The sequence below is a fragment of the Paenibacillus oryzisoli genome, from assembly GCF_050467285.1.
Lineage (GTDB): Bacteria > Bacillota > Bacilli > Paenibacillales > NBRC-103111 > Paenibacillus_E > Paenibacillus_E oryzisoli_A.
Genome location: NZ_JBCMUN010000001.1, coordinates 1 through 230,686, shown reverse-complemented (window position 1 = coordinate 230,686; position 230,686 = coordinate 1). Strand labels below are relative to the sequence as shown.

The 230,686-nt window shown below is 53.1% G+C and carries 155 protein-coding genes, 1 pseudogene and 1 riboswitch (1 of these 157 cut by a window edge); of the genes and pseudogenes, 22 read left to right on the top strand and 134 right to left on the bottom strand.

Going from position 1 to position 230,686, the window contains the following annotated elements; all coding sequences use genetic code 11:
- The 3 genes and pseudogenes from ABE504_RS00780 to ABE504_RS00770 all read right to left on the bottom strand — a co-directional run.
- Positions 1–7,565, bottom strand: the 5' portion of a protein-coding gene (locus ABE504_RS00780; RefSeq protein ID WP_430083113.1) for an S-layer homology domain-containing protein. Its footprint begins 1,957 nt before the window's first position; only the first 7,565 of its 9,522 coding nucleotides appear in the window; it begins with the start codon at positions 7,563–7,565; its stop codon lies beyond the left edge, outside the window.
- A gap of 185 nt (positions 7,566–7,750) precedes the next feature.
- Positions 7,751–8,068: a discoidin domain-containing protein gene (locus ABE504_RS00775; RefSeq protein WP_430084707.1), complete on the bottom strand. Its 318-nt coding sequence runs from the start codon at positions 8,066–8,068 to the stop codon at positions 7,751–7,753.
- Positions 8,054–10,894 (bottom strand): annotated as a pseudogene (locus tag ABE504_RS00770) (DUF5695 domain-containing protein); the annotation flags it as partial. The gene ABE504_RS00775 and the pseudogene ABE504_RS00770, both read right to left, overlap by 15 nt.
- Positions 10,895–11,155: 261 nt before the next feature.
- On the opposite strand from ABE504_RS00770, the gene ABE504_RS00765 reads away from it, so the two are divergent.
- Positions 11,156–12,046: a helix-turn-helix transcriptional regulator gene (locus ABE504_RS00765; RefSeq protein WP_430083110.1), complete on the top strand. Its 891-nt coding sequence runs from the start codon at positions 11,156–11,158 to the stop codon at positions 12,044–12,046.
- A gap of 745 nt (positions 12,047–12,791) precedes the next feature.
- On the opposite strand, the gene ABE504_RS00760 is transcribed toward ABE504_RS00765, so the two are convergent.
- From ABE504_RS00760 to ABE504_RS00675, 18 genes are all read right to left on the bottom strand, one after another.
- Positions 12,792–13,142, bottom strand: coding sequence for a type II toxin-antitoxin system PemK/MazF family toxin (locus ABE504_RS00760; protein WP_430083108.1), 351 nt, complete (start codon positions 13,140–13,142; stop codon positions 12,792–12,794).
- Positions 13,132–13,329 (bottom strand): DUF2281 domain-containing protein, encoded by a 198-nt coding sequence (locus tag ABE504_RS00755; RefSeq protein ID WP_430083105.1) that lies wholly within the window; start codon positions 13,327–13,329, stop codon positions 13,132–13,134. Before ABE504_RS00755 ends, ABE504_RS00760 begins: the two co-directional genes overlap by 11 nt.
- Before the next feature lie 130 nt (positions 13,330–13,459).
- Positions 13,460–15,424, bottom strand: coding sequence for a glycoside hydrolase family 127 protein (locus tag ABE504_RS00750; RefSeq protein ID WP_430083102.1), 1,965 nt, complete (start codon positions 15,422–15,424; stop codon positions 13,460–13,462).
- A gap of 52 nt (positions 15,425–15,476) precedes the next feature.
- Positions 15,477–16,346, bottom strand: a complete 870-nt coding sequence (locus tag ABE504_RS00745) for a carbohydrate ABC transporter permease (RefSeq protein ID WP_430083099.1) — start codon at positions 16,344–16,346, stop codon at positions 15,477–15,479.
- On the bottom strand, positions 16,343–17,266 hold the full coding sequence (locus tag ABE504_RS00740; protein ID WP_430083096.1) for a carbohydrate ABC transporter permease: 924 nt from the start codon (positions 17,264–17,266) through the stop codon (positions 16,343–16,345). The genes ABE504_RS00745 and ABE504_RS00740 overlap by 4 nt, the downstream gene beginning before the upstream one ends.
- A 78-nt stretch (positions 17,267–17,344) precedes the next feature.
- Positions 17,345–18,748, bottom strand: coding sequence for an ABC transporter substrate-binding protein (locus ABE504_RS00735; RefSeq protein ID WP_430084704.1), 1,404 nt, complete (start codon positions 18,746–18,748; stop codon positions 17,345–17,347).
- A gap of 307 nt (positions 18,749–19,055) precedes the next feature.
- Positions 19,056–21,122: a glycosyl hydrolase 115 family protein gene (locus ABE504_RS00730; RefSeq protein WP_430083093.1), complete on the bottom strand. Its 2,067-nt coding sequence runs from the start codon at positions 21,120–21,122 to the stop codon at positions 19,056–19,058.
- Between the two features lie 9 nt (positions 21,123–21,131).
- Positions 21,132–22,010: a carbohydrate ABC transporter permease gene (locus tag ABE504_RS00725; protein WP_430083090.1), complete on the bottom strand. Its 879-nt coding sequence runs from the start codon at positions 22,008–22,010 to the stop codon at positions 21,132–21,134.
- Positions 22,010–22,960 carry an ABC transporter permease gene (locus ABE504_RS00720; RefSeq protein ID WP_430083087.1) on the bottom strand — a complete coding sequence of 317 codons (951 nt, stop codon included), beginning with the start codon at positions 22,958–22,960 and terminating at the stop codon, positions 22,010–22,012. Before ABE504_RS00720 ends, ABE504_RS00725 begins: the two co-directional genes overlap by 1 nt.
- 64 nt (positions 22,961–23,024) lie before the next feature.
- Complete coding sequence (locus ABE504_RS00715; RefSeq protein ID WP_430083084.1) at positions 23,025–24,569, bottom strand: extracellular solute-binding protein; 1,545 nt, start codon at positions 24,567–24,569, stop codon at positions 23,025–23,027.
- Positions 24,570–24,638: 69 nt separating this feature from the next.
- Positions 24,639–26,480 carry a sensor histidine kinase gene (locus tag ABE504_RS00710; RefSeq protein ID WP_430083081.1) on the bottom strand — a complete coding sequence of 614 codons (1,842 nt, stop codon included), beginning with the start codon at positions 26,478–26,480 and terminating at the stop codon, positions 24,639–24,641.
- The gene (locus tag ABE504_RS00705; protein WP_430083079.1) at positions 26,477–27,493 is read right to left on the bottom strand and encodes a response regulator transcription factor; all 1,017 of its coding nucleotides are present in this window, start codon (positions 27,491–27,493) and stop codon (positions 26,477–26,479) included. Before ABE504_RS00705 ends, ABE504_RS00710 begins: the two co-directional genes overlap by 4 nt.
- Before the next feature lie 168 nt (positions 27,494–27,661).
- The gene (locus tag ABE504_RS00700) at positions 27,662–29,836 is read right to left on the bottom strand and encodes a family 78 glycoside hydrolase catalytic domain (protein ID WP_430083076.1); all 2,175 of its coding nucleotides are present in this window, start codon (positions 29,834–29,836) and stop codon (positions 27,662–27,664) included.
- Between the two features lie 32 nt (positions 29,837–29,868).
- Positions 29,869–32,085: a helix-turn-helix domain-containing protein gene (locus ABE504_RS00695; RefSeq protein WP_430083073.1), complete on the bottom strand. Its 2,217-nt coding sequence runs from the start codon at positions 32,083–32,085 to the stop codon at positions 29,869–29,871.
- Positions 32,086–32,155: 70 nt separating this feature from the next.
- Positions 32,156–33,817, bottom strand: coding sequence for an extracellular solute-binding protein (locus ABE504_RS00690; protein WP_430083070.1), 1,662 nt, complete (start codon positions 33,815–33,817; stop codon positions 32,156–32,158).
- 73 nt (positions 33,818–33,890) lie between these two features.
- Entirely contained in the window at positions 33,891–34,766 is an 876-nt protein-coding gene (locus ABE504_RS00685) for a carbohydrate ABC transporter permease (RefSeq protein ID WP_430083067.1), read from the bottom strand.
- 15 nt (positions 34,767–34,781) lie between these two features.
- Positions 34,782–35,732, bottom strand: coding sequence for an ABC transporter permease (locus ABE504_RS00680; RefSeq protein ID WP_430083064.1), 951 nt, complete (start codon positions 35,730–35,732; stop codon positions 34,782–34,784).
- Positions 35,733–35,945: 213 nt separating this feature from the next.
- Positions 35,946–36,365, bottom strand: a complete 420-nt coding sequence (locus tag ABE504_RS00675) for a GTP pyrophosphokinase (RefSeq protein ID WP_430083061.1) — start codon at positions 36,363–36,365, stop codon at positions 35,946–35,948.
- Between the two features lie 205 nt (positions 36,366–36,570).
- Here ABE504_RS00675 and ABE504_RS00670 point away from each other — a divergent pair, with 205 nt between their 5' ends.
- Together ABE504_RS00670 and ABE504_RS00665 are read left to right on the top strand one after the other, a co-directional pair.
- On the top strand, positions 36,571–37,302 hold the full coding sequence (locus ABE504_RS00670) for a hypothetical protein (protein ID WP_430083059.1): 732 nt from the start codon (positions 36,571–36,573) through the stop codon (positions 37,300–37,302).
- 258 nt (positions 37,303–37,560) lie between these two features.
- Positions 37,561–38,331 (top strand): NAD-dependent protein deacylase, encoded by a 771-nt coding sequence (locus tag ABE504_RS00665; protein WP_430083056.1) that lies wholly within the window; start codon positions 37,561–37,563, stop codon positions 38,329–38,331.
- A 29-nt stretch (positions 38,332–38,360) separates the two neighbouring features.
- Here the strand turns inward: ABE504_RS00665 and ABE504_RS00660 are convergent, their stop codons facing one another.
- The 12 genes from ABE504_RS00660 to ABE504_RS00605 form a co-directional block, all read right to left on the bottom strand.
- Entirely contained in the window at positions 38,361–38,588 is a 228-nt protein-coding gene (locus tag ABE504_RS00660) for a hypothetical protein (RefSeq protein ID WP_430083053.1), read from the bottom strand.
- Entirely contained in the window at positions 38,575–39,117 is a 543-nt protein-coding gene (locus tag ABE504_RS00655; protein WP_430083051.1) for a GNAT family N-acetyltransferase, read from the bottom strand. Before ABE504_RS00655 ends, ABE504_RS00660 begins: the two co-directional genes overlap by 14 nt.
- 367 nt (positions 39,118–39,484) lie before the next feature.
- A complete protein-coding gene (locus ABE504_RS00650) occupies positions 39,485–40,009 on the bottom strand; it encodes a YbjN domain-containing protein (RefSeq protein ID WP_430083049.1) in 525 nt (174 codons plus the stop codon).
- Positions 40,010–40,021: 12 nt separating this feature from the next.
- Complete coding sequence (locus ABE504_RS00645; RefSeq protein WP_430083046.1) at positions 40,022–41,596, bottom strand: hypothetical protein; 1,575 nt, start codon at positions 41,594–41,596, stop codon at positions 40,022–40,024.
- Positions 41,597–41,636: 40 nt separating this feature from the next.
- Complete coding sequence (locus tag ABE504_RS00640) at positions 41,637–42,413, bottom strand: DUF4157 domain-containing protein (protein WP_430083044.1); 777 nt, start codon at positions 42,411–42,413, stop codon at positions 41,637–41,639.
- A gap of 86 nt (positions 42,414–42,499) precedes the next feature.
- Entirely contained in the window at positions 42,500–43,993 is a 1,494-nt protein-coding gene (locus tag ABE504_RS00635) for a PP2C family protein-serine/threonine phosphatase (RefSeq protein WP_430083042.1), read from the bottom strand.
- A 38-nt stretch (positions 43,994–44,031) separates the two neighbouring features.
- Positions 44,032–44,367 (bottom strand): STAS domain-containing protein, encoded by a 336-nt coding sequence (locus tag ABE504_RS00630; protein ID WP_430083039.1) that lies wholly within the window; start codon positions 44,365–44,367, stop codon positions 44,032–44,034.
- Positions 44,364–44,801 carry an ATP-binding protein gene (locus ABE504_RS00625; RefSeq protein WP_430083037.1) on the bottom strand — a complete coding sequence of 146 codons (438 nt, stop codon included), beginning with the start codon at positions 44,799–44,801 and terminating at the stop codon, positions 44,364–44,366. The genes ABE504_RS00630 and ABE504_RS00625 overlap by 4 nt, the downstream gene beginning before the upstream one ends.
- A gap of 41 nt (positions 44,802–44,842) precedes the next feature.
- The gene (locus tag ABE504_RS00620; protein WP_430083034.1) at positions 44,843–47,893 is read right to left on the bottom strand and encodes a HEAT repeat domain-containing protein; all 3,051 of its coding nucleotides are present in this window, start codon (positions 47,891–47,893) and stop codon (positions 44,843–44,845) included.
- A 29-nt stretch (positions 47,894–47,922) separates the two neighbouring features.
- Positions 47,923–48,426 carry a GNAT family N-acetyltransferase gene (locus tag ABE504_RS00615; RefSeq protein WP_430083032.1) on the bottom strand — a complete coding sequence of 168 codons (504 nt, stop codon included), beginning with the start codon at positions 48,424–48,426 and terminating at the stop codon, positions 47,923–47,925.
- A 52-nt stretch (positions 48,427–48,478) separates the two neighbouring features.
- The gene (locus ABE504_RS00610; protein WP_430083029.1) at positions 48,479–51,247 is read right to left on the bottom strand and encodes an adenylate/guanylate cyclase domain-containing protein; all 2,769 of its coding nucleotides are present in this window, start codon (positions 51,245–51,247) and stop codon (positions 48,479–48,481) included.
- A 15-nt stretch (positions 51,248–51,262) separates the two neighbouring features.
- Positions 51,263–54,790: a stalk domain-containing protein gene (locus tag ABE504_RS00605; protein WP_430083026.1), complete on the bottom strand. Its 3,528-nt coding sequence runs from the start codon at positions 54,788–54,790 to the stop codon at positions 51,263–51,265.
- Between the two features lie 521 nt (positions 54,791–55,311).
- Between ABE504_RS00605 and ABE504_RS00600 the strand changes: the two genes are divergently transcribed.
- Positions 55,312–55,698, top strand: a complete 387-nt coding sequence (locus tag ABE504_RS00600; RefSeq protein WP_430083023.1) for a DUF4280 domain-containing protein — start codon at positions 55,312–55,314, stop codon at positions 55,696–55,698.
- Positions 55,699–55,728: 30 nt separating this feature from the next.
- Positions 55,729–57,429: a hypothetical protein gene (locus ABE504_RS00595; RefSeq protein ID WP_430083021.1), complete on the top strand. Its 1,701-nt coding sequence runs from the start codon at positions 55,729–55,731 to the stop codon at positions 57,427–57,429.
- Positions 57,430–57,554: 125 nt separating this feature from the next.
- Here ABE504_RS00595 and ABE504_RS00590 read toward each other — a convergent pair whose 3' ends face one another.
- The 19 genes from ABE504_RS00590 to ABE504_RS00500 form a co-directional block, all read right to left on the bottom strand.
- A complete protein-coding gene (locus ABE504_RS00590; protein ID WP_430083018.1) occupies positions 57,555–57,974 on the bottom strand; it encodes a cupin domain-containing protein in 420 nt (139 codons plus the stop codon).
- A 47-nt stretch (positions 57,975–58,021) separates the two neighbouring features.
- On the bottom strand, positions 58,022–58,447 hold the full coding sequence (locus tag ABE504_RS00585) for an SRPBCC family protein (RefSeq protein ID WP_430083015.1): 426 nt from the start codon (positions 58,445–58,447) through the stop codon (positions 58,022–58,024).
- Positions 58,428–58,763, bottom strand: coding sequence for an ArsR/SmtB family transcription factor (locus ABE504_RS00580; protein ID WP_430083012.1), 336 nt, complete (start codon positions 58,761–58,763; stop codon positions 58,428–58,430). The genes ABE504_RS00585 and ABE504_RS00580 overlap by 20 nt, the downstream gene beginning before the upstream one ends.
- A 347-nt stretch (positions 58,764–59,110) precedes the next feature.
- Entirely contained in the window at positions 59,111–62,278 is a 3,168-nt protein-coding gene (locus tag ABE504_RS00575; protein WP_430083009.1) for a glycosyl hydrolase family 95 catalytic domain-containing protein, read from the bottom strand.
- Between the two features lie 13 nt (positions 62,279–62,291).
- On the bottom strand, positions 62,292–63,167 hold the full coding sequence (locus ABE504_RS00570; RefSeq protein ID WP_430083006.1) for a carbohydrate ABC transporter permease: 876 nt from the start codon (positions 63,165–63,167) through the stop codon (positions 62,292–62,294).
- Between the two features lie 43 nt (positions 63,168–63,210).
- Positions 63,211–64,185, bottom strand: a complete 975-nt coding sequence (locus ABE504_RS00565; protein WP_430083003.1) for an ABC transporter permease — start codon at positions 64,183–64,185, stop codon at positions 63,211–63,213.
- Positions 64,186–64,264: 79 nt separating this feature from the next.
- A complete protein-coding gene (locus ABE504_RS00560; protein ID WP_430083000.1) occupies positions 64,265–65,920 on the bottom strand; it encodes an extracellular solute-binding protein in 1,656 nt (551 codons plus the stop codon).
- Positions 65,917–66,177 (bottom strand): hypothetical protein, encoded by a 261-nt coding sequence (locus ABE504_RS00555; protein ID WP_430082998.1) that lies wholly within the window; start codon positions 66,175–66,177, stop codon positions 65,917–65,919. Before ABE504_RS00555 ends, ABE504_RS00560 begins: the two co-directional genes overlap by 4 nt.
- Positions 66,164–68,533, bottom strand: a complete 2,370-nt coding sequence (locus tag ABE504_RS00550) for a helix-turn-helix domain-containing protein (RefSeq protein ID WP_430082996.1) — start codon at positions 68,531–68,533, stop codon at positions 66,164–66,166. Before ABE504_RS00550 ends, ABE504_RS00555 begins: the two co-directional genes overlap by 14 nt.
- 597 nt (positions 68,534–69,130) lie before the next feature.
- Positions 69,131–70,015, bottom strand: coding sequence for an EamA family transporter RarD (gene rarD, locus ABE504_RS00545; RefSeq protein ID WP_430082993.1), 885 nt, complete (start codon positions 70,013–70,015; stop codon positions 69,131–69,133).
- A 725-nt stretch (positions 70,016–70,740) separates the two neighbouring features.
- Positions 70,741–73,473 (bottom strand): discoidin domain-containing protein, encoded by a 2,733-nt coding sequence (locus tag ABE504_RS00540; RefSeq protein WP_430082990.1) that lies wholly within the window; start codon positions 73,471–73,473, stop codon positions 70,741–70,743.
- A 78-nt stretch (positions 73,474–73,551) separates the two neighbouring features.
- Positions 73,552–79,002 carry an S-layer homology domain-containing protein gene (locus tag ABE504_RS00535; protein ID WP_430082987.1) on the bottom strand — a complete coding sequence of 1,817 codons (5,451 nt, stop codon included), beginning with the start codon at positions 79,000–79,002 and terminating at the stop codon, positions 73,552–73,554.
- Positions 79,003–79,090: 88 nt separating this feature from the next.
- Positions 79,091–80,677: an extracellular solute-binding protein gene (locus tag ABE504_RS00530; protein WP_430084701.1), complete on the bottom strand. Its 1,587-nt coding sequence runs from the start codon at positions 80,675–80,677 to the stop codon at positions 79,091–79,093.
- Between the two features lie 66 nt (positions 80,678–80,743).
- Entirely contained in the window at positions 80,744–81,640 is an 897-nt protein-coding gene (locus ABE504_RS00525) for a carbohydrate ABC transporter permease (protein ID WP_430082984.1), read from the bottom strand.
- Positions 81,641–81,643: 3 nt separating this feature from the next.
- Positions 81,644–82,618: an ABC transporter permease gene (locus ABE504_RS00520; RefSeq protein ID WP_430082981.1), complete on the bottom strand. Its 975-nt coding sequence runs from the start codon at positions 82,616–82,618 to the stop codon at positions 81,644–81,646.
- Between the two features lie 171 nt (positions 82,619–82,789).
- The gene (locus ABE504_RS00515; RefSeq protein WP_430082978.1) at positions 82,790–85,498 is read right to left on the bottom strand and encodes a discoidin domain-containing protein; all 2,709 of its coding nucleotides are present in this window, start codon (positions 85,496–85,498) and stop codon (positions 82,790–82,792) included.
- Between the two features lie 346 nt (positions 85,499–85,844).
- Positions 85,845–88,151: a helix-turn-helix domain-containing protein gene (locus ABE504_RS00510; RefSeq protein ID WP_430082975.1), complete on the bottom strand. Its 2,307-nt coding sequence runs from the start codon at positions 88,149–88,151 to the stop codon at positions 85,845–85,847.
- 399 nt (positions 88,152–88,550) lie between these two features.
- The gene (locus tag ABE504_RS00505) at positions 88,551–90,302 is read right to left on the bottom strand and encodes a cache domain-containing sensor histidine kinase (RefSeq protein ID WP_430082972.1); all 1,752 of its coding nucleotides are present in this window, start codon (positions 90,300–90,302) and stop codon (positions 88,551–88,553) included.
- Positions 90,299–91,060 carry a response regulator transcription factor gene (locus ABE504_RS00500; protein ID WP_430082969.1) on the bottom strand — a complete coding sequence of 254 codons (762 nt, stop codon included), beginning with the start codon at positions 91,058–91,060 and terminating at the stop codon, positions 90,299–90,301. Before ABE504_RS00500 ends, ABE504_RS00505 begins: the two co-directional genes overlap by 4 nt.
- A 323-nt stretch (positions 91,061–91,383) precedes the next feature.
- Between ABE504_RS00500 and ABE504_RS00495 the strand changes: the two genes are divergently transcribed.
- Positions 91,384–93,579 carry a glycoside hydrolase family 88/105 protein gene (locus ABE504_RS00495; RefSeq protein ID WP_430082966.1) on the top strand — a complete coding sequence of 732 codons (2,196 nt, stop codon included), beginning with the start codon at positions 91,384–91,386 and terminating at the stop codon, positions 93,577–93,579.
- A 113-nt stretch (positions 93,580–93,692) separates the two neighbouring features.
- Here the strand turns inward: ABE504_RS00495 and ABE504_RS00490 are convergent, their stop codons facing one another.
- The 9 genes from ABE504_RS00490 to ABE504_RS00450 form a co-directional block, all read right to left on the bottom strand.
- The gene (locus ABE504_RS00490) at positions 93,693–94,544 is read right to left on the bottom strand and encodes a carbohydrate ABC transporter permease (protein ID WP_430082963.1); all 852 of its coding nucleotides are present in this window, start codon (positions 94,542–94,544) and stop codon (positions 93,693–93,695) included.
- Positions 94,541–95,443: a carbohydrate ABC transporter permease gene (locus ABE504_RS00485; protein ID WP_430082960.1), complete on the bottom strand. Its 903-nt coding sequence runs from the start codon at positions 95,441–95,443 to the stop codon at positions 94,541–94,543. Before ABE504_RS00485 ends, ABE504_RS00490 begins: the two co-directional genes overlap by 4 nt.
- Before the next feature lie 14 nt (positions 95,444–95,457).
- A complete protein-coding gene (locus ABE504_RS00480) occupies positions 95,458–96,825 on the bottom strand; it encodes an ABC transporter substrate-binding protein (RefSeq protein ID WP_430082957.1) in 1,368 nt (455 codons plus the stop codon).
- A gap of 232 nt (positions 96,826–97,057) precedes the next feature.
- Positions 97,058–106,576 (bottom strand): polysaccharide lyase family 8 super-sandwich domain-containing protein, encoded by a 9,519-nt coding sequence (locus tag ABE504_RS00475; protein ID WP_430082954.1) that lies wholly within the window; start codon positions 106,574–106,576, stop codon positions 97,058–97,060.
- A gap of 362 nt (positions 106,577–106,938) precedes the next feature.
- Positions 106,939–107,820 (bottom strand): carbohydrate ABC transporter permease, encoded by an 882-nt coding sequence (locus ABE504_RS00470; RefSeq protein WP_430082951.1) that lies wholly within the window; start codon positions 107,818–107,820, stop codon positions 106,939–106,941.
- Positions 107,821–107,841: 21 nt separating this feature from the next.
- Positions 107,842–108,723 (bottom strand): carbohydrate ABC transporter permease, encoded by an 882-nt coding sequence (locus ABE504_RS00465; protein WP_430082948.1) that lies wholly within the window; start codon positions 108,721–108,723, stop codon positions 107,842–107,844.
- A 108-nt stretch (positions 108,724–108,831) separates the two neighbouring features.
- On the bottom strand, positions 108,832–110,202 hold the full coding sequence (locus tag ABE504_RS00460; protein WP_430082945.1) for an extracellular solute-binding protein: 1,371 nt from the start codon (positions 110,200–110,202) through the stop codon (positions 108,832–108,834).
- Positions 110,203–110,296: 94 nt separating this feature from the next.
- Entirely contained in the window at positions 110,297–111,121 is an 825-nt protein-coding gene (locus ABE504_RS00455; RefSeq protein ID WP_430082942.1) for a response regulator, read from the bottom strand.
- A complete protein-coding gene (locus ABE504_RS00450; protein WP_430082939.1) occupies positions 111,105–112,892 on the bottom strand; it encodes a sensor histidine kinase in 1,788 nt (595 codons plus the stop codon). The genes ABE504_RS00455 and ABE504_RS00450 overlap by 17 nt, the downstream gene beginning before the upstream one ends.
- Before the next feature lie 227 nt (positions 112,893–113,119).
- On the opposite strand from ABE504_RS00450, the gene argC reads away from it, so the two are divergent.
- Entirely contained in the window at positions 113,120–114,064 is a 945-nt protein-coding gene (gene argC / locus ABE504_RS00445; protein WP_430082936.1) for an N-acetyl-gamma-glutamyl-phosphate reductase, read from the top strand.
- 343 nt (positions 114,065–114,407) lie between these two features.
- On the opposite strand, the gene ABE504_RS00440 is transcribed toward argC, so the two are convergent.
- Together ABE504_RS00440 and ABE504_RS00435 are read right to left on the bottom strand one after the other, a co-directional pair.
- A complete protein-coding gene (locus ABE504_RS00440) occupies positions 114,408–114,635 on the bottom strand; it encodes a hypothetical protein (protein WP_430082933.1) in 228 nt (75 codons plus the stop codon).
- Positions 114,632–115,642 (bottom strand): TIR domain-containing protein, encoded by a 1,011-nt coding sequence (locus ABE504_RS00435; protein WP_430082930.1) that lies wholly within the window; start codon positions 115,640–115,642, stop codon positions 114,632–114,634. The genes ABE504_RS00440 and ABE504_RS00435 overlap by 4 nt, the downstream gene beginning before the upstream one ends.
- A 160-nt stretch (positions 115,643–115,802) precedes the next feature.
- Between ABE504_RS00435 and ABE504_RS00430 the strand changes: the two genes are divergently transcribed.
- Positions 115,803–116,210 carry a hypothetical protein gene (locus ABE504_RS00430; protein ID WP_430082927.1) on the top strand — a complete coding sequence of 136 codons (408 nt, stop codon included), beginning with the start codon at positions 115,803–115,805 and terminating at the stop codon, positions 116,208–116,210.
- Between the two features lie 496 nt (positions 116,211–116,706).
- On the opposite strand, the gene ABE504_RS00425 is transcribed toward ABE504_RS00430, so the two are convergent.
- The 8 genes from ABE504_RS00425 to ABE504_RS00390 all read right to left on the bottom strand — a co-directional run bounded on the left by ABE504_RS00425 (position 116,707) and on the right by ABE504_RS00390 (position 126,820).
- Positions 116,707–117,798 carry a nitric oxide synthase oxygenase gene (locus ABE504_RS00425; protein ID WP_430082925.1) on the bottom strand — a complete coding sequence of 364 codons (1,092 nt, stop codon included), beginning with the start codon at positions 117,796–117,798 and terminating at the stop codon, positions 116,707–116,709.
- Positions 117,799–117,814: 16 nt separating this feature from the next.
- Positions 117,815–118,141 (bottom strand): hypothetical protein, encoded by a 327-nt coding sequence (locus tag ABE504_RS00420; protein WP_430082922.1) that lies wholly within the window; start codon positions 118,139–118,141, stop codon positions 117,815–117,817.
- Positions 118,142–118,157: 16 nt separating this feature from the next.
- The gene (locus ABE504_RS00415; protein WP_430082919.1) at positions 118,158–118,856 is read right to left on the bottom strand and encodes a pirin family protein; all 699 of its coding nucleotides are present in this window, start codon (positions 118,854–118,856) and stop codon (positions 118,158–118,160) included.
- A 443-nt stretch (positions 118,857–119,299) separates the two neighbouring features.
- Entirely contained in the window at positions 119,300–120,730 is a 1,431-nt protein-coding gene (locus ABE504_RS00410) for an alpha-L-fucosidase (RefSeq protein ID WP_430082916.1), read from the bottom strand.
- 69 nt (positions 120,731–120,799) lie between these two features.
- A complete protein-coding gene (locus ABE504_RS00405) occupies positions 120,800–122,338 on the bottom strand; it encodes an extracellular solute-binding protein (RefSeq protein WP_430082914.1) in 1,539 nt (512 codons plus the stop codon).
- A gap of 111 nt (positions 122,339–122,449) precedes the next feature.
- Positions 122,450–123,328 (bottom strand): carbohydrate ABC transporter permease, encoded by an 879-nt coding sequence (locus ABE504_RS00400; RefSeq protein WP_430082911.1) that lies wholly within the window; start codon positions 123,326–123,328, stop codon positions 122,450–122,452.
- 1 nt (position 123,329) lies between these two features.
- Positions 123,330–124,316 carry an ABC transporter permease gene (locus ABE504_RS00395; protein ID WP_430082908.1) on the bottom strand — a complete coding sequence of 329 codons (987 nt, stop codon included), beginning with the start codon at positions 124,314–124,316 and terminating at the stop codon, positions 123,330–123,332.
- A 185-nt stretch (positions 124,317–124,501) separates the two neighbouring features.
- Positions 124,502–126,820: an AraC family transcriptional regulator gene (locus ABE504_RS00390; RefSeq protein ID WP_430082905.1), complete on the bottom strand. Its 2,319-nt coding sequence runs from the start codon at positions 126,818–126,820 to the stop codon at positions 124,502–124,504.
- Between the two features lie 682 nt (positions 126,821–127,502).
- Between ABE504_RS00390 and ABE504_RS00385 the strand changes: the two genes are divergently transcribed.
- Positions 127,503–127,823, top strand: a complete 321-nt coding sequence (locus ABE504_RS00385) for a hypothetical protein (RefSeq protein ID WP_430082902.1) — start codon at positions 127,503–127,505, stop codon at positions 127,821–127,823.
- A gap of 126 nt (positions 127,824–127,949) precedes the next feature.
- On the opposite strand, the gene ABE504_RS00380 is transcribed toward ABE504_RS00385, so the two are convergent.
- The 3 genes from ABE504_RS00380 to ABE504_RS00370 all read right to left on the bottom strand — a co-directional run bounded on the left by ABE504_RS00380 (position 127,950) and on the right by ABE504_RS00370 (position 130,440).
- Positions 127,950–128,711, bottom strand: a complete 762-nt coding sequence (locus ABE504_RS00380) for a TSUP family transporter (RefSeq protein ID WP_430082899.1) — start codon at positions 128,709–128,711, stop codon at positions 127,950–127,952.
- 106 nt (positions 128,712–128,817) lie between these two features.
- Positions 128,818–129,639, bottom strand: a complete 822-nt coding sequence (locus tag ABE504_RS00375; protein ID WP_430082896.1) for an alkaline phosphatase family protein — start codon at positions 129,637–129,639, stop codon at positions 128,818–128,820.
- Positions 129,640–129,669: 30 nt separating this feature from the next.
- Entirely contained in the window at positions 129,670–130,440 is a 771-nt protein-coding gene (locus tag ABE504_RS00370; protein WP_430082893.1) for a DeoR/GlpR family DNA-binding transcription regulator, read from the bottom strand.
- Between the two features lie 108 nt (positions 130,441–130,548).
- Here ABE504_RS00370 and ABE504_RS00365 point away from each other — a divergent pair, with 108 nt between their 5' ends.
- On the top strand, positions 130,549–131,502 hold the full coding sequence (locus ABE504_RS00365) for a metallophosphoesterase family protein (protein WP_430082890.1): 954 nt from the start codon (positions 130,549–130,551) through the stop codon (positions 131,500–131,502).
- A gap of 12 nt (positions 131,503–131,514) precedes the next feature.
- Complete coding sequence (locus ABE504_RS00360) at positions 131,515–132,375, top strand: EamA family transporter (protein WP_430082887.1); 861 nt, start codon at positions 131,515–131,517, stop codon at positions 132,373–132,375.
- 357 nt (positions 132,376–132,732) lie between these two features.
- Here ABE504_RS00360 and ABE504_RS00355 read toward each other — a convergent pair whose 3' ends face one another.
- From ABE504_RS00355 to ABE504_RS00300, 12 genes are all read right to left on the bottom strand, one after another.
- Positions 132,733–133,518 (bottom strand): sugar phosphate nucleotidyltransferase, encoded by a 786-nt coding sequence (locus tag ABE504_RS00355; protein ID WP_430082884.1) that lies wholly within the window; start codon positions 133,516–133,518, stop codon positions 132,733–132,735.
- Between the two features lie 51 nt (positions 133,519–133,569).
- Positions 133,570–133,896 (bottom strand): hypothetical protein, encoded by a 327-nt coding sequence (locus ABE504_RS00350; RefSeq protein WP_430082881.1) that lies wholly within the window; start codon positions 133,894–133,896, stop codon positions 133,570–133,572.
- Positions 133,893–134,150 (bottom strand): hypothetical protein, encoded by a 258-nt coding sequence (locus ABE504_RS00345; RefSeq protein WP_430082878.1) that lies wholly within the window; start codon positions 134,148–134,150, stop codon positions 133,893–133,895. The genes ABE504_RS00350 and ABE504_RS00345 overlap by 4 nt, the downstream gene beginning before the upstream one ends.
- Before the next feature lie 96 nt (positions 134,151–134,246).
- Positions 134,247–134,900 (bottom strand): FusB/FusC family EF-G-binding protein, encoded by a 654-nt coding sequence (locus ABE504_RS00340; protein ID WP_430082875.1) that lies wholly within the window; start codon positions 134,898–134,900, stop codon positions 134,247–134,249.
- A gap of 668 nt (positions 134,901–135,568) precedes the next feature.
- Positions 135,569–138,517, bottom strand: a complete 2,949-nt coding sequence (locus ABE504_RS00335; RefSeq protein ID WP_430082873.1) for a LamG-like jellyroll fold domain-containing protein — start codon at positions 138,515–138,517, stop codon at positions 135,569–135,571.
- A 38-nt stretch (positions 138,518–138,555) separates the two neighbouring features.
- Complete coding sequence (locus ABE504_RS00330) at positions 138,556–139,590, bottom strand: sialidase family protein (RefSeq protein ID WP_430082870.1); 1,035 nt, start codon at positions 139,588–139,590, stop codon at positions 138,556–138,558.
- Between the two features lie 94 nt (positions 139,591–139,684).
- Positions 139,685–141,322, bottom strand: a complete 1,638-nt coding sequence (locus tag ABE504_RS00325; RefSeq protein ID WP_430082867.1) for an extracellular solute-binding protein — start codon at positions 141,320–141,322, stop codon at positions 139,685–139,687.
- 74 nt (positions 141,323–141,396) lie between these two features.
- Complete coding sequence (locus ABE504_RS00320; protein WP_430082864.1) at positions 141,397–142,263, bottom strand: carbohydrate ABC transporter permease; 867 nt, start codon at positions 142,261–142,263, stop codon at positions 141,397–141,399.
- Positions 142,264–142,283: 20 nt separating this feature from the next.
- Entirely contained in the window at positions 142,284–143,240 is a 957-nt protein-coding gene (locus ABE504_RS00315) for an ABC transporter permease (protein ID WP_430082861.1), read from the bottom strand.
- Positions 143,241–143,384: 144 nt separating this feature from the next.
- Entirely contained in the window at positions 143,385–146,126 is a 2,742-nt protein-coding gene (locus ABE504_RS00310; RefSeq protein ID WP_430082858.1) for a sensor histidine kinase, read from the bottom strand.
- A gap of 18 nt (positions 146,127–146,144) precedes the next feature.
- The gene (locus ABE504_RS00305; RefSeq protein ID WP_430082855.1) at positions 146,145–147,770 is read right to left on the bottom strand and encodes a response regulator transcription factor; all 1,626 of its coding nucleotides are present in this window, start codon (positions 147,768–147,770) and stop codon (positions 146,145–146,147) included.
- A gap of 122 nt (positions 147,771–147,892) precedes the next feature.
- The gene (locus ABE504_RS00300) at positions 147,893–148,822 is read right to left on the bottom strand and encodes an N-acetylneuraminate lyase (protein WP_430082852.1); all 930 of its coding nucleotides are present in this window, start codon (positions 148,820–148,822) and stop codon (positions 147,893–147,895) included.
- A gap of 149 nt (positions 148,823–148,971) precedes the next feature.
- Here ABE504_RS00300 and ABE504_RS00295 point away from each other — a divergent pair, with 149 nt between their 5' ends.
- Positions 148,972–149,871: a helix-turn-helix domain-containing protein gene (locus ABE504_RS00295; RefSeq protein WP_430082849.1), complete on the top strand. Its 900-nt coding sequence runs from the start codon at positions 148,972–148,974 to the stop codon at positions 149,869–149,871.
- On the opposite strand, the gene ABE504_RS00290 is transcribed toward ABE504_RS00295, so the two are convergent.
- Genes ABE504_RS00290 through ABE504_RS00280 form a run of 3 tightly spaced genes read right to left on the bottom strand, consistent with a single transcriptional unit; the run spans position 149,864 to position 153,464 of the window.
- Positions 149,864–150,976 carry a Ger(x)C family spore germination protein gene (locus ABE504_RS00290; RefSeq protein WP_430082846.1) on the bottom strand — a complete coding sequence of 371 codons (1,113 nt, stop codon included), beginning with the start codon at positions 150,974–150,976 and terminating at the stop codon, positions 149,864–149,866. The genes ABE504_RS00295 and ABE504_RS00290 overlap by 8 nt on opposite strands.
- A complete protein-coding gene (locus tag ABE504_RS00285) occupies positions 150,973–152,043 on the bottom strand; it encodes a GerAB/ArcD/ProY family transporter (protein ID WP_430082843.1) in 1,071 nt (356 codons plus the stop codon). The genes ABE504_RS00290 and ABE504_RS00285 overlap by 4 nt, the downstream gene beginning before the upstream one ends.
- A complete protein-coding gene (locus ABE504_RS00280) occupies positions 152,040–153,464 on the bottom strand; it encodes a spore germination protein (protein ID WP_430082841.1) in 1,425 nt (474 codons plus the stop codon). The genes ABE504_RS00285 and ABE504_RS00280 overlap by 4 nt, the downstream gene beginning before the upstream one ends.
- A 170-nt stretch (positions 153,465–153,634) precedes the next feature.
- Between ABE504_RS00280 and ABE504_RS00275 the strand changes: the two genes are divergently transcribed.
- Complete coding sequence (locus tag ABE504_RS00275) at positions 153,635–154,225, top strand: TetR/AcrR family transcriptional regulator (protein WP_430082838.1); 591 nt, start codon at positions 153,635–153,637, stop codon at positions 154,223–154,225.
- A gap of 32 nt (positions 154,226–154,257) precedes the next feature.
- Positions 154,258–154,596 (top strand): DUF1801 domain-containing protein, encoded by a 339-nt coding sequence (locus ABE504_RS00270; RefSeq protein WP_430084699.1) that lies wholly within the window; start codon positions 154,258–154,260, stop codon positions 154,594–154,596.
- Between the two features lie 140 nt (positions 154,597–154,736).
- Here the strand turns inward: ABE504_RS00270 and ABE504_RS00265 are convergent, their stop codons facing one another.
- The 20 genes from ABE504_RS00265 to ABE504_RS00170 all read right to left on the bottom strand — a co-directional run bounded on the left by ABE504_RS00265 (position 154,737) and on the right by ABE504_RS00170 (position 183,649).
- Positions 154,737–156,506, bottom strand: a complete 1,770-nt coding sequence (locus tag ABE504_RS00265; protein WP_430082835.1) for a methyl-accepting chemotaxis protein — start codon at positions 156,504–156,506, stop codon at positions 154,737–154,739.
- 216 nt (positions 156,507–156,722) lie between these two features.
- Entirely contained in the window at positions 156,723–158,414 is a 1,692-nt protein-coding gene (locus ABE504_RS00260; RefSeq protein WP_430082832.1) for a hypothetical protein, read from the bottom strand.
- A 30-nt stretch (positions 158,415–158,444) separates the two neighbouring features.
- Positions 158,445–160,559 carry a phage tail protein gene (locus ABE504_RS00255; protein WP_430082830.1) on the bottom strand — a complete coding sequence of 705 codons (2,115 nt, stop codon included), beginning with the start codon at positions 160,557–160,559 and terminating at the stop codon, positions 158,445–158,447.
- A 563-nt stretch (positions 160,560–161,122) separates the two neighbouring features.
- Complete coding sequence (locus ABE504_RS00250; protein ID WP_430082827.1) at positions 161,123–163,369, bottom strand: putative baseplate assembly protein; 2,247 nt, start codon at positions 163,367–163,369, stop codon at positions 161,123–161,125.
- Between the two features lie 33 nt (positions 163,370–163,402).
- Positions 163,403–166,477, bottom strand: a complete 3,075-nt coding sequence (locus ABE504_RS00245) for a putative baseplate assembly protein (protein ID WP_430082824.1) — start codon at positions 166,475–166,477, stop codon at positions 163,403–163,405.
- 50 nt (positions 166,478–166,527) lie between these two features.
- Positions 166,528–166,929: a GPW/gp25 family protein gene (locus ABE504_RS00240; RefSeq protein WP_430082821.1), complete on the bottom strand. Its 402-nt coding sequence runs from the start codon at positions 166,927–166,929 to the stop codon at positions 166,528–166,530.
- A gap of 18 nt (positions 166,930–166,947) precedes the next feature.
- On the bottom strand, positions 166,948–167,673 hold the full coding sequence (locus tag ABE504_RS00235; protein ID WP_430082818.1) for a phage baseplate assembly protein V: 726 nt from the start codon (positions 167,671–167,673) through the stop codon (positions 166,948–166,950).
- Positions 167,673–168,761, bottom strand: coding sequence for a phage late control D family protein (locus ABE504_RS00230; protein ID WP_430082815.1), 1,089 nt, complete (start codon positions 168,759–168,761; stop codon positions 167,673–167,675). The genes ABE504_RS00235 and ABE504_RS00230 overlap by 1 nt, the downstream gene beginning before the upstream one ends.
- A 3-nt stretch (positions 168,762–168,764) precedes the next feature.
- Positions 168,765–169,391: a CIS tube protein gene (locus ABE504_RS00225; RefSeq protein WP_430082812.1), complete on the bottom strand. Its 627-nt coding sequence runs from the start codon at positions 169,389–169,391 to the stop codon at positions 168,765–168,767.
- 241 nt (positions 169,392–169,632) lie between these two features.
- Entirely contained in the window at positions 169,633–170,151 is a 519-nt protein-coding gene (locus ABE504_RS00220; RefSeq protein WP_430082809.1) for a hypothetical protein, read from the bottom strand.
- Positions 170,148–174,836 carry a hypothetical protein gene (locus tag ABE504_RS00215; RefSeq protein WP_430082806.1) on the bottom strand — a complete coding sequence of 1,563 codons (4,689 nt, stop codon included), beginning with the start codon at positions 174,834–174,836 and terminating at the stop codon, positions 170,148–170,150. The genes ABE504_RS00220 and ABE504_RS00215 overlap by 4 nt, the downstream gene beginning before the upstream one ends.
- Before the next feature lie 35 nt (positions 174,837–174,871).
- A complete protein-coding gene (locus tag ABE504_RS00210) occupies positions 174,872–175,321 on the bottom strand; it encodes a phage tail protein (RefSeq protein WP_430082803.1) in 450 nt (149 codons plus the stop codon).
- 15 nt (positions 175,322–175,336) lie between these two features.
- Positions 175,337–175,510 (bottom strand): DUF6760 family protein, encoded by a 174-nt coding sequence (locus ABE504_RS00205; RefSeq protein ID WP_338143330.1) that lies wholly within the window; start codon positions 175,508–175,510, stop codon positions 175,337–175,339.
- 20 nt (positions 175,511–175,530) lie between these two features.
- A complete protein-coding gene (locus ABE504_RS00200; RefSeq protein ID WP_126141507.1) occupies positions 175,531–175,902 on the bottom strand; it encodes a phage tail assembly protein in 372 nt (123 codons plus the stop codon).
- Positions 175,903–175,987: 85 nt separating this feature from the next.
- Complete coding sequence (locus ABE504_RS00195; protein ID WP_430082800.1) at positions 175,988–176,422, bottom strand: phage tail protein; 435 nt, start codon at positions 176,420–176,422, stop codon at positions 175,988–175,990.
- Positions 176,423–176,465: 43 nt separating this feature from the next.
- On the bottom strand, positions 176,466–178,199 hold the full coding sequence (locus tag ABE504_RS00190; protein WP_430082797.1) for a phage tail sheath family protein: 1,734 nt from the start codon (positions 178,197–178,199) through the stop codon (positions 176,466–176,468).
- Between the two features lie 124 nt (positions 178,200–178,323).
- Entirely contained in the window at positions 178,324–179,142 is an 819-nt protein-coding gene (locus tag ABE504_RS00185) for a hypothetical protein (protein WP_430082794.1), read from the bottom strand.
- An 11-nt stretch (positions 179,143–179,153) separates the two neighbouring features.
- Entirely contained in the window at positions 179,154–179,732 is a 579-nt protein-coding gene (locus ABE504_RS00180; RefSeq protein ID WP_430082791.1) for a DUF4255 domain-containing protein, read from the bottom strand.
- 175 nt (positions 179,733–179,907) lie between these two features.
- Positions 179,908–182,109, bottom strand: a complete 2,202-nt coding sequence (locus tag ABE504_RS00175; protein WP_430082788.1) for an ATP-binding protein — start codon at positions 182,107–182,109, stop codon at positions 179,908–179,910.
- Between the two features lie 175 nt (positions 182,110–182,284).
- A complete protein-coding gene (locus ABE504_RS00170; protein WP_430082786.1) occupies positions 182,285–183,649 on the bottom strand; it encodes an RNA-guided endonuclease InsQ/TnpB family protein in 1,365 nt (454 codons plus the stop codon).
- A gap of 140 nt (positions 183,650–183,789) precedes the next feature.
- Here ABE504_RS00170 and ABE504_RS00165 point away from each other — a divergent pair, with 140 nt between their 5' ends.
- On the top strand, positions 183,790–184,890 hold the full coding sequence (locus ABE504_RS00165; protein WP_430082783.1) for a GGDEF domain-containing protein: 1,101 nt from the start codon (positions 183,790–183,792) through the stop codon (positions 184,888–184,890).
- A gap of 68 nt (positions 184,891–184,958) precedes the next feature.
- Here ABE504_RS00165 and ABE504_RS00160 read toward each other — a convergent pair whose 3' ends face one another.
- Positions 184,959–186,149 carry a Gfo/Idh/MocA family protein gene (locus tag ABE504_RS00160; protein WP_430082780.1) on the bottom strand — a complete coding sequence of 397 codons (1,191 nt, stop codon included), beginning with the start codon at positions 186,147–186,149 and terminating at the stop codon, positions 184,959–184,961.
- A gap of 247 nt (positions 186,150–186,396) precedes the next feature.
- Here ABE504_RS00160 and ABE504_RS00155 point away from each other — a divergent pair, with 247 nt between their 5' ends.
- The 3 genes from ABE504_RS00155 to ABE504_RS00145 all read left to right on the top strand — a co-directional run bounded on the left by ABE504_RS00155 (position 186,397) and on the right by ABE504_RS00145 (position 189,050).
- Positions 186,397–187,200 carry a sugar phosphate isomerase/epimerase family protein gene (locus tag ABE504_RS00155; protein WP_430082777.1) on the top strand — a complete coding sequence of 268 codons (804 nt, stop codon included), beginning with the start codon at positions 186,397–186,399 and terminating at the stop codon, positions 187,198–187,200.
- Between the two features lie 186 nt (positions 187,201–187,386).
- Positions 187,387–188,295: an AraC family transcriptional regulator gene (locus tag ABE504_RS00150; RefSeq protein WP_430082774.1), complete on the top strand. Its 909-nt coding sequence runs from the start codon at positions 187,387–187,389 to the stop codon at positions 188,293–188,295.
- A gap of 107 nt (positions 188,296–188,402) precedes the next feature.
- Positions 188,403–189,050, top strand: a complete 648-nt coding sequence (locus ABE504_RS00145) for an SOS response-associated peptidase (protein ID WP_430082771.1) — start codon at positions 188,403–188,405, stop codon at positions 189,048–189,050.
- Positions 189,051–189,125: 75 nt separating this feature from the next.
- Here ABE504_RS00145 and ABE504_RS00140 read toward each other — a convergent pair whose 3' ends face one another.
- The 10 genes from ABE504_RS00140 to ABE504_RS00095 form a co-directional block, all read right to left on the bottom strand.
- On the bottom strand, positions 189,126–189,584 hold the full coding sequence (locus ABE504_RS00140) for a DUF1284 domain-containing protein (RefSeq protein WP_430082769.1): 459 nt from the start codon (positions 189,582–189,584) through the stop codon (positions 189,126–189,128).
- An 89-nt stretch (positions 189,585–189,673) separates the two neighbouring features.
- Positions 189,674–190,249 (bottom strand): NUDIX domain-containing protein, encoded by a 576-nt coding sequence (locus tag ABE504_RS00135; protein ID WP_430082766.1) that lies wholly within the window; start codon positions 190,247–190,249, stop codon positions 189,674–189,676.
- Positions 190,250–190,670: 421 nt separating this feature from the next.
- Positions 190,671–192,083, bottom strand: a complete 1,413-nt coding sequence (locus ABE504_RS00130) for a hypothetical protein (protein ID WP_430082763.1) — start codon at positions 192,081–192,083, stop codon at positions 190,671–190,673.
- Positions 192,084–192,665: 582 nt separating this feature from the next.
- The gene (locus ABE504_RS00125) at positions 192,666–194,159 is read right to left on the bottom strand and encodes a hypothetical protein (protein WP_430082760.1); all 1,494 of its coding nucleotides are present in this window, start codon (positions 194,157–194,159) and stop codon (positions 192,666–192,668) included.
- 13 nt (positions 194,160–194,172) lie between these two features.
- Positions 194,173–195,393 carry a DegT/DnrJ/EryC1/StrS family aminotransferase gene (locus tag ABE504_RS00120; RefSeq protein WP_430082757.1) on the bottom strand — a complete coding sequence of 407 codons (1,221 nt, stop codon included), beginning with the start codon at positions 195,391–195,393 and terminating at the stop codon, positions 194,173–194,175.
- A gap of 4 nt (positions 195,394–195,397) precedes the next feature.
- Complete coding sequence (locus ABE504_RS00115) at positions 195,398–197,137, bottom strand: hypothetical protein (protein ID WP_430082754.1); 1,740 nt, start codon at positions 197,135–197,137, stop codon at positions 195,398–195,400.
- 25 nt (positions 197,138–197,162) lie between these two features.
- Positions 197,163–198,446 (bottom strand): DegT/DnrJ/EryC1/StrS family aminotransferase, encoded by a 1,284-nt coding sequence (locus ABE504_RS00110; protein ID WP_430082751.1) that lies wholly within the window; start codon positions 198,444–198,446, stop codon positions 197,163–197,165.
- A gap of 84 nt (positions 198,447–198,530) precedes the next feature.
- Positions 198,531–200,150, bottom strand: a complete 1,620-nt coding sequence (locus tag ABE504_RS00105; protein ID WP_430082749.1) for a hypothetical protein — start codon at positions 200,148–200,150, stop codon at positions 198,531–198,533.
- Positions 200,151–200,315: 165 nt separating this feature from the next.
- Positions 200,316–201,203 (bottom strand): carbohydrate ABC transporter permease, encoded by an 888-nt coding sequence (locus ABE504_RS00100; protein ID WP_430082746.1) that lies wholly within the window; start codon positions 201,201–201,203, stop codon positions 200,316–200,318.
- A gap of 18 nt (positions 201,204–201,221) precedes the next feature.
- The gene (locus tag ABE504_RS00095; protein ID WP_430082743.1) at positions 201,222–202,118 is read right to left on the bottom strand and encodes an ABC transporter permease; all 897 of its coding nucleotides are present in this window, start codon (positions 202,116–202,118) and stop codon (positions 201,222–201,224) included.
- Between the two features lie 217 nt (positions 202,119–202,335).
- Between ABE504_RS00095 and ABE504_RS00090 the strand changes: the two genes are divergently transcribed.
- Together ABE504_RS00090 and ABE504_RS00085 are read left to right on the top strand one after the other, a co-directional pair.
- The gene (locus ABE504_RS00090) at positions 202,336–203,784 is read left to right on the top strand and encodes an extracellular solute-binding protein (RefSeq protein ID WP_430082740.1); all 1,449 of its coding nucleotides are present in this window, start codon (positions 202,336–202,338) and stop codon (positions 203,782–203,784) included.
- Positions 203,785–203,900: 116 nt separating this feature from the next.
- Positions 203,901–204,116 (top strand): hypothetical protein, encoded by a 216-nt coding sequence (locus ABE504_RS00085; protein ID WP_430082737.1) that lies wholly within the window; start codon positions 203,901–203,903, stop codon positions 204,114–204,116.
- Positions 204,117–204,782: 666 nt separating this feature from the next.
- Here ABE504_RS00085 and ABE504_RS00080 read toward each other — a convergent pair.
- The 3 genes from ABE504_RS00080 to ABE504_RS00070 all read right to left on the bottom strand — a co-directional run bounded on the left by ABE504_RS00080 (position 204,783) and on the right by ABE504_RS00070 (position 207,651).
- A complete protein-coding gene (locus ABE504_RS00080) occupies positions 204,783–205,187 on the bottom strand; it encodes an NUDIX hydrolase (RefSeq protein ID WP_430082734.1) in 405 nt (134 codons plus the stop codon).
- A 135-nt stretch (positions 205,188–205,322) separates the two neighbouring features.
- Positions 205,323–205,583 carry a YqkE family protein gene (locus tag ABE504_RS00075; protein WP_430082731.1) on the bottom strand — a complete coding sequence of 87 codons (261 nt, stop codon included), beginning with the start codon at positions 205,581–205,583 and terminating at the stop codon, positions 205,323–205,325.
- A gap of 232 nt (positions 205,584–205,815) precedes the next feature.
- A complete protein-coding gene (locus ABE504_RS00070) occupies positions 205,816–207,651 on the bottom strand; it encodes an APC family permease (RefSeq protein WP_430082728.1) in 1,836 nt (611 codons plus the stop codon).
- Between the two features lie 98 nt (positions 207,652–207,749).
- A riboswitch (cyclic di-AMP (ydaO/yuaA leader) is annotated at positions 207,750–207,901 on the bottom strand.
- Positions 207,902–208,148: 247 nt separating this feature from the next.
- Between ABE504_RS00070 and ABE504_RS00065 the strand changes: the two genes are divergently transcribed.
- Together ABE504_RS00065 and ABE504_RS00060 are read left to right on the top strand one after the other, a co-directional pair.
- Complete coding sequence (locus ABE504_RS00065) at positions 208,149–209,552, top strand: MFS transporter (RefSeq protein WP_430082725.1); 1,404 nt, start codon at positions 208,149–208,151, stop codon at positions 209,550–209,552.
- 215 nt (positions 209,553–209,767) lie between these two features.
- Positions 209,768–211,117 carry a glycosyl hydrolase family 28-related protein gene (locus ABE504_RS00060; protein WP_430082722.1) on the top strand — a complete coding sequence of 450 codons (1,350 nt, stop codon included), beginning with the start codon at positions 209,768–209,770 and terminating at the stop codon, positions 211,115–211,117.
- Positions 211,118–211,189: 72 nt separating this feature from the next.
- On the opposite strand, the gene ABE504_RS00055 is transcribed toward ABE504_RS00060, so the two are convergent.
- From ABE504_RS00055 to ABE504_RS00005, 11 genes are all read right to left on the bottom strand, one after another.
- On the bottom strand, positions 211,190–212,374 hold the full coding sequence (locus ABE504_RS00055; RefSeq protein WP_430082719.1) for a helix-turn-helix domain-containing protein: 1,185 nt from the start codon (positions 212,372–212,374) through the stop codon (positions 211,190–211,192).
- Positions 212,375–212,403: 29 nt separating this feature from the next.
- Positions 212,404–213,582: an S-layer homology domain-containing protein gene (locus tag ABE504_RS00050; protein WP_430082716.1), complete on the bottom strand. Its 1,179-nt coding sequence runs from the start codon at positions 213,580–213,582 to the stop codon at positions 212,404–212,406.
- A gap of 82 nt (positions 213,583–213,664) precedes the next feature.
- The gene (locus ABE504_RS00045) at positions 213,665–218,293 is read right to left on the bottom strand and encodes an OmpL47-type beta-barrel domain-containing protein (RefSeq protein WP_430082713.1); all 4,629 of its coding nucleotides are present in this window, start codon (positions 218,291–218,293) and stop codon (positions 213,665–213,667) included.
- A 104-nt stretch (positions 218,294–218,397) separates the two neighbouring features.
- The gene (locus ABE504_RS00040) at positions 218,398–219,273 is read right to left on the bottom strand and encodes a carbohydrate ABC transporter permease (RefSeq protein ID WP_430082711.1); all 876 of its coding nucleotides are present in this window, start codon (positions 219,271–219,273) and stop codon (positions 218,398–218,400) included.
- Positions 219,274–219,287: 14 nt separating this feature from the next.
- Complete coding sequence (locus tag ABE504_RS00035; RefSeq protein ID WP_430082708.1) at positions 219,288–220,208, bottom strand: ABC transporter permease; 921 nt, start codon at positions 220,206–220,208, stop codon at positions 219,288–219,290.
- 195 nt (positions 220,209–220,403) lie between these two features.
- The gene (locus ABE504_RS00030; RefSeq protein ID WP_430082705.1) at positions 220,404–221,918 is read right to left on the bottom strand and encodes an extracellular solute-binding protein; all 1,515 of its coding nucleotides are present in this window, start codon (positions 221,916–221,918) and stop codon (positions 220,404–220,406) included.
- A gap of 199 nt (positions 221,919–222,117) precedes the next feature.
- The gene (locus ABE504_RS00025) at positions 222,118–224,370 is read right to left on the bottom strand and encodes an AraC family transcriptional regulator (RefSeq protein ID WP_430084696.1); all 2,253 of its coding nucleotides are present in this window, start codon (positions 224,368–224,370) and stop codon (positions 222,118–222,120) included.
- Between the two features lie 218 nt (positions 224,371–224,588).
- Positions 224,589–225,818 (bottom strand): NAD(P)/FAD-dependent oxidoreductase, encoded by a 1,230-nt coding sequence (locus tag ABE504_RS00020; RefSeq protein WP_430082702.1) that lies wholly within the window; start codon positions 225,816–225,818, stop codon positions 224,589–224,591.
- Between the two features lie 326 nt (positions 225,819–226,144).
- Complete coding sequence (locus ABE504_RS00015; RefSeq protein WP_430082699.1) at positions 226,145–226,921, bottom strand: EcsC family protein; 777 nt, start codon at positions 226,919–226,921, stop codon at positions 226,145–226,147.
- Positions 226,922–227,067: 146 nt separating this feature from the next.
- Complete coding sequence (locus ABE504_RS00010; protein ID WP_430082696.1) at positions 227,068–228,339, bottom strand: methyl-accepting chemotaxis protein; 1,272 nt, start codon at positions 228,337–228,339, stop codon at positions 227,068–227,070.
- A gap of 153 nt (positions 228,340–228,492) precedes the next feature.
- Positions 228,493–230,686, bottom strand: a 2,194-nt coding sequence (locus tag ABE504_RS00005) for an InlB B-repeat-containing protein (RefSeq protein ID WP_430082693.1), incomplete at its 5' end; no start/stop codon positions are given.

The following is a 230,686-nucleotide window of genomic DNA, read 5'->3' as shown; positions in this document are numbered from 1 at the left end:
ATGTACACATCGTAATCGCCCTTGGCGACGTCAAATTTATAAGTCAGATTTCTGTCCGTAGTGCCTGTCACATAACGCAGGCTTTGGAAAATATCCGTCGTGCTCGCTCGGACCGCGCTGTTCGAACCCACATATCCCCACGTGTTTCCGATTTCAGGATTGTACACCTGATCGGTCACGTCATGTTGAAGAGACTTGCCTGTAGCAGCCGTGTAAGCATTAACCAACTCGGTATATTGCGCCACCGCACTCGTCTCCGGATTCATGAAGTAAAGCACATTGTCCGGCAGCGTGACTGTAACCTGATAATCAACTGTGCTGCCTGCCACAGCCGAACTTCCACCAAGCGTGCCTTTGACCGTCGCAATTCCCAAAGACAATCTCGCCGCCTCAAGACTCGCCGAATCCCAGCTTACCGGCACGTTGGAGTACGTTATCGAACCTTTCTTCACATCTAACGTATCCGGCAGTTGGAGCGTCTCGCCCAATTTGAATGTGTGGTCGCTAGTCGTCAACACCTGCAGAGGAGCTAAGTTATCCAGCACATCAAGCGTCCAGTCGCTCAAGGTCTGACCTTCAATGTGCGTTCCGTTTGCCGAGATTTGAACCGGAATCCACACATAGCCGGATGTATCCAGCGCTTTTTGAATCCAGCGGTCTCCCATGTAGATGAAGAGGCCGTTCTCCGGATCGTAAGGAATCACCGCTGTCGATTGTGTACGATACGAAGTATTCGTGGTGTCATTCGGGAACGGATTGCCGAGCTTCGTATATGGCGTAAAGGTTTGGCCGCCGTCCGTCGTGTTGCCAAAGATGTTATTGGCGCGGTAAACAATCGACGGATTCGGATCCCAGCCGGTCGTACCGGATGTGATTAAGTAATAATATCCGTTATATTTGAAAATCGCCGGCGCTTCTCTGCTCGTATCCGGAAGTACGCGAGCTGTGAATGTCTCGCCGCGCCCTTCGGTTCCGTTTGTGGCAGGTGCGGTATACGAATCGTTCAGCAGGGAAATGTACATATACTTGTTCTCTTCGCTGGAATAGATCGCATACGCCTTGCCGTCGTCATCCTTAAACACGGTCATATCGCGCGCCATACCCTTGCTTGTATCGTAGTAGCCGTCGACATCATTCATTCTCTGCGCATTGACAAGCTTGAACGGGCCGAATGGCGAATCCGCTACAGCAAAGCCCATTTGCGCACGGCTATACCGGCTTACACCAGTATCCGCTGCTGGCGTATTTTTTAAGGTATCGAAATTTTCCACGATCCGCGTATCCGCCGGTCCATCCACGTGATACACGAGCACATATTTCTTCGTTTGATCGTTGTAGAGCAATTTCGGACGCTCCATTATCGTGTAATACGCATAGGTGCGATCAAACGCGAGCTTAAGACTGTCATTATCGTAGCTTGCCGTCTTGTAGTTGAAGCTTGCATCGTTAGCCCGGCTGTAATCCGGATGCACGCCTCGATCTACGTAAGCCTGCAGGAAGTCACGGGCATAATCGATGTCGGACTGCGTCAAAGGCTGACCCAGCTCGTTTGTTCCCGAACCGGCTGTCCCCATAGCGCGTTCTTTCAGCGCCGCAAGCTGCGTTTCGCTCACTTGAACGCCTTGCCCGTCAGCCGTTTTCTCTACAGGGAACACACGATGAGGATACAGCGCTACGCCCATGTCCACCCAATTATACATGTCCTTGGACGCATACGTGTGAATGCCCCCAATCGGCCGGCCGCCATACGTCTTGTCTTCACCGACCCATACCCATGCCCCGTCGCCATTAGCCGGAGAGGCTGTATACGTCGGCACATTGCCGTTCCAGGCGACATTGTCAACCCAAGTGACTTGACCGCCATGCGCCTGAATTGGTGCACCGTTCGTATCGAACCAGACATCGCTGTTCTCGCCGGCTACACCGCCTAAGGACGTGTAGGTTACAGGCGCTGCCGGAGCGCTCAGCTCCTCGACGGCAAGCCAACTGATCGCTGGATTTTTGTTCGTCTTACCCGCTCCCGGACCGGACGTATAGGACCCTGCATCGGTCAGTACATATTTAACATCGGTTGCGCCTTGCGGCAGGTTTAGCGTATAGGTCACCTGCTGAGAGTGCCCGGTATGATCCAGATGGAGACGATTGACAATCTGGGTAACCGTTTCACCATTCAGCGTATACGTTATTGTTATCTTGATCGGCATTTCATTGCTCCACCACAGACGGTGATAGGAGGTAAAGCGGTAGCTCTTTCCGCCTTCCAGCCCATCAAGCTGATAGGACAGCGTGGATAAAGGATCGCCGCCGTCAATCATAATGCCTGTCGCATTTTTATCCAGATCGGACTGAGCGGACTTGTTGATAATCGGTTTGGTCACTCCGTTGCTGCCGAGTGCGATATAGCCCCACCCGGAATCGGAGTTGTAAACCTGATTGGTCGAGCCGTTCAATAATGCACTGCCCGTCAGCTTTCGAACGGCATCGTAGACATAGGAATTTGCAGCGCCGGCGTCAATAAAGTATTTCACATTAGACGGCACAACTTCCACATAGGCGGTAAATTGCTTCTCGACACCATCCATATATTTGCCGTACACCGTAACGGTTGCATAAGGCGTGGCAAAATCGGCTGCCGTCATCCCGTTATTGCCATCTGTCGTCCATGCTGTTATGTCATACTCGGGTCCTCCGTCAACAAGGCGAATCCGAGTCGGCAACTGCGGAACGGCATTCACATAAGTCGCATATAGTTCTGTCGTGCGAACTGTAGCTGAATTTTGTACAAGCCCCCCCACCGCGTTGGTCAAGGCCTGCAAAGCCGTGTCAACTTGCTGCTGCGTCGCATCCGCATTGCCAAGCACGCTCAGCGCTCCGGCAAGCGCATCCTGGAAGCTGCTCCAGCTTTGCTGCGTATAGTTGTCGTTCACTTTATTTTTATTGCTGTCATAAAGCGCCTGCAAGGCCGATTTGTCAGCCGGCTGCGCCTGGATGACCTCCGACAAGCCCACAAAGGATAGAAGCGGCGACTGGTTGTTCGTTTTGGCAACCAGTTTCAATTTGAGTGTGCCGGCCTGTTCCTTGGTCACGGTGTAACTTTTCACCGCATCGATTGTCGGGCTGGTCAATGTAAAAGTATCCATCAGCACACTTTTACTGTCATACTCCAGATAAACATCGGCCGTTCGCGTGACCGACCACCAGTCATGGGTGCCAAATGTCAGCGCGTATTTCCCGGCAGGCAAATTGTCGAACGAATACGTAAGGTAGGCGCCGTTTGCATTCGCCGTATAAATCCCTGTCGTCGTTTGCTTGCTGTAAGGACCGGTGACGATACCTTTAAAGCTGACGGACGCCGCTCCGCTGGCATTGAATCCGGCGTAGCCCCAGCCCGTAGAAGCGTTATACGCTTGGTCCGGCGTATTGTTCAGCAGCGCTTTGCCAGAAGCTGTCGCAAGTGCCGCAACCGCCGTATAGGCAGGCGAGTTATAGCCTAATGCACTGGCTGCCGTCGCGTTCAGATCGGCAAAATACAACAGGTGCTCAGGAACTACTTCCACGTAGCACACCGTCGTCAAATTACCGTAAGTGCCGGTTACCGCCACAGTTGCGTAGGCCGTATCGAAGCTCAGACCCGTCAAATTCCAATTCACGGTCACAAGCTGCTTCGAGCCGTCCTGCAGGGTCGCTTCAACCTTCTGAGGGAGGGTTGGGAGCTGGCCGACGTAAGTCGCCGCATAGAGCGGTGTGGCGAGCGATTGCATATTGCCCGTGAACAGCTGATTCTGAGCGGCAGTCAAACGTGCCGCCAGCTGGCTTGCGCCTTCCTGATCAAGCCGGAAGGAAACCGGGTTGGCGAGCGCCGCTTGCGCAGCTGAACGTGCTGTCTCGAAGAGCGTCCAGTTGTTGTCAGTAAACTCATCCTGACGACTGACCGTTTGAGCTGTCGTCACTGCATTCTGGAGTGTCGTCACATCCGGCGCAGCCTGCACGCCGCCCGACACAACGGCAACCGCATCTACGGCGAGCGTGCCGCTCACGACTTTGACCTGCACCGTGTGCTGGCCATTGCTCAATCCGCGAAGCGCATAGGTCTGATACAATTCCTTCGAGGCAACCGTTGCTGCCGAAACCGCTACAGTTTGCCCGTCAACAGTCACATCCAGCTTGGCGGACCCGTCATTCAATCCGAGAATATCCAGCCCTGTTCCTGTAAATGTGTAGGATAGCGCTGCGTTTGCAGCCTGGCTTGTCGAGATGGATCGTTGGTACACATACATACCTTGCCCATTCTGGTGGCTCCATGATCCGCTGTACACCAGTTTGGTTGCCGGCGGGGAAGCCAGATCGTTCATTTCCAGACCGTCGAGCAGCTCCGAGTAGTACGGCGCATAGCCATCTACCGTCTCCACGCGCAAATTATCAAAACGAACATTATAGTATCCGCTTGCGAGATCGACCCGACCGGACAATTTCGGTGCGCTATCTGTGTAATCCGCAAGCTTCACATTATCCACATAAGCGCTGATTGTAGCGCCGGCAACCTGGACTGCAATGTTATGCACAGCATCATAAGCCGTGTTGAATCCATCAATCTTCACGCCGCCGGTTCCAGTGGCCGCATTGCCGCTCGCAACGGCGCTATTGTTGACTAATAACTGCCAACCCCCGTCGAACCAGAACTTGAGCACATAAGGTGTACCCGTAATCGAGTGCGAGCTGCCGCCCCCTTGCGAGCGCGCGCCGATTGCCGCATAGTTCGCACCGCTTTGTGTGCTGTTGTTTTCAAAAGAAACATCGATACTGGCCTTGTAGTTCATCCATCGATTGTCACCGATGCCAGTGACGGGATCGCCGCTATTCCAGCTGCCGCCGAGGCCCATGCTGACCTTATCCACTTGCTGACGCAGCACGTAGTTCGTCGATCCGTCCGGCAAATACGCTTCGAACGCGCCATTGCGGTCGGAGGTGTAGCGCGGAATAACGCTCTTACTGCCGCCACGAGAATCAATATAGCTTTCGCTGCCCGCGATTTGGCCGTCTGCGCCAAGGACAGGAACGGTTTGGCCGGTGTAATCGAAACTATCGGCATACAGAATTTTATCCGTCGTGTTTTGAACCGCTCCAGTCGCATCCGTATCGAGTACGGTACGCTCGCCTTCCACAGGCAGCGGTTTCGCAAATTCCGCATCGCCATGCTTCGGCAGCGTGGTCACGGTCACGATCGAGTACGGCTTCACATGAACGGTGTAAACGCCGCCGCTATCTGCGTTCGCATTACCCAAATATTTTAAATAATTGCTGTTAAAAGCTGCTCCCTGATCCGCTGCGCGGGTCTCCCATACTTCCATCGCCGGGTTGCCCGTATAGCTCATATTCAGTGCCTGGAGCTTGTAGGTTTTCTCATATTCGCTGTCATTCACGATCACTGTCGAGAAGTTGCTCTTGTCGGGTGCGGCCAGCGTCATGTAGCTTGGCGTTCCGTTGCGCCCGCTGACAGGGTTCGTTCCCGATGCGCCGGTGTAGCTCGCTTGCGGAACGGCCCGCCAAATGCCCGCCGTATTGTTGGCGTTTTCCCAGCCTGTATTCGCAAAGTCGCTGAAATGCCTCAGAATGACAAGTCCTGCGTCATAATGCATCCAGCCTGACCAAGGGTCGCGTGCGCTAAGCAATTCTTTAAAAGAATACTGGCCGCCTTCGTAGAAGGAGCCGATCGCCGGCTGGTAAATAAAGTGGGTCCGACGGGAGTTTACGAAGCCCTTGATAATCGTGTTGCCCATTTCCAGCGGGCCGCCGGTTCCGCCGATGCCTGTGCCGGCTACGGAAGGGTCCTTCATGTTGTTGTTCGGACGGAAGGCCGAGTTGCTGAAAGTCGCCTGCGCCTCGCTGTTCCATACTTCTTTATCAAGCTGATCGGCAAGCTTTTTGAAATTGCCTGCGCTGTCGTCATCGGTATTGTAGTGATAACCCGCGACGGCCACGGCATCCCGCAGGGTCACGTCGCTCACCATGGTGCCGCCGAACGAGCCAATGCCCACTTCGTCGGAAATGACGACTTTGATGCTATTGTAGAGCGATTTTTCCGTATCGTTATCGAACCCTGTACTGTCTGACTTCACCTGACTGGCGTATTGCTTGGTCCAAGTCAGATCTGGCGCGCTCTCGTTCACGCCCGGGTTCACGTAATCGACCATATAGCCATACTGGCGATAGGCCGTCAGAATCGTATTTTTGTACCAGGTATAGATTTTATCGTTCGAATTCGCCCACCCCGGCGCGTTCCAGCGCAGGATGCTCACCTTGAGGTTCGGATTCACCTTCTTCGCGTCGGCCGCGAGCTGGAAGCCGGGATGTCTGGCGACATTGGCTGCTTCATCGGCCGTCCGCATCGTCGCAGGATCCGGGCCCGTCGAGTTGTTGCGGTCGTTGCCCATCTCAATCTTCACATGGTCGATGAGCGGATGATCGCCGCCGAACAAAGTGCGGATCATTTCCACGTAAGCCTCGGGATTCTCGGATTTGTAATCCATCAGGAGCGCGCTGGAGCTGTTGCCGCTGAGTACGCCAAAGCCTTTGAACGTGAGACCATTGAGATTGTCGGCCTTCACATCATTGCCGTCCAGCGTAACTCTCACCGTCGAAGACGCTGCTAGTTGGGCATCGACAATCGATTGCTTGATGGCCCCCTTGGCAATTGCGAACCAGCTCAAGATCGGCTTCTCGTTATCGACGTAGGCATAAGTCAATGTGACCGGAGCCGTACCGTCCATATCCGCAGGAAGCGTAAACTCACTGGACATGGATTTGGTTGCATTGGTATTCAGCTTATCCAGCGTAATCGTTTTGGTCGTGCCCGCTGTATCCTTGTACTCGATTTTGGGCCCTATCCCACGAGAGCGAGAGCCATACCAGTCGTAAAAGCCGCTGGTAATCGTATAGGTACCGGCCTCGGGCGCTTGCAGCTTATAGACAATGTCATTGTTCGCAGAGCGAAGTCCAACAACCCAAATGGACGGATCTGTCGCAGGATTCGTTAGATTCCCATTTTGCGAATTTTTTACTTTTTGTGTGGTATCGTCAAAGCCCCAATTTGTCGTACCGCCGACATACTTCTGATCGGGAACCTGATTCAGCAAACCGATACCGCTCAGTTGCTTTACCGCTTCGTACACCGGCGACGAAGTAGCCGGCATGCTGTAGGAATCGCCGCCCCGGCCGCTGTCCACAAAATAAACCAACGGATTGCTTGCCGGCGGAATGACTTCCACGCTGGCCGAAACCGACTGGCCCCCGGCCGTACCGGTAACCGTCACCGTGTCGTAAGGCACGGCAAATGCGTCATCGCTGATGCTCCAGGTGACAGGCGTACTCTGGCCGTCAATCTGAACTGTCGACGGCAGCGTAGTACCTGTCGTGGAACTTGACCCCATATAGGCAGCTGCATAAACGGGAGTCACCGTGGCCGCTGAAACCGTCGGCAAACTGAATGCCGGGATTAATTCAAGCACGAGCAATGTACTCATAGCAATTGCGCCGATCTTGTTCCTGACCAAATGCTTCATGCTCATTCACATATCCTCCTTGTACGACTTTAATTGCATATTGCACATTGTAGCGGGATACGGAGACTCTGGCATGCAACTATCTTTACTGATCGTGTGGTTATTTTTACTTAATGAACATAGGCCGATGACGCGAATACGAAAAGCGAGCCAACGCCATTTCCGGCATTGACTCGCTTTATTCGTCCAGCTTAAGTACCGAAAACTCTCCATGACTCAATACCTGTTGAGAACGTGGATTTAGCTGTCACATTGACGCGAATCTTGGTCGTCGATACCGGCGTGAAGGTCGTTGTATTGTACTGATTCGGCAGCAAACCTAAGCCGGATGGACTCGCAACATTGACCCATGCCGTGCCGTTCCAATATTGAATGGTATAAGAAGCAGGGAGATCGATACCTTGGTCATCATCAAACCAGTAAATCGCAGTACTGGAGAGCGTCTTCGCAGAGGAGAAATCGTATTGCACCCACTGCGTCGTACCTGGGTTATCCCAGTTGCCGTACACTGCGTGTCCTCTGTCATTTGAACTCGTTGGCGCATACCCGTCATTCAGGCCAGCAAGACTTTCCCATGCCGATACGAAGGATGTCGTGGCTGTGCCTTGCGGGGCTACATCAACAGGTCCTGATGATGTGCCGGCTTGCAGCTTAACATCATAAGTAGCACCCGTTCCGATATTAAGACTTACAACCGTTTTGGCACCATTGGTCGCAGTGACCGTCCCCGTGATGGCATTGTTCACCAACACATTGTACGTACCCGCAGCAAGCCCGGTAAACGTTACTTTGGTCACATGGGCGGAAGATGGCGTTGCATTTTTCAATGTAAAATTCACATCGTTTTTAGCTGTCGCCACAATGGCCGAAGTGTACTGATCTCGCTCAAGCTCCATCGAGAACTTTTCGGTAATCAGATTTAGACGTTTGTTTAAACCGTCTTTGGGGGTAATCGTGTATTTCCCGCTGTTCAGCGTAACATCGGCCCCGTAGCCATACAAACCAAAAATCGGGTCCACGGAAACATCGGCACTTAATACTTTTAAAGCACCGAACAAGCCCAAGTCGGCTTCCCCGCTCATTCCCCGCCAGCCATTGAATAAAGGCCCTCCGTCAAGTCCAAGTGCGCCGTAGTTGCCTTTGTTCGCCTGATACGTCCAGGACACCGCGCCGATATTGGCCGGGTCGCTGCTGATCTGGCCGGAGTTGATCGCGCTCACGTTGGCGATTTTCGCCGCATAGGACAAGCGCTGCTCGACTTCCGGCTTCGTGGAGCTCGTTCGGATCCAATCATCCATCGCATAGCCGGCCAAGGATGTGCTGTACTGGAAGTTCCACCAGTTATCGCCGGTAATGGTCACGGGATCCGCATAGTAGTACCAGACTGGCATATGCCCGCGCGAGGCGCGTGTTTTGGCATTGATTTTTCCTCTGATGGTGTTGTTATTATTCATCTTGGCCAGCATATATACCGACTCTTCGCCGGTATTGTCGTAGCTGTACTCCGAGCCGTAAGGATAAGCGCTTGCGGAGAAATTGGCATATTTCGTCGCCATTTTGCTGATGATATCGTTGGCCTGCGTGGTATAGCCCTCCGCTTGCAGCGCTTTAATAATGTCCGGCGTCGTCAGCTCACCCATGAGCCCCGTCGACCAGTTGTACGCCACAGGACCATCATAGAGAGCTTTGAAAATATTATAAGCCCGCAGCAAATAGGTCGTCGCCGGGTATTTGTACGTGATCAGGTTCGGATACAGCTTCGCGATTTTATACATGCTGAAATAGGTGTTATAAATATGCGGGTAGGCATAGCCCCGATACGTCGGCGTCGTATTCGGCTGCGGCATCAGGAAGTCCGGCACCAGATAGTCGGTGTGATGGCCTGCCATCAGGTTCGTCCACACCGCGGTCTCCAAATAATTATCGACCGCCGTAACCTCGGAAGCGACCGGATTCAGCGCGTTCTTTTCCGCCAAAAATTGACCGTGCGTCAAGCCCCAATCGTCGCCCCAGCCCCAATAACCGGCAAAGCTGTTACGTTTGGCTTTATTTTGCATCATCCAGTCGTCAAACACTTTATCCCGGAGGTCGCCGGGAAGATTCCACTGTTGATTGTTCACCATGAAGGTGGCATGGCGCTGCAGCGCCGTATCGATCGGTTCGATGGCGTAGAACTGGAGCACCGTTTTTTCACCTGAACCGTATTGCACCGTGATGTTGTTCTGTCCGAGATGCGACATGCTGAGTTGATAGAGCTTATGATTCGTGCCCGTTGTGCCGAGTGAGGTAACCGTGGTCTCGGATGGGTATTGCGGCGTGATGGCTGTAATCGTTTTGGAGGTGTGCAGGTCGAATTTGGCCGTTTGGTTCGTCGGTACGATCATGCCCGGCACCACATTAAAATCAATCATGCCCTCGCTGTAAAGCCGATCCTGAACCGCGTACTCGTCAGCCACCTTGAAAAACTTAAACGCATACGTTTTACTCGCGCCCGGCGCAAGCGTTAAGCTTGTGTTCGGCAGGTAGCCCCGGTTGTTGCTTTTGATGACATTCGAGTGGATATAATAAACGTTAAGCCCCTTGGCATAACCGCCTTGATCTGCCGCCCACTTGCTGCCCGGGTGCTCCTCCACCCGCCAGTTATCTTGATATTCAAGTCCTGCCCCCGTTGTTGCATCTGGTACCATCATCAGGAAGGGCCCGATGCCGCTAGGTCGCTGGGCAATCAAGTACGAGCTGTTATTCCCTATAAACGCATGAGAGATTGTGCGCGTTTCGTAAATTTCATCATTATTGCCAGCCGTGAAAAACTCGTTAAAAGGCAGCGGAAGCCCAAAATCGCCGATTTCCAGCGTCTGCGCGCTCGTGTTCGTCACCGTGATCTGCCATTTCAAATAATCGCTGGCGAGCGAGTAGCTTTCATCCACTTTGAAGTTCTTGATGCCGGAAGCGTTCGTGGAGTTCTGGTAGCTGACGGTAATGGTCGAGCCGCTTTGCGTGACGGTGCGGGCGTCGCTCGACTTGCTCGTGAGCGCTTCCGTCCAAGCGCCTGTGCCGAGGCGATACTTGAACATCAGTTCACCGGCCCATTGGTGATCGGCCGTATTTTGATTCGGCGCGTTCGTCGCATTCATCACATAATTCGTTGGGTACGTGTCGCCCGTAAGCTTTAAAGACGTAATTTCACCGTTCGTTCCCGTCTCGACGTTGAAGTAGCTGTTCGAGATCGTGTTCGCCGACACTAACTGCGGAATTAAAATGAGAGCGCTTGCAGTAATGGCCGAGGCGAAGAGCGTTTGTACGGATTTGGATGTTGCAATGTGTTTCCACCACATGTTCCAGGGTTGTCTCAAGCTTAAACCTCCTTAAAAGAAATGTTAGATTTCTTCCGTCACATCATGCTGTCGCGATGCACTTCAGATTGGCTGTGCGATCCCCTCCTCCCGATAGATTCATCATACCGATTCGGCCGAGGCGCGGCATTAATTTTCCCAACACCTTTTTTCGAAATCTCAACATCACTCTCCATTTATCAATCAAATATGGTACTATGATCGTATTATCCGCTATCAAAAAACGAACCTTTCGAGGTGACTATGCATCCACAAATCCTGCACTTTATTGCCCCGCCCATCCCTTATTTCCTGGATTTCGGAAGCGCTTTCTATCAAGCTGGCGATCTCCATATTTCGCGGAATCAAATCGGTACCTTCGACTTAATCATTGTGACCAAGGGCACGATTTACATCGGAGAAGGCAAGCATAACTGGACGGTGAAGCAGCATGAAGCCATCATTCTCCGTCCGGATCTCAACCATTACGGAACAGCCCCCTGCACACAGGAGACTGAAATTATATGGATTCATTTTCACACCCACGGGGCCTGGGGCGAATATGCCGATATGAATGCCTGCCTGGAAAATCAAGCCGAACTGATCAACAATCATCGAACAACCGCATTCCTGAACCATGCCGAGGTCAACTCCATTTTCATCCCCAAATATATGAAGCTGACGCCAAAAGCGTTTGAGCTTGCAGCCTATTTTTTCCAACTCGAAGATGAGTCCCGTTCCGTGCGCAACTGGCGCAAGCAAAACGCGTTCCAGCTCTTCCTGCAGCACATTAGCCGGGAGCTGATCGCGACGACGGATATGACGGCTTTTCACCTGGCGGAGAAGGTTGAGCTGTTCATTCGCCAGAACTATATGAAAAAAATCTCAAACGCGACCTTCCAGGAGCAGCTGAACTATCATCCGAATTACTTGGCGAAATGCATGCTGAAAGTGTTCGGCATGACGCCGATCGACTTTCTCCTGCAGTACCGCATCGAGCAGGCGAAAAAGCTGCTGATCCAGACCAATTGGTCCATGACGAAAATCGCAGAGGAGTGCGGCTTTCAGCATGCGTCGTATTTCTCTTATTGTTTTTCGAATAAAGAGGGGATTTCACCGCTTAATTTTCGGAAGAATTTTACGGGGCAAGGGTAGAGGGGGCAGGGCTGTTCGGGGGTGTTGTCAGGTTAGCATAACCTGATGACAAGAAGAGCCAGACGACGTCAAGCTACTAGAGCGGCTTGGCGTGTCCATGAACTGGAAAACCTCCAGTTCGTTTCGTCTGGAAGCGGCTCTGGTGTTAGCTGAACTGGAAAATCTCCAGTTCATTTCAGCAGTTTGAAGTGAATTGCCCCTGCAAGGGCAAATGAACTGGAAGGATTCCAGTTCAGCACCCCGATTGAGGCGAAAACGCAAAAATGAACGGGAGAAATTCCAGTTCATTGGAGGAGCAGCGCGCAGGTGGGCGGCGGCGAGTACGGCGACGGCGGCGCGGTGGACGGTGGGCGGCATGCATGCCTCATATGTCAGGTTAAGACAGCTGCATGTTGGCTTCATTTGCTTAACCTGACACCATTGGGGTGTTCCGGGGTGCCGCGGTTGTCTAACGGTTGCCCTGGCGCCTATTTGGCGCTAAATGCCACGTTTCCAGGGCTAACGGTTGCAGCAGCGGCTATTGGGGCGAAATCGGCCTGGTTTCGCTGGTTTTTTAGCAAATTAGCGCTGTCACAACCGTTACAAGTTGGAATGACGTATTTTCAGCGAAATAGGAGCTGTGGCAACCGCTACACATAAAAATCGAATGGGAGGTCATAGCGACGCTTCGAGGGTATGCGCTGCGGATATGCGAAAACAGACCGTTCGATGAACGGTCTGCATGGTTTCATTGAGCGAAGCGTCGTTAACTCCCTGCTTCAGTCAGCAATTCATTTATTTTGTCCTTAACCTGACTGATGATCGTTTCATTGACTCGACCAAATTTTTTCACTACGATCTGCTTGGATAACGTATACACCTTATCGGCCCTTATTCCCGAATCAGTCTTTAGTTGCCCTTGCTCTAAATCGTTCGTGGTTAAATGAATAAGATAAGTACGATCGGACAAATTGGAAGTGATACCAGCTACCACGATATCCTGTTGAGATCCATTAAATACGGAATTGGACAAAACGAGCACAGGCCTTTGCTTCTTAGACGACAAATCGCTGAATGGGAACGGAATTAACAAAATATCTCCTTGTTTATACATCATTCCATACCTCATCATCAATAGGGTTGTTCCAGAAATCAGTACTAGTTGCGCTAGCTTTTTCAAGATCATGGAAAGACTCGCGCTCCCGTTTCATCTTTAAATAGCCGATAAAATCAATAACTTCAACTGCATCTTGCTCAGGGATTTCATCAATTAATTTTTTTAGTTCCTCTCTGTTCACGCTCATCCTGGATCAACCACCCTTCCTTCGTGATACCGAATTCTCCATATATCTTATTATACCATGCCAAGCAATGTTCAGACACGCCAAAAAGGCTGCCTCCAGAGTTCACCCCCTCCGAAGACAGCCCCTTCACCTACGTGCGGGCGGCTTTCACCCACACCATCATTTCGCCCGATCCGCGGTTGCCCCACGCGTAATACGGAATAAACGTGGACATGACTCGGCTTTGCGCCCATGCTTTATGCGGCGCATACAAGTGCGCGCCCTCAGCCGGCACCTCCGTGCGCAGCGCCTCCACGCGGATCGTCGATAGGCCGTCCAGCAGATACGGATCGTACTCGACCGTAAACGCGGCCTCTCTGTCAATCTCCAGCAAGTGGAGATGACTCCCGTTATCCGCCTCCTCGAGGCAATAGAGAAACGGACCGCGCTGCAGCGCGACTTTCCCTGCGTTTTGGCGGACGAGCGGATGGCTCTGGATCAACTGCACCTGCATGTTGAACAGCAGTTCGAGCCGATCGCCCGACTGCCACGCCCGCGTTAGGTACGCGTAGCCGTCCCGCACATCATCTGGCAAGTATATCGTGCCGTTCAGCCGATACACCACGTCTTCACACCATGCAGGAACTCGGAAAGCCAAAGTAAAAGGCCCCGCAGCTCCGATATCTTGTATGCTTAAACTTACAACCCCGTCAGACGTGTACCCGGAATCCTGCTGAATCCTCACCGGCTGGCCGTCGATACGCAACTCCGCTTCACCCCCGATATACAGGTGAACATACAGCGTATCCCCCCTGGCCGTATACACATAATGGTTCAGCGAAGCTAACAGACGTGCGATATTCGGCGGGCAGCAGGAGCAGCCGAACCACGGCTGGCGCTGGATTTTGACGTGCCCATAAATCGGATTGACCTCATTCGCCTTCGGATGCACCTCCAGCGGATTCACATAGAAGAAATGTTTGCCGTCCATCGCCATGCCGCCGAGCACCGTATTGTACAGCGCCCGCTCCAGCACGTCGGCGTACTCACCCTTAGGCTCATTCTCCAGCATCCTCCGGGCAAAAAAGATCAGGCCGATCGACGCGCACGTCTCGCCATACACTGTATCGTTCGGCAGATCATAGTCGATCGTGAACGACTCTCCATACGCCATCGCCCCGATCGCTCCGGTAATGTACATCTGCTTGTGCACGATGTTCGCCCACAGCTTGCGGCACGCCTCCAACAGGCTCGCATCTCCCGTCACCCCAGCCACGTGCGCCATGCCTGTACACATGTACACCAACCGAACTGCATGACCGACGGCCGTGTCCTGTTCCCGAACCGGCAGGTGCGACTGACTGTATTTTAAGTCGAACGCCATGTTCAGCTCCTTGAAATGCACCTTGTTCTCGCGCTTCTCGTACTCTTGCGCATAGAAGCTCGGCTGCCGCCCCCGCTCATCGAGGAAAAACTGGCTCAGTTTCACATACTGCTCGTTGCCGGTCACTTCGTACAGCTTCATCAGCGCCAGCTCGATCTCCTGATGCCCGTCATAGCCCTGCAGCTTCTCCGGCTCGCTGCCGAACACCGAATCCACGTAGTCTGCATACCGGCAGCATACATCGAGCAGCTTGCGCTTCCCCGTCGCCTGAAAGTAAGCGACACCCGCTTCGATCAAGTGGCCCGCACAGTACAACTCGTGGCATTCCGCCAGGTTCGACCAGCGGTGCTCCGGTTCCTTGAGCGTAAAGTACGTATTCAAATACCCGTCCGGCTGTTGAGCTTGGGCCAGCAGCTCGACGACATCGTCCGCAATGGCTTCCAACCCCGGATCCGGCTGCACGCTGAGCATATAACTGGCGGCCTCCAACCATTTGTATACGTCACTGTCCTGGAACACCATGCCGCCGAACATACCCGCTTCCTGCCCTGCCGCAATGCGGAAGTTCCGAATCGCATGGCTCGGCTCAGCGTCCTCGATCCCATCGTTAAGCGCCTCCCATTGATAGGGCAGCACAACCTCCTTCACCAACCGGATATAAGGTGACCAAAAGCTGTCCTCAATCCGAACCTTCCCTGTTTCCAGCCGTATATCCTTCATTTGCTTCGACATCGCACAGCACCGCTTTCATTTACGTTTATTTCGTCGGCATAGATCCGCGGAATCAATTTTTTAATCCAGTTAACGTAATTCCCTCTACAAAATATTTCTGACCAATCAGGTAAAAAATGACACCTGGCGCAAAGGACAGGCATGTGGCTGCCATCGTTAACGCCCAATCTTGCTTTAATTGACCTTTAAAATTGGTAAGGCCGAGTGCGATCGTGTATTTATCGCTCGAATTAATGTAAATCATCTGTTGGAGCAAATCGTTCCACAAGCCGATGAAAATAAACAAGGCGACAACGATCATTGCAGGCTTGATGGCCGGCATAATAATGCTGAACAAAATGCGGAAGTACCCGGCGCCGTCAATCGTTGCCGCTTGATCGAGCTCTCTCGGGATCGAGACAATGAACTGCCGAATCAGAAAGATATTAAACGCGCCGCCGCCGCAAAAATAGGGCAAAATCAACGGCAGATAGCTGTCATTGAGCCCCAGTCCCCGCGTCCAGCCGATATACAGGGGAATGAGCGTAACCATGGCCGGCAAGAGCATAGAACCGATGCAAAGGGCCCAGAGGAACTGTTTGCCCTTGAACCGCAGCCTCGCAAACGCATAGCCGCACAAGGTAGCTGTGAACGTCCCTCCCAAACAGGAAGGCACGATAATGATCATCGTATTCCATAAATACTTCCAAAATTTAAAAATCTTCAATGTCTTTTCATAATTGGAAAACAGCCAATTGTTCGGCATGAGTGACGGCGGATATTGATAGATCTCGGGATTCGTCATCAAAGACGTACGGAATATCCACCAGATCGGGAAAAGCACGATAAGGGCAAAGATGATGACGACGATAAGCGCAAGCGCGTTCATCGTGCGTTCACTGCGTTTCTTGCTTTTAAAAGTGGCATATGCGACTTCGCTCATTGATCGTCGTCTCCTTCGGAAAAGATCCACCGTTTCGACGTTTTGAATAAAACGGCAGTAAACGCAGCCAGGATGGCAAAAATAATAAAGGTCGTCGCACAGGCATAGCCCAGCTTGTAATTGACGAAAGCCTGATCATACATCAGATATGTCATGAATCGGGAAGAGTTGCCCGGTCCCCCATTGGTCAGCGCAAGGGCCGGCGTCACGACTTGGAGATTTGCGATCAGGCTCAGCAACAGGTTGTAAAAGATGATCGGCGTCATACAAGGCAAGGTGATATGCCGGAAGCGGTTCCACCCGTTCGCACCATCCATTTCGGCCGCTTCATGATAGACGCTTGGCACGTTTTGCAGCCCCGCCAGAAAAATGACAATCAAGTTCCCCGACAACCAGACCGCAATCAAGGAAAGAGAAGGAACGACGTAGTTGGAGTCCGCGATAAAGAGAATTTTGTTCAATCCGATTTCAGAGAGAAGGTAGTTGAAGAAACCAAAATTCGCCTCGTAAAGCCACGACCAGCCTACATAGATCGCAGCGGCAGGCAAAACGAAAGGCACATAGAATACAGCTCTGAAAAAGCCTCTTGCCGGAATTTTACGGTTCAACAGCATCGCGATGAAAAGGGAATAGATCATACTGCCGGCTACGGATAAAAACGCGAAGTAGAGCGTCGCTATAATGGAATCCTTAATATAAGGATCCGTGGTAAACAGCGCGATATAATTGCTGAAGCCGATAAATTCAGGGCTTTTTAACCCCGTCCAATTCGTCATACTAATACCTAGCACGCCAAGAAGAGGCAGATAGGTAAGAAAGATCAATCCGACTATTGCCGGAATCAAGCATATATAAGCAACGCGTGCCTCGCCGGCAAAAAAGCGGGAACGGCGCCGCAGAGGTTTATTCAAGGTTTCCATATGTTGCTCCCCACCTCATTGTTGAAGGATAACCGCCGCTTACTCGTTCTGGGCAGTCGGCGGTATCCGTCCTATCCGTTATTTTTTGCCTTTATTGGCTGCTTTCAAAGCTTCGAGATTTTTGGAAATGGCGTCCTTGGCGGAAGTTTTTCCGGTCCAGACATCCCCCAGAACCGATCCCAGCAAGGTATTAAAGTCCGTCGTATGATTCGTATAGAACCAGGAAGCAGGTCTCGCGGCCGAAGATTGCGCATAATCGACGACAGCCGACTTGTATTCGTTATACGGAGGGAAGTTCGGATTATCGACCCATTTATGCGTCAGTGTTTCATCCGTATACCACTTTTTCAGCGTTGGCATCCAAATGCCCGACGAGATGAGTCCCCAGTTATTTTCCTCGGCATTGTACCATTTTAGCCATTCCATCGCCTCTTTCGGATGCTTGGTCTGGGAGAAGACGACATTGGCACCGCCCGTGTTGAGCGTCACCTTTTCCTTCATGTAAGGCAGCACGGCTACGCCATATTTCAGTCCTGCCTCCTTGGCCGCATTCAAGCTCGTTCCTACGTTCCACGCGCCGTTCGTCGCCATGGCAACCGTTCCTGCAATGAGGGTACGCTGTACGCCATCATCCGTCTGTCCAACGGACAACGGCGCAACATGGTCTTTCAAGTACAGATCCGCGACTTTCTGAATCGCTTCCATGCTGGCGTCTTCCCCGATTCTCACCGCTGTCCCGTCACCCGAGTAGAAACCGCCGCCATTGCTAAGCGCCCAGGTTTCCAACTGCCATGGCAAATTTTCGACGGATGCGCCATACTGCTTAATGCTCTGCGGATTAAAGCCAGCCTCGTCAGGATGCTTGCCATTCTTGTCGACCGTCAGTTTCTTCGCCGTGGCTACGAATTCGTCCCATGTCCATGCTTTATCCAAGGCAGATGGCGGATAAGGGACCTTCGCTTTGTCAAACATGTCTTTGTTGTAATAAAGAAGGAGGATTTCATTGGCAGCGGCATAGGCTACGGTTTTGCCTTGATATTTGTAGGCCAGGCTGTCGAGCGGTTTGCTATCGCTTCCCTCGTACATACTGCTGACATCATTCAGCATGCCATCGGAGGACCACTGGATGACGCCATCCTCTTTTAAAATCCCCGTGTCCGGCAATTGGCCTGCCGTTGCCTGTGTATTCAGTTTGGCCATGTAATTTTCCCAAGGAATCGCCTGCACTTTGACTTCGATTCTGTTTTGGGAAGCATTAAACTTGTCGGCCGCTTCTTGGGTCTTGTTTCCTTCCGCCTCGCTCCCCCACATCGCATAGGTAATTTTAACCTTCTCCGTGGAAGATGACGTCGTCGCCGCAGGCGATTTGGAAGCCGCTTCTCCCGTCGGCGATGTGGTTGGATTGTCGTTATTCGTGGAGCATCCGGCCATCACGCCTAAGAGCAAGACCATCGATACGTTAACCAAGAATCCTTTTTTCATTGTCTTCACATGAACCCCTCCATCATTTATCATTCATCGATATGCCGCGATTCCTCCCGCGTTGGCGGGGCATATTTCATCTGTCCATTTTTTAGAGTTTTTTCAAAAATGATTCTTTTATGTAAGCGCTACAATTGAATTATAGCTTAACATTTGCTGTTTGACGACAAAGGATCTCAACCTCTTTTTTAGAAATCTCAACCTCTATATCTGAGCAATTGCACCAACAATCGTAAAAAGAAAACGAGCCAACACCATTTAGGCATTGACTCGATGTGGTTCCTGATTTCTTTACTTATTCAATCGCTTATTCGAACAGCTTCTTGAGCAGACACTCAGCCAACGCATCGTCTGTCAGCGGCTCCCTGTGGGTATTCTCCAGATAGATATGCTTCTCCGTCTCAGGCATCAAATATTGCTTGTACCACAAGAAGAAATCTGGACTATCTCCATGCACTCGGAGGAATCGGCGAAGTGTGTCCACATTCCACGCGGTGCTTTCCAGGTTGGTTAGCCAATCCGCCCGATAAAAGTCCGCCCATTTGCCCCGTTCCGAGTTGCGCAGAGCTGCAACCCCGCGCTGATAAGCCCAAAGGGAGCGTGAGACCAGAACGAAAGCTTGTGGAAGCTGCCGCATGTTGTAGGCTTCAAAGGCTTTCCCCAGCCACATCAGCCCCTCACTGCCCGCATGATGCAGCTCGCCGTGGAACCTGAGCTGGTCTATTACCTGCTGTCGCTGGTTCTCCTCGCTTAACTTGGCCAACAGCTCATCGCATTGCGCCAGCCAGTGTCCCCAGCTTTCTAAGCCATAGGCACCGCGCTCGCCGAAATAGCGAACCTGTTCAGCAAAAGGGACGTCGCCTGCCGCCCATTGAAGTCTTCGATCCGCCTGATCTCCGTCACCACGCAGCCAATGGCCGATAATGATGCGAGCGGGATGATGATAGAACTCATCCCCGGCCAGATCATCTTCAAAGGGGCCATAGGGAATGGACGCCTCCGCATAGATCCGGTACAAATCAGCGATCTCGCTTTGGTAAGCCGGGAAATAGCGTTGTACGAAGGCAGCGCGATGCGCTTCCACATCCACGGTTCCCTGCTGCCACAGCTCCCGCAGCACATCCAGGGTGTACACATGCGGACGAATATTGCCGCTGTTGACCAATACGTATTCTGTGGCCCTAGCGTTAAACGCCTTCTCAACTTCCTCTTTCACGTACTCGGCGGAGCCCGGATACAAGGTCAAGTGATTAGATGCTTGCAGATCGTGAAACGTCACATGATAATAAATCCCGTGCTTGCCTGGCGCGCCCTCTTCAGGCAGCGCAGGGATGCGCAAATTTTCGTTCCCATTTCGGCGGCTGACCATGGTGCCATAGCCATTGTCCGCCCATATTTGAATCACCCCTTCGGGCACTGAGATATGACCGCCTTTATACAGCTCTGATATTTCACCATACAAAGCCACGCAGCAAATAGGATCCGCAACTTCGCTCTTGATCATTTCATGCTGCCTCTGGATGACCTTGCTGATCATGGCTCCCCGCTTTTCCGGCGTATCAAAAGAAGGGTCATGCTTCCAGAACGGACTGTCCCCTTGACCACGGAAGGAAAGCACCCACACGATCTTTTTATCCTTCTGCTTCTGGATCGCCTCCGCCCAAAGGGCTTCGAATAGCTCCGGTTCCTGTTGGTAGCTGGCTTGCCTATCCGGATGCGCCCGCGAGAACATCTCCGCTCCCAATGGCTCTGCGTGATGGTGCGTTACCCACAGTCCCATTTCCGCCGCCAATTCGTTATGAATGCCATGCTTGGGAAGATCCGTACCGGGAATAACCATATTCCCGCCGCATCGGAGCAATGTCTCAAAGACCGGCTGCCATACTTCACGGGTTGGCGGATATTCCTCCTTCCAACCAATTAAACATACCTCATCGTTGACAAACCAGCCCCTAAACCGGACGAAAGCCGCCGGCGATACATAATCCTCAGTAGATACGTCAATACGGCTCTTCCGCTCCGGCAGTGCATCTGTCCAGAACCAGAAGGGATGTACACCGAGATATTGCTCGCTGTATGCGAGCATGCCGTAGACAAGCCCCAGCTCATCTCCTGCCACGATGTGAAGCTCCACGGAATCCCTGTTCTCCACGAACCGGAAGCAGAACGCCTCCGGCCGTTCAGGACAGCGGTCTTCAAGCTCCGCATAACGAATCACAACGTCAGCCGCTTCTCCCTCCTTCGTTACAACTGCCGGATGTCCTCCCAGTACCCGCTCATGGTCTCGTTTCACCATTTCCCACGCATAGCGAACAGCGGATGGCGGATCTTCCACAATGCGATAGGTTGTATGCTGATCAATCGTAAATTTCATTGTACAAGCTCACCCTTTCAACGATCCCAGCAGCATGCCTTTGTTAAAATGCTTTTGAAGAAACGGATAAATGATCATCATCGGCAGAGCCGAGACAACAATTGCCGCCATCCGGACACCCGGCGTGTAAGTGATCACTTGATCCATTAGCGTGGCGCTGCCGTCCAGCGAATCGTTTAATACAAGCATTTGACGCAAGAACACCTGCAAGGGCCATTTGTCCGAATTGTTCAAATAAATGACAGCAGAGAAATACGTATTCCAATACCCCACCATATAAAACAATACAAAAGTAGCTATGGAAGCCATCGACAGCGGCAGCATAACTCGGAAAAACATTCGCCACTCTCCGCAGCCATCCACACGCGCGGACTCCTCCAGTTCGTAGGGCAGCGAGGAAAAGAAGCTGCGCATGACGATCGCGTAGAAGGGGGAAATCGCCCCCGGAAGCCACATGGACCAGTACGTATCAATCATGCCGAACTGTTTGATTACCAGGTAGGTCGGGATCAGACCTCCTGAGAACAGCATTGTGAATACAATCATGAAATTAATGATGTTTCTTCCTTTAATCCACTTCTTCGATAACCCATAGGCCATGAACGTGGTTGCTGTTATGCTGATTGCGGTACCCACGACGGTAACGACAATGGCGTTGACAAAGCTCCTGGCGAAGTCGTCGTTAGCTAACAGATACAAATAGGCATCCATCGTCCATTCTCTTGGAATAATGAAGAAACCTCTTGTTAAATACTCCTTCTCCGTAGCGAAAGAAGTCATCAAAACATAAAGCAGGGGGAACAAGATAAATGCTCCCCAGACGACGAGTACAGCATAGATGAGGATATCGAAATACCGCTCATTCCCGGATAGACGCCGAATGTTCATTAATATACGCCCTCCTTGCCGGCACGCTTGGCAATCATATTGGCCGAAAGCACCATCACAAGTCCTACAACCGATTTGAACAAACCGACAGCCGTTGTATAACTGAATTCGCCTTGCTGAACGCCAATCCGGTAGATATAGGTGTCAAACACGTCAGAAACCGATAGATTCAGCGGATTTTGCAGCAAGAAGATATGCTCAAAGCCAATATCGATAAAGCTGCCTAGACGGAGGATGAAAAGCGTGAGAATCACACCGCCAAGTGACGGCAGCGTAATGTGCCATATTTGTCTCCAGCGATTGGCGCCATCCATGACTGCAGCTTCATAGAGCGTGGGATCAATCGCGGAAAGAGCCGCCAAATAGATGATTGCGCTCCAGCCAACTTCTTTCCATATGTTCTGGAGCAGCCAGATAAAGCGAAAATGATCAGGATCATTTAACCCTTGATAACGAGGAAGACCAATAGAATCCAGAAAAAGATTAACCCCGCCGGATTCCCCTGCAAACAGAACAATCGTAAGTCCTACGACTACAATCATCGAAACGAAGTGAGGCAGATACACGACGGTTTGCATGGTCGACTTGAACCATTTCATCCGAACTTCGTTAAGAATCAGCGCAAACACGATTGGCGCCGGAAAATAAAAGCAGATATCAATGAGATTGAGAAGGAGCGTATTCTTTAGAAGCGTCACAAACTGTTGTTCAGTAAATAAACGAACGAAATGATCGAACCCCACCCACTGGCTTCCCCAAATGCCCTTAAACGGACTGTACTTTTGAAAAGAGATGACGATTCCGAACATCGGCAAATATTTAAAAAGAACGATTGCCAAAAATCCCGGCAGTATCATTAAATAAATGGGAAAAGCTCGCTTCATATACTGAGCGGCGGAGGAAGAAGCCCTCGGTACGCTGGCCGCTTCCAATTCGCTAACGGACTTCATAACAGTTCCGCCTTTCTTGTTAAAAAGTGGTCGGCCGCAGCAGATGCGGCCGACATATCCTTCCTTATTTCACGCCGTATTTGGCGTAAGCGTCGTTCATTTCCTGGATGATCTTATCACCGCCGTTCGCTTTCCATGCCGCGATGGCTTTGTCGATGCTGTCAACAGGCTCTTCACCGATCACGATTTTAAGCTGCGTTTCCTTAAACTTCGTATCAAGATCATTCCATTTTTGATTATAAGTCTCGGAATAAATCTCCAAACCGCCCGAATCGTTTCGATAAGGATATTTGGCATTGTTATTGTTATAAGTTTCATCAAACTTGGCAATCGCAGGATCGGTCCATCTGAAATTCCCAAGATTCGCATCCGCTCTTTTGAAGAACCAGTTATTTAAGATACGCGGAAGATCCGTATCAACTAGCGGTGTCGCTGCAAATTTCCCATCTGCCGATTTCGTATAATGGACACCTTCTATCCCACTTTTCATGATGTCCGTGCCTTCATCGGTCACCCACCAATCAAACATCTCCAAAATACGTTGCTGCTTCTTGGCATCAATTTTGCCATTGATGACCACTTTGCTCGTGCCAATCAGATTACTCGGATTCCCTCTGAGACCCGATGGCCCGACCGGCGGCGAAAGCTGGATAAGCTCGGCATTCGGATCGATTTTCTTCAACTTCTCGTTATCTGTCCGCAGTCCAAGAGGGTGGGACGTGTATATGCCTGCTTTACCGCCTTGGAACATTTCGTAAACGTTATTGTATTTTTTGCTCAGGAAGTCTTTGTCCATAATGCCTTCCTGATACATTTTTCTTAAATACCCCAGGAAGTCTTTCTGCTCTTTCGACTGCACATATTGCGGAATCAACTTGCCGTCTACGAGCTTCCAACCATTGGCAAGTCCAAACGCAGTACGCAATTGAAACGTGTTCATGCCCAAATCATTGTCGGTCGCGAAGCCAACGGTGTCTTTCTTCCCATTTTTATCAGGATCATTCAGTGCAAATGCCTTCATAATCTGATAGAATTCGTCCACATTAAACGTGTCTTCCTTCGGCATCGGCAATCCGACATTGCGAATCCAATCCGCCCGAATTTGATAGCTGTCCCGATTTTCAATCTCCCAGAGCGGAATTCCGAACTCTTTATCTTTCGGGTTCAGCAGTTTCCACTGGTTCTCCGGGAACGCCTTGGCCAAATTCGGATATTTGGACAATTGAGGAGCCAAATCCATAAAGATCCCTTCATTTTGCCACTTGGTGAAATTATCCGGCGATACTCGATATACGTCTGGCAAGCTGCCCGACGCAGCCAGCACATTCAACTTATCTTTATACGTAGGACCGTCCGTCCACATGAGCTTCAAATCAATATTGAACTTTTCGTTCAAATACTTGATTGTTGCGTGGTCCTCCTTCCATTTCCCTCCACTCCAGGATTCCGGCATGAAGGTGATGGTCAGCTTTTCTTTTTTGTCGTCTGCCACGCTGGCTTTGTTTGTACTCTGCGCCGTCTGTCCTGCTTGATCGCTGCTGCTTGAGCAACCTGCCAATGCGGACACAATCATCATGCCTGAAAGTAGAAGTGCTGCTTGTTTTCTCAACTCGACCCCTCCTATAAGTAACTTCGATTTCATTGTAGCGGACAAATAGCGCTTTGATTTTTCACATTTTTATGCTTTGTTATCTAATCTTACTCTTTTGAATGGAACACGGATCGATACGACAGTTCCTCTCTCTGGAAAAGAATCCAGGCTGATTCCATACCCCACACCATACTGCAGGACCAGGCGTGCATGCACGTTGGCTAAGCCAAGCGAATCTCTTGCCGCATAATAACCGGCTGTTTGCTGTTCGGCAACATCGGACAGCGAAGCGCGAAGACCTTCAAGTTTATCGCTCTGGATGCCTGGGCCGTTATCCGCCACCTCGATGATCAAGTCATTGCCCTCATCAAAGGCATTGACCAGAATGTTGGCATTGCCATTCAGCGGCTCCACCGCGTATTTCACAGCGTTCTCCACGATCGGCTGGAGGGATAGCTTGACTACACGGGCTTCCATAAACTTTTCATTTACGTAAATTTTACTAAGAAAATTTTGTTTGAAACGGATATCAATAATTTCCAAGTATTTGCTTAAATGATCGATTTCCTCGCGAAGTGTCACTTCCAGCGGCTCCAGCTTGGCCGTATATCGAAAGAACGAGGCCAAATTCACGGCAATCTTTTCAATTCTAGGTACTTCCTCAAGAAAAGCGATGCTCCGAATAATATCGAGTGTGTTGTAGAGAAAATGAGGATTGATCTGCCCTTGGAGCGCTTTAATCATGGCGTCTTTCTGTCTGACCTCCAGCTGCATTTCCCGTAATTGATAACGGTACACGTCATCAATCAGCTCCCGCAGTCGGCTAATCATCTGACTAAAACTGCGATTCAGACTCTGTAATTCATCTCTTCCGGGATGAAATTCAACCTGAACGTCCAGGTTGCCCCGTTCAACTTCATTCATGACCCTCTTGAGCCGAACTACAGGCTCCATGAGCCGCCTTGTCAACATTGGCACAACCAGAATTACGATGACAAAAAGGAATAGAAGTACGATCAGTACTGACTCGGTAGCTGCCTTCAACCCCGTTGCCATTTCTTGCAGGGGAACAATGGCGATGATCCGCCAACTTGTAAACGCCGATTCGGTAAAAGTAATCAAGAAATCCATCTTGCCAACCGTTTGCAGCGAATCTCGTTCAGTTAACTGGACATTATTTAACGGCGTTTGGGAGACCGGTTTTCCAAGCAGGTTGGTGTCTGGGTGATACACGATCGTATCGGCTGCTGACACAATAATGAAGGTGCCGGTTTGGCCAATTTTCGTCTTGGCCATAATTTCGTTGACTTCGTCCAAAGACAAATTAATGACCAATCTTCCGATCATCCTCGTGTTCTCTGTGCTGAAAACGGGAACGACTAAAGAAATAATGGGGACCTGGTAGGGGAAGGACTCGTACGTGGGAATGACCACCATTTTATCCGTTACTGGCAGTTGCAACCAAGGTTCATCTTTCCGAAACTCCAATTGCCCATTAGAAGAAATGATCTCTCCGTCTGTCTTCATCAGCACAAGACTTTCAATTTCAGAATAATTAATAGCAATATGCCTTCTCAAAATATCTTCAATTAACAAACGATTGGTTGAGGTCAACTCTGACTTGCCTGACATCCAATTTTGGATCAGACCGGCTTCCTGATTCGTATTAATGTTCGCCGAAGGAAGCGGTCCAGCGACCGTTACGGAGGTAGATCGAATTAATTGCTTAAAATATCGATCAATTTGATTGTTAAGACTTGCTGATGAGTTGCTTGCAATGTTATAGAAATCTTGGGTGGTGGCCCTTGTATAATAATGCCGAGCTGATGTTGCAACCGTAATTACGCAAAGCAAGCTGAGTGTCAGAAAGACAGTAATCATCTTCTGTTTAATCGAATAGCGATACATTAACGATCGAATAAAATTCATAGCCCCATCCTCTTCCGGAATTCATTGGGGGAAACGCCTACTGCGTTTTTAAACACCCGGATAAAATAAGGCTGGGTTGCAAATCCGACTTGTTCGGCGATTTCATAATTTTTCAGCTGCGTCTCCAAGAGAAGTTCCTTCGCCTTATCGACGCGCACCTCCTGAATGTACTGGACTAAAGTTCGTCCTGTGCTTCTTTTAAACCAGGAGCTGAAGTGAGAGATGCTCATATTGGCAAATCGGGCCATTTCAGTTAAGGAAATGTCCTTCTTGTAGTGAGCATGGATATATTCGCAGACTTTCTTCGAAAGCTGGTTAGTAGTCACAGCGTTCTGCTGGGAAGCGTTCATCATGAACATCAGCGTCAACTGATTAAAGTAACGGAGAATTTCAGTATCTACGGCATCTTCCTGCAAGGAAGGGACGACGACTTCGGGAGACAGTTCTTTAACGAATGAGGTCAATTTCCATTCGAACAGGCGAAGCAGATTCACCTTCGCAGCCGGATTGAGATAGCGCAGATTCAAGACGGAATCAATCAGATCGGACATTTTTCTGGCAGTCGTTTGAGGAGCTATCTCGGCATAGCTGTTAACCAGCTGCTGGAAGCGAGACATATATTGGTTAATTTCTCTCAGATTGAGCATATCCTGCTCCGATCTGCGCAGCGCTTCCTTGAGTTGGTCCATATCCACCGGCTTGAGTAAATATTGGGAAACCCCATAATCAATGGCTTTCTGGGCGTATTGGAAGTTATCGTACCCGCTAATGATGATATAAGTCATGGGAATGCCGTGTTCCTGAATTTTTTTGATTAACGAGAGCCCGTCCATCTGCGGCATCATAATATCCGTGATCAGCACAGTCGGCCATTGCTCTTGCACAAGCGCCCATGCTTCTTCCCCGTTCGTCGCTTCCGACACCGTGAACTGTTCTTCGCCAAGTCTATTCAGCATTTCAACAATCGAGCCGCGAATCCATGGCTCATCTTCCGCCACAAGAATATGGTACATTACGTATCACCTCAAATATCTTTATTTCATAATTGTAGCAGATAAAAATTATCTTATTTTACAAATTGTTATCCGATTTTCCACAGAGAATGCAGAAAGGCTGGTCCGCATTGGGACCAGCCGGGATTAGGACAGTGCCGCTTTCGCGGCCTGCAGATTGAACCTGCGTTACTGCAGCACATACGTCAATTCGCTGCCGTCGTACTCGAGCTTGATCCGTCCGGACGGTACGGTCATTTCCAGCGTAAACGGCTGCAGATCCGAAGGGAGCTTGGCCTTGCATACGGACTTTTCCCAACCGGCAATCAGCGGCTTGAGCCCAAAAACATCCTCGATCAGCACTGGAATCGGCGAACTGGCCCACGCGTGGCACAGGCTCGTATTCCATTTCTGATCTTTGCCCCAGGCCTCATACGCAGTGGTTGCCCCCTCGCGCAGCATGTTTTGCCAGGAATGCTCGTCGTCCGACATGATCAGCTCGTAGATCATACCGTACTCGCCGGCTTTGGCCAAGCTTTTCAGCACAAAATAAGACATATACACGCCGCAGCTGAATCGCTTGCGACGAATCAAAGCAACAATCGCTGGAACGGCCTCCTCCGGTGCCAGACCGAAGAAGAGCGACAGCACGTTCGCATGCAAGGAGGCATGATCCGTGAACTCGGCATCCGCAAACAAGGCGGCCGCCGGGCGGTAAAAAGCTTGACAGAAAGCCTGCTTTAACGCTGGACGGGCATCGTCATACGCAATCCCTAGAATGTCCTTGATCTCCTGAACGGAGCTGATACAACCGATATAAAAAGCGTTCATCACCGCATGGCAGCCGTCGCTGACAGGCCGAGTGAGCGGAAAGTCGTAGCCGTCCCGCAAATTATCGGGCCAATCTACCAGGTTCCATTTTTCCTTCACATGCTCAAGCAAACCGTCCTCCCGTTGATAGCGGCTGAAATAAGCCACCACTCCTTCCGCATATGGCAGCATCTCCTCCAGAAACGCCCGATCGCCGGTCAGCTTGTAATACGTCAGCAGTTGCATCGGCCATTGGCAGGAGAAATCGGCGATTTCCTGCATCAGATTCCCCGGCACGACCGCCATTAAACCAGGGCAGACAGCGGAACTCAAAGCGAACTCATGAAGCGCCTTCTTCCACATGCGCGGATCGCCGCTCACATACAAGTGGGCATGCCCGATCACCGAGTTGTCGCCGAGGTACTGCCCCTTCTCCCTGCTCGGGCAATCGAGATACGATTCCTGCGTACAGTTACGCACGGCCCGCTCGCAAATATCCCAGATGCCTTGCAGGATAGGATCTTCACTTTTAAAAACGGCATAACGCCCGTCCAACTGCGGGTAATGCCGAACGACCGCCGAAACTGTCCCCGGATCGATCGCTGCCGTGGATGAGATCACTTCGGCATAGCGAAACGTTTTGTATTCATAGTTTTCCAGAACTTGCTCGCCGTCCGACAACGTCCATATTTCTCGATAGTCGCAATTGCACCGCATCTGATACCGTACTGTTCCGTCGGCATTCAATTCTTCGCCACATCTGACTTCGATCTGATCGCCTGCAGCGCCGGAAGCCGTCAGGGAAAGCTGGCCGGTAATCTCCTCTCCGAAGTCGATCAGCAGATGCCCCGCGACAAGCTGTATGACTTGCGCAGGCGAAATGCGATACGTGTCCACCACCGGCGTAGGCTGACAATACAGCGCATAGTCGTGCTGCGCCAAAGGAATAGCATGGTCCCAGCCAGCTTCGTCGTACTCAGGCAAATTCCACCCTGGAACATCGAGCCGGTTATCGATATGTTCTAGATACTGCGTCTCATACCCGACCGTCTCCGCCTGCCCGTCGCCATATTTCCACAGCCGCTTGCATGTCCAGCTGCCATCGCTCTGACATACTACCTCGTCTCCAGCCCTCAGCTCGGCGATGAGTCCCTGCCTCAGATCCCCGCTGCTGTAAGCTCGGTTCACAAGCCCCTGATAGTACACGTGAACTGCAATGACGTTGACCCCTTCGGTCACAAAAGGTGAAATATCCAGCCGATTGTAATAGTAATGGAACCTGTAGTTTTGAGCGGGGCCTTGCGCAACATAGCGGCCGTTCACATACAGCTTGTAATAATCGTCGGCGCTCAGATCCAGCAGGAGCGGAACGTCGCTGCCCGCCGCCCGCTCCAGCTTGAACGCCTTGCGAAACAAGGCGTGATGGTGCTTCAGTTGCACTGGGTGCTCGAACGGCTCCTCGGGAGGAATCGTTTCTTTATACAAAAGGTCAACAGGCTCCATATCCGCAAAATCAGGATGCTGAATCCAGGTCGCAGCCCAAGTTTTATCCATTTTACCAATCTCCTTTACGAATTGTCTGTCAGCTAGAGCCCCTTTCGGTAATCACTTGGCGGGAAGCCAGTCAGCTTCTTGAACGCCCGATTAAACGAAAAGTAATGTTCATACCCCACTTGAGCCGCGATCTCTTGAATGGAGAGATTCGTTTCCTCGAGCAGCCTTTTGGCATGCTGCATACGAAGTTCGGTCAGGTAATCGATAAAATTGGCCCCAGTCTCATCTTTGAACAGTCTGGAAATATAGTTTTTGCTAATGTTGAATTTGTCGCTCAGCAGTTGCAGGGAAAGCTCTGGATTGTTGTAATTCGCCTCAATAAAGTCTTTAACGTCATGAATAATTTGCCGCTGGCTGCGCGTTTCCCTAAGCTGCTTCCAACGCTCAGACAGCCGGCGCAGGCTGTCTTCGATCGACTGGCGCAGCTCGTCTACCGTTTCAAACGTATCGATCGCCCTGGCAATCGGGGCCATGCCTTCCACGCGCCATGCCTCGGAGTATTCCTGAGGGAATTCCGACAGTTCTCTCGTGAACGTGTACAGTAAATAGTTGAACAAATTTTTTAGCTCATCATGAGCATACAGACCTTTGCCGATCGCTGTAAACAGGAAGTGATACTGCCTCTCCCAATCGTCGCTACCGCTCTTGAACGAAGCCACCAGGTGGCGGATGAGCTGCAGCATATCGAATAGTTCCGTTTCGGCGCGAAGAGCTGTTTCTGTAAAATCGATGACGCGGTTTCGGCCGAGCGCCGAACGGAATTGCAGCGCCTGATCCGCTTGCTCGCATGACAGGCGAATGCCGCTCGCGTAATCCGTGCAGCCCCCGATGCCAATCGTAATCGTAAACGACAGATTCGCTTCCACCCAGGCCCGGATACGTTCGCTTACGTCTCGCACCGCCTCAGGGCTCACCTGCGTCGAAGCGCCGAACAGAATACCGAGCCGGTCATTGTTCAGCCACTCACTCCAGCAGTGCAGCCCCGCTTCTCCGGCCGTCTCCGACAGCACGTTCGTCAATACGAACTTTAGCAAATATTGATCCCGCTGCGAATAGCCCCCTGCAAAATCCGTCATCCGGTCAATCTCCAGCAGTGCTACAGCATAGGCTTGCCAGTCGCCTTCGATGCCAAACAGCCTGCACTCCTCAGCAAGCTCCTCGTTGTCGATCGCGCGCTCACCAATCAGCAGTTCATGAAAGAAATGCTTTTGCCGGTAGGGCAGGTTGGATTTGCTTTCCGACTGATACCGATTCGCAAAATCAATAATGCGATCCACCGCCGCATCGACATACGGAATCAACTCCGGACTCGCCGCCCCCGCCTGCTTGCCTTGCAAAAACTCCAGAATCCTGGCCATGCTGGCATCGACCGGCCTTGCGTTGCGTTTGGATAAATAAATAATGCCGATCGACGCCGCCAGCACCATAACAATGCCAAGGATAATCCAGCTGTAGTACATATCGGAGAAAATCGCATAATGATACGTTTCTTTAATTCCGCTTTCAATCGTCCATCCTGTCACAGGGGAAGTCACCGTCATGATGCCATGACGCAGCGGATCCTTGCTCTCGGCAATCTGATCCCCGTTCTGATCTGCGAGACGAATCGAGCTAATCGCCCCGTCCGCCGTCGTCTTGAGCCATCTGTCCAGCATCGCCGCATCGAGATTAACGACCAGGATGCCTTGCGGGTCGGAGAGAAGCGGCACTTTTTTAACCAGGGACACCACACTCGTTTCATACGAAGTCGCGAAATCCTTGTAACTTCTAAGTCCCGTCCATTCCGAAATGATGGACTTATTGATTTCTTCACCAATGAAAGAGCTGTCGCCAAAGGAGCTAAAAGGCAAAAACAAATCGAGCCCCAACACGCTCATGTCCGAGTTTTTGTAAAAATTGATCGAATGGACCAGCGGGAAGTTCGCCTTCACCTGACGAAAGCGCTCCGATACTTCACTTCGCTGCAAATACGGATTGATGTCGTCCTCATACATATTGAATAAATATTGATTGAATACTTTACTGTCCAGTACCTGTGTCATGATGGTTTGGTCAATATTGGACATGAGCGCATCAAGCTGCATCTGGGTGTACCTCGTAAATGCTTCATTCGCTCGCAGCGTCTGCTTCTGCGAAAGCTGGCTAATGATCATAAAGAAAATAAAAAACAATACAAACGCCAGCAAATAGACAATGGGCAAATACGTCGTTACCAGACGGTAAAACCAGGTACGTCCCTTCCGCTTCATGCTCTCTTCGGCCCCTTTATATCACAAGACTGCCGACGGAACTACCGCCGACAGTCTCGCTTTCCGACTCCTACTTGAAATTCATGCTGACCAAATCTTGTTGACTGATCATCGTATCTTTGTTTTTAGTATACCAATCCGCATACCAGGATTCCAACTTGTCTCCGTCCGATTTTTTCCAAATATTCTGCGCATCTTGTTTCGCTTGGGCAATGCTGTAGGAGCTGCCGCTTACAATCGCTTTGCTCCATACGTCTTTAATCGGGTTGCCGGCAGCATCCAGCAGGTTTTTCTGAACCAGGTTCATGTCCGCAGGCAGCGTCGGGAAGAAGCCAGGCAGCGTAATCCGGGCAAGCGGCCGGTCTTTCGTAATGTATAAGCTGTACATTTGCTTGCCAAGATCATAGACCTCTTTGTCGAACGGCTTGCTTTGATCGAAGCTGGCCATCGTCGTGTCAAACTCGTTGTACACGTACTGACCGCCCAGCATCCGGTAGTCGCCCAGCCAATCGAGCTCCTTCTTGTTTTTCTCGGGATCAATCGCAACAGCCTTGCCATCAACCGTTTTGTAATGCGTACCCTCAATGCCGGTATACGTCGTTTTAACCCAATCCTGCGAACTCAAAAAGTCAACCATTTTCACAGCCGCTTCCGGATCCTTCGCTTTGGCGTACATAACCCCCGTCAACTGTACTGGAGGGTTAAAGTCAGGCGTAAACTGACCGAATTGGCTGGCCGGCAGGGCAATCGGGACGAGCTTCGCGTCCGGTACATTTTTGCGGAGCGTCTGATACAGCGTGTACAGCGCCTTCAAGTTGCCTCCAGCGCCGTAGACACCGGTTTTGCCGGTCACAAAATCCTGCTCCGCCTTCTTCCCGTTCTTGTCCGTCAGGAAGTCCTTATCCACAAGGCCTTCGTCGAACAACTTCTTCTTGAACGCCGCTGCGGCTTCCGCGCGATCCCAGTCTTTTGTCCATTTGCCGTTAGCCAATACCCAGTCTACGTTCTGGAACATATAATTGACCCAGCCGTCGTCACTCGGCGCTGTTGTGCTCAAGTTGAGGCCATATGTATCGTTCTTGCCGTTGCCATCCGGATCCTGCGTTGCAAACGCTTTGGCTACTTGATACAACTCGTCCGTCGTTTTCGGGTTCTGCAGGTGCAGCTTATCGAGCCAATCTTGGCGAACAAGCACGTAATGGAAAGGCACGTAGCCGAGCACGCGGCCGAAATCGTACATTTTGCCGTCTTCGCGAGTGGCGAGCTTCTTCAGCAGCGGGAATTTGGCGAGCAGCTCCTTATACGTCGTACTATATTTATCGATCGCATCGTCAATGGGCATGAGCATTTTTTGCGTGTAGAGCTGCGTACGGAAAGTCCCGTCATACTCCATCATTAAGTCTGGCGGAGAGCCGGACGCAACCAGCGTATTGAGCTTCTGAACCGATTCGTTGCGCGGAACAGGCACGATGGAGAGCTTGACGCCTGTCTTCTCGGCGAGATACTTCGTCCACAAGTTTTCCTCAGGCTTGCCAACCTCCGGCGGAATGTTGCCCCGGTCATAGAACGACATGCTAAGGCTCAGGGGCTTTTTAGCTGTATTCGCTGCCGCTGCGTCCTTGCTTCCGTTCGCTCCGGATTTACCGGTGTCGTCGCTGTTAGAGCAGCCTGCCGCCATCGTGGTTACGAGCGCAACCGCTACCGCTGTGGATGTAAAGGTTTTCTTTTTCATCTAATTCGACCTCCATTAATTTAGTATAATCTATCAGCAGCCTTTTTAGAGGCATACCTGCACAAAAACGGGACTAGCCTTTCACGGAACCGATCATGACGCCTTTGACGAAATACTTTTGCAGAAACGGGTAAACGACCAGCATTGGCAGTACGAGGACGAACACGCCTGCGGCTTTAATCGACTCCGGCGTAATTGCGTTCAAATCCTCGGACGACGTATTGGAAATTTGCTGCAGCAGCTGCTGGCTCTGGACCATCTGTTGAATGAGCACGGCCAGATTGGCTTTCGCCGAATCGTTCATGTAGATCATCATACTGAAGAAGACGTTCCAATAAGCGACAGCATAAAAGAGGGTAATGGCGGCGATCACCGGCAGCGACAGCGGTAAAATAATTTGCACCAACAACCTCAGCTCGCTGCTGCCGTCGATACGGGCTGCCTCCTCAATTTCCTCGGGAATGCCGGAGAAGAACGTTCGCATGACGAGCATGTTGTACACGTTGACAATGCCGGGGAGCCAGATCGCCCAGTAGGTGTTGATGAGGCCGAGCGACTTCACGACCAGATACGTCGGGATCAGACCGCCGTTGAAAATCATCGTAAACACGATCATTACGGAGAAAAATCGGCGTGCGTACATATATTTGCGTGAGAGCGGATATGCGCAGAGTACAGTGACAATCATACTGCCCAAGGTGCCGACCACGGTCAGGATCACGCTATTTTGGAAGGCCTCGACGATCCGCGTGCCGGTGAACAGCTTGTGATACGTTTCGAAATTCCAGCCAATCGGCCAAAATTTCACGAAACCTGACGTAATCGCATCGTTCGAGCTCAGCGACAGCGCAAACAGATGAAACATCGGCAAAATGCATGTCAGCGAGATCAAACTGAGCAGGATATAGTTAATGGCATAAAAGATTTTTTCAGAAGTTGATGCCCGCATGTCTTTCCCTCCTCGCTACCACAGGCTCTGACCAAAACGCTTCGCGCCGAAATTGGCGCCAAGCACCAGCACAAGCGCAACAAACGATTCAAACAATCCCATTGCCGCAGCTAAACTAAATTGTCCGCCATTGATCCCCACTTTAAAATTCCAGGTGGAAATGACCTCGGCAATATCAGATACAGCTGGGTTTTGCAGCATGTAGACCTGATCGAAGCCAACCTCCATCACGTGGCCGACCGACAGGATGAACATAATCGCCACCGTCGGCATAATGGCCGGCAGCGTAATGCTCCAAATCTGTCTGAGCTTGCCCGCGCCATCCATACTGGCTGCTTCATATAAGGAGGGATCGACTGATGCCAGCGCCGCCAAGTAAATGATGGCGTTCCACCCCATTTCCTTCCACACGGAGCTTCCGATAAAAATGCCGATCCAGGAATGCTCCTTGTATAGGAACGGAAACGGATTGCCGAACAGCTTTTCAATGTAGTGATTCAAGAGGCCGTTCTGCTGAGCGAAAATAATAAGCACAAAACTGCCGACGATGACCCAGTTCAGAAAATGCGGCAAGTACACGACGGTCTGCACGAACCGTTTAAACCACATTTTACGCGCCTCGTTCATAAGGATCGCCAGCAGAATCGGAAATGGAAATCCGATCACGACCTGCAGGAAGCTCAGTACGAAGGTGTTGCGAAGAATACGCAGCATTTGCGGCTGGGTGAACAGCACATCGAAGTTTTTGAGTCCGACCCATGGGCTGGCAAGGACACCGTCCATAAAGTTGTAATTTTTAAACGCAATGATGAGCCCCCCGATGGGCAAATATTTGAAAATAATAAAGAAAACAAGTGCTGGCAAAAACATCAGCATAATGGGGACGTTTTGCCTGAATCGTTTGCGATCCCATTTTCTTCGAGTGACATTCGCACTCGCCGGTGCACTCGCTGTTTGTTCGATCATTGGTTGCTTCCTCCCTCTCGTTTGCTGATGCCATCATAGCCCGCCGCCTCTTCTGCGCACAATTCACACATCTAGCAAACCTCACGTTTTTCCGCATTGCGGCGCGGTTCACGTTTTTTGCGCACCTCAACTTTTTCACACAGGCCGCTGCAACGCCAAAAAGACCACGACATTCCGCTTGGAATGCATGGTCTTCTTCAATCGTTTACTCCGTTAAAAACGCAAAGCCGCGATCGCCTTCTTATATTTGTCGATGCGTTCATAATCCTGTTTCGTCGGATTCGGAATGCGGTTCACATCGCTGTTGTCCTCCAAATCGAGCAGCTTCACGCGTGTCGCCAGCGGATTAAGCTTAATGCGCTGAATGAAATCTTCATAACTTTCGTCTGCGCGACGGGTCAAGCAATCGAGCGCGTTGATGACGGAAGGGCTAAAGCCCTCTTTTTGCAAATCGAACAAGGTGATCTCCGAATCCTCCACAACGTCATGCAGGACGGCGACGATCGCATCTTCTTCCGCTTTCGCCCGGCTCGCCAAACGGATCGGATGCAGAATGTACGGCTGCCCGCCTTTGTCCACTTGACTATCGTGGGCTTTGGCCGCAAGTAAAATCGCTTTGGTCAGCAGGCTCATTGCCGCTCCCCCTTCCCGGAAAATCCGACAATCGGCCCTGGATGATGAATAACGTTAATCATTCTGAACTCCATGCTGTCTCCCTCCATACGCTCAGGCAACTTTCAGGAAAGATTAATGTGCTTTTCAGCTTCTATTCGCCTAATTTTCATATTCTTATTTTACAATAAAAAACAAGTTCATGGATAGGAGTGTGCATCTACATATGAAAATAGCAAAACTTGCAGGTATAGCCATTTTAATTCCCGTGCTGCTGGCCGGGTGCGGAGCGAAGAACGATACGAAAAGCGCGGCAGCGGCTAGCACAGCTCAGCCGACACAGCAGAGCGGACAGGCTGCCGGGGGCAACGGCAGCAGCGGCGGCCAAGGCGGGAACGCCCAGAATCGGCCGCAAATGAGTGCCGCGCAAAGAACGATGTTCACCACGTTCCAGACGCTCGAGATGATGGATCGCCAGGACGGCCTGACGATTACCAAAGAGCAGGCGCAGGCAATGCTGCCTGTCGCTCAGGACATCGTCGACAAGAAAGAGCTTAGCGACGAGAATAAAACAAAACTGCTCGAGAAATTGACCGACGAGCAGAAGAAGTACATCACCGACGCCGAGTCGCGTATGGCCAGCCGCGGCCAAGGCGGCGGGCAGGGTGGACAAGGCGCCGGCAGCGAGGGCCGCCCGAATCGCGGCGGCCAGGGCAGCGCAGCGCCGAACGCGTCCGCGGCGCCGCCGGCGGGCGATGCTGCCGCCAGCGGTAACGCCGCGGCAGACGGCAAGAGCAGCGCCGGTGCGGGCGGCAATGCCGCCGGGGGCAACGGCGGCGGAGGTGGCCGCAGCTTTGGCGGTGGGCAAGGCCAGGGCGGCAACCGGCCGAATGGCGGTGGGCAGTTCGCCGACCCGGGCCAGCAGTTGATCGAGCTGCTGCAGAGCAAGACGAAGTAGGGGCTCGACGGAATGTGACTTCTGTGCGCAAATGGAGCTTAGGTGATCTGGAATGCTTCCAGTTCATTTAAGCTTTTTTTGCTGTTCTCGCTTGACTAGAGCGTTCTTCGACATTAAGCACCGCGAATATTAATATGTCTATATCGCCGCCTCGATACATATAAGTATTTCTTGATATTAGGAGTGAATTTTAAGACAATATCCTTACATAGGGAAGACACCATTATGTTTTCAAGTGAAATTTCAGGAGGGACTACGATGTATACTGATTTATCTCGCATACTTCATTCTGCAAGCAAAATAACTGTACTGACCGGCGCAGGAATGAGTACTGCTAGCGGTATACCTGATTTTCGATCGCAAAACGGAATATATACCAAACAGTTGATCAATGAAATCTCCGATTCCCTTATCCCCTCTCATCTTCCTGTCGAACGTATACTTTCAGAATCTTTTTTTCATAAGCATCCAGAGCTTTTTTGGAAGTGCTATAAACAAATATTTAATATGGCTAATATTGATCTATACCAACCTAATTTCGGACATTTGTATTTAAAACAGCTTGAAGACCTCGGGAAGCGTATAACGATTATTACTCAAAATATCGATGGTTTGCACCAAAAGGCAGGCTCTACAGATGTCATCGAAGTGCATGGAAACTTGCATCAAGCCTTTTGTCCGATATGCAAACAAGCATACGCCCTTCTCTACATGATTAAAGAAAGTGTACCTAGATGTTCCTGCTCTCATCACGCAATTTTGAAACCAAACGTTGTACTCTTCGAAGGAGCTGTTAAACATTTGGAAGAAGCATACAGGGCTACTACGGAGACAGAAGTGTTTATGGTTTTAGGGTCATCCTTAAGCGTATATCCGATTCGATCTCTCCCTACCTACATTGAGAACGCAAAAAACATTATTAAAATAATCATAAATAGAGAACCTACTGGCTTGGATTATTTATTCGATATTATCATTCATCAAGATATTATAGAGACCTTTGAAGCTTTAAATAACTTCAAGCAATAAACAAAAAAAGTGCCCAACAGCGGGCACTTTTAACGTTTCTTTACTTTTTTGGACACTTCAATAGCTTCTATTAAGTATCGTTTTTTTTCTATCGCAGATTTTTTAGGTTCTTTTAAATGACCGCCAATTTTCTTGAGCACTTTATCGCTCAACTTTTTCCCGCCAATCTCCATCATCTTCACACCCAAATTAAGAGATTTAGAAATTACTTCTATATTCTCTTTATTCTCAGAATGTGTGGCTTTAATACTCTTCAACCTCTATATCCTCGGGTAATTGAAACATCAGTAAGTGACACCCTTCATGATTAACCGTTCCTGTATCCTCAAACAAATTTCGCTTGTAAAAGTTTAGAGCCTTCTCCGTGTCAACAGACCACAGAAAAATATAACGGCAAGCGAATCTTTCAGATGTTTGATAGGCATTCGCTAGCAAAATTTGAAGGGCAATTGTACCGATTCCTTGATTTTGTAAATCCTCTCGAACTGCAAAATATTTGACTTCAATGGCCGGAACAGAAATTTCTCGATCCGCTTGTAGCCCCAGCATGCGCGCTTCTTCTTCAGGTATCGAAATACGCGTACACAGCGCTGTAAAAAAAGCAACGATGTCATCCATGTATATAAATACTGTTGTTGATGCAAGACCCAGCGTATGATCCAATCTCGCACGAAAGGCTGTTTTTAAATAGTCATCTATGAGGGAATTTCCGCATGAAAAACCCTGAATAAGGTTATCTGAAACTTTATCCAGGGTTGTAATTGATAGATCTGTTGGAAGAATCATACTAGAACCTGACCTGAGGATATGTAGATGCTTTATTAGATAGCAATATCGCATTTGTCTGCAAACAATTTCGGATCAATTCTTTTTTCTTAACGGAAGCCTCTCTTTTCAGCATACTTTGAACGATAATGCTTGCCGTTTGCTGCGATACATGCAATGACGATTCATTAGAAGCCATGACAATCAACTCCTTGTACCATTCTATCAGAAAGATAGTATGTCTCTATTATTCAGGTAATTCTAGTAGATGTCAATCATAACCCTATGATTTTTGGTGACATCTCAAAGCGGTACCACTATGCTAAAAAGACGCCTGCGAACGAGTACCCTCCCATTCACAAACGCCTTCATCTGCCGCTGCGCAACCCTATCCCCGCAGCGCCGACACCACGTGCTCAGCCGTTGCTTCGCCGCTGGCGACCTTATCGATATACTCCACGAACATATCGCACATGTACACGAACAAGCTGAGAATCTCGAGCACTTGCTCGCTTTCGAACGTGCTGGACGCCGGGATGCTGTAGACATACCGGTAATGCAGCTCGCCCTGCTCGTTGATCCCGAAGTGGCCGACAGGCAGCCGCGTGTTGATTTCCAGCAGCACCTCGCCGACTTCCCCGCGAAGACCTTCGCCCAAGTGAAACGGCAGTGTGCTGTAAATTTGCAGCAATTGTACCGACGTAATTTCCTCGTCATTCAGCGGTAAAAAGCTGAAATGCAAGAACCGCTCGCGTCCCTTCGCATCCTCTTGAAAGCCGGCCATCAGGACATGCAGCGGGATCGCTTCCGATTTTTCCAGCAAATTCGTGACAAGTCCTGTCTCTTCCAAAATCTCTTGCAAATATCCCAACTGCGCCAAGTGGCGCGCATGTACGACCTCTGGCAGATTCACAATGCCGCCCTCCTACTCTCGTTTGCCCATTGCTTCCACTAACGTTTCTTTCAATTTCACCGGATCATTCTTTACAGTCTCCAATAGGTACAAACTTACTCCGGAAGCTTCCACGAAATTCTGCATCTGGGTGTACCGCTTCACAACGTCCGCGTCCGTTTCATCGAACGCCGGCAGCTTCGAGACCATATCGATAATCAGATCGGAATCCTGACTGCGCTTCGCGAGCTTCTTTTCCGTTGATTTATCGGCATTAAATACCATCTTCGTAATGCCCCAGGCGCCGGCCTTGGCCGCGCGATCACGGCCCGCTTGCTTCAGCGAGCGAACAACCGGCATCGCCGCACCTACACCGGCGGCTACGATCTTAAGCGGCGTCCCCACTTGCGCGCCGACGCCGGTCAGCGTCGCGATGTCCCCGGCGATTTTGGTCAGCTCGAGTCCGATCTGCACCGCGCCGCGATCCGTCCGCTTGACGTTGATTTTCTTCATTTCCTTCGCAAGCTCGTATTGCTTGACTTCTTCCAGCTCCGCCGCCGCGGCTGCATCGCCCTGCGCAGCTTTCGTTTCCAGCTCCACCTTATGCGCAGCCAGCTTCGTCTTGTCGACACCGGCGTTGCCGCCGAACCACCGCTTCGCTTTGATAAAGCCAGCGCCCGCGTGCTTCGTCTTGAAATCCCGCTTAAGCGTCGTCATCGCCGACCGGTTCAGACCGGCCTTGATGACATCGACGGTTTTCAGCGCGATTTTCACACCGCTCACCGCGATGCTGACGCCAGGAATGACAGCCGTCAAGCTCGCTGTGCTTGACTGCATAATTTCCATAATACCTTTAGCCACTTTTAGTCCAGAGGAGGCCCCTTGAATCGCATTGCTCACAACCTCGATGACGCCTCTGGCCGTCTCCGCCTTATTCAGACCGCCATTCTCCGAATGTTTACTGTATAAATCATAAATGGCCTTAACGGCCATGATCGTGCTTTTGACCGCCGAGATCGCTTCCGCTACGGTGCCGGTGTAATCGCTGACGGCCGAAGACGCCCCGACGCCGTCCTTATGCCCCGACGCTTTGGACGCCTTGTCCACCAATCCGGCGGATCCGCTCACCATTTTGCCCGTCGTCTCAATCATCGAGGAGCCGGTTCCCGCATAGTTCCAACGCTTATTGTGTTCTGTGCGGCTTGTATCTCCGGAGACCGACATCGTTTCTCGAATCGCGCTCAAAATCTGGAAAGGCCCCCCAACCACATCCGCGGTCGAAGAGACGGCGCCGTATTGATTGGATTGCCGATCCTCAATCGTATAATTCGTTTGCTTAAAGGAGTCCTTCAGATCGTCCGATCGCTTCCCGAAGCCCTCGCCGAACGCCCCAACGATGCCCGCTCCGAGATCTGCATGATCTTTCACCGAATCCGTTTCACGCTGAATCAACTGCTGCGTAGCCCGATTACCGATCGTGCGCTGCAATTGAAGATAGAAATTCGCGGGCGCCTGCGTCCCCTCCGCAGATGCCCTGCCCGATTGCGCCAGCTTTCGCTGTATCGCAAGACGCGAGGGCTTGGCGAGGAATTGCTGCTGATTGGCCATCCGAGGTCGCTCCTTTACCCCTTAAATAACTGCCTGCGCTTTATTTACCGCCCCGCTGCTGAATGACGTGCGTCAGTTCGTGCCCTAACAGTTCCTGTCCGTCGCGCGTATCCGGATTATACCGGCCTTCCCGGAAAAAGACATCGTTCCCCGTCGCAAACGCCTCCGCACCAAGCGAGCGATTCAACATGGAAGAATTCGAATCAGTATGAATATTAACCCCGCTAAAATCAGCATTGAACGCAGATTCCATCTTGGCTTGAACATCCGGTGCCATGGGGCTGCCGGAGCCCTGCTTCGCCTTAATCTGCTCCTCAATCCCGGCATCCGCCTCGAACCCTTCCCCCGCTTCGCCTTTCATTTGCAGCTCCTCGCCTTCCATCTCATCGCCTTCACTGCGTTGGATGCTCTCCGAGGACGCCTTCATCTGCAGCTCCTCGCCTTCCATCTCGTCGCCTTCGCTGCGCTGAATGCTGTCCATCGACGGCTTCATTTGCAGTTCCTCGCCTTCCATCTCCGCCTCTTCCTCGCTGCGCTGCACGTCCGGCCCTGCCGAAGCGCTTTCCGCCGCCTGGATATGATCGGCAGCCGCCTTACCCATTTGATCCGCTTCCTGCTCGTAAGCATCGCCGGCCGGGCCGACCGTCAACTTCGTTTGAATGCCCAACATGCTGCCGAAAGCGCGATTGCCGATCGTCCGCTGAATGTTCGAAAGCTCGGATGTGGCGGCTGACTGCGCTTGCGGTTGAGATTTATGATTGTGCTGCTGATGCTGAAGAGAAGAATCTGGCTGCCTGTTGATACGCAAGTGTTCCATTGGCACTGAACCCCCTATAACGGCTATAAAATAATATCGCTGTTTCCTGTCTCCCGTGTCGAAACCCGCTGCTCATCTTACATTAACTATAACATAACCAAAGGCGCTGTAGAGGGGCGATTTGCAGGTTTTCGATCCACAATCAGCACCGCCATATCGTCGGACTGCACCGCGCCATTCGTGAAGCGATCAACATCCTCAACCAAACGTTTCAGCAGCTCCTGCTGGTCTGCGGCAGCCTCTCGGGTCAACAGCTCGCCCAGTCGGACAAACCCATACTGATCCTGCTGACCGTCCTCCGCTTCCGTAATGCCATCCGTGTACAAAATCAGGCGATCCCCAAGCTCTAGCGTAATCGTGTTGTCCGCGTACACCATGTCGTCCATGACGCCGAGCGGCAGCCCCTTTCGGCCTTTGAGCGGCATCACCTCGCCGCCGGCCCGAATCACATACGGCGGACAGTGTCCGCCATCGCTGTACGTGAGCTCGCCGGTCGCGATGTCCAGCACCCCGCACCAGATCGTCGCAAACATCGTCGAGTCATCCTTGTACAGCTCCTGATTCACGGCGGTCAATAAAGTTCCTGGCGTGCTGTCCGCGGTCATTTTCCCTTTCAGCAGCGTCATCGTGACGGCCATAAACAGTGCCGCCGGAATCCCTTTGTCGGACACATCGCCGAGCACGAAGAACAGCCGATCCTTGCCGATTTCAAAATAATCGTAAAAATCGCCGCCCACTTCACGTGCCGGACGGATATACGCTCTGGAATCGGCTGTGATGTCCGTGCCGGCTGCTTCAACTGCCGAAGCATCCGAAACCGAAGCCGCGTCCGATTCCGCTCCTGCCCTGCGGGCTGCCATCACATGGAGGCTCTTCCGGGGCAGGAAGCCCATCTGAATGTCCGTCGCGATGCGCAGCTCGCTTTCCATCCGTTCCTTGGCCGCCGTCGTCACTTTCAAGGCGTGGATCGACTTCTCCAGCGCGTCGTACAGCATCGCGTTTTCCAGCGCCGCAGCCGTCGGCGAGGCGATCGATTCCAGCAGCTGCAGATCGCGATCGGAAAACGGCTCGCCGCCCCGCTTATTCAGCACCTGCAGCACGCCGATAATCTTGCCCTTGGAGATCAAGGGCACGCAGAGCATATTGCGCGTCGGATAGTCGACGCGCTTCGCCACTTTCGACGACCAGCGTTCGTCCGATGCGGCGTCGTCGATTTTGACCGGCTGGCCGGTTTGCGCCACCCAGCCTGCGATGCCTTCGCCGATTTTCAGGCGAATTTCGCGGACCTCGTCGCCTTTTTCCCCCAGCGCCAGGTCAAAAAACAGCTCGCCCCGCGCCTCATCGACGAGAATAACCGAAGAGGCCTCCGCATTCACGACGCGCGAGGAGGTTTCCATGATTTTAACCAGCAAATCCTGCTTGCGGATCGTGGAATTGACTTCGAGGCTGACGTCAAACAGCTGCATCGTGCGCTGAAGCTCCGTCTCGGCGGCACGACGCTTGCTTTCGCTCCTGAGCCACAAGCCGACAGCGATGACACATACCGCCAGCAGCACGCCTGCGACAATCCCCATACCCATCTCGCGCATCTCCTCTCCGATACCTTACGGATTAACCTTTACGCCATCGCCTGCACAGCTTCCGCCTCTGTCCCCATTACCGTGAAAATCGCACTAAACCCCGACATGTCAAACACTTCCCGCACATGCTCGTTCATATGGGCCAGGATCAGCCTGCCGCGAATCACCTTCACCGTTTTGGCGGCGGACAGCAAGCTGCGCAGACCCGCAGAGCTCACATACTCCAGCCCTGCCAAATTAAACACAAACTTCCCCTTGCCTTGCTCCACCAGCTTGGCAAACGCCGATTCCAAAGAGCCGGACGTATTCGCATCCAGCCTGCCCTGCAGACTGAGCACCATCGTCTCGCCCTGCTCGTTTTCGTTAATGATCATGATGCACCTTCCTCGCTTCCTCGTACTTTCCGCATAATCAGCACATTCTCATCCTGCCGTCGTTCATACCGCAAATCGTCCATCACCTGGCGGACAAAATGAATGCCCAAACCGCCGATGCCCCGCTCTTCCACCTCGAGATCGATCCGCGGGCTGGCCCTGAGCAGCGGGTTAAAAGGGACACCGCGATCCGTGAGCCGCAGCTCCCAGCCGTGCGCATCCGCTGCGACCTCTAGCTCAATCGTATGCCTTCCCCGCTCCTCGGACGGATACCCATACAAAATAATGTTCGTCACCAGCTCATCACAAACCAGGTTGATCTGAAAAACCACCTGATCATCCATCCCCATCGAGCCCGACAACCCCCGCAAAAAATGGCTCAATCGCTCCAACTCGCTTAAATCGTTGCTTAACCTGATGGTTGCCGTCGTCACCGCGCTCACCCTCTCACACCGATTTGCTCATCTTGCCGGTTTTACGACATCGTTAACAGCATGTTCTCCAAAAGCCGTACGCGTGCGCTCGACGCATGCAGCAAACCGATACCGATTTCCGGATACAGCCGCACCAGTCGTGACAAGCTCTCCCCTTGCAGCGTCAGCACCCGTACCTCATCGAAAATGACCTGCGCCGTAATCGCCGACGGCGAACCGTCCAGCGCGGTCGTCTCGCCGACCGCCTGCTTGGGACCGAGCACGCCGATCGTTGCCGTCTCGCCCTGGCCCGTCGCATTGCTCAGTTCCACATGACCTTCAATGATCAGATACATGGCGCTGTTGGGCTCGCCGCGACGCACCAGATACGTCAAGTCCTCATGAATTTCCTCCGTCGCGATGCCGGCAATCAGGCCAAGCTCATCGACGGATAAATCCGCGAACAGGGACACCTGTTTTAAAAAGATGACCTTATCCAGCATCGTCAGAAACTTCCGATCTTCTCTCATATCCCCACGCTCCCGTTCACTTCGTGCATACATCGCGATCTCCCGCAGCCAGCTGTCCGACCAGCCCTCCGCTTCCTGCACAAGCAAGTGCGGCTCCTGATTCGTCTCGCCCCCGGCCGACGTCCCCTGCTTAAGCTGATCCAGCAGCGCATAAGCGAGGCGGCGATCGCCGAGCCCTTCCGCCAGCACCTCCAGACCGTTCTCGCGAATTTCTTCGCTCTCGTCCTGAATCGCTTCGCGCAGCGTCTGCACGATCCGTTCGTCGACCAGCTTCGCCATCACGGCCCACGCACCGCCGATCAGCGCCTCATGCAGCTCCTGCGAGCGCTCCTTCGCCAGATCTGCGAGCGCATCCAGCCCCAGTGCACGCAGCGCGCCGGGCAGCGCACGCTCCTTCGACGAAGCTTGAAGGCGCTCCACACAGCCGTCGATCAGCACCGTGCGCAGACGCCCTTCATCCAGCAGCTCCGCCAGCGCCGTCACCACGACGTTCCAGCGATACGGATTCTCTTGCTGCATGTGGGCAAATAAGCCCGGCAGCGCCTTGTCGCCCATATCGACCAACGCGCCCAGGATGACGCGTTTCAGCTCCTGATCGGCCATCGGCACAATCTCCAAAAGCTGCGGCAGCGCTTCGATATGTTGCAGCTTGCCGATACAATGCGCAGCCGCAACCTTGACGGCCGGACGCTGCTCATCGAGCAGGGATAATACCCAAGCGGCATACTGCGTCAGCTTAAGGTCCGCGACCGTATGGCAGCCGTAGACCGCCCATTCGCCGCCGGAATCGAGCATTTTAATAATCGCTTCGTCGCATGCTTGATAACTCTCTTCGCTTTCGAGCGCATGCAGCGCTTTGACGACCTCATGCACCACTTTCGGGTGGTTGTCGAGCAGCTTGACGCGAATGAAGAAGTGCGATTGGCTTTTGAGATGCGCCGCTCTTGAGATCAGCTTTACACATTCTGCCCGCACATCCGGGTCTTCGTCCTCCAGGAAAGAGGCGACCTGCACGAGATCCTGAATCGTCGCGCCTTGCAGATTCATCGCGCGAAGCACCGCAATGCGGATGCGTGAGCTTTCCTCCGCGATCATGGAGATGAGATGCGGCAGGAAAGCGGAATCCTTCGCCTGCCCAATGACCTCAAGCGCCAGCTCGCGCACGTAATCGTTCGGATGCTTCAAGTAGCCGAGCATCCCCGACAGCGCCTTCGAGCTGCGCATCCCCCCGATGAAGGAGCTTGCCACTTCAGATAAATCCGCGTGAAGGCCCTGAACGCTTTTGACCAGTTCTTTAATGTACAGATGCCGCCCGAACCAGGCCACAATGACCAGCACGCCGCCAACGACGACGCCCACCCAAGCGAGCGGCGACAACGCGACCAGCCCGGAGGAATGCAGCAGGGAGAGCAGCGAACCGATCAGAATGCCGCCTGACGCCGCGACCCCTTGCGCAAAATAACGGTAGCCGTCCCGTTTGGACATCGGCATCATTTTGAAGAACAACTGATAGCACGGCTCCGCAATGTAGTAGAGCAGAATGTAAAACATCGCATAGGAGCCCGAAACGACAGGCAGCCCCATCGATTGGTTCATAAAAAGCGCAGTTAACGTAAATCCACCAAGGAAGATAATCCCGATCCCCAGCAAAATATTGCTCGCTCCCAGCCAATTCATCAGCCGCGTAGACACGGTTTGCAGCAGCAGACACACGCTGAACTGAATCGCCGTAATGAGACCGTAGAACGACGTCAAATCGCCCTCCCTGGGAAAACGCGCCTCCGCCGCGGTAAAGTACTGATACTCCATCATGAAATAGATGGCCGGCATGAGCGTCATCAAAGCCACTGCGCAGAGAAGAAACGGGCTTTGTAGAATGTTTCGCAAATAGTAGCCGGAAGACTCTTCGACCTCAGATGCCGATGAAGCGCCGGCCTGCAGCCGCCCCTCCTCTTTCAGCGTCAGCGGTACGAGATACCGGGCAATCGCTTTACGAAAAAAAAGAAAGCCCGCCGCCATCAGCACCGGCGCCAGCGCGTAGACCGCCTCCGTGCCGAGCCATTTCCCCAGCAGACTCGCCAGCAAGCCGGCGGTGATCCCGCCGGTTGTCGTCGATGCGATGAATGTCGGCATCAGCCGCTTCGCCTGCTGTGTAGGGCACAAATCGAAGGCCGTGCTCCAGAGTAGCAGCGTCAGCTGGCGAATCACAAAATTCGAGGAGATGAACAGAATCGGATAATAGAAGCGGAAGTCGACGCCTCCGGCCTTGAAGCCGAGCAGCACAGCGCCGTTCACAGCCAGCAAGCCGATCATGATGAGGTACAGCGTCGTCATCATCCTGGCTTTGGGCAGTCGGCTTGCGAGCTTGGCGAGCAGCCAGCCTTCGAGCGGCATAATCGCCGCCTCGACGATATAAATATAAGGCAAATACTGCACGCCGAAACGTTGGTTAAAAAGCGCCATGAACGCCGTGTAGTTCAAGGATTCCGCAATACCGCTGAAATAGAAAATTGGCAGCATTCGCCACAGCTTGCGGATGTCCTCCGTGCGCAGCCCCATCCAACCGCGTAAAGTTCCTTGCATATCATCAGGTCCAATCTATGAGTTATCTGTCAAGGAGACAGTGGTTTATAAAAGGCTAACCGTGCTTCACCTTCATAATAATAATTCGGATAAGTGCCAATTAAGGTAAAGCCATTCTTGCGGAACATATTCTGAATTGGCTGGTATTCCAGCAAGTCACACGTATACGTCAAAATATAACGCCCCTGCGCGGAACGGACAAACGCTTCCAGCGCCGCAAACAGCACTTTGGCGAAGCCGTAACGCCGATAATCCCGGTGAACGACCAAGTAATCCCACAGAAATCCTCCGGATTGATGCTCGTTTTCCTTGCAGCTCGTGACCGCCACGATGTCGCCGGCTTCATTTTCGATAAACCAGTGCTTATGATTGCGCTGCAACAAGCTCAGCAAAGGCGCCGTGCGAAAATGCTCCAATTCTCCAGGTGTATGCCGCTGATCGTCAAAAGAGTTCTCCGACAAGTAAAATTCCGTAATGCGGAGCGCATCCGCTTCGTTCGTTAACTCACGTACCGCCACTTCATGTGCTTGCATGGGATATTCGCCTCTTTCTTTGGGGACTGATTGGGCTTTTTGAACTTCCTCTTTAGGAAACGGACAAGGTTCCGTTCCATTCTGTCGTTGTGCCCTGCTGGAAGTATTCGTCGCAGACGTAGAAATACAACTGAGCGGCTTTATCCTGACGATTTTGCTTCAAAACCATGAGAAACGCTTCTCTTGCATCATAGAATCGGCCAACCTGATAATACGTCACCGCCTGCTCGAACAACGCCTTCGTCCGTTCCTTCAGCATGCGAACCGTCTCTGTATCGCCTTGGTACACGTCAAACAGATGAAGCGGCTCTCTAACGCCTTCCACTTGAATCAAGCCAAGATTCCGGTATTGGAACTGACCGGCCTGCTCAAGCGACTGCACAACATCATTCGTGATCAAGATGGAAGCGCCAAGGGGGTCCGTCATCTTCTCCAGCATGTTGGAAATATTCACGCCATCGGAAATGACGTTGTTTTCCAGACGATGCTCCTCCCCGATGATACCCAGGCGAAGCGGCCCTTTGTGCAGCCCGATGCCGATTTCGATGGCAACATAGCCTACTTTGGCCCGGTGCATGTTATACACGTCGAGCTCTTTGCGCATTTCGACACAAGCCATCAATGCGTCGTCCGTGCGGTTCGGGAACAGCGCCATAAAGCCTGCACCCAAATATTTGTTCATAAACCCTTCATGCTTGCGCACATAAGGCCCGAAGCGCTTAAGGAAGGAGTTAACGAAATTGAAGTTCTCTTCCGGCGTCAGCCTTTTCGACAGATGGAAAAACCCGCGAATGTTAAAGCTCAGAATGGCCATATGCTGCTCCACCTGATCCCCTAACTCAACATCCAGAATCGAATCTTTATTCAGGAACTTCAAAAACTGCTGCGGCACGAATCGGTAATACGCCTGACTGAAGTTTTCAACCTTCGTAATGTAATCCCGAATGCGGGCGGCCATCGTATTGACGCTGTCCCCAAGATCAGAGACCTCATCCCTTGTACGGATGTCCACAACCGTATCCCAGTTGCCCTTCGCAATCTCGCCTACGCTGTTGCGCAGCTTGCGGATCGACGACAGCATCACATACGTCATCACAACCAACACGATCAGCAAGCCAATGGAAATAAGCACAATGTTGCGAATAATCGATTGCAGGACAGCTTGACGATGTTTAAGCAGACCGTCGAGGTTTTTACTCGTTTCGAAGATCCCGACGATGGTGCCCGAAGAGTTGTAAATCGGCGCGATCGCATACCGCCATTCGCCGGAGAAGTCCTCCCATTGGCCTGTCATCGTCTTGCCTTCCTTCGCGACCTGCTGGTTCTCCTCCGTCGGTTGGAACGGATTGAACATATGCATGCCGTCGTCATCTTCCAGAATTCTGTAAATCGTACCATTTTCCAATTTGTATACCGCTTTATAAAAGCCTTGATTGTCGTCACGCGGATTGTTGTCGAAGACTGCGTTAATTCGCTTGCGGAACGATTGAAACACCGTGTTGCGGTAATCCAGCGGAGACGTAATGCTCTCCAGCTTATCGCCGTCGATCAGGTTCTGGCCGTTCTTCGCCAGCAGCACAAGCTCGCTGAACGTCTCTTCTTCCATTTTTTTCGAGAAGCTGTTGTAGATCACCGTGGACAGCAAAATCATGGACAGCGCAATGACGGGAATCAGAATCGTAATCTGCTTTATCATCAGTGGCACCCGGCGATCCAGCAGGTCAAAGTAGACAATTTTGATCAGCCATAGCAGGAGCAGCAATCCTGCCACCCCGACAGCCCACACCACAATCATGTGCGTCCGATCCTTGTGGTTGTACAGCGCCTCTTCCATGGACGACGTCAGTGTGCCGTCCACATGCCGAATATTGATTTGCGCCGATTCCACAATGATCAAGCTGCCGTCCGGCCCGATACTGCTCGTTGTCGCATCGAAAGCAAGCTCCACGCCGCTCGCTTTGGCTTTGTCCACGTCGACCAACGACTCGATGACATAAGGCTGCTGCGGGTCGAGACGGGCGATCATCCGGTTGTTGAAATCGATGAAAATCAGGCGACCCTCATTGTCGAGATGGAAGCTCTCCGGGAAATTGCGCCGCGTCCGGTCGAGCCCCGGAAGTGGATACACCAACTCCGTGCCGCCGCTTGCCAGCGCGCGATAGATTTCCCCGCTGCGCGTACTAAAGTAAATGCCGCCCGGCTTATAGCCGTCCGCTTCGGAGACATACTTGTTCTCCGGCATATTGACGCTGTACACGGCTTGCGGCTCCGCAATATCGCTATTGCCCGTCGGCGTCTGGTACAGCGTCAGCTTTTTGACTTCATCGTTGAAAAAGTACAGCTTGCCGTCATGCACTTGCACGTTGCGCAGCGAACCGAGCCGGTATCTTCGGGATTGCGTATCGCTGTAATCCTGCGTGAAGAGGATGCGGTCAAATTGGCCGTCCGGCTTATAACGCACAATTTGCTCCGATTTTACGTTAATGCCGTAGGGATCCAGCAACGTTCGAATTGTGTACAGGTAGCCCGTCTCATCGGCAACCATGTCGTTAAAGCGGTAAATTTCCCCGTTCTTGCCAACGTCGCTTGTAATCGTATACTGGAGCACTCCCTCTGCATCCAGCTTGTGAATCGTCTTCTTGGCGTTGTCAATCACATATAAATGATGGTTGGAATCCGAGACCGCCTTCGATAAGCCGTCGAAAGGCATGCTTTTTTGAAATGGCCATAGCTGGATGTCAGCCCGATTAGAGATCAGGTAAGTTCCGGCTGCACCCAGAAGCAGCAGGACAAGCAGCAATGCCGCAATCGATTTCTTCATCGTACGTATCTCCTCTTATTTCGCAATCTGAATCATCTTCATGGCCTCGTTCCAGTCGACTTGCAGCCCCAAGGACTCCGCGATAAAACGCATCGGCACATACGTGCGCCCTTCCAGCAGCAGCGACGGACCGTCATTCTGAGTAGGTATGCCATCGATGTAGGCCGTATCTTGATTAATCGTGCTCGTTACCGTCGTATATTCCGTACTGACTGTAACGGTATAGGTATCAGGATCCCAGTCCACGGCTGCGCCGAAAGACTCAGACACCGATCGAATCGGTAAGTATGCCTGCCCATTTATTATAACAGGCGGCGCGGTAAATTTGATAAAAATATTGGGAGATATCACGCTTTCTGGCGGAAGCGGCCGAATCGTGGCAGGTTCTTCACTCGTGTCGATTGCTGTCGTCTGCGCAAGCGCATAAGCCGTGGCGGCGAGCTCTTGCAGTTCCTCCGGCGCGTACTTCGCCTTCTCCTGCTCCTTCAGCTTCGCCAGGAGCTCATCCGTTTGCTGTTCCAGCTTCTGCTGCACGCCGGGCGACGGCGGGAGCTCCGCCGTCAGCGACGTAACGGCGTCCAGCTGCGCGAACAGCGCATCCTTCTGCATCGACTGCTTCGCCTCGTCGACGGCAGCGAGGGAAGCGGCGAGCTCCGCCGCCCGCTCGGTTTCGCGCTGCGCCTGCGCTGCGCTCAGCGCAGCCTGCAGCTTTTGCTTCGCTGCATCCAGCGAAGCCGTGCCTTCCGACGCGCCCGATTGCGCGTCGGCCAGCTGCGCCTGCGTCGCGAGAAGCTGCTGCAGCAGGGCTGCAGCGGCTTCGGGCTCGCCGGCGGCGAGGGCTTGCTCCAGCTTCGCTTGCTGGAGCTCGGCTTGGGCGGCCAGCTGGTCTTCGCTGGCCGGACTGCCGGCGGCGCCGCTGCCGCCCGGTGTGGTGCCGGTACCTGAGCCTGGGCTCGTGCCAGGCTCAGTCGTGCCATTGCCCGTTCCCGTCCCGCTACCGGGGTCGGTTGTGCCGTTACCCGTCCCCGTTCCGCTGCCGGGGTTCGTGCCGTTACCCGTCCCCGTTCCGCTGCCGGGGTCGGTCGTGCCAGTGCCAGTGCCCGTCCCACTTCCAGGCTCCGTCGGCTCGGACGCTTCCTCCGCCATGGCGGCCACCAACGCGTCGGGATTGTTTACCAGCGCCATCTGCGCGAGCGCCGCTTGGCTGTCGCCTTTTTGCAGCGCCTCCATCATGCCGAGCTTCGCCTGCGCTTCCTTAAGCTGCGCTGACAGGCTGGCAATGTCCATCAGCTTCATCGCCGTGACCGCGGCTTCTTTGTCCGCTTCCAGCTTCTCTACGTCTTTCTTAAGCGTCTCGATCTGCTTCGCCAGCTCCTCGGGAGTCTGCGTCGAAGCGATCTCGCCGGGCTTGTCGATGGCAACCGTCAGCTTGATCGCTGCTACCGCTGCCTGCGATAGCACCGCCGAGCTAGGCGGATTCGCAAGCGCGTCGCTGTCCGTTATATTATCCATGCCGATCCAGGAAGCGCCTGGCGCATCCGGCTTGTACAGCATGCCCTGACCAGATTCCGTCATCGTCGCCGAAGCGGCATTGAACGCCTCCGGCGTCAGCGCATCGAGATTTACTTTGTACGTGCCGATAATGACTGTGCCGAGTCCTGCTTCGGTGCCGGAGGCGTCACCTTCGCTGTCACCTGTGCCGCTATCATCGGAACCTGCACCCTGACCGGCACTAGAGCCGCCGTTGCCAGAGCCTCCATCTGCCGCACCGCCAGTTCCTGTCCCACTGCCAGTCCCACCAGCGCCAGCAGCTCCGTCAGCGCTTCCGTTCGAGCCGCCGTTGCCTGCTCCTGCCGCTGCGTCACCGTCCTGTGCAGGATCAATCAATTGCCCGGCACTGCCTTTCCCTTCCAGCGGAAGCTCTGTTATTTTTTTCCCCTTGGCGTACAGTACAACCTTGAGCGCATCCGGCTCACTAAATTTCAGCGTTAAATTGCGCAGAGGCTTGTTCACCTTCGTCTTTTTGCCGATCGGTTTCCCGTCCTTCGTGAACACAGCATACTCCGTCGCGCCAAGCTTCTTGCTTACCGTTAGGCTGAAATCGCTCAGCAGCGGCCCCACGGCCTGTTTGATTTTCCAAGTGCCCAGCGGTGCTTTCGGCTTCTGCGTCTTCACCGCCGACAACCCATCATCCAAATCGTGGTACGGAATAATGCCGTCCCGATATGATCGGCTTACTGCGCCGCCCGTCGCCGTGTCCAGCTTGCCGATTGCCAGCATATACCCGATCTGCGCGAGCTGGATGCCTTGCTCCGCCTGCGAGACCGCGTCCTTGAACAACTGGAGCTCGTCCTGCTTCAGCAGACTCAGCTTCGCCTTCTGATTCGCTTTCGCCAGCTCATCGACCGCCCGATCCCGATCGCGCAAAGTCTGCGCGTACGTCTCCTCTGTGCCTTTTGCCTCGAGGAACGCTCCCCGAATGTCCGCGATGACGGCGGTGCGGCTGTCTTTTTCCTGCTGCGTTGCCTTGCCCTGCTCAATTGTGGCGATTGGCAGCGCATTGTGGAGGTCATCCAAATACCGTAGACCGTCAAACTCCCCTTGCAGCAGCGATTTCGGGATGGGAATGAAGCCGAGCAGCCAAAAATACCCCTGCCAGTCCTGCTTCACCTGCTCCAGCGTTGCGTCATAGCTGCTTTGGAACAAGTCCATGTCGATATCCGTGCTTTTGTACATAGCCTCCATGACGCGCATCCGGGCAGCGCCGAATTTGGCGCTAAGCAGATCCTTCGTCACATTCAGCTTCTCGTCCGCTAATCGGCGCGATTCCGTATCCTTGAGCAACGACAGCGTCGTCTTCTGGCCCCGATCGATCAAAGCCGGCAGCACCGCCTGATTCAAATCCGCCCAAAACGGCCGAAACTCCAGCGCCACCGGATTCTCCATATCGAGCTGCAGCAGCTTACCCAGTGCGAGCCGACTCGCTTTAGCTGTCAACTGCGCTTGCTTGTAATTAGAGGTCGCCTCTTCCAGCGCCTTCTCCGCTTTATCCTGATCCTCGGGGCTCGCCAGGTTGTACTTGCGTTTCGTGCGAACGGCGTCCAGCGCCGCTTTCGCCTGATCCAGCTTCGTGCGGGAACGCCCCTCCGCCGACAAATCCTGATAAGCGGTCATGTACGCTTTCTCCACTTCGTAGCCGACATTTGTCGCAGTTTGCCGAAACGTTTCCCGGGAAATAAATAGCTGTGATCGCGCGTCCGGCACCTTCAGCTTGACGCTCATGTCCTGATTCAAATTATGCGCTTTGGCGAACAGCCCCTGCGCCTTGGCTTCTTCGCTCTTGACGGCTTGCTGCGCCTGTTCCAGCTCCAGCTGCTTCTTAAGAATGTCGTTTTTCGCGTCGCGCATCTGCGCGCTGACTTTGACGCCGCGGTCCATGGCTTCTTTCAGCGTCAGCGACTTGACCGAAGCGGCCTCCGCCCGCAGGCCGGCAGGCAGAAGCGAAGCCGTCCCCAGGACGAGCGCCAGCCCTATTTTTAACACATGCAATCTCTTCAGACCGAACCCCTCCGCTCACATCAAACCTTCCTCTTAATAGTACAATATCTTACACACTCTCGCATCCATTCTTTGGAGAAAAATATCGAATAGAATCGAATGCAGGTTTGGATTGCCGCTCTACCTCTTTTCTAGTAGTATAAAAGTAATAGTAGACGCGAAATCTGGCGGAAAATGTGTGCGACGAGAAAGTAGGGGGCATTCCGGGCTAACGGATGTCAGAGAGCTCATTGAAGCTTATCTCACCCCAAGTGCGAATGGAACGGTTGCCACAGCCGTTATTTGACGCAGAACCTCCCGAAATCGCATTTCCGAGCTAATAGCCGCTCTGGCAACCGTTAGCCGCCATTTCTGACCGTTCTCCATGAAATAGACGCTGCTGCAACCGTTAGCCTTTGATCATGAGATACTTTCCTCCAACCGACACATTCCGCAAAATAGAGACTCATCTTCACGATATTTCACCTTACGCCAAACTATTTGTATTTGAAGGGAGAAGTTCTGCCATGGGAAATCTAGTCTGCGGCGGCGCCATGCTGCAATGCACGTTCGGGGCCGCACCCAGCTCGCTGATGGTGCTTCCGGCCAACAAAGTGCTGACCTCTATGCCGATCGCCAACATCATGGATAACAAGCCGATGGCGAACATTTTGCCGTTCGGCATGTGCAACTCGCCGGCCAATCCAACTGTCGCCGCAGCGACCGCTGCCGCCTTTGGCGTATTGACACCGATGCCCTGCATTCCGGTCACAGCTGCGCCTTGGGTTCCCGGCTCGCCGACCGTGCTGGTTGCCAACATGCCGGCGCTCAACAACACGTCCAAGTGCATGTGCAACTGGGGCGGCGTCATTCAAATTCAACAGCCCGGACAGATGACCATTCAGGTGCCTTAGCGTATTTACCATATTTTAGGAGTGAACATTGTGGAGATCCAGCCGATCAAAACCCTTGAAAAAGTGCTCAAGCCCGTCGTAGCGCCTTTCATCGGACAAGTCATGAAGGCCATATTGACCGTCGGCAGGCTGCCGAAGATGGCCATTCAGAAATTCCAGCAGGTGCTGCGCAAAATTCTCGTTACCCGCGAAACGTCCCTGAAAAACTACGTACTGATTGGCTCTTACTACATCTCCAAACGTCTTCTGCTCGGGATCGTGCTGCTGATTCTTGTGCTGTTGTTCTTTATTTTTGTGCGACCGCCGGCCATCGTGAACAAGTGGCTGCACCGCGTCACGGTTTTGCAGGAGGATACAACGAAGCTGGCCAGCTTCTCGGGTACAGGCAAGGTCGTCGATACCCAAAAAGCCTCGCGCTATGTCGGGGATTTAGTCGACGGCGTCTACGCGGGCAAAGGCAAGCTGTATTATCCGAACGGCAAGTTGGCGTATGAGGGCGATTTTGATAAGGGGCAGCGGGCGGGCCAAGGCTCAGCCTACGATGAACAGGGCCATCTGCTCTATACAGGCGCTTTCGCCAGCGATCAGTATAACGGCGCGGGCACGGCGTACGACACGAATCAGAAGGTCTTGTACATCGGCGAGTTCCAAAACGGCAAGTACGGCGGCGCCGGCAAGCTGTTCGCGGCCGGTGGCGACGTCGTCTATGACGGCGCATGGAGCGGCGGCCTGTACAACGGGGCCGGGAAGCTTTTCTCCGCGGGCGGCATCGTCAAGTACGAGGGCGAATTTGCGGCGGGGCAGTATAACGGGGCCGGCAAATTGTTTGATGCGAAAGGCCTGCCGGTATATGAAGGCGGTTTTAAAAGCGGCGTCTATTCCGGCGAAGGCACGGAATTTGGTGCGACTGGCCTGATGAAGTACAAAGGCCAGTTCCTGATTGGCACGTACAACGGCGAAGGCACGTTGTTCGATGACAAAGGCGTGCCCCGCTTCAAGGGCACGTTCGTCAGCGGCACCTTGACCGGTGCCGGGGAAGCGTATGACGAGCTCGGCAAGCTCGTCTACAAAGGCGATTTCAAGGCCGGCGTCTATGACGGCCTCGGCACGTTGTTCGACGCAGACGGCGCGCCGCTGCTGCGGAGCTTCTGGGCAGGCGGGCTGGCCAGCCTGCAGGGGTTCCTCGGTTTGTCCAGCAAGAAAGTCGAAGACTTGCTGGGCAAACCGGAAGAAGTGACGCTGCAGCCAGACAGCGTCACGCTCGCGGGCCAGGAGGCGCCTGCGGACGCCTCCGGCGGGTTGCCGTCAGCGGACGCAGGCGCTGACGGTGGTTCGCCCGCCTCAGCGGAGGCGGGCGGTGCGGGTGATGCCGCCGCTGAGGGGGCGGCGGCGGGGGTTCCAGCAGCAGGCAGCGTGAAGCTGCTGCTGAACTACCCGGCCTACCAGATGTCCTTGCTGGTAGAGCCGTCGAAGACGAACCCCAAAGAGGCCGTCGTTACGTCCCTGGCCCTTTGGGGCTCGAAGCCGCTCGCGCTGCTGCAGCCGGCGATGGAGACGTTCAAAAAAGTAACCGAACCGAACGAGGCCGGTTACAACGTGCTCGAGCTCGAGGTCGGCGCCGGATCGGGCGCGTACACGAACTCGTATTACAAAGGTGATTACGTGTTCACCTTGACGCATTTTGATTCCGTGAAAGAAGCCCACCTGCTGCAGGTGAGCTCGACGAAATAAAGTGAGCCGCCCCCTTTCGGATGCGAAGGGGAGGCGGCTTTTTTAATCTTCTGCAAATTCACTTATACGCGGCAATCAATGCGAAAAAGTTGCTGCAACTCGATGTGATACCAGTCACCATTTTTTTAAGCAACCGGCCAATCCACCTGCTTATCCGGAATGACAGCATCCGACTTTTCCCACTTGCGAAGACTGTTGGTTTGGACTTGAACAACTATAAAAAATAAATCCTCGTTACCGATGTTGCGGAGCGTACGTTCTCCTTCAGGGCCAACACGAACCGCAGTTCCTTCCTCAACTTCAAAAATATGCCCATCTACCTGAAACTGGCCCCGGCCGCCTGTGAAAAGGTACAGTTCCTCATTTTCACGATGTTTGTGATAGAAAGGAACTCCTCCTCCCTTCGGCAATTGGTTAAGTGAAACCTCCATGCCGGTCAGTCCAAGCCTGTCCTTTAAATAATACTTTCCAGGTGGCCCTTCCGTTACATTGAGAAGATCAGCAAACGGTCCTGCATTCATAACCGTAAAATTAGTTTCATTCATCGGTCGAATTCACCTCTCTGAAATTAGAAATCATTTGAATCTTGGACCTACTGCGAGTCGGGATTTCCAGCAGAGGCTAGCAACCGTTTCATAAAGTGAGTCCAGCCTTTCACATGTGGTTCAATCTCTTCTATAGGTAAATCGTAATGCGTCAACATCAAAAGTGTGCCTTGATCCTGAGCCTGCAACCGGAATTCAACCTTACTAGATCCTGGAGGAACGAGCTTCGACTTCTCCCAGCCCCATGACAATACAACTTTCTCATTGGGGACGATCTCCATGTATTCCCCCAATGCGACGTCATTACCATTGAGATCAATGCGGAACTTGCCACCTAGTTTAGGCTCCAGTAAAACATGTTGGCCCATCCAGCGCTTCATTTTCTCTGCATCAATAAAAAAAGAAAACAATGTTTCCGGTCGGCATTCAATAAATATTTCCTTTATGAGTTTATCATTGGCCTGTTGATTCATCGGATATACGATTTCTCCTCTCTTCATCTTCCGCCGCTTGCTTTAAGAGCAGCAGACTGTCATCCCAATAACGGTCGATATACTGCTTCAATTCAGAAAAGCCCTCCCTCCTGATTCGATAGTACCGTTTTGTTCCCTCTTTCCGGATAACGACGAGTCCAGATTCTTCAAGAACTTTGAGATGCTGAGAAACTGCTGGGGCGGTAATGTTAAAATGGGATGCGATGTCGCTCGATGGAAGCTCCCCGTTCTGAATGAGAGACAGTATGTCTCTGCGACGAGGTTCAGCCAGAGCGTGGAGTATTTTTCCAATCATACTTATAATGTAGCATATACTTAATTAAGTGTAAACTAATATTTAAAAGAGGTATATCATGAAGGAGATCGCAGGGGAACGGTAACCCTAAAAGTGATTTAACCCGTATACAACGCGACCTGGGCCACGGGATATAGGCGATATACGGAATACCGACCGATCTGGATACCCCATGATCGGGATAAGCGCTACCAAACGGAGACCGATCCTTACCACATTTTGTTGAAGGCATCATTATTTTCGCAGTTATCCCATCCCGCCCTTCTTTGAATTACGTTAATGTTCCATACAAAAAGACACCTCAAGGGTGTCTTTTTCATATTGGCGGCATAGGATCTACGTACTCCCTACAAATATACATACCCCTTATTCACAATCATCACATTAATCCGCCACACCATCCCCGGCTTGGTACTAAACTGAATGCGCGCATACCCATCCCTCTTCATCACAATTGGCAAAATATCGCAGGCGAACTCGCCCGCTTGCAGCGCGCGCTCCGGCTTCCAGGCCGATTGCCCTTCCACGGCAATCTCGGTGTACGACGGCGCTTCACTGTCGCCGATGATGAACAGCACGTCGTACCGGCCGCGCGGCAGTTCGATGACGAACGTCGCCTCCGCCTCGCCGCCGATGAAATCCCGGCGCAGCTCGTCGGGCTCACCGCGGTCCAGCGCGACAAGTGCAGCGCTGCCGGGCACCCAGCCGATGCCACCGCGCGCGGTGAAGTGCATGTCCGGCGAGATCGGCCGGAATGTCTGCCCGAGCACGCCGTCGGCGTGCATCTGCCTCGGCAGTGCTAGCTCGTAGCGCTTCCACAGCGTCTCCGCACCGACGCCAAAATCGAGCCGATACGCCGCCAAGCGCGATTCCCGGTGATTCCCGGCGTAGTAGTCGAATGTGAAGTGATCGAGCTTGCGAAGCAGATCAGTTTCTTGGTCTTTGCCGAGGAAGACGCGCCGGCCGGTATGGGCTTGGTGAACGAGCGGCTTAGCGACTCGTGGTCTCGCTGACCCTACGCTCGGCGGCTCTGGATTCTTCAAAAGGGAAGATTCCAAACACAACCCCTCAATCTCCTCCGGCAGCAGCCCCACCTCCTGCGGATAAATCGCATAAGCCCACCCTGCCTGCGTATCCCAGGCGAGGCAATCGCCTTCCACTGTCACCTGCACGGTCGACCAGCCAGTGCCGTTCCGACCCCACACCTGCACCCGCGCACCATCCGCGAAAGGCTGACGCAGCACCAAGCGGCTCCCCGCTTGGCTTACGACGTACACCCACACAGTACGTCCTGCTTTACGCCGGGCGCTGACCTCAAAAGCGCCCACCGCCAGCAGTCCACGAAAAGCACACTCCTCCCATACCGAACGAGAACGTATATTCCTATTAATAAGATGTGCATACTTCCCCGCTGGAGCCTCCATCTCCGATACCCCATCAGGCATCGCCGGAAACACCTCGATCACCCCGCTGTAGCTTTGCAGCAGCATCTCATTCACGGAGGCGACCAGCTCCCCGGAGGCTTCCATCATAAACGGATGGTAGAGCGGCTCGTTGGTGATGTTGCAGTAGTTCATCCAGCGCTCGGTTTCTTCGGCGAACAGCCCGTTCACGCGCAGGGACAAGTCGATGCCCTGCTCATACAGCAGCCGGAGCGCGGTGTCACCCAGCCCCAACCGGGAGGCCACGCAAGACAGCCAACCGAACTGAAACATCCCATATTCCGTGTTTTTGTCGGCATAGCGTAGCGTGTTCTCAGCCCGTAGCCGGACATCCGGCTCGCTGTACCAATCGATTTCTCCGATCGGATATATCGGCATGAGCAGCGACGGATGGCGAAGATGCACCGTGGCCGGCGCCCACTCCGAGTCGAGGAACACGCCGCCATATCCGGGCGCTTCGCCCGTTGGATACGGCGCTAATCGTTCGGCGAGCGCCCGCCATTTGAAGGCGTCGCTCTCCGCCGCCCCGACCAGATCTCCCGCTTCGCTTGCGATCAGGAGCAGGTATTTCACCGCCGACAGCGAACACGTCGAATTGCGGGTGAGCGGCCCCTGCTCCGGCGAAATGTCCGGAAAAATATCCAGCCATCCGGTCTCCGGATTTTCCATCAGGAAGTCCTCGAAGAAACGGGCGATCTTTTTGAAAAGCGGATAGGCTTGCTCCCGCAGGAACGCAAGATCTCCGCTGTACCGATAGTAATTCCACAGGAACTGAGCGCACCACGGCCAGATGCTGAAATACAGCGCATGCGGATAATCCCCAGCGACGCCTTCCATCCCGTAAAACTGCTCTGCCATACGCTCGGCTTCCGCCACGTATGCGAGCAGACCGTCGTTGAACACCTGCGCCACTTCCAAATGGTTCGCTGTGTACAGCGGCCAGAACGCGGCCTGGATGTTCACGTCCCAGTACCACATGCTGCCCCATTTGGTCGGCTGCTTGATGTCCCACAGGCCGTTGAGCCCGCAGGCCTGCTCAGCCATTCGACCTCCTCGACCGCTGCTGCAAGCGATGGCATACAAATTGATGTGCCACAAATTTTCGAGCATCGGATCTGGCAGCGTGACCGACGAACGCCGCCAGAACTGCGCCCAATGCTGTCGATGCGCTTCCCGCAGCGCAGCCACGCCCGAAAGATCAATCCCCGCCGCACGTACCAACGCCAAACGAAGCGGATCGCTCGTCTCCTCCTCCGTCACGACGGTTGTAAGGAGCGTCACTTCCCTCCCCGCCTCGCAAAGCTCAATCCGCAGGCCATCCCCATCCTCGCTGTTCAGCAAACGACCGGCAGCGCCAATCATTTTCATCACCACAACAAAAGAAAAAGGAGCATGCCGCTCCCGATCCTCCCCATCCGGGAAGAACGATCCCCGGTAGTAAAACGTCGTCTCATCCGCCTGGTGATACGTCACCTGCATATCCACATACCGTCTCATCGGAACCACCAGCTCCACGGCTGGCAGCAGTCCTGGGGCAGATTGCCGGATCTCCGTCACCAGCCAATCCTCGCCCTGCGCCACGAAAAAGGAGGCCTCCAGCCTTTCTCCGTCCCCCACCTCAACACCCAACCGAACCTCCGCCCGCTCCACATCCAGCGACAGCGACGACCTCGCCGCGTCCCGCAGACCCTCCGCCACCAGCAGCCTTAGCTCTCCCGTCGGATAATGCGACGTGCCTCCATGCGCCTTGCCATACTTACGGTACATGCTCTCCGGCGACAGCGCATCCCCGTACAGAAAAATCGGTTCCTGCTGCGGATTCCGGTACATATCCAGCGCCCGCTGCCGGAGCTCTTCGAACGTATAACCATACTGGCGCTCGAAGTCTCGCCCTTCTCCTTCCCGAAACGTCTTACTGTACCGATGCAGCTTCTGGTAATACACTTCGTAATGGTTCATCGCCATCGTCAGGCAGTTGTCCTCGTAGAACACCATGCCGCCAAAATGCCCGTTCCCCAGCGGCAGTGCTTCGTTCCAACCACTGGGAGCGTTCTCGTATGTTACGCCTCGCATGCTGTCACTCCTCTTATTCCTTGATGGCTCCGATTAAGACGCCGTGAACGAAATATTTTTGCAGGAACGGATACAAACAGAGAATCGGCACCGTCGACACGATGATCGCCGCATATTTGATTGTCTCGCCGATGGCATATTTATCGTCACCGCCCGTGCCGGCCGAGTACGCGTCTGTGCTGTTCTCAATGAGCAGCTCGCGCAGCACCAGTTGGAGCGGATAATCTTCACGATTTCTCAAATAGAGCAGTGCGCTGAAATAGGAGTTCCAGTGCCCGACCGCATACCAGAGCACCATGACCGCCATGACCGGCAGCGAGAGCGGAATCACGATCCGGAACAAAATCGTCCAATCGTTCGCCCCGTCCATCCGAGCCGACTCCTCCAAGCTGACCGGAATGCCCTGAAACGAAGTTCGCATAATAATCATGTTGAAGGTATTGATCGCACCTGGAATAATGAGCGCCCACATCGTGTTCATCATGCCCAGGTTGTTCACGAGAAGGAAGGACGGCACCAGACCGCCGTGAAACACCATCGTAATGACGATGAAGAACATCAGTGTATTTTTCCAATATAAACCTGGTCTCGACAGCACGTACGCGCCAATGGCCGTCATGATCAGGTTAATCGCTGTGCCCAGAAAAACGTAGATCAGTGTATTTTTGTAGCCTTCCGCAATCATCGGATTGCTGAATACGGCTTTATAAGCGCTTAAATCCCAACCCGCAGGCCGCCACATCAGCCCTCTATTCTGCAGCAAATCCGTCGCATTGCTAAACGATGCCATCAGTACGTACAGAAACGGGTACAAGGTTACTGCACAGAGCGCGAGCATCAGTACGACGTTGAAATAGCCGAAGGTTCGTTCTCCACGCGATAGTCTCATCTTTTCAATCTCCTTTGCCTAGCCCTGCCTGCACTGCCTTCGGCTACCATAGTTTATTCTCGCTGATCCGCTTCACGACGGTGTTGGCCGTTACGATCAGAATGAAGCTGATCACCGAATTGAACAATCCGACGGCCGCCGTAAAGCCGTAACTGGCTTCCAGCACCCCTTTGCGGTACACATAAGTCGAAATAACGTCAGCTGTATCATACGTGAGCGGGTTGTACAAGAGAAGCACCTTCTCGCTGCCTACCGTGAGCATATTTCCCATTTGCAAAATAAACAAAATCACAATCGTCGGCATAATGCCCGGAATCGTAATATGCAGCGTCTGCTTCCAACGGTTTGCTCCGTCCATCCGTCCAGCCTCGTATAAGGTAGGATCAATGGTCGAGATCGCCGCCAGGTACACAATCGAACCCCAGCCGATGCCCTGCCAAATGCCGGAAGATACGAACAGGAATCGGAACCAGCCTGCCTCTTTCAAGAAATCGATCGGTTCAATCCCGAAAATGCCGATAATTTGGTTAACAAGACCGCTTCGGCTCAGGAAATCGACCATCAACCCCGCCACGACGACGATGGAGACGAAGTGCGGCAGGTACGAAATCGACTGCACGACGCGTTTGAACCGCGCCTGACGAATCTCGTTGAGCAGGAGCGCCAGCACGATGGCTGCCGGGAACCCGAACACTAAATCGTAGATATTGAGCAGGATCGTATTTTTAATTAACCGCCAAAAGTAAATGCCATTAAAGAAACTCTCAAAATGCTTAAAACCGATCCACGGACTTCCCAAAATGCCTTTCGCCGGGGAATACTCTTTGAACGCAATCTGGAGGCCATACATCGGCCCGTAATGAAAAATTAGATAATAGGCAATCACCGGAATCGCCATGAGATAAATGGCCCAGTGACGCTTCCAGTCCTTGCGGATCGTTTGCAGCCAGGACGTCTTCTCTACGCTGTGGGTTGGCTCCGCTCTTCGCACCCCAAGATCGCTCGCGTGCTGTGTCATAGTCAGGCCCTGCCTTTCTTGCATCAATCGCGCCGGAGGAGGAGACGATCGCTCATCTCCCACCCCCACCGCCTTATGCTTAGCGTTTGTTGTAGCGCTCCAGCGCCGCTTGTTGAATTTTGATCGCATCCTGGATGCCCATGCTTTCGATCTTCTTCACGTATTTATCGAAGTTGTCAAGCGGCTCTACGCCCATGATGAACTTGAGCAGCATTTCGTCTTGGTATGTTTGAATGTCCGTCACGAGGGAAGCGAACTTGCTGCTTTCATCCTGCGTTGGCGTGACGAGCGGCATTTTGCGTTCTACCGTCGGCGCCGACCAGATTTCCAGCGCTTTCTTCTGCTGCGGATACGCCATGTACTGCGTTTGGAAGTTGTCGCTGAGGACAAACGGCGCGCTCCATGTTGCACGGGTATACTTCGCATCGGCTTGCTGCACGGAAGTGCCGGCAGGCGGATTCAGGACTTCAGGAAGGAGCACCGCTTTCCCGTTTTCCATTTTGTAGCTTTGGCCTTCGATGCCGTAGTTGAAGAGCAGGTCGCCTTTTTCGCCGTACGCGTAATCCAACCATTTGACCGTTTCGATAGGATTCTTGTTCGCCGCCGAAATCGCAGCCCCAACGCCGTTATAGGCAAAATCCTTCTGCCCCCAGATCGGCTTATCGCCCGCCTTCAGCACCGGATACGGAGCTGCGACGAGGTTGAAGCTTGGCTCTTTATCCTTCATCAGACCGGCATACTTCCCGATGCCGCCGCCGTTGAAGGAAACTGTCGCACCGAGCAGGTCCGTCGTCATTTTGTTATCGAACAGCTTGTCGTTCGGCGCCGCAAAGTCTTTATCCAGCAGCCCTTCCTTATACCATTTGTTCATTGTAGCGAGGAAGTCCTTATATTCCGGTTGAATCGGGCCGTACTTCACGACACCCTTATCTTGGTAGAAGCTGTAGTTGATGCCCCAAGCGCCCATGAACGGAGCGTCGGTGGCGAACAGGTTTTTATCCAGGTAAATCGGAATTTCATCCGCTTTCCCGTTGCCGTTCGGGTCTTTTTCTTTAAAAGCCTTCAGCACCGTATACCACTCGTCAATCGTGGTTGGCATTTTCAGTCCCAGCTTATCGAGCCAATCCTGGCGAACCGAAGGCCCGAAGAACACACGCACTTTGTCGTCCCCGCGCAGGAATGGGAAGGCATAAATGCTTCCTTCATCGGTGGAGATTTGCTTCTTCCAATCCGGGTGCGCGTCCAGCAGCTTTTTCAGGTTCGGCGCGTACTTGTCGATGAGGTCGTTGAGCTTGACGATTTTCTTATCGGAAATCGCTTTCTCCGGCCCGCCCGGGTAGCGGACGACCGCACCGCTTGTTGCGCCCCAGCTCGCTTCAATCACGTCCGGCAAATCATTCGTCGCGATCATCAAGTTGAACTGCTCTTGCGCTTGCGGCACTTCTAATGGCGGATGCTGGAATGAGACTTTCACGCCGGTGATTTTCTCCAGCTCTTTGTACATGCCCATGTCAGCATAAGTTTTCATTTGTGAGGAAGCGGCCGAATGGTTCGGTACCCAGTACGTGAGCTGCGACAATTTCGGCGGCTGTGATTCTTTCGCTGCGGCTGTTGAAGCGGCCGAGGAGCCGGACGGTGTAGCCGTACTTCCGTTATCGCTGCTGCATGCGGCAACCGAAATCGCGAGTAGTGAAACGACAAGAACAGAACCTGTTTGTTTAAGATGCTTCTTCATTGGTTTGTTTGCCTCCCTTTAGTTTGCGTGCTGCGGAACTGATTGCTGCGGTAATCGTTGCTGCCGTGTCTGGTTCCCAGTGTAGCTCCCCGAAACGAGCCTGAATACTCTCTAGTTTTCACATCCGCCGACGATTCGTAAGAAATGCCGCCCAGCAGAAAACGAATCAGTTCCACATTAAAAATCGTCAGTTGCTTTCTTCGCTTCCTACCAAAAAAGACAAGCAGCCCCGAAGGGCTGCCTCTATACGTCCACACTGGCTCTGTCCGCCAGCATCGTTTCCCTGTATTTGCCTGGCGTAATGCCCTCCAGCTTCTTGAAAGCGCGAATGAACACGACGTCGTTATTGTAGCCGACCTTCTGAGAAATCTGCACAATCGTCAGCTCCTTGTTCTCCATGAGGTCTTTCGCCTTCTGAATGCGGTTGGCGGTAATATAGTCGAGCAGGTTTTGTCCCTGGTTCTTTTTGAAAAAGGTGGAGATGTACTGCGGTGTCATCCCGAACTTCTCCGCGATTTGGGCAAGCCCCAGATTCGGATTATCCAGCTCCTCGTGCACGGCGCGCACAATGTCCTGCAGCAGCTGCGTACTATGATCCGTCCGCTCGACGATAAACAGGCGGGTCAGCCGCCCGTACAGCTCCTTCGTTTTCTCCTGCATGCCCTGCGCGGTCGAATTGCCGAATACTTCCTTGATCGGGTCGAAATCGGCGCCGAGCACATCGCCTTGTGCCACGTGGGTGGCGTTCACGATTTTGAGGAACGTGGAGATGACGTTAAAAAACAAACATTTTCCCAGCTCCGGGGTCATATGACTCGCTTCAAAGTTCATCGCATAAATGTTGTCGAGCGTCTTCCCGACGTTCACGGTATCGCCGCTCCGCACAAAATTGATAAGCTGCGTCTCGACTTCCAGTGGATAGTAGTAGTGCTGCTTCGAATCGTTCATATCGCTGAAATGAATGATTGCATTTTGCCCGAGAATGAGTCGATACTCCAGCGCTGCCAGTGCCTCGGGATACGCGCTGCGAATCGCCTTCGGCCCTTGATGGATGCCCCCGGCGGCCACGGTGATGCCGATATGGAACCGTTCCGAAATCAGGGTGAACAGCCACTGGGCGATTTCCCTGAGATCGGCCTCGGCTTCCTCGCGGTTCTCCGCCAGGTTTACGAGGAACGCGACGCGATCCCGGTCGAGCTCCAGCGAGAAGCCCATGTGATGCACGCCGATCATATCGACACCGACGTTGGCGATGATGAACCGGGCATGCGCCCAGCGCTGCTCCTCATCCTCGGCGCCCGGATACACCTCTTCGATTTTGACCAAAATCACCGCAAAGCGGTCGCTGACAAAATCAAGCTCCATAAACTGGAGGCTGCCCTCGCCCGGCGTGGATACGTCCACATCCATATGTCCATTGAGCAGCCGGGACAAATAATTCGCGCGAATAAACGGCACTTGCTGTTTGAGCGTGCTGCGCAAGCTTTTTTCCTCGTGCATGGAGCCTTCGATCGTCTGCTGGATGAACTCGTACTCGTCCGAGAAGGGACGCTTGCTCATTTCTTTTCCGCGCATAATTGCGCTCACCGTTCGCTGCAGCGGTCTGTAGTTGCGGTAAGCGCCGATGCTGACAGCGAGCAGCCCCATGATGACGCAGAGGCCGAACAGCAGAATCGCCCAGCTCTGAATTTGATTCACTTGCTTCATAAAAATATCGTCCGGCGTGATCGAGACGTATTTCCAGCCCGCTTTCTGGGAGGAAGCGACCGAAACCATCTGGTCGACGCCTTGCAGTTTGAAAGGAAACGGCCCGGCTCCCTGTTCGACCCGCTCATGAAGTTCTTGTGGGAAGCGATTCAGGCTGTTGCTGATGATCGTATTGCCGCTCGCATCCAGGATGTAGATCGCGCTGTGGCTGGCCGACTCCATCTGTGCGAACAACTGCTTCACCTGATCGACGTTGATCAGCGCCACGAAGCTGCCAAGATTGGCCGACTGCGTCAGAATGGGCAGCGATTGCACGTACGTGATGACTTCCTTCGGCAGCGCATCGTCATTGGACGGCGCACCGATCAGCGGCGTTGCCGGCAAGTAGGACATGCTGTGCTCGTTTTGGAGTATGCTTTTCCACTGACCGTAGGACAGGTCCTTATAGGTGTAGTGGGTGCTGTAAAAACTCCGCGAGTCCGTCAGCAGATCGGATTTCACAATCGTATCGCTGGTCGCGAAGTACACGTAGTAGTCAAAAATAAAGTTGCTCGTCATGCTGCGATACTTGGCCATCTTGTCCCGCATGAACTCGACGAACAAATATTGGCTGGCAGGATCGGAATCTGCCGGGATTTTGAGCATGTAATCGAGCTTCGGGTCGAACACGACCTGTTTCATCAGCGTATCGATCTCCGCAAATTTATTATCAAGCGAAAGCTTGAGCTGCTCCAGCATCGCGGCATTGGAACGGTTCGAGCTGTTCTCCAGGCTCTTCTCAACCGCGGTGTAGAGAAAGACCCCCATCGCCAGCGGGATCAGCAAAATGAACAAATTCGTTGCAATCATCGTAGAGAGCGCGCTTCTGCGATTGCCAAAAAGCCGTAGTCTCGGTGGAAATTTCAAGTCGGCACGCTCCTTCCTGATTCGTATTCCTACCTATTGTACTTCGGTATGATTGCGCTTGCATAGGGGGAAATGGAAAACGCTACGGTGAACCGCGATCGTACCGCGCGCGATTCGTGCAAAACCGCGGGTATTTTTTGACCGCGGAATGCAAAAAATGCCTGCGGCATCGCAGGCATTTGGGTGAGTTCGCGTGGGGTGACAACACAAGACGCGTAAACATGGTCAGCTCGATATGAAGAGCCGTTCCCATGGAGCCGCTTGCTCGTGCGTGCGTTGCTGAAATGGAATTCCTCCAGTTCATTCACGCCTTTTTCGTGAAAATGGGGACATGAACTGGAATTTCTCCAGCTTATTCGTACCCAATCAAGTAAAATTCATCTAATTCCCTTATATGTACTGGAGGTTTTCCAGTTCAGTGGGGTGAACCGCGTCATTTTGCTCTAATGAGATGGAGAAATTCCAGTTGAGCGGGCGGGGACTACGCGGAAGACAACAGATCCATCCGGCGAGCTAGGTCAGCCTCGGGTGAGCTAAGCCAGGGCGGGCCGTACAAACGGCCGCTTCGCCAGGCGCAAAGCTCCCCGTCCGGCGCAACTACCGCTGAACGGCCGCAGCCCGCGCCGTGCGGATCGAAGCCAGCGCATAGACGACGAGCGCGCTCCAGATAAAAGCGAAGCTCGCCAGCAGCGCCGGCGAGAACTTCTCTTTGAACACGAACACACTCAGCAGCAGCGTGATCGATGGCCCGATGTACTGGATGAAGCCCAGCATCGAGAGGGGAAGCCGCACCGCTGCTTTGGCGAACCAGAGCAGCGGCATGGCCGTTGCTGCGCCCGCCAGGAGCAGCAGGATGAGCTTGTAGGCCGGCAGCGTGCCGACGGTAGCCTGATGCGTCGCGTACAAGTAGCCGACGTAGATCAGCGCGAGCGGCAGCACGACCGCGGTTTCCCCGGCCAGGCCGATGGAAGCGCCGTAGGCGACGCGCTTCTTCACGAGGCTGTAGAGGCCGAAGGAAGCCGCCAGCGAAACGGACACCCACGGGAAGTGGCCGTAGTCGACCGTCGCGATCGCAACGCCGATCGCGGCCAGTCCCACGGCGACCCACTGGGCGCCGGTCGGTTTCTCGCGGAGGAACAGCACCGCGAGCATGATGTTGAACAGCGGCGTAATGTAGTAGCCGATGCTGGTTTCGATAACGTGGCCGTTGTTCACGGCCCAGATGAAGATCAGCCAGTTCGCGCTGATGAGCAGCGAACTGGTCGCGACGACGAGCAGCGTGCGCGGCACGGCCAGCAGTTGGATAAACGCCTTCCACTGCCCCTTGCCGACCAGCAGCAGGATCGTCATAAACACGAACGACCACATCACGCGATGCGCCAGAATTTCCCCCGGCAGCATGCTGCCGAACAGCTTCCAGTACACCGGAAGCAGCCCCCAGGCGATGTAGGCCAGAATGGCATAGATTAAACCTTTTTTCATGCAAATAATCCTCGTTTCATTAATAGCGTAACCGTATGGAAGGGCTGTCCGCGTGATCATAAACGTTTCAGAAATGGTGTCTCATGCCCCGTCCTCAAGTCACATCTTCCAAAGCAGGGTCGCTCCCTGTTTTTCATCCACCGGTTAATTCATTAGCCCATTGTATCATAGCCCCCGCCCTCCCGTCCGATCCTTCTTCCCCCAAGAACGGCAAAAAATCCCCGACAATCGGGGATTTTCTGCTGGATTAGCTTGTTTTCGCACGATCCTTGCGTGATTCACTGATACTACGCAGGGGCTTCGCGCGGGAGAGCGAGTAGGTTGTTGGCGCTAACGGGTACCACAGCGGCTATTTGGCCCAAAACATTTCATTTCAAACTGTAACGGTTAACACAAAGCCTATTTACATGTAATTGGCCCAATTTCACCAGATTTCATCTAAATAAGCACTGTGGCAACCGCTAGAATCCATATTGCCCACTTTTCGGGACAATAAGTGCTGTGGCAACCGTTACAGCTTTCTCCCCTCCCCCTTTCAAAATTGTGGAGAGCAGCGTCGGTCCGCCTTCGTCAATAAGGTCGTCGGCAGCCCGCAGCACAGCCCATAATTCGAGCTCCGGCTTATCCAGTATGTGAAAAACCCCTGTCCTACATTAACCATTACGGTTTTGGAGGGACAGGGGCATACTGCTTATCTTGGCTGTTCATCTTTTATTTCGTCGACATCAGTTTATCGAGTTCACGTTAACGCCTGCCGCGGAGTAAATGAAAGCAGGCGCTCCCGTAAGCGGCACATCGACAACTCCCGCTACCGCCGGGATGTATTTGTAGCTTCCATCAATGCCGACCACATTTATCCCCGGGTCGGTCGTTGCGATATGCGCCTTTCGAGTGGGGCTGCTTGCCGATTGCCAGCTCGCGTCCCACAACGCAGTGATATACCGATTCTTATTTTCATCCCAGAATTGATACCCGTAATAAGGATTCGCAACTCCCGCCACAGGCCCCAAATACTTGGCATCTTTAAGCACCCTAATCATTGTATAGTAGCCGTAATAGCTCTCCTTCGGCTTACCGTTCCAGTCAATCAGGCCCAGGTTGTGCTCCAAATTATTAGTTTCCGTACCGTCATCTGCAAAATCATACCAATGCACCGTTCGAATTCCGTTCGCGATGGCATGCATATAGGCCCGTGCCAAATAGTTTCTTTGGGTCGCCCGGTCTACCGTTTTCAAGTAGCTTCCGCCCGTATACGTGCTCCAGCCGATCTCGGTTATAATAATCGGCTTGTCTCCGTCCCCATGGCTGGCCATCGTATCCTTCAGGGCTGGCAGCATTTCGAGCAGCTTCTCCGGCGTGCCCTGGATCAGTCCCGGCACCGCCGGATATTCGTATTTTACATAGGGATGAACGTCCATCACGTCAAAATAATTTTTCACTAGGGCGCCGTTCTGGCCGTCGGAATTATAAAGGTTATCCAGCCAATTCAAGCCCTTGCCTGCCGCTAACCGGTCAACCCCGCCCAGCGCGGGTTCTACTAAGAGACTCTTGCTGCTGACCGCCTTTAGACTGTCATGATTGGCTTTCAGCGCCGCCGCTACATCAGACGGATTTCGATTGGCAAGATCCGGTTCGTTGTACGTGGAGAAGGTGTAGGCGCCCCCGTCGTTATCGGACTGCACGTAGCCGGGACCATGATAGAAGTAATGAAAGTTCAATCCGCTCTTGCCATACAGCGTCTTCATCGCGCTGCTGTGATCCCACCATCTGTTTTTGTTGATCCCTCCGAGGTCCCTGAGCAGCCTCAGCTTCGTCATCAGGAACACATCCTCATTCTCGCCGTGATGAACATAATTGCCCCCGCCGTAAGGGGAATCGTTGATGGCGAATATATCGCCGACCCGCTCCCCGCCGAGCACGGACGGCGTCGTAATCTTCAGCGCTTCAACATCCTTCCGCTCCCCGCCGGTCGAATGAAATGGCGTCACTGCCACATAATAAGTTGTCTCCGGCTTCAAAGCGAAATAGGTTGCATACTTGCCGACCTGTTCAATGGATTTGGCTTCCGCCGTGAATTTCGGTGTCAATCCTTCCGTACTGGTGAAAGGGGCTGTCTCGATATAAATGCCATATTTGTTAACGTTGTTAACCACACTGTTATAGCCGGACCAATCCAGATAGAGCGTGCTGTAATTTTTGAGCTCTGTTGTAAACTCTACTTGATCTGGCGTTGCTTTCTTCGGCAGCTCCGGGTCGTACAGCTTCCAGCCCCAGATCGCCACTTCCCCGATCCTCAGCATCTGCGAGTCATTCGCATTATGCATAATGATTTTGACATACTTCGCATGTTTGCCGGGAACGCCGTAACTGGGCGAATTCACAATCGCGTTCAGAGAACGGTCATTGGCATTAGCTGTATAACCGAGAGAGGAATAATTCACGCCATCGTTGCTGACGAGCACTTCATAACCGTCCATGGATAAAGGTCCGCTAGTGGCTACTCCGGTCCATACGTCGATTTTCCCGATCTGGTAGACATCGTTCAGATTGAAAACGACAGCCGCGTAGTTCCCTTTTCGACCCCAGACCGAGTTCATAATATAGTCCGCATTCGTTTGCGTGGTGGAACCGTCGATTAAATCCGGCACCCCTCCGGCGCCGTCATTCTTGGAGTCGTTATCTGTTTTAATAATATCGCTGTCGGTAACGAACGGAGCCTCGGTCAACCACGCATAGGATGCGCCTGTCGCAATTTTAGGGATAGATGTGTTATATTCGCCGGTAGCTTTCAACACATTATTGCTTAATAGCGCCATGGGCTCCAGCGCATCGCCGAATACAGCCGTTTCTCCCAGCCTCACGACCGGCATTAGCGGGTCCTTATGCATAATGATCTTGATATACCGGGCATAAACAACGGGCTGAACGGCATAGGTGACGGGAGCGAACCCCGCCCCCGCTGCACTCGTATTTTCCTGAGTGCCGACCCGGTTATAAGTCAGACCGTCCAAGCTGGCGTAGACGTCAAATTGACTCATTCGGCTGCCATTGTCCGTATCCGCCCATACCTTCACCGAAGACACCTTGTAGGCCGCTTGAAGGTCGTAGATCAGCGTTCCGTATGCAGCGGTCCCCGCCGCATCCCCCGTCGAACTGCTGAACTCCTCCTCCGGACCGCTGCCGCCGTCTGTCATATCCGGCGTCCCGTCACTGTCCGACGCAATCAATTGCGCATCGGTGGCATACGTGCCTTCCGTCAGCCAGGAATAGGACGCTCCTGTAGCAATTGCAGCCGTTCCTGCCGGAATCAGCTCCCCTCCGACTGCATTCCCGCTTAACAACTTCTCGTCCGCTACCGCCGCCATAGCGTGTTGTCCGGCAGGCACCGCGACGGAAGCGGTCCCCAGCATCATGCCTAGGACACATAGCAGCGCACAGCTCTTTTTGGTAATACTCATGGCAAAGCTCCTTTCCGAATGTTGGGGACAGAGCCGGCAAGCCGGATCTCGCAAAAGGCTGCCGGCCCTGCTCCCTGATTACATAGATAACAGACTGTATATAATCTTAGCCGCTTGCGCACGCGTGGCAAACGATTCCGGCGCGAACCGGTTCTCCTCAAGTCCGTTAATAATGCCCGCCTGTTGCATCGCTTCGACGGCTTCCCTCGCATAGGCGCCAATGCTCGCCCCATCCGTGAAGCTTTCCGGCTTCGCTGATTGCCGCAAGCTGATCTGTGCAGCCGCCATAGCCCTATACGTCATGACCGCCATGTCCTGTCTCGAAATTTCGCGGTCAATGCCGAAGGAGCCGTCTTCGTAGCCTTGCACGATGCCCAGCTTTTGTGCGCTTGCCACTGCCTGGTAGAACCAATCGCCGTTCCTTACATCGCTGAAGCTCGCCGCTGCATTCAAGTCGGTAAGGTCGAAAGCGCTCATCAGCATCTGGATAAATTGCGCTCTGGTCACCCGGTCATTGGGTGCGAATCGCTCGCCCCCTACACCGTTAACAATCTCTCTGGCTGCCAGTGCCTCAATGCTGCTTCTGGCCCAAGCTGCATCTTCCAGATCGCCAAAGGTGATCGGCGTATACAAGACGGAATACAAGCTGAAATGATCGGTTGTAAACGTAACCTTGCCCTGGGCAGCATCATACCTTCCGTTCTTTACCACTTCAAGCGTCCTGCCCTCTGGAATATGGTAGACGATGACCTGATCTGCGTTCTCGCCAGCTGTCAGCGTATAGTCCATGGAGACGCGAACAGCATCTCTGCCGAAAAACCGTTCAATCTTCACGCCGTCCAGCATAACGCTAAAGTCGTAGATCGCCGAAGTCCCTGTCCGCTCAGCCGCCGCGCCCGCAAGCTCACTAGAGCTAACCATTGCCACTGAAATCTCCACATTTGCCGAATCCGGCTTCACATAACCGGCCAAAGCTTCCGGAGTCAGAGCGATTGTAGCTAGGTCGGATCGAATTTCCACCCTTTCGATGTTTGCGGCTTGAGCCGCTTTCAGTACGGCCACAGGGAGCTTGATCTGAGTCTTCACGGCTCCTGGCCCACCCGGAATCTCTATCGCGAGGATGCCTCTAGAAGCAGAATCCGCACTCTGGATCGCTTTCTCCAAGATGTCCATAGCTACCTCAACGGACACAACGCCATCCGGATTCGCCTCCTGCATCGGCATCACAATCGTGCCGTTTCGAATGACCGGAGGCTCAGGCTTCGGTTCTGGAGCCGAGCCCCCGCCGCCGCCACCCGTACCGCCGGATGGAACGTCGTCTTCAACCGGCGGCTTGACCGTCACCGTACTGCTCGCCGTAAAGCCGCCGTCCTCGGTCGCCACCGTAATTGTCGCCGTGCCCGCCGACACGCCCGTGACAGTCGCCGTCAGCCCGTAGACCTCTTGGGTAACGCTTACGACGGAAGGATTGCTGGAAGTGAAGCTCACCTTCTTGTTGGTCGCTTCACCAGGCGACACTGTTGCTTTCAGAACGAACGGTTGCCCGATGTCGAGCGTCGCCGCCCTATGATCAAGCGCAACTCCCGTGACGCTCACCTCAGGTGCACCGACTTGAGCCAGAATCAAATCTTCATATAATTGGGTGTTCTTGCTGGAGCCGATCCCGCTCATATATTCCAGCCAACCGCGTCGGGTCGTGCCGTCATTCTCATTCATCAGCATGGAAAAACCAAGAACGTCGCCTTCCGATGGCGCACTCCCTTCCGGCAATATTTCCGACCAAGGAAGAGCCAGCTCGTAGGTTGTGGCGGTTTCACTTCGGTACACCGCTGCCTGCACGCTGGTCATTTCTCCTACCGCTTTGCCGTTGGCGGCCAACCATCTCCAGACGATAGGGCCCTGTGCCCCCAACGCGATGCCGAATTCATTGTTCTCCGCACTGCCGGCCCCGTCGGCTCTGCCAGTATCAATGGCGAATTGCACGCTGTCCCCCTGCCACATGTCGCCGCCTGTTCCTTGTTGAACATGAATATCGTCTTGAACTTCCATGCCGAAATAGAGATAACTGCGGTCCCATTTCAGAAAGCCCTTGCCGCTGAGATCGGGTTCCCCGCCCCAGTTCGCGATATTTTTATTTTGATCCAGCCGGTTGATGACGATTGGCATGCCGGTATGCCAGCTTGGCTCAGATAGCTTGCCGTCGATAACCGGCGCCGTCTGGTCATTCACAGCGGCAAGGAAGTTAAACGGCCTTTCTACCAGCTTCGTAAACCCGCTGTCCAATTCAACAGCTAGCTTCAGCCTGGCTCTAGCTTGCTCCGGAAGCCCCGTGATCGGAATCGTCAGCTTCTTGACTTCTCCCGGACGCAGTCCCTCGAAGGCAATCGGCCCGGATTCTCCCAGTGCCACATACACCGCCTCGGCAACGCTGATCGAACCGCTTAACTCCTTGTCCGGAGTCGCATTCTCAACATAAAGCGCTGCATGCCATTGATTCCATTGCCCTGGCTCTACGACCTCGGGAACGACACGGACCTTGATCGTCTCCAGTACATTCGCCGTCAATTTCATGGATGCAATCAGCGAGGTGCCCGAGATCACCTGGAGGGTAAGCTCCTGTGCTTTCTCCTCCGCATTTAACGGAATGGGAATGCTGATCGGAATAGCTGCCGTTCCCGGCGCAAAGTTCACTTCGCCGTCCAGCTTCCAGTCGGCGGAAGGGCCGATCAATTCCAGCCTGCCGCTCATCTCCGCCCCCATGCCGGAGCGTTTAATGTCCGTCTGAAGAATATCTCCGCGTCGTACATCAACCGCGCTGTTCGTCAGCACGAAGGAATCGTCGATGGACGAAACGTCTAGACTGGATTTGGAATAAATAAAAACAGGAGCACCGCTAATGGTCAGGCTTGCCGTTCCGCCGCTGACCGGTAAATACGCATAGCTTCCGTCGATACCCACAACGGTAAGTCCTGTATCTTGCGTTTGAAAGGTTGCCGTTTTGGTCGATTCATCTGCCGCCCAGAGTGACGTAATATACTGATTTTTCCCTTCGTCCCAGTATTCATAGCCATAATACGGGTGGTCGACATTGGCTTTAACTCCCACATACCGGGCGTCCTTTAACACCTTCGCCATCGTATAGTAAGCGTAATAACTCGGCTTCGGAACACCGTACCAGTCGATCATGCCGAGATTATGCTCCAGATTGGCCGGATCGGTCCCGTCATCCTGAAAATCGTACCAGTGCATTCTTTTGATGCCCCCGGCAATCGCATGCATATAGGCTCTAGCCAAATAGTTGCGCTGCGTAACGCGATCTACCTGACGAAGATACCCGCTTCCGGTGTAGGTGCTCCACCCAAGCTCCGTAAAAATAACCGGCTTATCCTGATCGCCATACTTGGCTTTCAACGCCTGTATTTCCTTGATTTTCCCAATTAGCATTTCCGGCGCGCCCGGGATGAGTCCAGGCAGGCTGCCTTCATGATTTTTGACATAGGGATGAACATCCAGCACGTCAAAATAATTTTTGACTTGCGCCCCAGTTTGTCCGTCGGATTTATAAAAATTTTCCAACCATGTCATACTTGCCGGTTCCGTCCCGCCCAGTGCGGGCTCAACCAGCAGATTGCGGCTGTCTATCCCCTTCAGGCTTTCGTGATTCGACTTAATGGTCAAAGCCAGCGTAGCAGGATTCGTCCCCTTCAGATCCGGTTCGTTGACTGTGGAGAAGGTCCAGGTGCCTTGCTTATTTTCCAGAGGAACGTCCTGGGGCCCGTGATAGAACTCATGGAATCCGATCCCGTATTTATTGGAAAAAGACTTCACCCAGGAATCGTGAACCCACCAACGGTTCATATTAATGCCTTCGATGTTCCTCATCAGGATCAGCTTGCGGATGATGTTCTCATCCTCTTTGGCCCCGTGATTCACATAGTTGCCTCCGCCATAAGGCGTGTCGTTAATCGCAAAAATATCGCCGATCTTCTCCCCGCCGAGCACGCTTGGCGTCTTCACCTTGAGCGTCTTGACATCCTTGCGCTCGCCTGAAGCCGTACTCGTCGGTGTGATCGCGATGTAATACGTCGTCTCCGGCTCCAGGGAAGAAATGAGCGTAAATTTTCCCTTTTGTTCAAGCGTTCCGTTATCTGCAGTGACATAAGGTGTCTTTCCGCTCGTGTCCGTAAAATCGCTCTTTTGAATGTAGATGCTATATTTGTTGACTTTATTGACGACAGCATTGTAGGCCGACCAGTCCAGGTACAGAGTGTTGTAATTCTTCACGTAGGTGGAGAATTCAACTTGATCCGGCGTATCCTTTTTAGCCAACGTCGCGTCGTACAGCTTCCAGCCCCAGATGGCAACCTCACCCGCAATGAGCCGGTCGGAGTCGTTAGCATTGTGCATGACGATCCGCACATACTTGGCATGCTTGCCCGGGATGCCATAGGAAGGCGAATTCACCATCCCATTGACGTAATGACTGTTCGGATTAGCCGTATAGCCGGCTGAGAAATAGTTGACATTATCCGTGCTCAGCAGTACCTCGTACCCGTCCATGAAACTGCCTCCGCCCGCTTTGGACCATACGTCGATCTTCCCGATCTGGTACATATCATTCAGCGTAAACGTTACGGAGGCGTACTGGCCCTTTGAGCCCGCGTCCATACTGGCCGTCGTACTGGCCGTCTCTTCCAGGCTTGAGCCGTCGGTCAGGTCGGGCAAGCCGGCGGCGCTGCCATCATCCTTTGCACCGGCTTCATTATCGCTTGCAATCATGCCGGCTTGTGTCACAAAGGGTTGATCCGTATTCCATTTATAGGTGGCCTTCGTATCCACCTTGGGCGTGCCGACAGGGTAATAGCCTCCGGCTTTTAACTGATTATTACTTAGCAGCGACTGCGGCTCCGCCGGCTCCCCCCACACAGCTACCTCACCGATGCTCAGCTTCAGCTTGGCCGGGTCTTTATGCACAATCATTTTCACATACCTGGCATAAGGAGACGGTTTCATATCGCTGACCACAGGTGCGATGCCTGCCGTATCCGCAAGCGTCGGTTCCGTAACCGCAACGCGATTATAATTCGTGCCGTCCATACTGGCGTAGATCTCGATCTGCTTCACGCCGCTCGTTGCCGAATATTCGGCCCAAGTCTGCACGGATGATACCCGGTATACATCTTGCAAGTCATAGACCAGCGTTCCGTAAGCCTCTCCGGTTTGAGCTTCACTCGAGATGACAGCGCTTACATTACCATCAGTCATACTCGGTCCAACCCCCGCATCGCCCGAGATAAGCCCGGGATCCGTTGCGAAGAGTCCCTCCCGCTGCCAGACATAGGCGGCCCCGGTTGCAATTGACTGGCCAGGTTCCGTGAACAATGACCCTTGCGCATTGCCGCTAAGCAGCTTGGGTGAATCTGCCTCAGCCGCATGCGCGATGGCATCCCTGCCACCTGCAATGCTTATCGTCTGAACAAACAACAGCACAGCGAGAACGGCTGCGCTTAGCTTTATGAACTGTTTCATTCCAGAGCTCTCCCTTCCTTTCCTTGAATTCACGCAAAGAGATCAGGAGGCTGCTTCCGATTACGCGCAAGCAGCCTTCCCTGTCATGTTAGTTCAAAAACGCTTTGTTTTTCTCGTACCATTCCTGCGCAAGCTTCTCCACATTGTCGCCGCCCAGACGCTTCCATTCCTTGCGAACCTCTTCCATAGCCGTTTCCGGGGTCATTGCGCTCCCGCCGGTTACAGCTTTCACTTCAATTTGCGTGGCAATCGGATGGAAAGTAGCGATCAGTTGGCTTGCTTCCGCAAAATCGGGATTAAACGCAATGTCTCTGCGGTATTTGTTCTTAAGCGCCGTATTCAGCGATTGTGTTTTAAGTTTGGCATATTCCTGCGATTCCGCATCTTGCGCAGCCATCGCAGGGAACCATTCAGCCTTCAGGCTGAAATCCGATACGATCGCATACTCGTTGGCATAGGATACTTCCTTGCGGAACTTATCCGCGTCCAGCTTTTGAGGAATTACGCCGTCTACCAGCTTATAATGAACGTTCTCCTCGCCGTACTTCATCACCATGTCGCCTTTTTCGATCATCCAGTCCAGGAATTTAATGGCCGCCTCAATCTTATCCTCCTTCATCTGGGCGTTAAAGGCGACCAAGATGTTTGCTGGAAGCTCTTGATACAAGCCGCTTTTCCCGTACTTACTAGCCACGGGCTCCAGTGGGACCATCTTGGCATCCGGCACATTCTTTTTCAGATCCTTGAATTCGTTCTCCATATTCCAGCTGCTGAAGTAAATGCCAGCTTTGCCTGTCGTCCACATTTGACGTGCGCGTTGGAAATTGCTATCCGTAATGTACTCTTTATCGAGCAAGCCTTGATCGAATAGGGACTTCTGATAGGCAATGGAATCTTTATACCGGTCCAGCGTTCTGCCGAATTTCATTTTGCCATCTTCCAGATACCACTGATTCTCATTTACAAAGAAGAGGGATCTCATGATTTGAACGGCATTGCCATTAAATACGATAGGCACGGTATCCGCTTTGCCGTTGCCGTCAGGGTCGGCATCCTTGAACTTTTTGGCCACCTCAACCAGTTCTTCCGTCGTTGTCGGCGTTTTCAAGCCCAGCTTATCCAGCCAGTCCTGGCGAATCCACATGCCGTGGTTAGCAATCCCGTCTACGCTTCTGCTGGTCGTAATTGCGTAAGTTTTGCCATTGATTGTCATCGCCGATTTGAGCTCGGGATGCTCCGATAAATACTTTTTCAACGTCGTGCTGTACTTCTCAATGTACCCGTCAATTGGCTGGATCGCGCCTTGATTGGCCAATTGCGCAATGTAGTTTCGGTCATATTCCCAGATCAGATCGGGCGCGCTGCCGGAAGCGATCAGCGTACTCAGCTTCTGCTGAGCTTGCCCCCGCGGGACAGGGACCCACGTAACTTTAGCCGGGGCGTTTTCATTGATCCACTTGGTCCAGCGGTTGTTCTCGTAGCTTCCCTCCTCCGCAGGTACAGTTCCGCGGTCAAAGACGGAAACACTGATTTCTTTCTTTGGTCCCGCCGACGCAGCTGTACTGCCTTGCGGCGACGCGGAGCTTCCTACATCTGCAGAGTTCGAGCTGCAAGCCCCCAGAACTGCGAGTGACAGACTTGCGGCAAGAACCGGTTTCCACACATTTTTGGACATTTTCAACCATTTCATCCCCTTAACATATAGTTTTCATCTATATCAAGGACTGCTCGCCCCATGATATCAACCTTTCACCGAACCAATCAAGACGCCTTTGACAAAATGCTTTTGCAGGAACGGATACACGATCAGAATCGGCGTAACCGCAATAACAATTGCAGCCGCTTTAATGCCTTCCGGCGTCAGCACCACCTGTGCGACCCCTTCGCTGCCGGAGCCGCTGTCAAGCAGGCTTTGATCCACTTGCAGAATCATCTGGTAAAGCTTAAGCGTCAGTGTATGCATCGTCGATTTGGTCACATACAACAGAACGTTAAAGTAGGAGTTCCACCATCCGACTGCATAAAAGAGAGAGAGCGCGGCAATGATCGGCTTGCATAGCGGTATCATAATTTGCGCCAGAACTCGCCAATCACCTGCCCCGTCAATCGCCGCCGACTCCTCCACTTCTTCCGGCAAGCCTTCCATGAATGTTTTCATAACAAACATGTTGTACGTACTAATCAAAGATGGAAGCCATAATGCCCAGTACGAATTCATAAGTCCCAATGACTTCACGAGAATAAAATTCGGGATTACGCCCGAGATGAACAGCATGGTGAAGGTAATGAACATGAGCAGCGCCTTGCGCCCCATCAGTCTTCGTCTGGATAACGGATAAGCCGCCAGTACGGTCAGGATCATATTGAGCGCTGTGCCTACAAGGGTGACCAGCACGGTATTGCGCAAGGCCACAATGAGCTGTCCGTCCAGGAAAAGTCGCTTGTAAGCCTCCGTATTGAAATCAACCGGCCACAGCGCGACCTCACCCGCCGTAATGGCCCTGCTGCTGCTGAAAGAAGCCGCAATTTCATACCAAAGCGGATATAAAGCGATTAGCGCGCAGATAGCCAGTACCGCATAGATAGTTCCCTTTCCCAAACGCGCAAAGAAAGAATCGCCTGCCTTATACGTATTCATGGCTTACCATAACCCCCTTTCCCCGAACACCCGGGTCAATCTGTTCACGCCTACGACCAGAATCAGGCCGATTGCGGATTGGAATAAACCGAGAGCCGTCGTGTAGCTGTAGTTCATATTTTGCAGCCCGACCCGATATACATAAGTGCTGATCACATCCGCCACATCCAGAACGGACATGTTTTGCAGCACCAGCGTTTGCTCAAGCCCGACATCCATCATTTGTCCCATGCGGAGCACGAGCAGAATGGCAATGGTGCTGCGGATGCCCGGCAGTGTAATATGCCAAATCTGGCGCAGCTTGGAGGCGCCGTCCATCTTGGCCGCCTCATAGAGTTGAGGGTCGATCGACGCCATTGCGGCGAGATAAAGAATCGTGCCCCATCCTGCCTCCCGCCAGATGCCGGATAAGGTGTAAGCAAACGGCCACCAGGCAGAGCTGGCCATGAAGTAAATCGGTTCGATACCAAACACCTTCGTGAGTACCATGTTGACAACGCCCGTACTTGGGGAAAGCATGGCAATAAAGATTCCCCCTAGCACCGCCCACGAAATAAAGTGAGGCAAGTACAGCAAATTCTGAACAATCCGCTTATACCATTCCTTGCGGACTTCATTCAGCAGAAGCGCCAAGCCTATGGGCACCGGAAATCCGAATACGAGGCTGTACACGTTAAGAAGCAACGTATTCCGGAGAACTCTCCAAAAATCAATGCTTTGGAACAAGCTTTCGAAATGCTTAAACCCCACCCACTTGCTGCCGAATAGGCCATCGGCAAACCGATAATCCTTAAAGGCGATCACTTCGCCTGCCATTGGCGCGTATTTAAACAATAAGTAGAATCCAATGACGGGCAGCAGCATCAAATATAAATGTCGGTCCCTGATCAAGCGGCTGCGGAATGCGGACGGGGCCGGCTTAATGGATACCTGCTTCCGCCGTGTCACCGTATTGAAGTGCGCCTGTTTTTCCTCCATGTGGTGTTCACCCTTTCGCAATGTAGGCCGGTTGGTATGCCGGCGATTTGATCGTACTCCGCAGCCGCTGTGTTGGAAAAGAGACACGTCTTAAGCTTCATGTATTTTTTTAGCCTGCCGCCTTGTCACCTTTTTTGTGCAAGGTTCACTTCTTTAAGGTGACACGTGTCTCTAACTGACCGAAGTCACGCTTATGCTGTGAGTGGAGTAAATGAACAAAGGTGCTCCCGTAAGCGGGATCGACACGCTTCCCGCCACCGCAGGTAGATAGGCATGGCTCCCGTCAATGCCGACGACCGTAACCCCGGCATCGCTTGTTGCCAGCACGGCCGTTGCATTCGCGGTGCTTGTTGTCTGCCAACTGGCATCCCACAAGGAGGTCACGTACCGGTTTTTATTTTCGTCCCAAAACCTGTAACCATAATAAGGATTGCCAACGCCGGTTACGGCTCCCAGATACTCCGCGTCTTTCAGCACCCTTACTAGCGTGTAATAACCGTAATAGCTAGGCTTCGGTACGGCGTTCCAGTCGATGAGCCCCAGGTTATGCTCCAAATCGCTTGCGGTCGTCCCGTCATCCTGGAAGTTGTACCAATGCACTGTGCTGACACCGCCGGCGATAGCGTGCATATAGGCCCTTGCCAAATAGTTCCTCTGCGTCGCGCGGTCAACCTTTTTCAAGAATCCCCCGCCCGTATACGTGCTCCAGCCTAGCTCGGTAAACACAATAGGCTTGCTGGCGTCTCCGTGGCTTGACATCAACGTTTTTAGATCATCGATTTTGGATATCAGCTTCTCCGGCGTTCCTTGATCCAGACCAGGCACTGCCGCATCCGCATACTTTACATAAGGATGAACATCCATAACGTCAAAATACGTTTTGACCAACGCACCATTCTGCCCGTCGGAATTGTAGAAGTCATCCAACCAAGCAAGACTGGTAGCGTCCACTCCGGCAAGCGCGGGCTCAACCAGCAGATTCCTGCTGTCAACCGCCTTCATGCTGCTATGATTATTCATGACGGTCGTTGCTGCCGCAGAAGGAGCGGTCCCCGCCAAGTCAGGCTCATTAAAGGAGGAAAATGTCCATACGCCTTGATTGTTATCCCCAGCCACGTAGCTGCTGCCGTGGTAAAACAGATGAAAGTTTACTCCGTAGCTGCCGTATTTCGTTTTCATTGAACTGCTGTGATCCCACCATCTGCTCTTGTTCATGCCGCCGATTTCCCTCAGCAGCTTCAATTTACTCGTCAGATTCGCCTCTTCATCGGCCCCATGACTCACGTAGTTCCCTCCACCATAGGGTGCATCGTTCACTGCAAAGATGTCCCCCGCTTTTGCGCCACCGAGGACGGTAGGCGTCGTTACCCGAAGCGTTGTCACATCGGTTCGTTCTGTGCCGCCCGTGCGGAACGGCGTTATCGCTATATAGTAGGTCGTCTCCGGTTTAAGCGCAAAATAAGGTGTGTATTTGCCCAATTGCCCGACTACGCCCGAATTTAACGTCATTTTAGCCGTCAGGCCGGAGACGTCAGCAAAGTCAGAGGTCTCGATATACACCGCGTATTTATTTACGTTGTTAACTACATGGTTATAGCTGGACCAGTCGAGATAGAGCGTGCTGTAATTTTTCAAATCCGCTCTCACTTCCACCTGCTCGGGCGTTGCGGTCTGCGAAAGTGACGTATCATACAGCTTCCAGCCCCAGATCGCGATCTCGCCGACCGTCAGTTGCTGGGAATCGTTCGCATTATGCATTATTATCTTGACGTACTTGGCATTTCTCCCCGGCACACCGGAGGATACCGTGTTCACAATCGCACTGGATGTACGAGCGTTCGGATTGGCTGTGTAGCCAAGCGACGTATAGTTCACCCCATCCGTGCTCACCTGGACCTCATAACCATCCATATACTTGGTGCTGTCCGCTCGGGTCCATACATCGATGTTGCCAATCTGATACATCTCGTTCAAGTTAAAAATGACGGTTCCGTACTTCCCCTGTGATGACCATGCGGAGTTTACGGTCGTATCCGCCGATGTTTCGGTACTGGAGCCGTCGATCAGGTCGGCTACGCCTCCTGCCCCGTCATTCTTGGCATCGTTGTCGGTTGTAATTAAATCGCCTTGCGTCACAAATGGCTGGTCTGTTGCCCATTGATACGTAGCATTCGTCGGCAGCTTAGACGTGTTCGTATTGTAGGGACCTGCGGACCTCAAGAAATTGTTGCTAAGCAGGGCCTGCGGCTCCAGAGAATCCCCAAACACAGCGACCTCGCCAAGTCTCATGTTAGATTTAGGCGTATCCTTATGCATAATCACTTTAATGTACCTGGCGTATACAGCCGGCTTGATCGATACCGCAACAGGGGCGAAGCCGGAATTCGCCGCATTCGTATTTTCAACAATTCCAGCCTGGGAATAGGTCAGACCGTCGATGCTGGCCAACACCTCGAAGCGCTTCATTCCGCTATTCGTCGCCGTGTCCGCCCACACCTTGACGGTCGTTACCTTGTAGACTGCTTTCAAGTCATAGATCATCGTTCCGAAAGCAACCGTATTGCTAGCCCACGTCGAATTGTTGCTGTAATTGCCGTCTGGGCCGTTGATTCCATCGGACATGTCCGGCGCCCCGTTGTTGTCCGTCGAGACGATGAGGGAATCTGTCGCATGCGTGCCTTCCGTCAACCATGAATAGGTGGCTCCGGTTGCGATTGTCTCGGTGGATACAGGAAATAAGGAGCCTAAGGAATTGTCGCTCAACAACTTCTCCGTCCCACTCGCCCGGACGATATCCGTGCCCGTGGGTGCCATGAGCGCCGAACTGAATAACATCGTAACTGCGCATAGATACAAGCCTGTTTTTCTAAATATCCTCATCAAATAAAATCCTCCCTGCCTATCTTTTTTTGAAGCGCTTTCAATAGTTGCTCTTGCCCAACTTTCCTCCTCCCTTTGGCATTATCCGCAGGATAGCGAATGGTATGATCGTAAGCCGGCAGGCTTCACTTGAGAATAGACGAAATCTGCACTAGATGACCTTTTTTAATCCTTCTCGCGTGACACTTTTAAACACGGTTTCATTTTTTGCGGATATGTGATCAGTAAGCGCGAATTCGAATTCGCACACCGGAACGATAACGGGGGCGCTTTATAAAACGGCAAACGCCGCCCACTGTTAAGTGCGCGGCGTAACGTACGTGCCTTATTTTCGATTAGCAGGAAATTAGGACTTGACCTTCGCCGATTCCCGATATTCCGTCGGCGTCATGCCCGTATACTTTTTGAACGTCCGCAGGAAGCTTCTTGTATTCGTATAGCCTACCGCTTCGGATACTTCATTCACCTTGCGCTCCTTATCCAGCAGCAGCGACTTGGAGGCGTCAATTCGAATCGCGATGAGATGATCGATAAAATTGCTTTCTGTATATTCTTTAAACAGCTTGCTGATATAGGTCGGACTGAGATGAAATTGCTCAGCCAGCCGATCCAGCGACAGGTCGCTTTCGTGGTAATGCTCCTGGATATAGGTCAGCATTCTTTCAATGGCCTCATTTCGGCCCCGGTGGCTGCGCTTCTCCTCGATCTTCGCCGCGAGTTCCTCAAGCACCGACAGAACGAGTTTCTCGGCTTCTCTCCAATTCTCGCAGCGACTGATTTTCTCGTAAATGCTGTCCAGCGCCCCCATTGACTCTTCAGGCTCTACCCCGATGGCGCCCGCCGCTTGCAGCGATTTCATAATCATATCAAAGGAGAGCTGACGCAGCAGGTCTGGAGGCAGGTTGCTCTCAACCGCCACCTGATACAGTTCCCCCAAACTGCGCCGCAGCTTCTCCGGATCGGCGCTCTTCAGCGCGTCCACAATCGGCTCCGCCATCCGGTTCAGACGGTAATAGTCCTGACTGTCTGCCGACTGAAGGTCTTCAATGGAGATCACGGAGTGTTGGCCGAACACCATTTTATAATGAAGCGCTTTGCGGGACTCGTCATAGGAGGTGGCAATGTGCTTCATTTCTTTGCAGCTTCGCCCGACGCCGACCGTAACGTTCAGATGGAACTGCTTTTTCATGACATCGAGAATCATCTCCAGGATAGCAAGGGCCCGCAGGTGATTCTGCTCGGCATCCCCCTCCGCAAAGCTGAAAATCACGGCGGCCCGGCCGCCTCCCAGATCGATGGCAGAGCCGGCGCATTCGCTGTTGATCAGCTCTTCGGCCACATTGCAGAAAGCAAACGTATACAGCGTTTCGTCCCGAGGGGCTACAGCTTCCCCATCTTTGCTTATTTCCGCGGTGCAGACCAGATACCTTTCTGGATATAACCGGACCCCTACGAATTCCAGGTGATGACGAACGGACGAATATTCGGTTCTGTAGCCAGCCAGCAGATCCATCATAATTTTCCATTTCAGCACCGGTTTGGAATCGCGCACATGCTTCTCCAGATGCTCCTGGTCCAGCACCATCTGATCGAACACCTGCTCCAGATCCTGCAGACCAAGCGCTTTAGTGCCGTTCTTGTACTGACGTCCTGAACGGTACGAGCCCGATACTTTCCCGACCAAACGATCCAGTGGTTTGTACGTCCACCTGTTCACATAGATTAACACGATCAGTGCAAGAGCAATCATCCCGGCGGCAAATGCAAACAGCAGATTGCGCGTCACCTGAAGCGGCTTATAGATTTGCGCCTCCGGCACGATGCTGATCATCGTCCAACCCGTATAATCGGAATAGCGGTGAAACACGGTTTGATCGATACCGTCCATCTTCATTGTAAACGAACCCGCACGCTTGTCGGATAATGCCTGCTTGATATAGGGCAGCTCCTGCATATTCCGGTAAATTAGCGTTTTGTCATCGTGGGTTACGACATTGCCGTCCTTATCGATAACGAAGAGATGCCCGACCTTGCTGTCCTCATACACGGCTTTTACCATTGTATAAAGGACATCTTCTTTTATGTTGACCGCGACCACCCCTTTGCGATAGCCAGGACTGCTGATGGTCGGATAAGAGCGCACAAGTGTAACCACATCTTGATTCCCGAACCCGTCCCACACCTGGTGCGTCGTCAGCCATTTGACATATTCCGGCATATCGATATACGCATCCAACCAGTTTTCCTCGCTCGAAGCTGCCTTCATAAGAGTTTTATCCGTGAAGATGTCCCCGCTGACCGAGGAATAAAGGAAAATCGACGAATAATTGGGATTGGAATTAATGAAGTTTTTCAGCTTCTCATTGAGACCAAAAAAGTTCGTGTAGCGCAGCGAGTCCTCCATATAACTGCCATACATGAAATAAACGAATTCAAGCTGGTCGGTCAGACTCAGCACATCCTTTTCCGTCTGCCGAAAAGCCGCCTCCATCTTCTGATCTACCTGCTTGAGCAGCGCCAGATTCGTATCTGTGAGATCCCGCTTCAGCCTGCCAACCGTGCCAAAGTAGGAAAGGCAGAAGGTGAACGATATGATCACCATGAAAACAATCCCATAGATGAGCATCACTTTGCTCGAAACGCTTGACTTCATAGACAACCTCCCGCAATAGCTCTCTCCTGTACAGACACTTCGCCCACTGTATTCCGATTATCGTGCCATTGCGCATATAAGGTCAAGGTGGCTATTTTTGTTAGGTGACATGATCTGTTCCTCCCCTCATCGGAAAGTGACGGGAAACGGATTTATAAGTTCGATTTTCGATAAGTACAGCCAATAAGAAAAAGAGGTTGTCCCAAAAGTAACTTTTGGAACAACCTTGAGTAACACCGCGGATCTAAGCGGTTTGTTCTCACTCATGGCAAGCCGAATCAGCAAATAAACAAATTCGTCGCAATCATCGTCGAGCGCGCGCTTCTGAGATTGCCAAACAGCCGTAGTCTCGGTGGGAACCTCATATCGGCACGCTCCGTCCTGTTTTCGTATGTCTACCTATTGAATCGGAATTTCGATTCGGATGACCGTCCCCCAGCCGTACTTGCTGAAGATCGCGAAGCTGAACAAGTCGCCGTGATTCAATTGCAGCCGTTTATGGGTATTGTAAATGCCGATATGTCTGCCGGAATCTTCGCGGAGCAACCCATTTCGCACCTGCTGCAGACGTTCTTTGCGCATGCCTATTCCCGTATCAATAATCGCGATTTGAAGCATATCCCCTTTTTGCTGCAGCCTTACTTTGATATAGCCAAATCGATTGCTTTCTTTAATTCCGTGGTAGATGGCGTTCTCGATCATAGGCTGAAAGAGCAGCTTCATCACTCTGAACGCCATAAGGCTTTCCTCATACGCCCAGCTAAAATGGAACTTCCCCCGATACCTCGCATTCAAAATATGTATGTAATGATTCGTGTGATAAATTTCCTCTTTCAGTGAAACAGTCTTGTCAGCGTCACTAATCGAGTACTGAACGACCTCTGACAAATGGTCAATCATGCCGCTAACTTCATTATGGCCGCCCGTTAAATCCATGGACTTCCAAAAAATTGTCCGCAGTGTATTTGCCAAAAAGTGCGGGTTAATATTCGACTGCAGCGCCATCATTTCCATAGTCTTCAATTTATATTTTTTCTCTGACAACTGTACCTGCAAGTAACGCTGCTCCATGAATCGTTTGACGGTACGCTGCAAGATATAACTGTACTCGTCTGTTACCCGTCCCGGCAATTCCGGTACGGGCATGCCCTTCTCCCCATTCTCAATTGTACGAACAATGGTGAGAAGACTATTGTAATTCCTTTTCGATAAGTAATAAACAAGAAGTAAAGCCAGAACAATCGAAATCGTTAGCAGAACAACCGTCAAATAAACGAGCCTAATCGGCAATTGGTAAAAATACGATTTCGGCGTTGCCGATACGTAAGTGATCCCATAATTTTCGGAGCGTTGATACGATACCTTATAGGAGCTATCCGCTGCCGCCACTTCAAACCGTTCGGCCAAATCGGGTCTCTCCTTCACTGTAATCCACGCATCGCTCTCCGCATCCGGATCGGATCTAGCCACTTTATGACCATTCTGCTGCAACAGGAACAAGGATTGGTGCGGATAATAGAGAAGCCCATTGAGCATGTTCGCCAGCCCCTCCGTTTTGAGGTTCATAATGATATAGCCCTCAGGCTTGCTTGAACCCGGAGATGAAAATTTCCGAAAAACGGTAACAAGAGGCGTATCCTGGTTCTCAAACCGCCGAACCGTCCGACTCTCCACAAACACATTCGTATCATCAGGAATACGAGCCAGGAAATTGTACCATGAAGTATCATAGTATGTTTCCAATGATGTCAACCCTTCATTTGAAGCTAGAAATTTGCCGCCATCATTATTCAGATAAATATAAATGGAATGAACAACAGGCTTAATATTGGCAGCAGGGTTCAGCAAATTCATGAAGGTTACGAAGTTTTCGGTATCCACGGGTTGCAAATTGGAACTTCGCACAATCAACTTCAGACTGGAGATCAACCGCGAATTTAGGTTCAGCGTGTAGTAGATCGGATCACTTACCTGAAAAATCGACTCCACCGAGTTTTTTGCCTGCTCCATCATGCGCTCATTGCTGTTGTTAATCTCCTTCTTAATGTAATTCTGTGAAATCAAGATCGCAAAGCTGCCCAATAGAAACAGCGGGACAAGCAGCGGGAGCATCAAGCGAACCAAGTATTTGGTGAAAAATGTTTTTCTCATTCTAACGAGTTCTCCAATTGCTCATTGTCGGCATACTTCTGGTTCCGGAAATCGCGGGGGGTCATGCCAAAATAATTCTTGAAGGCTCGCGTAAAGTTAAATGAGTTGCTATAACCAACCATATCACTGATCTCATACGTTTTATACTGAATATCGTTCAAATAATTCGCAGCATGCTCCATCCGAACCTGCGTCAAATATTCGGAGAACAGCACCCCTGCATTCTTCTTAAAAAATTTACTCAAATAATCCGGATTCATATGAACCAGCTTCGCCAAATCCTCCAGCGTTGCGTCCCGGTAATGTGTGGCAACATACGCTTTAATGGTCGAAATGATTTTCCCTGACATATCCTGACCCTGCTTTGCGGCCGAGTGCTGCTGTTGATCCAATTCCTCTTTGATATGGGTAAAGGCTTGAATAAGCTCCTGATAGTTCGTTGACTTCAGAATGTAGCGTCGCACACCGGTTTCCAGCGCCTTCTGTGCGAAGAGAAAGTCCTTGTAGGCGCTAAAAAAAATAATGTTCACCTTCGAATTCAAGCTGCTTAGCTCGGAAGCGAGATCAATGCCGGACATGATCGGCATCTTGATATCGCAAAGGATCACATCGACATCGTGCCGCTTAATAAATTCCAAAGCTTCTTTCCCGTTTTCAACACTTCCGACCACATGAAAGCCGACCACATCCCATGGAAAATACTTGCACAACCCATTCCGAATCTCATAATCATCATCTGCAATCAGCAATTTGTACATGCTCATTCACCTTCCATTCTTTCAGCAACCCTAACATTGCAAACGCTTCCATTTTAGAGGGATTTTGTTAGTCCATCGTGATGTTCGGTACGAAAGTCGTACACAAACTATACTGTTATTTTCAAGATATCGTCAAGCCAAATCCCCCGCATTCCTATCTTCAATTGACACTTTCCTATCATTAATTGACCTGTCCGTTAAACCGCCAAATAAATGATAGTTTATCTCAAGCCGTCCGCCTTACGCCCCCCCTTAGGGGCTGTTACGATTATGAAATCCGGACGACTTTTACTTATAAACTGAAAGGAAAGGATTGAACAAGATTGACAGCTTATTTCGCTCGCGAAGAGAGCATTTTCTTTATGCAGGGCCACCAACCGGCTCATGCAATTGCAACGATCGCCAATTCCTATCTCGGATCTAATCCGGCTCATGGCTTTACCTTTAGAAGCATTCATCAAGACAGCTTTAAACAGCTGGAAGACGGCCGATACGATATGAATCTCAATGCCAAATTCCCGAATGCGGCTCTTGGGAGTTACGGCTATGCTTTCGCCGGCCTCTACAGCGATCAGGAGGAAACGATTGAGTTATCCTTAAGCTGTTACGGGCCTGTTCGCATTTACTTGAACGAGGGTCATCTATATAAATCGACAATGGATGACGATGTCAATGTGCAGCGGCGGAAGACGTTTACAGCATCGCTTCGCAAAGGCTGGAATGCCTTTTTCATTAAGCTGCTGAAAACCGCCTCCGGCTTCGGATGTCAATTCGGATCAAGCAATGGCAAATGGTTCCCTCTGCACTACCTTTCGCCCTTTGTAGAGCGCAGCGGAATGGGCGGATGGGCATACACCTCACCGGTTGCGGAAGACCGTTTCCCTGACGACCGGCTGCCTGACTTCAACAGCCAGCAGGAGGAGATCGAAAATTTGCATAACGTAATCTGGCAGCCTTCGCTTCAGCCGCCAATCGCTGCCGAACAAGGCACCGATCTGCAGGAGCTGTTCAACACGGAGTCCGGCGACGTTGCCTACGCTTGGACCTCATTTATCATCGACAGTCCCGTCAATGAGGCCTGCCAAATCCACCTCTCCTCCGCCGGCAAGCTGCGATTGTGGCTAGATCAAACTTTGTCTGCCGATCTGAATGCCAGCTCATGCTCGACAACGTACACGTTAACTCGCGGACGCCATGATTGCTTAGTTGAAATCATCCGACAGGGGCAGTCATGGAACTTCACGCTCGACATCACGCAAGGGGGGCGCCCCGTTGCTTTACAATTGCCTGCGCATGTTCATGGTACTTCCTCAAACTGGTTGTACGTGGGACCGTTCACTGGGGCAATGGATAATCCCGAGCATATGGGCACCTTACACCGACTTTTCACCCACACATCGGCGCAAGGCAGTCATCTTTCCACCGCGCAATATTGGCGAACGGGAGAACAGCATTGCTTTGTACGCCCCTATCTTGAAAATGAACGCTATGCCAAATGGAATTATCCCTTGGGTGTGACCCTTTACGGCTTATTACAGACAGGAAGGGAGCTGCAGCGCCCTGATCTTATTCAGTATGTGATCGGGCACGTCCAGTCCTGCACGAATTTATATGACTACTCCCTGTGGGACCAAGCGCGCTATGGCAGCCCTGCGATCAATCATCAGCTGGTTGAGCTGAATATGCTCGACGATTGCGGCTCCTTCGGCTCCGCTATGCTGGAAGCGAACCGGGAAGCTGACGATCCGACGATTCGCCGCCTGGCGCATACCATAGGGCATTACATACTGCATAGCCAAGAGCGTAAGGAGGATGGCGCCTTCTATCGGCAGCGTCCAGGTGAGTATCAGGAGAATACGCTCTGGGCCGATGATTTGTATATGAGCACGCCATTCTTATGCCGGTATTATGAAATGACGGGAGATCTAGGCTGCATCACCGATGCTGCCAGACAGTTCTTGCTATTTAAAAACTACCTCTTTATCCCGGATCACCATATCATGTCCCATGTCTATGATTTCAAGTACGAGACACCCACCTACGTCCCCTGGGGCCGAGGGAATGGATGGGTACTGTTCTCCTTGTCCGAGCTGCTTGCCGTACTGCCCGAAAACCACGAACTCCGCAGCGAGCTCATCGATTTCTTCCGTACGCTGGCAGCCGGTTATCTGAAGCTGCAAGGCGCAAACGGCCTATGGCACCAAGTCCTGACCGATAGTGCCTCTTATGAGGAAGCCTCCTGCACGGCGATGTTTACCTATGCATTCTGCCGTGGCATCCGGTACGGCTGGCTTGATCAGCCTGTGCCTTATGCAGAAGCAGCCCACCGGGCCTGGGAAGGCTTGACCAAGCTGGCCATCGATAAATCCGGCAACGTGTACGGCGTCTGCAGAGGCTCAGGGTACTCGTTTACACCGCTGTACTACAAGGAAGAATTGAATTGGATCCTCAATGACACACACGGGATCGGCATCGTACTGCTCTGCGGCATTGAGTATATGAAGCTGCAAGCCTTGTAAGGGAGACGAGAAGCTGTTGAAAGTACGTGTTCGCTGCGTACATTCAGCAGCTTTTTCCATGTAGAAAAGCGCCAGTAAGCAGATCCTCCTGCTTGCTGACGCTTTTTCATTACCTATCCCTTTAACCCGGTCGTAGCGATCCCCTCGACGAAATACTTCTGTGAAAAGAAGAAGATCAGTACGCAAGGAATAATCGCGACCATTGACATTGCCATCACTTCATTCCATTTGGCTGCCGAACTCACATCGAGCGACATCCGAAGGCCGAGGGCAAGCGTAAACTTTTTAACGCTATTAATGTAAATCAAGGAGTTAAAGAAATCATTCCATGTCCAAATAAACTGGAAAATGGCGGAGGAAAATATGGCTGGCTTGCACAATGGCATCAAAATCTTCGTTAAAATCCCAAAGGAATTGCAGCCGTCAATCGTTGCAGATTCATCCAGCTCTCTCGGCAATCCTCGAAAGAATTGAACCATCATGAAGATAAAAAACGGATAGCAAGCGAACAGCGCCGGCATGGTAAATGGCAAATAACTATTTAACCAGCCAAATTCTTTGAACAGGATAAATCGCGGAATAATGATCACCGCATTCGGCAGCATGAGCGTTGAAATCATAATGGCGAAGAATACATTTTTCAAAACAAACTGAAATCTGGCGAAGCCGTACGCAACAACTGTGCTGGACAAAACGGTGAACAATACGACGGGCACGACCATTTTAATTGTATTCCATAAGAACACACCGAACGTAAACTGCCCGCTTCCCTTCCATCCATTCGCATAAGAATCCCACACGATATGCTTCGGCAGCAGCTGAAGCGACCCAAAAATCTCATTATTCGGCTTAAAGGAAGCGAAGAACAACCAAATCAAGGGATAAATCATGATGAGCGCTGAAATCGATAAGAATACGATCGTAATACCGGTGCGCAGTTGATTTCGGGTTATGACCGACGTCATTTAGCCCCACCTCCGTCTTCGTAGTACGTCCAATATTTCGATGTTTTGAAAATAATGGCCGTAACCACCAGGATGAGCACGAACAACACCCAGGATAAGGCGGAAGCATACCCCATTTTATAAAATTTAAAGCCTTCATCGTACAGCTTGAGCGCAAACAGGTACGTTGAGTTCATCGGTCCGCCATTAGTGACAACGAACGCGCCTGTGAAGTCCTGGAACGCATTCACCAATTGCATAATGATATTAAAAAATACAATAGGCGTAATCAGCGGCAGCGTGATGGTGAAAAACATCCGGAACTTGGAGGCGCCGTCTACCCGGCCTGCTTCATATAATTCCGTGGGCACCTGCTTTAACCCGGCAAGGAACAAAACCATGGAAGAACCAAACTGCCAGACGGAGAGCAGGCTCAGCGTGAACAGTGCAATCTTGGGACTGCCGAGCCAATTAATAGCCGGCAGATGTACGGTGTCCAGCAACCGGTTCACCATCCCCTCCTTCATGAACAGAAACCTCCACAAAATCGATACGGCTACACTGCCTCCCAGAATGGAAGGTAGATAGAATAGCGTGCGATACAGGTTGACCAGCTTGAGCTTTACATTTAAAAGTAAGGCAACCAGCAACGCGAAGATCAGTTTCATCGGTACCGAGATGAAGACGTATGCGATCGTGGTCGAGAGCGATTTGTAAAAGTTGTTATCTTTCGTCAGCATCGCCGTATAATTGTCCAGACCGATGAACTTAGGGACATTCGTGATACTGTAATTTGTAAACGAGTACATCAAGGATGCACCGAAGGGATACAGCTGAAGCACGAGAAATCCGATTAACCAAGGTGCAATATACAGCAGCCCTACATTGCGCTTGGCGATTTTGCTTAGGCTGACGTTCATTGTTTCACCTTACCTTACTTAATGTCTTTAAACTTTTCCTGTACACGCTGCATGAGCTGCTCAGCGCCCTTATCCGGCGTCAGATTTCCGTAGACCACTTTTTCACAAACATCGCGGATAATATCCGCAACTTCCGGATTATTCTGAACCGTTGGAGGCGAGGAAGCCGGGTTCTTCAGGGCGCTATCCACCATTTTCGCAATATCCGGATCGATTTTATTTGCTTCAACAAGTGCCTGTTTCGCACTTTCCGAGGTTGGAACCGAGCGAGTATCGAGCAAAATCAGGGAGGCATCCTTACTGTTCAGCAGCCAGTTGACAAACTTTACAGCTTCCTGTGCGTTTGCCGATTTTTTATTCACTGACACAATCATCGACGGCTTCGTCTTCACTGCCTGCGCTTTACCATCCTTGGCAAAGATCGGCATGCCGACCGCAAATTTACCGTCTCCGGCTGCCGCCTTGTACTTGCCTACCGTCGAAGACCAGTCCAGCGTCATGCCCATTTCGGCATTGACCCATTTCGGATTCTGCTCCATCTTGCCGCTGAACAGCGCTGCATCACCCAATGGCTGCGCAGCCCCGCTATCGAACAGCTTTTTCATCACGGTCAAGCCTTGGGCAATATCCTCTTTGGAGGCTTTGATCGCAGGGTCATTGGACACCCAGTAAGTGCCGTTCTTCGAGTACAAATACTCGTTCAATACGAATTCCCCTAAGCCGCCTGTTGTAGTTCCCGGTTCGATTGCAAACAAAAATTGATTTTTGCTCTTCTGATTGAGCTTCTCGCCCTCTTCGATCAGTTTTTCCCAGGTCCACTGTGTCTTGGTATCGAGACCATTTTTATCAAAAAATGCTTTATTGATCATCGTTCCGAAACCGTTCGTGCCCATCGGCAGGGAAACCAGTTTGCCGTTAACGGAATCATACTCATCTAAAATCTTCTTCGGGAATTGCGTCAGGTCAATCGCAGACTCCTTGCTTAAATCCATGAAAATATCCCCTTGCGCCGCCAAATCCGACAACCAAGGATAATCGAGCTGCATAATATCCGGAGCGGAGCCGCCGGCAATCTGTGTCATAATCTTTTGCTGATAACCATCGTAGCCTTGATATTCCCCTTCAATTTTCACATTTGGATTCAGCTTGGTATATGCGTCGATCGCTGCCAAAGTCGCTTTATGCCTTACATCGGAGCCCCACCAGGAAAACCGAAGTGTAACCGGCTTACCGGAATCGGCTGGCTTCGCCGTCTGGTTCTCCGCCGCAGCTGGAGCTGTCGTAGCTGGTGAAGTTGTACCGCTATCTCCACAGCCGGCAAGTGTTGCGCTTAAGGCCACCAGGCAGGCCATTCCTAGCATTTTTCCTGACATCATTTTCATTGTGTTTGCCTCCAGTTATCATTTATAAAGCGTTTTCTTTCCCTGTAAACAGGGTAACATTCCCGAAAACAGATGAATACGATTCCCACTTGATAAAAACTATCTTCAATCAACTACCTTCAGCCTATTGTCAATTATTGATATATTCGCTCTCATTCCACGATATTTGTTTAAAAAGAGCCGCTGTCCGCCAGGCATTCGCCAGGCAAAAGCGACAGCAGCTCTTAAACCTTTACTCGCTCTTCTGTAAGAGTCGCGCCATAATAACAGCTGCCTGCGCCCTTGTAGCTGCGTCAAGCGGCATGAAACTGCCTCCGCTGCCCTCAATGATACCTGCAGCTTGCATGGCGGCAACCGCATCTTGCGCATATGCAGCAATCTGCGTATGATCCTGGAAGGCTTGCGGCTCACTGTCAGTGCTCACGTTCAGCTCCAGCGCCTGCAGTGTACGATAGGCCATAACCGCCATATCCTGCCTGGAGATCTCTCCGTGCGCATCGAAGCTGCCGTCCTCGCGTCCGGTAATAATCCCCAATTGCTGTGCTGCGGCAACTGCGCTGTAGTACCAGTCGCTCGTGGCTACATCGCGGAAGCTGGATTGGGCATCCCCATCGTCGAGTCCATATGTGCGCATCAGCAGCGCCAGAAACTCAGCCCTTGTTACCGGGCTGCCGGGGTCAAATGTCCCCTCATCAACGCCCTGGACAATTTGCCGGGCAGCCAGCGCCAGAATACTTGATTCCGCCCAAGCGACATCCTTCAGATCCTGGAAGCTTACGCCATGGTAGCCGACGAGATAATCGCCGGGCTCGTTTGCCGTAAACACGACTTCACCGGTTGCCGGACGATACGTGCCATGAACGAGAACTTCCTTGTGGCCATTGCTTGTCAACTTGCTGACAACGACCTGCTCCGGCTTCTCGCCTTGCTTTAATTTATAAGCAAGCACAATGTTCACCTTTTGTCCATTCAGCGTCTGAACTGACGCGTCATCCATTTGCATAGCCAGTCGATACACGATTCCACTGCCAACCGCTTGGCGCTGTTGCACAGAAAGATCCTTCATTTCCACAGCACCGAAGTTAATATGCAAATGCATCGCATCCGTTTCCTCACGAATGACTTGGACAGGAACCGTGATTTGGCTGGTGCCTGAAGCAAATGTAACTTGCTTAATCTGACCTGCAACTGCCTGCTTCAAGAAGGCAACCGGAAGATTGACTTTGATGTTGTCAGTTCCCTCTGCCTGCGGCAGTTCAAAGTGCAGCGTTGAGTCCGCCGATTGCTCCAGCGCTTGTTGGAATTGTTCCTCTGTGATTTCCACTCCTGTACTTGTCGTGGATGGCGTCGGAGTCACTGGGGCAGATGGCGTCGAAGGTTCCCCCTGATCACCGCCGCCAGGCTGTTGGATCGCAGCCACGGTGACATTGGCACTCGCACGCAGTTCTGTACCCGCTACTTCGCCGGATACCGTGAACACGCCTGCTTGCGCATACTGAGCCGCCTGAATGGCATCCCAGACAACCGGCACGTTTGTCGACGTATGGTCGCTGTAGCGTGCCTCAACAGTCACTGGCAGCTGCGGTGCTGTGCCGGCCTGTGTCCGCGCCTCCACCGGTGTCAATGAGATAATTGTCACCTGTGGCGCATCCGCCTCGCTCACTGTAATTTGAACATAGCCAACCGCATTCGCATGAATCGTACTCATCAGCTTCAAACGTGCCGTACCCGGTTGAACGCCTGTTACCGTCGTCTCCAAGCCATTGGACTGGAGAGTCACGACCTTATTGCTGCCATTCGCAGCAACCTGACTATCGATGCTCCATTTCACATAATCGCCGGTTGCATAGAACGGCTGCAGGCCTTGAACCTGACCGCTAACCGTAATTGAATGACCTTGCTGAACGGTTGTATCCCCCACAAATGTAATGCTTGGCGCTTTATTCATGAGTTTAATGGCGTCAAGTGACATATTGTAGTTAACTGCAGCATTATTTTTACCTGTGACGACAAATGTAAATGTATACTCGCCCTGCGTAAACGCATAGCTGCCATAATTGTGATCCACATACTTCGCATTCGTCGTATTCTCATATTGATCAAACGGTTCGCCGAAAGGAACATCATTGATGAGCAGTTGCACAATCCCTCTTTGCTCATGGACCTTATGGGCAACCACCACATCATAAGTGCCGGTACGGTCCACATCGAAGGTTAACGCTACACGCTCCCCGATGCCGCCGGTCATCGTGCCCGATACATACTTGCTGCCGCTCGCTGCAGCATCTGTGCCGATTGACACGCTTGCACCATTCGAGGGTGTTGTTAATTTGGCACTCTCTGCTTCAAGGGTGCTTCCCGTTAACACATCAACAGGCGTAAGAACGAAACGGTCCGTATTAATCGTTTTATTCGCGCCGCCTTGGAAGACAAAGCGGAAGCTCTTCTCGCCAGCTGTGTTAAACGTAATCGTGCCTAAATCGAAGAACTTAATTTTTTCGGCCTCATTTTGATTCCAGACGGCGCCTGCCGCTGCGCCTTCAACGAACCATTGGCCGCTTCCTCTCGTCGTCGATACTTTCGCAGCCGCTTGCACATTGTAGACGCCAGCCTTCGGCACACTGATTTTATATTCGATGTAGCTGCCGGCTGACGCGTCCGTTGAAGTGAAGTTCATCCCGCTCGGAGAAGCGTTGGACGTTGCTCCGCTGTTAACTTTGGTTGCCGTCCCGCCGCTAACCGTTGTCAGATTCGCACTGAACAGATCAGCCGCTATGAATGTGCTGGCCGCAGGCAGTTTAGGAATGAATACATCTTCTGTCTGCTCAAACTGCTCGATCGTCAACTGTCCGGCACCGCTCGTACCAAGACTCAGATCTACGATCATAACAGCATTCTCGTTCTTCCCGTAGATAATCACTTTACCGGAGCTTCCTGCCGTTCCTGTGCCTTGAATGACCAGCTTGCCGCCGGACATCGAAAGCGTCGCATTTGTGATCTGCTCATCAGCGTAAAGCAACTGATAATCGTCTCCGTGGTACTCCTGGATCCAGTAGGCTTTGCCCTTGGAAGAATTCTCATCCAGATCAATGCTGAACGTCTTGAGCTGCTCTCCGGTCTGCAGCCCCTTGAATCGATACGTAAAGATGCCTGTATCGTCAAGTGACACATCTTCAATCAAATACTGTTTAGCCGGATCCAGCCAGCGCAGATTAACATTCACAACGGATGCGCCTGCTTTGTCGCCGCCAGTTGCGATCAACAGCGCCTGATCTTTCTGTTCCGACACCTGCATCATCGCATACGGCCCGCTGTTCTGATTCCAATTCGCAGCGACATTGCTGTCCCAGCCAGGACCGTTATACACAGGGCGCATGATCGAATCCGTCAAGGTCCGAATGCGATCAGATTTCCGCCAAGCATTAAATTTAGCCATGAGATCGATATCCTTTTGACTCCATGTCCCGGGATCGATACCATGCTTGACATTACGGGCAAACAAGTATTTGTAGTACAAGGACATATCTCCGCTTGTCATATTCCCGATATTAAAGTAAACGGAATTAAGCGGCATATGACCGAACAGCCCGGCAGTAATCGGAATATCTAAACTCTCGCCATACTCCGTTGTGGACGTTGTCCAACCGTTATCGATGACGTGCAGCAGCTCATTCGTACGGTCACCCTGCGTCGGCCAAATATCCACTTCTGTTGTATATTTCGCTTTAAAGTCCGGATACGCATCTACGAGATCATTGAGCACCTGATTCGTCAGCACATTTTTACGATACACATTATCCGTCGGATGCGAGTAGGATGTAACAGCCTGATTCGGCCAAAATTCTGTTAAATCGACCATCTGATGCGATAAATGGTAATTCTGAATCATCGTCTCAATACTATTTTTCTTAGCAGCAATTACTGCCGGATCCGCCAAATCATTCCCGCGGTTATGATAACCGCCGGTCATGGAATACCATAATCCGAACATAAGCCCTTGCTCATGATAATAGTTCGTCAGCCTGTTCATATCGTCCGTGTACGAAGGGAGCGGCTGGATGCCGTCTCTTGACGTACCTGCATCGCCCACGTTATTCCAGCCGTCATCGAACATTACCATATCGAATCCTGCTGCTTTCAAGGTCGGTACAACGGTCGATCGATAGTAAGCCTCATTCCGTTTTCCAATTCCCCACTCCCAATCGTTCGAGTTGAGAAGGGTCGAGGTGTTGTTATATTTGAAACGTTCTCGCAAATGCGTCTCAACCGCCATTTTCCCATCGACGATATCACCCTTGAACACGCTCATATTCACCGCAATATACGGGAATTGCTCATTGGGGAACAATACGAGCTGCAGTGCCTCGGGATTCGTCGCAACCTTCACCTTATCGCCTTTAAAGGCGCTGATCCCGGCAAAAGAACGCGTCATATACGGCTCCCCTGTATCCGTAGAGCTCGGATCTCTCTTCAAAATTTCCGTTTTCGAATTGACCTCAGGTCCGACATAGAACCCATCCCCAGTGTCATAGCGATTAATAATGACTTTAATATCTTCACTGTCTTTCTTCGTGTCTGTCTTATCCACGCCACCGGTCGTACTATACCACTTTGACAGGTAGACATAATGCAGATCATGCGCGAGATCCGGGAAATCAAGCTTGATCACATCGGACGATGTAATCTGAAGTCTTGAATCTGCACGATTATTTCGAATATACGCTTGATATTTCAAGCCGGCGCTTCCTTTATACAGTTCAAAAGAAAGGGTAACGGTAATGCCGTCTTTGGTAACCGGAATTTCCAGACGTGTGCCCACTTCAGAGGTCTGCCCCGTTGCCGTTGTCATCGTAATGGCATGCTCCGTCGGCGTACCCAGCACATACCCGCCATCGTTGGCATCCAGCGCTTGAGTTGTCGTAATCGCTTCTTTCCCTGTATCTCCGGCGGCCAGATAACGGTAATTGTAATGGAACAATGTCGATAAATTCGCTGCCGGAGGCTGCGGCATATAGTCCACATTGGCCGCTTTGTTATAAAAGCTGGTCATGCGAATACTGCCATTATCCATGTATTCGATCTTGGTGCGCAGCGCCTCATTTTCCAGGGTCCATGTTAAATGGTCATTCACGGTAACATGCGCTTGAATAGCTGTCCCTGCAACATCGCCATCGACCTCAAACGTGCCTGCGGTCGCATACTGCGACGGATTGATCGGGCTCCAGCTCACTGGAACCAGAGCTGTAATATTATCGCTGTACGTCACCAGCACTTGTGCTGGCAAGCTCGGCGCAGTTCCTTTGGAAGTTGCTACCTCGACCGGCGCTATGGATACGATCGCAGCCTGCGTGTCCAGGACTGTAACATTCGCTTGCGCAAGCAATGGCGTACCGCCCTGGACTTGCCCATAGACGGTAAACGTGCCCTGCTGCGCCACATTTGCAGGATCGATCGCATCCCAGCTGACGGGCACGTCAGCCGTTGTCGCATCATCCAGTTGTGCAGCAACTTGCGCCGGCAGCACAGGCGTAGCCCCTACGCGTGTTGTCACGGGAACAGGCGGAATAGAACTGACGGCAGCCGTTCCTGGCTGCATTTCACCGTTCCCCATTTTAACGTGATCCAATACAAGGTTGGCATGGGAAGCCGAATCCCCGCCTATTTTCAGAATATCCGAGCCTGTGCCCAAACTCGCCGCCCCGCTCCAGGCCAAATTGCCATCGACGTACAAGTCATACGTGTAATTGGCATGAACGACGACTCGGTAGGCATGATAAACCGTCGTATCCAAAGTAGTCGTCTTATCCGAAGAGGCCGCTTTATTCTGTGCAGTTCCCGAGGTGCCGTAAGTTAGATAGAAGCTGATCAAATAATTCGAGCTGCGAATTGAAAATTCATTCATGGTATCGGCTTCCGCCACCTTCGCCCGCACTTCAAACGTGAAGGCCCCTGATGGTGCTGCAAAACCGTTCTTCAACAAATAGACAGCTGTATTGGTTTTATCAACCACATTCACTTCGCCGATATTTTGGGTGATCGTACCGGCTCCCTGTGTCGCCCATCCCGCAGTATATGCGCTCATATCATCGTCGATCAGGTCCCATTGCTCACCGGCTGGAACAACGCTGCGCTCATTCGCATTGGCGCTCTCCCCCAGCTGATTCAGTGCCGTGACGGTAAAATAAACCGGAGTTCCATTCGCAAGACCGTTAATGGTCAATTCAGTAGCAAGACCCACTGAAACAGTTTTCGTGTAGTTTCCGCTGACAGTCCCGTATTTCACTTGGTAGCCAGTGGCAGAAGACACATTGCTCCAGGTTAAACTTACGGCATGGTTGCCTGCTGTCGCACTTGTCAGATCAGGTGCTTGCGGCACTGCGGAATTCGCCGTCATGTTAAACTTCGCATGGAAGGTCGCGCCTCTTGCGCCCGCAGTCTGCACAGTCAATTGAATCGTCGGTGTCAAGCGTTTCACCGTTACGCCAGCATCGGCGGAAATGACACCCGAAGCCGAGGCGTTAATCTCAACGTCAATGCTATCCGTATTATCATGCGTCGGATCAGATACAGAGACGTCCAGATCCTGCGCCGTCTGATGTGTCATCACAGAGGACTTTTTATTACTCGTTATCCAACTGTTTCCGTCCACATTGACCGATTTTACTTTATCATTCCAAAAATTCGCTCCGATAACGTTTAAGCTGTTCTCTTTGACAGCCTGCACATCCTCAGTATTCGCTAGAATCGTGATATCCGGATGACTGGCATAGGTCGCTGTCTGTCCGGATGTCGCATTCGGAAGTGTAACATATTGATACTTGCTATTCGTCGGGTTTGTCCCGTGGTCCAGCCATAGTGTCAAATAATTGCTTGTAAACGGCGTTTGAAGCGCCCCCGTTCGGTTATCGATATCGCTCCAAGCGCCTGTTCTTGCTTCCCGAAGCCCTTTTACCGTTGCCCCCTCCGGGAAATAGTAGCCGATATCCGAACCCGGAGTATCCCCGGCAAGCTGTGCCCAAGTAACGCCGTTCATCGTTTCGTTCCAGCCCAGAGCGCTCGGTTTCGCAGTCCCGTTCACCGTAAACGCATTCGAGCCTGCGCTGTTGATCTTCCGATTCTCAACAATGGTCTCAATTGTACGATTATCCGGGCTCGTGATGCCTGAGCCTAAGGCAACGATTTCATTATCAAACGAAAACCACGACTTTCTTGCTGTCAAATTGCTGTACAGTGCATCGAGCTCCATTCCGGTCGTGCCGTATAAGCCCAGCATTTCCGTACCACCCGTCCAGTCATTTCCACTGACCTTATTGCCGCCGCCTGTTCGGATTTGGCGATCGACTGTTGTACCTGGCATTCTGTACGGATCGACCGTTTGCCAAAAATCATCCGAAAATTGACCAAGATCGTTATTGTACAGATAAGTCATCCCGTCACCGGTAAACCAGCCCTTCACATTCTCGCCGTTGCCTTCCTCATAGTTGGCAATTCGACTTGAATGCATGCGAATGGCAAACGTAAAGTCCGGACGCCGCAGGATCGACTGATCCATATTGGCGAACTGTTTAAACCACACTCCTTGCGGGTAGGGGACAACGGAAGCATCTTGCACGATCGTTTTCCCTAACCTGATGTAATTAATGGGATTATTGACGAAAAAGTTTGCATACGTGTCCGACTGTATCCACGCTTTCACCATTCTTCGGAAATCGGCTGCTTGTTGGAACGGTGCAATTTGCGCCAGACGAATAACCGCTCTGGTTATGCGCTGCCCCGCGATATGGTCGGACACATACGAACGGGAAATTTCTCTGCCGCGCGACATATCCATCACAAGCCCTTTATACATAAACGGCTCGAAATTATCGTAAATCCACTGGAATACATTGCTGGCTTTCGGATCCGTGACTGCCCAAGTCGATCCTCCGAGCACATACATGACATCAGCCATATTGCCTAGCATCGTTGCCCCATATCCGCCATTGTAAGGCGTGATATCATGCTGAATAAAGGAACCATCCTTGTAAAAGCCATCGCTTTGCGTCACATATGGAAATACTGGACTTAAACCGTCTCTCGCCATCGCCAGCTTAGCTGCATCCTTCACGATAATGCCCCGATACGCCACAACCTGGCTTTTCCAGACCCGGTTAGCCGCTGTCATATCGACAATCGGCGTAAAATGATCAATCGCCGTCATATAGTTTGAAATTTGCTGGAACGATAAATCGTCATAGAGCAGGACCGCAATATCATTAATGATAAGCGGTGTTCCAATCCACCAATCCCACCAGTTATCGTATAAAATTTTGTTTTCGTTGTAACGATTCGTATACATCCAATCGAGCGCGCTGCTGATATCACTCAGCAGTGCCGTGCTGCGATATAAGGAAGAGCCTGTCGTTGCATAAGCCAGTACCATTTCTTTCAATCGGGTATACGTTGAAGTAATTTGAGCAGAGATCGACGTGCTATCCAGATCGCTCCACAAATAAGTACGGTTCCCCGCTTTATTCATCGTATCCCAATTGGATTGCGCTTTCTCCGTGATCGCTGTCACCTGATTCGCAATATCCGGATCGGCGGCATTGTAGGCCGTACCGCCAGTTAACATATCCTTCAGCTTACTTCGCAGCTGGTCAAACTCATCCGCTGCCGCCGCAAGCACGGTCACGTGTGCGATAGCTGGAATCGCTGTACCGGCGACAACTCCATTGACATCAAAGCTGCCGGCTGCGCCGTAAGCATTAGCAGGAATCGAAGCCCAGCTTACGGGAACCTGGTCCGTAGAATTATCCTCATAGGTTACGTTGACCACGGTCGGTAATACCGGTTGAATCTTCGCCTGTGTCGTGACATTCACCGGCTCGATAGCGGTAATTACCGCTGAACTGACATTTACAGTCACATGGGCCAAAGCCGGAACCGCAGCGCCTTGCACACTGCCGCTAACCACAAAATCACCTTGCTGCGCATACTGAGAAGGTGTGATCGCTTCCCATACCACCGGTACCCCAGCTGTGGATTCATCTTCGTATACCGCCGTCACAACCGTCGGCATCACGGGCGCCTGTCCGACTGTTGTCATGACTTCTGACATCTGAATGGAGCTAAGCGGGTAACCGCCCGGCAAGATCTCACCGGATCCTAGCCGGACATGATCCAACGTAACATTTGCATAGCTCGCCGAATCCCCACCCAGCTTGATCAGGTTCGTCCCACCTGTCGCATTGGTTGCTCCACTCCAGGCCAAATTCCCATCTACATATAAATCGTAGATGTAGTTGGCATGAACCACCATCCGATACGTGTGATAGATGGTCGTGTCCAACGTAAACGTCTTCGTAGAACCTGATGCTTTATTCTGAACCACACCTGCTTGCCCGTAGGTGAGGTAAAAGCTGGACAAATAGCTCGTGTTCCTCACCGTAAATTCGTTCAGAGTACCCGTACCGTTCACCTTTGCTCTTACTTCAAAGGTAAATGGGCCCGTTGCAGGCAGCACATTGCTTTTCGTCAGGTACGCGGAAAACGATGTCGTGTCGACAATTGTGACGTTATCCGCATTTTGCGTAATCGTGTTATGTGTGTTATCGGTATTCTGTGTGCCCCACCCCGTCGTAGCATAATCGCTTAAATTATCATTTAAGATATTCCAAGGCGAAGCTGCATAAGATATCGATGGCTGCATAGAGATACAAAAGCTAACCACCATCACCATGATCATCCCAATGGATACTAATCTTTTCACAATATGAACCTCCTCGACCCTGTTACTAGGTCATTTCATCCAGATTGAACTCATCCTGCTCCTTGCAAAGTTGTCTGTGTCCCCCCCTGCCCCTATATAAAGCGCTTACTTCACTCTATCACGCTGGTTTCTTTGTTCATACACATTCGATTTGACAAAACATATCTTCAATTTACTATCTGATCGCATAGCTCAATTATTGATATATTTTTTTCCACACCTTTATAAAGAATTATAGAGGGACGTCGCTAACCGGATCTAAGTTCCAAGGCTCACACGGACAAAAAAAAAATACCCATGCCAACGATGGGTATACAAACACGATATTGAAGGCCCTCTGTCTTGCAGTAACGATTATGGCTCTACCCCTTCACCGACCCCGCCGCAATCCCCTCCACGATCCGGTTGCTGAGCAGAATGAACGCAACCAAGATCGGCAAAATCGAGATCATCAGCGTCGCGCCGATCGCGCCCCAGTCCGTCGTGTACTGGCCGACGAAGTTTTGGACGCCGACGGTGAGGGTTTTGTATTTTTCGGAGGAGATGAAGGTATTCACGAAAATAAATTCGTTCCAATTATAAATCATGTTAATAATAAACGCCGTTGACAGCACGGACGCGGTCATCGGCAGCGTGATGCTGAAGAACATGCGGTTGACGGAGCAGCCATCCATCACCGCAGCCTCCTCGACCTCGCGCGGCAGCGTGCTGTAGAAGCCAAGCATGATCATAATGGTGATCGGCAGGTTGAACGCGATATAGGACAGCAGGATCGACAGCGGGTGATTCGTCAAATGCAGCTTTTGAAATAAGCTGAACAGCGGGATGAGCGTGGAATGCACGGGAATCATGAGCCCCAGCATGAACAGTCCCAGCACAAGCGACTGCAGCTTCCACTTCATCCTGGTGAGGGCGAACGTCACGAGGCTGGCCAGCAGCACCGTAGCGCCGACAGAGACGACCGTCATCCAGACGCTGTTCCAGAAGTAGCTGTCGATATGCCCCAGCGTCCACACCTTCTGGTAATTTTCCCAATGAAATTTCTCCGGGAAGGCAAAAGGCGCCAAGTTGAAAATTTCCTCATTATTTTTCAAAGAGAACAGCAGCAGCCACAAGAGCGGCACGAGCTGGATGAATGCGACAATCGTCAGGACGGCGTACAAGAGGCCGTAGCCGATTCTTCCCAACAATCTGCTGGGTGAAGCGAGCGCTTGCGGTTTGGATTGAACCGTTTCCATGTGCATTGGGTCGGCAGCCCCTTTCTTTTAGGAATATTGGATGTCGTCTTTGGACGCCGTCGCTTTGCGAATGAGCCAGGTCACGACGAGGCAAATCAGAAGCAGGAAGAAGCCGATCGCGCTGGCGTAGCCGAAGTCGTAGCCTTTGAACGCTTTGCGGTACATATAGGAAGCCATCACTTCGCTCGAACCGTTCGGTCCGCCGCCTGTCATCACATAGATCAGGTCAAAATATTTCAAAGACCCGACGACCGCCAGCACGACGGTCACTTTCATGACCTCCGCGATCAGCGGGAGGCGAACCGATACTGCGATGCGCCACGGGCTCGCGCCGTCAATGCGCGCGGCTTCGATGAGCGAAGACGGCACATTTTTCAACGCCGCGTAGTAGATCAAAATATAAAACCCGGCATACTGCCACAGAATCGGCAGAAAAATCGCGTAAAGCACAATGGACGGATCGGACAGCCATTCCGGTGTATGCGTAACCCCCAAGAACGACAGGAAATGGTTCAGGACCCCGTTCGTCGGGTGGAATATTTTCAACCATAATTGGGCGATAGCGACGGAGGAAAGCAGCATAGGAATCAAGTAGATTTTGCGGAACACGTTCGCTCCGCGCAGATTGGCCGACAGGACGAGGGCCACCAGCAAGTACACGAGCAAAGCCAGCGTCGAAAACAAAGCCAGCAAAAACGAATGTTTGGCACTGCTCCAAAACAGCGGATCGCGGAGCAGCTCAATATAGTTGTGCAAACCGATGAAGCTCATTTTGCCGACGCCGTCCCATTTCATCAGCCCGTAGTAGCCCGTCATGACGATCGGCATGTAGATCAGGGCCAGCAGCAGGAACAAGGACGGGATGACATAGAGCGCAATCATGGACTTATTGGACATCACTTTATCCATCGCAGGCACTTTCCTTTCTTTCACCGATATAGCAAAAGGACATACCGCTCGCAAGGGATATGTCCTTTCGCGTATCGTTTGTATTCGGCAGGCGGCTTGGCTGCTTAGCTATTTTGCTTCTTTCGCCAGCGCGTCCTCATGATTTTTCGCAAAAACTTCCGGTGTCACAGCTTTGCCGAACAGCGCCTGAATCATGTTCAGGTGAACTTCCGCGGAAGCCGGCTTCATTTGCACGTCCGCGAACAGCGTGATGTTGCTCGCTTTGTTCAACTCGTTGAGCAGGTCGATGTACATTTTCGGCAGGTTTACTTTGGACGTATCGACCTTGGTCGCTGGGATGACACCCGCTTCGGTGATCGCATGCTCGCCCCATTTCTGTACGAAGAAGCTCACGAATTTCTTGGACTCTTCTTTCACTTTGGAGTTGTTGGCCACGAACAAACCGACGCCCGGACCGCCAACCCAGCTGTCCATGTTGCCTTTACCGCCTTCTACCGTCGGGAATTTGAAGAAGCCGATCTGATCCTTGAATGCCTGTGGCACATCTTTGTTCGTCGTGTAGTTCGGCAGTTCCCATGTGCCCATCATGTACATCGCGGCTTTGCTGTTCATGAATTCGGCTTTGCCTTCGTCGTTGCCAAGGCCGTTGAAGCCTTTGTTGAACGCGTTCATGTCAACGAGCTGCGAAATTTCCGAAGCGGCGCGAACGAGGCTCGGATCGTTAAAAGTTCCTGTGCGATCGATCGCCTTCTTCAGCGTTTCCGGCCCGCCAATGCGGTCGGCGAGGTACATGTACCAGAGCGACCCTGTCCAGCGGTCCTTATTGCCGAGGGCAATCGGAGCGACGCCGCCTGCGCTCAGCGTTTTCACGATATTTTTAAACTCGTCGTACGTCTTCGGTGGATTCAAATTATACTTGGCAAAAATCGCCTTGTTATAGTAAACCGGTACGATGTTCAGCTCCACCGGCAAACCGTAGGTTTTGCCACCGAACGCGTAAGCGTCTGTGGTGCCTTTGACGAACTTGTCTTTGAGGTCGCCTTGCAGGAGGTCGTCGAGCGGCGCGAACATATCGCCTTTTACATACGGATCCATGTAGCCGGCAGCCCATGTGAAGCCGACATCCGGCAGCGCGTTCGAGGTGGACAGCACCTTCATTTTATTTTTATACTGCTCGTTCTCCAGCACTTCTTGCTCAATAGTGACGTTCGGATTCAGAGCGGTATACTCTTTGATGATATCGTTTACAATTTTGTTTTGCGTTGCGGCGTTGCCGGTCGGCCAGAGGTGCATCATCTTGATGGTGACTTTTTTGGCGGGCTGTGCACTTGCGGCGTCGGTTGCTTTGGCAGCCTCCGTAGGAGTTGTCGTTGCGCCTGCGCTATTTGTGGAACTGGAGCTCGAGCTGGAGCACCCCGTGAGCGTCATCGATAGGCCAAGCGCCGCCGTCAGCGACCATGTAAGCGTTTTTCTAACCATGCCTTGTTCCCCCTCAATCATTTGTATGCTACGTGATTTATTGTAGCGCTTTCATTGGGAGCATAGGGAGTAACAGCCATCGGGAAATGTTCCACTATTTTGAGGTTTCGGCCGGATCCTCGATTGGCGCATCCCCGTCCTGCGCGGTCAGCTTCCGATACTGATTGGGGCTTGTGCCCTCATATTCTTTGAACAGTTTGATAAAATATTTCGATGTCTGATACCCGACCTGCTCGGAAATGTCCGCAATGGTCAGCCGCGTTTGCAGGAGAAGCTCCTTGGCCTTCTGAATGCGGCTCCGTGTGACGTACTCGCTGAACGTAATGCCGGTCTGCTCTTTGAACAGCGCGCTAAAATAGCTCGGATTAAGGTGGATATGGCTCGCAGCCTCGCTCATGCCGAGCGGCTCCTGCAAATGCTCCTCCACGTACTGCATCGCCTGCCGAACCGGAGCGCTGTAGTTCTTCTCCTCCGTCTTCGCTTGCATAAGCCGGGGATCGACCATCTTCTCCATCGCTTCCACGCGGCCGCGCTCTTCTTCAATGCGGAGCGCCTGTTCCACGGCCTCCAGCAGCCGTTTTTTCTGCACAGGTTTGAGCAGATAGTTGACCACCCCCAGCTCAATCGCGGTCTGGGCATATTGAAAATCGGGATGACCCGATATGATGATCGTGACGGGCTTGTGCGCGAAGCTTCGCGCGCCTTCGACGAGCTGCAAGCCGGTCATCTCGGGCATACGAATGTCGGTGATGAGCAGATGAACAGGCCTCGTGCGCAGTACCTCCAACGCTTCCGTGCCATTGCAACTGGTGATAATGGCGTGTCGTCCGATCGACCAGGCTTCCAGGCTTTTGCGGATGCCTTCTCGGGTCAGCGGTTCGTCATCTACAATGAGTATAGTTTTACTGGATGGAATCATCGTCATCCTCCTTATACATCGGTATGTCAAAGCTTACGCTCGTCCCTTGCTGCAGGGCGCTCGCAATCGTTAATCCCCGGTATGCGCCGTCAGGGGCAGCCGGGTAGTAAAGCTTGAGGCGCCGCTGGACGTTCGCCATCGCCATGCCTTTTCCCTTGCCTTTGCCTGACGGCGCTTCGGCCCCTCCTCGATCCATCGCCGCTTTCAGCGCATGCAGCGTCTCTTCGCTCATGCCGGGCCCGTCGTCGCGGACCGTAATGCGAAGCTCGTCCGGGCGTTCGGGGGCCAGCTCCACGCAAATCGCAATCAGTCCCTCGTCGCTTTTCCCTTCCAACCCGTGCAAAATCGCATTCTCCACGAGCGGCTGAATGAGCAGCTTCGGAATGTGAACATGGCTGTAGGCGTCGTCGCAGTCGATTGCCCAGACGAGGCGCGAGCCAAAGCGCACGCTCATGATACTGAGGTATCTTTTGATATGCTCCAGTTCTTCGTTCATTGTGACCCATTCGTCCTTGTTCGGATTCCCGATCACATACCGGAACAAATCGGACATTGCAACTACAAGGTCGGCCAGCTCTTCCTCATCTTTATCCTGCAGGGACCAGTACAGCGCTTCCAGCGTGTTATACAAAAAATGCGGATCAATCTGCGCCTGCAGCGCTTGCAATTCTGTCCGGCTTTGGATGACTTCCTTCTCATACACAAGCTTGATGAGCCTATTCATGTTGTCCACCATCTGATTGTACGTGATGTTCAGATCGTTCAGCTCCGCCGTATACGACTTCGCCAAATTCGGCGTCAGCACGCCTTGCCGCGTGTTCCGCATCGCCCGCATCAGCCGAAGAATCGGCCGCGTAATCATCATGGACAGTGCAAAGGAGAGCACAATAAACAGCACAAATCCGATCGCCCCGGAGACAATGATCGCCCAGCGCAGCACGGAAATTCCGTCGGAAATATCACTTACGGGATACAGAATCATCAGCGTCCAACCGGTCTGCTCCGACGGCTGCTTGACGAGCATGTATCGCTTCTCGGCAAAGGTGACTTGTTGAGCGTCGCTGAGAAGCAACTCTTTCGTATCGATGTCCTCCGGACCGACAGGAACAATCGAATTGCCCGCGCTGTCCGCGAGCAGCATCAGCTCCTGGTAGCCGGTGTCCGATAGCTTACTCTGCAGGTCCAAATAGCTGCGGTTCATCCGCACCATCAGGTACCCGCCGTTCGAGAACCATCGGTCAATTAAATTGATGCGGCGAATCGCCAGCACCGAACCAGGGTCCGCTGGATCGCTGCCGATCCAGACCAATCGGCCTTTTTCTTTGTCGGCCTGGGCAATCCACTGCGGCGCAATGCGGTCCGTCAGCTTCGTCTCGTCCAGCGGGAACATCCGCGCGTAGCCCGTCGAGTACAACTCGACGCTGGTGACGCCGCTGTACGCCTGGATGTGGTTCGCAATTTTCATCAGGGCCTGGCGCTCGCTGAAGCTCACCGGGTTCCCCTGCACCGAAGCTAGAAAAAGCTGTTGCAAATATGCATCATTCACCGCCTGCAGCGTGAGTGTATCGATCTGGGTGATAAGCGCTTCCAATCGGCCGTTCGCTTGAGAAGCGATCTGCTTCATCTGCGCCTCCGCCTTCGTATTGAGCAGCGTCGACACGGAATTATACGTGATGATCCCCGCGCAGACGAGGACGATCATCATGACGAACACAAATCCGGCCAACATCTGATTGCGCAGCGTGTTGAATTGGGCGACCTTTTGCCACATGCGGCGTTCCCCTTTTCATCTCTATGATAGGTATGTCTCTATGGTCTTTTATGCCACATCATACTATAAGGGGGAGGGATCTGGCTATGCGACTTTTTCGGGAAATGATGGGGGAAACTTCGGGAGTTTGTGAGGGAGGGGGTGAAGAGCACAGGAAACCATCCATTTACGAATGTATAAATATACTTTATTATGTATTATTATAAATTCCTAATTGAGGTGGACACATGGCTTATAAAATTTTTGTGGATGGCCAAGAAGGTACGACGGGTTTAAAAATCCATGATTACCTATCCCGGATTCCGAACATCGACATCCTGACCATAGAACCCCAGATGCGTAAAGATACCGACGCGCGCAAGGCTTTGCTGAATGAAGCCGATCTCGTCTTCCTCTGTCTGCCCGACGCCGCTTCGAGGGAAGCCGTGTCCCTGGTCAGCAATCCTCGGACCAAAATCATCGATGCCAGCACAGCATTTCGCACCGATCCCGATTGGGTGTATGGATTGCCAGAACTGCATCCCGGGCAAAGGAGCCTCATCCGGGATGCGGCCAGAGTAGCCGTTCCCGGCTGTCATGCCACCGGGTTTATTTTGGCTATGCGTCCCTTGATCGCTGGAGGCATTGTACCGCGGGATTATCCCGCGGTTTGCTACTCCCTCACCGGCTACAGCGGCGGCGGCAAAAAACTGATTGCTGAGTACCAGCATAATGGCAGAGAGGAGCTGTACGCGCCAAGACATTACGCGCTAGGGCTTACGCACAAGCATCTTCCGGAAATGAAATGGCATGCCGGGTTGGCGGCCCCTCCGCTTTTCGCGCCAATCGTGGGCAACTATTATCAGGGTGATGCTGTCAGCATTCCGCTTCTGCCACGGCTGTTTGCCAAGAAGGTTACGGCACAGGACGTGCAAGAACAACTCGCCTCGTACTACCAGGATGAACGCTTCGTCCGCGTCATGCCTTATGACGCCGAGGCTTGTCTCGAAGACGGCTCCTTCAACCTATTGGCGCGCAACCATACGAATGAACTGGATATTTGTGTTTTCGGTCATGATGAGCAAGTGCTGATTATCACCAGATTTGACAATTTAGGAAAAGGTGCCGCGGGCGCCGCCATTCAAAATATGAACATCATGCTCGGATGGGAGGAAGCGGCGGGGCTTTTGTAGCGGCGGTGATCTCGATAGTATCAAGGGAGAGGGAAGATTCCTGCGAAAAAGCAGGAATTTTTCGTACAAATGGCATTTTTCGCAAAATGCCTGCGATAAAGCAGTTTTTTAGTCCAGACTCGCTCAAAAGGGATGTTCACACCGAAAATCCCTGCTTTTTTGCAGGCGTTTCATCAAATCAGGAAAGGAACGAGGGGAGTTCCTGCTGTTTTGCAGGCTTGCTGCTTCAGCCGAAGGCTTCTCGCTTTTTCGATTCTCCCTTCCCATGCGCAGTGCCAGCGCCGCTTCGAGGGATACGCTTGGACAATAAAAAAACGCAAGGCCCTAAGGCCTTGCGTCCATCCTATCGCGCGAATGAAGGCTGATGCTGCGACACCTTTCCGCTGACGATTTCTATATATTCGACGTCGATCCCTTCCAGTGAAGGACCCACAAAAATCTTCGTATGTTGGGCTGCAGCCAATGCAAATCCGCCATTGTCCACCTCGTGAGCAGGCCATCCGCCTGTATGCCCGATATCTTTGCCCGATCCGATAGTACGGGTCTTTGAGCCTTTTGCACGTTTGATCATGTCGAATCCCCTCCAACTAAACTGCGAATCGTTGCCAGCAGATCGTCGTTGATTGCAACAATCTCTTGCAGCCGGACTGCATCCAAAACCTGATTGCCGGAGAAATGAACCGAAAGCACATGCTCCTTACTTAGAGGATAACATAAGACGTACACATGAGCAATCTCCCTGCGGCTGAAAAAACTCCAATTCCCCGTATTAAAAACCTTCAGGACAATGATGTGATCTTCATGCCTTTTGCCGTCATTGGCATTGAGCGGAAACTTCTTGCCCCGGCCAACATTGCCCCCGACATGCGCCAAATACTTCTCGTCGACTTTCTTCCAAAGAGCCGCGCCCGTAGAGCGAAAGCCCTGCGGTGCCAAGATGGAATTGCGGATAGCCTCCGCATAGGCCGTATAGCGCTGGTTCGCATCGGGGATCGCCACGTTCTTCAAGAATTCCCAGAAGAAGTACAGCACACTATCCTTGCGCTGAATGATTCTATCGCGATCGGCGAGGATGTCATTTCTCTGGGAGAACAGCCCTTCCCTGGCGATCGCATCCAGCATTTTGCCGCAAGCCACGTCGACCGCGGAAACGAGCCGCTCATTGTCCGTATAGCGAAGCAGATTCAGCCCTTCCAGATCGGAGGGAAGATGAAACGAAGACGGCCCCTCCTCGTCCGAGCCAGCCGGAATGGTACGCGGAATCAGGCAGAACACACGGCGCTTGCCAAGCCTGCCCCAGAACAGTCCCATCTCAAACAGTGTATTGTCCCGGGTAATAAACACGAGTTCACCGCGAATCCGGGCCACATCCTCCGCAGCAAAGATAAACACGCCGAAGTCGTTGTTATCCAGTTCCCGATCCAGAGCATCCATCGTATAGTCATTGGCTCCGAACGTACCGGCATACCAAGGATTCACATGAGCGGCAACCTCAAGCTGCTCAGCAACAGCCCGGGCATACTTGATCGCTTCGCGGGAACTTCCGATAAAAACGCGCGGCTTTCTATTCACGGTCATCAATTCGCCCCTCAACACATAGAAAATGACTGCTTTTCTATTAGTATACAGGCCATTTCCATACATTGGAAAGTATTTTTCGTTGCAGTCATTCATAAAGGGAAGAGCGCTCATGCCGTTGAATAAAGTATATTCAAGGAGTGCCAAAAGGAGATAACCTATGTTTGATTTTTTATTCGGCCTTGTTGTATTGCTTTTCCTTGCGGTTCTACTTTCGACTCATCTCGTAATTTCCAAGTTAAAGGGGCATGTCTCCATTCATTTTGCAGTCATTTTCACTGGATTTCTGCTGATGATTCTATTAGCAAGCTATTATGTGTTTTATAAAAAGCACAACCTAACATTTTTTGAATACTCAAACTATAAAAAGCAAGCAATAGATTACGCTGAAGAATATGATCCGGCTCACCGATATGAGTTTATCCGCATAGAAAATCAAGAGTGTCTGCTAATGGAGGGTTGTAGTTATATTGTAAAATTAGAATCAATATCTAGCGGAGATAAGTTAGATATCTTGTTTAGAAAAGGGCGCTTGGTTCCCATTGCCCGTCCTGGTACGGGCTCATGATCCAACAAAAAAACGATTGCCCCACGGATACAGATCTTAGGCCGCTAACGGTTGTCACAGCGCCTATTTGACTAAAAATGGCTCCTTTCAAACGCTAACGGTTGCCAGCGCGCCTATTTGCCATAAATCCAGCAATATCACGCCAAATTCGTAGAAATAGCCACCGCTGTAACCGTTATGTGCTGGAATGACGTCTTTTGGGCGAAATAAGCGCTGTCACAACCGTTACAGTTACTTGTTACTTGTTACTTGTTACTTGTTACTTGTTACTTGTTACTTGTTACTTGTTACTTGTTACTTGTTACTTGTCACTTGTCACTGATCACTGATCACTCATCACTCATCACTCATCACTCATTACCCGTCACTCTTCAATCGCCACCCGCTCCCGCCCCATCCCGATACGCTGGTTCTCTTTATTCTATTCCGAGAACTACCGATCCGAGCGCTGCTCAACAAAAAATCCCCCTGCCTCTAGGCAAGGGGATCGCCGTCTCTACTCATGCCGATAAAAAAAGTTCGGCAGCTTCACGTCATTCGCATATTGCCCGTGGAAAATATGCGTCGTCGCCGGCGACAGCGGCGGAATGAGCCACGTCCAGTCGCCGGTCACGGCGCGGCCGTTCTTCGCTTCGTTGTCCTCGAAGCGCCCGAACTGCTTGGCCGCGGTGTGGTGGTCAACGATGGCGACGCCCGCCGCCTGGAACGAATGCAGCACGGCGACGTTCAGCTCGACGAGCGCGCGGTCCTTCCACAGCGTCGCATCGCGCCGCGTGTCGAGGCCCATCGCTTCTGCCAGGCGCGGCAGCACGTTGTACCGCGCCTCATCGGCGAAGTTGCGCGCGCCGATCTCCGTGCCCATGTACCAGCCGTTGAACGGCGCGGCGGTATAGGACAAGCCGCCGATCTCGAGGCGCATGCTCGACACGATCGGCACGGCGTACCACCGCAGATCGAGCGCGCCCACCGCCGCGAGATCCGGGTGCGTGATCGGCACCTCGAGCACGAGCTCCGGCGGAATCTCGAACAGCCGCGGCGTCCGGTCGCCGATCTGCACGAGCAGCGGCAGCACGTCGAACGGCGTGCCCGCGCCCTGCCAGCCAAGTGCCTGGCACTGGCGCGTCAACGCCACCGATGCCGGATCGCCGACGACGGTGCCGTCTTCCATCGCGTAGCCGGCGTAGCGCAGCAGCTGCTCGTTCAAGATGCGGAACGATCCATCCGCACCTTCAGCCCCAGCCGCCGGAAACACCGTGATGACCGGGCGGATTTTGCCCCCGTTGGAGGCCGTTTCGATATGGCGCAGCAGCGCCTCCGCCACGGCTTCCTCTGTCCTCACATCACGAGCGTCATGCACCTTGAGCGCGTCCCAGAACAGCCGGCCAATGCAGCGGTTGCTGTTGCGCCAGGCCATTTTGGCCCCGTGCACGAGTTCCTCCGTGGTGTGGGTATACGTACCACTATGCGCAATGTCCTTCGTAATCTCGGCAATCCGGACTTCCGCCTCAGCCTGACTGCGGCCCAATTCACCGTAGCACTCCCGAATAAACGGGATCGCTAACTCTAGTTGTCGATCCTGCACTTTCATTTTCGTCAAACTCCAATCATCGCACGCTAAACTGGTCGGGAATGTAAGTGATAGTGGAGATCGCCACAATGGTCAGCTCCTGCTTCGCCTCGTCATACGTCACCGCGTCATCGACCACGTAGAACCACAATTTCCGGGTAGGCGCATCCGCAAACTCCTGAAAAACAAACACATTCAGCTCGTCCTTCCACTTCAAAAGCTCCGTCACCGCCGAAGGCTCGACCTGCACCGTAAACGTCCAGCGATCCCCCTCCTGCTGCCACGCATAAGGAACCGGCTGCTTGCCGGTATCGATAAACGCCCTGCCGCCGACCGCATGCTTCACCAAAAACGTTTCTTTCATCTCAGCCGTCCCCTCCTTATGGCAAATCGATCAGCATCAAATGCGTATCTTCCTCAGTGCGAATCGTCAGCACCGACTCATTCTGCATCCGCGCGCTGTCTTTCGCCCGCAGTTCCGCACCGTTTGCCGTACAGGCGCCGCTCACCAGCATCAAGAAAATCCGGCGGTTCTCCCCCTGCTCAAACACGAGCTCCTTCCCCGCGTCCAGCTTGCTGAGGTAAATCCGCATATCCTGATGAACCTTCGCGACATGCTCGCCGCCCTCCGGCGTCACCACCGGCAGCAAGGCGTTGTGCATCGCTTCCGGCAAATATTTCACATTTTCAAAAGATGGCGTCATCCCGCGCTTCTCAGGCATGAACCACAGCTGAAACAGGCTCAGCGGCTCCGTCTCCGACGCGTTGTACTCCGCATGAATGACGCCGGTGCCTGCCGACATGCGCTGCACGCCGTCCGTCCCCGTGATTGCCACGTGGCCGAGGCTGTCTTCGTGCTTAATCGCTCCCTGGAGCACGATGCTGACAATTTCCATATCGCTGTGGGGATGTGGGCCAAAACCGCGTCCTGGTGCAATATCATCGTCATTGCAGACGCGCATGACCCCGAAGCTCACATTATTCTCATCGAAATAATCACCGAACGAAAAGCTTTTGTGGCTCCGCAGCCACCCCAAATCGCTTGCACTGCGCGTATCCGCAGGGAAAACTTGAATCACAGCCATCGCCTCCTTCTATTGTAGATCTAGCTTATCATAACCGATGGAGGGACTTCCATGTCTCCCCAAGCACATCCATGACGGAAAGGTGGCAGACTCGCGCCAAAACTGTGAAAACACAAGATAAACGGTGCAGCCGTCCTTCTGAGGACGGCTGCATGTACGGATGATATAGAGCTGCTTCAAGGACATACTTCCTCAATTATGAAAACTTTGTCTGCCCAGCGATCGTTGCCCAGTCCTCCGAACCCGCCAGCTACCAGTACCTGAACTGGAAAACCTCCAGCTCATTTCGCCCAAAAACCGCATTTTGCCCAAAATCGGTCTTATAGACTGGAGGAATTCCAGTTGGCATGCTCTTTTCGGCGCAAAAACCAGAACTGAACTGGAGAAATTCCAGTTCAGTTGCTCACAACGCCACGCCACGCCACACCACGCCCCACCTATTCGCTATAAAAGACCCCAAACCGGCTCAGCGTCGGCTGAATCCGGGAGCCGGTAATGCGCAGCTTCAGCACCTGCGCAGCAGTCCGGTCAATTCGACATATTTTCTTATACCCGACAACCGTCCCCTCGTCCAAAAGCACCCAATCGCCGCCAGCCTGCGCTTGCCCCCAAAGCTCGAAGCTCTCAATCCGCTGCCCTGCGCCTTGAATAAATTCCTGCAGCACGACCCGGTCGAACACCACAGGTTCGCCAAGATCAACCACCAGCTCCGCCTGCTCCACACCCGCAGGCGGAGCCCAGTACGTGCCGCTGCGCCCGTCCGTCACATGCGCCGCCTCTGCGTCCCGCTCCGCATGGGACGCCCACACCCGCGCGCCTGCGGCGAGGTCGCGCCCGTACGTACGGCGCAACCGCACCCCCAGCTCGCGCAGCGCCGCCGCGTCGCGCTCGTGAATCTTCCCGCGCGTATCCGGCGGGACGTTCAACAAAAGCGCGCTGTTCCCGCCAACGGCTCGCTCGAACAGCTCCACCAATGCCTCGGCCGACTTCACCTGATCGTCGTCGGCCGGATCATAAAACCACTGCGGCCGAATCGACACGTCGACCTCGGAAGGATACCAGATCGCGCGCTCCGCCTGCGCGAGCACGGCCCGGCTCCCGAGGTCTTCGTCCTCCGCCGTGAGCCGCCGGGCAAAGGCCGGATCGTCCGCCTGCTGCGAGTCGGCCTGCACCTTCTCCGTGTCCCGCATCGCCGCGGGCACGACGCTCCACTCCGAGCGGCGCGTATGCCCCGCCTCGTTGCCGCACCAGCGCACGTCCGGTCCGCATACCGCGATAACCGCGCCGGGCTGAAGCTCACGGACGAGGCGGTACGTGCCGTCCCAGTCGTAGACCTGCTTCTTGCCGTTACGGCCCTCGCCGCAGGCGCCGTCCAGCCAGACGCAGAAAATATCCCCATACTGCGTCAGCAGCTCCCTCAGTTGCTGCTGGAAATATACGTTGTACGCCGGAGAATCCCCGTACGTCGGCGCATTGCGATCCCACGGCGACAGGTAGACGCCGAACTTCAAGCCCTGCGCGCGGCACGCCTCCGCCACCTCGCGCACCACATCCCCTTGCCCGCCGCGCCAAGGGCTCGCCTTCACCGAATGCGCCGTATACGCGCTCGGCCACAAGCAAAACCCGTCATGATGCTTGCACGTCAGAATGACGCCGGTCATCCCCGCATCCTTGCACACCGCCACCCACTGCGCGGCATCCAGTTCCGTCGGCTGAAACAGCTGCGGATCTTCCTCGCCGGTCCCCCACTGCCTTCCGGTGAATGTATTCATCCCAAAATGAATAAACGCATAAAATTCCATCTCCTGCCAAGCCAACTGGCGCGGGGATGGCACGATCCTTACCGCTTCTTCGATTGAAACTCCCATTGCTGCGGTCACTCCTCTCCCATGAGAAAACCCGACCCCGCCAGCTCCTGGCGAGATCGGGCCTCTTCCTTACTTCGATTTTTCCTTATAAAAATCGTTCGTTTCCTTAATATGCTGCTGGAAGCTCGCGTCATCTTTAAACTGCTTCACGAGTTTGTCCCAGTCGTCGAGCGTGTTTTTGCCGATGATGACGTTGACGATCATGTCGTTCAGCTTTTTATCCCAATCCGCACCTTTCTCCTTGAACGGCGCCGATTTCATGAGGCCGTACGTTGGATCCGGGATGGAGGAGATCGAATCGATCACTTTTTTGTTCGCTTCGTACACATCGTTCGGAATGCCGGACACTTTGGCACGCGAGTACTTGTCAAAATAGCCCGTTACCCATTGGCCCGTCGTATCGCCGGAGTAGCCTTTTTTCTTGCCTTCTTCCGTCTGCTCCACGCTGCCGTCCGGCTTTACTTTATAGTCGACATCTTGAATACCGTACGTCGCCAGGTTGTAGCCTTCCACAGACGCTGTGTAGTCGTACAGTTCCAGAATCTTCTTCAGTTTGGCTTCGTTTACGGTCTTTTTGTTGATCAAGAACTGGCCATAGTAGCCGCTCGCTTGCTCATAGTATGCCTTGCCGTCCGCCGTCTTCGGCAGCTCGACCGCGATCAGGTTCGCTTGCGGATTCACCTTTTGCAGCTCCACATTGTACTTGTACGCATCGACGACGTTCGCGATCGCTGCGCCCGCTTTGCTCTGCACGAGCATGTCTTTGATCTGCGCGGTCTTCAGGATCGGCATATCCGGCAGAATGCCGCCGGCTTTAAACGTTTTGCTCCAGAAGGCGAGCGCTTCTTTCGCCTGCGGTGTCCACCAATACGGCGTCAGCGTGCCGTTCTCGTCCTTCCATTTTGTACCTGCGCCGAACATGGAGAGCAAGTAGCTCGCAGGTCCCGGCGAGCCTGGCAGCACGGCACCGTACGTATCCGCTTTGCCGTTGCCGTCAGGATCTTTTTGCGCAAACGCTTCCAATACCGTGGCCAGTTCGTCCATCGTTTTTGGCTGCTGAAGGCCGAGTTTGTCTAACCAGTCCTTGCGGATCAACAAAGCTTCATGGCCGTCCAGCGGTCTGACACGCGGCAGGGAATACAGCTTGCCTTTGAGCGAAGCGTTTTTATACACATTTTCCGGATACTTCGCGAGGTTGGGATAGTTCTTGATATAGGAGCTGAGCTCCCAGAAAGCGCCTTGATCCACAGCATTCAGGAACGCAGGCGTCAGGTTAAAATCCTCCACAAACAGCACATCCGGCAGATCATTCGAAGCGAGCAGCGCGTTCAGCTTCTCGGAAATTTGCGCGGACGGAATCCAGTTTAGCTTGAGATTGATGTTCAGCTTTTCGTTCAGTTTTTTGACCGCTTCAAGCTCGCCTGTCGGCGCCGCTGCGAAAGCCAGCGTTGTCACGGAAATATCTGTCGGCTTCGCGCTTGCGGTGCTGGCCGCCGTACCTGCCGGAGCCGCCCCTTCAGTTTCTTTCTCTTTGCCGCAAGCCGCCAAGGAAGCGACCAATCCTGCTGCCGTAAGGAGCACGGCCCATTTTTTCACCATCGGTTTCATGTACAAAGACCTCCCAGTATATGATTATTATACACCTACATGAATCGTCTTGCTTCATCCTGCCGTGGCGCGCAGGCCCGCATTCCCCCTCTCACTGGAATCAGAAGTTCACTACCCTTTCACAGAACCAACCATCATGCCCTTCACAAAATATTTCTGCAAGAACGGATACACCATCACGATCGGCAGGGATGACAGCACGACGGCTGCCATTTTGATCACCTGCGGAGGCACCGTCCGTTCGCTTTCCAGTGCAGCGGCGAGAGACGGATCCGCCATCTGCGTGGCGGAAATGAGCAGCATTTGCAGCAGCACCTGCAAGGGGCGCAGCGAGTCGCTGTTAATGTACAGGACACCGGCAAAGTAAGTGTTCCAGTATGCGACAGCGTAGAATAAACCGAAAGCGGCGAGCGCCGAAACGGACACCGGCAGCATGATGCGGAAGAAGACGCCGACGTCGGAGCAGCCGTCCATTTTAGCCGCTTCCTCCAGCTCATCCGGGATTTCTTGATAGAAGTTGCGCATCAGGAAGACGTACCAAGCACTTGTCAGCGCCGGGAGAATAAGCGCCCAGATCGTATCCATCAGCCCGAGGCTGTCAATGAGCAGGTAGTTCGGGATCATGCCCGGATTGAACAGCATCGTCATCAGAATGGCTACGAGGAAAAACTTTTTGCCTTTGAGACGCTTCCTCGACAGCACGTAGGCGAGGGCACTCGTTACGATCAAGCTCAGCACCGTGCCGAAAACCGCAAGAATCCCGCTAATCCCCATCGCATGCACGAACGCATTTGTCGAGAAAATATAGTCGTAAGCGGCAAGGCTCCAATGCTCGGGAATGAGCACCAGCGGCTTCGTCAAATACTCGGTCGGATCTGTAAAAGAGATGATCACCACATAGATGAACGGCAGTAAAGTAATCAGCCCGAACAGTGAAAGCAATGTATAGTTAATGGCATTAAACATACGCGACCCTAAACTTTTACCCATCTTAATACAAGCCCTCCTCTCCGAACTTCTTCGCGACGCGGTTCGCGGACACGACCAGGATCAGCCCGACCACCGATTTGAAAAGCCCCGCCACCGTCGCATAGCTGAAGCGTCCTTGCTGAATGCCGACGCGGTACACGTACGTATCGAACACATCCGCCACCTGCGCAACCGGTCCGCTCATCATCAGGTAAATTTGCTCGAAGCCGACGTCCATCACTTGGCCCAAGCGCAGGATCAGCAGCACGATAATCGTGCTTCGTATGCCCGGCAGGGTGACGTTCGTCATCTGCTGCCATCTCGTTGCGCCATCGATTTGCGCCGCCTCGTACAGCTCCGAGTTGATACCCGCCAGTGCAGCGAGGAAAATGATCGTGCCCCAGCCCGCTTCCTTCCACACGCTTTGCGCGGTGAGCATCACCCAGAACAGGTTCGGCGACGTCATGAACTCGATTTTGTGCCCGCCGAATTCCACGAGCAACTGGTTAATGACGCCGGTACCCTGTCCGAAGATCAGGAAGCAGATCCCGACGATGATGACCCACGACAGAAAGTGCGGCAGGTAGATGACCGTTTGCACGAACTTTTTGAACGCCAGCTTCCGCACCTCGTTCAGCATCAGCGCCACGACAATCGGAACCGGGAAAAAGAACACAATGTTCAGCAGCGAAATCGCCATCGTATTGCGGAACAGCAGCATAAAGTCGGGATTCGTGAAAAACTCGTGAAAATACTTGAAGCCCACCCATTCGCTGTGCCAGAAGCCCATATAAGGGGAGTAATTTTGGAAAGCCAGCAGCAAGCCCCAGAGCGGTACGTATTTAAAAATAAGAAAAAATAACAATCCCGGCGCAGCCATGAGATATAAATATTTGTCGCGTCTGAGCGCGATCCGCCACGCCTCCGTCCACGATTGCTTCGTGCGCGTCTCCTTCTGCGTGACGCCGGGCAGCGCGTTTGAAAGCTGTTCCACTTGGCCTTGCGACATCGTCTTCACCTCTCGTTGTTTAGCATGGGATGATCGTACATGACGGTGAGTCCCAGCGACAATGACCAATTCTTAACCGCGAATTTCGCCAGGACAAAAAAAGAGAAACCCCGTCGTGACGGGGTTTCTCGGGTGTGTATTCACTTTTTTTGCCTAGTGTGAAGGGGTGGCAAATATTGCGCATCTCAGCTTTCGTCGTCCGCTCCGCCGCGATACTGCCCCGGCGTCACGCCCATATGCTTCTTGAAGACGCGGATCAAATTCTTCGTCTGGTAGCCGACGCGCTCCGCGATTTCGGAGACCGACAGCTCGGTCGTGCGGAGCAGCTCCACAGACTTGTCGATACGGATCTTGGTCAGGTATTCGATGAAGGAGACGTCCTTTTTCTTTTTGAACAGCTTGCTCAAATAGTGCGGACTGAGGCCGCAGATCTGCGCGCATTGATCAAGGGACAGGTCAAAATGGTAATTCTCTTCCATATATCGCACAACCTTGTCGATCAGTTGATCATGCTCCTGCGTCTGTTTTCCTTGCACATAGGCCACGATTGGCTCGACAAGCTGCTCCTCGAACCATTGATTCAGCTCCAGCGTCGTGCTGAGCTGCCGAATTTGCAGGTATGGATCGGCGCTTGCGGCACCGAACAATTGAGCCGTATCCAGCCCCAGCACATACGCCGTGCGAATCGCCGCCGTGAGCAGCCGGTAGTACGACATCTGGATGAGCTCCGGCTTTTGAATCGCCGCCTCCATCCCTTTGGCGAACTCTTGCAGCATCCGCACGGCTTCATCCCGATCTCCGAGCTGCAGCGAGTTCTCAAAATGCGTCTCGATCTCCAGCGGATACCGGTAATGCAGATCCGCGTGGCTGCCGCCTGCAGCGCTGACGATCACCTGATTGCCGCCGACGATCATGCGGGAGCGGACGGCCAGATTCGCTTCCTCGTACAGCTCGGGCAGCTCTTCGATACGCTCGCTCTGCCCGCTCAGCCCGATCGTGACCGGCAGGCGCAGGTAGTCGGACACCTGGGTGCGCAGCTTTTCGGCGAACGCTTTGATGTCAGTCGCTTCACCATGCGCAAGGTCCTGGAACAGCCAGATCGCCACCTGATCGTTCAGCAGGTTAATCACGATCCCTTCCATCGCATGAGCGTCCAGCAGCTCGCTGCCGATATTTTTGACCGCAAAAACAATGAGGTCGCGGTCATTCTCCTGAAACCGCTTCGTCCCATCTGCTTCGTCCGGCGGCAGATCGAACGCAATCACGAGCACGCTGCTCTCCTTGTCCGTCGGCACGCTGTACCGGCGCAGCACGCCCGCGAGCTGATCGGCGGAGTAGTGCAGGAAGCGCCCCTGCAGCAGCTGCAGGGCAAAAATCTCGCGGATCATCGGCAGCTGATCGCTGAGCTGCTGCTGCATTTCGCTGGCGGTGCTCGTCAGCTCGGCCCACCTGCGATGCATGAAGCCGACTTCGTCCGTGTCCGCATCCTGCGCCTGCTCGCCCCGCACCAGCGTGACGAGATTCTGGATCGGTCGGTACACGCGTCGAGTGCCCCACAACGTAACAACCGCACCGATGACCAGACACACCAGCACGATGACAAGCGTAATCAGCTTGATGCCATTGGATTTGGCGTTGAGCTGCTCGATCGGCACCATGTTGATGTACTGCCAGTTGTTATAAGAGGACGTAATCGGCGTCACCATGTAGTCCGTGCCCCGGGAAGTGAACTGGAAGCGCGGCTCGGCGCCTTTTTGCGCAACTTGCTGAAGGAGTCCCTCCGGCACCGTATCGCCGCCGACTGAGGTGACGAGATTGCCCTTCGCGTCTAAAATAAACATTTCCTCTCCCTTGTAGGAGATGAAACGGTTCATGATGTTCTGGAACAACGTCTCCTCAATCCGGATAAAAAGAAGCCCTATCGGCTGCTTGGCCAAAATCGGCGCCTTTGCGATAAGTGTCACACCCTTCGTGCTGTAGCCCGGCACGTTCGGGTACGGGCCGATCGCCCAGCGGAACTGGTCGGGCGCTGAGAGCTCTTTCAGCAGGGCTTCGCGCTCTCCGCTGCCTTCAATCCGCCTCCCGCCGTACACCGGCGAGATGAGGTAGCCCTCATCCGGCACGTACATCGCAATGTCGGCCGCCTCTTTGTTGCCGCCGATCATCGACGACAACTCGCGGGAAATGCCGGAGTACAGGCCGGCGTAGTTGGTGCTTTTCAGCTCGGCGAGATTGGACGAGAAGAACGTGCCCAGCAGCATTTGAATCGCGTTGTTCTGAATCCGATCCAGCGTCGAATCGATCGTCGAAGACACGTTATTCAGAATACGCACGTTCGACTGATTTACTTCGCTTTGCACCGCAGACGCGGAATATAAGTAACTCCCGATGCCCACAAGGGCCACCGGCAGGATCGCAGCGAACAGGGACAAGGTCACCATGTTGCGAAAAATCGTTTTGCGCTGAAAAAAACGCTTCCAAAACTTCGTTAACACGTTCCGCACAGCACCATCACCTCGAAAACAGATTACTGAGCATTTTAATCGGTTATTTGAGGAAAAGCAATCGTTTTGGGCAAAAACGATTGCTCGCCAGCTACTCAAGACACGATTACTCGCCACCTTCGCACCGTCCACCCAAGCCACGTTCAGGCGTATATCTCCATCCAGCTACTTTAGACACGATTACTCACCAGTTTCCCGCTATCCACCCAAGCCGCGTCCCCCACGTTTACCTCCATCCAGCTACTCAAGCTCCCCCTTCCTGCCACTCGAGCGCTCTCCACCCCGCACCTGCAGAAAGTGCATCAAATTCGCCCGAAAACGAAAAAAATGAGCGAGATCCTGCAAAAACTACATTAACTTTCCGCGTCCCCCGCACATTTAGCCTGTTTTCTAGGTCAATCAGCAAATTTACCTGTACTTTCTGCTGGTTGAACCTCCAATTCAGCTTCAAACCCGCAAATTACATGTACGAAATGCAGGGAACCTTATGCCCCAGGCCTGCTACCTGCCCGAGATGACTAACAGACAACCGTCTACCACCTGACTCGAATTACCTCCACTCGAGCGCAAGGCCCTATCCCGTCGCCCCCCATCCATCTGAGCACTCGTTAAGAGGAACAAGCCACTGAGCCAAGAATACTAATAAGTAGCATATAGCCCAGAAGGAGGTCTGAACCCGCCTATGAAATTCTCCCTGCCCGCCATGCTCGCCTCGCTTGTCAGCCTTTCGCTATCCATTACCTTTCTGTTCTGGAATCCGTATACAAGCACTGCAGCCGACAAGGACACCATGCTTATCGTGACGGTGATGCTCATTTTACCGGCATGCTTAGGCGTCCTCGCTGTATTTAGACAATCACGCCTGCTCATGGCGATCACGTTCATCTGGTCCCTACCGTACAGTCTTTATCTAGCCCTAGCAGCAATCCCTAGCATCTTCAACGGCTTCGCCGTCGTGCTGCTTCTGTACCTGACAGCTCTCCTCTCCATCAACCAAAGATAAACGGCTCCAACGTCCTTTCAAGGACGGTAGCGTTTACTGATGGCATAGAGCCACTTCGAGGAGATACTTTCTGATATGCAAAAAAGACCGTTCCCCTCCAAACAAGGTTAAACGATCTCTCATCCTCTACACCAAGCCCCAAATCTGCTTGCCCACGAGCAGCAGACATACGACGATAAACAGCGGCCGCACGTACGCCCCACCCCGCCGAATCGCCATGCGCGAACCGACCAGCGCGCCGCACACCATGGCCAGTCCCATCGGAATGCCAACCTCGTATTGAATTGACCCAAGGGCAATAAATGTCGCAAGACTGGCGATGTTGCTGCCGAAGTTCAGCATTTTGGAATTGCCCGCTGCCTTCACGAAATCAAATCCGACCATCAGAAACGCAAAAATCAAAAACGATCCCGTCCCCGGCCCGAAGAAACCGTCATAAAAGCCGAGTCCAAAAGCCGCAACCCCCATCAGCATCGCCGTCTTCGGCGTATAACGATCGAACGTGGAGCTGGAGCCCCAATTTTTGCGAAAAATCGTGTAAATCGTAATCAGGATAAGCATTACGATAACAAGCGGTTTGAGAAAATCAGACGGTATCTGCTGAAGCGTCAACGTTCCACATACCGCGCCAAGCAGCGCCAGCACAAAAAGCCCACGCACCGCCTTCACGTCCACCTGCCCCGACCGCATGAATGAAATCGTGCTCGTCATCGACGACATCGTTCCCGCGAGTTTGTTCGTCCCGAGCGCAAGCGCCGGATGCATGCCCGTTGCCAGGAGCACCGGTACCGAAATCAAACCCCCGCCGCCTACGACGGAGTCTACAAATGCGGCCGCAAAACCGCCGATGATGATGAACATCAACATTTCCCAAGAGATGTGAATCATGTTGCCCAAGTTCCTTCTTTCCTAGTAACGTTCCAAGTTGTCCATAGGCTATTGTCGCACGACCGCGCCTCGGGGGCAAGCAGGATAACGTTGGAAAAGAAGGCCGCTACAGGAACAAGCCCTCAGGCAGCTTCGCCTCCCCGCCTTCGGGCAGCGGCAGCCCGAGCGCATGCAGCGCCACGGCGGCCGTGTCCCTGATGCTGACGCCGTCCAGCTCAGCGCCCGCAGCAACGCCAGGCCCGCGGCAGCCCCAGAAGATCGTCATATCCTTCGGATGATCGCTGCCGTGGTCGTGCGTGCGCGCGCCTCCGCCGCCATGATCCGTCGTGACGACGATCAGGCTGTCGTCCAGCATCGCCGCCGCGGCCAGCGCCCGGACGATCTCGCCGATCTGCGCGTCGGCGCGCGTAATGGCCTGCAACTGCCCGGCGGTGCCAAAGCCATGCTTGTGGCCGGCGGCATCCACATCGTCCAGCTGCACGAACAGCAGCCTGAAAGCCGGCTGCTCCCTTATAAATGCGCCGATCACGGGAACGAGATCGGCATCCGGCGCGGCGTGCTTGACCACGCCGTCCAGCTCTTCGATCGCCCCGGTTAGAATCGGCGCCCAACACACGAACGCACCCATGGGGCTGTTCGGGTACGCCGCCTTGACGCGGCGGAACAGCGAGGCCGAGGCCGGATCGGCCGGCATTTGCGCGTTATTTTGAATATACGCTTGAGCCTTGTGCTTCTCCGGCCCCACGCCATGCAGCAGCGAACCCCAGCACTCGCCACTGTTGGATGGATATACGGTCTGCGCCCCGTATGTAGAAGATCCGCCTTGAAGCAAGGCGTCGATATGAGGCGTATCCGCCTCTTTCATATAAGCTCCGGCGCCGTCAATGCCTAGAATGATGACGCGTTGGATCGCTTGTGCTGTGTTCATCCGCTATTCCCTCTCCCTTGGCTGCTTCATTTACTCGCTAATGCGCACTTCAATCCCAAGCCCCTCGAACGTCTCAATCCATTCCTTGGAGCAGCCTGGATCCGTGACTAGCATGGAAATATCCTTCAGCCTCGCCACCCGCGCAAACGTCGACATCCCGAACTTCGAATGATCGACCACCAGAATCGTCTCTTCGGCGCGCTGCATCATTTTGCGGGCAACCATCGCTTCTTCCATATGAAAATCCGTAATGCCGTCCGTCACCGAGACGCCGCCTCCGGAGATGAACGCCTTATTCACTTTGAACTGATCCAGCATTTGATCGGCCAGCGGCCCCATCGTCGCCCGGCATTCACGGTTCACTTCCCCGCCGGTAAACAGGATGCGCCCTTGAAACGTTTCCATCGCCAGCATCAGCATCGGCACCGAATTGATAATGAGCGTCACATTCGGCTTATCACTTAGAAATGGAATGATTTCAATGGTCGTCGTCCCATTGTCCAGCATAATCGTCTCGCCGTCTTCCACCAGCGATGCCGCCAGCTTGCCGATTGCCCGCTTCTCCGGCCTCATCATCTCCACACGCTTCTGAAAAGGAGGTTCAACCCGATCCATGCGCATTTTGACCGCGCCTCCGTATACTTTGCGCAGCATGCCTTCCTTCTCCAGGCGATCCAGATCACGCCGCACCGTTTCGGTTGAAACGGACAACAGCTCCGCCATGTGGGGCACTTGAACCTTGCCTTCCAGCTCCAAATGATTCAGAATCGTCAGCCTGCGTTCCTCATACGTGAGTGACATGGTAACCTCCTAAACTTGTGTTATGTTATTGACAGTTTAGCAAGGCAGCGATACAATTGTCAACAAACAACAAGAAAACAACATAAATCCACAACAGGAGGCACACCTATGCCACAACCTCTCTTCTTTAGGGAAGACGGAACATTTACCATTGTCCAATTCACCGATGTACACTGGAAAGATCACGGCGAGCGCGATCAGCTCTCCCGTCGGCTGATGGAAGACGTGCTGGATCACGAAAAGCCCGATCTTGTTGTTTTTACCGGCGACGTGATTTACACCGGTCCTGTCTCCGAAGGCAACCCTGCCTGCACCGATGCCATCGCCGCGTTCCAGGCGGCTGTCCATGCTGCCGTGACGCGCGGCATCCCTTGGGCCGCTGTTTTTGGTAATCATGACACGGAGTCGCTGCTCTCCCGTGAGGAGCTGCTTGAAGCGGTGCTGAGCTTCCCTCACACCGTCACGCAGCGCGGACCTGTCGGCGTCCACGGCGCCGGCAACTACAGCCTCACCGTTCAGGATCAAGCGGGGCAGGCAGGGTATCAGTTGTTCTTCTTCGATTCCGGCGCCTACTCCCCGCTGCCGCAGGTGAACGGCTACGACTGGCTGCGGCACGATCAAATCGCGTGGTACCGCGAGGAATCGCACCGGCTGCAGGAAGCCGACGGCGCGCTGCCCGCGCTGGCCTTCTTTCATATCCCGCTGCCGGAGTATCAGGAAGTATGGGAGACCCGCACGTGCTATGGGCATATGTACGAGACGAAATGTTTTGCGCCAGAAGTGAACTCGGGGATGTTCACGGCCATGCTCGAGAGAGGCGATGTCGTCGGCACGTTTGTCGGGCATGACCACGTCAACGATTTTTGGGGCGATCTGCATGGCATTCGGTTGATCTATGGGCGCGCTACCGGTTATAACACGTACGGCAAAGAGGGGTTTCCGCGCGGCGCGCGGGTCATTCGCCTTCGGGCGGGTGAGCGCGAGTTTGAGACGTGGCTGCGGCTGGCCGACGGCACGACCGTGCATGAGCAGCCGGAGCATCTTCCGGGCGCCGCTGTTTAAGGAGTTGATGAGGTGATACTCCTGGCCACCACCCTTGTCATCGCATCCGGGTTGACGCATGCGATTTGGAGCCTTTTTACCAAACGCAGTCACGATAAAGGCGTCTTTCTCTGGTGCATTATGGCCGTTACGACCGTGCTGCTGTTGCCCAAACTGATTATTGAGCTCTGGACTCATCCGTTATCCTTATCCGCTTATGGGCTGCTGCTGCTGTCCGCGGCTTTGCAGGCCGTTTACGCTCTGCTGCTTGCCAAAACGTACAGCATGGGTGACCTCTCCCAGGTCTACCCGATCATGCGGGGCACGAGCACGTTGCTTGTTCCGGTTCTGGGCGTCTTGTTTTTTCATGAAACCCTGTCCCCCTGGGGCTGGTTCGGGCTGCTCTGCATGGTTAGCGGCTTCGTCTTGCTCAGCGGCCTCTTGACGAACATGCGAAAAGGAGCGGCTTCCGCCGCTCCTCTCAAACCTTTTCTTATGGCACTCTGCGTTGGGTTGTGTACCACGAGCTACGTGCTCGTCGACAAGCTCAACCTCGCGCATATTTCGGCGATCTCGCTGCTCGAGGTCACCAATATCGGTTTCGTTGCGGGACTCACCCCGCACCTCCTGCGTTCAAGTCAGCTTCGCATGGAGTGGCGGCTGAACCGGAACATCATCATGCTCGGGTCGATTCTCAACCCCGGCTCGTACCTGCTGTTCCTGTTCGCGATGTCCTACGCGCCGCTCGCCCATATTTCGCCGCTGCGCGAAATCGGCACCTTTTTTGCCACGATCCTGGGCATCGTCGTGCTTAAAGAGAAGCAGGGCACCGTGCGTATCGTCTGCTCCATGCTGATCGTGTTGGGCATTATCTCTATCGGCGTGCTGGGGTAGGGCGTGGGCGGGAGCTGCGCCTGCCGATGGCAACGCCGTCGCCGTTGCCGCCGTAAAGCCTGCAAACAAGCAGGCTTTTGCGCGCTCCGCCGCCTGATCTGGGATAATGCCTGCAATTAGGCAGGCTTTTCCTGCGAATCAGCCTAATTTCAAGGAAACAAGAGAAAAAAGATGCCTAATTGCAGGAATTCCGCTTAAATCATCCGATTTACGGGAAATTCCTGCATTTTTGCATCTTTCACTCCCCACTGGCCGCGGCAGCAAGCTTTTCGCACCACGCCACAACTCCAAGCGCGCCGTATTTCCCTTCATGACGTGACGGAGGTCGGTCGAGCACACATCGTCTGTCATCATCAGCTACAGCTTCGCATCCGGCCATAATCGGGTCTGATGATCTCGCATGGCGATGTTCGTATCCAACCAACCTTCCTTCGTCCCCGTATCCCAACGCTTCCCTGCATATTTAACACCATAAATATTTCCCCGCCCCATCAATTCCCGCAAAACATCCGTCACATACACTTCGGTCCCTTCACCGCGCTCATCCCAATTCATAGCATCCATATGCTCCATGACCCGATAGCTGCACACATACCGGCCGATCGCCGTATACGTCGACGGATACGGCCCTTGCGGCTTTTCCTGAATATCCGTTAATTGCACGATTTCTTCCCCAAACTCATGAAAAGCAACTGAATTGTACATGCGAATTTTTGCTTCGCTCACCGCTTCAATTCCCGTGACGACATCCGCCGTTCCCAGACGATTAAACACGTCAATCAATTGCCGCGTACACGGCGGGTCGCCCGCCATCACCTCGTCCGAGTAGCAAAGGGCAAAAGGCCCGCGCTGAAGAAGTTCCTTGGCCAAATAAAGCGCAGGAGCCGTTCCGTTCATCTTTTCCTGGACAACGAATTGGATAAAAGGATGGTCTTGATAGTATGTTTGGATAATTTCCTTCCGATGTCCGACCACAATGATCACGCTCTTGATGCCGGACTCCAGCAGTTCCGCAATCACATAATCCAGCGTCGGCCGATTCCCGATCGGCAGCATCGGCTTCGGGATTACGCTCGTGATCGGCGCGAAACGACTTCCTAAGCCCGCCGCGAGGATGACGGCTTGTTGTATAATAGCAGCCACTTGTAAAAGTGTACCTCCTTAAACGAAAAGACCCGCTGTCGGGTCTTTTTCTTAATCATCCATGGGATCATACTCACCATAGAACTTTTTTAAAGCTAATCCTGTAAGTGCCGAGAAGACAGCATGAATGGATACTATTTTATGAGCTTCATTTATCTTATAGACAACAATAACATTTCCGATTTCAGTCCAATGAAAGCCATTAAATTTAAAGTCAGGGTAATTGGCAACGCCCTTCGAATTTGAATAAGGCCTCGATAACATGACAATGGCCGTGTCGTAGACCCTTTCAGGGTTAATGTTATAAAGGGTTGCTAAACGCTCAATCGCTGTTCTTTTCCAACCTACGCGGTAGTCCCTATCGTCGCTCCCAGTCATTGCACCTCTTTAATAACACGCATGAAATCTTTTTTGCTCATTATCAAACTCTCATCAGATTCCATTTCAGAGCCCTGCAATTGGGATAAAATATCGTCGTTAGTAAAAATAGCATCGGTCATTTCTTTATTGCGATTATGGTGTTCTTCAACGAAGACATGTTGCTTATATGCATTTATGATCGTTTCGAGTTTCACTTCAACTCCGTCAATCATGACAAAGGCTTCATTATTTTTCAATTTCAGCTCGTACATAGGCGGGTAACCTCCTTTGTTCAAGTATATCACAATATATGGCGATTCTTATGAGAAAAAAACTCCCGCCCAAAGGCGAGAGTCTTTCCTTCCTATTCAGCCGATCACCGAATCAATAAACCTCTCCAACGGAGCGGTATCCGTGATGTTCTTATTGCATTCCTGACCGTTCATACACAGATAGTTGCCAACCGCTTTGTAATAATCAGGCGACGTATGCGCCGGACGTTTCTTGGTGACCGCGGTGAACAGCGCTAGCTCTTCATACCGATTGCATACAAAGCAGAAGCTTTTCTTGTTCGTCGGCGTAAACTTGCCTTCTACACCAACAAATTCCCCGCCAGCAGGATAGACGATGTACAGCTTGTTCGTCGCAATATCGACCCAGCTCAGGTACGTGACATGCCGGAAGTCGATCGTCTCCAAATCAGGCAGCTTCAGCTTCTTATTCTTGGGAAAAAGCTTCTGAATCTGCTTCGCCGTAATCGGCGGAAACACCGTCCGATCCGGCTCCAGCGCCTTGAGCTGCTTGGCAATGTCGTCGGCTGACTGCAGTTTGAAAATCGCCTCCAGCTTCTGCAACTGCTGAGCTGCTGCGTCTGGAAACAATTCTGTGATTCTCGTTGCCGCGCTATATCTGACAGATTCCACGACCTTCGGATCCGCGTTCGTTCGGAGCGCTTGCTCCAAAGCCCCGGCTTGTTTCTTAATATAGTTAAATAGATGGTTGCTAATGAATGGTTCACACATGAGGTCCAGCTCCTTATTTTTTCGTTGGATACTTCCATAAGGGGCAAAACCAATCATGGAACCGATCTAGGCACATTTAGGCGACACGGGTACTGCTCCAAGTCCGCCCATGCAAAGGATCGCCTCCATAACCGGCTTTGCATGAGGCTGGGCCAATCTGGCAATCGCACATTGCCATGGCTATCAACTCCTTTTTACCGAGCTGTCTTCTATTATAAGAAAAAGACCCCCGTCTATTCAACGGAAAGTCTTGTTATAAGGAAAAAAGGCGCAAAACGCCACTTTTCCAAGGCTAACGGTTACTGCGAGACTGTCGATTAATTGTGGACAGCTTTATCCGTGAACGGACACACGCAGAGAATGTATATGATTTTTCGAATACATATTCAAAATCAGGCCTCAAATCACGAAATGTGTATGATATTTCGAATAGAATTGATTGATTTTATGTGAATGCAGCACATTATATATGACTATTCGTATACACTTTGTGTTCTCTCGCAGAATCCCAAAGTATAAACAATTAATCGACAGTCTCACACCAGCGGCTATTGCGGCCAAATCGGCCAAATTTCGCTAGTTTTCTAGCAAATAATCGCTGCTGCAGCCGTTATAAGTTGAAATGACGTATTGGAAGCTAAATAAGCACCGTGGCAACCGCTATACACTCACTGCCCCCACAACGCCTGTACTTCCGTTGAACTCAAAGACCGGTCGTAGACGCGGACCTCATCGATCATACCGTCCCAGTACCGCGTCGTTCCGTTCTTATCCTTCCCGATCACGAGTCCGTTCGAGGCGCTCGTCACGTCCGGGATCGAACTGGTATAGATCCCCTTCGTCTCCACGCCGTTCACATAAATGCGAATGATGGACGCTTCCCGCGTGACGGCGATATGCGTCCAGACGCCAAGCGGCAGGACCGCCGTGTCCGTCGAAACAAAGTTGCCGGTAGGCGCCGATGTACCATCGACCTGGAACGCGAGTTTGCCCGCCTGCATTTGAACCCACCAGGACGGAACATCCGTGCCGACATCCCCGTACCAGAAAATAAACCGGTTACCAGACACGGTATCCGTCTTAACCCAAGCCGCTGCGGTAAAGTCTCCTTTGCCGAACTGCAGGCTCACCTTATTGCCAACGTCGACATAGTCGTTCGTACCGTCAAAGTTCAGTCCGCCCCCGGCCTTGCCCGCCGCCCATACCGCACCGTTATACACGGTGCCAGCGTGGCCGTTGCCGGAGGAATCTGATGCTGCCGTACCGCTCGTTTCATTGAATTTCCAGTAGCCGACAGGCGCCGAGCTCGGCAAATTCGTGTACAAACGCGTGGACTCGATATGCGCGTTCACCGCATCTGCGCTGGAGCCCAGCACCCAGTGCTGCAGGACGTCGCTGTAGCTGCCCGCCTGCATGGCGAATGCGGCCTGGTACACGCCGTCCATGTACACTTCCGCGGTTCCGCTAGTCACGCGGACTTTCCATTGATGCCAAGCGCTGTCAAGCGTCACAGCCTTAATCTGCGTCCAGACGTCGTAACTGGTCATCGCATAAATGCCATTCGGCCGAAAATCCAGCATCAGCCTGTATTGACCGTCGCCTACTTTCGTCGCGAGCGACGCCGGGAACGGACTGACGCCGATGGTTTCATTGCTGAAATCATCGATTTTCGCCCTGAATTCCAGCGTATACGCTTGTGGAATGGCCAGATCCGTTCGGCTGACCGATGAAATCGTCCCCGTATTGCTGCTTAGATTCAGCTGTCCCGCCGGGCTCACGGCTGCGCTGCCTGCGATCGTCCAGGCCGATACATTCTTCCAGGACTCATCGAGATTCACAGCGCTAGTCTCTGCTGCAACTGGCGGCTCGGTGTACAGCTTGGAGTACTCCAGATGCGCACTCGCCGCATCACTGCTTGTGCCCAGCACCCAGTGCTGCACAACATCGCCGTAGTTGCCGGACTGCATCGCGAACCTGCCCTGCGAGACGCCGTCCATGTACACTTCGGCAACGCCATGCTGAGCGGCGACTTTCCATACGTGCCAACTGCTGTTTAACGCGACGGCTTTTAGCTGCCTCCACTCGCCGTAATTATCGATGACGTAGATGCCGTCCGTCCGAAAATCCAGCATCAGCCGATATTTCCCGTCCCCAATCTTGGTGGCGAGCGAAGCCGGATACGGACTGACGCCGATCGCGCCGTTGGTAAAATCATCGATTTTCGCCTTGAATTCCAGTGTATACGTCTGCGGTATGCTTAGATCCGTCCGATTCACCGATGAAATCGTCCCCGTATTGCTGCTAAGACTGAGCTGCCCCGCCGGGCTAATCGTCGCGCCACCGGAAACCGACCAAGCCGACGCATTGTTCCACGGCTCATCCATATTGACCGTCGGGATCGCCGGAAAGCTCGGAGCGGGACCGGACAACGGATCCAGGCTCTGTTCGCCGTCCGTCAGCCATTCCAAATTAAATCTGGCTAACACCAGATAGTGATATTTCAGCGTACCGTTCCATTTCTCATAGTAGCAGTAGATCGTCTTCTTATCGTTGCTCACGGCAAGGTCGGAATAGGCGGCCCCGGTTGCGGCCAGCACCTTCGAATAGGTCCACGAGCTGCCCTCGTCCATGGACATTTTCACCGTCAGGTTGGAGCGGTCGCCAGGGTTGTTCGTATTGCTGAACAAGAGCCGATTACTGTAAAAGCCGCTCTGATCGGTAAACCGCACAATGCTGCCGTAATCGTTCGGATCTGGCAAAGACGGCTCCAGTTTTGGCGTCGTCCACTCGCTGCTGCCGTTCAAGCTGACGGCTGATGAGCGTGACGGAGATACGGTGGTGCTGTTGCGCATATTCAGCATCACGGAGCCGTTCGTCAATTGGACAGATGTCGTTTCGTTCGGACTCGGAATGTCCGGCGTATCCCACAGGATTTCACCCCGGTTCCAGGTCGCACCGCCGTCATCGCTATAAATGGTGGAAACGACGCCAGGCGCGTGGGACGTATTTAACGTCAGCCAGACCGGCACGAGCAGTCTGCCGTTGTTCAGCTGGATGCCATGCCCAGGTCCCGTGGCGAAGGCAGCCCAGTTAAATTCCGTCTTAAACTGATTGAAGACGGAGGTGATTTCAACGGGAGCCGACCAGGTCGCGCCGTTGTCCGTGCTTTTGCGGTAGAAGGCTTGGTTGTACTCCTTGCAATACAGGAAATGTACCGTACCGCTGTTCTTCTCCGCAATCATCACCGGATTGTTGATCGTATTCGCCGTCGTGACGCCGTCCACCAGCTTCACCCGGGGCTCCCACGTCGCGCCGCCGTCCGTGCTTCTGCGCATATAGATGTCGATATCCGCCCAATCGGATGTCGTTTTTCTTGCTTCCGCGTATGTGATGACCGTTCCGTTGCCAGTGACGACGACGCCGGGGATGCGATACTGCGCATAACCGTCCACTGTGGATTCGAAGAGAACCGTTTCATTATAAAATGGCGCTTCCGCCGCCTGCGCCGGTTGCCCCGGCGCCACCAGGCTGCCGGCCAAGATCAGCGCGGCCGCCCCTGTGATCGTAAGTAGTTTCGTGATGTTACGCATCGATGCTTTCAGCTTTTGTTGCCACATCGTGATCACGCTCCTCTATATAACCGCTCCGCAATGGGCTAGCGATTCAACAAAAAATCCGCTTCATAGAAGCTATAGCCTCGAATCTGCGCGTTAGGCGCATCGTCGACAATGTAATGCACGACGTAAATTTCCCCGTCCTCGAATTGAACCCAGCCGGAGTATCCCAAGTCGGAATGCGCGCTTCGATCAAAGTCGATCGGCATAATCCGCGTCGTCTGCTCGTTGCGCTCTGTGGCGGCCGCTGAAGCGACATCGGTCAGCGCTGCGAAAAAGTTTTGCGTCCAGGCGCCCAGCCAGCCCTTCCCGCCTTGGTGGAAGCGGTACGTAAGGAGAATATGCCCGCTCCGGAGCATCCCCGCTACTGGCCGGTGGCAGCCCGGCAGCGGCACACGGTAAGGGCCTTCCCAGCTTTCTCCCCGATCGTGGGAGATCGCTTTGAAGCAGTCCCAGCCTTGCCCGGAGTTCTCGCGCAAGAAAGCTACGAGCGTACCATCCGGCAGGGGCACAATGCTCGTTTCACACAGGTTCAGCCCCGCCTGACTGGCGACGGTGACGGGCCCCGTCCACGTCTGTCCCTGATTGTCGGAGTACCACAGCCGCTGCTCGCCGCATTGATGGACGGGGCTCCGGTCATGCGCCGACAGCAACCAGCGCCCGTCCGGCAGCTCGCACAGCTTGTCGGGGACGATTCCCGCCACAGGCGTCTCGATCGGCCCCTCCCAAGCCGTGCCCTCGGGATCGCCGAACCAGAGATAGGTGATGCCTTTGGACTCGCGTTCCCCGTAGATTTTATCCACCGCGATGACAAGCCGGTTGTCCTTCAGCCGGGAGATACGCGGGCAGTTCCAGCTCGGCCGGCCCTTCGTCCCCTCGGTCAGCGAGATTTTCGGCCCCCAGGTACGCCCCCGGTCGGCGCTTTCTTTGTACACGATCCGCGTGTAGGAACGATCGTTATGGTGCGTGCATTCGGCAAACACGCAGATCAGCTTGCCCTGCGCCGTCAGCGCCACATCCGGCCACGCTTCATAGATCGTGTCGTCCCGGCTGATCGTAAATTTCTGAATAGGCATCAATTCCACTCCTTCTTGAGGACGTTCAAGCCTTGAACATCCCTGTTTTCAAAGGAAGAAGCCAGACAGACATCCGGCTTCTCCTCTACTCAATCTATTTGTTTTTCTTGTAGTACTCCTGACCGTTCGTAATGACTTCCTGACCGCCGGCAGCAAGCCATTTCTTCTGAAGCTCCGACCAAGCGCCTTCGAAGTCGTCGCCGACGACGGCTTTCAACCAGCCCTCACCGAACGTGGAGCGCAGCTTCGTCTGGTCGCCAAGCACTTTGTCGTCGAACACGTTCATGAGCGGCGGCGCGATCGTATACTTGGCGTTCGTCGCGAACCAATCCGGGAACGCGCCTGCGGCCATTTCCGTCGTGATCCACGGCTCCAGATTTTTAAAGGCCTCGTCATAGTTGTAATTTTTTTCTTTAATCGGAATGTAGGCGTATTCAAAATAGTTCATCGCGCCCCAAGCCAGCGGGTACAGATAGCCGTTCTTCTTCGTATCCCAATCCTTATCGGCCTCGGCCTTATTGATGTTGTACACGCGACGACCGTTCTCTTCCTTCACATCCGTGAAGTGAATACCGGAGATACCAAATTCAGTCAGTTCCCGGCCTTCTTTGGTCAACGTGTATTCCATCAGCTCAAGCACCTTCTCCGGATGCTTCGAAGTCTTCGGAATGACATTGCCTCTCCAGAAGCCGCCAGAATGACCCAGGTTCGCAGGCACGCCGTTTACGCCCTTCAGCGGCGGCAGATACGCGATTTTCGCATTCGGATTGACCGCCTTCGCCTTCTCCAAGAACAGATCGGGCTTCGTCGTAGACGCAATACCGTACTTGCCTGCGCCGAAATCATCCGACTCCGGCCCTTGCGCGCCGTCTGGCTTCAAGCTCATCCAATCCTTGTTAATCAGCTCGTCTTTGACCATCTTCCGGAAGAAAGCAGCTGCATCTTTCGCAGCAGACGACACTTCATAGCGCGTTATGCTGCCGTCCGGCAAGGTAACCCAGTTATCGGTTCTGCCCGCGACCGCATACGCTCTCGAAATGTACTGCCCAAGCTGCGTGATCGAAGGGTCGGACATGCCGCTTGCCCGGGTATAGACGCCATACGTGTCCGCTTTGCCGTTCTTGTCGGGATCTTTCTCTTTAAACGCCTTCGCCACGTTATAAAATTCTTCCAGCGTAGTCGGCATGCTCAGCCCCAGATTCTCCAACCAGTCCGTGCGGATGACCCAGCCCCACTGCATCGGCGCCAAACCGAGCGGCTTGAAGTACGATTTGCCGTCGATTTTGAAGCCCTTATACACGTCCGAGTTCACAATCGCGTTGATGTTCGGGTATTTGCCGCTTTTTAAATAATCGTCGTAAGGCAGAATCAGGTCATTCTTCGCCCACTCGTTCAGCGTTTTGCCGGGGTCTACGGTGGCTAGATCGAAGCTTTCGCCGGACGCCATCATGAGGTTCAGCTTATTTGCAAATTGGTCGCTTGGAATGCTGACGATTTCAATCTTGGTGTTCGTCCGCTTCTGGAGTTCCAGCAAAATGCGGTCCTTCGTCGGGTCCTGCTCGTTGGCCGCCCGCACCCAGCGGATGGGCACCGGCTCGCTTGCTTTCTGATCCGCCTTGGCGGACGGGCTGCTTCCCGCATCTTTGGCCGGCTCTTGAGAGCAACCGCTAAGTACGGAAGCCGCCAAGAGCACTGCCAGAGACACAGGTACGATCGTGCTGCGCTTTTTCATTTTAAACCTCTCCCTTTTTATCGTTTAAATGAAGTCAAGCTGATTTATGTCATCCGCCGTTAAGCGGGTAGCCATCATTCCTTCACGGCGCCCATCATGATGCCTTTGGTGAAGTATTTCTGAACGAACGGGTAAATCGCCAGCACCGGAATCATGCCGATGACGATGCACGCCATTTTAAACTGCTCCATATTGGAGCCCGACGTCATGACGCCGACTTCCGCCGTCACCATATCCTGAATGATCATTTGCCGCAGCAGCACCTGCAGAGGGAACATTTTGTTGGTGTTGATAAAGAGTGTGGCCAGGAAATAATCATTCCACAACGCAACCCCATAGAACAAGCTGACGGCTGCAAAGACAGGCAGTGAGATCGGAATAATGATTTTAAACAAAATTTGAATATCGTTATAGCCGTCGATGCGGGCGGCTTCTTCCAGGCTTGGCGGAATGCTGGCGTAGTAATTTTTCATGATGATCAAGTTGTAGGTGGAAATCGCCGTCGGCAGGACCAGCGCCCAGATCGTGTCGATCAGATGCAGGTTTCGCACGAGCACATAGAACGGAACCAAGCCTCCGCTGAAAAACATCGTGAACACGATGAACCGGAAAATGATCGCCCGGCCCGGCAAATCCCGCTTGGATAGCGCATAGGCACCGAAGCTCGTCAGTATCATGGAGATGAACGTGCCGAGCACGGTGATCTGAACGGACCGCAGCAGCGCCGTCACGATGCCGCCAAGACTGCCGAAAGCCCGCTTATACTCTGTAAGGCTGAAGCTTTTGGGAATGAGATGGTAGGTGTCGGTTAAGTATACCTCTTGGGAGGAAAAGGAAATGACGAGAATCCGCCACAAGGGAATGAGCACAAGCAGCGCCAGAGCGGCCAGCATGGCATAGATGAGCGTATCCGCTGCCGAAAATCGCTTTTGGATGTACATGATGGAACCTCTTCTCCGAGTTAGTAGACGCCTTCTTGCCCGAACGCTTTCACGATCCGGTTTGAGATGATCAATAAGGCGGCGCAAATGACTGACTTCAGCAGCCCGGCCGCTGCGGCAAAGCTGAATTTATTATCGCCGAGGGCGGTCCTGAAGATGTACGTATCCAGAATATCTCCCGTGGAATAAACCATCGGATTGTAGAAGTTATACACCTGATCGAAGCCCCACGTCAGCACCTTGCCGATAATCAGAATGAACATGATGAAGATGACATTGCGGATGCCAGGAATCGTTACGTTCCAGACCAGCGACCATCTGCCTGCGCCATCCATGACAGCGGCTTCATAATGCTCCGTGTTGATGCTGGCCATGGCCGCCACATAAATGACGGTAGCGAAGCCCGCTTCCTTCCAGAGATCCGTCAGCACCAGCACCGACCGGAACGCCTCGGGCTTGGTCAGCACATCCTGGGCCTGATCCTTGAAGAGAGCGGCGATGATGCCCGTTTCCGGGCTGAAGAACGTGATGAAAATCGACGCCACGATAACCCACGAAATAAAGTGCGGCAAGTAAATGATCGTCTGCACCGACTTGCGGAACTTCAGATGCCGGACCTCGTTCAGCAGCAGCGCAATGAGAATCGGCATCGGGAATTGGGTCAACAAGCGGTAGATTGCGATAATGACCGTATTCCAGAACGCCCGCCAGAAATCTTCCTCAGCGAACAGCTCTTTAAAATGCTTCAGACCGACGAAAGGACTATGAAAGAAGCCTTTGCTCATCGTAAAATCCTGGAAAGCCATCGTGATGCCGTACATCGGCACGTAGCAGAAGATGGCATACCAGATCAGCACAGGGATCAGCATAAAATAAAAATATTTATATTTGGCGATCCGGCCTAATCTCCGTTTTAATCCCGGCTTTGCTTGCGTCTGGCCAAGCACGGTGGGCGACTGTAAAGCTTCCGTATCCATAGATCTTCTCCTTACCTGTTCGTATTGGGTTGCCTTCGTGCTGCTTATGGGTTAATTATAAAGCGTTTACAGTACCGGACTGTAGGACTCTAACATAACATTTGATCCGCTTTTTTAACCTCTTTGCGCAGAAAAACAGCAGGGCTACTTAGACAAGTAACCCTGCTGCTCCAGTAGAGGGAAATGAATGTTGACCGTCGTCCCGCCGCCTAACTGACTCTCGACGGTAATGCCGTAGTCGGGGCCGAAATGCAGCCGTATGCGCTCGTGCACGTTAATGATGCCGATGCTGTCTCCCTGCTTGTTGCCATCCAGCCTCGCCTTGATCTCCGCCAGCTTCACCTCGGACATGCCGACGCCGTTGTCGCGAATCGTCACCAGCAGCAGCCCCTCCGCCTTCCGCACCTCAATCGCGATGGTGCCTCCGTGATCGGTCACCTCCAGGCCGTGATAGATCGCATTCTCGACGATCGGCTGCAGCGTCAGCTTCAGCACCGGAATGTCCAGCAGCTCGTCGCCGACATCGAAGACTGCATGGATTTTGCTGCCGAACCGCATCTGCTGGATCTCAATGTACGTCTTCACATGCGAGATTTCCTCGCTCAGCTTCACGACCTTCTCTCCCCGGGTAATACTCGTTTTGAAAAGCGCGATCAGCAGCTTGATCATTTTCTCCGTGCGCGGATCCTTGGCAAACGCCATGTACTGCGCGGTTTTCAGCGTGTTATACAGGAAGTGCGGATTAATCTGGGATTGCAGCAGATTGAGCTCGTATTCCTTGGCTTTCAGCTCGGCATCCTTCATTTTGACTTCGGACATATACTTCTCTTCAATCAGCCGGTCGATGCGCTCCAGCATTTCGTTGAAGCTGTTGCCCAGCTCGTAGATTTCATCCTGCGCATTGCTTTTGAACCGGGCCTGAAGATGGCCCCTTTTCACATTCCGAACGGTTTTCACCAAAGCGGAGATGTTGAAAGACACAATCGACGAGAAGCCATACGAGAAGCCGAAACTGAGCAGAATCAGGCCGATCAGGACGATAATGCTGTAAAACAAAATATACTCGCTCTCGTTAAAATCCTTTAACAGAAAGACGAGGCTCCACCCGTTCTCCTCAAAAAATTTGGAGATCAGCAAGTAGTTATTGCCGCCCTCGCGGAAGCTGAGCCTTTCATTCTTGTCCAGGGCAGGCTTATTCTCCTTCAACTGCTCGAGCAGGCTCGTCTTCTGATTACGGCCAATATCGGTAAAAATATCCTGGCCCGCGCTGTCCACGAGATACAAATCCAAATAGCTGTATTTGAAAAATACGTTCAGCATCTTCTCAATGTCCTCGCCGTTGAAGTCCACCAGAATGAAGCCGAGCAGCTTCCCGGCCTCGATGCCGTCCGCCACGCCCCGGATCTGCATGCCGATTCGAATCCCTTTTTTATTAAAAGGAGAGTCCGTATAGCTGCGCCACAGAAACGTGCTGAAATGCGTTTTGACGTAATCGATGTCCGTCTTGGCATCCGGGCGCATCATGAACGGCCTGCCGTACGTGGATGAGTAGACGAGCCGTTCGTCCGCATTGTACATCGTGATGTTCGAGATCCCTTTATCGAATAAATTTCTGGATAAAATAATGTTGTTCATCTCATCCCGAATCTCTTGATCGTTGTTGACGGCAACGCTGGCATCCAGCAGCTTCTGGACCTTCTCGTTAAAAGAAGACGTCTCGATCGTCATGCGCCGATAATTGTTGTAGACGAAGTCCATCTGCTGATACAGAATTTGCGCACTGTACTCGAAGACAGATCCTACCTTGCTCTCCACCGTCGTTTTAGCGGAGAAATACGAAGAACCCGTAATCAGCACGGCCGGAACGGCAACCACCGAGGAGTACAAAATAAGCAGCGTCAGCTTGAAGCTCATCTTCCGCTTGGACAGCGCGAGCGGCTTGTTCTCGATGTCACTGTGATGAAGCGAACCGATCTGCTCCTCCATTTGTTTAATGGGCTTAACAATTTTTCTGCCGGTAATGGCCAGAATGACGAAGGAAATCAGGAGGCACAGCGCCCCGATGCCGATATTCAAGCGCAGATTGCTGTTGATCGACCTCTGCAGCTTGTCGAACGTAAACGTATTCGTAATCGTCCAGCCTGCATAGTTGAGGCTGTTTTTGAACGAATACTTCAGCTCCGCGAGCTCGCCCGCCTGCGCAGGGTTCGCTACTTCCGCAGAATTGCCGGCGTGGTCGGTCATAAAGATGCCGTTCCCGGCGAACTGCATCTCCTCGATTAATTTGGAGCTTAGCACGACCACCATATACGCTTTAATCGTATTGGAATAAGGCTCAAAAATCGGGGAAATAATCGCCAGCCGCTCATACGTGCCCTCTTGATAACGGTCCAGGAAAAACTGGCTTTCCGGGGATTCCAGCGCCGGCTTTTTCAGGTTATCGTAGAACGCGGCCGTGCCGTATTTCTCGTAGGATTTGCCCACGGAGTTGCTCGCCTTGAGGAAAATCCCCCGGTTCAAGTCCGTCACAATCACGGAATCCACCTTATCGTTGGTCAGAATCAGATTGTTTAGAAACTCTTCGTAGTCCTTCTGCGCTTTAATCAGCACGTAAGGATCGGCTTCCCCCGAGTCCATAATCTTGTCGAAGTATTCATTTTTCATGGATAGACTGACGATCGTCGCAATTTCGCCCAAATACGTATTCGCCTTTTCAACCGCTGCGCCCGTCGCAATCTCATTCACGCGCTCGAATTGGAATAAGATCAGTCGGTTCGTGACCAGATAACAAGTTAACGTCGTTAAGGTAATGGAAATCATGGAGAAGATGATTCCGAACAGCACGATTTTCTTGGCCAGCGACTTTTTAAAATTCAATGTCATCATGCCGACTCCTCGTGAGTCTTAATGGACTCTCTGCATTTTTTCCCTGAACTCCAGCGGCGTGAGCCCTGTCATGCTGCGGAACAGCTCGCTGAAATAGCGCGGCTTCTCGTAGCCGACCAAGCTTGAAATTTCATAGACGCGGTAGTTGATGTCGAGCAGAAGCCGCTTCGCTTCCTCCATGCGGACTTCCGTCAGCATCTGTTTGAACGTTTTCCCGGTCTCCTTGCTGAAAAGCCTCGACACATGAACCGGATGCACGTTCACATGCTTAGCCAGCTCCTCCAGGCTTAAAGGGCCCGCGTAATTCGCGCGGATATAGGCCACGGCTTCGTCCACGATCTTTCTGTTCTTCATCGCGCCTTCATCCTGAAGGTACTCAAACGCCTCGACAGTAAACGTTTCCATTTTCCTGAACAGCGTTGCAATCGTTTCGCAGTATCCGATTTCCTTGATGTAAGCGTTGGACCGCTCGAGCCAGGCTTCCGGTTTCTTCCCCATCCCGGCGAGGACGTTCACGACGTTCAACATATATTTCACGGCAAAGCCGGACATTCGGTCCATTTCCGTCCATCTCGCAGCCATCCACTGCTGCTTGAGCGCTTCGAGCAGCTCGATGACGGGCTCCTGTGCCCCACCGTTCACCAGCAGCAGGATCTCCTTCATCCACTTCTCTTCCTCCACAAAAGTAAACACACGTTTCACCGAGCTTCCCGCCCCCGGCTCCTCCAACTCGCAGGCGTCCATCAGTCTGCCGCTGATGTATGGCATTTGAAGAAACGCTTCGCTCCTCCGCGAAAATGCGTCACAGAGTGCCTCCAGCGAAAGCGGCTCGCGATACGTTAAGCACGAAAGTCCAAGCGCCTCGCCGTCCTGCTTGTAGATGAGCCCCAGCTCTTCTTTCAGCCCTTCGTATAGGTCCGCCGCCGTCTGCCGCACAGCTTGCTCCTCAGCCGTCCACAGCACGCAGACCGCTTCGTTGTAGGGAATCACCACGCCATGTCCATGAATCTCGAGGTTCTCGTAGAGATAACCGCGGATGAATTCCTGTATCCTCCGCACCCGGTCTACGCCGGCGGCAAACATCAGCTGCTTATATTCATCAAGCCGGAATACCGACAACCGGCAGGCTTGCGCCTTCGCCGAAATACCGGCCTTTTCCGCATTTGCAATCGCTTCCATTTTAATGTCTGAACAGCCTGCCGTCATCGCTTTGAAATGGGTCTCCCGCTGCCGCCAGAAATCCTCGCTCGCTGCGCGAATGCGCTGCTCCTTGTGCAGCACTTCGCTCATCTGCGCGAAATGGCTGGCGATCTCTTCTTCCCCATCCGACTTCAAAATATAACCGTACACCCCGCACGCCAGCCCTTTGCGCGCATAGTCGAACTCGTTGAACGCGCTGAACAGCGTCACCTTCGTCTTCGGGTAGCGGCTCTTCACTTCCATCGCCAGCTCCAGCCCGTTAAGCAGCGGCATCCGAATATCCGTCAGAATCGCATCCACTTCCATCGTTTCGAGTAATTGCAGCGCGCGAAAACCGTTCTCGCACACACCGGCGACCTCGAAGCCGATCGACGCCCAATCGATAATGGTGGGGAGCACAGAGCGGAATATTTCTTCATCCTCAACAATGAGCAGTTTATACACGCCGTTCACCTCCGCAAAATGATCCAAGGATAGTTATTGTAACACGAAACTTCAATCCTTTGAACTGTGGCCCGCAAGGCCAAGAAACGGCAGCCTCGGATGCTCTGGCTGCCGCTCTGGTCTTATGTATTGGAACGCTGCAACGTCTCATTGTTGTGATAAAAGGCCGCTAACTGCTCCCGCTCCTCCGAAGTGAATTGCTTGAGCGGCTGACGAACCGCCGGCGTTGCGATCACGCCTTGGAGATAGAGCATGTATTTCTCATACGGAATCACATCGTATTGAATCATATGGGCGATCACGGCATTCGCTTCCGCTTGCAGCGCCTGTACGGCCGCAACTGGTGTCAGTTCCGCCGACGTTACGATGCCCCGCAGTCGAACGAATAATTCCGGCATCATATTGAACGTGCTGCCGATCGCGCCGTCCGCGCCCGAATACGTCGCGTTCGCATACACTTCATCGTGCCCGTTGAAGATGAGGAACTCTGGCCCGCATCTGGCGCGAATTTGCTGCATCTCGAAAAGGTTCAGCGATGTGAACTTCACGCCGATGCACTGCGGATGACGGCTCATCTCCTCGTAGAAATCCATCGACAGGCTGACTCCCGTCGCCCCAGGGAAATGATAGACGATCATCGGCAGCGATACCGCCGCCATAATAGCTTCGTAGTGCTCGCGAATTTCCTTCAAGGACACTTTATAGTAAAACGGCACCACGGCGGAAATCGCATCGACGCCCACCTGCTCGGCGTGCTTCGCCAGCTTGATCGACTCCCTGGTGCTGATGTTGCCGACATGCGCAATGATGGCGACGCGTCCCGCCGCTGCTTGAACGACGGCCTCGAGCACCTGCTGGCGCTCCTCGCTCGTCAGAATAAAGCCTTCCCCCGTGCTGCCCCCGACGTAAAAGCCATGGATGCCCAGCTGAATTTGATGCTCCACCAGACGATGAAGCGATGCGTAATCAATGTCCCCGTTCTCGTGCATCGGCGTCAGAAGCGCCGTGTGAATGCCATGAAACGCGCTGCGGCCGGTATGTGTTGTCGTCATTCGATTCGCCCTCTCATGTGTGCGCTGCCCGCGCATGCAGTAGTTAACTCCTGCTTGTATTGTAGCGCAGCGAATAACGGGCTAACTTTCATATTTTTAGAAAACCTCTTATTTCTTTACGAATTCGGAGCAAGTATAATGGGGCTACCATGGTCTGTATCGGAGGCGACGTTCTGATGTATCCCGAATACTTGTTCGAATATCCCAATATCGATTCGCAGTTTCCCTTTTATATGAAAAAAAAGAGCTACACCTCGGTCCCCGCGCACCGGCACGATTTTATTGAATTTTCACTGGTGCTGGAAGGGACGGGGACGGAACGCATCAACGACACCCGGCATGAGATGCGCCGCGGGACGATCTGTTTACTGCTGCCTTATCAGATTCACGAATATCGGGCTGATCCCAATGAAAATCTGCTCATGTACATATGCAATTTTGACATGAAGCTGCTCACTGCCGGGCCTGAATCGGCCTGGGGCTTGCAGGCGCTGTTCGCCGGACGCGAAAATGGTCTGCCGCCCTATGTCCAAGTGGAAGGACAAGCCTATGAGGAATGCCTCCGCTTATGGGACAAGCTCTATCAGGAGTATGAATCTGCCCTGGCCTGGAAGCCGATCATGCTGCGGGCGCTGCTGCTCGAAGCCTTGTCCCTCTATGTACGAAGCAGCGGGCTTCAAGATACCCCGGCGGCGGTCCAGCCGGAGCCGCCCCCTGCGCCGGGCCGAAGCTTCTGGGCGATCGTACAGTACGTGTACGACCATTACTTGGAGCCGCTGTCCTTGACGCTGCTGGCCGAGCGGTTTCACATCCATCCGACGCAGCTGAGCACGGATTTTGGCGCCTGCATGGGCATCCACTTCGTCGATTTCCTGCACGAGCTCCGAATCCGGCATGCCTGCTCCCTGCTCCTATCCTCCGAACTGCCGATTGCGCAAGTCGGTTACGAATCGGGGTTCTCCTCGTACCCGACTTTTGCCCGCACCTTTCAGCACATCAAAGGCATGACGCCGCGGCAGTACCGGCAGCAGCGGGAGCGCTCTAATTAATAATCCCCTTCGAAACAATTTCCACCGCAATTTGCGCTTGAAAATTCGTTTTCGGATATTCCGTTTCCCAGTCCATCTTCGCCCATGCCTCCGGGTAATGAGCCATAATATCGCGCGCGATCCCGTACGCATCGGAATGTGATTTCAGCAGCTGCTTGAAAATGCCCTGCGCATCCTCCATCAAAATTTCCGAGAAGCGTTTGCCTAGCTCCTTCGTATCATATTCGCCGGCCAGATGTGAGCTATCGGCATATTCAAGGATGGAAGCTTTCATTTTCACGACAAAACGAACTTGCACCTGCCCGCTGTCATCTAACCAAACCTGCTTCTTTCGCTTCAGATTAACAATGTTCAGCCCCATGTAATCCCCTGGACCTTCGTTGTCATCTACTTTCACCCTGCGGGTAATTACACAGGTTTTTCCCTTGTTGTCGTTCAGCAGTAAGGCCAGTGTCGATTGTTTCGATGTCAGTGTATACCCCGTAAATTTGCGTTTGTGAAGCAGCCCCATCCCATCTACTACAGCTTTATCCCCTTCTTTCTTCAGAATCGGAAGCACCGCATCCCGCCCGTTATCGTGCAATAACGGAAACAAAGTGTGGAGCGTCATCGCTGGAATAATGGAATCGTGGCGGGCGCTTTGAATGATTTTCCGCAAATATTCGCCAGCCGTTGCCGAGCCGACCCTTTTCAAACGAATCAGATCGCTGGAGTCGCCCCGTACAATCGCCACCTTCGCCAGCATCGGATCATCGGATAGACGAACCGCAGAATCCAAAATTTCCGTCAAATCCTGTTTTGCCAGTCTTTCGCTAAGCAGCATGACCTGATTTTTCGAGGTACCGATCGTGCCAGCGATTTGCTGACCGATTTTGTTATTGAGCGCCTCTTGCATCGTCGCCCCCGTCGCGCTTATAATCTCATGCTCGGGCACATTGCGCTCCTTACCGCCCGGCGATTGAATCGTGACGGTTGCGACAATATCGTTGTTGTCGTTGATATCGATTGAGGTAGCGTAGACCAATTGCAAATTTTTCAACTGATTCTCAGCGGTGCATCCAGTGAGCATCAGCAGCAACAGCACACTAACAGCAGCCAGTTTCATGCAAGTACTTGCCCCCTTTTCCCAAGCAGCCATGCCAATAAGAGCAGCAAAATCGGGATTCCCAGGATGATGTAGCTCTCATATTCTACGATTTTCCCAAGGATCTCCATCCTCTCTTCCGATCGCCAGAGAAAGCCCAGTGCACAGACCAGAGGTACGAGGACATAAATCGCTTTCGCATGATGCCGGAGATGAAACAGTTGGCTGAGCCCCTTTCCCGCGCAATAAAAATAACTGATTAACGTCGCTGTCACCTTGACAAGCCAGATCGACAAAAACAACAGATCAAGCCTTTCCAGAAAAGGCAGCGAGATGCCATTCAAATAATACGGAACCGGCTGCGGAATGAAATCGAGCGCTTCCTGACTGAAATTGAGGTAGCTGACCAGCACGATAAGCAGGAAAAAGAGCGTTGCAAGCCCATTCGCCCACAGCAGAGGCGGCATAAAACTCTTCCCTGCGGAGCGAACATCTCCACTCAGTACCAGCATCACTTCAAATCCGAGAAAGGACAAAAACGAGCTCTTAGCGCCCGCCATCACCCCCGACCAGCCACTTTGCCCGATCGGCAGCAAGTAGCGGAAATCTACCGACCGAAAGCTGGTCATCATAATGCTCAGCATCACGACAATCAGAAATGTCATCAGCACATTGTAGCGGGCGATGATCCGGATCGGCTCTTTGGCCAGATACGTACACACGATGCAATTCGCCACTAGCACCAACCACGGATTGGTGAAGGGCAGAATCCACTTCTCGACGAAGGTCATCTCCATGAGGACAATAAGACTTGTCGTCAGCAAAAAATGCGCTATATAAGCCACATTGACCACTTTGCCAAGCCATTGCCCGAGAATGATCGGAGCAAAATCGAACAGGTTATGTTGGGGAAACCTTTTGCATAGCAGCACATAGGCACACAGGATCAACTGCACGATCGCGCCGGCGATAAGGACGGACATCCAACCGTCCGCACCTGCAGATTTGTGTAAATCATAAGGAACGGACAGCACCGCGATGCCGATCTGCGTCTGCAAGATAAAAGCAAATGATTGAGTGCGCGTCATGAGGAGCCCCTTTCTGGCCGCCGTTTGCCAAAAATACGACCCGGCAGTTGCACAAGTGCGCTAAGCAGCTTTCGCGGCTTGAAAGGCGTCGCCTGGTAAAAATAAGGCATACCAAACGTCTCCAGTTTGCTTAAATGCATGAGAATGAAGCTAAAGCTGAACGCGATCCCCGCGAAACCGAGCAGCGAGGCTGCAATCATCATAGGAAAGCCAATCAGGCGAATCGCAAGACGCATCTCGTGTGAAGGAATACTGAAGGAAGCGACAGCCGTAAGCGAAATCACGACAATCATCGTCGTCGAAACCAGATTCGCGTTGACCACCTCGCTGCCAATGACGAGACCTCCAACGATTGAAAGCGTGGTGGCAATGGATTGGGGCAGCCGAATCGCCGCTTCGCGGAGCAAGTCGAGCACAATCGTCATGAACAGCGCTTCCATCAGCGGGCTGAACGGGATATTTTCGAGCGAGGCTTTGAGGGAAAATACGAGATCAATCGGAAGCACATCGAAATGCTTGGAGACGATCGCGATATAGATGGAGGGCATAGAGATCCCCAGTATAAAGCTGATCATGCGAAAGATCCGAAAGACGGTGCCGTTCCACCAACGTTCATTAAAGTCATCGGCCGCCTGAAAAAACATAAAAAAAGTTGCCGGCATGATCACAGCAAACGCGCTGCCGTCCACTAACAGTACGACGCGGCCTTCCATCAAATGCGCTGCCGTCGTATCCGGCCGTTCGGTGAGCAGCAGCTGGGGGAAAAGCGACAACCGGCTGCCTTCCAGCCGGTTCATCAGTTGACCGGGCGATTTCAGCATGGTGTCCCGGTGGGACAGCAGCCGCTCAGAAATCTTGTCAATCACCGCTGGATCAGCAAAATCCTCCACGTAGAGCAGCTTGACGATCGTTGGACTTTCCTGGCCCAGCATAAACTGACGGTGAAGGAAACGGGTTGTTTTAAGCCGCTTCTGGATGAGCTGCATATTCGTGCCTATTTCATCCACGAATCCTTCTTGGGAACCGCGAATCGTCTGTTCATTATGTGGCGCCGTCACCGACTGCTCCGCGGAGGCACTCACATCCGCCACAACAATTTCCGCTGTATGATCAAGCAAAATGGCGCATTGGCCCTGCAGCATCGCAGCAGAAGCAGCTTTGAAATCGAACAGTGCCGCAAGGTTCAGTACCGGCAGCGCATCGATGATCCTGCCCTCCTGAGCTTGCAGTAACGGCTTTAGAATATCCGATTGCAATTTCTCTTTATCCGTACAAGAGACAAGGTACAAGAGGCATCCTTGGCGCCCATGATAATGAAAAGCTCTAGTGTGCAAATCTTCGGAAGCCTGAAATTGCTGAGTAAGAAGCCGAATATTCGTCTCCAGATCCGCCGAGACCGATTCTGCCGATTCGTTATTCATGCCGCTTCCCGCCTTTCAACTGCATAGTTTTGCTTAGTATTTGCAGCCCGGGGCATATTATCCAATTCCCGCCATTTTCTCCCCTAGGCCTCTTGACTTGAGGTTAAATTTCAAATACAATAATGTCAGTCACCACTGACAGACATTATTCTGCGGAAAGGGAGTTGATCATGCGTCAAACTAAGCAAGGGAGCGCGGAGAAATTGTTACGAGCTGCGATCGACCTGATCTCGGAGAAAGGCTACCATGGCGTCACGACAGAAGAAATCGCCTCATGTGCCGATTTAAGCGAAAAGACGCTTTTTCGACATTTTGGCAGCAAACAAAATTTGCTTGAATCCGCCCTTGAACGATTTCAGTATGCCGAAGAGATGCGAGTACTCTTCAACGAACAACTTGTATGGGAGCTAGAAGTTGATCTATTAACCATCAGTAAAAAATATCATGACATCATGAACCGAGACCGAAAGCTAATTCTGATTGCCTTAAAAGACGAGGTGCATATTCCCGGCTTTAAAGAACGTCGACTGCAACACCCTCGACAACTGCTGACGTTTCTGACAGATTACTTCGTTACTATGAGCGGAAAAGGAAAAATAGCTTGTTCGAACCCCACCATGCAGGCGTTTACCTTCATGATGGCTCAATATGGAGCTTTCATGAACGATCTGGAAGCTGGTAACAATTATCCTCATATCAACCTCGATCAGTTCATACAAGAGAACGTGAAAATCTTCGTCAGGTCTCTATCCCTTTCTTAAATAAACCGTGAAAAGGAGTTGTATAAGGAATGATGAATCAGGAAGTTTCCGCTTTTATCGATAACCTTAGTCAGCCTTGGCAAATCGAAGTTAGCAACCAACTACGCCAGATCGTACATCAGGTTATACCGGAAGTCGAAGAACGCATTCAATACAAGAAGCCCCATTTCCTGAAACATGGACAGTATGCAGCGGTTATCTCCCCATCGAAAGATGCCATTGCATTCATGATCATGAATGCTTCCGGCCTTTCATTCCCGAAAGGATTTGAGGGACCAGAAGAGAGGAAATGGTTGAAAATCCGTAAAGAGGATACACCTGATTACGGTCTCCTAGCTGATCTTCTGGTTCAGGCTTCAAGCACGCTGTAGCAAAGAACGGGAAGAGTTCCCTTCAAACAAAGCCTTTGGCATAGCGATCAGCACACGTAACAAGGCAGCATAAACGCAAAAAAGAGCAGAACAGCTAGGATGTATCTCTAGCCGCTGCTCTTTTTTGCTTCCTTCTCACCTTATTCCTTAATTTGAAACTGATGCGCCATCTCCTTGAGCGCCGTCGCCATTTGGTTAAGCGAACTGGAGGATTGCGCGATCTCATCGATTGTGGCCATTTGTTCTTCCGTAGCGGCGGTAATTGTCTCGGAACTTTTGGCCGACTGTCCGGCAATGCGGTCTAGTTCCTGCAAAGACGCCGTGATCTCTTCGGAGCTTGCCGACATTTGCTCCGCTGCCGCCGAAGCCTCCTGTATTTGGCTCACAACCCCTTGGGCCGTTTCCACAATTTTAGCAAAAGCGGTTCCCGTCTGCTCGATCGCCAGCATGCCTTGCTGGAATTCGTCGATGCCTTGGACGGTCGAGCTGGAAGCGGACGCAATGTCCGTCTGCACTTGACTGACAAGCTCGTTGATCTGCTCGGAAGAATTCTTCGACATTTCGGCCAGCTTTTTCACCTCGGATGCAACAACCGCAAAACCTCGGCCCTGCTCCCCGGCCCGAGCCGCCTCAATGGACGCATTCAGCGACAGCAGGCTCGTTTGCGAAGCGATATCCGACATCACAGTGACGATGCCGCTAATTTCCTGGGAGCGCACATTCAGCGTCTCCATCACCTTGGAGATATTGTTGACCGCTTGCTGCACGGACTGCATTTTGGCAATCGACTGCTCAATCAGCCCGAAGCCGTATTCCGCTTCCGTTTTCGATTGAATCGACGTTTCATAGGCTTGTGAAGAGGTATCGGCAATTCGCAGAATCCCCTGCGTCATTTCTTCCATCGCTCTGGAGCTTTGCTCCGTGCTCATCGCTTGCGTTTCGATGCCTGTGGCAATATGCTGCGTGGACTCCGCAATATTCCTTGAAGCTTGTGTCGTTTCTTCAATCGAGGACTGCAGCGTCTCCGAAGCTGCGGATACTTGATCCGAGCTGTGTACGACTTGCTTTACGAGCGATTTTAAATTCGTGCTCATCGTCGCGAAATCGCTGGCCAGCTTGCCAATTTCATCCCTGTTCTTGATACGCAAGCTATCTGAAGTCAGGTCGCCTGCCGCAACCTTCCGGGCTTCGGCGGCAATCTTTTTAATCGGGCCGGAAATGTGATTGGAGAAAAGGATAACGCCCAGCGTCCCCAGGATCAGACAAATGAGCAGCGTCGTGATCGTGGAATGGAGCATGCGCTTCTGGCCGTCATTGTAGTCCTGATAGTAGGATCCCGCCGCAACAATCCAATTCCAATCCGGCACTTTGAGCGCATAGGCGATCTTCAGCGCTTCCTTGTCGCTGCCTGGCAACGGCCAATTGTAGAACGTAAACCCGCCGCCATTTTGACCTTGTTTGATCATTTCCTGGATGTAATAAATGCCGTCCGACGACTTTTTATCCCAAATATTCTGGCCTTCCAGACTCGGATGCGCCTGCAAATCGCCCTTGTCGTTCAGCACAAAATAATAGCCATTCTCACCCATGTTAATATTGCGGTTAATCGGTCTTGTCCCATCCGCCTGCTTACTGCCCAGCATGATGAGCTTCGCATCTTCTTCCGCTTGCTCTTTCGTCAATTGACCGTTCTTCACCAATTCATTTAGTTGATTGATATTCTGAACCATCAATTTGACGCTGTTTTCCAGATTCTTCTCAATGAGCTTGTCGGTTTCATTTTTGGCGTCAAAGTAACTGTTTATTGATAGTGAAAGCGTAGGGATCAACAACAACAATAGACAAAAGGCCAAAAGCTTCTTTCGAATTGTAAAGCCCCATTTCCAGGGAGTATCATCAACTTTCTGCATGTGTTCTTCGCCTCCTGAGCAGCCCGCAAGCAACCATTTATTTGACCTGGGTATAAATAACTAAATATTCAGACTTAATACCTACATTATACTTGGTGTTGTTTCGAAAAACGTACACATGTGTTACGAAAACGGTAATTTTCGCCAATATTCTAGCAACCTCGCGCCTAACGGCAAAAAAAGAAGCCAAGCACATCGCTGTGCTTAGCTCCTATGTTATTCTGCGTCGCTACCCGCCGACGCCGCTTCGCGCATGGCCGACAGCGCCTGGTCGATCGAATCGACCTCATCGCTGCGGCTGGCGGATGAGCCCGCCATCTCCGCGCTGTACGCCCACCAGCGTACGCGCACGTTCCCGGGCTCGCCGGACTGCTGCACCTTCACGCCGATGCGGAAGGTGCCTTTTTGCGGGTAAGCGATCGTGCCGATCTTCACTTCCGGGGCGTCCGGTTCAAACTCGCTGCCTTTGAACACTTCCGAAGCCCCGCCGTAGACGCGTTCATCACTCGATAACATATCCGAGAACGCATCCTCGCTCCGCTCCTCCAGGCTCGTAACGATCAACACGTTGCCTTCGCCAAGGCCGTGCGCGATCTCGCCGGAGAAAAAGCTCTTCGTCGCCCGTCCGAACGGGGACACCGCAATTTTCGTGAACGGCTCGATCGGAATATCGACGAAGCCGCTGACAATGCCGGCAAGGCCTGTGCCGCCGCCCGCCGGAATGCCCAGATCGACCGACAGCTCGCTGATCTTCGGATCGTAGTTGACCTTCAGCTCAGGCGGCTGGCCGGGCGCAAGTGTCTTGACCTTGGACTTCGTCACCAGCTGTCCCGCCGTCTCGTCGCGGTACGCGTTCGCTTGGCTCAACCGGTACATCACGGATGTGTTGTACACGTACTCGCCGAACGGCACCTGCTCCACGCTCTCGATCACATACGTCGGCCCGACCTGAATCAGGCAAATCTTTGCCAAATAAATGCACGGCTCCGACGGCGCCTCCAACGAAGCTTCCAGCGACTGCTTCACAAAATCGGACATCAACCGTTCGTTCACCGATGTGTTCACGATCTGGATCTCTCCGAGATTTTGCGCCGGCAGCTCCAACTGCCGATCGTCCAGTTTCAGCGCTGCCGTGTCCGGCTGCACGCCGACCGTCGCTTTCACACCAGCGGTGCTGTCCGCGCGAAGCAGCACCTTCATCTCGTACTCGCTCTCCTGTCCGTCCTGCGGCTCCAGGAACTCGACCACCGAGCTGCCCTCCATCGCTTCCACACGCTGTCCCGCCAGCTCGTAACGGAACGAGAGCCTGCCGGCTTTCAGCGTCTTCTCGAAGCGCAGCGTCATTTCAAAAAGCTGCCCCGGATTCACGTAGCGCGGCGTCGTTTGCAGCACGCGCACGTGCGCATCCTGATACACGACAACCGTCTGGTCAGCGAGGTTGGCCAGCGGCAGCGAGGCCGGATCCGGCGCCGTCTCGCGGATGAAGAGACGGTAGCTCTCGAGGACGCGGTTGTAGTCGTTAATTTCGTCGGAACGCACGGAAGAATTGGCCACCGCGTGGACCGGTTCTTTGTCTTTCTCGTCATAAGCAATGCACAGATAGACGTTCTTCGCATACTGATTGTTCGTGAACCCATCCATCATGGACAGCTTCATCGTCATCGGCGACGGCACGACAATCTCACGGCCCAAGCTGTCGATCGCGGCGCCCATTTCCACGGAGACGGACTTCTCATCCACCGCAACGACTTGCAAGCCGGTCACAACCCCGGAGCCGTGCAGCAGACGATTCATCATGCGGCGCTTGTCGTTGAAATATTTTTGCTCGGACTCAAAATCTCTGACGGTCAGCAGCTTCCCATAAAAATACCGATTGCGCTCAAACGGATAATAACGTGATTTTCTCATAACGGTCCCCTCACCTTCCTGACTCACCCTTTATTCGATTTCGGAATCCAGTCCCAAGCGTGTATGAATGTCCATGCGTTTATCGCGATCCACATCGATCAGCACCGTATTGTACGGCATCGACGAGCGCTGATCGAGGGTTAATAACGTAGGTTCCGACAAATACGTATTGATACCCAGGTACGTATGCATATCCGCGTACATCCAAGGCTGCAGCACGATCAGCTTGCCTTCGGTATATGCCGGCTTCTGATCCTCAATGATCGACTCTACAATGAGCCGCTGCGCGTCGGTTCGCACGCATTCCGGCTTCAGCAGCACGCAGAACGTATACGGATTATCCCCATACAACTGGGCAAAAAGCTTCCGCAGCTCCGACGTCTCCTGCATCTGCCTGAACTGGAAGTATTCGAGAATGAACGCTTCCGTTCCCGTATAAATCTGCAGCATGTTCAGGAGGCCTTCGCGCGTCCCCCGCAGCTTATACAGCTCCGGCGCCCGTTTGATCAGCTCGCGGAGCTTCTTCTCGCCCCACGCCTCATGTTCGGTGATCGCCAGCCAGCCGCCCAGCCACTCGAGATACGTCCCCGACACCGCATCCGGGTCAAAATGCGACGAAATCCGGTCAATCTTATCCTCCATATCGTCAAAAAACGTGGAGAACATCGCCAGGAACCGCTCTAGAAATGGGCTGTGCGTATCGTCCTGCTGGTACATCGGCGGCAAATACTGAATCAGCGAAGTCCGCGGAAAGTAGACGCGAAGCTTGCGAATGAACGGCGTTTTCTGCTCGCTGCCGATCAGCTCGATTTTGAACCAGAGATACCGCCCCTGCGCGTCAATCAGCGCATCCTTCGGATTCAGAATCGGCTCAGACCATAGTCCCGCTGTCGCCATCAGCTTCGTCTGAACCGGAATCGTCGGGTCCGTCAGGTAGCTCGTGTAATTGAGGTAATCCCCGTCAATCAACCCTTCACTTTCATCCGAGGCAAAATACGAAAACCGCACTAGCGTCTCCTCGGGAATGTTGGCTTCGAGTCGGATTTTGTGCCAGATCGTCTCCGTATCGCCCGTATCCAGATCCGCCGAAAAGTACACGGCTTCCGGCAGCTGGCTGCCCTCTAGCAGCATCGTACGCGCCCGGAGATCCAGCAGCGTAATCTGCCCGCTGAGCCGGTCGAATACGTATAGCCGATCGCGGCTGTCCATCGTCATTTTATCCGCCCGACCGCGGAAGCCTGTTACTTTGTCTGCCGGGATGCCGTTGCCGCGGTATTTGAGAATGAACCGCTCCGTCACGCCCTCCTGCTGCGCATATCCGCTATCCCCTATATAGAGATTATGATTCGTATCAATGGAAATTCCGGCAAAGCGCCCCTCCTGCTCCAGCTGAAAAAGCAGCGGTTCCCGCCCATCCTCATGGAAAACGGTGACCGTTCGCAGCTGCGTATCGAGCAGCGCCAGCGTCCCGTCGGCCGCCGCCGTATAATAGCGGTCATGCAGCTTTGAGAGCGGGGTCGCTTCGGTCATGCTCAGCGCCTCGTGCTCGAACACGCGGAGCACCTCCCCGGCCGAGCTCCACTGCATAATGCCGATCCGGCCGCCCGGCGGGACTTCGGGTCTTCCATTCATACCAATCTCAATGTCCAGTGGCACCGTTACGTACAGCAGATTGGCGGTTTTTAACTTCGTATTTACGGCCAGCGGATACAGCTTCAGCCCTTCCCATTCCTGCACCGCCCACATCGTCTGGCCATTGGAGATCGCGTACACGGCCAGCCTGCGTTCACTGCCTTCATGCGCATCTGCGATGACGAGCAGATCGGCCATCGACGCCAGCATCGCTTGCGGACTGAACAGCTCGTGACCGTGACGGAACAGCAGCTCGCGATGGCGGCTTTCGTCGTCATAGACCCACACGCTCGCCGACTCGTCGAGCAGAATCAGCTTGCGCCCCGGTCCCACCGTCATATCGACGATGCCGGGAATGCCCTCCAGCTCATCCGTGCGAACGATGCGGTGAATGCTGTATTTGTCCGTTTGCTGGATCGAAAAGCCCTGATCCGACATCGCAATATTCGCATCATAGCCTTGCTCCCAATCCAACCGCTTGTTCAGCGAAAAAAACGTTTGTCCATCCTGCATCGTTCGTCACCTCGTTTCTTAGATCGTTCGGGGTAAACCCTGTTAACTAGTTGGAAAGGCACGTCATCCGAGCCCTCCCCACCCATTAGCAGGGGTTTAGCACCCTTATTTCTCACTTTCGCGCCAATTTTCGTCGAATAGCGGGGGTGAACCACTCTTAACTAGTTGGAAACGCACATCATCCGAGCCCTCCCCACCCATTAGCAGGGGCTTACCACTCTTATTTCTCACTTTCGCGCCACTTTTCGGTGAATAGCGGGGGCAAACCACTCTTAACTAGTTGGAAACGCACGTCATCCGAGCCCTCCCCACCCATTAGCAGGGGTTTACCACTCTTATTTCTCACTTTCGCGCCACTTTTCGGAAAATAGCGGGGGTTAACCACTCTTAACTAGTTGGAAACGCATGTCATCCGAGCCCTCCCCACCTATAAGCAGGGGTTTACCACCCTTATTTCTCACTTGCGCGCAACTTTTCAGAAAATAGCGGGGGTAAACCACTCTTAACTCAGCAGGCACTCGGCTGCAGCACCTATGTGTACTGTGCGCTGAGCCGCTATCCCGTTACAAATCCGTAATCCCGATCGTCTCCACCTCGTGATCGCCGGAGTAGACCAGCGCGTACGGCGGGATATGAATATCCCCGGCGCCGTCCTTGTGGAAGCCCTCGCCCTCGGCGTCGAGCCAAATGTCCTGCACGTAGGCGACGCCTTTCATCTTGGAAATGACACCGTAGATGTCGCCTTTGTACACCGTCCGGCCAAAACGCCAGCCCTCCGCACCCTGCCCGCGGTCCATCGGCTGCAGGAGCTTCTTCAGCTCCAGCAAAATCGCTCGCTGTTCGCTCTTATATTTCGGTTCCATCACGACGACCGCGTGAACCGTTACCTTAATATATTCCGCCGGAATCACATGCAATTCCGTCGTAAGAAGCCGGTACCGCTCCAAATGCATCTTGATCGTCTGCAAAAAGCCCTTGCCCGCACGCGGCTTGTCACTCTCGCTGTACGGCACGACAACCACCGTCATCTGCGCCTGCGCCGAGACGCGCGGAAAATCCCGCATCCCCGGTTTATACAACGGGATGGCTTTCACCCGCGCCACGCGCAGCCCCGGCGCCGTCTTCGCGATCGCCTCGTAGTCCTCGGCGGTCACCGCGCGCGTCGGCGCGGCCAGCTCGCGCTGCACGCGCAGCTTCGCCTGCGCGAGCGTCTCCGCCTCGAGGCCGCCACGCGCCGGGAACGGATTCGTCACGCTGACGCCCGGGTCCCCCGTCGCAGCCGCCGTCATGCCCGTCACGAGCCCCGCCTTGACGTTGCCGCGCACACCCCCGCCCGCTTGCAGCGCCAGGAACCGAATGTTCGGTTCCCCGGCCTTGCGCGGGACGAGCCCCGCTTCGTTGTTCCCGAAGCGGATCGTGCCTTCCCCAGCGTCGTAGACGTAGTGACGGTCCGTCGACTTCGAATTATCGAAGTCGTCCACGGCCGTCCAGTCCTCCCAGACGACGCTGTCTTCACCGCGTGGGATATACCCGACCTGCAACAGCAGGCTGTCAGGCTTGTACACACGCCCGCGCGAGATTTCCAGCGTCTGGCCAGGCAGACCCTTCGTACTGCCCACGTACCGGCTGTAGTCGAACGCAGCCGTGTATGCCACAAGCCGCACCTGTTTCGCGCCTTGCGGCGGTACAAGCCCGTGCGTCCCGTTGCCGAAGCGAAGCCGGGTCGTCCGGCGGGCCGAATCCTGGTGCAACTCGCAGCATCGATCGGCCGGGCCGCAGGCCCCCAAATCCGCGACAACATGCCAGTCGCGCCAGCGTCCTAGCTCGTCCCGCACCTGCACCGTGTGCAGGCCGGTATACGCAAGGTAAGAGCTCGCCTCGAACTCTTGCCCCGGCTCGCCGGAGCTGTTCCACGACGTCACCTCGCTGTACGTCATCTGTTCTGCGGCGCGCACCGTATTCAGTGTCACCTTCTCGATTTTTGGCGACAGCTCATAGCCGTCCTCCTCCAGTGTACAGCAGAGCCAGTACCGGCTGCGGTCATCCGCCGGATACAGCGACATCGGCTTCATCTCCGACTGGAGCTGCAGCTTGATCTCGCCGCTCTGCGTGAAATGCACCGTCGCATCGCTCACACTGTCCACCGGCAGCCAGCTCTCCGACTGCCCACCCACGCCCGCGCCGGCATAAGACCAGACGACGCGCGCCGTCGACAGCGTCAGCCCCGACCGGGACTCGGCCTGGCTCATCCCCACCGGATAGCGATCATAGAGCTGAACGTGCAGGGAAATTTCCGTACCCACCGGCAGCGCCCGATCGAAACCCAAGTACAAATGCGCCCCTTTGCGCGCCTCCGCACCGAACGAATAGAAGGCAATTTTCGCCTGATTGTTCGAGCTGTAGTCCGCAGCGGCGGTCTCCGTGCGAACGAGCACCTTTTCCAGCACCGCAGGCACCAGATCCAGCGTGTCCAACGTCTCAAAATGCAGATCCATCGCCGTCAGCGGCGTGCCTTTCGGGAGCACAAGCTGCTGCGCCGCGCCGGTAAACGTCACCTCGCACTCTGCCGACTTCACCGGCTGCGGGTGGATGCCGAGCAACTTGAGAAACTTCCGTTCGCTGCGCTCCGTCACCCGGTTCAAATAATACTGCTGCATCTCGGTCACCCAAGCCATGAGCTGTAGCAGCGTAATACCGGGGTCATGCTCGTTCTCATCGGTCCATTCCGGGTACAGCTTCGGAATCGTTTTCCGTGCTTCCAGCACCATCTGCTCGAACATCCGATCATCCAAATTCGGGATTGGCAGCACTTGTGCTCACCTCCTTTTTGCGAAATATGCGCTCTATAATGCGTTCACAACCACTTTGTGCTTCCCGCTGACGACAATGCCGTGCGGCAGGGAAGGCAGACGATTCACGTCAAGCTCCGTGCGCTCGCCATCCTCGATTTTGTACACGGTCATGTACAGCTTCTCGACGTGACTGATCGTCCGAATCGACTTCAGCAGCGCATAAAAGACGGAAGGATGGATCTGCTGACCGATCGCCCAGCCCTTCTGATCAAAATTGCCTGTCAGCGGATCAAGAAACCGCGTCAACTTGTCCAACGCCTGGATTTCCGTCTGCACGACGGCATCCATGCCCTCCACCGCCACGATGGCGGAGACGGAGATTTCCATATAGACCGGCTCGATCACTTGCAAGCGCTCCGGGAATGCAACGAGACCTGAGGCGCGTTTCAATATAAACCGCTCCACCTGCTTCTTCAGTTCCGGGAACGAAGCGCTGCCGAGCTGGCCTTCCTTCGGCAGCACGACGAGCGTCATCGCGCCGATCTCTTTTTCCATATAGGCGTTCATGTTCGGAATGCACGTCACCTTGGCAATGTTCGGATACGCCTCGCGCGCCAGCCACTCGTAATCCCTGGCGGAAACCGCCCGATTCCGATGCTTGAGCAGCTCAGGTCCGCGCACAAGCGCCGCCTCCAGCTTCTCGGCCTGACAGCCTCCGGACGCCGGTTCCGGGTTGTACACTTCCCCGACAAAAGCGATCGAATCCTGCATCTGATTGATCTGCCGTGCACCGACATTGCCGATTTGACCTGCCGTGACCTGATAGTTCACCTTCATCTGCTCAAGCCCGCCCTTCGGCGGCCGCATCCCATGCACACCGTCACCGACGCGAATGCGGCCGAACGTGCGGTCAATCACATAATGCCGGTCCCGATAACCGGATTCCGTCAAATCGCGAACTTCCGTCCAGCGCACCCAAACGTTCAGCAGATTGCCGTCTGTATCCCGGCGCACATCCGTCAGCGGCGTTCCAACTTGCTCATATTCAGCAAGCTCTTCCTCCGTAACATAGTCGGTTTCGTCGATCCAGACCTCCTCCGACACGATGCCTGTCCGGCTCAATTGATATTCCGTTTCATCCAGGTCCTTCACTTCCGGAATTTCGCCCGTAATCGTCTCCTGCTGCAAAATCCGCACCGTATTCATATAAAAACCCTGAATCGTCGGAATATGAATGCGGCCTGTCAGATCCTCGTACAAATCATCCCGGTTTACCGCGCGAATCCAATACCCCGTTTGCCCAAAAAGCGGCGCCTCCGCAAAATCGGCCGGCCCGACAAACTGCACCGTTCCGCTCTGCGTCAGGCCGTTCGTCTCGTCGATCACTTTCAGCGCCGTCCACTCCGCCGGAGTTCCCGGCAGCAGCCCTGCCCGCAAATACTCCCATTCCAGCATCGGCACATCGTGCTCAGAGAACCGCTGCTGCTTCACCGATACGAAAAGGGAAATCGGCCCTTTGACCGGCTGTGTATCAAACGAGAAGAGGAGCGCAGGGTGCCGACCTTCCAACGGTTGAAACGGCTCAAATCCGCCCATCAGCTGTCTGCTGTGCTTCGTCCGGTCCTCAAACACCGTGTTATTGAACGCGAGGCAGCGCTCCGCTTCGTACAGACGATCATCATACGCATACGTCAGCAGCACCTCGTCGATCCAAGGCGATAAGTACAGCGCCTGCGGCTCGTACGCGTTCTCGATGTGCAGAATACGAGCCCGAATCCAGCGATTCTCATTGCCATTGACCGAGGTCGGCTGTAAATCGATCGGACAGCGGAAACGGATTTCCTTTTGCACTTTGCGCTCCGTTGGGTAATAGAACAGTTTCTCCGCGTCTTTATGGACATCGAGCCTGACCCACGTCGTACCGTTCCAATACTCCCAAGCGACTTGCAGCACGGTCACGTGCTTCACCGGATCTTTGTCGAACTTGGACTTCTTCATCACGAGCTTCCAGTCAATGTTGTCCTTCGTTTCCGGCCCAAAACGGTTCTCAATCGCCTGCAAACCGAAGCTCAGCCGAATATCTCCGTCCGTCTTCGTAAACACTTCCTGGCTGCCAATATAGAAAGAACCGTATAACGCGAACTGATCGCCAAACGGATAAAAGCCCGCAGGATCGGCATCAATATCGTTATAAAACATTTGATCAGGTGCAATGCCGCCGGTTTCCAGCGTATCTGCGTAATCAGTTTTGAAAGCGATATGATCCATCGCCAAGCGGCTCTCCGCAAGCGACTTGCGCTCCATGGAATGCGGCGTCAAGCGGCATTGCAGCCATCTTCCGGCGATGCCGTTCACGTCCGCCAGGGCGATCTCGGCCTGCACGTCTTTATGCAAAATGACCCGGTTCCCCTGCGTCTCCACGCGGTCAAAAGGCTTCCAGCCCTCGGCTGTGGCATACAGCCACTCCGTGAGCAGCGGATCGGCAAGCTGAGCGGCAATATCCTGCTCTTCAAAACGGCGCGTCGAATTGCGGAATTCAATCTCAATCTGTGCAGGATGCGTCACGGTGAACAGTCCGCTATGCTCCACAAACATCGCATGCGCCTGAAGATCCTCGCCTTCCTGCAGATTAAACAGCTTCTTCGGCAGCGCGAGCCCTTGACGGCTTGCCGCCAAGAAGTCGTCGCCGATGCGCAAAATTCGATCCTGACGCGCGCTGGTGACATAGACGCTCGTCATCACGGCCGGCGTCAGCAGCGCGCTGCGCGCCGTTTCGTACAAGATCATGGCATCTTCCAGCGCAGCGCCAATCTGCGTACCCGCCGAAATGAACACCGACTCCTTCGTCCCCTCGTTCAGCGCAAACGTGAGGTAACTACTTGCGGGCCTTGCCGGCAGCAGCGTCACGTCGAACATGTTGAGGAACGAGATTAGGTTTTTCGTTGGCACCTTATTCAGCCGTTTGATGTTGTCGTGGAACATATCCGCAAACATGAGAAACAATGCCGTGCCCGGATCCGGGTCTTCCGGCGTGAAGCGCCACTCCGGCGTATAGAAGGGCACCATGTCCTTCATTTGCGCGATCAGATCAGGGATGTCCCGGGCGTCAATTTTTGGAGGCAGCACTGTTGCACCTCCTTTCTTGCACATGTCATCATCAATTCCGCAGCCTCTTTCTATTTGGAGCCTTCAAATAAGTAGAACGGATACACCTGGTTAAATAAGTTGTTCGTCGTACGCACCAAATAAGAAATATGGATTTTCAGCTTGGCTGGATCATCTGCTTCAGGCACGCACCGTACCTCGACCTCTTCCACCCGAGGCTCCCAGTTGCGGATCGCTTCCTCAATGTTCGTCTTCAGCAGGTGCAGCGTCGTGTCATCCGTCGTACCAAAAATAAACTCCTGCACGCCGCAGCCAAACGACGGGCGCATCACGCGCTCCCCTTGCGTCGTGCCCAAAATCACGCGGATCGCTTCCGCGATGTCTTCCTCATACTCGGACATCCGGATTCGTCCTGTGGCAGGATCGACCTGAATCGGGAACTTCCAGCCCCGTCCCAAAAATGCCTCCGACATCTCGTCACGCTCCCCGAGTTAGTTGATTTTGACTAAACTGCCTTTGATGTTTATGATGCCGTCCGATTTCAGATCCAGCGAGGCGCCGGCTTTCAGCGCCATCGTAGCCGACGCTTCGATGTTCACCTGCGTCGACTTGATCTTGATTTCCTTCGAGCTTTCAATCGCGACGTCGCCTTTGGCGTTCATCGTAATTTTGGAGGTCGAGCTGACGATCGAGATTTCGTTCGCCGAGCCGCCCTTGATCGTAATTTTGTTGTTGCCGCTGTCGTCGGCAATTGCGATGGAGCTGTCTTTATCTTTAAGCTCAATGACTTGGCCTTTTTTCGTCTTAATCGTGATGCTTTCGTCGCCGCTTTTGTCATTGAACGAAATTTCGTGGCCAGAGCGGGATTTAATCATCCGCAAATCGTTCTTGTCCGCCGGAGCCGGCGGCTTATTCTTCGGGTTCCAGAGTGAGCCGATGACAAAAGGCATCCGCAGCTCGCCCAAATGGAAGGCGACGAGCACCTCGTCGTTCACCTCGGGGATGAACAGGGAACCCATCTCTTTGCCACCCATCAGCGTAGCTATGCGAACCCAGTCCGTCTCGGTCTCCGTCTCCTGCATCGGAAGCTTGAGCTTCACCCGCCCCAGCTTGTCAGGATCGTTATTGTTCGTCACAATACCGACCATCACGCCGTTCATTTTTTGGGAAGTAAAATCGGAAATACCGCCAATCGTAAAATCGGGTGACTTGTACATTAGACCGCATTCCCCCCTAGCTGAAACCGGGTCACATACCCTTCGTCATCGTAAATGTGGGTAGCTCCGGTGATGTAATAGGGCTGGTCGAACGTTTTGCCGACGCCGCTCAGCTTGATGTAGCGCCCGGCGCGAATTTCCGGGATGCCGACGCATTCCCCCGTGCCGCTGATCAATCGCATGGCCCGACGATTCAGGATTGCGCTGGCGTAGCTTTTTGCTTCCTCCTGCGAAGTCACATTCGTGTACATGTGCTCCACAAAATCACCTTTCGAGGAAAGTAGATCTTTCCCTGTCTTGCTGTTGCCGCCGAGCTTCGTGATGCTGGCTGATTTGCCCTCAATAACCTTGAGCTCTTTGTTATCCCAAGCGCGCACCACAACCTCGGTCAGTTGCTCCGCTAAATTCATATCAATGGACAGCGAATTGATCGTTTTCCCCATCTCCAGTGTCATAACAGCTGTAGTGGCGGTGAGCGGCTTGCGGAAGTATAAATTTTTGCCGACGACGAAAAAATCGTAATTCACCAGATTCGCGAGATTCTGGATAAAATGATAATCGTTGCTGTTGCTCTGCGCGAGCGCCGGGAATTCAGTCGTCGTGGCGTCCACATTCGTCTTGAGGCCGTATGTTTTGGCGATTTCCTCGACAACGTCGCTGTATTTCTTTTTATTCCAGGAACGGGATTTCGTCCCCTTCATCATCAAGTACGAGATGTCCATGCCCCTCACAATCAGGCCGAACTCCCCCTCCGCCGAAAACTCCGCCACAACCGAGGTAATATGTCCGGTGAACACCGCTGTAAATTTGTCGACATAACCCAGGCTAATATCGATCGCTTTGCCCAACGTGAACGTGGAAATCCACTTGATCTCGTTGTTGGTGATGTCGTACGCATTCATAATACGAAACGAAAAGGAATCCGCCGTCCCATCGATCGTCGTTTCCACGCGCAGCGAGTCGATGGCGATGTCATCCGAGATTTTGGAGCCGTCTACGGAGATCAGATAGGCCGGTGCTTCAAAATCTTTATATTTTTTAGCTAAATCGTCGTATGTGAACGAACTTGTTTCAAGATCCAGAGCCATGGGCTAGTCCAACCTCGGAACCGAAACGCGGCGTCCCGTAGCGACTTTCAGCGGATTATCGATCCCATTGGCTTTGGCGATCTCCCGCCACAGGGTCGGGTCTTCATATTCATTCGCGGCAAGCGTCCAGAGCTGGTCGCCTTGATTCAGCATTTTCAGCTTAGTGCGGTCCGCGGAATGGCGTGGAATTTGCTTCAGTTGATCCTTCTTGCTCAGCGTCGACTTGAACGTGACTTTCAACTTCGCGCGCACCGGCACGCCGGTGTCCAGAAACATCGTGAAGTGCTGATTGACGCCGACGACAACGCCTTTAAAATCCAGCGATCCCCACACAAAACGGCACAGCGGCGGAGCGTGAATCTCCTTCTCAACGTCGAGCAAGCCGGAAATTTTCTGGGTCAGCTCGCGAACGTCCGTCCCTTGTTCATAGGTGTCAAAAAACAGATCCATCGTTAGCGTCGTGGTACCCCCGCTTACAAATTGAGCGATCGGCATGGACAGCCCCGGCACGGTTTTCCAAGAATAGCTGTTGTTCGTGTCAATGGTGTATTCACCCGGATTAAACATCACTTTCACGTTCTCGGTTTTGCTTCCCTTGTGAACGATAATCATCGCTTTCTTGAGCGCCATGGGACCAGTCCTTTCTAACGGGATGTTGGTAATTTCCTGGGTATCTCATATCAAAACGGCGAAAAAGCAGGGATTTCCTCGATCCTTGCCTGATTCGCACTCAATTCCTGCGATTCGGCAGGAATTAGGAACGAAAACTCACAATTTCGAGCGAACACGACTTAAAAACTGCTTTTTCGCAGGCATCTTGCCAAAAAGGCCATCTTTGTAGAAAATTCCTGCCGATTTGCAGGCATTTCAGTCAATAGCCCCGGCGCTGCCGTTCGAACCGCATCTTTTTCTCGATTTCGCGGAAAACCCGCTCGGCAATCTTGGAAATATCGATCGGCGGCAGCTGCTTGATCAGCTCCTGCACCTGCTGCTCCGTCAACTCCGGCGGCGCTTGCGGGGCCTGCGGCTCTAACGGGCTCTCGGGCTCCGCACGCCTCGGGCTCAGCCAGTCCAAATCGAGCGGCGCCTCCGCCAGTGAACTGATTGGCGATTGCTTATGCTCCAGAATCGCTGCCAGCGATGCCGGCAGCTCAGCAGTGCTTGGCGGCTGTCCCATCCCAACGTTCGGGGAGAGCTGAATTTGCTCGACTGGCACCGTGTGCATGGGTGCGCTCGCTGACGTCGGCATGATCGCCGTGCGCTGCGTCTGAAGCTGCATGTCCGCAGGCGCAGGAGTCAGCATCGGTGACGCGGTGGCAGCCCCGGACGCGGTCATGCTCTGTGATGCGGCAGCGCTGCTCGGCAGCGGTGTACTTTGTGCCGTGATCATCGGCTCGGCGCATTGGACGTGATCGACTCGGTGCCGGTGCTGGCGAGTCGGCGCTGCGTCATTGCGGCGCTGCTCGTTGGCACGCTGGCCGTTGATGTAGTGATCAGCGGCGATGATGGCGCTGTTGGTTCGATGACCGCGCTGCCTAGACGGCGCGGGGTCATTGAGGTGCTGCTCGTTAGCGCACCGTTTGATGCGCTGCCCAGCGGCGCTGCCGCCGCTGTTGGTTCCATCCCCGCGCTGCCTAAGCGGCGCGAGATCAGTCCAGCGCTGCTTCCGACCGCGCTGGCCGTCGGTCCTGCCATCAGCGGCGCTGTAGCCGCTGATGGTTCCATCCCCGCGCTGCCTAGGCGGCGCGAGATCAGTCCGGCGCTGCTCGCGAGCACGCTGGCCGTTGGTCCTGCCATCAGCGGCTCCGTAGCCGCTGATGGTTCCATCCCCGCGCGACCTAGGCCGCGAGGTGTGAGCCCGGCGCTGCTCGCGAGCGCGCCGGTTAATGCTGCGGCACCGCTTCGCTCGGTGCCGACTCGCGCTTGCCGCTGCACCTGCGGTGCCAGCGGCTGCATGCCCCCGCTGGCGGCGTTCGGCGCGCCAGCCAAACTCCCGGCGGCGCGGCCGATGGCCGCCGCCTGCGTCAACCTGCCCGGCCCGAGGGCGGGCAGGCGGTGTACCCCTGCGGCCTGCGCAGCAGCCGCAGCGCCGAACTCAGCGCGCTGCTGTGCAGCCGCGCTCAAGCCCCCCGGCCCGGCCAGCGGCGCCCGCTCGCGGTCGGCGGCGCGCCCACGCCGCTGCAAGTGCTCGGCTTGCGCCGCACGCCATATGCCTTGGCTGCGCTGCGCTGAGCCTTGCTCAGCCCCAAGCTGCGCAGCAGGTCCAATGCCCTGCAACCGCACCGCTAGCCCTTCGCTTAGCGAGCTCAAGCCCCTTACACTGCTGCGCAGTGCGGACTCGCTCGCCTGCTCGTGCATCCGGTACAGCAGACTCATCTGTTCAGCTCGCTGCGAAGGGACTAACGTCCCCTGTGCAACGTGCTCGGTAGTCTCGTCCACCTGTCTCTGCACCCCTGCAGGCCGGTTCTCTCCATCCTCCACCAGCTTGCTATTGGCAAACTGTAGTCGGCCAGGCGAGCGTTCCATCGCTTCGAGTGGCTCGATGTGATCCTGCTGCAATCCTGCGTCAACGATAAGCTCCGAAGCCCGCGCCGGCACAACAGAAGCAGATTCCGTATTCCCTTGCCGTTCCGTAGCCTCCGGCACATTTTCTTCCGCCTGAGGTGCCGCTCCAGTATCCGAAGTGCGCTCAGACCGCTCAGTAACCGTGCGATCGTCAGCCTCGACGGACCGTAACACCTCCTGCATCTGCTCCAGCAACTCCGCAGATACAGGGTCTGCTGCCGGACCGCTTCTTCGCGCCTGCACCATACTGACAGGCGCTATATCCTGCTCATGGATGCGCTCAGCCGTAACATGCGGCTGCTCGCTCTCCTTCAGCGGTTGAATTTCCGCTGCAGCGCTCCGTCTCACGAAGCCGCCTTGCTCCACACGCCCAGCACGCAGCGTGAGCTGCGGCGGTCTCGCGCTTAGCAGCCGGCTGTTTCCTTCCGGACCTGCTTCCCTGCTGGCGAGCAGGCCGTCTCGCAGTTCCGGATGTGTGATGGAGTCCCGCCTTGTGGGGATGCCCGGATCTTGCTTGGCTGCAACATCCGGCAGTCCTGCCCGACTCGCTTCAATTCTGCGATGAATAGCTGTCCGCTGCATACGTACGCGCTCTACGTTCGTTAACTCGCCGTTTCTGCGCACAAGCTCAAGCGATTGACGGTGCGAAGCGGAGGAAATAGGCACCATCGATGCTTCGCGTACTTCTGTAAAGCTTGCATGACTTGCCGCCTCTGGAGCCGGACCATTCTTCGCAGGCTCCGGATTGGAACGCGTTTCCCCAACCGCCTCCGCTTGCCTTTCATGGATCTGCCCAGCCGCAACGCGGTGAGCTTGTACAACCGTCCCTCGTCCTGCCGAAACCGTTGGCCTCTCAGCCAATGCCTTCCGCGGTTGCGGCGCCAAGCGCTCACTGCGCTGCATGACTCGCGCCGCCAGCTCTCCGGCCTGAAGCCCTGCCGTGTGGAGCTGTGCAGCTGCCTCCAGCCGTTTCGCAGCCAAAGGCGATACCGGCATGCCAGCTTGCTGCTCAACCGGCGCTGCCATATCCGCCTGCCGAAGCTGACGCTGTACATTGTCCATCATACCCGGCTGTGGGGAAGACGGCTGACCTTGCTTTCGGAACAGAAGCGAGCCACTTCTCGCTCCACGCCCTGACACAGGCTGTATGCCGCTCACCAGAGTCCGCTCACCGGCCATCTGCCTGTTCTTCGCTGCAACTTCCACAGCGAGCTCACTTGCCCGCAGACGATTGGTCGCAGCATCCGGCGCAATGCCGTCTTGCTCAGCCGATTGCCTCCCTGCGGATACCGACGATGCCATAGCGGAATCGCCTAGACGCTTGCTCGCTTTGGCCAATACGCTGGAGGCAAGATCGCCTCGCAGCGTTTCTTTCATTTCAACTGTTTCTCTCGTTCCATATAACGCTGGTCCAGCTTGTTGAGTGCTGTTGCTATTATCAATACTTCTAATCGACGAATCGTTAGAAGAGGATTGTCGTTGCCAGGTAACGAGCTGCTGCATCGCGTTCTCATTGCTGTGGATTTTCCGCGCCGAGGACAGGGAATCACCTGGGTGATACTCCGTCATTTTTCTAAAAATACGGCTTGGATACGTCGCCAGCAAATCTTCACGCTTTACTTGTGCTGCGGCTCTTCTTACAATGGGCGATCTCTCTTCTTCTACAGAAGGAGACATCCTGCTGCCAGTGCCCTCGCTTAATTGTTCGGCAATCGGTGCAGGCTCATTCGCCTTTGCAGCCGTTCCCCTACGTTCTTGATGAACGGGTTCAACGATCGGATGCTTCCGAGGCCGACCACGCTTTCTTTTTACAGGTCGTTGTTCGAGCTGTTCGGTCTTGCTTGCCTGATCTTCACGTTCTATCAGCGAACGTGAAACTGGTAAACCGGCATCTTGGCTCGCTTGTAGGTTGGCTTGATGATGACTTGTTTGTTGCTCTGCGGTTTGCTCACCCGCTTGACTCGCCGGACGAACCCACACTGCATCCGCTTGAACCGCCTCAGGTTCCAACGGACTTTGAATCCCACGTTCCCCTTGGGGCACTGTGCTGCCGGTTACTAGCTGCCGATGGGTCATCACCGAAGAAGCAGCTTGCATAAACCTTGGCACACGCGAGGTTAAACTTATGGCATTGATCGGCAGAAGCTGCTCGCCGGTTGCCAAATATCCTTGTGCAATCGAAGCAGACGGACTGCTTGCGGTTTGCGTTTGTGCCGAACTTGCATGTGTTTCTCTTTCAGACGAAGGCTGTTGAATGCTTGGGGTCTGGCCCTCCGTATGCTTCATCAGCAAACTTTGGATAAATTGAACCGCACTCGGTACTTCACTATTGGAGAAAGGGCCTTCCCCTAACTTCCAATTCCCCTGGGATGCATTCACTTCGGCAGGCTGACGCCATACCGACATATCCATCTCAGGCGAGCTTGTTGTATACAGGCTCACAGCGCCTTGTTGCAGCTGCGGTTTCGTAACTTGCTGCAGCAATTGCTTAGCAGCATGTAGAAGTGTAGGCTGCCCTTGCCGGGAAAACTTCGCGCCAAGCGCCCCTGACACACTTTGCTGCTCATTCGTACTTATGCTTCCGTTTTGAAACTCCGCCATCCACTGCGATGCACGGCGAACGGCCTCCACGTGCTGTGCAACGTTCACCTGATTGATGACCTTCTTGCGCTGAACCTCTCGCTCTCCCGCATGAAAAGATGCGGGTCCATTTGCCTCGCGAACAGCCTGTCTGAGCCATACTTGAAAGGGACTTTGCAGCGGTCGATCCGCACCCAAACTGCGAATGCTATTACGCTGATCAGACGCTTGCTCTTTGCTGCCGATGACGCCATGCCTCAGCATGCCGATCGAAGCGGCGAGCTGCCCGATCGCGCGCTGCGTGATCGATGTATGATGATGATTAACAACATGAATGACCGGCTGCTTATTCGTCACGTGATGATGATTCACGACATGAACATTTTTGGGCGCAGCCTGCGTTTCTTGCTCAAATCTTGCGCGCCTTTCCTCCAGATCCCTCTTGCTTGGACGCCCGCGTTTTTTGGACTTAGGCTCATCTGCCGCAGGAGGAGGCGGTGCCGGTACGACTTGCGCTTGCTCCCCAGGAGCCGCAGACAATGATGCAGACTGTTTCGGACGCTCATGTCCGCTCTGCAGGATCATCTGCTGCAAGTGTTGAATCGTGCGCTCTTTGGTAATCAGTGGAGCCGATTCCGGATGCTGCAAACTTTGCAGCTGCAGTTCCAACTGCAGTACCCAAGCTGGATCGCTGGAAGCGCCGAGCTTGGCGAACTCCTTCTCGGACAGCCACCCTTTTCCCTTAAAAATAAGGGAAAACATGCCCAAATAATTGCGTTGATCCCAGCCATACTTGCCCATTAAGCCGCTTGCAAATTGCTTCGAAGACCTGGAAACCCGATCCATCGGAGCCAGCATCTTGCTTGCGGTGAAACGCACGGGAGCCTTCTTGATTTTCCCTCGGGATTTATGCGATTGTCGAGCTTTCATCAATCATCACCTCAAGCAATCCCGGATGAACCCCGCTATTTTTTAAAAATCGTCTTTAAGCCCTCATGAACAAGCTCAATCGACTCCACCGCCACATTCACGCTGGTGGCATTCAGATCCGGACCGTTCCACTTCACCGGAAATGCGCTCGTGAATTCCCAACGGCACACTTCATCGCCCAGGGCATTGTTCAAAATAATTGAACCGTTTTTCCGTTTGATTTTCCCCTGCGCCGCACTATTGTACCAATCCCAGAGATCGCTCGAACTCGCAATCCCCCGCTTGAGCACAATGTTGGGGTTCTTCGCGTGCTGCACCATATAATGCGGGTGCGTGTTCACGCCGCCTTCCCACAATGGTTTCACTTCAATCTCCGACTTCATGCCGGTGACCTCCGAAAACCCTCCGGCTTCCAGACCGTCAAGTTCGACTTTAAAACGAAAAGCACCGCTGATATTGCGCAGCTTGGAAGGATGCGTGCTCATCTCTTCATTCCCCTCTTACCGAAACACATCGAACGGGTTGTCGGACGGTTTCTTGCCTTCTTCGTTCAGATTGCGGTTGATGCGGGAAATTTCCTCACACCATTTACGGCGTTCACGGTGTTCCATCGCCATGATCTCATCGTGCGGCCAATGGAAATAGTACGCGATAAAGCCTACTTCCTCATAGATTTTCTCTACAGGATAGCCCGTTACGCCCTCTCGTCCAAAAAAGACACGTCCACGCTAAACTCATGTTCGCATTTCGGGCAGGATGTGTGAACCCGAGGCACTTCCATTTCGTTAATTTGCCGGTAAAAATTTTGCAGGAACGCGAGGTCCGCCGTGAAAAGCTTCTCGATCACGCGCGTATCGATCGCACGTAAATCGCCCAGGCTCGTAATAACCCGCGTCAGCAAAATGATCGTCAAGTACCCTGGATTTTGCTGTACCCGCTGGTCGCGCATCGGCAAAATTTCGTCGGCCGCCGTCGCCAACCGCATAACGCCGCGTTTGTGCAGCGTGCCATTGTCGTCTACGTAGCCTCTAGGAAGTTCAAACTCGTATTCTGTCTTGAAAGCCATGATGTCGGTACCCCCTTAAGGTTTAAATTAAAAAGAAGAGTCAGGTACCGGAGCTTGCCGCCCCGGCACCTACTCTAACCTCGTCTTACTTCGTGCGCGTCATGCCTTCGTGAGCAAGCTCCAAGCTCTCGATCGCGACTTCGTTCCCCGTACCTTTGAAGCTAGGTGCGGAGTATTTCGTCGGCCAAGCTTCGATGACTTGCCATGTCGCTACGTCAGCGCCTTCTTCATTGATCGCGATGATCGTAACCGTTTTACGGGAGATCTTGCCTTGAATAGACTCGGACAACCAGTTGTACATATCCATGGAGTCCGTAACCCCCCATTTCAATGAGATGTTGCCGTATTTAGCCAGACCCGGAAGCTTCCGGGCCGTGATCGTTTCGTTGCCTTCACGATACTCGATAACCGCCAAGGATGCGTCGAACCCGGACACATCGCTGAAACCAGCTTGTTGAATACCCTCTACTTCCACTCTAAATCTAAAATTGCGGTATGGATCCCTACGTTCGCCAGCCATATGATACCCCTTTCGTCATTATGTGAAATATCGTAACGTCAGACTATTCTTCTCTTGTTTTCTGTGTAATACGGAAGATCACGAACTCGGCAGGTTTCACCGGAGCGACCCCGATCACACAGATGAGGCGGCCGTTGTCAATGTCATCTTGCGTCATTGTGCTGCGGCCGATATTGATGTAGAACGCCTCGGAAGGACTTCCGCCCATCAGTGCGCCGTCTCTCCATACACGCGTCAAGAACGCGTCAATCGTCCGCTGAACACGTGCCCACAGCTGCTCGTCGTTCGGTTCAAATACGACCCAGTTCGTGCCGTTTTTGATCGACTCTTCAATGAAGATGAACAAACGTCTTACGTTCACATATTTCCACAGTCCGTTGGAAGAGGTTGTGCGAGCGCCCCATACGCGAATGCCTTGACCGGCAAAATGACGGATCAAGTTCACGCCTTGCGGGTTCAGAATATCTTGCTCGCCTTTATTGTACTGGCAATCCAAACCAACCGCGCCGCGTACGACTTCGTTGGCAGGCGCTTTTTGTACACCGCGAGACTGGTCGGAACGGGAGTAAATCCCGATGACAGAACCGGACGGTGGGATGTAAATATTGCGTTTATCCAGCGGATCGAACACTTGTAGCCAAGGGTTGTACATCGCTGCATAAGAGCTGTCGAAAATGTTGCGGTGCGTCATCACATCGGCAACTTTCGTTTTCTCACGCGGAATATCGAGTACCGCAAAGCGGCTGCCCAAGTTCTCGCAGTGCGCTACGAGCGACAATTGTACCGTAGGCTCCGTTACACCCGGAATCGCCATGATGGAAACAACATCGTTGTCGATAAAGGATTGAATGCCTGTACGTTTGCCAGGACCGCGGTCTACACCCATGAAAATATCAGGTGTTACGTTCGCAATGGAACCGTTGCTGCCGCCGGAAAGCGCGATTTGGAATTTGCCGACAGACTCGTCTTCGCCGGAGAGCACCTCGAAAGGAGCAATTGCGCCAAGATCTTTGCCTTCCGTCAAATCTTTCACTTGAATGATGTTGGAACGGGCAATGATTTTCTCAACATGGTTCGCTGCCGAAATGTTCAAAGACACTTTCTCGTAAGTTTCCGCCTCGTCACCGTAGAAAACATGCAGCGTGAACTCGCAAGTTGTAAGCACTTTGCTGGCCAGCAAGCCGCTGTCGACAACGTCGCCGTCCAAAGCATCGGACAGTTTGATGATGTTGTCTTGCGAAGAAACAACTTTGCTGTATTGCTTTTCGCCGGCTGCTTCGAAAGCGACTACGTCGCCAACGTTAAAGCCTGCGTTATTTTTGACGCGATATTCTTTTTCGCTCAGCACTTCGTAAATTTGCGTTTTCGCTTTGCTCGAAGGCACGACGACAACGCGTACTTGGTTACCCCAAGTACCTGGGTTCTTCGATGTAATGTTCAGAATCGCCGCTTCTTTGTTGCCGGCATCCTGGTTGCTCGCGACTTTGGCATCCGTAGGCGCTACGCGCATTACGAAGCAGCGGGAGCCGCCATTCAAGTAGAAATGCTCAACAGCGTAAGAAAGGAAACGGTACTCGCCAAACTCGTTTTCGGACAGATAGCTGCCGAATAAACGGTGGAAATCGGCTACGCTTGTAACCAGTTGCGGTACGCCCTCGATTTCCCCTCTTTGCGCAAGCCCGATAAACCCGGCCGTACTTGTGCTTGCACCCTCAAGCGGTTGTGCTCCGCTGTCAAACTCTTCCACATAGACCCCAGGTGATAAATAGTCAGCCATTGTTCCCCAGTTCCGTCAGTGGACACGATCCCTTGCTCATCATGTTGACCTCTGACTTGAAACCAGTTCTCTCCTTTCTGCTTGTCATTTTTTGTATAGAAGATGGACGTGTCCATTCTACTAATTAGAGTTGCGTGAGACAGACCGTGCCCAGATTCGTCGTTGCGCCTTCGGCCACGGCAACTTCTTTGATTACTTGCTGGCTTGCCGATCCGTATGAAATCATTAAATCGGCTGTAAAGTCCGGAATGCGATTCCCCCGGAAGGCAATAACCACCTCTCCCCGCTCTGTGCTTCGCGTCATCTGCACGGGCATCAGCAGCGCGCCTCGCGCGTACGCCTTGGTCAGCTTGTCCCTCAGCCGAAAGCGTTTCTGATGCTCCAGCACCTCGGCGATCCGGATAACCTCCTCGGATGCCTTCGCCCCCCGGCCTCGAAGCAGATAAGTGTCGCCAGCGAGCACTCCGCCTGTAAAAGAGCCAAGCGTCAGCTCCTCGCTGCCGCGTTCGGCCTGCTCCGTCATTAATCTGGCGCGTGCGCCGTCTTCCGACAGCACAACCGCTTGCAGCTCCGCGCCTTGCAGCGGGGTTCCTGCGCTGCTGTGCAGCATCATTCGAATCAATGGCGTTCCGGGTGAAAAAGGGTACGAGGGCTTGGGACTGAGCTGCACGACCGCAATCGCATTCGTGCTGCCGATGGAGATGCGCACTTGCTCCTGGAAGTAATACTCGCTCGTTACCGTAGCCAGATACGTGCCAGGCGTTAAATCATTAAATATATAGGAACCGTTCGTTTTGCGAATCGCTTTCGAACGGGTGCCCTCGAGGTGAACGGTGGTTGTGTTGCCAAGGGGAGACTGAGAAGTGAGTGAATCGACAACGCCTACAACCAGGGAAACGCGGGATTTTAAATGTGACACGCGAAGCTGTTCCATGTGTTCCACAGACCATCCCCCTAACCTTCAACGCGAAAATCGGTTTCTGTAACTCTTTTGGTCGTTTTAATGCGAGTTGAATCAATGTATACAGGACCAACCGTATAACTGACGGACAACCGGTAAGGCGTATCGGCGAAATTCCACATGTTTGTGAGGCTCTCGCCCTTAAAAGGTTCCATGACGATGCGGACTTCTTCATCCTGCTCGGCCAGCGTACCAACGGTCTGCGAACCGCGAAGAATCGAGTTGTCGTACAGCACCTGCATCGCCCTTCCCAGAATACGGTGCTCGTCTAGCGCCCTGGACTGCAGCTCCGCTGGCGATTGCACCGTCAGCAAATAGCTGAGATCGACGACCATCGGCGGAAACTGGATCTGGTCGGTGCCTCTGGACACCATATGGGTTTGACGATTTGCACCGCTTTCACGCACGTTGAACAAAAAGAGCGAGAGATAAAAATCGCCCTTATCGACCGGTGACGCAAGCCCTATCATTTCCGGCTGCGGGATCGGATCAGGTGTCATATTTTCCCGAAGAAGCTTGATTAATGACGTGCTGACATCGGCGATGACAGAATAATTGCCTATGGGAGTCAACTCCTACCACAAAATACCTATGTATGTGTTGAAATGATGAGTAATATGTCATATTCTGTACCTTTTTCTATTATAATTGCAAAAGCGATTGATGACTATAGTATTTTCAAATAAAAAAAGAAGCAGGTCTCCCTATGGACAGGAAACGAGCTTCATAGACGGCAATCCCGGATTTTTAGTAGTCTTCCCACTCCTGCTTGGCGAGAATTTTGCCTGACTTCTGCAGTTCGTGTCGAATCGAGCGGATGATGTGTCCCATATTGATCGGCACGCCCGCCTCCGCGGCCAGAAAGGCCGAAGACAGCACCACGTTCTTGATATTCCCTCCCGCGATCTCATAGCGCTGCGCCAAATATTTGAAATCGACCTCATCGCTGAGCGGCGCGGACGGCGGGAACATGGAACGCCATATTTTCTCCCGGTACTCGCTGTCCGGAAACGGAAATTTGATAACGTAATTAATCCGCCGCAGGAACGCTTCGTCAATGTTGTTCAGCAGGTTCGTCGCCAGCACGGTGATCCCCTGGTATTCCTCCATCTTTTGCAGCAAATAGGCCGTCTCAATGTTCGCGTACTTGTCGTGCGAGTCTTTTACTTCCGACCGCTTGCCGAAGAGCGCATCCGTCTCGTCAAAGAACAGTACGGCATTACTCATCTGCGCCTCGGTAAAAATCTCGTGGAGATTCTTCTCGGTCTCCCCGATGTACTTGGAGATGACCTGGGAAAGGTCCACTTTATACAGTTCCAGCTGCAAGTCGCCGGCGACGACCTGCGCCGACATTGTCTTCCCGGTGCCCGGCGGGCCGGCAAACAGCATGCTGAGCCCTTTGCCGTAGGCCAACTTCTTCTCGAAGCCCCACTCGCTGTACACGACGCCGCGATATTTCACCTGATTGCAGGCGTTGCGCAGCTGATCCTTCTGCTCCGGTGCGAGGATGACGTCCTCCCACTTGTAGCGCGGCTCGATGCGCGTCGCCTTGCGCTCCAGCTTGTGCTGCACCTGCTGGTAGCACGCCCGGTAGAGCGCGTCGCTGCGCAGCGACGCGCCGGGCTCCCCGGCAGGGGCCTCGCCCTGCCAAGCCGAATAGCCGCGCGCGAGCTCGAGCGCGCGCCGAATCTGACCGGGGGTGAAGCGGAACTTGCCGCTCATCACCCGGGGGTCCAGCCCTGCGCCGACGCCGAGCTCATCGGCGAATGTGCGCCACAGCCGTTCCCGCTCCCGCTCGTCGGGAACGGGCAGTTCATGCTCAAGGAGGAGCCGCTCCTTGGGCTTCCAGCTCAGCCGGTGGTGCGCACCGGCCAGCAAAAACACGGTGCCGCCGTAGCCGTCCAGCACCTCGTGGAACTTTGCGAGCCGCTGCTGTGCGGCGTGATCCGGCTCTTCGGGGTAAAGCTGCTCCAGGCGCGTGAAGCACAGCATCGCCTGGTGCAGGATCGCTTCGCGCACGATGACGCGGATGTGCGCCTCGAAGTGCTCCGCGTGCAGCGCCACCTCCGCGAGATCGGCTACGAGCAGCGGCCGATTGAAGTGGCGGCTGAGATGCTGCACGTGCAGCTTTTTGCCGGCGCCGGCGTTCCCCCACAGGTGGAAGGCCAGCCGCTTCCGCTGCGCAGGCGGCTGTTCCAGCGCCTGCGTGACGAAGCGCCGCAGGCGCTCCTGAAAGTCCGCCTGCACGAGCATAGGCGGGATCGCATCGTCCGGATAGACGATGGCGACGCCCGGCTTCAGCTTCGGATCGAGCTCGCCCGAATCCAGCAGGAAGGCGATGATCCGCTTATCCAGCTGCACCGCTCGGGAAAGCAGCGTCGGGCCGCTGACTTCAAGCAGCTCGCGGTTCAACAAATAGCGCGCCAGCCGGCCCTCCGGCAGCTGAAACGTCGCCCTCGCCGCCCGCATGTCCTCCGGCGTGCGGCAGGCAACCTGCAGCGCGAGGCTGACGTTTGGCGCTTTGGCCGTCAAATCGTCCTGCAAAAAACCGAAAATCCGTTCATATTTCCGGTCCAATTCCACCGCCAGCGCCAGCAGCACGACCCGCTCCTCGATCGCGGAGAGGCCGAACACCTGTGTCAGATAGGCCAGCGGCAGAAATACGCCCTGACGGCGGCTCTCTTCGCGCCTGGCGGCAATCGCCTGCTCCATATCCCGGATGGCGGCCAGATAGCCGGCCTCCTCCTCCTGCAGGTCATCATAGAGATCGACCCCGCCAATCAGGCGGAGAAACTCGTCCTCCGACACAAACATCCCGCGAAATGAATCCGTCTGCGGATCCGGCGTCAGGAGCTGACGCTTCCGGTAGATCAGCTCCAGTTTTTTATCGAGCAGCGACAGCTCGTCCTTGTAATGCTCCCAGGCATGTCCATATTGATATGCAGCCATAATCCTCCTGCCGACTTCTTTCTATCATTTTTTCCTGTAAACACCTATTGCCAAATCCGATTAACTCTTCTAGTGAACCTCTCGTCAATGAATTGACGAGCTTCTCAAATCATCGGGACTCGTAACCTTGTCCCTCCTTGAAGGCCAGTTCCTGGCCTGATTGAAATCGTCTATGCTAGGATATGTCTCGCAAAGCTAGATTTAATATGTTAATCGCTGCATTTTCGTCCCGATCTGCCACGTATCCGCAGGAACATTGATGGACACGTACAGCAAGTGATTTTTTGACGATTTCGCCACAATTCGAGCAACGTTGTGATGTGCGGTAAGGATTCACTTGAACAATCTGACGACCGGCGCTTTCAGCCTTGTACGTCACGAATTGAACAAGCCCATTCCATCCGCTGTCCGCAATGCTTTTGGCAAGATGATGGTTCTTGACCATTCTTTGTATATTCAAGTCTTCGAAAGCAATCAGTCCATATGTATTTACCAGCTTTCGTGATTCTTTATGGGCGTAATCCTTACGTTGATTCGCTACTTTCTCATGAAGTCTGGCGAGTTCGCATACCGCTTTACGTCGGCGGTTAGAACCGCGTTTTTTCTTCGAGACGGCACGCTGCTTTCGTTTCAGCTTTTCTTCGCTTTTACGAAGAAATTGGGGTGACTCGACCCGCTCTCCGTCTGATGTGACAGCAAGCTTGGAAATGCCCAGATCAATGCCGATCTGTTTTTCTGACGCTGGCAGGGGCACGTTCTCGACTTCACAAGAAAAGCAGGCGTAATATTTGCCATTCTTGACCATGATCGTACAGGTCTTGATCGTTCCTTGCGGCTGCCGATGAAGTCGAATCCGCACATTGCCGATCTTGGAAATCCGAAGATGTTTTTCCTCTATGGAAAACCCGCTTTGCGGGTAGGTGAAGGCGTTGTATCGACTTTCCGGCTTGAATCTCGGAAAGCCCGCTTTCTCTCCATTTTTGACGCGGCGAAAAAAAGCTTGGTACGCTTTGTCCAGACGCTCTACAACATGCTGAAGAACTTGGGAATGAACGCCCTTAAGTTCGGGTATGTACTGTTTTCTCTCTGGCAATGTTGCTTTTTGTTCGTAATAGGTTGGGCTCTTTCCCGTTTGCTTGTAGGCTGCGATTCGTTCGGCGAGCAATCGATTGTAGAGGAGACGACAACGTTCCAGTGCAAAATGAATATTTTCTTGCTCTTCTCTGGTCGGATATAAACGGAATTTATAGGTTCTCTGCATTAGCCGTCCCCTTTCTTTTGATTTTCGATGTACTTCTTTATCGCTTGTTCGGAGATCGAACCTATCGTTTCTATGAAAAAGCTGCTGTTCCAGAGATGACCGCCCCATAATCTCTTTTTCAGGTAGGGGAACTTCAGAAAAAGTTTTCTTGCAGAGATCCCCTTTAACATTTTGACGATGTTGTTGTTCAAGTGAGTTCCATAATTTCCGGGTTACATATGGTGAATGTTTGCCCTTGTATCCCCGCAAGGGGGGATTTCGGGCAACGCGGACTTTCATCTACCCCATTGAAATGGGGAGAATTCCCGTCCGCTCATTCTAAACTACTTGCTAAATGAGGGTGAAATTCTTTACAATATTCCTATAACGTGCCAACATGCACATGACCCATGCCCTGAAAGGAACGTGGCCTCCCCTTAATGGAACAAATTCCTGCTCATGATCCTGTTTGGAATCGCAAACTGATTTCCATGCTTTGGTGGATTCTGCTTACTTATGAAGTCGCTTCATTACTCAGTCTGCTTGTAGAAATCGTGCAAGGCGAGGACTGGCGGCAAACCCTTCTACAATTTCACGTTATCCCGATCGTTCTCCAGCTTGGCATCATGGGAGTCGGCTACCTTGCCATTCATAAGTTAAAATCCTATAGTGATTTTATCATGATTATATGGACGATGACCATGGCCTGTGTGTTTATCCTCAGCATTCCGGAGTTGTCGAACAGCTACGCGGTGCTAGGCATTCCAATTCTACTTTCTTCTATTTATTTTCAGAAAAAATATATCGTCTTTGCCTCCAGCCTCGGCATCGCCTGCTTTCTGACGCTCACCCTGCTGCAGACCTTCTACGGCATTCAGATAACCGCTTATGATGTGATCGCCGCTTTGGCGGTGATGCTGGCAACGACGCTGCTCTGCTTCGCGATTATGGGACGCGGCCTGGCGCTGATGCAGAAGTTGAAAGAATCCGTTGTCCGCGAGCAGGATTTGCTGATTCGCAACGTCATGATCGACCGCCTCTCCAAAGTGGACGCGCTGACGGAATTATTTAACCACCGTTCGTTCCAGGAGCACGCGGATCATCTGATCTCGCACATTCCGCACGATACGCCACTGGAGCTGGCGCTGATGGATATTGACAATTTTAAGCTGATTAACGATACGTATGGCCACTGGGTGGGCGATGTCGTCCTCAAGACGGTCGGTTCGCTTATTCAAGAGGTGCTCGGTCCCGACGATATGTCGTTCCGTTATGGCGGCGAGGAGTTCGCCGTGCTGTTCGTGGGCAAGTCCGCGCAAGAAGTGCTGGGGATCTGTGAAAAAATGATGGGACTCATTCGAACCGTCGTCATTCCCGAAATGCCCGGGCAAAAACTGACCATGAGCATCGGCGTCGCCACCTACAACCGCAACACGATGAAAAAAGCGTGGTTCCAGCTTGTCGACGAGTGCCTGTACAAGGCGAAGCGGAACGGCAAAGATTGTATTTACCGGCACCAGGCGGAGCCGCATGTGAGCTGAACCCATGCCGGGGCTCCGCAGCAAAGAGAAACGCGAACACCCAGCCTCCACGGCTGGGTGTTCTGCTATCATTTCGAGAAGGAAGCGTTCATATCCTCTGACTCCACGCTGACGGCTTTCTTCTTGACATATTTCGAGCCCCGGATCCGCTCCTGCAAATGGGCCTCATAAGCGTCGCCGTCCATCGGGAGCTCGACGGTTTGACGGGTGAAGGAAGACAGCATAATCGCATTCGCCAAGGTCAAGCCATTGATCCCTTCCGTTCCGTGGGCAATCAGCTCCGCATCTCCGTGATGGACCGCGCGGATGAACTGCTTGAACACGACCGGGTGGTTGCTCGGCACGTTCCGGTTCACTGGAATTTCAGTATACCACGTTTCAATATTTTCAAACTTGGTAGGCGTGTTCTGAATATGATCGATCATCGAGGTTCTGCCTTTATGCAGAACAAGCGTGTCCTTCTCATACACCAAGGTCCCATTTTCGCCTACGATTTCGAGGCGGTTGGTTCCGGGCGATTCCGCCGTCGTTACGATAAAATGGCCGACCATGCCGTTCTCATGCTCCAAATAAGCAGTGACCTCGTCCTCCACCTCGATGTTGTGGTACTTGCCGATATGCGCGAAGCCGTGAATTTGTGCCGGCATACCGAACAGCCACTGATATAAGTCCAGGTTATGCGGGCATTGGTTGGTCAGAATCCCGCCGCCTTCCCCAGCCCAGGTTGCGCGCCAGTCTCCACTGTCATAATACAGCTGGGAACGGAACCACTTCGTGTTGATCCACGTCGCCCGCATCAATCTGCCCAGCTCGCCGCTGGCCACAATGTCCTTCAGTTTGCGGTGGAACGGCAAGGTTCTCTCCTGGAACATAATGCCGAATACCAGGCCCGGGTTCGCGGCTTTAGCTTCTTCGTAGGCGGCGATCATTTTTGTCGCGTCGTTGATATGAACGGCAATCGGCTTCTCACATAGCACGTGCAGGCCTCTGCGAAAAGCTTCTATGGCAATCGGGGTATGGTCGTAATGCGGTACGCTGATAATGATCGCTTCGAGCCCCGATTGGTCGAACATCTCATTCACATCGTAATACGCGGTGGTGTTCAGTACAGCAGCATTTTCATCGGCTTTTTTCCGGTCTATATCACAGATCCCGACAACCTCAACCTCTTCAGCGTCCTTCAGGATTGAAACGTACGTTCTGGCCCCAATCGCTCCCAGGCCGACGAGTCCTATTTTTACTTTTTGCTGTGCTCCCATAGTCCGATACTCCTTTAAATAAAGTGATTTGCTGATGCCTAGTCTCTATTCTAGTGTGCTTCGACAAGCGGCCCTATCCATTATCTTTGGACAAAAGTAGACTATTTTTCGTTTTTCACACTCGCCCCGAAATGTCCAAAAATACGTTATGTAATTCTGAAAATAGTGGATATGCTCTCCTCGCTCATCTTGCTAAGCTAGAAGATGATTAGTTATAAGCCATCTATATTAACGGAGGAGATCCATGATGAAAATTGCCTTTCAAACCTTGGCAACCCCGAATTGGACATGGGAGCACACGTTGCACGAAGCGAAGCGACTGGGCTTTGACGGTATTGAGCTTAGAGGAGTCGAGGGGGAAATGTACCTTCCGCGTGCGCGCCCGTTTCTTCCGGAGAATCTGGAGCAAACCATTCGCGACCTGGAAGAGCATGGGCTGGAAATATGCTGTCTCGACACTTCCTGCTCGTTCCATCTTCCGGCCAAGTATGACGAGTCCATTCAGGAAGGGAAGGATTCGATTGATCTGGCGGTGAAGCTGAAGACGCCGTATATCCGGGTGTTCGGTGACCGGCTGCCGCAGGAGGTTCCCGCTCAGGAAACGATAGCGGGCATTGCCGCTGGACTGACCGAGCTGGGGCGCTATGCGGAAGGAAAGGGAGTGACAGTGCTGCTGGAAACGCACGGGGATATCAACAATTACACGGTGATTACCGCCACCCTGGAGCAGACGGCGAGCACGGCTGTAGGAGTTTTGTGGGATTTTGAACACCCCTATTTGCACGGGGAAGAGCCCGAGGCTACCTGGGCACAGCTGGCTCGCTATATCAAGCATACGCATGTGAAGGACGCGATCAAGCATGCAACAGGCAAAACCCTCACGTTGATCGGCGAAGGAGAAGTTCCGGTAGCCCGAATCATCGGCTTGCTGAAGGAGAATGGCTACAACGGTTGGCTGTCGCTGGAATATGAAAAGAAATGGGTGCCAACCCTTGAGGAGCCTGAGGTCTCGCTGCCGGCTTATATGGCCTTTATTCAAAAGCACTTGTGAGTTCGTTTGGAATCATTGCATTTCAACATTCGGAAAAATAAACAGGGCTGTTCCCTATAAGGGGGACGGTCCTGTTTTTTGTTTCTGCGTATTCGGATCGGTCTTGCGTGTAGCTTATTTCTTCCAGATGTCCGGACTTATGATAAAATCAAGAAGAACCGAGCTATCGCAAAGGAGTGCGCCAACGTGCCATATTATCGGTATAAAGCATATATGGACGAGCAGTTTCCGTTCAAAATCGCCGTCAAAAACAATGCCGCCCTACTCGGCAACCGGCAGCATGCCCATGAATATTTTCAAATATGCTATGTGATCAAAGGGACTGCCCTTCATAATGTCAACGGAATGAAAGCCACGCTCATCAAAGGCGATTTGTTTTCCATCCCGCCTAACTATGAGCATCAGATCGAGCTGCTGGAGGGCAAAGAAGTCGAGATCGTCCATATCGATTTTATGCCGTACCTGCTTGATTCGAGCTTGCAAGGGCTGACTGACATGGAGAGCTTTGTCAACTTCGCTTTTATTCATCCCTTTGTTGCTATGAACGACCGTCTGCTGCCCAAGCTCAACTTGACTTTTAACGGACAGCGGGAGACGGAGCAGTTGATCGCGCGGATGATGCAAGAGCGGGAGCGCCAGCAGGACGGCTACACGTTGATGGTCAAATCCAATCTGCAAATGCTGCTCGTAATCGCGGGGCGCGAATATGCGGAATTTCTGGAACAAAGTGTGGAGAAGCAGCACGTTCAAGCGAATCGCAAGCATTTCGAAAAAGCGGTCGACTACATCGAAAGTCATTATATGCATGAAATCAAGCTGCAGGACGCCGCCGCCCAAGCGACGATGTCCCCCGCTTATTTTAGCACGATGTTTAAGCTGCTCAAGGGCAAATCGTTCATTGAATATGTGAATGACATTCGTCTGTCCGAGGCCATGAAGCTGCTCAAGCAAACCGGCGATAGTATTGAAGAGATCTCCTACCGGATCGGGTTCAATCATTTGACCCATTTTCACCGTATGTTCAAGAAAACGACCGGACTTACGCCGGCTGAATACCGAAAGCAAAGCACACCGGATAACCCTGACCTCTTGTGACGCTAGATTCCGCTGCGGCCCTGTGCCGTGGCTTTTTTTATATGCACGCGAGTGAAAAAGAAAATTCTGGCACATACTAACCAAAATTTGCAATTGAGGTGATTCGTATGTGTCATTCCATCGCCATTTTGGCTGATGTGCAGGATGTCATGAAGCAGTTTCGCGTAGACCGGCTGCTGTCGTATAATTCCACCCGTTACGAGGTGAAGCCTACTGAATCGGTTTCCGCTGTCATGGTCAGCCGTAAAGGTGAACGAATTTTGGATGAGTTCCGTTGGGGGCTGATGCCTTTCTGGGCCAGGGAGGCGGTGTGCGGAGAGCGGGATTCCATCTTCAGCAACCCGACGTTCGAGCGCATTGTGCGCAAACAGCGGTGCCTTATTCCGTGCAGCGGCTTCTATATCGGCGTTCCCGAAGGCAAAGACACGACATGGATCCGGGTTAAAATGCGCAGCGGCACCTTCGCCATCGCCGGCTTGTACGACGTGTGGCGCGCCCCGTCGGGTGAGGAAGAGCTGCGCACCTGCATGATGCTGATGACGGAAGCAAACGACGTCGTCCTTCCGTATCAGCGCAGCATGCCGGCGATTCTGGACAGCGAGCAAGCCGAAGCCTGGCTCGCGCCGGAGCAAAAAGACAGCCGCCAGCTGCGCTCGCTGCTCCGCCCGGTCGACGATCTGTTGATGGTGTCCAGTCTCTTGGGCTCGGCCCAGGAGAAGCTGGACATCAGTGCAGATGTGGGTGTGCTGGCGTAGGGCGTTTGGCGTAGGGCAGCGTGCTGGCTAGCGTGAAGCGTTTGGCGAAGGGCAGTGTGCTGGATGGCGTACGGCTCAGCGTTTGGCAACAGGCGGCAATGCGCCGCCTTCGCCAATGATGCGCACGCCTTCGGCACAGACGCCGTACGGCTGCCAGCGGCAGGTCGCGCACAAGTGACTGATGTCGGAGGGGTTAATCCGCTCCGCAACCTTTGTGCAGATGTCGTCCCAGCTCCGCTCCATGCCGATCTCCATGCCGACAATGGCGGCGATCTCCGCATCGCGCGTGTACACCGTGCGGTTCTCGCAGTGCTGTTCGCCCTCTGTGGGATGAAACGCGCACAGATCGTCCGGCCCCAGCACGAGGCGGATCATCGTCTCCGGCTCCTCGCGCAGTTGTTCGTAGACCACCGTCATATTTTCGCAAAAGGCTTCCGAATAGCCCATACCTCTATAGCCAAGCAGACAGAGTAAGTGATGGCCGCGCAATTGAATCGGCATCGCAATCCTCCCTTTCGACGTAATCTTGTACATTCTATTCGCGCACACACCAAAAACAGACCTCATCCACTTCAGCAGCCGGCGCATGCCGGCCTTCTGCGGATTAGGTCTGTTCTCGTTTTTTACCTTTGAGGCTCTGCCGGAGTGCGGAACAAGCCGTAGCCTTCCATTTTGACAATGGGCTCTTTATCTGCCAGCAGACCTTCCCCTTCCGAGTTCAGAGCCACATCGATCAGCCATTTCGTAAAATCGGCCACTGGCATCGACGCCATCTCCTCGAGCGAGTAAAAGCCCGCTGCGTCCACCTCGACCCCATCCGGCTGAGGCGTGCCTCCAATGTATTCCATCTCGAATGCAATATAGACATTGTGAATGCTTCGCGGCAAATCCCGTACGGCGACGAGGCGCGCTACTTTCGCTTCCACGCTGGCTTCCTCCATTACTTCGCGCTCAATCGTATCCGAAATAAGCTCATGCTGCTCGATGTAACCGCCAGGGTTTGTCCAACGTCCTTTGCCCGGCTCTTGCGCTCGTCTGACGAGCAGGATTTTGCCTTCATTCATGACCAAAGCGCCGACACCGATGCTGTAATTGCCCCAGTGCACAAAGCTGCATACCGTACAGGCCCGGCGCAGCGTGCCATCGATGTCGCGCGTTTCCATTTCTGCCCCGCAGTTCATGCAAAACTTGACTTCCATCTCTCTCATCTCCATTAGGGCGAGTCTGAATGCTCCGAGGGCCGCAGATTTTGCCGAATTTTCGTTCCATGCAAGGAACTTTTGTGAAGGCGTACCAGGGGTACGTCAAGCGAAAGTGACGCCGCAGGTATAATAAACGGCTTACGCCGTCCCCTACGGGACGAGTGCGTTTATCAAAAATATAAGCCGACTTTGCAAGTGAAACCTATAAATGCTTATATTTGGGCGAAAAGGTGGTGAAAGATGCCCCTGAGCGGGTTTTCAGACACGCCATAGGTAGTTGGCTGTATGGTTAGCTTACTGCGAGTCCCGCGGAAAAGCAACCGCTGCACGAAAACCGTTCGCACACGTTCGATCAGCAAAAAGCCCCCGCTTCCGCGAGGGCTTAGCTGCTATGTGCCGTGCTGGGCGCACAGCTCACTTACACCAAAAACATCGCCACGACCGTCGTCACCGACAGGCCGAGCAGCACAGGCACGAGATTCCGTCTCGCCAGCTCGAACGGACTCACGCCGCAGATGGCCGCTGCCGGAATGAGCGCCCATGGGATGAGCGTGCCGCCGCCGACCCAGATGGCGGACACTTGACCGAGCGCCGTGAGCACCGGTGCGCCGGAACCGATGGCGGTCGCGAACAGCTGCGCGACCGAGCCCGCGAGGGAGATGCCGGAGAAGCCGGAGCCGTCGAGGCCTGTGATCGCGCCGACGACGGAGAGCGTTACGGCGCCGACCGCGCCGTTCAGCGGCACGACGCCGGCCAGCGCGACGCCGAGGTCGTTGACGATGCCGTGCGAGCCTTCCGGCAGCACTTTGCCGAACAGATCGGTGAACGCCGAGTCACCGAGATAGAAGAAGGCCGCGATCGGGATGACCGGCCCGAACACTTTGAAGCCGAAGACGAAGCCTTCAATGAGGTAGGCTGTGATTTTTTCGATGCCCTCATTGCGGTGCGACAGCAGGGTCACAGTAATGAGGATGAACACGGCGGTGCCGCCGACGAGCGCCGTTGCGTCGCCGCCTTGCAGGTTCAGCACGAACATGGCGACCACATCGAGCGCGAAGAGAATCGGAATGAGAATCGCGAGAAGTCTTTTGAGACCAGGCGCCATGTGCAGTCTGGTATCAGGCTCGCTGGAGAGCAGTCCTCCGGGCTCTTCCATGCTTTTGTCCACGAGCCCGCTGCGGAACGTGCCTCTTTTGAGATCTCGGCGCATTAGCCAGAACGCCGTGACCGTCGTGACGACGCCCATCACGATGACGAGCGGCACGCTCGCTTCCATCACGGATGCGACCGGCAGGCCGGCTGCGTCCGCGGTCAGCTTCGGCGCGCCTTGAATAATATAGTCGCCCGAGAGCGCGATCCCATGGCCGAACAAGTTCATCGCCATCGCTGCGCCCAGCGCAGGCAGGCCCACACGTACGGCGACCGGCAAGAGCACCGCCCCGATCAGTGCAACGCCCGGTGACGGCCAGAAAAACCACGAAGTCACCATCATGATGATCCCGATGCCCCAGAACGCGAGCGCCGGCGTTCTTAGGAACTTGGTCAGCGGCGCGACCATCGTTTCGTTAATACCGGTACGAATGAGCACCCGGCTCATCGCGACGATGATGGAGATAATCATGATCGTGCCCATGAGTTCTTTTGTCGCATAAATAAAGCTGTTGAACACCCCTGATACCGACCCGCTTAACGTTTCCGTCGCCAGCAAGCCCAACGCAAAAATCCCGACCACACAGATCATCGTCGTATCCCGACGCTTGATCAGCAGGGCCAGAATGAAGCCAATAAACACCAGATAGACCCAATGAATCGGCAGAAGCTGAATGTCCATCCTGCATCACGCATCCTCTCAGCCAAGCAGCAATTTGTTGCTACATCGTATGCGAGAATGGGCGCGGGCGTTCGTCCCGTGAGGTGCCGGAATGGCAGCGTTGTCAAAAATATTTAATGACGTGAAGGATAGTCATGGTGGATACACTCTAGTTAGCTAGCCGCAGCCTACCACCACCGAAAAGCCTGCGAAAACGCAGGAATTTTTATGAATTATTGTATACTTTAAGGAAAACCTGCAAATAGGCAGGCTTTCGTTATAAACCTGTCTTTTTTCGGGAAAACGGGGGAGAAAGGATGCATTTTTGCAGGTATTTATCCAGAACAGGCATAAAACCGAATATTTCCTGCCTTTTTGCATCTTTAGAGAGGGGAGAGGTACAGTCGAGGGGATGAGGAGGGCACAGTTGGTGGAGTTTAGGGGGTAGTTCGTGTGAGTTAATAGGAGGGCAGTCGATGGAGTAAGAGGCAGTCGGTTCGACCTGTATTCACCACAAAATAACCGTACTCCGCCCCTCTTGCGCGAAACACGGCTATGTTCGTTCCAATTGGACACTCAATGTCTTGCTGCCTTACAGCTAGCCTACCCCAACAACTCCCGCAGCCCCGCTTTCATCACCTGCTCCACAGCAGGGTCGAAGCTGGCCGGCATCGCAAAATACAGCGTCGATTCGTGCGTCTCATAGCCGCCCTCAAGAAGCTGCTGTGCCGTCGGGATGTAGCCGAACATCCCGTTCGTGTAGCCCATTGGCAGCACGGCACCGCCTGTGATCGACTTGATCCACAGCCCGTACGCTACGACGATCTCGGCGTTCATGCCGAGCAGCACTGCGCCGTCGGCCAGCTGCAGCAACGTGATCTCCAGCGGAATCACAGGTGACAGCGCCTCGTAGCACTCCAGCATGATGGCGCTCCATTCGCCGAGCACACCCTGAGCCAGCGCCGTAACTTCCAGCGCCGCCCGCTCCGGCATCGGCGCGAGCGGAAGCTCGACGCTTACCTTGCGCCAAGTAAGCGGGCAAGCCGCCGACTCCTGCATCGGCCCCGCCAACGCAGCCAGCACGCACTCGGCGAAGGCTTCGCCTACGGCGGTGACGGCAGCGTGATCGCCCCGCAAGACCTGTGTGCCGTCGCCGGGGTTAATGTCGCCGCACGTGCCCTGGAGGAAAGCGGCGACAGCCCCGCCGCCCACCGCTTGCTCTACGCTGCCCATCGCCACGCCGACGTACTCGGCGGAAACCCGATTATCCCGGGTAATGACGGGATGGCAGGCGTAGTGGACGAGCAGCCCTTTGGCGCTGCCGTCTTCGCGTACGAATCGGATCACGCGCAGCTCGTGATCGACCGGCCCCGGATCCGGCGGCGTCTGCACGATGCCGCGCCGGTTGATGCCGAGCGGCGACTGGCCGCTGGCCTGCTCCACGCGGACAGGCTCGAGCTGCCGGCACGCCTCAGCGATGCCGTCCAGCACGCGCTGCTCCAGCGCGTAGACATACTCGGCGTCCATGACGCCGAGGTACGACGTAAACCGTCCACTCGTTTGCGGACCGGAGTGCGTGTGCGTGCCGTGCAGCAGGATCGCGTCTTCGGTTATGCCGAAGCGCTCGCGGATGCGCCGCTTTAGCGCCGGAACGCGGTCGCTACCCCACCAGAGCAAGTCGGCGGAGACGAGCAGCGCGAGCTGACCTGCTGAGCCGACCCCGCCGTTCTCATCATCGCTGCTCTCACCGCCACTATCACCTGTCCCATACTCGCCACTCTCACCGCCTCTGCCACATGCCCCATCCTTGCCGCTCTCACCACCTCTGTCACACGCTCCACCCTTGCCACTCTCACCGCCTCTGCCACACGCCTCATCATCGCTACTTTCACCCCCTACGACCGTGCCATCGTTGCAGGGAGGAGCGCAGGAAGAATCGCCATCCCACACAAAGATACGAGCATACAGCTGCTCGGAAATCCCCTCATACGCCCCCAGCCCGCTGCGCACGGCAAAGCCTGCGAGCGGGACGGGGCTCGCCGGGGTAATGTCCACTTTCGCCACGCCTAGCCGAAGAAGCCCTCGTCCATTCCCCATAGCGGCAGCCTCCTTACGTAAACGATGCTATGACCTTGCGCACTGCCGCCGCAACGTCATGCATCGCCTGCTCGTCGGCCAGCAGCACGTTCTGCGCGAGCCAGACGACTTCACGTTCGCTCGCCCGCTCACTGATCGGACAGGCATACGTCCGCATCTCGCCCGTCAAATCCTGCGTCGCCTTCACAATGGCGTCGTTACGGTTCAACGGCACATACCCGGCGCTGACCGGAATCCCTTCCGCATTCACCCGGCGAATGAACTCCCCTTTGTCGATACGATCCGTAACTTCCGGCGCTAATCGGAACATGTATAGGTGCTGCGCATGGCGCGTGACCCGCGGATCTACCCTCATCGCCCGAATGCCCTCAATAGCGCTCAGCAGCCCGGTCAACAGCGCCGCATTCGCTTCCCGGCGCTGCATCTGTGCTTCCAACCGTGTCATCTGCGCGAGCACGATCGCCGCCTGGAACTCGGTCATCCGGTAGTTTTGACCAATGCGGTCGTGCTGGTACCACCCGCCCCTGCGTGACCGGCCGACATTGCACAGCGACCAGGCGATGTCCGCCAGCTCTTCATTGTTCGTGAGGATGATGCCGCCCTCGCCGCTGTTGAGGTTTTTGCTCGACTGCAGGCTGAACGTGCCAAGGTCGCCGATCGCCCCGACGCTGCGCCCCTCCCATCGAGCGCCGACCGCTTGCGCCGCATCTTCGATGACGCGCAGCTTATGTGCAGCAGCCACCTCCCGGATGCGGCTCATATTGGCCGATGCACCTGCAAGGTGCACGGCAATAATCGCCTTGGTTCTCGGCGTAACAGCCGCTTCAATTTTCTCCGGATCGAGCAGCAGCGTATCTTCTTCGACGTCGACGAACACCGGAATCGCGCCGTACGCAAGCGCAGCCGCAGCCGAAGCGATAAAGGTGTACGGAGGTACGATCACCTCGTCCCCCGGCCGAACTCCCGCCGCTTGCAGCGCAACCGTAATGGCCACGGTGCCGTTAACGCAGCTGATCGCATAGGCTGCCTCATGCAGCTCCGAAAACCGGCGTTCCATCTCCGGGAGCTTTGCCGTATATTCCGGCGAATGAACCGCGCCTGTGCCGCCCCATTTGCCCGACCGCACGACTTCCAGAATCAACTGCTCCTCCAACTCCCCAAAAACCGGCCAAGCCGGAAACGGTTCCGTCCGCACCGGAGCGCCGCCCTCCAAAGCTAAAGTTGATTTCGCCATAAGCTCACCCTTTTCTCCCGGAAATTTCTACCTTCGAACTTACCACAACTTTGCGGCAAGGGACGCCGAACTTGACCTCATGCCCCTGCTCCGGCGCGTACGCCTCGGTCCCCGTTAACGGCACCCACGCAACAAGCCCCTCCACAGCTTCCGCCGCCTCCACCCACACGGTGCCGTCATCCTCACACGCTGTAATGCGCACGCCTCTTCTCGCCCTCGTCCAGTCCTGGATCTCTTTCGACAACCAGAACGTAAAGCCCATCCCGCGAGCCTCCGCAACCAGAAGCCGAATCACATCCCGAACTTCCTCCCTCGTGTGAATATGCACCTGATGAAAAAGGAAATGCGCCACGCCATCCACCTCTCGCACCTGTTCCAGAAACGGCCGAATCACCGTCCGGTCCGCCAAGTGCCCCAAATCCAGATCTTGCGTCAAAAAGCCGATCTCCACCACGTCATACAAGCGGTTCTGCTCATCAAAGAGCGCGATCGGGAAGTACGGATGACATGTTCCGAAAAGAAAGCCGACATTCCCCTTCTTACTCGGCCCTCGTGTCTGGTCGCTCTGAATACCGCTCCTCTCCAGCCACCGAAACAGCTCGCCCCACCCTTCCACACGGGTGTAATGGTTTTTGTTCGTCGCAACCCGCTCAGCGCCGATCGCCTGCTTCAGCCAGCCGAACTGCCGGGCGAACGCCGCTTCGCCCCAAGCGCCGCCGTCCTTCTCCAGCGCATTATAATGGAAAGCCAATTCATGCCCCGCCTGCTTCGCCTGCGCATACACGTCGGCGCTGTAGCCGGGCTCCAGCATGCACCATGTCGTCTGAAGCCCGCATTCCTCCAGCAGCTTCAACGCCGTCAGCGCATGCGAATCCTGATTGCCGTCACTGTCATGCGAAATCATCGCTACGCGCTCCACGCCCTCCGGCCAATAGCCGGTGAACGGCAGGGTCAGCCCTGTGTCGAGTGCGCACTGCACCACGTGCCGAATAAGCGCTTCCCGCCAATAATCCGCATACGGCCACGGGAAAAAGGGAATGCCCGTCTCCGTTTCCACACGGTCGATCTGCCAATCCAGCGCAATGCGGTCATCCGCTTTCAAAATATCCTCATTGACGTTCGCGCTGCCGTCCGCCGCCGGAACACCGTCGTCCAGCACCGGCCCGGTGCCCTGCTGCATCTGCACGATCGTCAGCGGAATGTTGACCGCCCACCGCCGGAGGCTCCCCTGCCCGATCGTAAACGCTTGCAGCGCCGGGCCAAGCTCAGCCCCGTCCGGGCAGCCCTGCCGGAGAGCGCCTGACGCCGCACATGCGGCCGTCACCGCTGCCGGATCGCTGACGCCGGCCGGCACCCACGGCACGGCGGACAAGTACCGCAGCGCCGCCGGCTGACCTTCTCGCGTCGGCACCAGCTCCGCATACCCGACACCCGCCTCGCCCGTCTGGATATAACCCAGACGAGCCGCCAGGCTATTGACGCCGCCATAGGCGATAACAGTGCCGCCTTGCTCCGCATACGACCACAAACGATCGGCCGTCCGGCTATTTTCGGTCACACACGCCGCAATGACCATATCAAACGTCTCTAACACCGCCGCATCCAGCCCATCAACAACGGCATATGGAACCCCAGCGTGCGCGAAAATTTCTTCTATATATTTTTCGAATACATTCAGTCCATATGTCCATTTGCGCTCAGCTGCCTCGCGCTCCACGAGCACGCCAACCTTGGCTATCTTCATGTCCCTTCCTCCATCCGTCTGCCGGTTATACGACCCTTGAGCCCGACTTGCTGTAGTGTGCAGCCACCTTGCGAATGCCGGCCGCCATGTCCGCTATATCCTGATCCGTAAAAAACTCGCTGATCGGCAGCTTAACCGCCTGCTTCAAAATATGCTCCGCCGCTGGGCACAGCCCTTCGTCATACGTAATCCCCGTGATGTCAAACGGGAAATGACTCCCCACATACGCCTCCCGCCTCTGAAAAAGCGGCTGCAAATAGACCGGCTGCGGAATATAGCCCGCCGAGCAGAGAATGCCTTCCGCCTCCAGCGCCTGCGCGAACTCGTCTCGTGTGCAAGACAGCACGGCAGGGTCGAGCGTCAGCATGTAAAACCAGTACGTGCACCGGCCGCCCGCCGTTACCTGGTGCGGCTCCACGCCCGGGATGCCGCTCACAGCAGCCGTCAAGCTGTCCCCATGCCGACCCCGCGCATCGCAAATCGACGCAAGCTTCGACAGCTGCGCAATGCCGACGGCGCCCTGCAGCTCCGTCATTCGATAGTTCGGCGCCAGCAGGTGCGGCTCTCGATGGAGCTGACTGCCGAAGCGGCTGTAGTTCTTATCAGCAAACGCATGCGTTCGCTGATAATCCGCCTCGGATGCAGAATTGACCGTCACCATCCCCCCGTCGCCGGTTGAAATGTGCTTGAAGTCGTTTGTGCTAAAGCAGCCGTAATCGCCGATCGTGCCGACGAGCCGCCCTTTGTACGTCGCCATGTAGCTCTGGGCGCAATCTTCGATGACTTTGAGCCCATGCTCGCGCGCGACTTCCATAATCCCGTCCATATCCGCCGGATTGCCGGCCAGATGGACGACGACGATCGCTTTCGTCCTCGGCGTAATCCGCGACTTCACCGATGCAGCGGTCATATTGTACGTATGCGGATCCAGGTCAGCGAAGATCGGAATCGCATTTTGATACAAAATGCCGATGACTGTCCCCGCATCCGTGATCGGGCTCGTAATCACTTCATCGCCGACGCTGATGCCGGCTGCGCAGAGCGCAACATGAATCGCAGCGGTCCCGGAAGAGGTGGCGACACTATACTTAACGCCATAAATCTCATTGAATTTGTCCAGAAACTGCTTCACTTTCCCGCCAAAATGATAGAACAGCGTATTCTGATTCAGCGCTTCGACCAGTTCCTTCACTTCTTCCTCGCCAAACCTGCTGCCGGTTCCAAAGGCCGTCTCCTTGATCCTGGTGCCCCCGAGAATGGCCAGCTTATCGTATTCCATGCCGATCCCTCGCTTCTCGCTTATTACCACGCGTGCACGCCCCGCGCCCCCATCTGAGAGGCGCGGACAGCGAGCATCCTGCCATTTCCCTTCACGCCTGCCTACTTAACGCCATTAAGGATTATCTGCCTTAAAGACAACCGGCGCCTTGAACACGTCCGATATCGTCTTCGCATAGTTGTCAAAAATCTCTTTGCCGTGATACGTGGTCATCAGCTCTTTACGATACTTCGGCCAGTTGCTGGAGTCCTTCTCCTCGAAGAGCACCTTCACCATGTAAGCGCGCATTTGCGTACGGAACGCGCCGATGTCGTAGCCTTGCGGCGGCGCGACGTTCGTGCCGAGGACAGGGTATTTGTACGTTTTCAGCTTCGCAATAATGGCGCGGTCATGGTCGGTTTCACGCGGGTCTATGATCGTGAGACCGATTGGGCTCGGGTCCTGCACGCCGTAGGAGAAGATCGAGCTGTATACGTCGAAGAAGTTGCCGTTCGCCGTATTATCTTTCGTAATCGCATCCGGGATAAGCGTGATCGTATTGCCGCTGCGCGTGTAGTTCACGCCCTCTTTGCCGTAATGCGCAAGCAAATAGCCTTCAGGACTCGCCAACCAGTCCATGATCTCAATGCTTTTCTTAATTTTTTCCGGCGGCGTTTTGGTGCCAAAGAGGAATGGCACGCCTGGCAGCGCCTCGTAGTTCACGGCATCCGGACTAATGTGAAACGGCACGAAATCCGCCGTCTTGACCCCGGAAATATCGATCGTCTTCTTCTTCACGCTCGTTGCTACGTTGTCGAAGGCCGCTGTGCGCAGCAAGCTTTGGAAGATGCCGGCTTTGCCCGCTTCCACTTTCTCCAGTTCTTGGCCCGGCTTCGCCAGGAACCAGTCGGGATCGACGATCTTCTGCGCCAGCGTCGCGCGAATGTCATCGAGCACTTTACCTGCCCGAATATCGGATTGCGGGTCGACGTATTCACCATGCGCCTGATCGTACCAGAGATCGACGCCTAGGCCATTTTTGTACCATTCCGGGAATTGCTTCGAAATCGTGGTGCCGTTCCCAACCGTTGTGAAGCCGTAGGTATCGTTTTTGCCATTGCCATCAGGGTCGTTGAACGTAAAAGCTTTCATGACGTTAATCATTTCGTCGTACGTGGTCGGCACCTTCAGCCCCAGCTTATCCAGCCAGTCTTTGCGCACATAGTACGATTGGTACTGCTGCTTCTCGTAAGGGACAGGCGCCCGCATGAACACATTCTGCACCTGGTAGCGGGAAATGATGTCGGGGGTCACCCATTTGTAGTAGTTGGGCATCGTTTGCGGGTTTACATAAGGGGTTAGGTCCGCGACCGCCTTGTCGATAATCATTTGATTCGTCTGGGCGCCGTCGGCCTGGAACATATCCGGGGTGGAGTTGGATGCGATCTTCAAATTGATTTTGTTCTTCATATCCTCGCCGGGGACGCCATATTCCATGTTCAGCTTGACGTTGAATTTTTGCTCAATCGTTTGGCGAATATAATCTTTGTCCGGAGATGGCAGCGCCACATCGTTGGTCGGCACGAAGAAGAGCCAACTCAGCGCCATCGGGGACGCTTTCGTTTCGGCGGCTGACGCTTGAGGTGAAGATGACGATGAGGACGGGGACGAGCTTGGCGACGAGTCATCGGAACAACCGCTTAACAAGACGAGACTGCTGATGATGCCGAAGGTAACCTTTTTGGGCAAATGCATGCAAACGACCTCCCATTTGTTCTTGATTTCATACGCAAGCTTCATCTGGTTGAGGTTGTGACTGACATAGGGAGCTTTCCGAAATTACCGCCTGTTTTTCGGAAAGTCTCCATGGTTGCATACGAAGGCATCACTCCCTTCATCGCGGTTTGCGGCAAATCTTCGTTACCCTTTAATGGAACCCACCAACATGCCTTTGATAAAATATTTCTGTATAAACGGATAGATCGCCAGCAGCGGCAGCGTCGTCACGACGACCGTCGCCATGCGGATCGTATCCGGCGGCAGCGTTTGAATCACGGAAGGGTTCGTGTTCAGCTCTTGGCTGACACTGGAAGTCACGATCATGTTGCGCAGAATGACCTGGATGGGATACAAGGAACGCTCCGACAAATACAGAATGGCGTTGAAGTAGGAATTCCACTGAATGACCCCGTAGAACAAACCGATGGTCACGAATATCGGCATCGAGAGCGGAATCACAATCTGAAACAGCGTCCGCAAATCGCCGCACCCGTCGACGCGAGCCGACTCCTCCACTTCGACCGGGAAGTTAACAAAATACGTGCGCATAATGAACATATAGAAGGGCGAGACAAGTGTCGGAATAATGAGCGACCAGATCGTATTGATCATGCCCATGCCTTTGACGACCAGATAGGTCGGTACGATCCCCCCGTTGAACAGCATCGTGAACACAATGGACAGGAGTATCACGCGCCCGCCCGGCACCTCCTTCTTGGAGAGCGGGTATGCCAGACACGTCGTAACGAGCAGGCTTAGGAACGTGCCGATGACGGTGACGATCACAGATACTTTGAGTGCATCCGGCACCAGCTTGCTGCCAAAAATCGCTTTATACGCCTGCAGCGTCACTTGCTCCGGGAAAAGAACGAAACCGCCGTTGCGGATCAGCTCTTTATAAGGCGTGATCGACTCAATAAACACGAAATACAGCGGAAACAGCGTCGACAAGCAGGCGATGGTCAAAATCGTATAGATGACCGCATCGGCCACCCGGTCGGATTTGGTTTTGTGTACAGCGTAGGACACCGCGCTTCTCCCCCTTTTCTAATAAATCCCCGAGCCTCCAAAACGCTTCGCCACCCGGTTCGCGATAATGACAAGCGCAAAGCCGATGACGGATTTGAAAACGCCCATCGCCGCAGGCACGCTGAACTCGCTCTGTTCGACGATTCGCCGGAAAATCCACGTATCCAGAATATCGCCGACGTTCGTGACCCGCGCATTGAGGAAGATATAGATCTGATCGAACCCGGCATCGAGGATGTTGCCCAGTCGCAGGATGAGCAAGAGCACGAACACCTCGCGGATGCCCGGCAAGGTCACGTGCCACATCTGTTTCCACCGGCCCGCCCCGTCGACGACCGCCGCTTCATAAAGCTCGGGATTAATCGTCGCGAGGGCAGCGAGGAAGAAGATGGCACCGAAGCCTGTATTCCGCCATACATCGGTCACGATGATGAGCGGCCTGAACAGATCGGAGTTAGCGAGAACATTGAGCTCTCCCCAGCCCATATTTTGAAAAAACGTGGTGACCAGGCCTGTGCCCGGTGAGAAGAACGAATATACGAGGCCGTACACGATCACCCAGGACAGAAAATAAGGACCGTATGTAATGGTCTGGACGAGCTTTTTAAACCAGCGAACGCGAATTTCATTGAGAAGTAAGGCGAGAATCAGATCGGGAAGAAGATTGAAGACGAGTCGGTACACACTGATGATCAACGTGTTGGCCATGAGGCGAGGAAAATCGGGTGAGTTAAAAATCGTTTGGAAGTTGCGCCAGCCGACCCAGGGACTGTCCCAGATGCCTTTGGTGACACTGTAGTCCTTGAAAGCGACAAGCAAGCCGGCCATGGGGATGTAGCGGAATATCAGGAAGTAGATCAGCCCCGGCGCCATCAGCAGATAAAACCATCGGTAACGGTATACTTTTCGTAACATGAGACTCATTCTGGAATTTGAGACGGTTCTCATTCGGTCACCCCCGTTTACAATCCCATTATAATTGACAGACTCTAAAAAATACAAGTGCTATACATGTTTAAAATTTGTCTTTAAATCGTCCTGAAGGCTTGATAGTTCTTGCTTTTTCCTTGTTGTATTCTTGCCAAATATTGTTTAAAATACATTCAACTGCGCAAAATAGGTGGCGATGACGATGGCGAGAAAAAAGGACCAATATATTTATTCCTCCTTAACCGATATTCTCCGTGAGCAGATTCTTTCCGGTTTTATCAAGAAAGACGAGTTTCTCATGTCGGAGAATGAACTCAGCAAGTACTACGAGCTTAGCAGAACTTCCGTGCGCAAGTCGCTGGACCAATTGCAGAAGGAAGGGCTTGTCGTCAAAAAGGCCGGACTCGGCACCTTCGTCTCCCCCCATGTCACCGTCCGCAAAACGAAGCGAAAAGTGCTGCGCATCCTGACCATTACCCCTTCCTACTTCGTCGACTACTGCCTGCCGTTCATCTGCGAGACGTTCGAGCAGCAGCATCCCGACGTCGACATCAAGCTGCTGAGCTTCCCGGTTGACCAATTTTGGCAATCGCTTCATAAATGCATCGAGATGGGCATTCAGCCCGATCTGTGCATTATAACCGATGGCATTTTTCAACAATTGAAGAATGCTGATGAATTTGTCACGCTTGATCGGATTCTAGAGCCGGAATTAGGCGCGATGTATCCGAAGCTGCTGGACGGCTTCCGCCTGGGCGGCGGCGTCAAGGCGATGCCGGTGACGTTCTCGAATATTTGCCTGGCTTATAATCCGCAGATGTTCGCCAAATATGGCATTGCTCCGCCGCGGAACGGATGGACCAAAGAGGAATTTCTGCGCACGGCCGAGCAGCTTACGAGGGACACGAACGGGGACGGCATCATTGACAATTACGGCTTCTCGCTGCCGTCGACGCTGAACCGTTGGAACGTCATCGCGATGCAGCACGGCGTGGATTTCCACAAGCCGAACAAGAAAGCCTTGCTGGATGCGCTGAACTTCATGCATGATGTCATTTACCGCAAGCGCAGCGCGCTGCTCTCGCATATGCAGATGCACCGCGTCGCGTTCCAGAGCGAGCAGGTGGCGATGATGCTGACGACGTCCATCGAGCTCGCCGGCTTCGGCGACAAGCTGCCGTTTGCGCCGAAGTTCGCGCCGATGCCGTTCGGCGGCACGGGCCAAACACTGCTCATCGCCAACGCGATGATGGTGCACGCGGGCAGCCCGGACCGGGAGCTGGCAGCCCAGTTCCTGCAGACGGCGTGCAACCCGGACGTGCAGGCGAAGATGGGCAAAGCCCGCTTCCTGTCGGTCCTGCACCCGATCAATGAGCGAATGTGGGATTCGCTCGACCTGGAGGCGCTGCAAATGACGGGCGGGCGCTTGCAGGATGCTTTTTACCAGCATGAGACGTTCCCTGACCTCGGCGTCCTGCAGGAGGTCAACAACGAGATGATGCTGTTCTGGGAAGGCATGGAGTCCGCGGAGTCATGCGCGGGGCGGTTGCATAAGCTGCTCACCCGCCGCAAGAAGCGGCAGCCGGAGGGCGAGCGCGAGGCTCGGGGCGGCGCGATGGCCGGAACGCGGGAGCGCGAAGTGAGCGTGTGACGACGGCGAGGGTAGCGGGCGGAAACGGGAGCTATTCGCGGACGAGGGGCCTCTGGTTCTCTCTTGTGGTACAATAGAGAGATGATATCGATATCCCGAGGAGGCGAATCGCCGGCATGGCAAGGAATCAAAGATTGGTGACGGACGCAGATTTCCAGGAGGTCGTGGACCGTCAGGCCGTCGTGCGCGTCTTCAAAGACGATCATATCGTCGATTCGAACGCGCTCGTTCTCCGCTTCAGCGACACGACCGTCGTCGTGCAGACGCGCGTCAGCGAGTTGACGTACTACGATCGCGAGTCGTGCGAGTTTTTTGAGATGAAGCGGCGGTAGTGATTGCGCCGATGCTGGTGTTGTGCGAGCCAGGATGAGGCACTCGCAGCACTTAAAGTACCCGCACAGGTGGGTGCACAGCTCTCTCTGCCGCTCGAACCCCATGGCGCGCAACCCAGCCCTTACAATAAGCGTGGTCAACCGCTCTTATTCCCGTTTTCATGTGAAAACGCGGAAATAGCAGCGGTAAACCACGCTTATATTTTTGAAAGGGCTGGAAATCCCACCTCGGCGCACGAATAAGCGTGGTTTACCACGCTTATTTGTTAGACTTCAGGACATGCTTTCGAAATAAGAGCGGTTTACCACTCTTCGTGTGGGACTCGTCTGAGCACCATTGCAATTAACGTGACAATTCCCCAGGGATGCTAGTCTCCTGAATCTGGCTAGGATCTCCCTGGAATGCCTCAGCAGCATATCGAAGTAGCTAAGTGGGGCCAGACCTAGTTAAATAGCCAGATTAAGGCGATTTGAGCGAATTAGAAAGGGCTACCCCCTCTTAAGAAGGCTCAAACGTCGCTGGATACGGAAATTTGACGTGGCTAAGAGGGGCCAGACCTAGTTAAATGGCCAGATTAAGGCGATTTGAGTGAATTAGAAGGGGCTGGCCCCTCTTAAGGAAGCTAACACGCCGCTGGATGAGCAGGAATTATCTTCTCCACCAAATCAAAACTCCACATAAAACGGCTGCAGCTCCTCGTTCAAACAGTACGCGATCCGCTGGCGGAAATTTCCCCACTTCACCATGTCCAGCGCAGCTTCAATCGGGAAAAAGCCCACCTCCAGCGCCTCCGCTGTCGTCGTCAGTTCTCCGCCCACGGGTCTCGCCAGAAATAACGTGTTACAAATGCCCTTGCTCACATTCTGAAAAATGCCGCAAAATTTCGTGACCTCGACGTCCAGGCCGCATTCTTCTTTCGTTTCCCGAACCGCGGCCGCGGCCAAGGATTCCCCCTCTTCGACCTGGCCTCCGGGCATTTCCCAGCCACGCCGAGGCCCCTTAATCAGCAAAATTTCATTCTTCTCATTCCGCACAATGGTTGCGGCAGACACGATATGCTTGGGAACCATCCCGACAGCTCCTCTCACGACAAGTAGTATTCATGTTAACACCATGTCTCACATACGACCATGGAAGATCGCTGATAATTCACTCACGCGCCGCTGAAAAAGCAAAAGAGGCGCACCCACGCGCCTCCTCCATCCTTACTTATGCTTTCGCCAATCCAAGTCACTCTTGGAAAGCAAATGACCAAAATCGTTCTCCAGCCGCTTCTCCTCGGCCTTCCGTGCAGCCTCCACGCGTGCGCGCTCAGCCTCCCGCTTCGCTTGCTCGTCGGCTTTCATTGCATCCGCCTGCGCTTTCAGGCCAGCCAAAACCTCAGGCCGCAGCAGGTCTTTCAGCGTTGCCGGTTTATCTTCCACGCTGGGCGCAGCGGGGGTTACTTTTCCTCTCTTTTTCACCATGCAGGGTTCACCTCAAAAAATTAAGTTGTCCCTTCTATTGTACACGAACTATTAGAGGTAGTTCAAAAAGCCGTCTTTTGATCACGAAGCAAATCGAGGAGCGAATTCGGCATCGAATCTTGCGTTCACCTTCGAAGTCCGGTACTCATGTAGGTCTGCCTACATTCCGTTCCTCCTTCTTCAGCTTCTCGCAACCTTCTCGGTGCTGAAAATCCGGCTTTTTGTACACGAACTATTGATGCAAATGATACGGCACGGTCGCCACGACAATATCTTTGTCGGCTTGCAGCTTGGAACGAATCCGCGAGGCCGATTGGTTGTGCAGGAGGCGGTGCCACCATTTTTTTGGAATGAATTGGGGCAAAATAACCATGATCGACTGCTTCTCCGACACATGCGTGTCGATCCGCTCGATAAATTCCGCCAACGGCTTCAGAATTGTTCGGTAACGGGATTTGAAAACAACAAGCCGGACGCCGGGGTCCCAGACCTGCCATTTTTCCTGCATCGCTTCCTCATCCTCGTCAGAGAAGGAGACGTAGAACGCGATGACGTTCGGCGACAGCGACTTGGCATAGTTCAAAGTCTGCGCCACCGCACGGTGAATGCCCGCGACCGGTACGATAATGACCGGCTCTTTCGTGCAGACGCGCTCTTGCACAAGATCGATGCGAAGTTGATTGGCGACGTCGTCGTAATGGCGGCTGATTTTGGTAATCATCAGCAGCATAATCGGCGTAACCACAATGACGATCCAGGCGCCTTCGCTGAATTTGGTCATGCAGAAAATAATTAACACCGCTAACGATACCAGCCCGCCCAGCCCGTTGATGATCAACTTGCCAACCCAGCCGGAGACGCGCTCGCGATACCATTTGCGCACGAGCCCGCTTTGCGCCAAGGTAAAGGAGAGGAACACGCCGATCGCATACAGTGGGATCAAAGCGTCCGTTCTCCCCTTAAAACCGATCAGCAGCAAGCTGGCTAAGGCGCCGAGTGTAATGATGCCGTAATTGTACGACAGGCGGTCGCCGCGGAACGAGAACATTCTCGGGAAGTTTTTGTCCTGGGCCATGATGGACGCCAGAATCGGAAAACCGTTGAAGCTCGTATTGGCAGCCAGCACCAAAATTAACATCGTAGCGATCTGTGTGGCGTAATACATGAGACCGCGGCCAAAAGCTTGCTCGGTCACCATGGACAGCACCGACGTATGACCTTTCGGGTCAGGCGCGATACCGTACGCCAAGCTGATCAGGGTCACGCCGCCGAACACGATAGCCAGCAGCGTACCGAGCGAGAGTAGCGTACGTTTTGCATTTCGCACCGAAGGTGTGCGAAAATGAGGTACAGCATCCGAGATCGCCTCAATGCCCGTTACGGCCGAGCAGCCGGAGGAGAACGCTTTTAACAGAACAAACAGCGTTAATGAATTTGTCGCCGCATTCGGCTCAAAGTTAATCGCATGCGTGTTCATACTGCCAGTCAGCAGGTCGAACAGGCCTTTGCCGACGAGCAGCAGGACGCAGAATATAAAAAAGTACGTTGGGATCGCAAACACCGTTCCAGACTCGGATGTACCGCGCAAGTTGAGCCACACCATGATCCATACAAGAATAAGCGCCAAAGGCACGATATACGGTACCGCTGCTGGAAATGCCGACGTAATCGCCTGTACCCCCGCCGAAATGGAAACAGCCACGGTCAGCGTATAGTCGATCAGCAGCGAGACGCCGGTCAGCCGCCCCCAGGACATGCCCAGGTTCTCCTTGGTCACCATGTACGCGCCGCCGCCTTGCGGGTACGCCTCAATCACTTGCCGGTAGCTCAGCACCAGCAGCATAATCAGGGCGATGATGGAAATCGCAATCGGCAGCGAAAAGGCAAACGCCGCAGCTCCGACCGTCGCGAGCTCCAGCAAAATTTGCTCTGTCCCGTACGCAACGGACGACAAAGCGTCGGAGGAAAGGATCGGCAGCGCCTTCCAGACCTGCATTTTTTCCGATTCCAGTTCGCTGGATTTCAGCGGTTTGCCAAACACGATTTTTTTCAATGAATCACTTGTCATGCGCGGATGTTCCCCCAATGAGTTCTTAGTGTTTGGTCTAAGAGGCAAAAATGGACGCAAAAAAACACAAGGATCGACCTTGTGTTTTGGGCACAGTTCTCCTCTCTCACGTTCGCTTACGAGGTTAGCTGTCGGGTTCGGGCCGCGAGAAATCTGCCCTAAACAGCGCCTGAATGCTGCACCGTTACTCACCCCATGAATTGCGTGGTTCCCCCGCTTTTCTTCACAGAAAATTAAGCGACATATTCAGTTATCTGGTACGGATTGAATACTACTCTCTTCTTTGTCCATAGTAAAGGTGAGAATCACCCTAAAAAGTTTCGTTCCCTCTCTCCAACTCCTCATTAATTCGCTTACATTCCTATGACTCTTTCATTATCTCCCGTTTTCGCAGCTGATCGCAGTATTTTACGTTTTTTTACTTTCTTGACACCCTCTAAATGCCGTGCTAAACTGTTACAAAATAAGTTATAGTTATGGAAGGGGCAGGTGTTTTCATGATGACAGTGCCGTCCGCAGCGAACTCGCGTTTACGAGAAACCCCCGTTTCTCTATTGCTTTGCTTTACTATTGTTCTCGTCATTATGAACACCATGATGTTCAATTTGGCGCTCCCAGGCATCTCGGCAGAGTTCGGGCTCAGCCCCTCGACGGCGTCCTGGATCGTGACGGGCTATTCGATTATTTTCGCCATTTCCTCGATAACCTATAGTCGTCTGTCCGACTTTGTGCCGATTCGACGGCTTTACCTGATCGCGCTGCTCTCCCTCGGCGGCGCCTCGATCCTCGGGATGTTCTCGAACAGCTTCGCTTTGCTGCTGATCACCCGGCTGCTGCAAGCGTCGGGCGCAGGCGCGATTCCTTCCCTCGGCATCGTATTCGTGACCCGCTACATTCCCTTATCGCGCCGAGGCAGGGCCATGGCCGCCATTCTGTCCGCCGCTTCGCTCGGCCTCGGGCTCGGACCTGTCGCCGGCGGCTCGATCGTGCAGTACTTGGGCTGGCATTTCCTGTTCGTCATTACCGGGCTGACGCTGCTGCTTATCCCGATTTTTCTCGTCCTGATCCCAAAAGAAACACCCATCCGCGGCTCCTTCGACGCCATCGGCGCCGTACTGCTAGGTGTCGGAACGACCGGTCTGCTGCTGTTCCTGACATCCCGAAGCGTGCTTGCACTGCTTGCCGGCCTGCTGGCGCTCGCACTGTTCACCCTGCGCATCCGAAAAGCCGCGCAGCCGTTCCTGATGCCCGCTCTCTTCGGAGACCGGCCATACATGGCGCTCAGTGCCATCGGCGTCTTCTCGTACATGATTTCCTTCGGCTTCCTGTTTCTGGCGCCGCAAATGCTCGCCCGCGTGTTCGGGCTGACGCCGCTGACCTCGGGGCTGCTGCTGTTCCCCGGCGCGCTGCTGGCCATGCTCGTCTCGAACCGCGTCGGCCGCATCATCGACAAGTACGGCAACGCGATGCTGCTTCGCTTCGTGCCGTGGCTGCTGCTAGCCGCGACCGTGCTGCTGGCGCTGACCGCCGCCCACTCCTACTACTGGATCGCGGCGCTCTACATCCTCGTCAGCGTAAGCTTCACCGCGCTGTCGAGCTCGGTGTCCAACGAGCTGTCGCGACAGCTGCCCGCCGAGCGCATCGGCTCGGGCATGGGCTTGTTTCAGCTCTTGCAGTTTTTCAGCGGCGCGTTCGCCGTCGCGCTGTCGGGCAGCGCGCTCGTCTGGCAAAAGACGCTGCCATTGCCGAGCGCTTTTGACAACATTATCTGGGGGCTGGCGGGCATCGCCTTCCTGACGATTTGCAGCTCCCTCGTATATATGGGCTATACGAGAAAGCACAAATCTCCCGCGGGAGCTGACAGCACCAACGCCTCGCTCGCGGCGATCGATCACGGGTAAGCCTGAATCAAAAAAGCTGGACAGCAGCATCGGAACTCAGATCCCGGTGCCGCCGTCCAGCTTTTTTCCGTTGCCCTCAATTCGGAACGTGCCGGCCCTATACAGATTCAACGATTTCCTACACTTTGACCGGAGATATTGTAAAAGCGCTTCCATCCATGCATCACGAGTGCTATGCTCTGGGTGAAGTCCAATCATAAAAGGAGGAATATCATGTGATTGAACCAACTCGTCCTATCAGCAGAAGAAAGCTGCTGGCTGCACTCGGGGCAGCAGGCGTCGGCATGGCGGGAACAACTTTATTAAGAGGAGCCGAATCAGGCACGGCCTATGCAGCAGCCCCGGCCGATTGGGTGAATGTCAAAACCGATCATGGCGCGCTGGGAGACGGGATCGCCGATGACACCGCGGCCATTCAGGCTGCTGTCAACGCAGCGGCTTCTTCAGGAGCTGTCGTCTATTTCCCCTCCGGCACGTATAAAGTAACCGGTACGATTACGGTTGGAGCCGTATCGCTGCAGGCCGCCTTCGGCGCCACGATTACACATAAGCCTGCGAACGACAATTCCGATTGTATCGTCATCAACGGCTTGAACAACGGAAGAACAAAAATTTCCGGTCTGCAAATCAAGGGCTTGCAGGACGATCACAGCTTCGGCCGCGACCTTATTCGCATCAACAAGGGGGATTACGTAACCCTGGAAGATTTATACCTTGATTCCGCGAAGCGTGATGCTGTTCATATAGAGCCAAGTCAGAACGGTTACTGGATAGAGAATATGCTGATGATTAATGTCAAAATCCAGGCCCCTCGGAGAGACGCCTTCCACTATGCCATCTCTGCAAGTCTGACCACCGCTTTTATTAACCAGACGACGATGATGAACTGTGAAAGCAGGTCATCTGTGAGACATGCGCTGGCGTTATTCAACAGCAATGAAGCGATCGCTTCCAACAAAATCAGCTGTTTAAAAGTGCTCAACTGCGAATTGGCCGGTGCCGGCTCCACTGCCGAGCCGCTTATCAAACTGAGCGGATCCGTGAACGGCGGCGACATCGAGAACATTTCGTTCGAGGACTCGGCAATTGAGGACACGACCGCTACAAGAACGGGCGACGCCATACTCATTACCGGCAAAATGTCCGGGTTATTTCAGTTCAATAACAGCATTCATTACGGCACTGCCAGAGGAATTACCGGGTTCGAGCTTTTTCCGCACTACTATTATCGCAATGTAGTCAGCTCAGCCAATGTGTCCGTATACAGCTCACATATGGGCATATACAAGAAATACAGAACCGCCTCACTTGCCCAAAATGCCTTTGAGGATACGTACCCGCTGCAGGATGGGGAGATCATTAAAGGTTACGTGCTTGACCGCTACAACAATGGCGGCTGGTACGCCGAGTTCACATGTTGGGATACATCGAGGCTGTTTGTAGCCGTGCAGAATAACGTTGCGGTTACCTTAAACGGAGGAGCGATACGATTAACCAATACTTCCGCGAGTTCCGCCTCTCTGGAGCTGTTCTTGCAAAGGGTTACCAAAGATACTGCTTTCTGAAGCCATGCGGGCATAGCCGCCTGCTTTTATGAGCTGGCGGCTGTTGGAGCCCTATTTTCCTCGGAATCAAATTCACGATCTTTTCCGGTATTCGCTGGGTGTCAGTCCGATGACCCCCTTGAATTGGCGATGAAAATAAGTCATGTTGCTGTATCCCAACTGATGCGAAATTTCGTATATTCTTAACGTTGGATCTTGCAGCAGCTGTTTGGCTCTCTCTATTCGAGTATGGATGAGATAGTCGCTGAAACTGATACCGGTGCTTGCTTTAAATAAAGTGCCCAAATAATTAGGGGAAAAAGCAAATACATTCGCCACTTCACGCAGAGTGATTTTGCTAGCCAGATGTTCATGAATATATTGCTGCATCTGCGCAATCAGCTTGCCCTGCTTCCGCTTCTCCCGCATCAAAAGCAGTTCGGATATTTCGAACAATGTTCTTCTCGCCCATGCTTCGATATCGGAAATTGTTTCGAACTGAAGCAACACGTCAAGCTGTTTATATTCCCGCCCAAGCACATCATATAAGCTCCCATTCACGGATCTGAGGCCTATATCCAGCTTGGAGATCATTTGTATACAAACGTTATACACCGAGATGTGATTCTCCATGGCCCTGATCAACTCGAACAGTTCCTCCAATCGATCGACAATGCCCACCAAATCGTAGGTCATGACACAAGGAAAAAGCAGGCTAAGAACATCATCCAAATATGCCGCGTCCATTGCCTTCTCCTGTTTCGTTTCGCGAGCAGTGAGGACCCTGCCTTTGCCGGTAAACATTTTATGTCCAAGAGATTGTATGGCCTGATTATATGATCGATGGATATCCTTCATATCGGTTTCCGCACTCCCGAGGCCGATGGTTACCGAGATGGGGTGGTTCTGTTTAACAAGCTCGATAAGCGTCGATAAGGTCTCGTGAGCTTCCGAATGAGTCATGCACAAGATGGCAACAATCCGGTGCTCGGCCATACGGCCCGCTAACCCGATCCCCTGCCGCTGCAAATAGGTGCTGATCGCTGATATCAGCTTCCTTGTAATTTCTTTGCGCTCCTCCGGTGAATACTGGTTCAGCTTCCAATGGATATCGTCCATTTCGATAACGGCCGCACACCAAGGCCCGGAGCGCATGGATACAGCATATTGCTCCATGAGCCCCGTTATTTGCCCTTCGCCGGATTTCCCTTCCAGCAGCCCGTAAATCAGTTCATTTTGCAGTATGTGATACACGATCATCTCTCCCCTGACAATCATGTAAAAACCACCTCAAAATTTAGATTCCGTCAATTTCCGGTTGCCAATAGGGTGTTTAGCCTCCCAATCATGACCGCCGCCTGGGCCCGCGTCGCCGCTGCCCGCGGCATGAACTGCGTATCGCTCATCCCCTGTACGATCCCGAGTCCGACCGCGGTCTTCACGGCGTCAACCGCCCACGCAGCGATCTCTGCACGGTCTTCAAACCGTTCCAGCGTCCCTTGCTTTGAAGACGTCCCGTTCCGCTTATCGTAAGCTCTAACCAGGATTGCAGCCATTTCTTCCCGCGTCATCGTATCATCAGGTCTGAACACATCCCCATCGCCTTCGATCAATCCGCTATCTGCCGCCGCCTGCACGATTTCCGCGTACCACTCTCCAGCCCTTATATCCTGAAACCGATTCCGATAAGCCGTCTTCTCTAGGCCAAGCACCCTCGCCGCCATGGCTGTAAACTGTGCTCTCGTGATGCTCGCTTCCGGTGCAAAATGGAGATCGTCGACACCTTCCACCACATGCCTGGCAGCCAGCTTCTCGATATCATCCTTGGCCCAATGGGTCAGGATATCCTGGAAGGTCCTTGTCCCTTGACGCGGTTTGCCGATCGTGCCATCGATGGGTGCCTCCCTATCAACTTCTGCCGGCTTGGCAGCCCCGCCTGAAGGCGTAGACTGCACTGTCGGTTCAGACGATGACGGCGGGCTGGTCTCCTGTGAGGCCACCGTGACCATAATTTGATCCTGTGTATTCGTCACAATTTCCTTGAAGTTGCTGTCCACTGCAGTTATTCCGTCCAACATTAAAGCAGCAGTTCCTTCGCTCACCACGGTGAACACGGCTTCACCGACTGCACTCTCAGCGGCGTTCACGGGGTCTTCGGGCAATACGGCATAGGACAACGTGCCATTGTCGGTATCGGCCCTGTCGCCCCCAACAGAGACATACGGGGAATGCAGCGTCATCCCCCCATTCAGCAGCCTAAGCTTGTCCGTCGGATAGCGAAGTGTAAACTCTACTCCGTTGACATCCAGCGCATCGAGAATTTTGATCGTTACTCTGACGGTTTCACCTATCCGATACTCCGCATGATCGACCGCAAGCCTGACTTCATTGACATTGCCGGCCCCTGCGACGGATGATGGGGATACGCCGGTTAACAGGCTGAATATGAAAACACACGCAATCATTAGCGCAAAGCTTTTTCTCAAGAAAACCCCTCCTCTTGATGTAATAAATCGCCGTGAGGCGCCGCTCTTTCGGGAGATCAGTACCTCACGGCAAAGTTCCGGGCTATTCCTGCAAGCTCCGGAGTTTCCTAAAGATGTAGGCAAGATCGACGATGTTGACTTTCGAATCTTTGTTGATATCCATTTTGGCGTTATATCCATCGTCACCTGCTCGCTTGCCGCGGATCTGGACCATATCATCCAGCACTTCTTCTAACGCACCGCGATTGTTCCCTTTACCGCCAATATCGGTATTAACCGCAACGATCGGCAAGCGTAGATCCTGATTCAAGGGAACGCCTGTAAGATCTTCTTTGTAAAGGATGCTGTCTTGAAGCAATTCGATGTAACCGATTCCATCCTCGCCCTTGGCTGTAAAAGGAATCCGGACCAGATCCAGTAATCCGTTCACAGGTGGTACAACTGTGCCATTCAGCTTCAGACCGATCGTGAGTACGGACATCCCGCCGCCCACCTCTGCATTGGCCAATGTATACACCGATTGGGACACGGTCGGACTAATTGCCACATCATTCATGTTGACTTCAAACAGCCCGGAGTCGTATTTTACTTTTAATTCTGCGCTGTAAGTGGCCTCGGTCACCGAGATACGGACGGTTTTCGCTGAACCGTTTTCCACCAGGTGGTTGCTGCCCTCTATGGTCATGACGGCCCAATGATGCATGGTTTGCCCGCTATCTGCGCTATCGCGAATGACGGCGCTGTCTCGAAGCAAGTATCCGGCTGCCTTCGCGTCAATATGTTTGCCGCTTTGCGCCTGAACTTCGTGAATGAATGCGTCCAAATTCGCATGATTCAGCTTCTCGGTCAAGCTGCCTGCGATTCCGTCATTGTCAATCCATCCCATGCTCCGGAATCTGGCTACCAGTGCGCTCAGCGAATCGATGCTCGCGCTGGTGGTAAAGGTTACGCTCTTGCTTCCTTCGTTTCCCTTCAAATCACTCGCTGCGATGCGCAGACTATGCGGACCTGGGTTTAATTCGTAGAGCGGAATGCTCGATTCCATCTGTACGGGCTTCCCGTCGAGCGACACGATCGTCTTGGTGTGGTCGACACCGGACATGTCATCCGTAATGGCAATCTGCGGAAGCAAATCATCCGCCGTCCTGTAAACGCTTCCCTCAGCCGGTTCAGTAACCGTAATCTTCGGCGCCGCGTCGTCCGACAGCTTGAAGCTAATCGTTTTGATCGCTTCCTCGTTGCCATCTTCGTCGATCGAATGATAGCTCACCGTATACGTGCCAACCTGATCATATGTCACTGGGGCTGCATACACCTGCCAAGTGACTCCTCCATCTGAGCTGTATTCCGTCCTCCATCCGCCGGGCGTACTGCTTGAAGTATCAAATCCCAGCGTTACCGGACTCGCGTAGCCACCATTTTGCCCGTCCGGCTGCGACGGTGTCAAAACTGCCGTAGTCTCTGGACCCAAAGCAGTGTCGGACGTATTATGCACTTGCTCTAATCCAGGATTGACGGTCTTCATAACATTCACCATATCCGAATAGGGCTGATCTTGCTGATTTACTAGCCCGATATTGTAATTTTCTCCGTCTTTGCGTCCTGTAACCGCTTGATCGTAGTACGAAAACCAACCGGATCCGACAAACAACGGATGGGAAAGTTGGCCTTCCACGAACGATTTGAAGGCATAACCTCTATCCGCTGTACTTGCTACGGTCGTAGCCGCATTGACGGGAGACAAACCATGCTCGGTCGTACTAAACGTATATTCCAGATTCAACAGCGGCTTGCCGAAGGCTTCGTACCTGGAAATCCAGTTAACATCACTAGCGTATTCGTCAATAGAGAAAGCATCTACAAATTCCATACCGGCCGAATCCCACTCCAGACTGGTCCGCCAAGTGGGAACGACAGAAACACCCAGGAACAGATGGTTGGTATCATATTTTTTGATGATGTTCGTGATCGTTGAGAAATAGGTTCTGGATGCCAGCTTGATATAGTCCGATATATCCAAAGCAGGCACTTTGGCTATATTGATTGATATTCCCTTCAGCTCGGCAAACGAAGCTGCGCTTGTACCTAGAAGCTGATTAACGGCGGCTATGTCATTGTTATACCGGGGCGCAAGGAAATCCACAAATGCGCTTTTAGCCGGAGATGTCGCACTGTATGTCAGCACTTCTTTCACAATATCGGTATTCCATCCGGCCTCGTTATCATACGTGTAGCCGATCAGCCAAGGGCTATTTTTCGCGCTTTGGAGCTGGCCGCTTAGCGCGTTTTCAATGATGGATTCGTTTTGCGGGTCAAACACATCGTATGTCCATTGGATCCTTTTTAAATTACCCGGGTCTTGCAACACTTGAATGTTGGGAAAGGTCACATTGCGAGGTTGGGTCCACTTGCTAAAAGCGTTAAACCCCCAATCGATCAGACGCTTTTTTGTGATGTCTTCCCACTTCTTCTCAAAATTGCTTCCGTATTTCCTCATCGCGTTGGCGATGACGAAACTAACCCGTTCGCCATTGGAATCATTGACATAGGCGGATGAATACGCAACCGGGTCGGGAAGCTCCTCGAACACATTTCTCGGTGAGCCGTCCGCTTTTTTCAACGATGTACCGTAGCCCCACTCCCATAAGCTTGTGGCATCAACGCCTTTGAGAATAAATTTGTAGCCGTCCGGCGTAACAAACCACCATTTGTTATCGATTTTTTGGAGTCTGAAATAGCCGGTGCTTTTGTATTGTCCCCCGTCTTTCAGCCCGCCGAACTGATCGTATTTGGCCGTATCCAAAGAAACATTGGAGAGAGCATTCGCCTCATCCGTATATTCCTGCTGCAACTGCTCGTCAGAGGTGATCTTTCCCGGCCAGTTTTCATAGTAAAACTGCCCGTACTTGTCGATCAGCAAGGCGTCTTTACTAAATTCAAGCCTCATTTGTTCAGCAGTCAGCGCAGGACCGAAATTTATGCCCACCTCGCCCGTCCCTTTAAAAATTTGAACCTCGGTGAGAGGAATATGCTGATAGGCGTGCGGACGCTTAATATCGATAATAATAAATCTGGCTGTTTTATTTGCCATCGGTATATTGACGGAGTAGTTCCAGGTTGAGCTAGGGCTCGTTGAAGTTATTCCTGGTGTTCTAATATGCTTGTCAGCCAGATAGTAATATTCGGTTAATGCCTCGGGGCGGTATTTTACCGTAAATTCCTTAAACCCCCAATTGGCATTGGGCGAGTTCAGCACGACGTTGATGCTGTCGATCGGATAATCCTTCAACAGGTCAAAAACAACCTGTACATTCCCCGGGGTACCCGTACCATTTCCCGTGAATCCAGCGTACGTGGAGTTTGATCCATCCATCAGCACGCCGCTTTTGGCAGACACCAACCCGGTTGCTCCCTTATCCGGGGAACCCCCGTCATTCGGGGCGACACTGTAGTAATAATTGCCGGTTTTCAGCAAGTTTTCCGCCGCTAAGGTGTCTTTGGTCAGTTCGAGAGCCATTTGCTCCGCAGTCAGCGCAGGTCCAGGATTCACGCTTGGCTGCCCGGCCCCTTTAAATATTTGAACCTCGGTAAGGGGAATATGCTGATAAGCGTGCGGACGCTTAATATCAATGATAATAAATCGGGCCGTCTTGTTTGGCATCGGTACGTTAACTGCATAATTCCAGTCTGAGCTGGGGCTCGTTGAAACGATTCCTGGGGTTCTCGTATGTCTGGCAGCAATATAGTAATCATCCGAAGCCTCAGGGCGATATTTGACCGTAAGCTCCTGAAAGCCCCAATTGGCATTGGGCGAGTTCAGCACGAGATTGATACTGTCGAGCGGATAATCCTTCAACAAGTCGAATACGACCCTTACATTCCCGGGTGTACCCGTGCCGCTTCCCATAAAACCGGCATACGTGGAGTTGGATCCGTCCATCAGCACACCGCTTTTGGCGGACACCAATCCGGTCGCCCCTTTATCCGGAGAACCCCCGTCATTCGGGGCGACACTGTAGTAATAATTGCCGGTTTTCAGCAAGTTTTCCGCCGCCAAGGTATCTTTGGTCAATTCAAGAGCCATTTGCTCCGCAGTCAGCGCAGGCCCGGGATTCACGCCTTCATTTCCGATCCCTTTATAGATTTGAACTTCGGTGAGCGGAATATGCTGATAGGGGTGCGGACGCTTAATATCAATGATAATAAATCGGGCCGTCTTGTTCGACATCGGTACGTTGACTGCGTAATTCCAGGTTGAGCTAGGGCTCGTTGAGATAATTCCTGGGGTTCTCGTATGCCGGATGGCTATATAGTAGTTTTCCGAGTCTTCAGGACGATATTTGACCGTAAGCTCCTGAAAGCCCCAATTGGCATTCAGCGAGTTCAGCACGACGTTGATACTGTCAAGCGGATAATCCTTCAACAGGTCAAAAACAACCTGCACATTCCCGGGTGTACCTGTACCGCTCCCCATGAAACCGGCATACGTTGAGGTCGATCCGTCAAGCAGAGCGCCATTGGCTGAGGATACTAATCCGGTTGCTCCCTTATCGGTCGTTTTGCCATCATTCGGGGCTACGCTGTAGTAGTAATTCCCTGTCTTCAGCAAAGTACCCTCCCCAAAAACATTGCCCACAGGAAGCAGCGCAATAAGTAAAAGGAATGCTAGTAATACGGTGAACACACGTTTCGGATCATAAAATTTCCCCATGTTTAGACCTCCTTTGAAAAATGAGAAACACACAAGCAAATTAGATCATTGTGCTTCAAACCTTCCTCCTTTCCCTCCTCTCCTCGTAGTTAACGTTTGCAACCTTATCCTTTGACGGCACCAATCGTCATCCCCTTGATGAAATAACGCTGCAGAAACGGATATAAGAAGATGATGGGCCCAATGGTGATGACAACGGTCGACAGCTGAACACCCGTAGCGGATACGGGGATATTGATACTGGCATTCAAATAGTCCAGATTCTGCGAATTGGATATGATTCGTCTTAGCATCATCTGCAGAGGGTGATTCGCAGGATTATCAATAAACATCAGCGCATTAAACCAGTCATTCCAGTAAGAAAGCGCATAGAACAGCGTGATCGTTGCGATAACCGGCTTGGAGATTGGCCAGATGATCCGATAGAAAATATACAGCTCGTTCGCGCCATCCATCGTCGCCGCTTCATTCAATTCGAAGGGCAGCGTACGAAAGTAAGATGTCATGAGAAAGGCATTAAATGCAGAAAACATGTGCGGCAAAATTAAAGCCAATAACGAATCGCGCAAATTCAACCAGTTCGAAATAAGCAAATAATAGCCTACGAGTCCAGGAGCAAACAGCATCGTGAAATAGATATAAAAAGAGAGCGCACTCCGGAACTTCACCTTCTGATGAGCGGCCACATAGGCGAACATCGAAGTTAAAAGCAAGGCTCCTGCAGTACCCACCACCGTAACAAAAATAGAAACAAGGGCGCTGCGGTATACCTGGCTGCCATGGAGTAGGAAGCGGTAGGAATCGAATGAAAATTCAGTAGGGAACATTTGAAAACCCTTAACGATCTGCTGCTCCGCTGTGAATGATCCGATATACACAAGCCAGAAAGGGGTAAAGCAGATTAGAGCAAAGACACCTATGAAGCCATACGCCACGATGGATATGGCCAACTGGGAACGATCACGTTGTTTGATTACCAATCTCAAGCACCTCACTAGAATAACTTCGAGTCGTTATCTACCCGACGAACAACCCAATTGAAAAAGAGAATCGTAACAAAACCCATTACGGATTGGAATAATGCGACTGCCGCAGCATTGCTATAGCTGTTCATATTCGAGACATCCCGTAAGGAACGATACGTATACGTATCGATGACATCCGTTGCCTTGAAGAGGAGAGAATTGTCGCCAACGATTCCATAAATCAGCCCGAAGTCACCGTAAAAAATTCTCCCAAGGGCCAGTAAAGTCAATACGATGATGGTGGGTCTCAGCAGCGGCAAGGTAATATGCCAAATCTGCTGCCAACGCCTGGCTCCATCCATTTTTGCGCTTTCATAATATTCCTCGGAGAACCCGGTTAAGGTAGCTAAATAAATGATCGAGCCCCAGCCGGCTCCCTTCCACACGAATATGATCGTTAGCAGAAGCGGCCAAACCGATGGCGTCTGAAACCAATAGACCGCGTTGAAACCAAAATCCTGCAACAATCGATTGATCATGCCGTCCTGCCCGTTAAAGAAGTTCATGACCATGAGGTTGACAACGATAATGGAAATAAAATGCGGCAAAATCACAAGCGATTGCGCCACCTTCTTGAAGAAGGCTTGCCTGATCTCATTGAGCAGGAGAGCGATGAGCAGCGAACACACTGTGCCTGCCACGATAAATAACAGATTCAAATACACGGTATTTACAGTCACTCTGAACCAATCCGGTCCGGTAAAAAAAAACACGAGATTGTCGAGTCCCACCCATCGACTTCCCCAAAGCCCCTTGGCAGGAATAAATTGCTTGAACGCCAGTACATGAGCGGTCATCGGCAGATAAGAAAAAATAAAGACATACACAATTGCAGGAAGCGCCATGGCGTAAAGCCACTTGTTCTTCCTGAGTTCCCGCAAGATACTCATGATAAAATTCTCTCTCCTTTCGCGTGTATTTGTATCTTACTCATTCAGGAATCTGCTCGCATAGTCTTGCTTTTATCAAAGAGTTTGAACCGTAACAGATGAAGGAGGTGTGAATATTACCTATAGAGCAGGTACGAATTTTACCATAAAAAAACCGGAAGCCTTGAGATCAAGGCTTCCGGTTGGTGAGATTGATTACTTCTTTCGGTTTGCTAAAAACGTATCCAACTGTTTCTGATACTCAGCCTGGATTTTCGTAACGTTGTTATACGCCTTTTCTTTAAATTTCTCCAAGCCTGCTTTCGGTTCTACAAGCCCCATCACGATTGGATCGTAAAGCTCCTTGCCAATATTGCCCAACTGCGCAACTTCATTGGAAACAGGACCCGGATCGAAGGTGAAGCCGGAGAGAATATCAGCCGTAAAGTTGCCAGGATCCCGCTGCCACTTGTTCAGCTTGATGACATCCTCGGACAAGCTTGCATCAATGCGGTCGAGCTTAGGGTTCCAGCCCCATGCGAATGGAATTCCGGCATATGTGTTGTCTTTAATCGGCTTGTACAGGCCAGGACCCGCATCTTCCCAGTTTTTCCCCTTAATCCCGTATGCCAGCAGATCGTAGTTCTCCTGCTTATTCAGCCAGTTGATAAACTGAATGGCACGTTCTTTGTTTTTGCTAATTACAGGCACAGCAATATAATTCCCGGCCTTATATGTCGAGTTAAGCTTCATACTGGGATCGTACAGACTGAATGCCTCCGAAGATGCCCCTGGAACGGCCTTCTCCAAAGCAGTAGATGTGCTAAGGTTTACACCAAAATCATTAAATGTCGAGACGGCTGCCTTTCCTTTAGCAAACTCCCCGTTTCTGAGAATAAGGGCATCTCTTGCCATAACCCCATCTGTATACAACTTATGATTAGTTTCGTAATTTTTCATGATCTGGGGATCCATGTTATCAAAGATATTATAGACCTTCCCGTCATTGCCCTTTGTGTACAATCCGGGGTAGCTGAGCACAGAAGCTATGTTGGTTTTGGGATCCAACATGCCTGCCTGCTTTAAGCCAATATGCTCCGTACCGTTTGGAATGAACGGTGTAATGTCCGGCGCCTTTTCCTTCACCGTGTACATAAACTTGATTAAATCGTCATAGCTCTTGATCGGAGCGACCCCCAGCTTCTCCCGGATGTCTTTGCGAATGACGAACGTCCACGGACGGATGAAATTTACTTCCAGCGGTACCGCATACAGTTTACCATTCACCTTGTTGGCGTCCATCATCTGCGGAGAGCGGGTTCCCTTGATGTCAGGCCCATACTTGTCAATAAGTGCATCAAGCGGTTCATAGAGACCGGCGGCAATGTTTTGCGTTGGATTGTTGTCCCAGATCAGATCGTAGTCTTCTGCTGAAGACAGGGCAACTTGACGCTTGGTGAGCACATCCGACCAAGGGATGAACACAACATTTAGCTTCACATTGAGTGAACCCGTCAACCGATTCTCTAACTCTGTCTTCACTTCATTCCAATTGCCCGGCGGATCTCCAGGGAACATGATTTTCAGTGTAACGGGGCTGAGCTGGGCGTCCGTAGCCGCCGGTTTACCGGTTTCGGCCGGCGCCGCTTTTTCCGTGCTGCAGGCGCTGAGCGCTCCCGCCAAGATAATTGAGGCTGCAGCCAACAATAACCCTTTCTTTCGTTGCTTCATTTGTGTAACCCTCCTATTCAAGATCAACCTTTCGAGACATCCGGGCGCAGCGATTTGCTTAGCGCGTCTACCGTATCGCTCGGTTTCATGTTCGATCTTAATCGGATCGGACGCCTCCGTACAGTCCGGTATCTATCAATCAGTACGAATTATGACAAATCGGGATAGTCCGTATTTTTATAACGAACATGTATGAATTTTAAGCTTCGTCTTCTTTACTTTTTTCCATGCGATATTGGTTAGGCGTCATCCCTGTGGCTCGTTTGAATGCCGAGAAGAACGTACTCTTGGTTTGAAATCCGGACTGCTCCGTAATATCCGCTACCGTCCAATCCGTCGTTGTGAGAAGCTTGGCCGCGAACTCAATCCGCTGGTTGGCAATATAATCGGACAATGAGCAGTAAACGTGATCCTTGAATATTTGTCTGGCATAGTTCACCGACATCGAAACGTGCGCAGCAACATCATCCACGGAAAGCATCGGGTTGTGAAGGTGGTTGCGCACGTATTCAATCATTTCTGCTGCAACCTCTTCCTTCCTTCCCGAAGTATTCTTCTTGCGCTGCTGATCCATAATGCTCAACATTTCCCGGTACAGCCACTGTTTGACTTCCCACAGCGTGCCAAATTGCTCCAGGAAGGCTTGGACGCTCTTTAATCCTTGGAACGTGCTGTAGTTTTTAAAGCTCTTCATGATGGAATAAATGATGTGGGTCAACTGAAGCTTGCATTCTTCATAGCTCAGCTCTTGCATATGCAAGGTGAGTTGATCCAAATACCCTTCAAGCGCCTTTTCATTCTTGAGTTGAACGGAATGGATGACCTGCTTTAAGAGTCCTTCGTCGAGATCACTGTCTTTGCCGGGCTCGTACCGCTCTATGTCTTCGTAAGTAAACACTTTATCCTCGTTATTAATAAACCTCATTAACGTTAATTCATATAACTGGGAATACATGATTTGCAGATTTTCTTCAACATCAAGCACAGAGCTGACAGCCGCATTGACTTCCAGTTTAATCCACTGCTTAATCTGAAGCCTTACTTCCTCCAAAGCGCCCTTTACTTGCGGCAAATCGTCCTCTGCAGCAGGCGCCGAAATGAGCGCAACGATGTGATCGGAGCCGAAATCCACGGTTTCTGCGGTGTAGGCATGATTCATGAGAACCTCAGCCACAATGTTCCCCATGGCGAAGCGCAGTAATTTTCGCGAAGCGAAATCATATTGCTCTTCGAACCGTCCATACGATTCCAAACGAATAACCGCGATCCGAAACCAGCCCGTTTGGAGAATGGAAGTTTGACTCTTCATAAACTCTTCAATCCGCTTGGAGGCATTCGGGTTGAGAATCCATTGACGCAAATAATCTTCTTTGACCAGCGCTTTGCTGCTCTTAATGGATAAATCCAATTGTTCGATCTTCTCGATGAGGGAATGAAACCCGGAATGAATCCAGGCCATCTCGCTCTTGTCATTCGCTGCTTGGATCATGGAATGCTCTTTACCGAGCTTACTTTTCATTTGATAGGCTAAGTCACTGATGGGCTTTAAGCTGCGGTAAGATTGCCAGAACAAAAACAACAGCAAGGCAATCAGCAGAAGAATGGAAGAGCCGATGATCTCAAACCGAATTTGGTCCACTTTCTCTTGCCATAAAGAAATGGGGGCCATATAATAAACGTTCCATCCTTCGATCGGCAGCCTTTCGGATTGAATGGACCACGTGACACTTCCAAAATTCCATTCCCATCCCTGTTCTTCTGCACCCGGCTTATCCGTTTTCATCAGCGCATTCGCGAGCATTGGATCGGTATTTCCCAAGATGAATTCCTTATTCTTCCCTTCAATATACAGTTTGTTTTGATCTTCATCCGAAACTTGCAGCATGTACTCATTCAATAACGGCTTACTGAATAGAATTGCAACAAAGCCCTGATAGTTTTGATTGGGTCCGGCAGCCGGGACAACCAACGCAAGGGACGATACGCCTTTTACCTCATGGTTGAAATATTGCAGGTAAGGCGTTTTCTGATTTTTAATATAGTCCAATATTTCCGGGTCATAAAAATCGTTAGTTGTATAAATACTTGATTCCGATGTGTAGATTTGGTCAAGATTGAAATTGATCAAATAAACACCGGAAATGAAAGGTTCACTGTTCATAAACTCCCGTACACTCATAGCCGCTTTATTCAGCGTCAACGGAGAGTAATCCTGTTTCTCCATGTTCATCCAAAGCGCAATGTTTTCATCTGAATACACTCTGAGCGCAAACTGGCGCAATTTCTGCAAGGTATATTCGGAGGTTTTCACGACCTGCTTCACTTTCTCCTGATTTGACTTGTTCATTTCCTCCTGTGCGCTCCGGGCGAACTGCTGGCTCAAAAACACAGTGAATACCAATGTGAGCAGACTCACGACAAGGCAAGAATACAAAAATATGCTCAAATACATCTTCTTTGGCTTGATCCGGTCCCACATGGTAACACTTCCTCATGATGAATTTAAATGGTACATACGCTAACCTTAAAACAATCAAATCGTATGATAGATTTTTCAGCAAGTCCAGTGCAAATCTTACTAAACAGGTACGGATTTTATATCTGGCAACAAAAAGCTGGACAGCGCCCGGAATGCCCTCCGGTGCCGCCGCCCAGCTTTTTCTGTTGCCTTCAATTCGGAACGTGGCTGCTGCGCGCTATATACTTCTGCTTGAAAATCACCTTTTTCCATACGAGCGGCAGACCGCCGATCAGGAAGAGATAGCGGGTGTCGATGCATTTTTTGAGGAAAGCGGCAACCCGCCCTTTTACTTTTCTCACTTTGAGCAGGCCAACCGCTTCCCCTCTGCCCAGCGACGCCACCGTCCCTTTGTAGTCGTAGACGAATGGCCGCAGCTCCTTCCCCCTCACCGTCTGTAAAATATTGCGCGCCGCATTATCTCCCTGCTGCACGGCGATCTGCGCCGTAGCCGGAAAAGGCGTGCCCTCCGGACTCATGACAATCGAGCAGTCCCCCGTCACCCAAACGTTCGGGTACTGGAAGGAGCGCAGGCAGCTGTCGACCTTGACGCGCCCGCGCTGCACGTCGAAGCCCGCTTCCTGCAGCAGCGCGTTCCCGCGAACGCCGCCCGACCAAATGATCGTGCCCGCGCGGATCAGCTCTCCGCTGCCCAGCACGACGCCATCCTCCGTGCACGCCTTGATCACCGTGGAGAGGCGGTACTGAACCCCTTTGCGGCGCATGACCTCCATGCCGTATTCGACAAGATCGACCGGCAAGCCGGGCGGCAGCGGGGACGGCGACGCTTCGATGTTGATGATGCGGACATCCGCCGGGTCGACGTCATAGGTGCGGCACAGCACCGGCATCCGGTCGGCCAGCTCGCCGACGAATTCCGTCCCCGTAAATCCGGCACCGCCCACGACGAAGGTCAAATAATCCTTCCGCTTCGGGTACACCTTCGACTTAGCGAACATGTACTCAATATGCTGGCGAATGAAGCGGACGCTGTTGATGCTTTTGATCGACATGGCGTACTCCCGCATGCCGGGGATGCCGAACGTTTCCGTCTCGCTGCCGAGTCCCACGACCAAGTAATCGTAGCTGAGGATGCCGTCCTCGAGCACGACCTCTTTGTGCTCCAGCTTAATTTCCAGCACCGTCGACTTCCGGAAGTGAATCTTCCGAGGATCTATCAAATCCGCAATCGCCACACGCGCATGGTCATGGTGATCGGTCCCCGCTGCCGGCATATGCAAATGCGTCGTAATGTAGTGGTAATCGTGCTTATTCACCAGCGTCACATCAAGCTCGCGGCCCCTCATCTTCTTCTGAAGCCGAATCGCCGTAACAAGTCCTCCATATCCTGCGCCTAAAATCACTACTTTCGGTCTCTCCATCGCTCCACGCCTCCACTTGTGAAAACATTCACTTGTTCGTTTGTGAAAATAATCACATATCGTCACAAAAGGGGTGGTAACCAACCCTCTTTCCAGTATATGCGCCGACTGCAGCAGCTATCACTTGAATATGGGCCGGCAAGTACCCTTTTTCCCGCCCGATTCGTTCTCTCGTTGGGAGGCTGGCCTCGGCCATGTAGCGAGGAGGATACAAGCCGCCAAGGGGGGCGAGGCTATGGGGGACGGCGAGTGAGACACAAGAACAGGCAACCAAGCAAAAACTGCTGCTCGCTCCGTGTCACCCTCTACTCAGTTCAGGCATGCGCTTAGCGCGCATTCCCCCCGTCCCTTGCTGCTGCTCGCTCCTGCAGCCAGCGCAGCCTGTAGCTGTTCATCGCCGCGACGCCCAGCTCCTCCAAAAGGTCGTAATTCGCCCAGGCGCCGACGACGGCGCCGATGCCCGGCACCAGTTGGAGCATTTTGCGGAAATCGATCGTATCCCGGTATTCCTGCTGCAGTTGCAGCCAATCGATCCCTGCCATGCCGTCGTCCGTCCGCGGCATCGCCGCAGCGATGGCCGGCCAGTTCCGCACCGTTTCAAGCAATTGCGGCTTCTTCGGCGCGCTGGAGAACGCCAACTGGAACACATACAGAATGAAAAGCCGCTCCCGGTAATCGTGCGTGGAATAGCCATACAGATGGGCGAGCTCAAAAAGAAATTTAAGCTTGATGCCAATCAGCATGGGAAAATCCGCGAGCCCGAGCAAAATCCCGCCAGCCCCTGTCCCGGCTCCTTCAACCGCGGCGATTTTCTGATACCGGGAAAGAAGATCCTCCGCTTTCCCATCGCGCTCCGCCAGCGAGAGGCCGCGCAGCGGAAGCCCAGCCGGCACATAGCTGATACCAAACAGCGTTGTCTGAATAATCCCTTTGACTGTGGCAGTAATCGTTATATGCACTTTGTCCGGAAGGAGACGATTGATGCGAGTTTGCAGCGTTTTAGAGGTTCGCTCGATGAACCCTGGCGGCTGTTGGAGTTTGATTTCCCAGCGCTTTAGTGCCCGCAGCATCTGCTGCTCGTAGAGCGTATATTCGGGTTCCATGAGCATCACCGCCTCGCCTAAGTTGGATTCAGTATAGTATACGGCGGTCAGGAGCTCAAGGTGGCAGGTTAGGCATCGCGAACAACAAAAACGCCCGCTATACGTCAATGGACGAATAGAGGCGTTACTTTTACCTGCATAAGGCTTTACAGCTGGAACACATTGATCTTGGACTTCAGCAGATCGGCCTGGCTTCTCAGCGATTCCGACGAGGACGCCAGCTCCTCCATCACAGCCATCTGCTCCTGAACGGAAGAAGCAACTTGTCTCGTTTCAATTGAAATCTGGTTGGCAATGCCTGCAACCTTATTCGTTTGGCCCAACGTGCTTTCGATAAGCCCGATCTGGGCGGCGATGCTGCCTGCAATGCTTTCCACGGCTTGCGCCGTATCCAGCACCGCGCGGTTGATCCGATCGAGCGCCGCTTTCCCCCGCTCGCCATGAATGACCTCGCGGCTGGCGAGCTGCTCCTGTGCGGTTATTTGCTCGACGACGCCGGCCACATCGGATTCAACGCGTACAATCAGTTGGTCAATGTCTTTTACCGATTGGGAGCTTTGCTCCGCCAGCTTGCGAATCTCATGCGCAACGACCATAAAGCCGGAACCGTGCTCCCCCGCTCTTGCCGCTTCGATGGAAGCGTTCAATGCGAGCAAATGCGTCTGATCGGCAATGCCTCCGACGACGCCGGACATGATGCGAATTTCTTTGGCATTGTCGTGCAGCTGTCTGACGACCTCAATCGACGCCCGGCTCGACGCCGCAAGATTCAGCATGCCCTGCACAAGCGAGCGTACGATACTATCGCTTTCCTGAATCGTTCTCAGCATGTCTCGGGAAAGCGCCTGCGACTCGTCGGCTTGCTCGCCGATTTCGCCTGCGGCTTGTTGAATTTGCACGACGGCCGTTAAAGTCCCTTGCACAGACTCCGCTTGCTCCAATGCGCCGTTCGATATAATCTCGGCTGCGCCGACGATGGATTCGATCTGCTGCGACGCCTGCGTCATCCCCCCGCTTAAGACCCCGGCATGATTTTCAGTAAAAGAAACGTTGGCCGCAATGTCCGAAATCGTTTGCCGCAAGCTCGCAATCATCGTTTCAAACGACACGCTGAGCAGACGAATCTCATCATTCTGGCGGTACACGGGAATTTGCACTTGCAAGTTGCCGGTCGCGGCTTCGTTGGCGGCGTCCTTCAGCCGAATCAGCGGCTTGATGAACCAGGATGCGCCAATCCACCCCAGCAGCCCCGTCCAAAAAATACCGAGCAGCAGCACAACAGAGAGATACATCCAATCAGGCACACCCGGTGCAATCCTATCCTTCAAGTAAAAAATAAACAATGCGCTGCATCCGTAGGTTACGGTGGATACAATCGTGATTCCGGTTACTATTTTTTTGACTAAACCCATTTTCATGTCAACTTCACCTTCACTTGCCTGGAATGTAATGTCATGCATCCCTCTAACGGATATATCCATTACACACTATTTGCCGCGGTCAAGCTGTGATTTGTGTCACAGACAAAAAAACGAACACAGGATTCGCTCCCGTGCTCGTTCTTCAGATCCTTAGATGAGTCCTGATTTTTGAAGCAGCCGCTGCGCCATTACAGCTACCTCGGCTCTTGTTATGAATGCCTTTGGCGCAAGTGTTTGTTCGGCACGCCCAGTTACAATACCGGAGGCCAAACAGTCAATCATGCCGGATACAGCCCAATTGGAGACATTCCCGCCATCCTGATAAGCTTGACTCAATTGTTCTGGTGATAACGCTGTAAGTTTGTTTTTCAATGCCGTGATACTCATAGCCTTGGCGATAATTACCGCTGCTTGTTCGCGTGTAATGTTATCCATTGGGCGGAAAGTACCATCTTCAAAACCATTGATTAGCCCATATTTATACGCTGTTTGAATGACTTCATTGTACCAGTCCGCAGCCCCCACATCCGAGAAAGCCGCGCTTCCTGATTCCAGCTTAAGCCCCAACGCCCGAACAACAACAGCTGCAAACTCAGCCCGTGTAATGTCCTGATCGGGAGCAAACGTATCGTCCGCAACGCCATTGATGACCATTCTGGAACCCATATCGTTCACGGAATCCTTGGCCCAATGTTTCGTCATATCACGAAATGTGATCGGATGCCATACGATTGAATACGCGCTGTTCGTTAAACTGTTGACCTGAGCGTAATACTTGCCCTCAATCACAACAACCTTGGTCGGCACATGTCTGACCTTACCGTCCGGTTCCACGACGATCCCTGTCGTGATTTTTGAAGGATCAATATCTTCAGTAAGTGCAATTGTTCGTTCAACATACGCGTTAAAATGAGTTATCTCTATCGTCTGATCGCCGTAAACAGCCTTAACCTCAAATTCAATCGGAGGCACAAGAAGAGTAAATCCTCCCCTGCCGGAGGCTTTGACGACCGTTCCCACCATATCCTCTGTCGGTTTCGCTACAGTAATTTGCAGCTGGAGATCCTGCAGATTCACTTGTTTCCCCAGTTCGGAAATCACTTTATCAAGTTGAAGCTGCTGAACGGGAATTGTATAAGAGGCCCGCTCAGTCGCAATTTCAATGGTTGCCTGACTTTGCTCCATTTTCTTCAATATTTGTCCGCTCAACTGCCCAACCACAACATCAGAACCAGTGGATACCGGAATTGTAATTCTAGCATTCCGCCCCTCTTGTGCGATCTTCTCTTCAATGATTTTTTCATTGACAGAGATGGTCGTAACCGTTTGATTGTCTACTTGCGTGGTGTTGGCTTTCCCTGCATTTTGAGCTTTACCGTTGACGAGTACGATGACGTCTTTGTTGCCGTTATTCGCAACGCCCCCTATTACAGGAGTTGAAGGGGCCGGCTGATCATCCTCAGCAAAATTGGCTGTCACATTCAAATTGCCCCGTATGTCCACGTCCGTACGCACAGCGGTGGTCTTCAGGTCACTCCAGCCGACGAAGTGGTACCCTCCATAGGCAACAGCTGTTACAGTTGTTCCGTCAGAACCGTGCTGCACCGTCTGCAATAACGTGCCTGAAATCGTGCCGTTTGATCCTGCTGTATAGGTCAGCGTATATTCATTAATCGCGAAGTTCGCCGTCGCGTTCAAATCTGCCATTACATTGGCGTCTGTACGGGTTGCCGTGGTCAGACCGTCACTCCAGTCCACGAAGTGGTAGCCGGTATGAGGTACCGCTGTGACGGCTGTGCCATCCGAACCGTGATTAACGGTTTGCGCGTCTGTGCCCGTCAGTGTACCGTTCGGTCCGGCCATATAGCTTAAAGTGTGAGCATCCGGTGAAAAATTCGCCGTCACATTCAAAGCGCCCTGCACATTCGTGTCCATACGTTCTGCGGTCGTCACACCATCGTTCCAGTCCACGAAGTGGTAACCTGCATCCGCCACGGCCGTAACGGTTGTGCCGTCTGAGCCGTGATTAACTGACTGCGGTGTCGTGCCCGTCAACGTGCCGTTCGCTCCTGCCGTGTACGTCAGCGTGTACTCGTTGATGGCGAACGTTGCGATCACGCTCGCATCACCCTGCACGTTGGTTGCCATACGCGTCGCCGTTCCCACATTGTCACTCCATTTTACGAAGTGATAACCCGTATTCGGCACGGCTGTTATTTCCGTACCGTCCGCACCGTAAGCGACGGTCTGTGAAGCGGTACCTGTCAACGTGCCGTTACCGTCTGTCGTGTAGTTCAGCGTGTACGTATCAATGGCAAAGGTTGCCGACACATTCAAATCCCCT

Coding starts and splice junctions, on each gene's coding strand:
- ABE504_RS00675 (WP_430083061.1), bottom strand. CDS start 36,365: ATGAGCCTGCTGACCAAAGCGATTTTACTTGCGGCCAAAGCCCACGAT.
- ABE504_RS00620 (WP_430083034.1), bottom strand. CDS start 47,893: ATGCAAGGAACTTTACGCGGTTGGATGGGGCTGCGCACGGAGGACATC.
- ABE504_RS00085 (WP_430082737.1), top strand. CDS start 203,901: ATGGCAAGGAATCAAAGATTGGTGACGGACGCAGATTTCCAGGAGGTC.
- ABE504_RS00160 (WP_430082780.1), bottom strand. CDS start 186,149: ATGGGAGCACAGCAAAAAGTAAAAATAGGACTCGTCGGCCTGGGAGCG.
- ABE504_RS00215 (WP_430082806.1), bottom strand. CDS start 174,836: ATGAAAGCTCGACAATCGCATAAATCCCGAGGGAAAATCAAGAAGGCT.
- ABE504_RS00585 (WP_430083015.1), bottom strand. CDS start 58,447: ATGAATCAACAGGCCAATGATAAACTCATAAAGGAAATATTTATTGAA.
- ABE504_RS00590 (WP_430083018.1), bottom strand. CDS start 57,974: ATGAATGAAACTAATTTTACGGTTATGAATGCAGGACCGTTTGCTGAT.
- argC (WP_430082936.1), top strand. CDS start 113,120: ATGGCTTATAAAATTTTTGTGGATGGCCAAGAAGGTACGACGGGTTTA.
- ABE504_RS00295 (WP_430082849.1), top strand. CDS start 148,972: ATGGTCTGTATCGGAGGCGACGTTCTGATGTATCCCGAATACTTGTTC.
- ABE504_RS00260 (WP_430082832.1), bottom strand. CDS start 158,414: ATGAGAAAATCACGTTATTATCCGTTTGAGCGCAATCGGTATTTTTAT.
- ABE504_RS00705 (WP_430083079.1), bottom strand. CDS start 27,493: ATGTACCATATTCTTGTGGCGGAAGATGAGCCATGGATTCGCGGCTCG.
- ABE504_RS00440 (WP_430082933.1), bottom strand. CDS start 114,635: ATGATCAAACGTGCAAAAGGCTCAAAGACCCGTACTATCGGATCGGGC.
- ABE504_RS00275 (WP_430082838.1), top strand. CDS start 153,635: ATGCGTCAAACTAAGCAAGGGAGCGCGGAGAAATTGTTACGAGCTGCG.
- ABE504_RS00455 (WP_430082942.1), bottom strand. CDS start 111,121: ATGATTCCATCCAGTAAAACTATACTCATTGTAGATGACGAACCGCTG.
- ABE504_RS00285 (WP_430082843.1), bottom strand. CDS start 152,043: ATGACGCGCACTCAATCATTTGCTTTTATCTTGCAGACGCAGATCGGC.
- ABE504_RS00755 (WP_430083105.1), bottom strand. CDS start 13,329: ATGAGCGTGAACAGAGAGGAACTAAAAAAATTAATTGATGAAATCCCT.
- ABE504_RS00115 (WP_430082754.1), bottom strand. CDS start 197,137: ATGAAGATAGCCAAGGTTGGCGTGCTCGTGGAGCGCGAGGCAGCTGAG.
- ABE504_RS00140 (WP_430082769.1), bottom strand. CDS start 189,584: ATGTACAAGATTACGTCGAAAGGGAGGATTGCGATGCCGATTCAATTG.
- ABE504_RS00450 (WP_430082939.1), bottom strand. CDS start 112,892: ATGTGGCAAAAGGTCGCCCAATTCAACACGCTGCGCAATCAGATGTTG.
- ABE504_RS00045 (WP_430082713.1), bottom strand. CDS start 218,293: ATGGGGAAATTTTATGATCCGAAACGTGTGTTCACCGTATTACTAGCA.
- ABE504_RS00720 (WP_430083087.1), bottom strand. CDS start 22,960: ATGAAGTCCGTTAGCGAATTGGAAGCGGCCAGCGTACCGAGGGCTTCT.
- ABE504_RS00280 (WP_430082841.1), bottom strand. CDS start 153,464: ATGAATAACGAATCGGCAGAATCGGTCTCGGCGGATCTGGAGACGAAT.
- ABE504_RS00155 (WP_430082777.1), top strand. CDS start 186,397: ATGAAAATTGCCTTTCAAACCTTGGCAACCCCGAATTGGACATGGGAG.
- ABE504_RS00315 (WP_430082861.1), bottom strand. CDS start 143,240: ATGGATACGGAAGCTTTACAGTCGCCCACCGTGCTTGGCCAGACGCAA.
- ABE504_RS00695 (WP_430083073.1), bottom strand. CDS start 32,085: ATGAAGCGGAAGGGACGTACCTGGTTTTACCGTCTGGTAACGACGTAT.
- ABE504_RS00325 (WP_430082867.1), bottom strand. CDS start 141,322: ATGAAAAAGCGCAGCACGATCGTACCTGTGTCTCTGGCAGTGCTCTTG.
- ABE504_RS00630 (WP_430083039.1), bottom strand. CDS start 44,367: ATGATCATTAACGAAAACGAGCAGGGCGAGACGATGGTGCTCAGTCTG.
- ABE504_RS00010 (WP_430082696.1), bottom strand. CDS start 228,339: ATGAAAATGGGTTTAGTCAAAAAAATAGTAACCGGAATCACGATTGTA.
- ABE504_RS00370 (WP_430082893.1), bottom strand. CDS start 130,440: ATGTCACTCACGTATGAGGAACGCAGGCTGACGATTCTGAATCATTTG.
- ABE504_RS00230 (WP_430082815.1), bottom strand. CDS start 168,761: ATGGCTCTGGATCTTGAAACAAGTTCGTTCACATACGACGATTTAGCT.
- ABE504_RS00130 (WP_430082763.1), bottom strand. CDS start 192,083: ATGGACATTCAGCTTCTGCCGATTCATTGGGTCTATCTGGTGTTTATT.
- ABE504_RS00735 (WP_430084704.1), bottom strand. CDS start 18,748: ATGAAAAAAGGATTCTTGGTTAACGTATCGATGGTCTTGCTCTTAGGC.
- ABE504_RS00460 (WP_430082945.1), bottom strand. CDS start 110,202: ATGGTTAGAAAAACGCTTACATGGTCGCTGACGGCGGCGCTTGGCCTA.
- ABE504_RS00430 (WP_430082927.1), top strand. CDS start 115,803: ATGTTTGATTTTTTATTCGGCCTTGTTGTATTGCTTTTCCTTGCGGTT.
- ABE504_RS00600 (WP_430083023.1), top strand. CDS start 55,312: ATGGGAAATCTAGTCTGCGGCGGCGCCATGCTGCAATGCACGTTCGGG.
- ABE504_RS00745 (WP_430083099.1), bottom strand. CDS start 16,346: ATGAGCGAAGTCGCATATGCCACTTTTAAAAGCAAGAAACGCAGTGAA.
- ABE504_RS00610 (WP_430083029.1), bottom strand. CDS start 51,247: ATGAAGAAATCGATTGCGGCATTGCTGCTTGTCCTGCTGCTTCTGGGT.
- ABE504_RS00345 (WP_430082878.1), bottom strand. CDS start 134,150: ATGTACGAGCTGAAATTGAAAAATAATGAAGCCTTTGTCATGATTGAC.
- ABE504_RS00145 (WP_430082771.1), top strand. CDS start 188,403: ATGTGTCATTCCATCGCCATTTTGGCTGATGTGCAGGATGTCATGAAG.
- ABE504_RS00410 (WP_430082916.1), bottom strand. CDS start 120,730: ATGGGAGTTTCAATCGAAGAAGCGGTAAGGATCGTGCCATCCCCGCGC.
- ABE504_RS00700 (WP_430083076.1), bottom strand. CDS start 29,836: ATGGATAAAACTTGGGCTGCGACCTGGATTCAGCATCCTGATTTTGCG.
- ABE504_RS00565 (WP_430083003.1), bottom strand. CDS start 64,185: ATGACACAGCACGCGAGCGATCTTGGGGTGCGAAGAGCGGAGCCAACC.
- ABE504_RS00395 (WP_430082908.1), bottom strand. CDS start 124,316: ATGTCGCAAGGCCAAGTGGAACAGCTTTCAAACGCGCTGCCCGGCGTC.
- ABE504_RS00175 (WP_430082788.1), bottom strand. CDS start 182,109: ATGGCTGCATATCAATATGGACATGCCTGGGAGCATTACAAGGACGAG.
- ABE504_RS00535 (WP_430082987.1), bottom strand. CDS start 79,002: ATGAAACAGTTCATAAAGCTAAGCGCAGCCGTTCTCGCTGTGCTGTTG.
- ABE504_RS00540 (WP_430082990.1), bottom strand. CDS start 73,473: ATGAGTATTACCAAAAAGAGCTGTGCGCTGCTATGTGTCCTAGGCATG.
- ABE504_RS00025 (WP_430084696.1), bottom strand. CDS start 224,370: ATGTATTTGAGCATATTTTTGTATTCTTGCCTTGTCGTGAGTCTGCTC.
- ABE504_RS00265 (WP_430082835.1), bottom strand. CDS start 156,506: ATGCAGAAAGTTGATGATACTCCCTGGAAATGGGGCTTTACAATTCGA.
- ABE504_RS00485 (WP_430082960.1), bottom strand. CDS start 95,443: ATGAACGTCAGCCTAAGCAAAATCGCCAAGCGCAATGTAGGGCTGCTG.
- ABE504_RS00470 (WP_430082951.1), bottom strand. CDS start 107,820: ATGCACATGGAAACGGTTCAATCCAAACCGCAAGCGCTCGCTTCACCC.
- ABE504_RS00530 (WP_430084701.1), bottom strand. CDS start 80,677: ATGTCCAAAAATGTGTGGAAACCGGTTCTTGCCGCAAGTCTGTCACTC.
- ABE504_RS00765 (WP_430083110.1), top strand. CDS start 11,156: ATGCATCCACAAATCCTGCACTTTATTGCCCCGCCCATCCCTTATTTC.
- ABE504_RS00255 (WP_430082830.1), bottom strand. CDS start 160,559: ATGCAGGATGGACAAACGTTTTTTTCGCTGAACAAGCGGTTGGATTGG.
- ABE504_RS00235 (WP_430082818.1), bottom strand. CDS start 167,673: ATGTACAAGTCACCCGATTTTACGATTGGCGGTATTTCCGATTTTACT.
- ABE504_RS00350 (WP_430082881.1), bottom strand. CDS start 133,896: ATGACTGGGAGCGACGATAGGGACTACCGCGTAGGTTGGAAAAGAACA.
- ABE504_RS00730 (WP_430083093.1), bottom strand. CDS start 21,122: ATGAAATTTACGATTGATCAGCATACAACCTATCGCATTGTGGAAGAT.
- ABE504_RS00645 (WP_430083046.1), bottom strand. CDS start 41,596: ATGGCCAATCAGCAGCAATTCCTCGCCAAGCCCTCGCGTCTTGCGATA.
- ABE504_RS00200 (WP_126141507.1), bottom strand. CDS start 175,902: ATGGCTTTCAAGACAGAATACGAGTTTGAACTTCCTAGAGGCTACGTA.
- ABE504_RS00740 (WP_430083096.1), bottom strand. CDS start 17,266: ATGGAAACCTTGAATAAACCTCTGCGGCGCCGTTCCCGCTTTTTTGCC.
- ABE504_RS00480 (WP_430082957.1), bottom strand. CDS start 96,825: ATGAAAATGATGTCAGGAAAAATGCTAGGAATGGCCTGCCTGGTGGCC.
- ABE504_RS00225 (WP_430082812.1), bottom strand. CDS start 169,391: ATGGCGCTCAAGAAAGCGATGATTATCGTTCACAAGGGAAGCAAAACC.
- ABE504_RS00665 (WP_430083056.1), top strand. CDS start 37,561: ATGTATACTGATTTATCTCGCATACTTCATTCTGCAAGCAAAATAACT.
- ABE504_RS00365 (WP_430082890.1), top strand. CDS start 130,549: ATGCCACAACCTCTCTTCTTTAGGGAAGACGGAACATTTACCATTGTC.
- ABE504_RS00210 (WP_430082803.1), bottom strand. CDS start 175,321: ATGAGCACGCATCCTTCCAAGCTGCGCAATATCAGCGGTGCTTTTCGT.
- ABE504_RS00300 (WP_430082852.1), bottom strand. CDS start 148,822: ATGACGACAACACATACCGGCCGCAGCGCGTTTCATGGCATTCACACG.
- ABE504_RS00680 (WP_430083064.1), bottom strand. CDS start 35,732: ATGATCGAACAAACAGCGAGTGCACCGGCGAGTGCGAATGTCACTCGA.
- ABE504_RS00465 (WP_430082948.1), bottom strand. CDS start 108,723: ATGGATAAAGTGATGTCCAATAAGTCCATGATTGCGCTCTATGTCATC.
- ABE504_RS00020 (WP_430082702.1), bottom strand. CDS start 225,818: ATGGAGAGACCGAAAGTAGTGATTTTAGGCGCAGGATATGGAGGACTT.
- ABE504_RS00135 (WP_430082766.1), bottom strand. CDS start 190,249: ATGGAAGTCAAGTTTTGCATGAACTGCGGGGCAGAAATGGAAACGCGC.
- ABE504_RS00615 (WP_430083032.1), bottom strand. CDS start 48,426: ATGCAAGCACATGAAGTGGCGGTACGTGAGTTAACGAACGAAGCGGAT.
- ABE504_RS00165 (WP_430082783.1), top strand. CDS start 183,790: ATGGAACAAATTCCTGCTCATGATCCTGTTTGGAATCGCAAACTGATT.
- ABE504_RS00400 (WP_430082911.1), bottom strand. CDS start 123,328: ATGGGTAAAAGTTTAGGGTCGCGTATGTTTAATGCCATTAACTATACA.
- ABE504_RS00385 (WP_430082902.1), top strand. CDS start 127,503: ATGAAATTCTCCCTGCCCGCCATGCTCGCCTCGCTTGTCAGCCTTTCG.
- ABE504_RS00750 (WP_430083102.1), bottom strand. CDS start 15,424: ATGTCGAAGCAAATGAAGGATATACGGCTGGAAACAGGGAAGGTTCGG.
- ABE504_RS00725 (WP_430083090.1), bottom strand. CDS start 22,010: ATGAACATTCGGCGTCTATCCGGGAATGAGCGGTATTTCGATATCCTC.
- ABE504_RS00170 (WP_430082786.1), bottom strand. CDS start 183,649: ATGAAAGTCCGCGTTGCCCGAAATCCCCCCTTGCGGGGATACAAGGGC.
- ABE504_RS00640 (WP_430083044.1), bottom strand. CDS start 42,413: ATGGAACACTTGCGTATCAACAGGCAGCCAGATTCTTCTCTTCAGCAT.
- ABE504_RS00080 (WP_430082734.1), bottom strand. CDS start 205,187: ATGGTTCCCAAGCATATCGTGTCTGCCGCAACCATTGTGCGGAATGAG.
- ABE504_RS00330 (WP_430082870.1), bottom strand. CDS start 139,590: ATGCCTATTCAGAAATTTACGATCAGCCGGGACGACACGATCTATGAA.
- ABE504_RS00525 (WP_430082984.1), bottom strand. CDS start 81,640: ATGAATACGTATAAGGCAGGCGATTCTTTCTTTGCGCGTTTGGGAAAG.
- ABE504_RS00515 (WP_430082978.1), bottom strand. CDS start 85,498: ATGAGGATATTTAGAAAAACAGGCTTGTATCTATGCGCAGTTACGATG.
- ABE504_RS00125 (WP_430082760.1), bottom strand. CDS start 194,159: ATGGGGAATGGACGAGGGCTTCTTCGGCTAGGCGTGGCGAAAGTGGAC.
- ABE504_RS00380 (WP_430082899.1), bottom strand. CDS start 128,711: ATGATTCACATCTCTTGGGAAATGTTGATGTTCATCATCATCGGCGGT.
- ABE504_RS00760 (WP_430083108.1), bottom strand. CDS start 13,142: ATGATGTATAAACAAGGAGATATTTTGTTAATTCCGTTCCCATTCAGC.
- ABE504_RS00510 (WP_430082975.1), bottom strand. CDS start 88,151: ATGAAGTCAAGCGTTTCGAGCAAAGTGATGCTCATCTATGGGATTGTT.
- ABE504_RS00420 (WP_430082922.1), bottom strand. CDS start 118,141: ATGAAAGAAACGTTTTTGGTGAAGCATGCGGTCGGCGGCAGGGCGTTT.
- ABE504_RS00655 (WP_430083051.1), bottom strand. CDS start 39,117: ATGATTCTTCCAACAGATCTATCAATTACAACCCTGGATAAAGTTTCA.
- ABE504_RS00075 (WP_430082731.1), bottom strand. CDS start 205,583: ATGGTGAAAAAGAGAGGAAAAGTAACCCCCGCTGCGCCCAGCGTGGAA.
- ABE504_RS00580 (WP_430083012.1), bottom strand. CDS start 58,763: ATGATTGGAAAAATACTCCACGCTCTGGCTGAACCTCGTCGCAGAGAC.
- ABE504_RS00520 (WP_430082981.1), bottom strand. CDS start 82,618: ATGGAGGAAAAACAGGCGCACTTCAATACGGTGACACGGCGGAAGCAG.
- ABE504_RS00710 (WP_430083081.1), bottom strand. CDS start 26,480: ATGAATTTTATTCGATCGTTAATGTATCGCTATTCGATTAAACAGAAG.
- ABE504_RS00560 (WP_430083000.1), bottom strand. CDS start 65,920: ATGAAGAAGCATCTTAAACAAACAGGTTCTGTTCTTGTCGTTTCACTA.
- ABE504_RS00105 (WP_430082749.1), bottom strand. CDS start 200,150: ATGCATTTGCCCAAAAAGGTTACCTTCGGCATCATCAGCAGTCTCGTC.
- ABE504_RS00500 (WP_430082969.1), bottom strand. CDS start 91,060: ATGTACAAATTGCTGATTGCAGATGATGATTATGAGATTCGGAATGGG.
- ABE504_RS00635 (WP_430083042.1), bottom strand. CDS start 43,993: ATGGGTATGGGGATTGTCGCAGGCGTGCTGCTGGCGGTATGTGTCATC.
- ABE504_RS00690 (WP_430083070.1), bottom strand. CDS start 33,817: ATGAAAAAGAAAACCTTTACATCCACAGCGGTAGCGGTTGCGCTCGTA.
- ABE504_RS00375 (WP_430082896.1), bottom strand. CDS start 129,639: ATGAACACAGCACAAGCGATCCAACGCGTCATCATTCTAGGCATTGAC.
- ABE504_RS00095 (WP_430082743.1), bottom strand. CDS start 202,118: ATGTTACGAAAAGTATACCGTTACCGATGGTTTTATCTGCTGATGGCG.
- ABE504_RS00090 (WP_430082740.1), top strand. CDS start 202,336: ATGGCGAGAAAAAAGGACCAATATATTTATTCCTCCTTAACCGATATT.
- ABE504_RS00335 (WP_430082873.1), bottom strand. CDS start 138,517: ATGTGGCAACAAAAGCTGAAAGCATCGATGCGTAACATCACGAAACTA.
- ABE504_RS00055 (WP_430082719.1), bottom strand. CDS start 212,374: ATGATTGTCAGGGGAGAGATGATCGTGTATCACATACTGCAAAATGAA.
- ABE504_RS00570 (WP_430083006.1), bottom strand. CDS start 63,167: ATGAGACTATCGCGTGGAGAACGAACCTTCGGCTATTTCAACGTCGTA.
- ABE504_RS00065 (WP_430082725.1), top strand. CDS start 208,149: ATGATGACAGTGCCGTCCGCAGCGAACTCGCGTTTACGAGAAACCCCC.
- ABE504_RS00490 (WP_430082963.1), bottom strand. CDS start 94,544: ATGACGTCGGTCATAACCCGAAATCAACTGCGCACCGGTATTACGATC.
- ABE504_RS00015 (WP_430082699.1), bottom strand. CDS start 226,921: ATGGAACCCGAATATACGCTCTACGAGCAGCAGATGCTGCGGGCACTA.
- ABE504_RS00240 (WP_430082821.1), bottom strand. CDS start 166,929: ATGTCGGAGGCATTTTTGGGACGGGGCTGGAAGTTCCCGATTCAGGTC.
- ABE504_RS00070 (WP_430082728.1), bottom strand. CDS start 207,651: ATGACAAGTGATTCATTGAAAAAAATCGTGTTTGGCAAACCGCTGAAA.
- ABE504_RS00405 (WP_430082914.1), bottom strand. CDS start 122,338: ATGAAACCGATGGTGAAAAAATGGGCCGTGCTCCTTACGGCAGCAGGA.
- ABE504_RS00195 (WP_430082800.1), bottom strand. CDS start 176,422: ATGGCTGGCGAACGTAGGGATCCATACCGCAATTTTAGATTTAGAGTG.
- ABE504_RS00030 (WP_430082705.1), bottom strand. CDS start 221,918: ATGAAGCAACGAAAGAAAGGGTTATTGTTGGCTGCAGCCTCAATTATC.
- ABE504_RS00190 (WP_430082797.1), bottom strand. CDS start 178,199: ATGGCTGACTATTTATCACCTGGGGTCTATGTGGAAGAGTTTGACAGC.
- ABE504_RS00035 (WP_430082708.1), bottom strand. CDS start 220,208: ATGAGTATCTTGCGGGAACTCAGGAAGAACAAGTGGCTTTACGCCATG.
- ABE504_RS00270 (WP_430084699.1), top strand. CDS start 154,258: ATGAATCAGGAAGTTTCCGCTTTTATCGATAACCTTAGTCAGCCTTGG.
- ABE504_RS00290 (WP_430082846.1), bottom strand. CDS start 150,976: ATGAAACTGGCTGCTGTTAGTGTGCTGTTGCTGCTGATGCTCACTGGA.
- ABE504_RS00220 (WP_430082809.1), bottom strand. CDS start 170,151: ATGATCACGGCACAAAGTACACCGCTGCCGAGCAGCGCTGCCGCATCA.
- ABE504_RS00320 (WP_430082864.1), bottom strand. CDS start 142,263: ATGTACATCCAAAAGCGATTTTCGGCAGCGGATACGCTCATCTATGCC.
- rarD (WP_430082993.1), bottom strand. CDS start 70,015: ATGAAAAAAGGTTTAATCTATGCCATTCTGGCCTACATCGCCTGGGGG.
- ABE504_RS00575 (WP_430083009.1), bottom strand. CDS start 62,278: ATGCGAGGCGTAACATACGAGAACGCTCCCAGTGGTTGGAACGAAGCA.
- ABE504_RS00425 (WP_430082925.1), bottom strand. CDS start 117,798: ATGAAAGTGCAGGATCGACAACTAGAGTTAGCGATCCCGTTTATTCGG.
- ABE504_RS00435 (WP_430082930.1), bottom strand. CDS start 115,642: ATGACCGTGAATAGAAAGCCGCGCGTTTTTATCGGAAGTTCCCGCGAA.
- ABE504_RS00340 (WP_430082875.1), bottom strand. CDS start 134,900: ATGTGTGAACCATTCATTAGCAACCATCTATTTAACTATATTAAGAAA.
- ABE504_RS00310 (WP_430082858.1), bottom strand. CDS start 146,126: ATGATGACATTGAATTTTAAAAAGTCGCTGGCCAAGAAAATCGTGCTG.
- ABE504_RS00505 (WP_430082972.1), bottom strand. CDS start 90,302: ATGAGAAAAACATTTTTCACCAAATACTTGGTTCGCTTGATGCTCCCG.
- ABE504_RS00685 (WP_430083067.1), bottom strand. CDS start 34,766: ATGCGGGCATCAACTTCTGAAAAAATCTTTTATGCCATTAACTATATC.
- ABE504_RS00120 (WP_430082757.1), bottom strand. CDS start 195,393: ATGGCGAAATCAACTTTAGCTTTGGAGGGCGGCGCTCCGGTGCGGACG.
- ABE504_RS00670 (WP_430083059.1), top strand. CDS start 36,571: ATGAAAATAGCAAAACTTGCAGGTATAGCCATTTTAATTCCCGTGCTG.